Origin of the sequence: Falsochrobactrum tianjinense (assembly GCF_019100495.1) — a bacterium.
Lineage (GTDB): Bacteria > Pseudomonadota > Alphaproteobacteria > Rhizobiales > Rhizobiaceae > Brucella > Brucella tianjinense.
This window is the reverse complement of record NZ_JAHRVA010000004.1, coordinates 57,409-285,918: the sequence shown is the minus strand read 5'-3', so window position 1 is coordinate 285,918 and position 228,510 is coordinate 57,409. Positions and strand designations below refer to the sequence as shown.

The window sequence follows — 228,510 nt, the reverse complement described above, 5'->3', positions numbered from 1 at the left end:
GCCTTTACGAGCAACTCGACCTGCTAGCCGATCCTGATGAACCACGCGATCTTTACGGTATGCTTTTGCGCTGCGAAAAGAAGCTTGCGGCTGAAAAAACCAAGCCTGCGGCCTGATGTGGAACTCTAGCCCTGTCATAGTTAAGCTGTGACAGGTGCTCTAAAGCGGACGGCGGGAATGGCGGGGGCCAGCAACCTGTCCTGACTGCGTGGCTATCGCCATTTCGAAACTGTCGGCAATACGGCGTGCCCGGTCGATGAAAATGATTGCAGCTTCCGAGGGAAACAATTCGCGCGCAGTCTGCTCAAACAATTCCAGCCAGCGATCAAAATGTTCATTTTTCAGCCCAAGCGCCAGATGCGGTGGCAATGGTCGCCCATCATAACCGCCTGTTCTGAGAATGACCGATGACCAGAACTCACTGATACGGGCAATGTGATGGTCCCAATCGCGAACGGCTTCCGCAAAAATGGGGCCTATCAGGACATCTTCCCGCGCTTTTCCATAAAAAGTGTTAACCAGTTTGTCGATGGACGCCCTGTCGATGGACGGATGGGGTTGATTGATAAGGACAGTCATATTTCCCGCCAGATTTGCTTCGGGCTGATAGAATAGCTCATGCGCTCGATATAGTGCGCAGATCCCTCGCAATCCAGTGAAGCTTTGCCGCATGGGAAGGGATTTCAGCAACAATGATGAGAACGAGCTTTTCTTAAATTGCTTGCTTTTTACAGGTTTTCACGTTTGATGTTTTTGTGAATGCCTGTGTGAATATTTGAGGGACAAATATATGGCAAGCGAACTCAATAAATACCAGCCTTATGCAATCGGTCTTCTACGTATCGTGACAGGATTATTATATTTTGAACACGGCACGCAAAAGGCATTCAATTTCCCAATACCGGGTCCAGAAACTCTGTCCGGCCTGGCAATGGCTTCGGCCGCTCTTGAGGTTGTGGGTGGAATACTTATAATTCTGGGGCTACTCACTCGTCCTGTGGCCATCGTTCTCGCTGGCCATATGGCGTTTGCTTATTTCCTCGCCCATTTTCCCCAGAGCTTCTATCCTGTGGCAAACGGTGGCGATGCAGCGATACTGTTCTGCTTCGTGTTCCTCACATTGGCGGCTACGGGTGCTGGCGCGTTCTCGATCGATAACCGCTCGCGTTAAAGTCATCGATGCTCGCTACAATTATGCGGCGAGCGTTCGTTTTTCCTTAGGCAAAGCGGTGTCGGCTGCCGAAGTCAATTGGCTTCGGGGTAGGTGCGTTTGTTATCGCCTGGCCGGTTGCCTTTTGTCTGTCGCTTATCGTTGGGCGTATCGGCTTCAAGGTGGCCCAATAGATTACGGCCTAGAGCAGGTTTCGTTCTTCTATCGTCCCTGTAAAACCTTGACGATATTGGGCGTTACCTGCCCCCTTGATGCGGCGTTTATATCGGAATGCGTTAACTTGCCGGATGCAATCCCGCGTGTCAGCCTCGAACAATAAATGCGCGGCGCAGCTGACACCGATGTATTTGCAACCTTTGCTATCCCTTGCCGAGTCTTCAATGGTTTGTTTCGTATTCGTTGAGTGCAGGTTTTAATGAAATCGCTTCGAACGGCGGGGCTGCCCTTTAACGCCTGCTGGCCTGTTGCATATGTCGAAGCGCTGACGCCACATCCGGATAACAATAAAACCGTTGCAATAATCGAGACTACATTCTTATGCATAATGTCCTCCCTAAATTGAGAAGACTGAAGCACTCTTTTGAATTGGTCAAATAAAACGCGGACGATTATTGTGAGCCATGGCAAAACCATGTGGAGAAACGGCCGCACCAAAGACACAAGAAAGCAAGGCTTTGCGAACTGAATCGATTTTTTTAAAAAATGGTAGCGGAGGAGGGATTCGAACCCCCGACACAAGGATTATGATTCCTCTGCTCTAACCTACTGAGCTACTCCGCCACATCCCGTTGCAAATATACGTGTCTGTCATGCCGTCTCCAGCATATTCACGATATCGTTCCTGCAAGGAATGGCGGCGGTATATGTGGGGAATGAAACCCTGTCAAGCATTCTTCGCACAGGTTTCGTCTTGTTTTCCGTCATTTGCATCGATAAGGAACTTACGGAAAGCAAAGGCTTAGTTTCATGGCACCTCGTATTGCGGTTTTGGGTTGTGGCTATTGGGGCGGCAACCATATTCGTACCCTGAAGAGCCTCGGTGCCCTTCAGGCTGTTTCTGACGCCATACCGGAGAATGCACAGCGATTCGCTGTTGAATTCGGCGTTCCCAATATTCCGGTCGAGAAACTCTTCACGCATCCGGATATAGATGGCGTCGTTCTGGCATTGCCAGCGCAGTTTCATGCACGCTATGCAACCGAAGCTGTCAGGAACGGCAAGGATGTGCTCGTCGAAAAGCCCATCGCGCTCGAAGTGGCCGAAGCCGAAGCCGAAGTGAAGGCAGCGCTGGATAATAAGCGCGTTTTCATGGTCGGGCATATTCTCCGCTTCCACCCCGCTTTTGAAAAACTGCTCGACATGGTCAAAAGCGGCGAGCTTGGCGATATCCGCTATGTGCATTCGCATCGGGTGGGGCTTGGCAAGTTTCATACGGAAAACGATGCCTTGTGGGATCTGGCGCCGCATGACCTTTCGATGATTCTGGCAATTGCGGGTGAAGAACCATCAATTGTGCGCGGCGAAGGCACCGCCATTCTCGATCATTTGAGCGATTTCGCGCATTTGCATATGGAATTTCCCAACGGTATTCGCGGGCATCTTTTCGCTTCCCGGCTCAATGCTTATCGCGAGCGCCGCCTGAGCGTCGTTGGCAGCAAGGGGATGGCGGTTTTCGATGATGGCGAGCCATGGGATCGCAAACTTGCGCTTTATCGGCACGAAGTCTGGCGCGAAGACGACCACTGGGCTTTCAAATCGGTGGACCCGGACTATATCCGTGTCGAGGAAGGCATGCCTCTAACACGCGAATTGCAGCATTTCCTGCATTGCATCGAAACGCGAGAAACACCGCGCACCGATGGCAGGGAAGCGATTAGCGTGTTGCGCATCCTGACCGAAGGTACTGTGCGACATTCAAAATAATCTGCCTGCCGGGTTTTTTGTCAAGTGGTGTTACAAATCTCGCAAAACTTTGAACGCCCCGGCCATGGCAGGGCGGAGCGGAAGCGAATACATAAGTATCCAAGGATTCGCACGCGATTTCGTGCCGACCAGTTTTATCGGAGCCCACATGCAGTTCATTGATCTTGGAGCGCAGCGCGCGCGTATCGAAGACCGTCTCAATGCCGCCATTTCCAAGGTTGTTGCGGGAGGCCGTTATATCCTAGGCCCTGAAGTGACCGAGTTCGAAAAAAAGCTCGGTGAATATCTGGGCGTCGAGCATGTCATCGCCTGCGCCAACGGCACCGACGCCTTGCAGATGCCGCTCATGGCACGCGGTATCGGCCCTGGGCACGCGGTTTTCTGTCCATCGTTTACCTTCGCCGCCACGGCGGAGGTGGTCGCCCTTGTAGGTGCGGAGCCGGTCTTTATCGACGTCGATCCCGACAGCTACAATCTGAATGTCGATCAGCTTGAAGAAGCCATCGCCGCTATTCGCAAGGAAGGCCGTCTTGAGCCCAAGGCGATCATCCCGGTCGACCTGTTCGGCCTGGCCGCCGATTATAACCGTATTATGGCCATTGCCGAGCGCGAGGGGCTGTTCATCATCGAAGATGCGGCGCAATCTATTGGTGGCAAGCGCGATAATGTGATGTGCGGCGCATTCGGGCATGTCGGCGCGACGAGCTTCTACCCGGCCAAGCCTCTCGGTTGCTATGGCGATGGCGGTGCGATGTTTACCAACGATGCGGAATTGGCGGAAACGCTGCGTTCGGTGCTGTTCCACGGCAAGGGTGAGACGCAGTATGACAATGTGCGCATCGGCATCAATTCACGTCTCGATACGATTCAAGCCGCTGTCCTGCTTGAAAAACTTGCAATCCTTGAAGATGAAATGGAAGCGCGTGATCGTATCGCCAGGCGTTATAACGAAAGTCTCAAGGATGTCGTGAAGGTGCCTGCGCTGCCTGCCGGCAACCGCTCGGCCTGGGCGCAGTATTCCATCGAAAGCGAGCGCCGCGACGAGTTGAAGACGAAGCTTCAGGCCGAGGGCATTCCGTCGGTTATCTATTATGTGAAACCGCTGCATTTGCAGACGGCTTACAAGCATTATCCGATTGCGCCGGGTGGCCTCCCGGTTTCGGAAAGCCTGCCTTCGCGCATTCTCAGCCTGCCGATGCATCCCTATCTTACAGAAGAAGATCAGGATCGCATCATTGGCGCGATCCGTAGTTTCCATGGACAGAAGGGCTGATCTGAAAAAGCACAAGAAAACCCGGCGAAAGCCGGGTTTATTTTGTTCGCTTCGTGATAAGCGAGGCGACGAAACGGGCAATTGCCGGGCCCGCCAGAAGCACGATGAAAAAGCGGCTTGTTTGCAGGGCGATGATAAAGGGCAGATCCACATTGCTCGATGCGGCGATAATGGCCACTGTGTCGGCTCCGCCGGGACTGGTCGCCAGATAGGCGGTCAGCGGATCAAGGCCGAGCAGGCGGCCCAAAAACATGCCGAACAGCCCGCATACGGCAATCAGCAAAAGTGTGGATGCCAGGACCGCGGGAAACGCCCGGGCTGTATGGGCAAGGATTGGGCGCGAGAAACCCAGCCCGATGCGCCAGCCAATCATTATATAGCTTGCTGCAAGCAGCCACGGGGGCAGGTCGATAACCATGAGGCCCATGTCCTGTAATAATGCACCAAGCGCAAGCGGTATCAGCATGGCGCCCGTCGGGATGCGCGATAATTCGCCTAGAAAGGCACCGCATACGATCAGAGCGAGAGTAGGGGCAAATGTCGGCCAATGGACAGGAGGAAACCAATCCACGGCTACAGGAGAGACGGTTTCGACATCGGTGGTGAACATGACCATCAGAGACGCTGCGGTTACAACCAGAACGACCCGCAAATATTGCATGAAGGCAACCAGACGCGCATCGGCTCCAAAAGATTCGGCCAGTAATGTTATAGCGGTTGCGGCACCCGGCGAGATGCCCCAGACAGCGGTGGTTCCGGACAAAATCTGAAAACGTGCCAGAAGATAGCCGATTGACGTACTGGCGAGAAGCGTAAAGCCGGTAGACAGCAAAATGATCGTTAAGTGCTGGCCCATGCTGCTGAAAAACTCAGCGGTCATGGCGCGGGCGATCAGCAGGCCGATAATCGCTTGCGCAAACAGCGTCAGGTTGCGATGGACATGGATTGTGCTGTTGCGTGCAGCCATCAGGATCGCGCCCAGCATCGCCCCCAGCAACAGGGCCGCAGGCAGCCTCACCGTTTCCCCAGTAGCGATCAGAAATGCGGAGACCATCAGTAGCAAGCCCCATTGGGCCGGCTTTGGTAACTTATCAAAAGTGAATTTGCCGAAGACCGATTTTGGCCCGGTGGGTGCGCGTTTCTGCATTGCCCGTTTCCCTACTACCCCGATGGAGACAAAGGCAAACCAAGAATCGATGAAAAGGCGATGAGTGTATCTGTCCGCATGAAGCACGCAGGCACCGCCCGCAAGACGAGCGACGCCTGAAGCCGGCTAGAGCAGTTCCGGTTTTGATAAAATCATCGAAACCGTATCTTCAGCTTTTATTTTATTGCATTATCCGGACGCAAAACCGCTGCGCACTTTTTCTGGAAATGCTTTAATCAACCAATCATGGCGCGGCGCTGGTTTGCGGGACGTTCAGCGACCTCGCGAACCTTTGCGCCATCGCGCCCTTCCAGTGCTTCGGCTTTTGCAAGCTCAGCTTCGGCATGGGTCAGTTCGGCTTCGGCCGCTTCCTTCTGGGAAATCAGATCACGAATCGATTCGAAAAGGTTGTCGCGCCGCTGGTGCGCCGCCTTGGCGAAGGTCGGATAGGCGAAATGATTGATATCGGTGATACCCGCCTTCTTTTCTTCCGATATGATCTGGGCGTCAAGATCACCTGCCATGCGCTCGAACTCGCCGATCATCAGATCGAGTTGGCCTAGCTGACGGCGCTTTTCCTTCACCTGGAACAGTTTTAGCCTGACTAGGCTTTCACGTGGCTTCATACGCAATACTCCTTGAACACCAACCAGCTTCCATGTGGGGCGTTCCCCCCGATTTTATTAACAGGCAAATCGCAGCCCGTTTGCCTGCAATATGCCGCTAACAACCCCTGCATTGCCTCGCTTTTCAAGCGGTGGGCGCTGCCGCCAGGCATCAGAACTGGCTCAATAAGCGAAACAAAAAGTTAAGGTTTCGCCCTTTTAGTAACCATTCCTTTACCGGCAACGTTAATCATACGGGTCAGGAATTAAGGCTCGGTAAACTCTCTGTGGTTTTTGGGCAACAGGTGAAAGCTGGAGTCGTATGAATCACTTAGAGAAGAATCTTAAAGTGGTTATGTAGAGTCGGGTAACCAAGAATATTGTTATGATTCAGGTCGGTATTAGTTTTTTCTAAAGAGATTAGAATTGTACTTGCCAACAGGAATCATATTTTGTTAACCATTTGCAGGCACCTTCATGCTAAGGCAACGACAGTTCCGTGCTGCTATGAGGGATATCTGGCCAGCGGCGGAAAGGGGATAAGATATGCGCGTCCTTTTAATTGAAGACGACAGTGCTATCGCACAGAGCATCGAGTTGATGCTCAAGTCCGAGAGCTTCAATGTGTACACGACCGATCTGGGTGAAGAGGGTATCGATCTCGGCAAGCTGTATGATTACGACATCATCCTGCTGGATCTGAACTTGCCCGATATGTCTGGTTATGAAGTTCTGCGCACCTTGCGCCTGTCGAAGGTCAAGACGCCGATCCTCATCCTCTCCGGCATGGCTGGCATCGAGGACAAGGTTCGTGGTCTTGGTTTCGGTGCGGATGACTACATGACCAAGCCGTTCCACAAGGATGAACTGATTGCTCGTATCCACGCAATCGTTCGTCGTTCCAAGGGACATGCCCAGTCGGTTATTACGACCGGCGACCTGGTGGTCAATCTCGACGCCAAAACGGTTGAGGTCGGTGGCCAGCGCGTGCATCTGACGGGCAAGGAATATCAGATGCTCGAACTGCTCAGTCTGCGCAAGGGTACGACGCTCACCAAGGAAATGTTCCTCAACCATCTTTATGGCGGTATGGACGAGCCTGAGTTGAAAATCATCGACGTGTTCATCTGCAAGCTGCGCAAGAAGCTTGATGCTGCTTCCGGCAGCCAGAGCTTCATCGAAACCGTCTGGGGCCGCGGCTATGTGCTGCGCGAGCCCGATGGCAGCGAATTACGTGAAAGCGCATAAGCACACAGCCTGCGTGAGCCTACCTGAATACAAAAGCTCCGCCGCAGCGGAGCTTTTGCTTTTGAAGGGAAGGAGAAAGCGGCTTATTGTGCTGCGAAAACGATATCTTCCGCCGTGGCGTGAATGGAGATCGTCATGCCTGCATCTTCAGCGAGCAGCAGCGTGTAATATGGCTGCACGGAATGCGCATCGATCGGTTCTTCCGGTGTTGCGCCCGAATGAAGCTCAAGGAACTTTGGCGGCACGCGCAACATGCGGCCCTTCGCGGTGATGGTGAAGCGCGGTTCGCTGTCGCCATTCTGTATGCGGACAGCCAGTGAGCCGCCACGTGGAATGGCGGCATTACCTATCAGAATAAGGTTGAGCAACAGCTTCACCTTGTTCTTGGGCAGCAGAACGCGCGGTCCATCCCAAGACAGTTCGGCTTTTTCATTCTTGAAATATTCGTTGGCGACGTGCTGCGCGTCGCCGGTATCGATCTGCACGCCTGCCGAGCCGGCGGCGCCAAAAGCGATGCGGGCGAATTGAAGCCGGGCAGAAGCATTGCGGGCACTTGACTTGATAAGCGCCATTGCATCTTCGTCGGCGCCGCCTTCTTCGAGCAGTTCCAGGCCATTATTGATCGCGCCCACCGGCGAGATGATGTCATGACAAATCCTGCTGCACAGAAGCGCACCGAGGTCGAGCGCGGAAAGGGTGACGGGCAATTGCATGGCGGTTCTCCGGAGCGCTAACGATTTAAATTTGCTGCATAATTTATCTTTTACCGATTCTGGTCCAGAAAATTACGCAGCAGACGGGCGAATCGCCCAAAATATCGATAATCTGGATACACGCCAGATTCGCTTGTCGCAACAAAGCTGTTTTCTCTGCCTTTCTATAGCCAATTTCAAAACTTAAACATTTAGACAATAAATTCGCGTTTAATATATTCGCGATTCGTTAAAGGCGTCACAAGAAACGCAGTCGGCTTTTTAAACAGGGTGTCAGACAGAGAAGCTGGTAGGCAAAAGGAATTCTATAAATGGCCATACCATCCCTGTCGCAAGTCAGCTTCCGCAATGCGGCGCCTTTCATAGCGCTTTTTGCGGTTTTTCTGATCTGCATCATCGCAGCGCCGCAGCATGCACGGGCGCAAAGCAACACATATACAGCCGAGGAAATCGTCGAATCAGGACATCGGTTCTTCGGGTCCACTTCGGGCGGCATTGCGAGTGCCGTTGAAAAGGCATTTCAAAGTTTCGGTCTGCCTAACGGCTATGTCCTGGGCGAAGAAGGGTCCGGCGCCTTCATTGGTGGCCTCACCTATGGAGAGGGTACTCTTTATACGAAGAATGCCGGTGATCATAAGACCTTCTGGCAGGGCCCCTCATTGGGCTGGGATTTCGGTGGGCAAGGTTCACGCGTGATGATGCTGGTCTATAATCTCGATGACATCCAGAATCTTTACGGTCGCTATGCGGGCGTTTCCGGTTCAGCCTATGTCATCGCGGGCGTGGGCTTCAACGTGCTCAAGCGGCAGAATATCGTGCTCGTACCCATTCGCACCGGCGTCGGCGCGAGACTGGGCGTGAATATCGGCTATCTGAAGCTTTCCGCTGCCCCGACCTGGAACCCGTTCTGACCGGAGTGTGGCGTAGTGTTGTTAGCGCTGGAAAGCGCGACGCTGCTGTTCTATGAATAATAGCCAGCCATTGTCATTGGCTGGTCCTTTTTCTTTTTGTGACAAAACCGTGATCCAGTTCGCGCTTATTTTCATACTTGGCGTTCTCGTGGCGGTTTTCGTCGTGATCCTGCTTGGCCCTTCGGTCTGGAGGCGCGCTGTCTTTCTGGCACGGCGGCAGATTCATGCTGAACTTCCGGTAAGCCTTGCCGAAATCCAGGCGGATCGCGACGGCTTGCGCGCCGAACATGCCGTAGCGGTGAGCAGAGCCGAGCAGACTTTGAAAGAGGAGCGGGAGAAAACTGCCGAACAGCAGGCCAGATTGGGAAGACAATATGACGAACTTAAGCGTATTCTGTTGCTCGAAGGCGAAGTCACGCAGCTTGCGCAGGAAGTGGCCGAGCGACGGAAAACTGCCGAGGCTGTTTTGATCGAACGTGATACCGCAGTCGAGAAGGCCGAAATCGTAGAAGCCGAAGTGGAACGGCTTCAAAATCATCTTTCCGCATTGCAAGGACTGAGCGATACGCTGCGCATCGAAATCAGCGCCAAAGAGGCCGAATATGGCCGCCTGGCCAACGAGCTTAGTGAAATGCGGCGTGATCGCAAGAATGCGTCTGTCCACTATAATGAGGTTTCGACACAATTGACCGCGACTCAGACTGAACTCAAGAGCGAGAAGCGCCGCAACAGTGAATTGCAGCAGAAGCTGGACAGGCTGATGGCAGAACTGTCGGACGCGCAAGAAAAGCTCGAACACCATATGCGTAACGGCGCGGATTTTACCGCTGCATCGTTAGCCCCGGAAGAGCTTTCAAGTCAGAATGCTGTCCTTCGCGAAGAAATGGCCAGTCTCGCGGCCCGAATCGTTGCTGCGACTGCTGAAAAGGAAGGGGCCGATTCGCCCATCCATGGTTTCGTCAAGGCCGAAGCTCCGGCAAAGAAGGGACGGGGCAAGATGGTGGAGCCAAAAAGCCTTGCCAGCCGGATTCGCGACCTTCAATAGCGACACCTATTCGTTTTCAAGAACGTCTGACCAGTCATCGTGGCGCTTGAACTGCGCCTGCATGAATGTGCAGCGGGGGATGATTTTCCAGCCCGACTTGCGGGCATCCTTGATTGCATTGGCTGCCAGAGCCTGCGCGATTCCCTTGCCGCGCATCGAATCGGGAACGAAGGTGTGATTAATGGAAATTAGCGCTGATTCTAGCCGGGTATAGGTCATTTCGGCCTCATCCTCGCCCAACGTCACGGTATAGCGTCCGCCTTCGGAATTATCCTGCTTCTCGATATGAATTGGACCAGTCATATGGATGCTCCTTTATTGCGCTTTGGATCCTCCTCATATAGGCCGCGTGCGGCAAACAAAAACCCCGGCCGCTTGAAAGCGGCCGGGGTTATTTTTGCGTTTCTGCCGCCTCCAATGGAGGGGACAGAGGTTTAATGCCTATACTGCTGGATTCTAGTGGTCCGTAAACCGGCGAGACCATGCTCATCGATCGAGGATTGCCAGCCAAGGAATTCCTCCACCGTCAATGTATAACGCTGGCATGCCTCCTCAAGGCTTAGAAGTCCGCCCCGCACTGCGGCGACGACTTCTGCCTTGCGGCGAATGACCCAGCGCCTTGTATTGGCGGGGGGGAGGTCCGCGATGGTCAGCGGGCTGCCATCAGGACCAATAACATATTTTATACGCGGTCTTGCCAGATCGGTCATTGTACTCTCTACACAACACTCAAGGACCTAATCGAGACTGAGACTACCGCTACAGCTTTAAGAATTACCTAAACACGCAGTAACTCTCTGGTAACACTTGGAAAAAAATTGACTGACTGAGCCAAAAAACCACTTTAAAGCCGGGTTTCATGATAAATATCCTGAATATCTCACGGGGAATTGTGGTCGGATTGCCGTAAAACAGAGGTTGTTTCGCTGCGACATCTTGGCAAGCGGCCATTGTATAATCTATATAAGCGTCAAATCTGAACTCTGAAAGGCCGGGCCTTTAACCCGGAACTGGATTCAAACATGAGCTTGAACAGCCTCGATCTGCCGGGCAGGCCAGAAGACACGCGCATTGTTGTCGCCATGTCGGGCGGTGTCGATTCCTCCGTTGTGGCAGGGATTCTCAAACGTGAAGGTTATGACGTCATCGGCGTCACCTTGCAGCTTTACGATCATGGCGCTGCCGTCCATCGTGCCGGTTCGTGCTGCGCTGGGCAGGATATAGAAGATGCCCGCCGCGTTTCGGAAAGCCTTGGTATTCCTCATTATGTGCTGGATTACGAAGCCCGCTTCCGCGAGGCGGTCATTAATCCGTTCGCAAATTCCTATGTCAGCGGTGAGACGCCGATACCCTGCGTTTCCTGCAATCAGACCGTTAAATTCGCCGATCTGTTGCAGACGGCGCGGGAATTGGGCGCCGATGCGTTGGCGACGGGTCATTATATAAGAAGTCATGTCAATGGCGCGCATCGCGCTATGTTCCGCCCCGTCGATACAGACCGGGATCAGAGCTATTTTCTTTTCGCCACCACGCAGGAGCAGATCGATTATCTGCGTTTCCCGCTCGGCCATCTACCAAAGGCGCAGGTGCGCGAGATCGCCGAAGAGTTGGGATTGACGGTTGCCAAGAAGCAGGACAGCCAGGATATCTGCTTTGTGCCACAGGGCAAATATTCCGACATCATTTCCAAGTTGAAGCCGGAAGCTGCCACGCCGGGCGATATCGTGCATATCGATGGGCGCATTCTGGGCCGCCATGATGGTATCGTGCATTATACGGTTGGTCAGCGCCGCGGTATCGGGGTTGCAACCGGAGATCCGCTTTACGTCGTGCATCTTGACGCCGCCAATAGGCGCGTGATCGTAGGTCCGCGCGAGGCGCTCGAAACGCATAAGGTGTTTCTGCGCGATGTAAACTGGCTTGGCGATAGTGCGCTCAATGCCTTGCCGGAAGGCGGGGTCGAAGTTTTCGCCAAGGTACGCTCGACGCGTCCGCCGCGCCCGGCGATTCTCCACCATACGGACGGGACGAGCTGGGTCGAACTGATCGATGGCGAAAGCGGAATTGCGCCGGGACAGGCTTGCGTTCTCTATTCGGATGACAGCAATACCGCACGTGTTTTTGGTGGCGGCTTTATCAGTCGTTCCGAGCGTGAACCACAGGCGGAAGATATGCTGCGACGTCTGGTTGGCAATCTGGCAAGGGTGCCGGCTGCCTGAATAATTCGCCTCAACCAAACCTGCTAAAACGGCTTAGTGCTATACCGGAAGCGGTCGCCACATTCAGGCTGTCGAAGTCTTTCGACATGGGTATGCGCGCCGTTGCTAGCCGTTCAAGCAGGTGAGGAGGCAGTCCTTCGCCTTCGGTACCCAGCAGCAATGCCTGCCTCGGATGATCTGGTGCTTGAAAGATGTTTGTCAGCGATGAGGGACTTAAAGCGAGCACGTTGAAACTTGCCGCTTGCAGCAGATCGACAATGGTTTCGATGGATGCGCCGCGATAATAAGGCACTTTCAATGTTGCTCCCACCGAAACGCGGATGGCTTTTCGGTAGAGAGGGTCGCAGCAGGTTTCATCCATCAGAATACAATCCGCCTCGAACGCTGCTGCATTGCGGAAGATCGAACCGGCATTGTCATGATTGGATATGCCGCACAGCGCTACGACCAGTGCCTCTTGCGGCAAGCGCGCGATCACTTCCTCAAGGCCAGTCTGAGGCTTGCGCCGCCCGACCGCCAGAATACCGCGATGAACATGGAATCCGGCAACTTCATCCATGATGGACTGGGAGGCTGAATAGACCGGCAACCCTTCGGGACTATGGATGAGTTGTTCTTGCAGACCGTTGAGGCGATTGTTCAGAACCAGTACCGATTCGGCCTCGAAACGTGCAGATGAGGAAAAAAGCACATTCAGGACGACCTTGCCTTCGGCGATAAAACGCTGCTGGCGGCCAACCAGATCTTTTTCGCGAATATTCTTGTAAGGTGAAAGACGCGGATCATTAGGATCGGTGATCTCGACGGCCCAGCCGTGCGATCCAGATTGTATTTCCTTCATCGCACGACTGAAGCCTCATCGATGTGCGTTATCTGCTTGCCACGGCGGCTATTTCATGCCGACGTGGAACCATATAGAGACTCGAAAGCGTCGACAACATCAGCTCGATATGCGGCGATGAAACCATATAATAAATCGTCTGGGCATCGCGCCGCGTCGATACGAGATCAAGCGCCCGTAGCTTGGCCAGATGCTGGGACAGGGCGGATTGGCTTAGATCGATAGCTTTCGCCAAAGCCCCTACTGACATTTCATTGTGAAGCAATTTGCACAATATAAGCAATCTTTTATTATTAGCTAAAGCAGAGAGAAAATCGGCTGCTTCATCTACATTTTCAATCAAATCATAAAAAGTATTTTCTTTGGTCATTTGCGGTCATACCCCCGTAAGACTGCATTGTTAAAGATTGCCTCCCGTCGAGCAGAAGGCGTGATAAAGTTAATGCTATATTGAGAAGTTGAAAAGGTGCTGCTTATATTCGTAGAGAAAAAAGCCTACCAATTTGTCTCAAAAATAAGGGCTTTTTGTTTCAGGGGCTGTACGGCAACATGGTTAACAAAGTTTTGACGGCGCTCTCGCTCGAATCACAGCCGGACGGGAAGTTCGATCTGATAATCTGATCGCCACTCGCCAAATCAAAACCATCGGGGTCGATTCCGATCAGTTTCCAGGAGTTTGCGGTCTTCTCCGAGCGCGCTGCGTGCAATGCGAGTGCCTCTGCATGAGTCTCATTGAGTTCGTCCAGATGTTCCTGTTCGGAAATGGCAATGTCCTCGGCGGCTTTCGGGTCGCTCAGAAGGTCGCCGGGGGTCAGATTGAAGGCTTTTCCAAAGCCGCCATTGAGGCTGGCCGACTCAACCACAAGCCGGAAGAAGACAAAATCACCCAGATTGGCGTAAAGCGCGCCCTTCGGATTATGATTGAGATAGCGGCGGCTGATGCGCAGCTGATCGGGCGACGAGCGCTCAATCTTTTCCGCCATGCAATGAACGGTGACGCGCGCATGGGCGAGAGGGTCGCCCTTGCCTGCGTGGCCAAGAAGAATGGAGCAGGCCGGGTGGGCGAGCAAGGCTGGCGTATGGGCTGCAAGTCCCGATACGAGGATAATCGGCGTTCCATCAATATCGGTTGCAACGCCTACGCGACTTGCGAGCGGACGGCCAGTGGCCGCGTCCAGAACCGCAATTGCACCGTAGCGCACGGTGCGCAGCAGTGTTCTGGCTAATCGTATGGCTTCGATTGTGGTCGGTCGGATCGGGTTGACGAATTCATTCATGGGGAAAGCTCAAAAATTGACTTATAATGTCAAGTTAAATAGCTCATATCCGCGTGATTGTATAGCTGCGGCTATTTTCAGACGATACTAAAATGAGGAAAGTGCGCAATAACAGTTTTTTGCCAGCACGTTCCGATTAAAGGCCATACTCCTTTGGGATGTGGCGAATTTTGCTCCTGAATGTGCTGAAAAGCGCTCGTGGTGATCAATGCCATGTCGTACTTCTCTTTTGAACAGGAGCAAATTCCGGCTTGCGCCACGCCCGAAAACCAACTGTTCGCACGCCTAGTGCGTCCCGCCGGAAGATATCGGCCGGAGAAATATTATAAAACTGTATCATTTAGCGCAATTTTCCAAAAGGTGCTGATAATAAGGAATTAAAATCTAATAATTGGTAATGAAATCGGTTGAAAATATGATATTTTTCTAAAGATTGCGCTTGCAAAGTGGCAAGTCACGCGTTTCCATAGGATCAGGCTGCGGGCAATGGGGTGTGCGCGGCATGATTATCCGTGGAGGCGGAGAACAATGAAATTCTATCAGAAACTCTTTGCAGCGACCGCGCTGGTGGCTTTGATGAGCGGTGCTGCTTCGGCGAAGACCTTTGTGTATTGCTCGCCAGCATCGCCTGAAGGCTTCGATCCGGCAGCTTACACCGGTGGCGATACGTTCGATGCATCAGCGCATCCAGTCTACAACCGTCTTGCGGAATTTGAAAACGGAACGACGAAGGTCGTGCCCGGACTCGCAGAAAGCTGGGATGTTACCGACGACGGTCTGGAATATACCTTCCATCTGCGCAAGGGCGTCAAGTTCCACTCGAACGACTATTTCACGCCGACCCGCGATTTCAATGCCGACGACGTGATCTTCTCCTTTGATCGCATGCGTAACAAGGACAATCCTTGGCACGAATATACTGCCGGTATTACCTACGAATATTTCGACAGCATGGAAATGGGCGCGCTGATCAAGGAAATCGTCAAGGTTGACGATTACACGGTCAAGTTCGTGCTGAACCGCCCTGAAGCGCCTTTCCTTGCCAATATCTCGATGCCTTTCGCTTCGATCATTTCAAAGGAATATACCGACAAGCTGGCCGCCGATGGTAAGAAGAACGACCTCAACCAGGTTCCAGTCGGCACCGGCCCGTTTCAGTTCGTCGCTTATCAGAAGGACGCCGTCGTCCGCTTCAAGGCCAACGAAAACTATTGGGGTGGCAAGCCGAAGATTGATGATCTGGTCTTCGCGATCACGACCGACCCTGCTGTTCGCGCGCAGAAGCTCAAGGCTGGCGAATGTCATCTGATGTCCTATCCCGCTCCGGCAGACATCAAGGGTCTTCAGGCCGATTCCAACCTCAAGGTTGACGAACAGGCTGGCCTCAACGTGGCTTACTTCGCGTACAACACGCTGAAGGCACCTTATGACAAACCGGAAGTCCGCAAGGCACTGAACCAGGCCATCAACAAGCAGGCCATCATTGATGCCGTGTTCCAGGGCCAGGGCCAGGTCGCCAAGAACCCGATCCCGCCGACGATGTGGGGCTATAACGACGCGGTCAAGGATGACAAGTACGATCCGGAAGCTGCCAAGAAGGCTCTCGAAGCCGCTGGCGTCAAGGATCTGAAGATGAAGTTGTGGGCAATGCCTGTCAGCCGCCCTTACATGCCGAACGCACGCCGTACTGCTGAACTCATGCAGTCCGATCTGGCGAAGGTTGGCGTAAGCGCTGAAATCGTCTCGATGGAATGGGGTGAATACCTCAAGAAGTCGTCCGACAAGGACCGCGACGGTGCCGTCATCCTCGGCTGGACCGGCGACAACGGTGATCCGGACAACTTCCTGGGTACGCTTCTCGGCTGTGCCGGTGTTGGTTCGAACAACCGTGCCCAGTGGTGCTACCAGCCGTTCGAAGAACTGATCCAGAAGGCAAAGGTCTCGACCAGCCAGGAAGAACGTACGAAGCTTTACGAAGAAGCGCAGGTAATCTTCAAGGAGCAGGCACCTTGGAACACGCTCGCTCACTCGACGGTTTTCGTGCCGATGTCCGTTAAGGTTACGGGCTTCAAGCAGAGCCCGCTTGGCGACTATCGCTTCGAAGACGTCGATATTGCTGAGTAAATTCTGACAACACGAGTGTGGTGGATTTGAGGTTCCTATTATTTGCGGGTATGTACGTTCAGGGCCTCAAATCTATAACCACACTCGATTCAATTGGTTGCTGATTTGGTTTCACCAAACCGGCGACCGGGTGTAGGGCAGGTTCCCTGCACCCGGTCGGAGTTTTTGTATGTTCCGTTTCATATTGAACAAATTCGCCTATCTGGTTCCAACCTTCATAGGCATCACGATCGTGGCCTTCGCCTTCGTCCGGGTGCTTCCCGGCGACCCTGTACTGCTGATGGCAGGTGAACGCGGTGTCAGCCCGGAGCGCCATGCGCAATTGATGGCGCAGTTGGGATTTGACCGTCCGATATGGCAACAATATCTCGACTATGTCTGGAACCTGCTACACGGTGATTTCGGTCAATCGCTCGTAACCAAAAAACCCGTTCTCGTAGAATTCTTCGCGCTGTTTCCGGCGACTGTAGAGCTGTCAGTTTGCGCCATTCTTCTGGCGATAATCATTGGCATCCCTGCGGGCGTCTTTGCGGCAGTCAAGCGCGGGTCGTGGTTCGATCAGGGCCTGATGGGCATTTCCCTTGTCGGTTATTCGATGCCGATTTTCTGGTGGGCGCTGCTGTTGATCATTTTCTTTTCCGGCGTTCTGCAACTTACGCCGGTTTCAGGACGCATCTCGCTACTTTATTATTTCCCACCTGTAACCGGTTTCATGCTGATCGACAGCCTGCTGTCGGACCAGAAGGGCGCTTTCCTGTCTGCGGTTTCTCACCTTATCTTGCCGACTATCGTGCTTGCGACCATTCCGCTCGCGGTTATTGCCCGCCAGACGCGTTCGGCGATGCTGGAAGTTCTGGGCGAAGATTATGTAAGAACAGCGCGCGCCAAGGGTTTGCCGACCCGCCGTGTCGTCGGGTTGCATGCGCTGCGCAATGCGATGATCCCCGTTATCACCACGATTGGCTTGCAAGTCGGCGTGTTGATGGCAGGTGCAATTTTGACGGAAACGATTTTCTCATGGCCTGGAATTGGAAAATGGATGCTCGATTCCATTTCACGCCGTGACTATCCAGTCGTTCAAAGCGGACTGCTAATAATCGCATTCATCATCATGTTGGTGAATCTGGTTGTCGATCTGCTTTATGGCCTCATCAATCCGCGTATCCGGCATAAGTGAGGGTATCATGACACACTCAGTAATTCAGCCGGAAGTCGCAAACGACATCGGAAAACTTCATGCCTTAAAAGATTTCTGGTTCTATTTCAGCGTCAATCGCGGTGCTGTTATCGGGCTCGTTGTCTTTGTAGCTCTTGTCGTTGTTGCAATTCTGGCTTCTGTTATCGCCCCGCATAGCCCGACGGAACAGTTCCGCGAGTTCATGCTTGTTCCGCCTTTCTGGGAAGAGGGCGGATCAACCCGTTTCCTTCTTGGAACGGACGCTGTCGGTCGCGATATTCTTTCCCGTCTGATCTTCGGCGCCCAATATTCATTGCTGGTTGGCTTTGTCATCGTCATCATTTCGATGTGCCTTGGCATCACGATCGGCCTTGTATCAGGCTATTTTGGGGGCGGGGTGGACACGGTTTTCATGCGTATCATGGATGTGATCCTGGCGTTTCCTTCGCTGCTGCTGGCACTGGTTCTCGTGGCCATTTTGGGACCGGGATTAATCAACGCCGTGATCGCAATCACACTCGTGCTTTTGCCACACTTTTCACGCCTCACGCGCGCGGCGGTGATGTCGGAAAAGGAGCGCGAATATGTGACGGCGGCCAAGCTTGCAGGTGCAAGCAAGCTGCGCCTGATGTTCAAGACCATTCTACCAAATTGTCTTGCTCCACTGGTGGTTCAGGCAACGATGTCATTCTCCAACGCAATTCTGGATGTGGCGGCATTAGGCTTCTTGGGCATGGGGGCACAGCCACCGACACCGGAATGGGGCACGATGCTTGCCGAAGCACGCGAATTCATCATGCGCGCATGGTGGGTTGTCACTTTTCCGGGCCTTGCGATCCTGGTCACTGTTCTTGCCATCAATCTGGTTGGCGACGGCCTGCGCGATGCGCTTGACCCGAAGCTCAAAAGGAGCTGATCCATGGCATTACTTGAAATCAGAAATCTCACGGTTTCATTCGACACGTCGATGGGTCCCTTTAAGGCTGTCGATGGTATCGACATCACCGTCGACAAGGGTGAAGTTCTGGCCATCGTGGGCGAGTCCGGTTCGGGCAAATCCGTGGGCATGCTCGCCGTCATGGGACTTCTGCCCAAGACGGCTACGGTGACGGCCGATCTCATGAGATTTAACGGCCAGGATCTGCTGACGATGCCGGAAAAGGATCGCCGCAGAATTATCGGGCGCGATATTTCGATGATCTTTCAAGAGCCGGTTGCCAGCCTCAATCCGTGCTTTACGGTTGGCTATCAGCTTGAAGAAGTCCTCAAGCGGCATATGGGACTGCATGGTTCCGCGAGCCGCGCGCGTGCGATCGAGTTGCTGGAACTTGTCGGTATTCGTGATGCGGCGGAGCGCCTGAAAAGCTTCCCGCATCAGATGTCGGGCGGGCAGTGCCAGCGCGTGATGATAGCCATTGCCATCGCTTGCAATCCGAAGCTGTTGATTGCCGACGAGCCGACCACTGCGCTCGATGTTACGATCCAGAAGCAAATTCTGGATCTGCTGATGCAGCTGCAGGTGGAACATGGCATGGGCCTTATCATGATTACTCATGATATGGGTGTGGTTGCAGAAACGGCGGATCGCGTGATCGTGCAGTATAAGGGGCACAAGATGGAAGATGCCGACGTGTTGTCGCTGTTTTCCGCTCCTAAGCATCCTTACACGCGCGCGCTGCTTTCAGCCTTGCCGGAAAATGCGATCGGCGATCGCTTGCCGACAGTATCCGATTTTGTTCTCGAAAATAACGATGCGGGAGAAGCGCGATGAGCGAGATCGTTCTCGAAGCGCGCAATATCAAGCGCGATTATCATGTGGGCGGCGGCCTGTTCGGCAAGGCGAAAGTGGTGCATGCTGTCAAAGGCGTGAGCTTCAAGGTCGAGAAGGGCAAGACGCTCGCCATTGTCGGCGAATCGGGTTGCGGCAAATCCACGCTTGCTCGTATTCTCACCATGATCGATCCGCAGACCGATGGTGAATTGCTGATTGGCGGCAAGGATGTGAATATTGCTCGCGATGGTCTGACAGCCGAAATGCGCCAGAAGGTGCAGATCGTTTTCCAGAATCCATATGGTTCGCTCAACCCGCGCCAAAAGATCGGCGACGTGCTGGCCGAGCCATTACTGCTCAATACCAAAATGTCGGCTCAAGAGCGGCGCGAAAAAGCGTTGCAGATGCTTTTGAAGGTTGGTCTGGGGCGCGAGCATTTCAACCGCTATCCGCATATGTTTTCGGGCGGTCAGCGCCAGCGCATCGCAATTGCCCGGGCGCTGATGCTCAATCCGAAGCTTCTGATTCTCGATGAGCCGGTCTCGGCGCTCGATCTTTCCGTGCAGGCGCAGGTGCTAAACATTCTCTCCGATCTACAGGAAGAGTTCGGGCTTACCTATGTCTTCATCAGCCATGATCTTTCGGTGGTGCGCTATATCGCCGACGATGTGATGGTGATGTATTTCGGCGAGGTGGTTGAATATGGCTCGCGTGACGAGGTGTTCAACAATCCGCAGCACGATTATACGAAGAAGCTTTTTGCAGCCACGCCGCGCGCGGATGTGGACGCTATTCGCGCCCGTGTCGAAGCACGTGCCGCTGCTCGAGAGGCCGCGCTGGCCTGAATAGTGGAATATGACAAGGAAAACGCCGCCGTCCTTTACTGCGGCGTTTTTGGTTTATTGATCTGCACGCCTTTGATGCCAGGCGAGGGCACGCACTATATCGTCGGCGGCGATCTTGCCGATGATCGCGCCATTCTCGACAATGCCGACGTCGCCGCTGCTGTCGGCGACAGCGCTCATGATCTCCTGAATCAGGGTTTCGCGCCGTGCCGTGGCAGCAAAGGGTCTTGGTTGGGCAGTGCGGTCGAATGGCGTCATGATGTCGCCTGCACGAAGTACGCCGAGCGGGTTCATATGCGCAACGAAATTGGCGACATATTCATTGGCAGGCTGGAGCAGAATTTCCTGTGGTGTACCGCATTGCACGATATGCCCGCCTTCAAGAATGGCGATGCGATTGCCGATTTTCATGGCCTCATCAAGGTCGTGGCTTACAAAGACGATTGTCTTTTTAAGCCGGGATTGGAGCGCGAGAAGCTCATCCTGCAAGCGTGTGCGAATTAGCGGATCGAGTGCCGAAAAAGGCTCGTCCATCAGGAGGATGGGTGCGCCGGTGGCGAAAGCGCGGGCAAGGCCGACGCGCTGTTGCATGCCGCCGGAAAGCTCGTTCACTTTATGCTGCGCCCAGTCCTGAAGCCCGACCAACTCAAGCTGCTGACGTGCGTACGAAAGGCGCTCTTCCTTGCCCATGCCGGAGATTTCCAGCCCGAAGGCGACATTTTCCTCAACCGTGCGCCATGGCAGCAGGCTGAATTGCTGGAACACCATGGAGACAAGTTCGGTGCGCAGATAACGCATCGTTTTGCGATTGGCATTGCCCACATCGATAGCGTGTTCGCCATCGCGAACGAGGACGCGACCGCGCGAAATCGGATTGAGCCGGTTGATCGCACGCAGGAGCGTGGATTTACCGGAGCCGGACAGGCCCATCAGAACGAGGATTTCGCCTTCTTCTATATTGAGCGTGCAATTGTGCACGCCCAGCACGAGGCCGGTTTCGGTCTGGATTTGCGGACGCGATGCACCGCGATCAGCAAGTTGCAGCGCCTCATCGGTTTTATCGCCGAAAATGATGCTGACGTTTTCAAGAGCGATAATGGTCATCGTCGCTTTCCTGTTTTTTGCGCATAATCTTGCTCGAAAAGTTATGAAACTTTGCGGGACATGCTCTATTTCTGGCGCCCGGCGCGGAAGATGCGGTCGAGAATAATGGCGACCACGACGATAACGAGCCCGGCCTCGAAACCGAGTGCGGTATTGACGGAGTTAAGTGCACGGACCACCGGCACGCCAAGTCCGTCAGCACCAACCAGGGCAGCGATGACCACCATGGACAGCGATAGCATGATCGTCTGGGTAAGACCCGCCAGTATCTGCGGCATGGCATAGGGCAGTTCGATCTTCCACAAGAGCTGCGAGCGTGAAGCGCCGAAGGCTTCGCCGGCTTCTATGAGCGAAGAGGGCGTCGAGGAAATGCCAAGATGAGTGAGGCGCACAGGCGCGGGCAGCACGAAAACCGCTGTAGCCAGCAAGCCTGGCACCATGCCTATGCCGAAAAAGACGATGGCGGGGATCAGATAGACGAAGGTTGGCAGCGTCTGCATCAAATCGAGGACGGGACGCAATGCTGCGTAGAGCGTGGGGCGGTGGGCGGCTGCGATGCCCACCGGCACGCCGATAGCCATGCATAGAAAGCAGGCCGAGAGCACGAGGGTCAGCGTTTCCAGCGTACGGTCCCAATAGCCCTGATTAAGAATGAAAAGAAAACCGAGGATCGTTAGTATCACCACCGATATACGGCGTTGGACCAGCCATGCGATGGTGGCAAAGATCGCGATCAGTAGTAGAGGATGCGGCAATTCAAGAACAAAAAGCAGGCCATCAATCATGCTTTGCATGATGGCGGCAAGCGTGTCAAAAAATCCGCCCATATTGTCGGTCAGCCAGTCGACCACCGCTTTGGCGGTCGACCCGACTGGAATTTTATAATCCGTCAGCCAGTTCAACGATCAGGTCTCCTGCTGCGTTTTATGGAAAGTATAATGGATAGAATAAACAGGTTGCAGCGTACGCCCGATTGGGCGCACGCGCTTGAGCCGCCTCTATATTAAAGGCCGAGTTCCGACTTGACGGCCGAAAGACCCTCCTTGCCGTCAAATGTGGTCACGCCAGCGAGCCATTGATCAAGAACGGCGGGATTTGCCTTGAGCCAGGCGTTGGCAGCCTTTGCCGGCTCCTCGCCATCATCGAGAATCTTGCCCATGATCTCGTTTTCCATCTCAAGCTGGAATTCGAGATTGCTGAGAAACTTGCCGACATTGGGGCATTCCTGCGTATAGCCCGCGCGGACATTGGTCTCGACGGTCGCACCGCCCAGATTGGGGCCGAAAAAATCGTCGCCGCCGGTGAGGTAAGCGATTTCGAACCGCTTGTTCATGGGATGAGGCTCCCATGCGAGAAAAACGATCGGCTGTTTGCTTTTGACGCTTTTTCCAACCTGCGCGAGCATGCCCTGTTCGGATGATTCCGCAAGTTCAAAGGATTTGAGACCGAAAGCGTCTTTACTGATCATATCGAGGATCTGGCGATTGCCGTCATTGCCCGGTTCGATACCGTAGATCTTGCCGCCAAGCTGGTCCTTGAAATTGACGATGTCCTTGAAGTCTTTCAGACCTTCGTCATAGGTGTATCTGGGAACAGCAAGCGTATATTTCGCGCCTGTAAGGTTGGTGCGCAACGTTTCCACGGTCTTGTCATCGAGGTATGGTTGCAGATCGGCAGTCATGGAAGGGTTCCAGTAGCCGAGAAAAACGTCGATATCTTTTTTGCTAAGCGACGCATAAGTCACCGGAACGGAAAGAACCTTGATATCGGTCTTGTAGCCAAGACTCTTGAGAACTTCGGTCGCGACCGCTGTGGTGGAGGTAATGTCGGTCCAGCCTACATCGGAAAAACGAACGGTGGAGCAGCTTTCAGGCTCGGCTGCGACGCCGCTGGCCGGGATGGCGAAAATTGCTGTCGTGACGGCAAGTGCGCTCAAGGCGCGCTTGAGCGGGTGCGTTGATGCAGACTTCATTGTTCTCTCCATTTGCCGGGCCGCTTTAACGGATTTAATTGTTGTTCCGGTTCCGGCTTTTAGCAAATACCAAAGATTTTGCCGATCAAGTACCTGAGCGGCGAAAACATTCCCGTTTGCGACTTTTGAATGAGATTCACTCATTTTATGTATCGTCGGTAACGGGATTGTATCGATAAGAGTTGCAAGCCGAAGCGGCGCGAAGTCGGGCCATGTTACGGATAGGCGGTTCTGTTTCAACCCTTGGAGACAAAAACATCTGATAAATTCGCGCGTTTATGCGTTCGCGGTTGTCGAAAACTCCGCCGCACTCTATGTGATTGGTATGAATTTGCCGGTCGGGACCGACAACAGGAAGGATATATGACCGTGTGGAATGCAGTGCTGGGCGTTTTATCCTTCCTTGGACGTTTAATCGTTGCTCTGGCTCGCCTGATCACCGTACCGCTTGGCGCTTTGTGGCGGCTTTATCTCCAGCTTGGAAACTTGTGGAAAGTCGCAATCGCGGTCGCAGTTTTGGGCTTTGGCGGGCTTTACGGCTATTTCATCTGGCAGACACAGGTCTGGAGCAATTTCAACCCGGATTACCCCGCCAAATACAGCTATGAAACGGCAACGACGCCGGGTGAGGCGGTGCAGACAATGCCCGCGCCGCTGACTTCCGTGCCGGAACCTGCGGCGCCTGACGTTGATGAGACGGGCGGCGCGAACGGCAGCGAGGCTTCCCAAACGCAGGCGGAAACGCAGCCCTTGCAGGCGGCACAGGTGCCGGCGGTTGCGCGCAAATGTTCGCCATCATCCATTGCCGATGTTGCGGCTGACCTGACCGATTTCAACGTTAACCAGAATGCATGGATTTCTTCCATGCTGCTCTACAAGCTGGGCTTCTTCGGCCTTGATTGGGATCGCACGCCGTTTCTCGATAACAAGGCATCGTTCCAGCGCGGCATTCACGCCGCAGTACGGCGTACGGCCATCGAATTGGTGGACAATCTGGGCCGTTTGCGCGGCACGTCGCAGATTGATGGGGATCTGCAAAAGGCGCGCGGCAATCTGCAATTTGCGGAAGATGCCTGGTATTTTGGCCTTAGCCCTTTTGGCCCGAAAACGCCATCGCCCAGCTATTATCGCTCCGCGATCAAAGATTTGCGGGCGTTCAATATGCGGCTGGAAAATTGTCAGGCGACATTTGACGCGCGCGCCGACAATCTGATCCAGTTTGTGGACCGTATCGCGAGCGATCTCGGATCGACATCGGCGATCCTCAAGGACCGCGCGGAGAATTATCATGCGGGCTGGTTCGACACGCGTGCGGATGACCGTTTCTGGTTCTCCTATGGCCAGCTTTATGCCTATTACGGGCTACTGCGCGCGGCCCATTCGGATTTTCGAGGTGTACTAGCGGAAAAACACCTTGATGGCGTCTGGGACGAAATGGAAAAGCAATTGCGCTCGGCCCTCGACATGCAGCCTCTCATCGTGTCCAACGGTAATCCCGATGCGTGGCTGACGCCATCGCATCTGACGACAATGGGATTCTATATTTTGCGGGTCCGGTCCAATCTGGTTGATGTCAAACAGGTTCTGGAGCGCTGAACGGCAATGGAACTGCCGGCAGCTTTGCGTCAGGGTGTGGATGCAGTGCTTGAGGGTGTGGCATTGGCCGACCTCAAACGAGCCTCGGAGATTCTGTCGCGGCGCTATCGCGCGGAAACGCGCGACGGCCGACTGCATATTTCGGACGATCTCGCCGCCAAAGCCTATCTGGCGGCACGTTTGCCTGCAACCTATGCAGCCGCCCGCGCAAGCCTCGAAAGCATAGCCGAAATCTGCCCGGACTTTTCGCCGCGGACCATGCTTGATGTCGGATCGGGGCCCGGAACGGCCCTTTGGGCGGCCAGAGAGTGCTGGCCCGATCTTGCATTGGCAACTTTGTTCGAGGCCAGTCCTGCTATTCGGGAAGTCGGAAGCAAGCTTGCGCAAAATATCGACCTTGCGGCGGAATGGCGTTCGGGCGATGTGGTCAGGGAGAAACTCGATTTTCCGCAAGCCGATCTTGTGACCATCGCCTATGTTCTGGATGAGCTTGCGCCTGCCGATCGCCACGCGCTTATTGAACGTCTCTGGACTTCGGCGCGTAATATGCTGGTAATCGTGGAGCCAGGCACACCAGCAGGCTGGCAGCGCATTTTGGCGGCGCGAGACCTGCTTCTTGCAAAGGGCGCACATATCGTGGCCCCCTGTACGCATCAGCTTGATTGTCCTCTTGCAGCACCGGACTGGTGTCATTTTTCGCGCCGCGTCGCCCGGTCACGCATTCATCGGCTGACAAAGGAAGCGGAAGTGCCATGGGAAGACGAAAAATTTATCTATCTTGCAGTCTCGCGCGATAGGCCGGTCGATGTCAGGGCGCGGGTGATCGCACCGCTGCGGATGGGGGGTGGCAAGGTTTCCGTTAAATTCTGCAACGATGACGGCACGGCGCAGGAACGCCTTGTAACCAGGCGCGACGGCGATTTGTTCCGATGGACGCGCCGCGCCGATTGGGGCGATGCGCTGTTATGAAGCCTGCAAGACCGGGCTGCTGCTGGCCGGGCGCTTGAGAAGAAACACCAGAGACGCCACCGCGATGCACAAAGCACCTGCCATGATGAGCGCGGGTGTGTAGCTGTTATAATCAGTGCGGACATAGCCAGCGAAAGCTGCGGCAGCCGCTGCGCCGACCTGATGGCCGGTGAACACCCAGCCAAAGACGATACCGGCTTTTTCGGGTCCGAACCGTTCGGCGGCGATTTTCACGGTGGGGGGTACGGTCGCCACCCAGTCAAGGCCATAGAAAACGGCAAAGAGTGCAAGCTCATAGACCGAAAAATCGGTGAATGTCAGATAGATCAGCGAAAGGCCGCGCAGGGCATAGAACCAGAACAGCAGCCAGCGATTGTCGAAACGGTCGGTGAGCCAGCCGGAGCCGATCGTGCCGATCAGGTCGAAGGCTCCGATGACGGCCAGAATGCCCGCAGCACCGACAGGTACGATTCCGAAATCGCCGCATAGCGCGATCCAGTGAGTCTGAATGAGGCCATTGGTGGAAAAGCCGCAGACGAAGAAGGTTATGAACAGGACCCAGAAAGTCTTTGTTGATGAGGCTTCGCGCAATGTGACGAGAGGCGAGGCCAGCATGGGCAGGAAGTTTTTGCGCGGTTGCGGCGCGGGCAGGGGCGCAGTGCGTCCGAAAGGCTTGAGGCCAATATCGGCGGGATTGTCGCGCAGCAGAGCGAGAACGAGCAGCAGCGCGGCCAGCAGAAACACCACAACGATGGCTAGTGCCGGACGCCAGCCGATGTTCTGGCTCACACCGGCCAGAATGGGCATGAAGATGAGCTGGCCTGTCGCGTTGCTGGCCGTCATCAGGCCGACGACCAGTCCGCGTCGCTTTTCAAACCAGCGCGCGGCGACCGTTGCACCAAGAACGAGAGCCGTCATGCCGGTGCCAAGGCCGATAACGATGCCCCAAAGCGCAACCATATGCCATTGCTGCGTCATGAACATGGAGCCGATTAGTCCCGATGAAATCATGAACAGAGCCGCCATTACGACACGGCGCATTCCGAACTGGTTCATGAATGCCGCAGCAAATGGTCCCATCAGCCCGAAAAGCACCAGACGCAAGGCCATGGCGAAGGAAATATCGGCATTGGTCCAGCCGAACTCGCTCTGGAGCGGATCAATCAATATGCCTGCCGATCCCATTGCCGCCGCAGTCGCCAGCATGGTGAGAAAGGTTACGGCAGCAACGATCCAGCCATAATGGATATTCCTTTGCGCAAGAAAGGTGGCAAGGCGGGCAGAAATCATCTTGGAGCTTTCGGTTGGGCTGTTCCCCATTTCCGGTCTCACCGGAACTGCTCTAATATCAGCTCCCCATGAGAAGGCGCAACCACTACGGATCGGTCCCTTTGCGCAATTTCAGGATAACGGCTTTATGCCGCATGAGGCCTTTCCCGTTGGGAAAGGTTATTTTCTATACGGCGAGATGAGAGGTTTCCTTGACCTCCTCCATGACGGCATAGGTATGGGATTCGCGCACCCCCGGCAGGGACAGCAGGGCTTCCGAGAGGAAGCGCCGATAATGATCCATATCGGATACGCGTGCCTTTATCAGATAATCGAAGCCGCCTGCCACCATGTGGCATTCGAGAATGTCGGGATTGCTGCGCGTGAAGGACGAGAAAATCTCAAAGACGTCCGGCGTGGTGCGGTCGAGCTTGATCTCGATGAAAACCAGCATGGAGCGGTCCAGCATCTTTGGGCAGAGCCGCGCCGAATAGCCAATAATATACCCCTCACGGGTCAAGCGCTTGACGCGCTCGGCGGTGGCGGTCTGCGAAAGATTGATACGGTCGGCAAGTTCGGTATTCGTCAAGCGCCCATTATCCTGAAGCGCATGCAGAATACTTCTGTCCACCGCATCGAGTTGTTTCATCGGTCATTCCCCATGAGCCACCTGAGGGATGGCCTTTTTTGTGTCCAAACGATTTGCGGGGGAAATGAATCCGAATTTACTCTTTGACGCAAGCTAAAATAATGGCCATGCGCTCACGCAGACAGGTTGTCCCTGAAAAGAGCATTTGTACACTTAAAGGTTGTATAGATTTACAATCTATGATAGCGTCAATTTCATTACTTAAAGTAATATCATACGTAGCAATTTATCCTGCCAGGCCTTCGGGCTTTTATCGGATGAAGGAACCCGCATCTTCATCTGTATTGTCCTCATTAAGGGCGAGAGGAAATCCGGGCTATTCACAGAGCCCGGATTTTCTTTGGCCGGATGGCAAATTGATACCTAGATTACCGGGTGTGCCTTGCGCACCGTGCCGCATTTAATTTTCCGGTTGCAAGCGGCTCGCGGGAAGGCTAACAGTAGACCCATGAACATTTCGCGCATTGTCATCAATGGCTGGTGGTGGGCTCGCTAGAAGCGGCCACGCAGGCGTTTGCGCATATGCGTTAGAGAAACAGGCCGCCGGGATTATCCGGGCGGCCTTTTTATTTGGCTGTTTGAATAGACCGGCGGTCAGGGGTGAACCGGGTTTCGGAAATGCTCGAAAACGAAAAAGGTTTGGGATTAGCCGATCATGAATGCGAAGATTGCTGATAACGAGATATTCACGCACGAGACAGCAGGCGGCATTGTCGTCGAACGCGTGCGCCATCTTACTGCCTATAAGGGAGCCATTGAGAGCTATATCGATGTGCTGAACGAACGGCGGGGCGCGGTCTTTTCTTCCAATTATGAATATCCCGGTCGTTATACGCGATGGGATACGGCAATTGTCGATCCTCCAGTAGCCATCACCTCGCGCGCACGTTCCATGCGTATCGAGGCGTTGAATGCGCGCGGCGTCATCCTGCTCCGCCCCATTCTCGATATGATCAGGATGCTTTCCGAAGTGACGGTCGACAAGGCGGATGAGAATTGCATCGAACTCACAATTGCTGAGCCGAGCGGTGTTTTCACGGAAGAAGAACGCTCGCGCATTCCATCCGTTTTCACGGTGTTGCGGGCGATTGTTGGTCTGTTCTTCTCTGAGGAAGATCCCAATCTCGGTCTTTACGGCGCGTTCGGCTATGATCTGGCCTTCCAGTTCGACCCTATCAAATACAAGCTCAAGCGACCAGACGATCAACGTGATCTGGTACTGTTCATCCCTGACGAAATCTTTGTCGCCGACCACTATGCCGCTCGCGCATGGGTGGACCGTTACGAGTTTTCCTGCGGGGGTTCCTCAACCCACGATCTGGCCCGCGCTACGCCCGGACAGGCTTTCAAGCCATCCGAACGTGATCTGCCGCGCGGCGATCACAAGCCGGGCGAATATGCGAAACTGGTCGAGCGCGCAAAGGAAAGTTTCAAGCGCGGCGATCTGTTTGAAGTGGTGCCGGGCCAGACATTTTATGAACGTTGCCACACTGCGCCATCGGAGATTTTCCGCCGCCTGAAGACTATCAACCCGTCGCCCTATTCCTTTTTCATCAATCTGGGTGAAAATGAATATCTGGTCGGCGCTTCGCCGGAAATGTTTGTGCGCGTCAATGGTCGCCGCATCGAAACCTGCCCGATCTCGGGTACGATCAAACGCGGTGAGGATGCGATTTCAGATTCCGAGCAGATTTTGAAACTGCTCAATTCCAAGAAGGACGAATCCGAACTGACCATGTGTTCGGATGTTGATCGCAACGACAAGAGCCGGGTATGCGAACCGGGGTCGGTGCGGGTCATCGGTCGCCGCCAGATCGAGATGTATTCGCGCCTTATCCATACGGTGGATCATATTGAAGGCCGCCTGCGCGATGGCATGGACGCTTTCGACGGGTTTCTTAGCCATGCCTGGGCCGTCACCGTGACGGGAGCGCCGAAATTGTGGGCCATGCGCTTCCTTGAGGAAAACGAGCGCAGCCCGCGCGCATGGTATGGCGGTGCGATTGGCATGATGCATTTCAATGGCGACATGAATACCGGCCTTACCTTGCGTACCATTCGTATCAAGGAAGGCGTTGCGGAGATACGCGCTGGTGCAACCTTGCTGTTTGATTCCAATCCCGAAGAGGAAGAGGCAGAAACCGAGTTGAAAGCCTCGGCTATGATTGCCGCCGTGCGTGAAGCGCAGAAGAGCGGCCATGTGGTCGAAGAGTTCACGGCTGCAAAGGTCGGCGAAGGAATATCGATCCTGCTCGTGGATCACGAGGATTCCTTTGTGCATACGCTCGCCAATTATTTCCGCCAGACAGGGGCCACGGTTGCGACCGTGCGCACACCGGTAGCGGAGGAGGTTTTTGATCGAATCAAACCTGATCTGGTTGTTCTGTCGCCGGGGCCGGGTATGCCGCAGGATTTCGACTGCAAGGCGACAATCGAGAAAGCGCGAAAGAGAAGCCTGCCGATCTTTGGCGTCTGCCTTGGCCTTCAGGCCCTTGCGGAAGCCTATGGCGGCACGTTGCGGCAGCTACGCATTCCCATGCATGGCAAACCTTCGCGCATCCGGGTTTCCAGGCCGGAGCGTATCTTTGCGGGACTGCCGCAGGAAGTGACGGTCGGGCGCTATCATTCGATTTTTGCCGACCCGGAACGCCTGCCGGACGATTTCCTCGTGACCGCGGAGACCGAGGACGGCGTGATCATGGCATTCGAGCATAAGCACGAGCCGGTTGCGGCTGTGCAGTTTCATCCCGAATCCATCATGACGTTAGGACACAATGCCGGTATGCGCATAATTGAAAACGTGGTGACGCATCTCGCGGCAAAAACAAAGGCACGTCGCAGCAATTATTAAGCCCGTCCCGTAAGATGGGTCATGGATGGCCGCGGCATTCGCTGCGGCCATTTTGCTTTTTCTGCTGATTGAAAGTTGCAGATTTCTAACCTGCTCCAGAGAACCATTTGCAACTGTAATGCATTGCATTCTCAAGAGAAAATTAATTATGTGATGGAGTGAATCAGGGGTTAGAACGACCGGGAATTTACGCTATAGAATATCTGTCGCCGCAGGCTGAACGAGCAGGCGACCGGAATTGAACCTGGCGGCGCACCTCGTTTTTTCTGTTTCGATTTGCGGCTGATGTCGCGTCAAAGCTTCTAGATTTACGGTATCGAAGGTTCGTCATGGACGCGAATGTAAAGGTTCGGCGGCTCGCCGCTTGGTCAATTCCCGTTGCTATCGGCGTCATGGGCCTGAAATATCTGGCCTTTGCCCTGACCGGGTCGGTTGCGCTCTATTCGGATGCGCTCGAATCGATCGTCAATGTGATCGCGGCCGTTGGGGCATGGTGGGCAATTCGGGTCAGCTATCTGCCCGCCGATGACAATCATCCGTTCGGGCACCACAAGGCCGAATATATTTCGGCGGTGGTGGAAGGCGTGCTGATTACGGTCGCCGCGCTTCTTATCGCCCGTGAGGCCTGGTTTGCCTTGCAGACGCCGCGCATCCTCAATGAACCGTGGCTTGGCCTTGGGATCAATCTGATTGCGAGCGTCATCAACTGTTTCTGGGCGATGCTTCTCATTCGGGTGGGCCGGCGTTTTCGCTCGCCCGCGCTGGAGGCGGACGGCAAACACATCATGACTGATGTGTTCACGTCTTTTGGCGTGCTGGTGGGGCTGGTCGGCGCGGTGGTGACCGGCTGGGCGATACTGGATCCGCTGCTGGCCATTCTTGTGGCGATCAATATTCTCTGGCAGGGCTGGCATGTCATTAATTCATCCGTGCAGGGATTGATGGATATTGGCGTAGAGCCTGCCGAGGAAATGCGGATTCGCGACGTGATATCGGCCAATGCAGGCGGTGCCATTGAAGTGCACGATCTTAAAACCCGTATTGCCGGTCGCGTGACCTTTATCGAGTTTCATCTGGTCGTTGCGGCGGATATGAGCGTGGGTGACGCCCATGTGATCTGCGACCGTATCGAGGACGCATTGAAAGCGGAATTCGACAGTGTCCGGGTAGTTATCCATGTCGAGCCGGAAGATGAGGCGAAATTGCCGCCGGGAACCAGTGCTGTGCCTTTTGCCTAGATTACGGTCTTGCGCAGTGTGAAGGCGGGGTGTAAAAGCTTGGGCATGACGATAAAAGACGCAACATTTATGGGATATTCCGCAGCGGCCGCTGGCGCGCGCGTGAATGTTTGCGTTCTAAACTCGCTTCTTACCCTCGGCCTTAGCGGCGATCGCCGGGCTCGTTGAAAGGAGCGTCCGGCGGTCGACACCGGTCCCGCTGACGCCAGCTCCTTTCCGTAATATCCGATCTATATTCAATGTGAGATATCCGTGTTCGGGCAGAAGACAGCTGCCGGATGAACCGGGAGGAATGAGAAGTCCGATGAATCAGAATATTACCGCCGTCAAATCTGCCGCCAAACACAAGGGAATGCCCGATGCGGCGACAAAATATACGCCTTTTCAGGTTCCGCAGCTCAATGATCGCACCTGGCCCTCGAAGCGCATAGAGAAAGCGCCGATCTGGTGTTCGGTCGATTTGCGTGATGGCAATCAGGCCCTTATCGATCCGATGGGACATGACCGCAAGGAGCGCATGTTCCGTTTGCTGGTCGATATGGGCTTTCCGGAAATCGAAATCGGCTTTCCCTCTGCATCGCAGACTGATTTCGATTTCTGCCGCTGGGCTATCGAGCAGGGCGATGTACCTGATGAGGTGGATCTTCAGGTGCTGGTGCAGTGCCGCCCGGAACTGATTACACGCACTTTTGAGGCTCTGGAAGGCGCGAGGACGCCGATCATTCACTTTTACAATTCCACCAGCGAGTTGCAGCGCCGCGTGGTTTTCGCCAAGGACGTCAAGGGCATCAAGCAGATCGCAACCGATGCCGCGAAGATGATCACCGATATGGCCGCGAAGGCTGGCGGCGGCTATCGCTTCCAATATTCGCCCGAAAGCTTTACCGGCACGGAACTGGAAGTAGCGCTGGAAATCTGCAATGCCGTGACCGAAATTATCCAGCCGACGGCTGAGAACAAGCTCATCGTCAATCTGCCGTCCACGGTGGAGATGAACACGGCAAATGTCTATGCCGACCAGATCGAATGGATGTGCCGCAATCTCGACAATCGCGAAAACCTGATCATCTCGCTGCATCCGCATAATGACCGTGGCACGGGCATTGCCGCGACTGAACTGGCCCTCATGGCCGGGGCGGATCGTGTCGAAGGCACCCTGTTCGGCAATGGCGAGCGCACCGGCAATGTCGATGTGGTGACGCTGGCGCTCAATATGTATACGCAGGGCATCGATCCGGAGCTTGATTGCACCGACATCAACCGGATGAAAGAGGTTTATGAATATTCCAACCAGTTGAAGATCGCGGAACGCCATCCCTATGTAGGTGAACTGGTCTATACGGCTTTCTCCGGCTCGCATCAGGATGCGATCAACAAGGGCATGAAAGTGCGCAAGTCTGCGAATTCTCCGGTGTGGGAAGTGCCCTATCTGCCCATCGATCCGCAGGATGTCGGGCGCTCCTATGAGGCGATCATCCGCATCAATTCGCAGTCAGGAAAGGGCGGTATCGCCTATATCCTGCAAGCGGATTATGGGATCAACCTGCCGCGCAACCTGCAAGTCGAGTTCCGCGAGATCATCCAGCAGATCACGGATGATGAAGGCAAGGAACTGCCATCGAAGCGCATTCATGAGGAGTTCCAGAAACTCTATGTCGTGCAGCCGGATGCCCGCATCAAATTCGTGGATCATCACACCTATCCTGATCCCGAACAGAAGGGCCGCCGCATCCTGACGGCTGAAATCATCGATAATGGCGTGACGAAGAATATCGAAGGGCGGGGAACCGGTCCCATTGATGGTTTTGTCGATGCGCTCTCCAAACATCTTGGCGTCAAGATGACAGTTGTCGATTATTCCGAGCATTCCTTGCAGCAAGGCTCTGATGCCTCGGCTATTTCCTATGTCGAAATGGCACATCCGGACGGCAAATTGTTCGGCGTTGGCATCAATGACAATATTGTTAGTGCCTCGCTGGAAGCAGTGGTATCCGCTGCAAATCGGGTGATCGGCAAGTAGGGGCACTTTGTCCCTGCGATTGAAGGCGGCGCATTGCGCCGTCTTTTTTATAGAGGTTGATGGCAAGTTACGTTAACTTGAAAGGATAATGTTAGAGCGGCTCCTGTTTTAAAGGAACCCTCGGAACTGCGTTTCAAGTCTTTGTTTGTCGCGTTATCCCACGCAAAACCGTTCTACACTTTTGCTGGAAATGCTCTAGCGTGAGGCTCGATTATGAGTGAGTTGAGTGACAAGCCCGGCGCACTGCCGCGCAAGCTGGCCGATGCAGTCCGCACGGCTAAAATCGCAGCCGCAGATCGCGGCGATGTCGTCATCGACATGAAGGACGCCGACCGTGCGCGGCTGGAATTGCTGGCGCAGGAATTGAGACCCGTCTTCGATGATGTGCCGCTTGATGATCCGCAATGGGACTTCGCCCTTTCATCCGGCTTGCAGCCGCGCTTGTGGCTTGATGCGACCGCACATGTGATGATGGCTCGCGACCGGCGGACTTACCGCTTTGTGCGAGACACACGGCTTGGGCGGGTCATCGTTGCCGAAAGCACCGAGATTGGCAAAATCGCCGAAACCGTCACGCTCTATATCGCCGACCGTCTGGTGGAGCGCGCGCGGCTGATGGAAGAAGATATTGTTTCGTTTCGCAGGGAAGCGGGTGAAACTGCTGCGCCAGCGGAAGAAACGCAGCCAAATGCAAGCCAAGAGATCAGCGAAGCCGGGCAGCGCGGCAGAGCTTCCGCTTTTAGATGGTTTCTATTGGGCGCTCTGGCAGCCTGTATCGTATTGTTTGCGCTCTTTCATGAACGGCTTGAAGGGATTTTGTTTCAATAAAGCTGCTGTTCCGAAAGTTTTAGAATGCGCTCGCTGGCATCTTCAATACCATGCTGTTCCCATTGGCATGACCAGCCGCCTTCCGGTCGGCGGTCGATGTTGAAGATGTTATAACGTGCTGGAGGCTTGTGGCCGCCGTAATTCTGGCTGGCTGAAGGGACGCAGATAACGGGAATTTTTCCGGTCGGGCCATCGATATCATAGCGCGTTGCAAGATGCGAATGACCATGAAGAATCAGTTCGGCGCCATGATTGCGGATGATTTTCTGGAAGCGGCGGATGCCATAAAGCCGCTTGTGCGTGGGAGTTGCGCCATGAACTGGAGGATGATGAATCAGAACGACGCGGAAAAGCCCGCGTGAACCGGCATCGTCAAGCATGGCTGTAAGCCGTTTTGCCTGCGATGAGCGGAAATCTCCGCTGGCCATAAAGGGAGCGGTTGCGCGTGCCGAAGAAACGCCGATTATCGCGACCGGTTCACGCGCACGCAGATAGGGGAATTCGAGGCGCCTGCCCTTATTGTTAACGCCATCGCTTCGCATCCATGGCTCCCACTTGCGGCAAGCCTTGTCGAGCGCACCGGGAACATAGGCATCGTGATTGCCAGGAACGATGGAGACATGATCAGGGGCACCCAGGTCCCTGAGCCAGTCACAAGCAATATCGATTTCCAGATTGAGCGCCAGATTGACCAGATCGCCGGTGACTGCGATGTGGTCGGGTTTGTGAGCCAGCATATCGGCGATGAGGCTGTCGAGTACCGTGCCGTGCATAGCCCCCTTACGGTTACGCAGCCAGTTGATATAGCCGGTGATGCGCTTCGATGCCAATTCGCGATAGCGAATGCGCGGCAAAGGCGACAGATGAATGTCGGAAATATGGGCGAGGCGGAACATAAAGCGGGTTTACTGTAGATTTCATCGAACGCAAATGGTGAAAGACGAATTTTCTTGATGAACTGTGTTGCGGCTTTGTTTCATATGGAATGAATTGGAGAGCCGGTATGCGTATTCGACATTTTTTATTTCATACATTTTTTCTACTGCGCCGCCCGATGACGCTGGGGGTGCGGGCGATTGTTTATGATGGGACGAAGAACGCGGTGTTCCTGGTGCGCCATACCTATGCGCCGGGCTGGCAGTTGCCAGGCGGCGGGGTTGAGCGGGGAGAAACGTTCGGACAGGCGCTGGAGAAGGAATTGCGCGAGGAGGGTAATATCGTGCTGACAGCGCCTCCGCAGCTCTTTGCGTTATACAAGAATGCCCATGCTTCGCCACGCGATCATGTGGCGCTCTATGTCTGCCGCTCATTCGAGCAGGCAGGACCCAAGCTGCGTGACAGGGAGATTGCTGAATCGGGCTTTTTCTCGCTCGATAAATTGCCCGAAAGCACGACCCCATCGACCAAGCGGCGCTTGCAGGAAGCGCTGCATGGTCTGGAGCCGCTGCCTTTATGGTAATTCCGGTTCAGCTTCTGTCGAAGCGACTTCTGTCGTGGGGCGCGGTGAAATCGACTTTCGGGCCAAGAGGCACTACACCTGTCGGGTTGATCGTCTTATGGCTGCGGTAATAGTGTCCCTTGATATGCTCAAGGTTCACCGTCGCCGCGATGCCAGATACCTGATAAAGTTCGCGCATATAGTTTGAAAGATTAGGGTAGTCGGCAATACGACGCAGATTGCATTTGAAGTGACCGACATAGACCGGATCGAAACGCACAAGCGTGGTGAACAGACGCCAATCCGCTTCTGTCAATGCCGAACCGGCAAGATAGCGCTGTGCGGAAAGTTTTTCCTCAAGCGTGTTGAGCGCATCGAATAATTGGCCGAACGCTTCCTCATAGGCGTCCTGCGTGGTCGCGAAGCCTGCGCGGTAAACACCATTATTGATATTGGGATAGACGAATTCGTTGAGTGCGTCGATCTCGTTGCGGAGCGGCTCGGGATAGAAATTGAGCGATGCATCGCCAAATTCGTTGAAGGCAGAATTCAGCATACGAATAATTTCGGACGATTCGTTGGAAACGATGGTCTCGCGCTGTTTGTCCCAAAGAACCGGCACCGTCACACGGCCCGAATATTGCGGGTCGGCGCGGGTATAGATTTCGTAAAGGCGCTTTGAGCCGAAAAGCGCATCTCCGGTGCTGCCGGTCGAGCCATAAAAGGTCCAGCCTTCCTCCGCCATCAGATAATCCACCACCGATACCGAGATGACATCTTCGAGCTTTTTCAGCGCGCGAAAGATGAGTGTCCGGTGTGCCCACGGACAGGCGAGGGAAACATAAAGATGATAGCGCCCCGGCTCAGCCTTAAAACCGCTCTCACCGGATGGCCCGGCGCTGCCATCGGCGGTTATCCAGTTTCTGAATTGCGATTTTGAGCGCTCGAAACGGCCCTGCGTACTTTTGGTATCGTACCACACGTCATGCCATCTGCCATCGACCAGAAGTCCCATGTGATTTCTCCTTTTAATAAGAGAATAGGATGAAAACCGTTTATTTACAGCCTCTCCAGTCATGAACAGTGCGTCAAAGTATCAAAAGGAGAAGTTGCCTCAACCATTTTGAAAGAAATTGTTTTACCTTTGACCAATTTGGTGGTAGGCAACACCCAGTTTGCAGTCTGACGCATTTGCGACTGCACAGGAGGACGATGTGACAGGAATGCTTTTCATCCGACGATGAATTTTCAACTGCGGCCCGCGCAGAAAGCATTTCCTTGGCCTTTTGGCCGTCGACACCTCCTATTATGATTAAAGCCATGCAGCAGCTTGAACTGACCTATGCGCAGGAAGACACCGCGCACGACATCGAAATCGAAGCCATCAATGCTGAAGCATTTGGTCCGGGACGCTTCACCCGCGCGGCGCATTTCATCCGCGAAGGCGGACCGCATGATCGTGCGTTGTCCTTTGTTGCGCTGATGGGCGGTATCGTTATCGGATCGCTGCGCCTGACGCCGATCGTCATCGGCAAAACACCGGCCCTTCTGCTTGGCCCACTAGCCGTGCGCCCTGACTGGAAGAATCGCGGTATTGGTCGGACATTGATGCGAATGTCGCTGGAAGCGGCAAAGGAAGCAGGTCACAAGCTTATCGTGCTGGTAGGAGACGAGCCTTATTACGCTCCCTTCGGTTTCCATATGGTCAAGCCGGGCTCCATGACAATGCCAGCGCCGGTCGATCCGCATCGGCTGCTCGCCTGCGAACTGGCTGATGATGCCTTGCAGGGGGTTTCAGGCCCAGTACGTCATGCCAATCGAGGGTAAGGGCAATATACAGGCGATTATCGCCCTTCACGGTACCACATGCCGCCGAAAATGAAGAGCAGGGTCGCCAGCGCGAGCAGGCCGGAAAATAACGGCAGGCGGTTGACGCTTTTTAATTGCGCGTCCGGTGTTTCGCGCAGGCCGATCCAGTCATTGCCGCTTGCCGCGCGATTTGCGCTGATTGTGGTAATGGCTGGTATGCGTACAGGACTGTCGGCGCTCGCACGCACACGGTAGATGGAACCGCCGGTCTCATTGGCCAGCGGCTCAAGGCGATGCGTGGTTGAGATGCTATCGATAAATTCCGGCGCATTGACAGGACCCATGTGAGCAAGCGCTTCAAAGTCGCCATTCTTGATGCGGAAGATGCCGATTTCGTCCGTTTCAAGCGTACCGTCAAACAGTCCGGGTTTGCTTTGGGCCAGATCGATCTGTAATTCCTTGCCCGATGGCGTGGTGACGGAGGCCGAGCCGGGATTGCTGCCCATGGTTTGGCGATGAATGGTCAGGGTGCGGCCATTGCTGCTTGCGGTCAGTGCTTCTTCTTCCAGTTCTGGCTCCTGCATCAGCCAATGCGCGATACGGCGATAAAGTGCGGCATAAGGACCTCCGCCCTCAAAGCCGCGCGCCCATAGCCAGCCCTGATCGGACAGGAACATGCCAACGCGCCCTTTACCCACGCGGTCGAGAACCAGAAGCGGCTTGCCATCCGCGCCGCTCATGACGGTTTCGCCTTCCGGCGGTCCGATATCGATGGTGCGGAACCAGCGACTCCAATGGGGCGGCTCTTGCGTGCTGCCATCAAGACCGCGTGTGACGGGGTGGCGCTTGCCCAGATCGGTAAGGCGCGGATAGAAGGCTTTTTCCGTCACCGTACCCGTGGGCATGGCCGGCAGGGCGCTGAAGAGCGGCGTGCGTGCAATCGACATTTCACCGGCATATTCGGGACCGGCGGCGATCAGCAGAGCGCCGCCATTCTCCACATATTGCGCGATATAGTCGTAATAAAGGAGCGGCAGCACATCGCGGTGTTGATAACGATCGAGGATGATGAGGTCGAACTCATCGACCTTATCAACGAAAAGTTCGCGTGTTGGAAAGGCGATGAGGGACAACTCGTTGATCGGCGTGCCGTCCTGCTTTTCAGGCGGGCGCAGAATGGTGAAGTGGACGAGATCGACTGCTGCATCGGATTTCAGCAGATTGCGCCATGTGCGTTCGCCATTATGCGGCTCTCCTGAAACAAGAAGAACACGCAGATTTTCGCGGATGCCATCGACGGTGGCGACAGCTCGATTATTGGTGTCTGTGACTTCGCCGGGAAGGGTGGGTGTTGAAATTTCGATGATGTTGACGCCCGCGCGTGGCAGTTTGATGGCGATGGGCGTTACCTGCCCGACCTGCGCCTCTTCCTGCGCAGCCGTTTCGCCATTAATGCGGATTTCGACTGGCGCGGGGCTGCCGAGGTTTTTTCCTTCATCAATGACGGTGAAGGACATTTGCAGCGGCTTGCCGCTGATGCCATAGCGCGGGGCTTTGTTGAATTGGATGCGGCGGTCGAATTCGTCTGGTTTTCCTGTCACCAGCGCATGCAGAGGTGCATCGAAGCCGAGGGCATTTTTGCTTGCAGGAATATCATGCACCTGCCCGTCGGTAATCATGATCGCACCCGCCACACGCGAGGGCGGTACGTCGAGAAGGGCACGCGCCAGCGGGCCGAACAGCCGCGTCGCATAGCCATCCTCGTTTTCACCGGGCTGTCCTGATTCCACGATGCGCGTCTCGAATTGAGGCATGGTTGCAAGTTTGTCCTGCACAGCTTTGAGTGCCGCATCCGTATCGGCGCGGCGATTGCCCAGTTGCTGGCTCTGGCTGCGATCAACCACGAGCGCAACGACGCTTTTGAGAGGCTCGCGTTCTTCATTGATGATGACGGGATTGAGCAGGGCCAGCGCGAGGGCTGCGGCGCCAAGAAGGCGCATGATTCCGCCACGCATTTGCAGCGCAATGCTTGCCACTACCAGAATGGCGAGTGGTGCAAGAATGACGATCAGCCACGACAGGGAAAGGAACGGGTCGAATTCGATATTCATGTTCGGCCCTCTAATTTCCTAACCGCTCAAGCAGGGCGGGAACATGGACCTGATCGGATTTGTAATTGCCGGTGAGCATATACATGACGATATTGACGCCGCCGCGAATGGCATAGATGCGCTGCATCGGATCATTCGGCACAGTGGGATACAGCGGATTTCCCTGTTCATCGACGGCCCATGCGCCTGCCAGATCGTTGGCGGTAATCATAATTGGGGATACGCCGTCGCCGGTGCGTACCGGCCTGTTTTGCGATGCATCATCGGGCGCGGTCGCTTCGACCCAAAGCGGACTTCCTTCATAACGCCCCGGAAAATCGGGCATGATGAAAAAGGATTTGGTGAGAACATGATCGTTCGGCACCGGCTCCAGCGGCGGCACATTCATGTTATCGAGTATGGCGCGCAGGCGCTGGTTGGTGGGCGATGCGGATGCGGCGAGGCTTGCACCGGCCTGCAACTGGTCGCGCGTGTCGAACAGGACCGTGCCGCCTTGCTGCATATAGGCATCGACCCGTGCTGTTGCCTGAGGGCTTGGCATGGGTGCATCGGGGTCTATGGGCCAATAAATGAGCGGATAGAAGGCAAGTTCGTCCTTGGCCGGATCGACGCCAATCGGATCGCCCGGCTCAAGCGCTGTTTTATCCATCAACGCAAAGCTCAAGCCACGCAGCCCCGCCTTGCTGATATTGTCGGTCTCGGCATTGCCGGTGATGATATAGGCCAGATGTGTCTGCGAGACGGAATTGATGATCGCCTCATCGCCCGGCTTGCTATCGTCATGGATGGGTTGTTGCTGGGCATAGGCATGATCGAGCGTGGTGGGCAGCATATTGATTGCGGTCGTTGCCGCGATCAATATGGCAAGTCCTGCAAGTTTCGAGTGGGGCTTCATGCGGCGGCGGAAGGCGCCGCGCAGCCATAGCATGAACAATGTATCGAGTGCGAGAAGCATGGCGGCGGCGGCAAAGAAGGGACCGCGCAGGGAGATCGACTGATCGGCATTATAGGAGGCCGGGGTTACGCCCACCGAAAGGGCGGGCTGGCTGATCGGCTGGAGCTTGCTATCTTCGCTGTCAAAAATATTGAGCGCTTTCAAGCCATCTTCATTGCCGTAGAAGCCGGGCGGGGTGTTGATGCCAACCACAGGCTGCTTGTCTTTTTGCACGACCAGGGGTTTTGCTTCCGATGAGGGTGGCGTCAGTTCGCCGGAGGCAGAAAGAAGCTGGAAAGGCGGAAGCGAAACGACATCGCGATTGTCCTGCGCGCCGGTGCGCTGCGACAGCGATACGATACGGCGCAGCATTTCCACAAAAGAACCGGAAATGGGGAGGCTCGACCAGCTTGCATCGGGCGAAATGTGGAACAGGACAACATTGCCCCGTCCGCGACGCTCGCCTGTCACAAGCGGGGTTCCATCCTGAAGTGTGGCATAGGTCTTTTCATTCAGATCATAGGAGGGTTCGGCCAGGACCTGCCGCGTGACCGTCACGTCGTCGGGTACGGCCAGACCTGCAAAGGGGCCGTTTTCCGAAAAGGAGCGTAGTTGCTGCGGCTCGGACCAGGATAAGGTACCACCAAGCGCTCTTTCACCCTTGCGCAAGCGGACCGGCAAAAGCGGGTCGCTTTCATTGGCACCGGCAAGTCGGGGGCCAGCAAATCGCACCAGAGTGCCGCCATCCTCAACCCAGCGCGAAAGCTGCTCCACGACCGGTTGCGGCATTGTGCCGATATCGGCCATGATGAGGATCGACGGTTTGGCGTCCAGCAATTCCGGTACGGTCTGCATCAGATCAGCGGAACGCGGCTCGATCAGATTGGCATAGGGCGAAAGCGCGCGCGAAATATAATGCAGCGCCGAGAGCAGAGGTTGGGCTAGATCGCCGTCACCGCTGGCAAGAAGCCCGATGGTGCGGCGTTCGGACCCAGCATCGATGAGGCGTGTAGCTGCCGCCTGCTTGATGCCATCAATGCGGATCAGGCGAAAGTCGTTGCGCAACTCGACAGGCAGGTTGAAGCGGGCCGTGCCCTGGGTGTCCTCCAGCGCAAAGGAAAGCGGCGCTTCGGCGATGCGGCGGCCCTTGTCGTCATAGGCGGAAGCGGTAAGCGTGCGCGACGCCGTCATGCCTTCAGGGCGCATGGCCAAGACTTCGAGATTGTCGGCTTTGTTATTAATGCTGGTCAGGGCGAAAACACGGTCAAGATCGGCCTCATACCAGAGTACGGAAGCCAGATGCCCGCCTCTGTCGAGTTCAGCAAAACTCTTTGCATCTTCGGGTTGAGCCAATCCATCGCTCATGAAAGCGAGACGGATTTTTGCGCCTTGCGGCAGGCTCGATACAAGGCGTTCCATCGCGGATTTGCGGTCCACAGGAATCGGACGCGGCTGCAAGGCTTGCAGGCGTTCGGCTGCGCCCTTGCCATCATAGGGGCCGATTTCAGCGTTGGCCGGTTCGGCGGTTCCCAGAATATAGACCTGGGTAGCGGTGTTTTCGGCTTCGGCCACAAGATCTTCTGCTGCCTGCACGCGTTGCGCCCAGCCTTCGGCCGAAGCCCAGCCATTGTCCATGACGATGGCCAGCGGTTCATTACCTGAAAGCATGGCAGGACGGGGGTTCCAGACTGGCGAGGCGAGGGCCAGAATGACGAGGGCGGCGATGAGAAGACGCAGCAGCGTCATCCACCACGGGCTTTTGGACGGCACTTCCTCGCGCTTGAAAAGCTGTGCCAGAATTTTGAGCGGCGGGAAGATTTCTTCTTGCGGGCGCGGTGGCGTCATGCGCAACAGAAACCAGATCACCGGCAAAGCGAGAAGACCCGCAAGCAGCAGAGGCGATCCGAAGGCGAGCGGCAGAAAGTTCATGGTCGCGCACCCCTCTGCATGGATGCTTCCACCGAGGCGCTCAGAGCATCATGGAGCCGCGACAAAACTTCTGTCGTGGGCTTGTCGGTTCTGTGCACGCAATGGTTCCAGCCAAGACGCTTGCAGAAATCCGCCAATGTTTCGCGCCGGGCAAGATAAAGACGGCGGTAATCTTCCGCATAGGTTTCGGCGCGGCCTGTAATCAGTGTTGCACCGGTTTCAGGATCGCGAAATTCCGTGCGGCCCGAATAGGGAAAGGTTTCTTCGGCAGGATCAGCCACTTCCACCAGATGCACTCGCGCCCCGCGCCGCGCCAGACTGTCGAGAAGCGTCATCAGTTCATCGAAAGGATGCAGGAAGTCGGAAATCAGGACCACTTCGGAAAAACGCCGAATCTGGTCGATGTCGGGCAGGGGGCGATCCGGCGTTTCATGCATTAATGCGCCTGCCAGCCGTTCCGCGCCATTGCGTGCAGAAAAGGGCTGTAAAAGCGCTGGAAACGCGATGCGCTCGCCCGAGCGCGATAGAAGTTCGGCCAGCGCCAGCATCAATACCAGCGCGCGAGCTTCTTTTGAAACAGGGGCAAGCTGCGAACGATAGAGCATCGAAGGGGAGAAATCGCTCCATAGCCAGACCGTATGCGCCGACTCCCATTCGCGATCGCGCACGTAAGTATGGTCATCACGCGCGGAACGCCGCCAGTCGATGCGGGAAAGTGATTCGCCCTGCACATAGGGGCGGAATTGCCAGAAGTTTTCTCCGGGGCCACGCTTGCGGCGACCATGCCAGCCGTTCATCACGGTGTTGACGACGCGCTGCGCTTCAACCAGCAGATCGGGGATGCTCGATGCCCGCGCGCGGGCGCGGGCCAGCGTATCCCTGCGATCTGAAGCTGAAACTTCGGCGCCGATCGTCATCACACGACAGCCTTCACCAGATTGGCGATCACATCGCGCACATGCATTCCGTCGGCACGCGCCGCGAAGTTGAGTGCCATGCGATGCTGCAAGACAGGCTCTGCCAGTGCTTTCACGTCATCGACGGAAGGGGCAAACCGGCCTTCATAAAGCGCACGGGCACGGGCGCAAAGCATCAGTGCCTGAGAGGCGCGGGGACCCGGACCCCATGCGATATGCTTCTTCGCATGTTCGTTGTCGGCGTCGGGTCGTGCAGAGCGCACGAGGTTGAGGATTGCTTCGACGACGCTTTCGGAAACCGGCATGCGGCGCACCAGTGCCTGCATCTGCCTGAGCCGTTCGGCGTCGAGTATTTCATAGGGCTTTGCTTCGGAAACGCCGGTCGTTTCAAGCAATATGCGACGTTCGGCTTCAAAGTCCGGGTAAAGAATATCGATCTGCATCAGAAAGCGGTCGAGCTGGGCTTCCGGCAGGGGATAGGTGCCTTCCTGTTCCAGCGGATTTTGGGTGGCGAGCACATGGAAGGGACTGGGCAGGTCGTAACGCTGGCCTGCCACCGTCACATGATATTCCTGCATGGCTTGCAACAGGGCGGACTGGGTGCGGGGCGAGGCGCGGTTGATTTCATCGGCCATCAGAAGCTGGGCGAAGATCGGTCCCTTGAGGTAGCGGAAGGAACGGCGTCCATCGGCATCCTGTTCCATCACTTCCGAGCCGATAATGTCGGAGGGCATCAGGTCTGGAGTGAACTGGATGCGCTGGCCGGAAAGGCCGAGCACGGTGCCGAGCGTTTCTACCAGCTTGGTTTTGGCAAGGCCGGGAACGCCGACCAGAAGCGCATGGCCTCCGGCCAGAATGGCGACGAGGGTGCGTTCGATCACGCTTTCCTGACCGAAGATGACAGTGTCGACGCTCTCCTTGATACGTGCAATATCAGCGAGCGCCCGTTCGGCTTCCGCGATGATCTGATCGGCATTGGCGGTTTCGGACGGGACGATAACGCTCATGGGAACCTCGCAATAATATCCGCACCTGCATGTTGCAGGGTAAATCGCTATATAATGCTGACAAGCGGTGAAACGGTGACTATTTCATGGCTTGAGACATTTTAAACGCATTCTGGCAGGAATAACCGAGTCGGATGATAAAAAGCACCCCTCAAGGCGAGCAAACGCCGCAAAGTTCAACAGGAACCATCGAAGGCGCTGGCGGATTGGAAGCGCTTATTGCGCGCGCGCATGCGGATGCGCATAACGGGCCTGCCGAAAAGGAGCGTCGCATTCCGCCGGTGGAGCGCTGGAACCCCGAATTCTGCGGCGATCTGGATATGGAAATCCGCGCCGATGGAACATGGTTCTATATGGGAACGCCCATCGGACGCCAGCAGCTTGTGCGGCTGTTCTCCACCGTCCTGCGCAAGGATGAGGACGGTAGAACCTATCTGGTAACGCCAGTAGAAAAAATCGGCATCCGGGTCGAGGACGCCCATTTCATTGCCGTGGAAATGCAGGTTTCCGGTGAGGGTGAGGATCAGGCTCTGACCTTCCGCACCAATGTCGGTGATGTGGTTGAGGCTGGGGCAGAGCATGGGCTGCGCTTTGTGATTGAACAGCAAAGTGGCGGCCTGAAGCCGTATATACTGGTGCGCGGGCGGCTGGAGGCGCTTTTGGCGCGCTCTGTGATGTATGAGCTGGTAGCGCTTGGCGAAGAGATCGAAGTCGATGGCGCTATCATGTTCGCAGTGCGTTCAGGCGGCGTGGTGTTTCCCATCATGCCCGCCGAGGAACTGGAGGACGCTCTTCGATGACGGTTCGCACTTCGGATCTGTTTCCGGTCTTTTCAGCGGATGATTTTGCCGAGCGCGTGCGCAGCTGGCAGCCCGACGACCACGAGGTGACCGGTGATCATGCGTTGAATCCGGATTTTACACAGGCCATGGTGACTGCGAAAATGCGCGACGCTGCTGTTCTCGTGCCTGTGGTGGATCGCGGCGCGGAGGCGACGCTGCTATTGACCCAGCGCACTGATACACTGCGCAAGCATTCCGGCCAGATTGCATTTCCGGGCGGGGCCATCGATGCCGAGGATGGAACTGCCGAACATGCGGCCTTGCGCGAGGCAAATGAGGAAATCGGCCTGCTGGCTGAGCGGGCCAAGATTGTGGGTAATCTGCCGCGTTATCTGACCGGCAGCGGGTTTTCCATTACGCCCGTTCTGGCAGTGGTCAATACGCCATTCGATGTGCATCCCAATCCTGATGAGGTGGCGGATATATTTGAGGTGCCGCTGTCATTCCTCATGAATCCCGTGAACCACCGGCGCGAAAGCAGAGTATTGAACGGCAAGGAGCGCTTTTATTACGCCATGCCATATCATGAGCGATTCATCTGGGGTATCACCGCCGGAATTATTCGCGGACTTTATGAAAGGCTCTATCGTTGAGCGAAACAGTGAATATTACTGGCAAGGCCGAATGGTTCAAGTCTTGGCGGCTGCAAGCGCTTTTCGAAGCACTCAACCGCGATGGTGGCGAAGTGCGAGTAGTGGGCGGCGCGGTCCGCAATACATTGCTGGGTACGAAGGTCAGCGATGTTGATCTGGCGACCACACATCTGCCGCAAGATACAGTCCGGCTTGCGCGGGAGGCAGGTTTCAAGCCGGTGCCGACGGGCATCGAACATGGCACTGTGACCGTTGTCGTGCAGGGGCAGCCCTTTGAGGTGACGACTCTGCGCAAGGACATTGAGACGGACGGACGCCATGCCAAGGTGGCCTTCGATACGGACTGGAAAAGCGATGCCGAACGGCGGGATTTTACGATCAACGCGCTCTACGCCAAGGCCGATGGAACGATTGTCGACTATGTCGGCGGGCTCGGTGATATAGAGACATGCACGCTGCGTTTCATCGGTGATGCGGAAGCGCGTATCCGCGAAGATTATCTGCGTATTCTGCGCTTTTTCCGGTTCTTCGCCTGGTACGGCTCGGGACGCCCCGAAACGGACGGATTGCGCGCCAGCGCGCGGCTCAAGGACGGCTTGCAGCAGCTTTCGGCAGAGCGGGTCTGGGCGGAAATCAAGAAGCTTCTTTGCGCGCCCGATCCTTCACGCGCGCTTTTGTGGATGCGGCAGGCGGGCGTGCTTACCCTTGTTCTGCCTGAAAGCGAGAAATGGGGTATTGACGCTATCCATGGTCTGGTGCGAGCGGAAGGCGATCTTGGCTGGCAGGTTGATCCCATCTTGCGGCTTGAAGGCATTGTTCCTCCCGATGCGGAGCGCATGGGCGAATTGGGCAAGCGGCTTAAAATGTCGAATGCCGAAAGGGCGCGGCTGGAGGCTTGGGCGCGCGCTGATGCGGTGAAACCGGAATTTTCGGAACAGGCGCTGAAAGCGCTTCTCTATCGCGGAAGCAAGCAGGCCGTGCTGGACCGTATCCGGCTGGCCTATGCCGCGGCGCGCAATGATGCGGTAGCGAGCGATGAGGCGATGATCCGGGCTGGTGGTTATGCGCGCTTGCTTGAAGTCGCGCAGACTCATGAAACACCGGTTTTTCCTGTTACGGGCGGTGATCTTCTGCGGCTGGGCGTCGAGAAAGGCCCGGCTCTTGGCAAAATGCTGAGAGACCTTGAAACCATCTGGATTGACTCAGGTTTTAATCTTGACCGGACCGCACTTCTGGACAAACTTGATCGCGACAAAATGAACGAGTGATGCCGTGATTTAGCACTTTTATGGCGTAGGATGCATTTTTCGCGTCAGTTTTGAAAGAGCAACGAATGTCCAGTTCCGATACATCGAAACAGCAAGAAACCGCTTCTGACCCCAAGCAGAATTTTGGCACCGAGGGTATCACGCCAATGGAACGGCCGGGCGCCGTAACCCGGTTTTTCATGGGCATCGTCGCTTGGGCGGAACGGCTCAATCTCAAATATGCAAAGCTTGGAAATCCTCCGGTTTATGACAATGCCCTCTTTCTATGGGCGTCGGATATCGAAAAGGAATTTCCCGCCATTCGCGCCGAACTGGAAAAGGTTCTGCTGCGTCAGAGCGAGTTGCCGTCCTTTCAGGATATTTCGACAGATGTGAAGACGATTTCGACCGACAGTCACTGGAAGACGTTCTTTCTGCTAGGCTTTGGCGTCAAGTCGGAACAGAATATCCGAGCTTGCCCCAATACGTGGCGCGCCGTGCAGAAAATTCCTGGCCTGACCACAGCCATGTTCTCGATTTTCGAGCCGGGCAAGCATCTGCCGCCGCATCGCGGACCATATAACGGCGTTCTGCGCCTGCACATGGGCATGATCGTGCCGGAACCTGCCGACAAGCTCGCTATTCGCGTCGACAACCAGATCTGCCATTGGCAGGAAGGCAAAGTGCTGATTTTCGACGACGCTTACGAGCATGAGGCGTGGAACCACACTGACAAGACGCGCGTCGTTCTGTTTGTCGATTTCGTCAAGCCGCTGAAGTTTCCTGCACGGCTCGTCAACTGGTGCCTGATGAATCTTGCGATTTTCACGCCCTTCATCAAGGAAGGGCTAGATAATCATAACGAGTGGGAAAAGAAATTCTATGCGGAGGCTGAAAGGCTTCGCAATCAGCCCAAAAATTAAGCGGAGGCGTTCCACACTTTTGCTGGAAATGCTTTATTTCACGGCCATTTCACGACAGGCGGCATGGAAGACAGGATGGAATTGACATTGCCGCCTGTCTTCAGGCCGAAAATCGTGCCGCGATCATAGAGCAGATTGAATTCGACATAGCGGCCGCGACGCACGAGCTGTTCTTCGCGATCTTCAGGCGTCCAGCCCTTGTTGAAATTCTGGCGCACCAGATGCGGATAAACCACCGAAAAACCACGGCCAACATCGCGGGTAAAGGCGAAGTCGGTATCCCAGCCGCCTTGTTCGCCGGAGGAATGCAGCCAGTCGTAGAAAATGCCGCCAGTGCCGCGCAGTTCATTGCGATGGGGCAGGAAGAAATATTCGTCGCACCAGTCTTTCAGCCGCTGATAATCGACAATGTCCTTGTGCCTCTCGCATATGAAGCGAAATGCTTTGTGAAAGGTCAATGTATCCGGGTCTTCTTGTGTGCGGCGGCTGTCGAGAACGGGGGTGAGGTCTGCGCCGCCGCCGAACCATTGGCGGGTGGTCACGACCATGCGGGTGTTCATGTGCACGGCGGGAACATTGGGATTTTGCGGATGGGCGATCAGCGAAATGCCGCTGGCCCAATAGCGTGGGTCTTCTTCCGCACCGGGGATCTGCTTGCGGAAGTCGGGCGAAAACTCACCATGAACGGTGGAAACATGGACGCCGACCTTTTCAAAAACGCGGCCATGCATGATGGACATGACGCCACCGCCGCCATTGCCATCGTCCTTTTGCCAGGGCGTGCGAACGAAGCGTCCGGGCTCCTGATCGGAAAGTTGGCCCTGCAACTCGTCTTCAAGCTGTTCAAAACTCGTGCAGATCCGGTCGCGCAGTTCCTCGAACCAATCGCGGGCGGCCTGTTTTTTTTCTTCGATATCTTGCGGGATGATTGCGGGAATTTCGTCGCGTTGCATTGTTGGTTTCCTCTCGCGCAATTTATCGGGGAACCGGAAAAGTTCCAGACATTCAAGCTTATACGCCTTTCATTTAGCAAAATCCTGTAGTTTGGCATAGCGCGAAGGATATTATGCAGTCATGGCTAGATTTATCTCCCCAGAAAAGACTCGTCTTTCATGGGCCGCTTCCCTATCTTAACGTGCAAGAGATCGGGAATATCGGCTTTATCTCTTTGTCACGTTCATGTCGTAACCAGCGAAATCGGTTCTCATTTTTGAGCGACATGCTTTCGGGAGGCAATCGCATGACTGTAGTACCGCCCCGCCCACCGCTTGAAGGGTTGCGAAAACAGCTTGAGAAAAGCCGCACACAAAAAAGCCGGATGCCGCGAGATGGTTTTATCCGTGAGACATTCACCTTGCCGCGTCAGGCGGCACGCGAGAAGGCGCGCGAATGGTTCGAGGCCTTTCCCAAGGCTGCCTACTGGACGGAAATTGAAAGCTGGTGCGAACGGCCCGACGATGTGATCGAATTTACGATTCGGCGGCTGCCGACTTCTGACTGACTTGCCGTTTCGATTCATGTAACGTGCTTAACGCATTGAAACTCGATTCAGATTAGCAGCCGCAAGAGCATCGGGGTCCAATTGCTCTGGAGAGAATGGCTTTTGCGAGTCGTTATTACATTACACCATTCCTGCGATATGTGAGGCTTCGTTGGCGCAGAGCCTCACCGGCGGTCATGGCCACCGACACGGCAAGATTAAGGGAGCGCGCGCCCGGCACCATTGGTATCAGTAATCGTGCGTCGGCAATATCCTGCACCGTATCCGGAACGCCTGCCGATTCGCGGCCGAACAAAAGAATGTCATTTTCCTGGAATTGATAATCGGTATAGGGAATTGCCGCTTTGGTCGAGAGCAGGACCAGACGACGGCTGGTATTTTTGCGCCACTCATCGAAATGCTGCCAGTCGGCATGGCGCGTCAGGGCGGCCTGTTCGAGATAATCCATGCCCGCGCGCTTGAGCGAACGATCAGATACGTCGAATCCAGCGGGTTCTATGATATCCACCGCAAAGCCGAGACAGGCGGCCAAGCGTAAAATGGTTCCCGTATTGCCGGGAATATCAGGCTGATAGAGAGCGATACGCAGTTCCATATGGGGCGGGTAACGCAGAAATGGCATTGCCGCAAGTGTTCGGCAGAACAAAATATTCTCTTTTTGTTCTGATTTCGCCTTGGCAATTTTTACGAGGACACATAAAAAGAGCACTATGTTCAAATGGTTTGAGAAACGACTCGCAGCCTATCCCGAAGAGCCCCCGCGTGAGCCGCCACGCGGGCTGCTGGCATTTTGTCTTTATTATACCAGGGGCGCATGGCCGTGGATTCTTGGCATGGCAGCTTTCACGACGCTGATTGCTATTATCGAGGTGTCGCTGTTCGCCTTTCTGGGTAATATCGTGGACTGGCTCTCGCATCAGTCGCGCGAGACGTTCCTGACCAATGAGGGATGGCGGCTGTCCTTGATCGCCGGAGTGGTGCTGGTCGTTTTGCCGGGCGTAGTGCTGATTCATTCGCTGTTCATCCACCAGACATTGCTCGGCAATTACCCGATGCGGGTGCGATGGTTGATGCACCGCTATCTCATTCGCCAGTCCATGGCGTTCTTTCAGGATGAATTTGCGGGGCGCATTTCCACCAAGTTGATGCAGACGGCGCTTGCCGTGCGCGAGACGGTGATGAAGCTGCTCGACGTGCTCAATTACGTTTTCGTCTATTTTGCTGGAACCCTTTTCATCGCAGCATCCGCCAATGTCGTTCTGATGATCCCTTTTGCCGTCTGGCTGGGCGTTTATATCGTGCTGCTGCGTTTCTTCATTCCACGCCTGCGGGCGATTTCAGAAGAGCAGGCCGATGCGCGCTCATCTATGACCGGGCGTATCGTCGACAGCTATACCAATATCGCCACCGTCAAGCTGTTCTCGCATTCGAGCCGTGAGGAATCCTATGTCCGCGAAAGCCTTGATGGTTTTCTGGATACTGTGCATCGCCAGATGCGCCTGATTACGATGTTCCATTTCACGCTCTACCTATCGAACTGTATTCTGCTATTCGCAGTCGGTGCTATCGGGATCGGCCTGTGGATGGAGGAGGCGGTGTCCGTGGGTGCCGTGGCAGTCGGTATTGGTCTGGTGTTGCGCCTTAACGGCATGTCGCAATGGATCATGTGGGAAATGTCAGCCCTGTTCGAGAATATCGGGACAGTCGAAGACGGGATCACTACGATTGCGCGGGCGCATGAGGTGGTGGATGTGCCGGATGCTCCTGCGCTGAAAGTCGATAAGGGCGAACTCGTCTTCGACAGGATCGGCTTTCATTACGGCAAGGGCAAGGGCGTCATCGAAGGATTGTCGCTTAATATTCCGGCAGGGCAGAAAGTCGGGCTTGTTGGGCGTTCCGGTGCCGGTAAATCGACGCTGGTCAATCTGTTGCTGCGTTTTTATGATCTCGAAAGCGGTCGCATTTTGATTGACGGCCAGGATATTTCCAAAGTCACGCAGGATTCGCTGCGCGCCAATATCGGAATGGTTACGCAGGACACATCGCTTCTGCACCGTTCAGTGCGCGAGAACATCATGTATGGCCGCCCCGATGCCAGTGATGAGATGGTTGTGCGCGCCATCCGGTTGGCGCAGGCGGATCAGTTCATTCCATTGCTGAGCGATCCCAAAGAGCGTCGTGGACTTGATGCGCATGTCGGCGAACGCGGCGTAAAACTGTCAGGCGGGCAGCGCCAGCGCATCGCCATTGCGCGCGTGATGCTGAAAGACGCGCCAATCCTCATTCTGGACGAGGCGACCTCGGCGCTCGATTCGGAAGTGGAGGCGGCTATTCAGGACAGCCTCAACACATTGATGGAAGGCAAGACCGTGATTGCCATCGCGCACCGGCTTTCCACCATTGCGGCGCTTGACCGACTGGTGGTCATGGACGAAGGGCGTATCGTCGAAGACGGCACACATGAGGAACTTGTGGCGCTTGGCGGCATTTATGCCAGATTATGGGCAAGGCAATCGGGTGGGTTCCTTGGTTTCGATGATCCAGCGGATGCGGAACTGGTTAATTAAGGAAAACGCAATTGATGAAAACGGTCTATAGCCTGTTCGAGCGTTGGGTTGATCCCTTTCGCGAGCCGGATCGGTTAAGGCCGCCATCGACGACCCCCGCTTTTATCTGGCATTATGCGCGGCAGGCCAAAGGACCGCTGGCGCTCTCGCTGGTGGTCGGCGGATTGTTGCCGCTAGTGGAAGCGGGATTGTTTTATTTCACCGGCAGGCTGGTCGATATTCTCGATCAGGCCGGGCGCGACGGTGCGGAACGAAGCTGGACGGCGCTGTTGCAGGCGGCGGGGCCGGAACTGCTTTTTATGGGGCTGACGGTTCTGGTGATTCGGCTCGCAGTGACGGCGATGAGCACGATGCTGGACGGCCAGACTCTTTCGCCGGGATTTTACAATATGATTCGGTGGCAGGCGAATTCCTATGTATTGCGCCAGTCCTACGCTTTCTTCCAGAATGATTTCGCCGGGCGTATCGCGACCAAGGTCTGGCAGGCGGGGCAGGCAGCCGGTGATCTGATCGAAAGCCTCATTCAGGTCGTCTGGTTCATGGCGATCTATAGCATAACCACGCTGTTTCTGGTCGGAAGGCTGGACTGGCGGCTGGCGGCGGCCGTTATTCTCTGGATCGCGGCATTTGGCTTCATTGCCCGGCGCTATCTGCCGCGTATCCGAAAATATGCAGAAGCATCCGCCGAAGCGGGTTCAATGATCAACGGGCGGATCGTCGACAGCTATTCCAATATTCAGACGATCAAGCTTAATACAGCTGACGATGACGAACATTATCTGCGCGACGGCTTTGAGCGATATCTCGGGGCCATTCTGCCTTTCATGCGTTCGCTCACGGGCGTTCGTATTTCACTGACGGCGCTTTCGGGGTTGATGATCGTGACGGTTGCAGCCATCGCCATCGATCTGTGGACGCGCGATGCGATTACCGTGGGGCAGGTGTCGTTCACGCTTGGCCTTGTTTTGCGGCTCAACATGCTGCTGGGGCGGATGATGATGCAGCTCAACGGCATGCTGCGCCAACTCGGTCTTATCGAAAATTCGATGAAACTGGTTTCTGCTCCGCTGGGTCTGGAAGACAGGAGCGGTGCGAAACCCTTGCAGATCACGCAGGCACGTATAGACGTGCACGATGTCACCTTCCATTACGGCAAGGGGGCGGGGGTTCTGGACAATATCAATCTTACAGTTGCAGGTGGTGAGCGTGTGGGGCTGGTCGGTCATTCGGGGGCCGGTAAATCTACCCTGGTCAATCTGATTCTGCGGCTTTACGACGTGGAAAAGGGCGCGATTCTCATTGATGGGCAAGATGTGCGGAATGTGACGCAGGCCTCCTTGCGCCGAGCATTTGCTGTCGTCAGCCAGGAAACCGCCCTGCTGCATCGCTCGCTGCGCGATAACATCATGCTAGCGCGCGACGATGCGACGGAAGCTGAACTTCTCCAGGCCACCCGCCAAGCGGAAGCGGAGGGGTTCATTGCCGTTCTGGAAGACTATCAGGGACGCAAATCCTTCGATGCCTTTGTTGGCGAAAGAGGCGTCAAGCTTTCAGGCGGGCAGCGTCAGCGCATCGCCATTGCGCGCGCGATTCTCAAGGATGCGCCAGTTCTCATTCTCGATGAGGCAACCTCTGCACTCGATTCAGAGGTAGAGGCATCCATACAAGATAATCTCAAGCAATTGATGGAAGGCAAGACGGTAATCGCCATCGCGCATCGCCTATCGACCATTGCAGCGCTTGATCGTCTCATCGTGATGGACAAGAGCCGGATCGTCGAAGAAGGCACGCACGAGGAGCTGATCGCGCGCGGCGGCATTTATGCAGGGCTTTGGGCGCGCCAGTCGGGCGGCTTCCTGGGCCAGCAAACTGCGTCCTGACGGCATTTGCCACTTACCGGCTGATTGCAGCATAGATAAGCGTGGGGTGAAATATATCTGTAAAACAGCCTGCGACATGGTGCCGTCCCAAGGGATTGGCGTCTGGACAAGACTTTTCTTCCCGCCTAAACCGATAGGCGAGATGGAGGGAATTTCGTTCTGTGAGCACTTGCAGGACTATTTTTGCATAGCTGCAAAAGAGGACGAGGGGAGAATTTAATTGAACATGCAGGTTGAAAAGGAATTGGCACGTGAGCGCACACGACACGGCTGAGCCGACACGGCGTGATTTTCTGTATATTGCGACGGGAATGGCGGGTGTCGTCGGAGTAGGCGGGCTGGCATGGCCGTTTATCGACCAGATGCGTCCCGACGCTTCGACGCTTGCCGCAGCATCCATTGAAGTTGACGTTTCTTCTCTTACGGAAGGTGCATCGCTGACGGTTAAATGGCGAGGCAAGCCGGTCTTTATCCGTAACCGAACCGCCAAGGAAGTCGAAGACGCCCAGAGCACGGCGCTCGCCGACCTCAAGGATCCGATCGCGCGTAACGCCAATCTTCCGTCAGATGCCCAAGCGACCGATCTGGCTCGCTCGGCGGGCGAGGGCAAGGAAAACTGGCTCGTCATGATCGGCGTATGCACCCACCTGGGTTGTGTGCCGCTGGGTGAAGCCGGCTCGTTCGGCGGCTGGTTCTGCCCGTGCCATGGTTCAACCTACGACACATCCGGGCGTATCCGCAGCGGACCCGCGCCGGAAAACATGCATATTCCGCAATTCGCATTCGCTTCCGATACGGTCATCAGGATCGGCTAAGACAGATCTTGGGGAGAGAAAACATGAGTGGTGGACACTCCACATATACGCCCACGACCGGCATCGAAAAATGGGTCGACGAGCGGCTGCCTTTGCCGCGCCTTGTCTATGATTCTTTTGTCGCTTATCCGACGCCGCGTAATCTGAACTACATGTACACCTTCGGTGGCATTCTTTCGTTCATGCTGATCGCGCAGCTGCTCACCGGCATTGTGCTGGCGATGCATTATGCGGCGGATACGGCCATTGCGTTCAATTCCGTCGAAAAGATCATGCGCGACGTCAATTCCGGCTGGCTCCTGCGTTATATGCACGCCAACGGTGCGTCGTTCTTCTTCATCGCCGTCTATCTGCATATTGCACGCGGTCTTTATTACGGCTCCTACAAGGCGCCGCGCGAGCTTTTGTGGATTCTGGGCGTCGTGATCTTCTTCCTCATGATGGCGACCGCTTTCATGGGTTATGTGCTCCCATGGGGCCAGATGTCGTTCTGGGGCGCTACGGTCATCACCGGCTTCTTTACGGCGTTTCCGGTCATAGGCGAGCCGATCCAGCAGCTTCTGCTTGGTGGTTTCGCTGTCGATAATCCGACGCTAAACCGCTTCTTTTCGCTGCATTATCTGCTGCCATTCATGATTGTAGGCGTTGTTATCCTGCATGTGTGGGCGTTGCATGTAACCGGCCAGACAAACCCGACCGGGATTGAAGTCAAGTCGAAGACCGACACGGTCGCGTTCACGCCCTATGCGACCATCAAGGACGCTTTCGGCGCGTTGATCTTCTTCCTCGTCTTTGCGTATTTCGTTTTCTATATGCCGAACTTCCTCGGTCACCCGGACAACTATATCCCGGCCGATTCGCTCAAGACGCCATCCCACATCGTTCCGGAATGGTACTTCCTGCCATTCTACGCGATGCTGCGTGCCATCACCTTCAATATTGGTCCGATCGATTCGAAGCTCGGCGGCGTTCTAGCCATGTTCGGCTCGATCGCTATCCTCTTCGTGGTGCCATGGCTGGATACATCGAAGGTGCGTTCGGCGGTCTATCGTCCGTGGTTCAAGCTGTTCTTCTGGCTTTTCGTGATCAATGCCATCTTCCTTGGTTGGCTGGGATCGCGCCCGGCGGAAGGCCTCTATGTCGCTCTCGCGCAGGTGGGTACGCTTTATTACTTCGCTTTCTTCCTCATCATCATGCCGGTTCTCGGCCTGATCGAGACGCCAAAGCGTCTGCCGAACTCGATAACCGAGGCGGTGCTGGAAAAGAACGGAGGCAAGTCCGCGATTGCTCCAGTGGAAATCAACGGCTGAGCCAGCGAGAGATGAAGGACAGAAAAATGAAAAAGTTCCTCAAAAATTTCGCTGCCCTGGGTACTGCCCCACTGGTTGCGATGGGTGTTGCCATGGGCGGTGCCTTCGCTCAGGGAGGCGGCGAAGCCGCAGAACCTGAACATTACCCCATCCACCATCCGAAGCAGGAAAGCTGGAGCTTCTCAGGGCCGTTCGGAACCTATGACAAGGCGCAGCTCCAGCGTGGTCTGAAGGTCTACAAGGAAGTGTGCTCGGCTTGCCATTCGATGGATCTGGTCGCATTTCGCAACTTGGAAGATCTCGGATACACTCCGGAGGAGGTCAAGGCTTTCGCGGCGGAATATGAGGTTGAAGACGGCCCGAATGCCGATGGTGAAATGTTCACCCGCAAGGCATTGCCTACGGATTATTTCCCGTCGCCGTTTCCAAATGCAAGTGCCGCAGCCGCTGCCAATAATGGCGCTGCTCCGCCAGACTTTTCGCTGATCGCCAAGGCGCGCGGAGTCGAACGTGGCTTTCCGACCTTCGTCTTTGATATATTCACGCAATATGCCGAAGCCGGGCCGGATTATATTCACGCATTGCTGACCGGCTATGATGAGCAGCCGCCAGCAGGTGTCGAGGTTCCAGAAGGAACCTATTACAATCCGTATTTTATCGCGGGCAAGTCGCTTGCCATGGCCAAGCCGTTAAGCGACGATCAGGTCACTTACGACGATGGCGCGCCGCAGACGGTGGATCAATATGCGCGCGACGTTTCGGCGTTTCTGATGTGGGCCGCCGAGCCGCATATGGAGCAGCGCAAGAAGACCGGCTTCCGTGTCATCGTCTTCCTGATTCTGTTTGCCGGCCTCGTCTATATCGCCAAGCGTCAGATATGGTCGACCGTCAAGCATTAAGCGATAAACCTCAAACTGAATGAAAGGGCGCCTCTGTGGCGCCCTTTTTGCTGCCTGAGACGGAAGTCAATAAAAGGCGCAGAAAGGCTTGGCGCGGCGGTCATATCATGATTGAAGAGAGTTCAGGAAACATGGGCTGGTCGAGTTTATACTGTAACAGTTTGCTTGACCCAGCCTCTCTGAAAGGACTGAATATGGAATCCGGACTCAAAGCCACTTTGAAGGATGCGGTCAGAACGATCCCGGATTATCCCAAGCCTGGTGTACAGTTTCGCGATGTGACGACTCTGATGGGCGATGCGCAGGCTTTCCGCCGTGCGGTGGATGAGCTCGTCTATCCTTATGCGGGAAATAAAATCGACAAGGTTGCCGGAATTGAAGCACGCGGGTTCATTCTTGGCGGAGCGATCGCGCATCAACTCTCATCGGGCTTTGTGCCGATCCGCAAGAAGGGCAAACTGCCGCGCGATACAGTGCGTATTGCCTATAGTCTCGAATATGGAATTGATGAAATGGAGATGCATCGCGACGCCATCGAGCATGGCGAGCGCATTATTCTCGTAGACGATCTGATCGCGACTGGTGGCACGGCGGAAGCCGCTGCGAAACTTCTTCTTCAGATGGGCGCAGAGATTGTTGCGGCTTGCTTCATCATCGATCTTCCCGATCTTGGTGGACGCAAGAAGCTTGAAGCGCTTGGCGTTCCTGTACGCACCCTTGTCGAATTTGAGGGTGACTGATACAAAATAAGTTCGGATTTCCAGCTTGTTTCGATGTGGTCATTTAGCAGACAGTGGTAGCTTCACCATCGCGGTATTATCGAACGAAAGAACCCGGTCGCCATTTTGATTACAGGCGCTGCTTGGCATGTTCAGCATGGACCAGCCGGGGCGCGATGTGAGCGCGCGTATAGAATGCACGGTCCGCTTATAGGTGATGGTATCACCCGCATAGACAGGTTTCGACCATTTCAGGTTTTCGAAGCCGGGTGAGGGGCCGAAAGATGGTGGGGTTTCGCCGCGCTTGATTGCCGCTTTGGTCGTCTCGACAATGGACGCGACATTGAGCTTCATGAAAATGGCGATCGTGTGCCAGCCAGATGCACACAAGCCGCCCAGGACACTGATCTTGGCGGCTTCCGCATCCAGATGAAAAGGCTGGGGATCAAATTTTGATGCAAACTGGATAATTTCTTCCGCAGTGAAGGTGTAGCTGCCGATGATGATTTCTTCACCAAGGTGATCTTCGATGAAGCTCATGCAGAATCCCCTTCATCTTGCGGATTGCGTAGTGCGAACATCGCTTTGTGCTGCAATACGCAAACCACCTCACCATGCTGATTGACGATCTCGTTATGGATCGTCAGCAATCCGATATGAGGCCGTGATTTTGAAATGCGCCGGTCGATGATGGTTGAAACACCGCTGAGCGTGTCGCCAGCCAGAACCGGGCGCTTCCAGCGGTTGAACTCAATGCCAGGACTGCCTTGCGATGTGGAGTCCTTGAGATAGGCGTCCCACATCATCCGCATGAATAGCGAAAGCGTATGCCAGCCGGATGCGGCTAGTCCGCCGAGCGGGCTTGCCTTGCCGGCTTCTTCATCGAGATGAAAGGGTTGCGGATCGAATTCGAGTGCAAATGCAACGATCTCTTCCTTGCTGACCGTGCGCGGACCGGAGACCAGCTTCAGCCCTGGCACCATATCTTCATAAGCATATTTGGGTCCAGATGTGCTCAATGCAATCTCCTCCCTAAATGGAAAAGGCCGCCGACTTTACGGCGGCCTGATAGTATCAGGTATTGAAGCGGAACAGCATCACATCGCCGTCATGGACGGTATATTCCTTGCCTTCGTCCCGCGCCTTGCCTGCCTCTTTTGCTCCGGCTTCGCCGTTATATTTAACGTAGTCCTCAAAGGCGATGGTCTGGGCGCGAATGAAGCCGCGCTCGAAATCGGTATGAATGACGCCTGCCGCAGCCGGTGCCTTGGTGCCGCGCCTGATGGTCCATGCGCGTGTTTCCTTGGGACCTGCGGTGAAATAGGTGATAAGGTCGAGAAGCGTGTAGCCCGCACGAATGAGGCGGTCGAGGCCCGGTTCTTCAAGGCCCATGCTGTCGAGATACTCGTAGGCTTCCTCATCCGGTAATTGCGCGACCTCGGCTTCGATAGCAGCGGAGATGATGACCGCCTGCGCACCTTGCTCCTCGGCCATTTTGGCAACTGCAGCGCTATATTCGTTACCTGTTGCGGCATCGCTTTCGGCGACATTGCAGACATAAAGCACCGGCTTTGAGGTGAGCAGGTTCAAGCTTTTGAGGATCAGCAGGTCTTCCGGCGAAATATCCGCCAGCATCAAGCGTACGGGCTGGCCGTTCTGGAGCAGATCCAGCGCCTTTTCCATGATTGGCAGGATGGTGAGCGCTTCCTTGTCCTTGCCGGTCGCGCGTTTGCGGATTTGGACGATGCGGCGCTCGATGCTCTCAAGATCGGAAAGCATAAGTTCGGTTTCGACCGTCTGTGCGTCCGATACGGGATCGATACGGCCTTCCACATGAGTGATGTCGTCGTCCTCGAAGCAGCGTAGCACATGAACGATGGCGTCGACTTCGCGGATATTGGCGAGGAACTGGTTGCCGAGGCCTTCACCCTTGGACGCGCCGCGCACGAGGCCTGCAATGTCCACGAAGTTGATGCGGGTCGGGATGATCTCCTTTGAGCCCGCAATGCGCGCGATGTCGGTCTGGCGCGGGTCTGGAACCGCCACTTCGCCGGTATTCGGTTCGATGGTGCAGAACGGATAATTCGCAGCCTGCGCAGCCGCGGTTCTGGTCAGTGCGTTGAAGAGCGTGGACTTGCCAACATTGGGCAGGCCAACGATGCCGCATTTGAAACCCATGATCTTACCTGTCTCGATAGAATGTGATTACCGCCGCTATGCGACATAGGATGGTGGAGCGTCAAGAGGCGGGACCGGGTTTGGAGGTCCTAGTCCTTTTTACCGAGCAGCTTTTTGAGCATTTCGGCCATCGGGCCGCTTTGTGAAATATTGGCGGGCTTTTGGTTTTGTCGCGCTTGCCGTATATGGCTCTGGGCTTTGGGCGGGGCTTTTTCCGCTGCGTCGGGCCGGGCCTTGAAGCCGCTTGGGCGCTGGCTGCCATCGCCCATGGCGAGTGCTACGCGGTTCATGAAAGTGTTGTCTTCGCTTCTGGCAAGCAGATCGATATTGTCTGCGACGGCTTCGCAAAGCTTGTCGAGCCATTCACTGTCAGCCTTGGCGAAGTCACCCAGAACGTGATTATGCACGAGTTCTTTTGCGCCGGGATGGCCGATGCCAAGACGCATGCGGCGATAGTTCTGCCCGCAATGTGCGTCGATGGATTTTATGCCGTTGTGGCCGTTGGCGCTGCCGCCCGTCTTGATACGCAGTTTTCCGGGGGGTAGATCCAGCTCGTCATAGATGACGACCAGATCAGCGGGCGCGAGCTTGTAAAAGCGCATGGCCTCGCCAACCGACTGGCCCGAAAGATTCATGAATGTCTGCGGCTTGATGAGAAGCACCTTCTCGCCGTCGATGATACCGTCGGCAATCTCGGCCTGAAACTTTTTCTGCCAATTGGAAAAGCGATGGCGGCGGAATATTTCATCCGCCGCCATGAAACCGATATTGTGCCGGTTATGCGCATATTTGGGGCCCGGATTGCCAAGTCCTGCGATGAGCAGCATGGTTGCAAGCCCCCTCTATGGGGAAAGCGATTATTCGCCTTCCTTGGTTGCTTCTTCTTCGGCACCTTCAGCATTTTCGTCCGACTTCAGGCCGGCCGGAGCAGCAATGGTGGCGATGGTGAAGTCACGGTCCTGAATGACAGGAGATGCGTCTTTCGGCAGCTTGATGGCCGAAAAGTGAACCGTATCGCCGATTTCAAGGCCGGTGAGGTCGACTTCGAGAGCGTCCGGAATAGCATTGGCTGCAACGATCAGTTCGACTTCGTGGCGAACGACATTGAGAACGCCGCCGCGCTTGATGCCGGGGGCAGCTTCTTCGTTCTTGAAGTGAACCGGAACATTGACGGTAACAACCGACTTCGCGGAAACGCGAAGGAAGTCGACATGCAGCGGGAAGTCGCGGACCGGATCGAGCTGGTAGTCCTTCGGAAGGACCTGAATCTTCTTGCCGTCTACTTCGATTGTGGCAATCGTGGTCTTGAAGCCACCACCATAGATCTTGTAGTAAATTTCCTTGTAGGGAACGGCGATTGCGAGGGGCTCCTGCTTGTCACCATAGATGACTGCCGGAATCTGGCCGTTGCGGCGAAGCTCGCGGGAGGACCCCTTACCAACCCGACTGCGCAAATCGGCCTTGAGCACGAAATTATCGCTCATGGCATTTCCTTTCATATACTGACTGGAGTGTCGTTCAAAAAATAAACGACATGAAACGGCCCGTAGCGCCTTTACATCGGATAAGGCCGGACAACTTCATTCCGCGCTGCCTCCAAGGGTGTCTACGCGGATGGCGGTGCTATAGAGCAAACGCGTTTCTGGCGCAAGTTTTTTGGATATGGCAAGTTTTGGATGTGAATGCGACTTCTGTGGGCTTTTCTCTTAACGGGTGGTATCTGCGGCACCAAAGGTGATAGGGAATGCCCGATCGAACCTGGTCGTCAGGTTCCAACATTTTCCATCTATTCATAGAAGGGGGCGAGATGCAGGTCGGTATCGACATGGGTTCTGTCGCTGGGAGTGGCACTGCGTCGACAGGTGCGCTTGGTGGTGGCAAGCAGGCCATGCTTGATCTTGAAGAGCTTCTCGCAACGCGCCTTCTCGTGCAGGGCAACTCGGGGTCGGGCAAGTCGCATCTCCTGCGCCGTCTTCTGGAACAAAGCGCGCAATGGGTGCAACAATGCGTTATCGATCCCGAAGGGGATTTCGTTACGCTTGCCGATGTCCATGGGCATGTCGTCGTCGATGCCGCGCGCACGGAGGTGGAATTGACCCGCATTGCCAGCCGTATCAGGCAGCATCGAGTTTCGGCTGTGCTGGATATGGAGGGTCTTGACGTCGAGCAGCAGATGCGCGCGGCAGCAGCGTTTCTTGGCGGCCTTTTCGATGCCGAACGCGATTATTGGTATCCAATGCTTGTGGTAGTGGATGAAGCACAGCTCTTTGCACCCGCAGCCGCTGGCGAAGTGTCTGATGAAGCGCGCAAGCTCTCGCTCGGCGCGATGACAAATCTCATGTGCCGGGGACGCAAACGCGGCCTGGCCGGCGTGATCGCCACACAGCGCCTTGCCAAGCTTGCCAAGAATGTAGCGGCCGAAGCTTCCAATTTTCTGATGGGGCGCACTTTTCTCGATATCGACATGGCGCGTGCCGCCGACCTTCTGGGCATGGAGCGACGGCAGGCCGAAATGTTCCGGGATTTGCAGCGCGGTCATTTTGTGGCGCTGGGACCGGCCTTGTCCCGCCGTCCGCTGCCTATCAAAATCGGCACGGTGGAAACTTCCGCCCGCTCGTCATCGCCCAAGCTGATGCCACTTCCCGACGCTCCGGAAGATGCGCACGATCTGATCTTCACGCCGCCCCCTGAAGAAATCCGCATGCCTGTTCGCCGTGCTCCTGCGCCACCGCCGCCGCCATCAACGGCAGAGATTCTGGCACAGGTGGCGAAGCCGAAGCCAGAAGCGGAGCCTATGACGGAACCGCTGTTTCCCGGTATTGTGGAGGCAGAACGCGAAGAACTGCTTGAGAAAGTCATGCGCGAGATCGTGGATGATCCAGAGGCGTCGTTCCGCTCGGTCGCCGTGCTCTATCAGGATTTTTTGGTGCGCTGCCGCATTCATCGCGTTCCGGGAGAGCCCTTGGCGTTGCCTGCCTTCCGGCGCAGACTGGCGGTGGCGCAGGCCAGCATTGAAGGTGATGCAGCCTCAGGCGAGACATGGCAGAAGGCGCTCGCACTCTCTGAAAGCCTCACCGATGATGTACAGGGCGTGTTCCTGATCGTCGCGCAGGCAGCGGTGACTAGAGCGCCATGCCCTTCGGATGCGGCGCTGGCGCGAGCCTATGGTACGCATTCATTCAGTCGAGCGCGGCGTCTTCTGACCTATTTCGAAGAGCGCGGGCTTCTAGTACTACGCAATGATTTCAAGGGAATGCGCGTCGTCAACTTCCCCGATCTTCAATGCGAAACCGCGCCCGGCGATCCGGCTGCGCCCGATGAACAGGCCGAAGACAGGGCGGCTGCGGAATAACTGTGAAACCTGTCACAAGACTGTAATGACGATCAGCGAGAGCTTGATCAGGATGTACAGGAACATATTCGTGACAGCACAATCGGCACAGCCGGACTTCAAGGAACTATTTTCCACCTTCGGCAAGATCGGGCTTTTGTCCTTCGGCGGACCAGCGGCGCAGATCGCCATGCTGCAACGCGTCGTGGTGGATGAAAAGAAATGGATGGATCAGGAGCGGCTGTTGCATGCGTTGAATTTCTGCATGCTTCTGCCAGGGCCTGAAGCCATGCAGCTTGCAACCTATTGCGGCTGGACCATGCGAGGCTGGCGTGGCGGTTTGCTGGCCGGGCTGCTTTTCGTCCTGCCGGGTGCTGCGGTCATGCTGTTTTTGTCGGCGCTCTATATTGCGTTTGGCCATGTCGATATTGTCGCGGGGCTTTTGTTTGGACTGAAAGCCGCCGTGCTTGCCATTGTGTTCGACGCTCTCTACCGCATGGGAAAACGCACTCTGGCGTCGCGTTTTTCCTATGCGCTTGCAATCGCTGCATTCGTTGCCATCGCCTTTCTCCATTTGCCATTCCCGCTCGTCGTGCTGCTTGCAGCCTTTGCGGGTGGGGCGCAGCGGTTCATTCTGCGGGGCGCAATTGGGACGATGTCTGCCGCGGCTTCGCCAAGTGCCCTGCGCGAATTTGTGCAACAGACGCTTATCTGGGGCGGGCTATGGTTCGTTCCGCTCGCAATGCTCTATCTTATCTTTGGCGGCGAACATGTCTTCGCGGCGGAAGCGGCGTTCTTTTCCAAGCTTGCGGCTGTCACTTTTGGTGGAGCCTATGCCGCGTTGTCCTATACGGCGCAACAGGCAGTGGAGCATTTCGGCTGGATGCAGCCGGGCGAAATGCTGACCGGACTGGGCCTTGCCGAGACGACGCCCGGCCCCTTGATCCTCGTTTTGGTCTTCGTCGGCTTTGTGGGGGCGGCGAACCTATCAGGCTTGCCCCCGCTTACGGGGGGCCTCACAGGCGGATTGATCGCGCTGTGGTTCACTTTCATTCCATGTTTTTTATGGATTTTCGCAGGCGCGCCCTTTGTCGAAAGGTTGCGGCAAGTGCGCTGGCTTTCAGCCATGCTGGGCGGAATAACGGCTGCGGTCGTGGGCGTGATCGCCAATCTCGCATTGTGGTTTTCGCTGCACGTACTCTTTGCGGAAGTATCGCAAAAGGCATTCGGAGCGCTTACGCTGCCCGTGCCTGTCTGGCACACAATGGATAATGCTGCTGTGCTGATTGCGGCTGCGGCGGCTTTGTTGCTTGTGGTTCTGCGGGTAAACATGCCGCTTGTGCTTTTTCTTGCGGCATGTCTGGGGATCGTTATCCGGCTCACCGGTTTCTAGAGCGTGTTTAGTCGAACAGGCTCGAAACCGATTCTTCCGCTGCCGTACGGGCGATAGCCTCGCCGATCAGGTCAGAAATGGAAAGTACGCGGATATTTGGCGCATCGTTGATGGCGGTGGTGGGCTGGATGGAATCGGTGATGACCAACTCCTTAAGTCTGGAGGACGCGATGCGGGCCACTGCGCCGCCCGATAATACGCCATGCGTGATATAGGCGGTGACGCTCTTGGCGCCCTTGGTCAGAAGCGCTTCGGCTGCATTACAAAGCGTACCGCCCGAATCGACGATATCGTCGAACAAAAGGCAATCTTTGCCAGTCACGTCGCCGATGACATTCATGACTTCCGATTCGCCGGGACGTTCACGGCGCTTGTCAACAATCGCGAGTTGAGCGTCGATGCGTTTTGCCAGCGAGCGCGCGCGCACCACGCCGCCGACATCCGGCGAAACAACCATGCAGTTGCCGCTGGCATAATTTGCTTTCACGTCACGGGCGATGACCGGCACCGAGTAGAGATTGTCGGTTGGAATATCAAAAAAACCCTGGATCTGTCCGGCATGAAGATCGAGGGTCAGAACGCGGTTGGCACCGGCTTCGGTAATCAGATTGGCGACGAGCTTTGCCGAAATTGGCGTGCGCGGGCCGGGTTTTCGATCTTGTCGCGCATAACCGAAATAGGGAAGAACGGCGGTAATACGGCGGGCGGAGGAGCGGCGGAAAGCGTCGATCATGATGAGCAGTTCCATCAGATGATCGTTGGCCGGGTAGGAGGTCGATTGCAGAACGAATACGTCTTCGCCGCGCACGTTTTCCTGAATCTCTACAAAGACTTCCTGATCGGCGAAACGACGAACAGTGGCCTTGCCAAGCGGGATGTTGAGATACTGAGCAACGGATTCGGCAAGAACCCGGTTGGAGTTGCCTGCGAAAAGTTTCATTCTTTTGCCTCTGAAGCCGGAGCAGTTTCGTTCTGTCGCAAAGGTCCGTGAACGGACATGGTCTGTTGTCTGCGCATGAGCCATCTCAAATCCGGCTCAGCAAATTCATTCTTGAAAGCCCAGAAAGCAGCAGCCTTAAATGGCGCAACCCGCAAGGCATTCCCGAATGTGGGGCCTATTGCAAAGAGTCACAGCCATTGCAAGGGCTGAGGGGATATAATTGCAGTAAAAAGACAATCCGAAACGCTTTCTTACAGGGGCGGGTATAGGATTGCGTAAAAGATTCAGCCTTTTGTCGCGTGAAGTTGCCACTATGCGCGATTTGCCGCAAGCCAGCTTGCATATTCTTGAATGGTGCGATCAGCGATGGCCTGCATGGCGGATGCGGGGACGATGCTCCACGAATCTGCGGCAGCTCCCGGAACTTTTTCCTGCCCCTGTATGCGATGAAGTCGATTGCCGGATGCGTCCAGAACATCCCAGACATAAAGAACCGTCGTCTGGTTATCCTCCGAAAGAACGGAGAAATATCCCTTCATGACATAGGCGGCATCAGTGTCTGCATTGCCCGCCAGATCGATACCCTTGGCCCGCGCATCGTCATTGATCCGATGGGTGAGGGGCGTCACTACATTGAGCGGTGCACCGATGATCGGGGCAATGTAAAGCTTGCCCGGTTTTAGCGTTGCGGTGCGCTGCGGCTGCGGTGCCGGACTGGTTGCAGCCGGGGCTGCTTGAGCAGAGGCGGCGGGTGCCGCCGGCATTTCCTGCTGGCCGGGCTGCTGGTTTGCGCCCTGTATATCCAATGCGGATTCGGTACTGTTGCAGGCGGCAAGCAGTATGGCAAGCAACAGCATTGCGGGAAGATATGCCTTGTTCATGTTCGGCTTCATGCTCCTAAGAGCGCAGACCACTCATGCGCTATAAGCAATTTATCGCCGATCACGCGTCATTTGACAATCTTATCAGGCAAGGGGCATATCAAGAGAGTGGCGTGACAAATGCTCCGCTGCCCCGTTTGTCGTCAGATATGTCTGGCCGAGTGTCATAGCGGTTCCGGTGTCGGAATCCATAATAATCATATGAGCGAAGAGTGTCATATCCGGCTGGATGTTTTCCGGGTTGCCGGAATAGAACATTTGCGGGTCCATCCAAGAGGGTGTGAAACGCGCACCTACCGAATAACCGCAGGCGTTCAGCCGATGGCGAGTCAGGCCATGCGCTTCCATCGTGTGTGCGTGCGCGTCGAAAACATCCCCAAAGGTAGATGCTGGCGTCATCGCCGCTTCAACCGCTTCGATTGCTTCGCGGGCGGCGTCATATAGTTTCTGATGGTGTTGTGTTGGCTCGCCGATAATGACGGTCCGCATCATGGGCGCATGGTAGTGGCGGAATACACCAGACCATTCAAGGGTCAATTGATCGTTGGCCGCAAGTTGGCGGCGGCCCGCCTTGTAACGGCACAGAAGGGCGTCTGCGCCCGAGCCGATAATATACTCATTGGCTGGATAGTCGCCGTCGCCCGCGAAGTTGGCGCTCATCATGGCTGCCAGAATATCCGCTTCGCTCGCGCCTGCCTTGATAAGCTTCAGCGCCGCATCCAGCGCTTCATCGCTGAGTTCCGCTGCACGTTTCGCATAAGCGATCTCAGCGGGGCTTTTGAGCAGCCGCAGCCGATCCACCATGCCGGATGCATCGTAGAGCTTGGCGAAACTCTGTAATTGCTCGTCCAGCTTGCGCGCATCGGCGCCGGTCAGGCCATGAGTCTGGTATTCGATGCCGATGCGCGTGCCGAGCAGGTCCAGATCGGTCAGGATATTGCGCAGATCAGCAGCGGGATTGGAATTGTCGCGGTCGATCCAGACAACTATGTTTTCGATGTTGGATGTGTGGCGCGCCTGTCTCAAATCCGCAGAGCGTGTCATGAGCACCATCGAGCCATCGGCCTTGACCACTAGGCATTGAAAGAAGCAGAAACCAAAGGTATCGTAGCCGGTTAGCCAATACATGCTTTCCTGCGCGAACAGCAGGAGGGCATCCAGCTTTTCTTCCTCCATCTTCAAGATCAGACGGTCGCGTCGTGCGGCGAATTCTTCCGGCTCGAAGTGAAGGGCCATAGTGTTCTCCTCAATCTTCTATAATGGCTATAGCGGCGATCTGACGTCCGTAATCAGCTTCCTTGCGATGCGTCGTGCGCCGATAGGAATAGAACTGATTTTCATCGGCATATGTGCACTGGCGCAAGGCGTGGGCACGTATATTCGCTTTTGCCAGGCGGTCGGTAATGAAACGCCATAGGTCGAAAAACTTGTGATCTTTCTTATTCGATACCATGAAATAGCTCGCATAAGCGGGTTCTTTCGCGATGAATTGCGCATAAAATTCAGGGCCGACCTCGTAATTTTGGGGGCCAATCGCTGGGCCGAGAACCGCGACAATATTCTCGCGCTTAGCGCCAAGGCCGATCATGGAGTCGATGGTGTTTTCCAGTACGCCATCGAAAGCGCCGCGCCAGCCAGCATGAGCTGAGCCGATGACACCAGCATTATGATCTGCGAAGAGCACGGGGCCGCAATCAGCCGAAAGCGCGCCAAGTGCGATGCCGGGAATGTTCGTGACCATCGCATCGGCCTTTGGGCGAGGAGAGCCAAAAGGTTCGGTCACATGCAGAACATCGGTGGAGTGAACCTGATGCACCGTCATGAGGCGGTCTGCTGAAACACCAAGGGTTTCGGCTACGCGACGGCGGTTCTCTGCCACCAGTTCGGGTGTGTCGTTCGAGCCGCTGCCCACATTCAAACCGGCATAAATACCGCTCGATACGCCGCCCTTGCGCGTGAAAAAGCCGTGCGCGATACGGCAGCCATTCTGTCCGGCAGGGCCTTCCAGCAAAGCTGAGCGGAGCGGTTGCGGCTTGTCGGTCATCGGCTTTCTCTTTTCAAACGGCGGGATGGTGGGGGAGGCGGCGTGGCTTGTCAATTGCAGCTTTTTGCCAGTTCACGCTAAATTGTCAGAGCTCAAACGGGAACAGTCGCGTGGCCGGATCGGCAATGGCGAGGGTTTTGAACAGATTTCCCATCTGGTCGGACGCGGCCAGACGTTCGACATCTTCACGAATTTTTTCCTGAAAAGCCGCGTCGCGGCCCGCGCCCAGACGACCGGCGCGGTCGATCAGGCCCATGGCGAGTAGAAATTCGCCCTGCGTCATGGTTCCCGTCTTGCAACCGCAATTGCGCGCTGTTTTTTCCAGCATGTCGAAATCGACATGACTGGTGAGGTCGGCTTCGCCCGGATGGGCAAAAACATCGTCATAGGCGTGCTTCAACATGGCCTGCAACGTGTCGCCAAACCCCGATTGCAGGTGGCCGTAATCGATGGTGAGGGCCGCACCGCGCGTTCTCGCGATGTGCCGCGCGATTTCCTGCATCAAAGCCGTGCGGGCGGGGGCGGCTTCGAAGACAGCGCCGTCCGGGACCCGCTCGTGATCTTGTGGCAAAAGCGCGGGATCGAGACCGGTTACGCCACTTGCAAACTGCAGTTCTTCCTGTTCGTCGAGCGCAATCATACGTTCTACGAAACGCTCATCCACCTTGATGAACTGCCGGGTCGGAATCGCATCGAAAAGCTCATTGGAGACGAGAATCAGCGGACCGTCAGGAATATCGGCAAAGCACTCGAACCACTGGATGAGGTTTTTGAACGGTGCGAGCTTCTCTTTCTGTATGGCGGTCAGACGCGGACTGGTTTCCACCATTGCAACGGTTGCGCAGGCGGCCAGTTGCGGCGCGAGCTTCGTGATCGTGCGCAGCATATCGCTCATCAGCGTTCCGCGACCGGGGCCGATTTCACAAAGGACAGTTTTTTCGGGGCGTCCCAGCATATCCCAAATGCCGATGCACCAGATGGCGATCAGTTCACCGAACATCTGGCTGACATCGGGAGCCGTGATGAAATCCCCGCCGCGCCCGAACGGCTCGCGCGTCATGTAATAGCCTGTTTCACGGTCGCCAAGGCAGGCAGCCATATAGTCAGCGACGCTAATCGGCCCGTTGGTTGCGATCAATCGCTTCAAACGCTTTTTCAGCGGGGTTTCAGGCATCGCGCGCCGCCCGGTTGGCGCGCCATATAACCCAGAAGCCAAACAGCACCATTGGCAGCGAAAGCACCATACCCATGGTGAGCCAACCGCCGAAAAGATAGCCCAGTTGCGCATCAGGCTCGCGGAAGAATTCGACCGCTATGCGGCTCAATCCGTAACCGGCAACAAATGCGCCGGCAACAAAGCCGGGCTTTTTCAGTTTGCGTCCGACCCAGATGAGTGCAAACAGAACAAAGAATAGCAGCAAGCCTTCGAGCAGGGCTTCGTAGATCTGGCTCGGGTGGCGCGGCAGCGGACCACCATTGGGAAAGTAAACTGCCCAAGGCACATCGCTGACGCGACCCCAGAGTTCCTGATTGATGAAGTTGGCGACACGCACGAGACCGAGACCGACGGGTACACCTGCGGCGACCGTGTCAAACATGCTCCAGACACCGATGTTGCGTGAGCGCGCGAAAAGAAACATGGCAAGTGTCGTGCCGAGAATGCCGCCATGGAACGACATGCCGCCATCCCATACCGCGGGTATAGCCAGAGGATTGGCAAGATAATAGGTGAAATTGTAAAACAGGACGTAGCCGATGCGCCCACCCAGAACGACACCGAGTGCCGCCCAGATGACAAAATCATCAAGCGCTTCGGGTACCATCGGAGCCTGATTGTTGGCCCAGAGGCGATGGTTGCGCAGCAGCTTCTTGCCATACCACCAGGCAAAAAGGATGCCGACAACATAACCAAGCCCATACCAATGCACGGCCAGAGGGCCGATGGAGAAAATTACTGGGTCTATATCTGGAAATGCAATGCCCGAAACCGGCGTCGGCGTTTCTATCATGCAATCACTCCATTTATTCACGAACCATGCTTGGCGAAGCCGGACCGGTCAACCGGGTCTGCGGCTCGTCGGTTAATCACGATTGCATAGCTGTGCTTGCATCGGAACCGGGACAGCCCTATTTCCAAAACAGGTTTTTAACAAGGAAGAATGCCATGACCAGCGGATCGAACCGGGTTCTCGATGAATTCGCCAAGCTTGTGACGGATGCAGCAGGCGCTGCACAGGGTGTGCGGCGTGAAGTGGAAACGGCCTTACGCTCGCAGGGCGAGCGCGTTCTCAATACGCTTGACGTGGTGCAGCGCGAAGAGTTTGACGCTGTGCGCGAAATGGCGATCAAGGCGCGCACCGAAAACAGTACCCTGCTTGCCAAAATCGAAGCTCTGGAAGCGCGTCTTGCCAAATTCGAAGCTGATTCGAGTGGCAAAACGGTGAAAAACCCATCTTCGGGTACAAAATCCAAAGATAATTCGTAATTTTTTATTAACAGGCTGCAAGTGGCAAAAACCCTTGTCTTAGAGTCGGTTAAGGCAAGGGTTCCTGCTCGCCCCCGTCATATTTCCACATCCTTTAATGCCTCTTTTCATAAAAGGGGCTGGTGTTCAGATTCAGCATCAATAGACTGAAAACACTACATGATTCGTAACAGGGTCATGTGGGCGGCGGCGGGGGGCTGTTTGCAGGTTTCGTGTCTTTCAGGCTGCTTTCCAGTATCAGTTGCGTATGTGCGTGTGCCATTGAGGCGCTTGCATGCCATAGGGCGTGCCAGTCCCTCGACCGATCAATTCGTGCCTGTTTAACCGCGCCTGCGTCGTGCGGTGGCGGCGGGTACGGGCGTAGGGGAAACCACACGCCGGAATTTGGAAGCGTCTCTACGAGGGACTTCCCAGAACAGGAAACGGACATGAGCCTTCTTGAGCTTGAATTTGCCCGTGAAGCGCATCCGGTGGATGTGATCGAGCATGTCGCGAATTCAAACGACTGGACGTTCGAGCGGACTGGCGATGATGAAATCGCAATATCGGTGGCAGGCAACTGGACTGACTATCATATCTCGTTCTCCTGGATGGAGGATTTCGAGGCTTTGCATCTGGCTTGCGCCTTTGACATCAAGGTTGCGGAACCGCGCGTCAATGAAGTGATGCGGCTGCTTTCGCTGATCAATGAGAAACTGCTTATGGGGCATTTCGATCTGTGGCAGCAGGAAGGTGCGATCATGTATCGCCAGTCGCTTCTGCTGGCGGGCGGAGCGGAGCCGACCAGTCGGCAGGTTGAGGTCTTGCTATCAGCAGCGCTGGAAGCGTGCGAGAATTATTTTCAGGCTTTCCAGTTTGTCGTCTGGTCGGGTGTCACGGCCCAGAAATCTCTCGAAAGCGTAGTTTTCGAGACGGTTGGTCACGCCTGACTATAGGCGTGACAAGACTGTTGGGAGTGACACAGCCTGACCGCAGGGAGTAACAGGGATGAGTGGAACGGAAACGATTGGCTGGGCGGATTTCGAGAAAGTCGATATTCGTGCGGGAACCGTTGTCGAGGCTGAACCATTTCCGCAAGCGCGCAAGCCTGCCTATAAGTTGAAAATTGATTTCGGCGACGAGATCGGCATGAAAAAGTCATCGGCGCAGATCACCAAGCATTATGCGCCGGAAGAGCTGATCGGCAAGCAGGTGCTTGCCGTCGTCAATTTTCCTCCACGCCAGATTGGGCCTTTCATGTCGGAAGTCCTGACTCTCGGCTTGCCGGATGAGGAGGGCGAAGTGGTGCTTGCTGCCATTGACAAGGAAGTGCCGAACGGCGGAAAACTGTTCTAATTCCGTATCTGTGATTTGCGTCGCCTGCGGACTTTATGCAATTTGACGCTGGCCAAATGATGCAGGGATGGAATGCATAATGCAGGCATCAATTATCGTCGCAATTGGCGGTGGCTTGGGAAGCGTATTGCGTTTCTGGATAGCCATCTGGCTGGGCCCACTTAGTCGCGGAATGCCGTGGAGCACCATCTTCGTTAACGTGACCGGTTCTTTTGCAATCGCATTGTTCGGCACGCTAACCCTTGCTTCGAGCCGCTTTTCGATACCCGAAATATGGCGGTTGGCATTTATGGTCGGCATTTGCGGTGGCTTCACCACTTTTTCCTCATTCAGTCTGCAAACTTTTGAACTATTGCGCCTGGGCTTTCCGGGCCGCGCCCTGTTCAATATCAGCCTATCCGTATTTGCCTGCATTGCGGCAACGGCATTGGGCTATATCGCAGCACAATATATCAATCGCCCCTGAACGGCATTGCTTATGCGGGAATGCGAACGATCGCGCGCAAGCCACCTGCTGGCGCGTCTTCAAGCTCAATATCGCCACCATGGCTGCGGGCAATATCGCGAGCAATGGCCAGACCCAGGCCGCCAGTGCCGCCTGTACCCTGCGTGCGTGCTTCATCAAGGCGTACAAAAGGCTTGAAAACGTCCTCGCGTCTGTCGGGTGGAATACCGGGACCGTCATCGTCGATGACTATTTTCAGCCAGCCATCATTGTGACTGACCGAAAGCTCAACATTTTGCGCATGGCTAAAGGCGTTCGATACGAGATTGCTGACAAGGCGCGAAAAGGCATTGGGGCGGACATGGACTTCGCTATCGCCTTCAATCGAATATTTGAAACCTCGTTCGCGCAGCCGGGCCTCGTTTTCCAGCTTTTCGCAAAGCAGGGCGATGTTGAGGCTTGCGGCTTCTTCCGATCCTTCCCCGCGCGCGAAGGCCAGATAGCCTTCCAGCATGGTCTGCATATCGGCAACATCCTGATTGAGCGGCTCAATATCGATTGAATGACCCGCAAGGGCAAGTTGCAGCTTGAAGCGGGTCAGAATGGTACGCAGATCATGGCTCACGCCGGAAAGCATGGCAGTGCGTTGTTCGATCTGGCGCTCGATACGCGTGCGCATCTGGATGAAAGCAATGCCCGCGCGCCGCACTTCTTCGGCTCCATGGGGCCGAAAACCTTCCGGCATGGGGCGCCCTTTACCGAAACTTTCGGCTGCTTCCGCAAGCTGCTGGATCGGTTTGATCTGATTGCGCAGGAAGGCGATGGCGATAATAAGCAAGACGAGGGCCGTGCCGATCATCCATGTGAGAAAGATGCCGGTATTGGAGGCGTAGGCCTGACTGCGGCGCGCAAAAACGCGGAGCACCTTGTCTTCCAGCTTGATACGGATTTCGATCAGATCGGAATCACCTACTGTATCGACCCAGAAAGGTCGGCTGATCTGGCGGGTGATTTCTTCGCTCAGGAAATAATCGAGAATGGCAAAAAAAGGTTTCGGGCCGGGCGGCGGCAATGGGTCGGGCGGCAGGATCGAGATATTGAGGGCCATACGCTGTTGGGAAATGCGAATGAGATTGTCGTAGCCCGGTTCCTGCGGATAGGTTTCGAGAATATCGATAATGGCGGAAATATCGCGCACGACCGCCGTCGAAAGCCGCTCCGTCACCATCTGCCAGTGCCGCTCCATGAAGACATAGGCGATCACCGATTGCAGCAGTACCATTGGAGCGATGATAATTATAAGCGAACGCGCATAGAGACCTTTGGGCATCCGGCGCGCAAGCCAGCGCGTGAGTTGTCTCCAGAGCGATCTCATCGTCTCAGAATACTCCCAACGGCTGTGCTGGCCAGGAGAGGTTTGCCATGGGCTTCTATTCGATACTCAGCTTGTAGCCAATTCCGCGCACGGTTTGCAGCCAGACCGGGTTGGCCGGGTCTTGCTCGATCTTGCGGCGCAGGCGGTTGATCTGCACATCAATGGTCCGTTCGCCGACATCGCCATCCTGCCCAGTCAATTCATGACGGGGGATAGTTTCGCCTGCGCGCTCGGCAAATATCGCCATGATATCCTGTTCGCGGTCGGTCAGCTTGATCGTCTCCATGCCTTTCTTCAACTCACGGCGAGGAATGAAGAATGTGTAAGGGCCGAAGACAATCTGCTCGATCTTTGGTTGCGCAGGTGTCGCGCCGCGACGCAGAATGTTGTTAATGCGCAGAATCAGCTCGCGCGGATCGAAAGGTTTTGGCAGATAATCGTCCGCACCCGCAGCCAGACCGTCAATGCGGCTGTCGGTTTCCGACAGGGCAGTGAGCATCAGGATTGGCACGTTCTTCTGCTCGCGCAGCGAACGGGTGAGAGAAACGCCGGTTTCACCGGGCATCATGACGTCGAGAACCAGCAGATCGAAATCGATGCCTTCGAGCTTGCGGCGCGCTTCAGCAGCGCTACCCGCTACCGTGATGCGAAAACCGCTGCCGGTCAGATATTGCGAAAGAAGGCTGCGGATTCGTGTGTCGTCATCGACGACAAGCAGATGCGGTGCATCGTCCGAAAGATTATTTTCTTCTACAGCCATGGCGTCGCTTGATCCCATCTCTGTTCCAGTTGCTGCGCAATCGATACTGCGTCGAACCATTACCTTATCTATTGAGACGCGGCGCGTCTATTCTCTGTTGCCTGCTCTGTCCCGTCGTTCTTTATGTCTTTCAACTGCGTTTCGGGCTTTTGCACGGCATTTTCCGTTGCGGCGAAATCGTCAATCTGCCGCCGCCTTTCGGGGTTGACCATATTATAAAGGAAGCGTTCAATGATTTCCCGATCTTTTGCATCCGATCCTTCCAATGCGCGCGCGATGCGGCGCGACTGCGGCAGGGCAAGTGCAAGGGTAAGCTGGCGACCGCTTTTGGTTGGATAAAGCTTGCGGTGACGGCGGTCGTGCAATCCGGTAGCCTGCACAACATGGCCTGTGTCAATCAGTTGCTTGAGAACTCGCGAGAGGCTTTGCTTGGTGATGCGCAACAGTTCCAGAAGTTCCGCGACCGTCATACCTGGCTTGCGGTTGATGAAATAAAGTACCCGGTGATGGGCGCGGCCAAAACCAATCTTTTCGAGGATGAGATCCGGATCTGCGGTGAAATCGCGATAAGAAAAAAACAGCAACTCAATGACGTTGAGGTCGGCCGCCTCCAGTGACGTCAAGGGATTGCTTATATAATTCATGTCGTTCGTCGAGTTCACATCGAAGCTCCATCCTGTTGCGATAAATATGTCAGCATTATTGACATAACTCAATCACCAAGATAATTTTTGGAAAGTACAGAGTGCTTTTTTAGAACAAAAATTATGCTGCTATGGGTGAGAGGAGAAATAATTGCGCTATCGGCCATGATACGCCATCCAATAAGGGGGACGACGCATTATGGCGAGTGTTATTTTCCGTTTATGGCGGAAATATTCTTGCTTTGCATGTACTCCACGCTTGAGACTTGTGCCGGGGACGGGCGCTGACCTCGGTGTATTTGTTCTAAAAAGCTGAAATCGGCGAGAATATCTGTCTGACCGGCGTTTAAATTTCAATTGCACCGGGCAGAAAGATGAAGAACACTCATATGAGTAAACGGCTTGAGAACAAAGCCGCAGGGATTATTTTTGAGGAAGACTAAAATGGCTGAGATTCCATTTGATCAACGGGACGGATTTATCTGGCAGGATGGGGAGTTCATTGCCTGGAAAGACGCGAAAGTTCATGTGCTGACCCATGGCCTGCACTATGCGAGTGCCGTATTCGAGGGAGAGCGGGCCTATGGCGGGGAGATATTCAAGCTCACCGAACATACCGAGCGCCTGCATGAATCCGCGCATATTCTGGGTTTCGAGATTCCATATAGCGTCGATGAGATCAACGAGGCTTGCCGGGGATTGCTCAAGAAGCAGGGCTTTGAGGATGCTTATGTCCGCCCGATTGCCTGGCGCGGCTCGGATTCGCTGGGTGTATCGGCACAAAACAACCGTATCCACCTCGCAATCGCGATCTGGCAGTGGCCGAGCTATTTCTCGCCGGAAGAGAAAATGAAGGGTATCCGGCTGGATATTGCCGAATATCGCCGCCCGGACCCGCGCACCGCGCCGTCGCGCTCCAAGGCTGCGGGTCTTTATATGATCTGTACAATTTCCAAGCATGCGGCGGAAGCCAAGGGCTATGCCGATGCGCTGATGCTCGACTGGCGCGGGCAGGTAGCGGAGGCGACTGGCGCGAATGTATTTTTCGTCAAGGACGGCGCGCTTCATACGCCGATCCCTGATTGCTTCCTGGACGGTATTACGCGGCGGACTATTATCGATCTTGCAAAGCGCCGCGGTCTGGAAGTCATCGAACGCGTCATCATGCCGGAAGAAATGGCGGATTTCACTGAATGCTTCCTTTGTGGAACCGCAGCCGAAGTGACCCCGGTTTCCGTGGTCGGGCCTTATCATTTTCAGCCTGGCGAAATTACAAATATTCTAATGAACGACTACACTGCCGAAGTTCAACCCAAGCGAATAGCGGCAGAATAATAGCTTTTAAACAGAAAAGAGCGGCTTTTGAGCCGCTTTTTGACTGATTTTCTGCTTATTGTTTGACATTGGCCAGTTTCAGTTCAAGGTTTTTCATGTCGGATTCGCGTTATTCCGGCTTTTAACTCGAATTGGGGTGACGATCATGGAATCTCTATTGCCTATCATTCTCCAGCTTGTTGCAGGTGTAGTCGGCGGTAATGTCGCCGGCGCTGCCAAGAATATCAACCTCGGAACCACGGGCAACACGGTTGCCGGCGGCATCGGCGGCGTCATTCTTGGCCAGCTTCTCCCATTGCTGTCCAACGGTGGACTGGACTCCGTGCTTAACGGCGTGGTCGGTCAATTGGCTGGTGGCGGCGTGGGCGGTCTTGTTCTGACGGCGATTGTCGGACTGATCAAGAATTCAATGGCAAACAAGGCTTGAATATAAGCCGATAACGCGGTTGTGGGGACGACAACCGACGACAGACTCTCGAGAGAGGGGATACGGGTGGCCTTGTGCCACCCGTTTATCTGATGAAGCAAGCCTTTTGTGCTGGCGCAGCGTATTATGTGAGACCTATAAAGCTTGCACTGGACTCAACTTGCCGCGCAGCTTGGCAAACATGCAGACTGAATGGAGTATTTCTATGGGACAATTGCAGGCCATTATCGTTCCGGTTACGCCATTTCAGCAGAATTGCACGGTTCTTTTCGATAGCGAGACGAAAAAGGGTGTCGTTGTTGATCCGGGTGGCGACCTTGCACGGATCAAGGAAGCAATCGCATCACAGAATATCGAGGTTGAAGCGATTTGGCTTACGCATGGCCATATAGATCACGCCGCTGGCGCGATGGATATGAAGGAGGAGTTCGGCGTCGATATTGTCGGCCCCCACAGGGACGACAAGTTTCTGCTCGATAATCTGGCGACGACCGGCCTCAAATACGGTCTGACCGAAGGTGTGCGCAATGTCGTGCCTGACTGCTGGCTGGAAGAAGGCGACACAGTCTCCTTCTCTGGTCATGATTTCGATGTTTTCCATTGTCCTGGCCATGCGCCGGGCCATGTCGTTTTCTTCAATCCTGAAGCACACTTTGCGATTGTCGGCGATGTGCTGTTCAATGGATCGATCGGCCGCACCGATCTGCCGGGCGGCGACCATGCGGCGCTTATCCGTTCGATCAAGGAGAAGTTGCTTCCACTGGGCGATGATATCGGATTTATCTGTGGTCACGGTCCGGGAGGCCGCTTCGGAGAGGAAAGGCGCACCAATCCTTTTCTTACGAAAACAGATCATGCCTGACGGCAGTATGTAAAAAGCCGCCCTTGGGGCGGCTTTCTCATTCGATCAATTGGCTGAGCAGAAATGGTCCTGCCCGTCATAGCCTCGATAGGTTCCGGTGTTCGGGTTGAACGATCGATAGCGATCAGAGCAATAATCATACCAACTGCGGCTCCACGGTTCGTAGTCGCTCCGATATTGGATGCTTTGCGCAGGCGGTGCCGGGTAGTAGACCGGAGGCGGCGGTGGTGCATAGACCGGGGCTGGCTGGACATAGACCGGCTGCGGCTGGCTTAAAGCGCTGCCGATCAGCGCGCCTGCTGCAAGCCCGATCACGCCAGCGGCGACGGCGTCGCCATTCCTATGGTGGCGATGATAGGAACGATCCCAACCGCCTCGATTCCAGCCATGTCGGCCCCAGGAATCGGCGGAAGCCGCTGCCAGCGGGGCAGAAACCGCAGCCACAGAGGCAACTGCCAGGATAGTCATTTTTACAAATTTGTTCATTGTTTGCTCCTTCAGAAGCATAAATACCGATGCCGATACGAAAAATGGTCAGACGTTTCGTATCGAGTATGAACAGGAAGTTAATCTCTTCGACATGAATGAAGGCTGAACGATGGTGGGGCTCAGAAAAACGAGCGTCCCCGAGGTAAAATAAAAGCAGTCTACGTAATATTTCGCGTGCTCTTGCCGTCTCGTACACCATGGACTTTTATGATGGCGGATGATTTTGCGGGGTCGAGGCAATAAAAAACCCCGGCGCTGGCCGGGGTGGATAATCTGTTCTATAAACGATTATTCAGTAATGGCGATGTTTACAGCTTTCGGGCCCTTACCGCGACGGTCCGGTTCCGTCTCGTAAGAAACTTTCTGATTGTCAGCAAGCCCTGCCAGACCCGAAGCCTGCACAGCAGAGATATGTACGAAGATATCTGCGCCGCCATCATCGGGCTTGATAAAACCGAAGCCTTTTTCGGAGTTGAAGAATTTGACCTGACCGGTCTGTGCCATGGGATCCGTTCCTTTTCCTTGGCGCCACTGCCTTTTCTAAAAACAGTGGAATTGTATCTTCCACCGAGCGCACCACACACCCGGCAGAGGGTCATGCAGGCAGTTCTCGACATTGGAAAGGAACCGATCATTGCCAGAGATTACTCTAACCCGGAACTTCTAGCGGTTCCGGCGCGCCGTTCTTCCAGTCTTCCATTTGTTCGCAACATGCCCGGACAGCGGAAGACTGATCTATGATGCGAAGTTTGGCAAGCAAATTCTTTGTGTCACAGATAATTGGTCGTCTTTGAACCGGCATTGAGACAAATCTTTACAAAAATTCCAGAATATCGCTTTATCAATTCCAAAATAGAACGGTTTAGCCGCACTATATCTGCCGGTACGATGGTATAGCATAGCGGGTTGCTTATTTATTGCGCAGAACTATGCATGCGCCGCCCGCTGCCCGCAGTCTATCGCAGATAGTGTTGGCTTCCTTGCGGCTATCTGCGCCGATCCGAACCGCGTAAACGCCGCGCCGCGCCATCGGTGTGCGAACCCGACTAATGACGGGATTATGGCCCGCCAATACGGACGAAAACCGCTTGCGAAGCCGATTCCACTGATTGACGGCTATGTTGCGGCGAAAATTACCCGCGACCTGAATTCCCCACGGTTTTGGCTTGATGCGCGCCATGGGGATTGTGGCTGTGCGAATGATAGGCAGGCGCTGGCAGGCTTCGGAAAATGCCAGTTTGGGGTCGAGCGGACTGTTGGCGATTTCGGCGCCGGATGCAAAATTATCCGCAGATACGCCGGTGAGATCGAGGACATAATCCTCCGTTTCGAGCGGAAGAAAACCACCCGATTGTATCCAACGAGAAACGCGCCCCGATCCTGCATTATAGGCGGCAGCTGCAAGTCCCCAGTTCCCAAAATCGCGCTTCAGATCACTCAGGAAACTGGCCGATGCCGGAATTGCCTGTTCGACATCGAAAGGATCCGACAGGCCGCGCTCCCTGGCGGTATAGGGCATGAACTGTGCTATACCCTGCGCACCAACCGGACTGATGGCGCGATGGTCAAAACGGCTTTCTTTCCAGATCAGACGGGCGAAGAAGTCTCTGGGAATGCCGTGGGTGTCAGCGCTCGTTTCAATCAATTGGCAGATGCGGCTAATTTTCGGCCCAGCCCTTTTATCGGGCATTGGTGGTCCGAAAATGAAAGAAACGGAATTGCCGCTGCTGGCATAGGCGGGGCCAATATGTTCTGGCCAGAAGAGCAGGTGCATGATAGCCAATACTGCTATTATTCTGTTAAATCGCTGCATATTGCCTGTTCCCATTATCTGCTCCGTCGGGAGGCAGAGTAAAGCATGTGCGGTGCTTGTCGATATGGCGATCTGGATGTGAATGTTTGAAACTTGCTGACCCGGTCTTGTTCTTATCGGCTACTGTTCCATCTTAGCTTGCGGATCAAAAAATGGAGAGAGCGATGCTATTGCAGAAGATCAGCCGTTTGGGGGTGCTCGCAGGTGCGGTGTTTCTTGCAGGCTGCGTAGCCGAAGGCGGTCCGGATTATCGGCCACCTATGCGGCCAGGCCCGTCGCAGCCGCAGATGTGCCCGATGATCTATGCGCCGGTTTGTGGGGAGCGGCGGGGAGAACGCAAGACATTGTCCAGTAGTTGCGTGGCGCGGGCCGAAGGCTATCGTGTCGTTTCCAATGGCCGGTGCACCTCATCAAGACCAGGAGGTGGATGGGGCGGCGAGGGAACACGGCCCACACGCCCGCCACAGCAATCCCATCGACCAGGGAGACCGGGCGGTTCGTCCGGAGCGTGCACGCGTGAATATCGCCCTGTGTGCGCCCAGCGTGGCGGGGACCGGCAGACGTTCTCCAATTCCTGCACTGCTGAAAAAGCAGGCTATCGCATTATCAGAAGTGGCCAGTGCCGCTGAGGAAAGCCGATATGCCGGGCGGCGGACTGCCGCCCTTTATTGTTCTCTGAAACACCATATGGCTTTGATCTATATCACAGCGTCTTTATCTGGCAGGAAAAGCCATTCAAACCCTGCGAAGCTGATCGGGAAGGGGATAATAGGGAGGGGTATACTCGTCGGCCAGAGAGCCGGATCGGTATAAGCGCCATTAACAAATAGGATCACTTCTACACCATCAGTTCCCAAACGTAAAAGGGCCATGTATCTTTCATAAGAACTATCTGCTATGCAGGTGCTGCTTGTTTTCCAGCATGGTGCAATTTTAAATTTATTCTCCGCATAGGAGCCGTAAAAGCTAATAATTCCAAATGGACCTATTAATGCTTTGGCTCCTGTTGTAGTAGACGATTCCAAGTAAAATGAATCTATTTCATTTTCATCATATTTTTGTGGCTCAATTTTAAATAAAACTTCAGTTTCAAAGTAGTCATATGTGGATCCTTTGCGCGCAGTAATTACGGTTGGTTCACCTCTTTGTATCTCAGTAGTTGCATTTCGTGGGTACTGTTTAGATGAATTTTGGATGTAAACATAATATTCTTTTTGCTCATGTGAAGGCTGTTTTTCTTCATTATTAGTAAAGAATTTTAGCGTCTGCAATCCGTTGTTTTGTGAACTGGAAATATACTTATCTGGCAAGAGATCAGGATTAACGCAGATAACGCCATAATTGCCGTACTGATCATAGACGCCCACTGATAATGGTATTTTTATATAACCAAATTTAAAGCTTGTCCCAAATGCGCACAATAAAGACAGAAGCAGTGTTCCTTGCGCATTATGTACTGTTGTCTTTCTCTCCGGTGCGCCATCTATTTTCATGGCGTATTCATTACATTCTCCACGAACTAATGGTGTCCCGTTGGGGAGTTTGACATTATTTTCATCATATAGATTATTTGGCCATAAATAACCAGAAAATGTATAGAACCCATTATTAATTAGTCCAAATGAATATTCTTTTTGATACACACTATCATCTATCACGAACCCTCTGTAGATATGGTTGTTATTGTCAGCATATTTTCTATCATCTAACGTTACGCTATATGCATATTCCCGCCACAGATTGTTGTCGGACGGACGGCCCATTTGTAGTCCGTCGTCAGTATCGCCTCCATGAAATTTCTGAATTCCGCTCCATTGAAAATCGCTCGACTGAAATATTATTTCTGAAATGCTTCTAATTTCAACGCTGGAATGAAACTTGCCATCAGAGGTGGATTCTACTCTTCTAACTAAAAATCCATTTTTGTCTCTAATTTCAACGCAAAACCCGATGGTAGCCAAAGAATTTCTTTGCTCTGTTTGTATATAAAAGTGTAAGTAGGCACAACTCTCGAAAATATAATCATCACGAATGTTAATTTCTTTAACAGGATTGCTTGTACTTTGTATTGGGTTTAAAAATGCATTTTGTTCACCAGAATAGCTCCACCCAACTGAAATGCCTGTTCCTAATGATAAGCCATCATCGTAATTTACAGGCTCGGAAAGCCTTCTAATATCTGAAGGAGATGGGCAATACTGGTCTGGAACGGGATTGCCGTTACTATCGATCAACTTTATTTTCGCTATAAGGAGAACCTGATGTCGGTCATTTCCGTAAATAAGGTCTGATCGCTCGGCTCTGGACAGGTTCCATAGCTTCAGCTCTATATTCCCGACATCGTGCCACCCCGCATCAGTGCCGTATATATTTGAAGACGGATCCAACTGGTTTGACTGCATTGCTTGTCCTAAAATTTATTATTCTGCTGGACCCAAGCGTACGCCAAGAGAAGGTCATGATCGCCTCGTAATCGATACAGGGTGCCTTACGGCCTGATGGATGGAAGTTGTTCATGAGGTATAGATGTTCTGCGCTGCCGAACAAACTGCGAGGAATAGCTTTATTCAGCGCCCCGGTTTTCCGGTCTTGCCTGGGCGACGCTTTTTGCGCGCTGTTTCTGCCGGGTCTTCATAGGAACCGATGCCTGTACGCTCGCGGCGAATGGCAGGCTCGTGATCGCCAGCGGGTACTTCCGTCCGTTTCACTGTCATTTCGTCAAGCGTATTCTTGCGGAACAGCGGCTTTGCCATATCCGTACCCGGCCCCATATTGTCGAGTGATGGCTTTTGGAACAGAGATTTACCGCCTGGTTTTCCTGAAGCTTTGCCCTTGCCGCGGCCCGAGCCGGAGATCGCTACTTCCATCTCGCGGGCGAGCGGATCGTCGGCAATGGCGAGTTCGGTTTCGCGCAGGCGCTTGATTTCGTCGCGCAGGCGTGCTGCCTTCTCAAAGTCGAGATCGGCGGCAGCATCGCGCATCTGTTTTTCTAGATGCTCCAGATGCGAGGCGAGATTGTTGCCCATCATCGCACCTTCTTCGGCAAAACCGGAAATGTCGGCGCGGACGTGGTCTTGTTCGTAGACCGAGTTCAGAATATCCGAGATATTCTTCTTCACGGAAGCGGGCGTGATACCGTGTTCTGTATTGTAGGCTTCCTGCTTTTCGCGGCGGCGGCTGGTTTCATCCATTGCGCGCTGCATCGAACCGGTAATCCTGTCGGCATAAAGGATAACCTTGCCATCGACATTACGCGCAGCACGGCCAATCGTCTGGACGAGAGAAGTTTCTGAACGCAGAAAGCCTTCCTTGTCGGCGTCGAGAATAGCGACAAAGCCACATTCGGGAATATCGAGTCCCTCGCGCAGCAGATTGATGCCCACCAGCACGTCAAATGCGCCAAGCCGCAGGTCACGGATGATCTCGATGCGTTCCAGCGTGTCGATGTCCGAGTGCATATAGCGCACCCGCACACCCTGTTCGTGCAGATATTCGGTCAGGTCTTCGGCCATGCGCTTGGTCAGCACGGTGCAGAGCGTGCGATAGCCTTTTTTCGCCGTCTCGCGGATTTCGCCCAGCACGTCGTCTACCTGATTCTTGGCGGGGCGTATTTCGACCGGCGGATCGATCAGGCCGGTGGGGCGGATGACCTGTTCGGCGAAGACGCCGCCGGTCTCTTCCATCTCCCATTTGCCCGGCGTCGCGGAAACGGCGATGGTTTGCGGACGCATGGCGTCCCATTCCTCAAAACGCAGCGGCCTGTTGTCCATGCAGGAGGGCAGACGGAAGCCATATTCGGCCAGCGTCGCCTTGCGGCGGAAGTCGCCCCGATACATGCCGCCGATCTGCGGAACCGTAACATGGCTTTCGTCGAGGAAAACCAGCGCATTATCCGGAATATACTCAAACAATGTCGGCGGCGGCTCACCCGGCTGCCGTCCGGTGAGGTAGCGTGAGTAATTTTCAATGCCGTTGCAGACGCCGGTTGCTTCGAGCATTTCGAGATCGAAATTGGTGCGCTGCTCAAGGCGTTGGGCCTCAAGCAGGCGCCCGGCACGGGTGAGTTCTGCAAGACGGTGCTGCAACTCTTCCTGTATCGATTTGATCGCCTGATTGAGCGTCGGGCGTGGCGTCACATAGTGCGAGTTTGCGTAGATCTTGACCGATTGCAGATCGCCGGTCTTCTGACCGGTGAGAGGGTCGAATTCGGTGATGGTTTCGATCTCGTCGCCAAACAGCGAAATGCGCCAGGCCCTGTCTTCGAGGTGGGCCGGGAAAATCTCGATGGTGTCGCCGCGCACCCGGAACGAGCCGCGCACGAAATTTATGTCCTGCCGCTTATATTGCTGCGCCACGAGATCAGCGAGAAGCTGGCGCTGGTCGAGCCGGTCGCCGATCTTCATTTCAAAGGTCATGGCGGTATAGGTTTCGACCGAGCCAATACCATAGATACAGGACACGGAAGCGACGATGATCACATCATCGCGTTCGAGCAGCGCACGCGTTGCAGAGTGCCGCATACGGTCGATCTGTTCGTTTACCGTCGATTCCTTTTCGATATAGGTGTCCGAGCGCGGCACATAGGCTTCCGGCTGGTAATAATCGTAGTAGGAAACGAAATACTCGACGGCGTTGTTGGGGAAGAAGCTCTTGAACTCGCCATAAAGCTGCGCGGCCAGCGTCTTGTTGGGCGCGAGAATAAGGGCGGGGCGTTGTGTGTGCTGAATGACCTTCGCCATGGTGAAGGTCTTGCCGGAGCCGGTGACGCCCAGCAACACCTGCGTGCGCTCACTGTCATCCAGGCCTGCGATCAGATCGCGGATTGCTGTCGGCTGATCACCTGCTGGCTCGAAGTCCGATTCTATCTGGATCGGAATGCCGCCTTCAGATTTTTCCGGACGGGCAGGGCGGTGCGGGGTCCAGAGCTGACCATTCTTGAACAGCGGATTACCCGATTCGATCAGGTCGGAAAGCGCTTTCACCGTTGCCGTCGCGCCCGATGGATCGAGCGTTGCCGCATCTTCAAGGCTTATATCCAGGCCAGCCACGGGGTTGAGGCCGGCAGCAGCGCGCTCCTTGGCTGACGCTGCGCCACCAATCGACGTGCCACGTGCGCTGCGTGATGCTTCCTTGCTGCGCTCGGGTATTTTCTTGGGGGGCTTTGTCTTTTCCTTTGGCTTGTCGGCCTGCTTCCCGATCTGTTCGGCCCAATCGGCGATGGAGCCGGAAAGCGGCGCGCCGGAAAACTCAGACTGGGATGCTTCACCGAAGCCGCCAGTATGATCGCGCGAATCCTGAGGATATTTGTCTTTTGAGGAAGCCATGGCCTCAATATGGAATTTCATAACACAAATGAAAAGACCGCATGGATGAAAACTGTCGCATCTCGCTGGAAATATACGAAAGCCTGCCTCATAATCGGTTGCGATTCTTCAAGATACTTACAGGATAAATTCATGAGCGAAGAAGCGAGGCCCAAAGGCATGCTGACCCTGCGGGTTCCGGCCATGCCGAAGGACGCCAATGCCGCATTCGATATTTTTGGCGGCTGGGTGATGGCGCAGATGGACTCTGCTTGTGGCATTCGCGCCGCCGAGCGTGCCAAAGGGCGTGTGGTGACGGCCGCAGTGCGGGAAATGTCTTTCGCAAAGCCGGTCAAGATCGGTGACACGCTCTGCGTCTATACCGAGGTCGTGCGCGTGGGGCGTACATCGATTACTCTGAAGGTCGAGGCTTGGGCGCAGCGCTATCTGACCCAGCAGATGGATCTCGTCACCCACGGCGAATTCGTGATGGTGGCGCTGGACGAAAACGGCAAGCCCACGCCACTGCCCGCCGAATAGCTACTATCGGTCTATTTACAGGTGCGATAACCGTTGCGCCGTGGCATCAAGTCGAAATGGAAATGATCGGCATGTTCGCGGTTATAACCGGGGCCCAGTACGGTGGTGAAATAATCGCAGGCATCCGACCGCACGCTGTTAAGCAGACCTTTCTCGCGAAAAGCGAAAAAGCCCGGCTTGCGCACTGAAATATTTTTGCCGTTATTGAGGGTGATTTTTGTTACGTCGATGGCGTTGCCGCGTGAGTGTTCGGACATTTTGGCACCACGACGATGGTTCATCGTGCGGCAGGAATAGCCGCCTGCATTATAGATCGTATTGACGCCGGAAAGATAACGCAGGCGGGCCGAGGGTTGCAGGTCACCTTTGATCCAGCGCGCGAAGGCTTCCGTCACCTGACAATTGAGTGTTGCCGCCGGTTTGAAGGCGATTGAGCCGCTGGCAAAGGCGCTTACCTCAATCGGGTTGTCGATATGGCAGCTATTGCTGCGATAGATGGAGGGCTTTTCGGTAAAGACTACTCCAAGCCGCTTCAGGCGGGTCCGGCAGGCGGCATCCGCATTGGACATGGTATAGACATTTTCGGCAGCCGAAACAGGATTCTGGATCGGTGAGGTAAAGCCGTAATCGCTGGAATATTCGGGCTGATCCTGGACCGGGCTGATGGCGTGGCTTTCTTCCTCTTCAGCCAGGCCGATAATGCGGTCTTCCTGCGGAGCAGCGGTCGCAACCGGCGCACCGGGAGCAATAATATCGTCCACATTGCCAATCTCCGCCTGAGGTCGCGGCGGGCGCTCGCCTGAACATCCCGATGCCACTGCGAGCAGTATCAGGGAGGCAGGCAATGAAGGATGGCGAAAGCGGTTGGACAACGCAACACTCATGTCCATGCCTTTCCTGTGCTCAAATCTGAGCGGGAATCTATCGGTTCCTCGTAATATTAGAAGAGAAGCGTAAACGAAGAGTCAGTGCGGCCATTAAGCTGTGTGGCGCAAAAGCGGCGATATATCCAATGTCCCTATTCGGCAGGTTCCGTTGCAGGGATTGATATGGGTTTGCGGTTCCAGAACATGGGAACCAGTTCCACCGCAAGCATGGCGGCAAAGAGCAGGCCGCAGCCGATAAAGCCGACGAAAGTGAGCCGGTCACCAAGGAACAGCGCGCCAAAAAAAGCCGCAAACAGGGCTTCTGAAGACAGAAAAATCGCAGCTTGCGCGGAAGTGGTATAGCGCTGCCCGATGGCTTGCAAGGTGAAGGCAAGGCCGGATGAAAATACGCCTGTGAACAGGAGCTCTTTCCAGGTGAGGGCAATGGCGCTCCAGTTGAAGTCTTCAATTACCCCGGCGATTGCAAAGCCGGCAATTGCGGCAGTTGCGAACTGGACGCAGCTTAGCATGATGGGGCGACCAGTGCGACCAGCCCGGCTTATGAGAATGACCTGCATGGCCCAGAATAACGCGCCGCTGATGATCAGCCAGTCGCCTTGTTTCAAGGCGTTGAGTTCGCCGCCCGAAAGAAGGAAAATACCTGCAAGGCAAGCCGCAGCGGCGGGCCAGACGACCGGATGCGGCCAAGTACGGAAGATCAGCACGCCAAGCACGGGGACCATCACGACGTAAAGGCCGGTCAGGAATCCTGCATTGGTGACGGAGGTCGTGATAAGCCCGATCTGTTGCAGGGCGAGGCCGATAAACAGCACCGCGCCGACCAGCATGAAGAAGAAATAGTTGGAAGGCTGCAATTTTTGCGCAGCACGCTTCCCCTCGGAGATGGCGAGCGGCAATATGGACAGAGATGCGATTGCTGAACGTATGGCAATGAACAGAAACGGACCGATGCTGGCCATGGCAGTGGATTGCGCCACAAACCCCATACCCCAAATGACGCCCGCCAGAAGAAGCAGTAAATTGGCCTGTACGCGCGTCATCGTCGCCTCTCGGAATGAATAAAGCCCGGCAAGCTGATTTCGCTTCGCGGAGCCATCCGAGCTATAGGCAATATAGCAGGAGGGAAGCAAGGGGACCTTCCACGATGCGACACTGATGCCGGCATGGCCATTTGGAGTCCAATTGACAGATTGCGATTTTCTTCGTGAAATAATCAGCGGAAATGCTATAGTCAAAGCGATAGCAATTTGAACGGTTCCGAAATACGTGTTTCGGTGACCGTTTTCTTTTTGTGTACCGGGGGTGTTTCCACCTTCCGGCGGGTTGTTTTGTGCCAAATTGAAGGCATGAGATAAGGTGGGCAATCAAACTGCCGCTGCGTCTGATCCTGAGGGAAGCGCGGCGGGCGACGGAAAGGACTGTATCGGGTATGGAAAAATTCCCTATGACCCCTCGCGGTTTCGAAAACCTCAAGGAAGAACTTCGCTGGCGCCAACAAAACGAACGGCCGCGGATCATTGAGGCTATCGCCGAAGCACGCGCGCATGGTGATCTCTCAGAGAACGCCGAGTATCACGCCGCGAAGGAAGCTCAGAGCCTGAACGAAGGCCGTATCAATGAGCTGGAAGATCTGGTCGCACGCGCCGAAGTGATTGATGTAACCAAGCTCTCCGGCGACAAGATCAAGTTTGGCGCTACCGTCACCATGATTGACGAAGACACCGAGGAAGAGAAAATCTACCAGATCGTGGGTGATCAGGAAGCCGATGTGAAGGAAGGCCGTATCTCGATTTCTTCGCCCATCGCGCGCGCACTGATCGGCAAGGGCGAAGGCGACACCATTGAGGTCAACGCTCCCGGCGGTTCACGCTCCTATGAAATTCTCGCGCTCAAATTCGTCTGAGACAGCCAGTGCAGGTTCCAGTTGAGGACGTCGAGGTCATCGCGCCTAATCTCAAGCGCCGCCTTTCCGGCGTGACCTCGACCATCGTGCAACTCATTCCTTTGCAGCGCGCGAAGGGATTGGGCATTGCAACCATGGGGCCGGGACTGCCCGACAGCCTGCCGCATCTTGGATGGGGCGCGGTTTTCTCTTTCTGGGCGGAACCGGTCAAACGCCGGTTTCGCATCTGGCATGCGCGGCGCAATATCGAGATGCTGGCGGGTATTTTCATGCGCGACGTGCTGTGCATGAAGTTACGGCTGGTTTTTACCTCCGCAGCCCAGCGTCATCACAAGCCCTTCACCAAATGGCTCATCCGCCGCATGAATGCAGTGATCGCGACAAGCGAACGCTCGGGCCGTTTTCTTAGAGTGCCGCATCAGGTTATCATGCATGGCGTGGACCTCGAGCGTTTCCATCCGCCGATGGGCGAAGAGGACAGTTTTACTGCTTCGGGCTTACCGGGGAAATATGCGATAGGCTGTTTTGGCCGTGTGCGACATTCCAAGGGAACCGATCTTTTCGTTGACGCGATGGTTGCGCTTCTGCCGCAATATCCCGAATGGACGGCTATCATTACTGGGCGCACGACCGCCGAGCATCAGCTATTTGAGGACCGCTTGAAAGCGCGCATTGCCGCCGCTGGCTTGCAGGATCGCATTCTTATTCTGGGTGAGGTGCCGGATGTGCGCGTCTGGTATCGCCGCTTGACGCTCTATGTCGCGCCGTCGCGCAATGAGGGGTTTGGCCTCACGCCGCTTGAAGCCATGGCCTCGCAGACGGCTGTGGTTGCAAGCGATGCGGGTGCTTATGCAGAAATGATTGTCGAAGGCACCGGCAGTTTTGTTCCAGCCGGTGATGGCGATGCGCTTCGCGATGCGATTGCGCCGTACCTCGCCAACCCCGCGATGGCCATGCATGATGGGAAAAATGCGCTGGCCCATGTGCGCGTAGCCTTCCCGCTCGAGCGGGAAGCTGATGCCATCAGCCAAGTCTATGAGCGGGTCTTCGCGGGATCACATAATTAGAGAATCATCAATGGCTCGTCCTTGACCGGACGGATGGTCAGTGCGGTGCGTACCGAATCCACATTGGGGGTAGCGGTCAATTCCTCAATCACGAATGTCTGGAACGAGTTGAGATCGCGTGCGACGCAATGGAGCAGGAAATCGGATTCGCCCGATACCATCCATGCGCGGCGAACCAGCGGCCATTGCTTGGTCTTTTCGGCGAAAGCCTTCAGATCTGCATCGGCCTGTCGATGCAGCCCAACCGAGCAGAAGGCCACCAGATCTTGCCCCAGAGCATTGCCGTTCAATATTGCGCGATAGCCGCGAATGATGCCGCTCTCTTCGAGCTTGCGCACACGCCGCAGGCAAGGCGGAGCCGAAATGCCAACCCGTTCAGCGAGTTCGACATTGGTGATACGCCCGTTATTCTGGAGCTCCCGGAGGATTTTCCAATCGATTTCATCCAGATCAGCCTTGATCGGCATGCAAAACTCCGCGCGCAAGGAAATTTCATTTCAGGGTAATTATAAAACATTCGGCGCCACAATAGCGCAATCTAACCTTGCTCATAACAAAAGATACAGCCGGATGTAAACCGTTCATGGTCCAGTCAACGCACCCAGAAAGTGCGTGTGAACAGAATAAATACAGTTACCAGCTCAAGACGGCCTGCCAGCATCAGGAATGACAGTACCCACAAGGCGGAATCGCCGATGGTCGAATAATTACCGACAGGGCCTATCGTGTCGCCAAGTCCCGGCCCAATGTTGGATAGCGCCGTCAATGCACCTGTGAAAGCTGAAACGAAATCGAGGCCCAGTGAGGCCAGCAGAACGGTGCCGATTATGAGCGAGGCGATGTAAAGGAACAGGTAGAGCAAAACGTTCTGGGCGATTTCGCCGGAAACTTCCGAAGAGCCGTAGCGGATTTTAATCACGGCATGGGGCATGATGAGACGCACCAGATTGGCCCGTGTCAGGCTCCACAGGATGATGAGGCGGTTCATCTTGATGCCGCCGGAGGTCGAACCGGCACAGCCGCCAAGGAAGGAGGCCAGAAAGAAAATGCCGATGGCTGGCGGACCCCAGAGGGAATAGTCCTCGGTCGCATAGCCTGTGGTGGTAATAACCGAGACGAAGTGAAAGGAGGCGGAAACGAGCGCGTCGCCGAAAGGAATATGCGATCCGGTCCGCAGCACGATCGCGAGAAGAAAGCTGAAGCCGATGACCAGCGTGAGAAAAAGCTTCATCTGCGGATCACTCAGCAGTTCGAGCCTGCGCGGCATGAACGCCTTGATATAAAGTACGAAAGGCAGTGCCGACAGCGCCATGAATATGGTCGCGACCACCAAGAGCAGTTGATTGTCTTCGTAAAAGCCCAGTGAGCTGTCATGGGTCGAAAAGCCCGCAGTCGCAATCGTGGTGAAGCTATGATTGACTGCGTCGAAAATGCTCATGCCCACGGCGAAATAGGCGACGATGCAGGCCGCCGTCAGGCTCAGATAGGCGCTGACGATGCCCAGTGCGATCTGGTTCATGCGCGGCAGGATTTTTTCCGATTTGTCGGAGTTTTCCATGTGAAAAAGCGCAAGCCCTCCGGCGCGCAGTGATGGCAGCATGAGCAGTGCCAGGCCGATGAAGCCGATGCCGCCGATCCAGCATAGCAAGGAGCGCCACAGCAATATTCCGCGCTGCATGTCGTCGAGGTTGAAAAGGGCCGTTGCGCCGGTAGACGTCACACCGGACATGGCCTCGAAAAAGGCGGTGGCATAGCTGATGGGCAGATGTGAAAAATAAAGCGGTATCGAGCCGAGGAAACTCGCGGTCAGCCAGAGACAGGCGGTCAACAGAAAACCCAGACGCGGGGTGAAACGAGCCGTACGGTTTTGTGTTGCCAGGAATATCAGCATGGAGAGCGCGCCGGTCGCCGCAGCCGAACGCACGAAGATCAGCCAGTCATCGCTGCCATCGCGTAAGTCGATGGCGGCAGGCAACAGCATGGCGACAGCCATGAAAAGGCCGAAACGCGCGCAGATATTGGCAACAGTCTGGTAAATGGCGATCGGCTCCGGCGGGTGGCGAGGCTTGTTTACGTTCTGCTTGTTTAATGCGGGATCGGCTCATCTGCAATGTGGCTGTGTTCCCTCATCGTGATTGATGGCGACAAGCTGTGGCTAAAGCACAGCAAATGCCTGTCAAACCTTGCAAAGAATCTGTGGCGGACCTACCTTGGCCACAATATCCGGGCATTGGCGAAAGTGGAGCGCGCGCAGGCGATTCTGATGAGCTGGCAGTCCGTGACCTTCTATTCTACGATCGGAGAAGCATCCCATGTCACAACGCCATGCGCCCGTTATAGTCATCGGCTCTGGACCGGCGGGCTATACGGCGGCGATCTATGCCGCGCGCGCTATGCTCAAGCCAATCGTCATTGCCGGATTGCAGCAGGGTGGTCAATTGATGATCACGACTGACGTGGAAAACTATCCGGGCTATGCCGAAGCGGTGCAGGGGCCGTGGATGATGGATCAGATGGCCAAGCAGGCCGAAAATGTCGGCGCGGAGATCGTGCATGACATCATCACCGAAGTCGAAACTACACAGCGCCCATTCCGCCTTAAGGGCGATTCCGGTACGGTCTATACCTGTGACGCTTTGATCATTGCGACTGGCGCGCAGGCTAAATGGCTGGGCCTCGAAAGCGAGCAGGCATTCATGGGCGGCGGCGTTTCCGCCTGTGCGACCTGTGATGGTTTTTTCTATCGCGGTAAGGACGTGGTGGTGGTCGGAGGCGGCAATACGGCGGTTGAAGAAGCGCTCTATCTGTCGCATATAGCCAAAAGCGTGACCGTTGTGCACCGCCGCGATGGTTTTCGCGCGGAAAAAATCCTGCAAGACCGGCTGCTTTCTCGTGAAAATGTGAAGATCGTCTGGAATAGCGTCATTGATGAGATTCTGGGTACGGAAGCTCGGCCCCCGATGGGGGCGACGGTAAGTGGCGTCCGCCTGAAAGATATCGTAACCGGCGAGACGCACGAACTGGATACGCATGGGGTGTTCATCGCTATCGGTCATGCCCCGGCGGTCGCGCTGTTCGAAGGCAAACTCAAGCAAAAGCCGAACGGCTATTTGTGGACGGCACCCGATTCAACCGCCACAGATGTACCGGGAATTTTTGCCGCCGGAGATGTTACGGACGATATTTACCGGCAGGCTGTCACGGCTGCCGGTATGGGTTGCATGGCCGCTCTCGAAGCCGAGCGCTGGCTGGCGGCACAGGAACCGCTGCATGAAGCTGCGGAGTGATGAGGGGAGAAAAACGTGGCCGCACCGCTGGACTGGGACAAACTGCGCATATTCCATGCGGCGGCTGAGGCCGGGTCGTTCACTCATGCCGCGCAGACATTGCGTTTGTCGCAATCGGCCATTTCGCGCCAGGTCAGCGCGCTCGAACAGGATGTCGGCGTTCCCCTGTTCCATCGCCATGCGCGCGGACTTATCCTGACCGAGCAGGGAGAGATACTTTATCGCACGGCGCATGATGTGCTGATGAAGCTTGAGAATGTTCGCTCCAAACTGTCGGAAAGCCGCGAAAAGCCTTCGGGACGTCTGCGCGTGACGACGACTGTCGGGCTTGGTTCCGGCTGGCTGGTCGAGCGTATTCAGGAATTTGTCGACCTGTATCAGGACGTGCAACTACAGCTCATTCTCGACAATGAGGAGCTCGACCTCACCATGCGGCACGCGGATTGCGCGATTCGCCTGCGCCAGCCGCAACAGCCCGATCTTATCCAGCGGCGTCTTTTCACCGTGCATATGCACGTCTATGCCTCTGCCGGATATGTCTCCAAATATGGCAAGCTCAATTCTATCGATGAGATCGACCAGCACCGCATCGTAACTTTTGGCGAGCCTGCGCCGAGCTATTTAACCGGGCTGAATTGGCTGGAGATTGCTGGGCGCTCTGATGCAAGCACACGCATTCCCGTGCTTCAGGTCAATAATCTTCTTTCTATCCGCCGGGCTGTGCAGCGCGGTGTCGGTATTGCCGTCTTGCCCGACTATATGGCGGACAAGGAGGCCGGATTGGTGAAGCTTCTGCCTGAGCTTGAAGAAATACCGTCCTTCGATACGTTCTTCTGTTATCCTGAAGCGTTGAAGAACTCCGCAAAGCTACATGCCTTCCGTGACTTCCTGTTCTCGAAGGCGCGCAACTGGACATTCTGATCCAGCGCGTCTTTTCCCGACGGCTTATCTTTTTCAACGATTCACGAAGTGATTCGCAGGTTGATTATTTGCCGGCTTCTTAATTGCGAAGGTCGAAATGTTGTTGTCTATGACGGGTGATAGTTGCCATCTTTCGATAAGGTATTGATTTTAAATAATATTATGCACGAAATAAGCCATGCGTAAAATGCATGGCTGCATTGCGCTAAATTCGTATTGCCAAAACAGTATGCAAGGAGCATATAAGGATCATCTCAGCGCTGCGTTTCCTCCTCCCATTTGCGCAGGCTGAGTGTTCCCCTCTGGAGGTTTGCCTCAAAGGCACCTTCAAAACTCAAAGCCAGACATTTGTCTGGCTTTTTTTTTGGCTTCGCCACCACCAATTCTGCAAGCCGGGCAAAGAAAAGGGGCCTTGCGGCCCCTTGGAAGTTTTCGTTTCGACGATTGAAATCAGCGCAGGCTGGCGCAGAAGCGTTGGATGCGGGTGCAGGCTTCTTCCAGCAGGGCTTCCGAGGTCGCATAGGAAATGCGGAAGTTTGGGCCAAGGCCGAAAGCCGAGCCATGGACCACGGCGACGCCTTCTGCTTCCAGAAGTGCCGTGACGAAATCTTCGTCAGTCTCGATGACCTTGCCGTCCTCGGTCTTCTTGCCGATCAATCCTGCGCAGGACGGATAGACATAGAAAGCGCCTTCCGGCGTCGGGCAATTGATGCCGGTTGCCTGATTGAGCATGGACACCACCAGATCGCGGCGAGCCTGGAATATCTTCTTGTTGGTAGAAATGAATTCCTGTGGGCCGTTTAGCGCTTCGACCGCTGCCCATTGTGCGATCGAACATGCGCCGGAGGTCTGCTGACCCTGAACCATGTCCATCGCCTTGATGAGCTGGAGCGGACCCGCGGCATAACCGATACGCCAGCCGGTCATGGCATAGGCCTTCGACACGCCATTCATGGTGAGCGTGCGCTCATAAAGCGATGGCTCGATCTGAGCGGGCGTGGTGAAGACGAACTCGCCATAGACCAGATGCTCATACATATCGTCGGTGAGAATCCAGACATGCGGATGGCGGACGAGAACGTCAGTGAGCGCCTTGAGTTCGGCTTCCGTATAAGCGGCGCCGGTCGGGTTCGACGGCGAGTTGAAGATGAGCCACTTGGTCTTCGGTGTGATTGCCTTTTCAAGATCGGCTGCGGTGAGCTTGAAATTATCTTCCAGCCTGGTGTTAACGAAAACCGGTGTTCCGCCGTTGATGGCGACCATTTCGGGATAGCTGACCCAGTAAGGAGCCGGAACGATAACCTCATCACCAGGGTTCAGAGTGGCCATGAAAGCGTTGAACAGGATCTGCTTGCCGCCTGTGCCGACAATGACCTGTTCCGGCTTATAGTCGAGGCCGTTTTCACGTTTGAATTTGGCGACGATGGCCTGACGCAGTTCGGGAATACCGGCCACAGGCGTATACTTTGTCTCACCGCGATTGATTGCGTCGATGGCGGCTTGCTTGATATTATCCGGCGTATCGAAATCGGGTTCGCCTGCTCCCAGGCCAATCACGTCCTTGCCCTTGGCTTTCAGTTCGCGCGCTTTCTGGCTGACGGCGATGGTCGCAGAGGGCTTCACACGTGAAAGGGCGTCGGCGAGAAATGCCATGATCGTTCTCCATGAATGGCAGGATCAGATAACCGGCACCGGGCATGGTCCGGTCTTGCGCCATTCCTATGTCTCATTGGCGCACAAATCGCAACAAAAGCTTTATCGTTTCGCAATTAATTCGCCTTTCTCGCGCTACTGCGTGGCTAGAACGGTCGAATTCATCAATCTGGCGACACTGTCGTTTCAATGAAACGGATTGGACAAGCCGCAATCGGGAAGACATGTTATAGCAGCACAGGAGAAGCAGATGCTGACACTCTATTCACAGCCCGATTCAGGAAACTGTTACAAGCCGCGGCTTTTACTGGCCAAACTGGGCAAGCCCTTTCGTCATGTGGTGATTTCCGCGCTGGACGGTTCCACGCGCAAGTTGGAATATCTGGCCAAAAATCCCAATGGCAAGGTACCGCTGCTGGAGTTGGAGGATGGGCGGTTTATTGCCGAATCAAACGCGATCCTTCTCCATCTTGCCGAGAATACGCGTTATTTGCCCAAGGATGCTTATGAACGCGCGCTGGCTTATCAATGGCTGTTCTTCGAGCAATATAGCCATGAGCCCTATATTGCGGTTCGCCGTGCCTTGATGTTCTATCCCGAACGCGCGCGGGAGGCGACGCCTGAACGTTTGGCCGCGACACTTGCGGGTGGCGAAAAGGCTCTGGGCGTAATGGAAACGCAGCTGCAAAAGGCGCCATTTCTGGCCGGACAGGGGTTGAGCGTGGCGGATATTGCGCTTTATGCCTATTCGCATGACGCTCATCGCTCCGGCTTCGATATGAAACGCTATCCGGCAGTGGAGGGGTGGCTTGGTCGCGTGGCGGCAGATGAGGGGCATGTGCCACTCGAATGGCTGCCTGCCTGATATGAAAAAGGCGGGGTGTTTGCCCCGCCTTTTCAATTCTACCCGTTATGCGCCGATTAGGCTGCAACGAGGTTGTCGGCAGACGAACGGCCCGAACGGCGATCCTGTACGATTTCGTACGAAACCTTCTGGCCTTCATCAAGCGTGGCAAGACCAGCGCGCTGAACGGCGGAGATGTGGACGAAAACGTCCGCGCCGCCCTGATCCGGCTGAATGAAGCCGAAGCCCTTGGTCGTGTTGAACCACTTTACTGTTCCCGTAGCCATGGGAAATTCCTTTGTAACGTTAGTAGTCGTGTAGTCCGCATGGTTCGCATACGTCCCTGTGAATCGAATTTATGGACAGGAGATCGTCAGGAAGCACGGACTGGCCGTACGGGTCGCAAAGTCACTTGACCGAAAAATCGATGGCGCCACTATATGTGACAAATTTGACCAATACAAGACAGCGCGATTTGCATTGTTCATTCATTTCGTTGCCGCATTTTTCGTGAGACAGTACTACGGAAACCGCTCCCCATGGAGCTTTTTCGCATGCCGGTACAGCGAGGTCGGACCATGAATGAAAGAAAGACCGCCAAAGCAGGGAAAAGCGACTCGCATCAATCCGACCATTCGCGTGCCGATGGCAGCGATCTTTTCTCGCAAGCCGGTATGATGGTGGGGGCGTTCTGGGCATCGCCTGTACGCAATGCGATTATCGCAATCGGCACTGGTATATTCGTGCTGATCGTTTTGATTGCAATTGGCCAAATTGCGGTCAATCGCTGGAATGTGCCTTTTTATGATGCGTTATCGCGGCGCGATCTGAACGAATTTTTTCACCAGCTTCTGGTGTTCTTCGCGATAGCGGGCACGGTCCTTATCCTCAATGTCTCGCAAACATGGCTGAACCTGATGCTCAAGCTCAAGCTGAGAGAGGGGCTTGCACGGGATCTGGTGGGGCAATGGCTGCAACCGGGACGGGCTTTCCGTCTCGCCAAGGCGGGAGAGATCGGCGTCAACCCCGATCAGCGCTTGCATGAAGACGCGCGCCATCTTGCCGAAATGACCTGTGATCTTGGCATCAACCTGCTGCAATCGACCGTTATTCTCGTCAGCTTCGTGGGTGTGTTGTGGTCGCTTTCAAGCGGCTTTGTCTTTCATATGCAGGGTTACAGTTTCTCGATCCCCGGCTATATGGTCTGGGCGGCTGTTATTTATGCGGGTTCGGCTTCGCTGCTCACCTGGGTCGTGGGGCGCAGCCTCGTCAATTACAATGCCAATCGCTACGCGCGCGAAGCGGATTTCCGCTTTTCGCTGATGCGGGTGAACGAACATATCGATGCGGTCACACTAGCGCGCGGCGAAGCTGACGAGCAACGCCGGATCAACCGCGATATCGATGCGGTACTGGCCGCAATCAAGCGCATCGTCACGGCAACGACCAGCTTGACATGGGTAACGGCAGGCTATGGCTGGATCACTATCATTGCGCCGATTCTGGTGGCCGCCCCGGTCTATTTTGCTGGCAACCTTACATTTGGCGGACTGATGATGGCCGTGGGAGCTTTCACGCAAGTCCATAATTCCTTGCGCTGGTTCGTCAATAATTTTGGCGCGATCGCTGACTGGCGCGCTACTTTGTTGCGCGTGGCAAGCTTTCGGCATGCAATTTTGCGCATGGACGAAATCGGCCATCTCGATCGCCAGATTGCAATGGATATCAATGGTGACGAACGTCTGACTATTGATAGCCTGTCGATTGCAGCGCCCGACGGCTGTCTCAATCTGGTGGAAAAAACCGCTGCTATTGAACCCGGCGAATATGTGCTGGTGACAGGCGCGACGGAAGGGGAACGCAGTCTGTTTTTTCGAGCGCTCGGCGGCCTGTGGCCGTGGGGCAGCGGCCGGATCGGCATGCCTGCGGGCGATCAGGTGATTTTTATTCCACGCGCGCCCTATATCCCACCCGGCGATCTGCATGAGGTTGTGGTCTACCCGCTCGATCGCAAGGGTTTCTCGCACAATCAGGTGGCTGAGGTGCTGAAGCTTGCGGGGCTGGAGCGACTCGTACCGCAAATTGACGACATCCTGCGCTGGGACCGGGCGCTGGTCGAGGATGAACAGCAATGTCTCGCTCTTGCCCGGCTTGTGCTGCAAAATCCACGCTGGATCGTTATTGATGGAGTGCTGGATGGCATGGATGAAGAAGCGAGGCAGCGCGCCTATGCCATTCTGACGGGTCATTTGAAGGATGCGGCCGTCATTCACATCGGCAAGACCCTTGGTCACGATGGTTTACTGAAACGGCAATTGCATCTGGAAATGGATCGGGATGCCGATCCGCTTCATGTGCCGCATCATAAAAGGCAAACGGAAATGGCCGGAGGTTTTCACCCCCGGCCATGATGCGTGTTCCGGAAAAAATTATGTCCGGAAATAGTCTTGCAAAGGGCGCACTTCCAGGGAACCGGCCTTGAGGGCTGCAATAGCTTCGGCGGCGGAGTCCGCACCGGCCATGGTCGTGTAGTAAGGCAGCTTCTGCATCAGTGTTGCGCGGCGGATCGACTTGGAGTCGGAAACCGCGCTTGCGCTATCCGTGGTGTTGAAGACCAGATGGATCTGGCGATTGCGGATCGCGTCTTCCACATGGGGGCGACCTTCGATCACCTTGTTGACCTTGGTGGCTTCGACGCCATTGGCTGCGAGGAACTGCTGCGTACCGCCTGTCGCCATGACCTTGAAGCCGATATCCACCAGTTTGCGCACTGGACCGAGCACACGCTCCTTGTCCTCGTCGCGTACCGAAACGAAGACCGTGCCTTCGCGCGGCAGTTCGACGCCGGCGCCAAGCTGCGCCTTGGCGAATGCCAGCGCGTAGTCGTAGTCCAGTCCCATGACCTCGCCGGTCGAGCGCATTTCCGGGCCGAGCAGCGTGTCTACGCCGAGGAAGCGGGCGAATGGGAAGACCGCTTCCTTGACGGCGATGTGCGGACGTGCGGGCGGCTGCGGCTTGCCGCCATAGGCGTTGAGCGCTGTATCCAGACTTTCACCCGCCATGACGCGGGCTGCAATCTTTGCGATGGGCGTGCCGATGGTCTTTGCGACAAATGGAACCGTACGTGATGCACGCGGATTGACCTCAAGGATGAAAATCTCTTCGCCCTTGATTGCAAACTGCACATTCATCAATCCGCCGACATTCAGCGCTTTTGCGAGTGCAGCCGACTGGCGTTCCAGTTCGGTAATGATCTGCGGCGAGAGCGTATGAACCGGCAGGGAACAGGCCGAATCACCGGAGTGAATGCCAGCTTCCTCGATATGCTCCATGATGCCGGCGACGAAGCTGTCCTTGCCATCACAAAGGCAATCCACGTCCACCTCGATGGCTTCGGTGAGATAGGTGTCGAACAGAAGCGGATTCTTGCCCAGCAGCGTATTGATCTGGCCCGTCTTGTCGTTGGGATATTTGGCCTTGATGTCTTCCGGCACCAGCTCCGGCACGGTATCGAGCAGATAGGATTGCAACCCGCGCTCGTCATGAATGATCTGCATGGCGCGGCCGCCCAGCACATAGGACGGGCGCACGACCAACGGGAAGCCGAGGTCGGCTGCGACCAGACGCGCCTGTTCGACCGAATAGGCGATGCCATTTTTCGGCTGGTTGAGATCGAGCTTGATGAGCAATTTCTGGAAACGGTCGCGATCTTCGGCGAGATCGATTGCGTCAGGCGAGGTTCCGAGGATCGAAATACCAGCCTTTTCCAGCGCGTCTGCGAGCTTGAGCGGCGTCTGGCCGCCAAACTGCACAATGACGCCGTGCAATGTGCCTTTCTGCTGCTCGACACGCAGAATTTCTAATACGTCTTCCGCCGTCAGCGGTTCGAAATAGAGGCGGTCGGAGGTGTCGTAGTCGGTCGAAACTGTTTCTGGATTGCAGTTGATCATGATGGCTTCATAATCAGCATCGCCAAGCGCAAAGGCCGCGTGGCAGCAGCAATAGTCGAACTCGATGCCCTGGCCGATACGGTTCGGACCGCCGCCAAGGATGACAACCTTCTTGCGATCCGACACCTGAGCTTCGGAGCGCGGCTGGCCGGCGAAGGGCGTTTCATAGGTCGAGTACATGTAGGCGGTCGGCGAGGCGAACTCGGCGGCGCAGGTATCAATGCGCTTATAGACCGGATGTACGGTAAGTTCAGCGCGCAGTCTGGCAACGTCTTCGGCGTCCTTGCCGGTGAGGCTTGCAAGGCGGGCATCGGAAAAGCCCATGGCTTTCAGCATGCGCAGATTTTCCGCATCCTGCGGCAGACCGTGCTCGCGAATGCGCGCTTCCGTCAGAACGATATCCTCGATCTGCTCCAGGAACCACGGATCTATCTTCGATGCGTCATGCACCTGTTCGGTGGTCAGGCCAAGGCGCATGGCCTGCGCCACCATGCGCAGGCGATCCGGCGTCGGCGTTCCGATGGCAGCACGGATGGCATTCTTTTCGTCGCCTTCCTCGATATTGGGAATGATAATTTCATCAAGGCCGGTCAGGCCGGTTTCAAGGCCGCGCAGAGCTTTCTGCAACGATTCCTGGAAGGTGCGGCCAATGGCCATTACTTCACCGACCGATTTCATGGCGGTCGTCAGAATTGGTGAGGAGCCGGGGAATTTTTCAAAGGCGAAGCGCGGGATCTTGGTGACGACATAATCGATTGATGGTTCGAACGAGGCAGGCGTCGCGCCGCCGGTAATGTCGTTGTCGAGCTCATCCAGCGTGTAACCGACAGCCAGCTTGGCTGCGACCTTGGCGATCGGGAAGCCGGTCGCCTTTGATGCAAGCGCGGAGGAGCGCGATACGCGTGGGTTCATTTCAATGACGATCATGCGGCCATTGGCCGGGTTGATCGCGAACTGCACGTTCGAACCGCCGGTCTCGACACCGATCTCGCGCAGCACCGCAAGCGATGCGTTACGCATGATCTGGTATTCCTTGTCGGTCAGCGTCAGCGCTGGCGCAACGGTGATGCTATCGCCAGTGTGAACGCCCATCGGATCAAGGTTCTCGATGGAGCAGATGATAATGCAGTTATCCGCGTGATCGCGGACGACTTCCATTTCATATTCCTTCCAGCCCAGAACCGATTCTTCGATCAGCACTTCGGTGGTCGGTGAGGCATCAAGGCCGCGCTCGATGATCTCGAAGAATTCCTGACGGTTATAGGCAATGCCGCCGCCGGTGCCGCCCAGCGTGAATGAGGGACGGATGATGGCGGGAAGACCGACGACATCCATCGCCTGCGCGGCCTTGCCGAGCGCATGGCTCATATAGCGCTGCTTGCGTTCGACTTCGCCCAGCTGCCATTCGGTTTCGAGCTTGTCGAGCGCCTTGTCCAGATCGTCACCGGCATATTGCGCCTTGATTTCCGCGCGCCTGGCTTCGTGGCGCTTGCGGTCTTCTTCCTTGATTTCGGTCGCATTGGCGAGCATGGATGTCGGGGTGTCGAGGCCGATCTTCTGCATGGCCTCGCGGAAGAGCGCGCGGTCTTCGGCCTTGTCGATGGCTTCGGCATTGGCACCGATCATTTCGACATTATAGCGCTCAAGCACCCCCATGCGGCGCAGGGACAGTGCAGTATTGAGCGCGGTCTGGCCGCCCATGGTCGGCAGGAGCGCATCGGGGCGTTCCTTGGCGATGATCTTGGCAACGACTTCCGGGGTGATTGGCTCGATATAGGTCGCGTCCGCCAAATCGGGATCGGTCATGATCGTGGCAGGATTGGAGTTGACGAGGATGATGCGGTAGCCTTCCTCTTTCAACGCCTTGCATGCCTGCGTGCCTGAATAGTCGAATTCGCAAGCCTGGCCGATGATAATAGGCCCCGCGCCGATAATCAGGATCGATTTGATATCTGTACGTTTCGGCATGGGCGCGTCCTGTTCTCTCTATTTTCACATGGCTTCGTCCCAAAACCGGATTCCGATTCTGGGGTATATGCTGTTTAGCCTGCCCAAAAAGCCCGCACGGTTTTCCGGCGGGTTGGCAGTATATGAATTCTGTGGGCTAAGCGGGCCTTATAGGCAATGATAACGCAAAGCGGAACCCCACAAATGCCCTTATTTCAAAGAAATTAGGAGCATTCACGAAAATATCACCCCTGAGCGATTTTCCCAGACATATGTTGCGCACTCGTTTTCGTTTGTGATCCAGAGTACCATTTACTTTTTATGTTGCCGTGCCAACTCTTTATGCGACAATCGGCAGCATGAATTGGGCGCCATTCCTTCGGATGGCATGGTGAAGGGAGAGGCGCGATGCGCTGGCAAGGCCGTAGACAAAGCGACAATGTGGAAGACCTGCGCGGACAGCAGGGCGGGGGTATTGGCCGTGGCGGCGGAATGGGAGGGCCGGGCTTCCGGATTGTGCGGGGCGGCGGCATTTCCGGCATACTCATTCTTGTAGTGATGTTCTTTGTATTGAGAGCCGTAGGCATCGATCCATTGCCGATTCTGTTCGGTGACGGCAGTGTCGGCTCTGGCGTCCAGACGCAGCAGGGTGGTGGCCGTACGGCGACCGAAGGCGGCACGGTTTCCAATGACGAGACGACGCAATTCGCCCGGACCGTGCTGGCGGAAACCGAGGATGTGTGGAGCGGCATTTTCCAGTCGCGCGGGCAGACCTATACGGTGCCGACCATGGTTCTCTTTTCCGGTTCAGTGCGTTCTGCCTGCGGCCTCGCTTCGGCGGCGTCGGGGCCGTTCTACTGCCCCGGCGACCGCAAGCTCTATATCGACCTGACATTCTTCAACGAGCTTGCCAATCGTTTCGACGCCTCGGGTGATTTCGCGCAGGCCTATGTGCTGGCGCATGAAGTCGGCCACCACGTCCAGAACCTTCTTGGTATCCTGCCAAAATTCAATGAGATGCGTCAGTCAATGAGCGAGACGCAGGCAAACCAGATGTCCGTGCGGGTCGAGCTTCAGGCCGACTGCTTTGCAGGTGTCTGGGGTTACTACACCGAGCAGAAGGGTATTCTCGAAAGCGGTGACCTAGAGGAAGCGCTGAATGCGGCGCACCAGATCGGCGATGATACACTGCAACGCCGCAGTCAGGGTTATGTCGTGCCGGATAGTTTCAACCACGGCACCTCCGCTCAGCGTGCCAAGTGGTTCCAGCGCGGTTTCGAGAGCGGCAAACTGGATGCATGCGATACGTTCAGCGGCGATGTTTAAACAAAAAGCCGGGGCGAATGCTCCGGCTTTTTTTGTTAACAGTGGGTTAACGAAAGATTTTCAGTATTTGATTCAGGCAGCTTCTTCACGTTCAGGAAGCGGGGCTTTGCCTTTCTTCTCACGGATCAGGTTGATGAAGCGGCGGAAGAGATAATGCGAATCCTGCGGTCCGGGCGATGCTTCCGGGTGGTGCTGTACGGAGAAGATCGGCTTTCCGACGACGCTCAGACCGCAATTGGTACCGTCGAAAAGCGAGACGTGGGTTTCTTCCACATGTTCGGGCAGGCTGTCGGAATCAACCGCAAAGCCGTGATTCATCGAGACGATTTCGACCTTGCCGGTCGTGTAGTCCTTAACGGGATGGTTTGCACCATGATGGCCCTGATGCATTTTCTCGGTCTTTGCGCCAAGCGCGAGCGCCAATATTTGATGGCCGAGGCAAATGCCAAAAATCGGCAGGCCAGTATCAATAAGTTTCTGGATTTCAGGAACTGCATATTCTCCGGTCGCCGCCGGATCGCCGGGACCGTTTGAAAGGAAGACGCCGTCGGGATTATAGGCCAGAATGTCTTCCGCCGTGGCGGTTGCGGGTAGTACCGTGACTTTCGCGCCCAGACCTGTGAGCAGGCGCAGGATATTACGCTTTACGCCGAAATCGAGCGCTACGATATTATATTCCGGTGCGGTTTGCTCGCCATGACCATTATCGATGGTCCAAGGGGTTTCCTTCCAGACGAGGCTTTGGCCGACGGTGACTTCCTTTGCAAGATCGACCTTTTCAAGTCCACTCCAGTTTGCGGCGCGAGCTTTCAGCCCCTTGATGTCGAAATTGCCATCCGGGTCATGGGCGATAATAGCATTTTGCGCGCCACGCTCGCGAATAAGTGCTGTGAGGGCGCGGGTGTCGATTCCGGCAAGCGCAACGACTCCGCGGCTTTTCAGCCAATTATCGAGATTCTGGGTGGAACGAAAATTGGATGGCGAGGTAATGTCAGCCTTGAAAATCGCGCCCACCGGGCCGTAGCGGTTGGCGGGAGTCAGGTCTTCGATATCCTCGGCATTGGTTCCGACATTGCCGATATGGGGGAAGGTGAAGGTGACGATCTGGCTGGCATAAGACGGATCGGTCAGGATTTCCTGATAGCCGGTGAGGGCGGTATTGAAGACCACTTCAGCTTCGATCGCGCCCGCCGCTCCGAGGCCCATGCCTTCGATCACGGTTCCATCAGCGAGGACAAGAACGCCAGTTCGCTTTGCAACCGTCCAGGGTGCGGTCTTGGATGGGACTTCGGTCATGGCGTGCACTCCTGCTTGGTTTCGCGCTTGCCTTCAGGCGCGCATTCTAAGATGTTCCAGTCACGCGGCACGCATCCGATTTCAATTGCCTGTAAAGGGCACCTTGAAAAGAGGGAGCTTTTAGAGCCATATACGCGCCAAAAAGCAGCGGGGTTAAACTTTCCCGCCGCGAGCGCGTGCCGATGTCCTGCTAAGCCTCAAGCAATAGAGAAACTTGGTGGCCAGGTCAATCGCCAGAGAGCATGGTTTTAGAAAATAATGGCACTAAACATTGTGCATTTGTTTTGCGAATGGTGTCGACAATTGCTTTATGGGCCAGCTTGCGCATAGAAGATATCGATAACGAGACCGTCATGTATCCGTCCGAATGCACCAAGACGCTATAACACTCTCAGGAGAGACCTATGCTTCGCCAGGAGATTTCTCAGGCACTCACTATCGCATTGAAGGCGCAGGAGAAGCGCCGCGTGTCGACGCTCCGCCTTATTATGGCTGCCGTCAAGGACCGCGATATCGCCAATCGCACGGCGGGTAAGGACCCGGTGGAAGACGAAGAACTGTTGGGCATCCTAGGTAAAATGGTCAAGCAGCGTGAGGAATCTGCGCGCATTTACGAGGAAGGCAATCGCCTCGAACTCGCTGAAGCCGAGCGCGAAGAAATTGTGATTATCAATGATTTCCTGCCCGCGCAAATGAGCGAAGGCGAGATCAAGACGGCTTGCGAAGCGGTGATTGCGGAAATCGGCGCGCAGGGTCTACGCGATATGGGAAAATGCATGGCGGCTCTCAAGGAGCGCTATGCGGGCCAGATGGATTTCAGCAAAGCGAGTGCGCTGATCAAGACGCTTCTGCAATAGGATATTCCAGTAATTCCGGCAAAAGCGTGAGACGCTTTGCCGGAATCGCTTAGCTCTGCTTTGCGGCCTTGAGGCGGGTTTCGCCGAGCAATCCCTGTTCTTCGAGAACCGGATAGGCCATTGAGGCCAGTAGTGAATTGATCTGCTTGAGATCGCGGATCGTATCGAGATGAATGGCGCTTGTTTCAATGCTGCGTGTCGTTCCTTCGCGCAGGCGCGAGAAATGGCGCAGGCTGGTCTGTTTTTCAAGCTCGCGCAGGCGGTCTTTTTCTTGCACCAGTTGGCGCGCGGTGCGCCCGTCGCGCGAGACCACGACATTGAAAGCCATATGCGCATTGGCAAGCACCATTGCGTGAAAATGGCTCAGTTCTTCCCAGCCGTCGTCGGTGAATTCAAGCTGATGGTCCATCTTCTTTTGCACATGCACGAGCATGTTGCGCACGATGATGTCGCCGACCTGTTCGAGCTTGATGCAGGCGCCCATCAACTCCTGCATGCGCAGGGATTCGAAATCATTGAGTTCATGGGTCGCCAGTCTGGAGAGATAGAGTTTGATGGCGGCATGTTTATTGTCTACCCGGTCGTCGAGCGCAGCAAGCTCATCGATGTGCTGCTGATCGGGCTTTTCGTAAAGCTCGATAATGCGCCGCAGCATGACGTCGATGGTATCGCAAACGCCGATTACTTCGCGCGTCGCATTGGCAAGGGCTTGTGAGGGCCGGTCGAGAACCCCGGTATCGAGCGCACTGTATTCTTCTAGATCAATGGGCTGGGCGGGCGCATTCTTGTTTGCATTGAGATGGACGAGGGCTTCGGTCGTGCGTAAAACAAGCCGCGACAGCGGAATGCCCGCAATCATGACGATGGCATTAAACAGAATATGGGCATTGACCACCTGCGTCACTGGATCGCTGCCCAGGAAAGCAACTGGCGGATGGAAAGTTTCCAGTAGAATCAGGATGATGAGTGAGCCAACACCGCGCATCAGCAGATTGCCAAGCGGAACCACACGGGTTTCCGGTGGCGCGTTGCGTGTCAGGATGGGGGCGATGATGGACGAACCGAGATTGACGCCCAGCACCATCACCACGGCAAGTTCAGGCTGGATCAATCCGCGCGAAGCGAAAGTCGTGAGCAGAATGACCGCGGCAATACTCGAATGAAACAGCCATGTCATCAGTGCCGCAAGAAGATAGGCGGTGACTGGATCGCCGGAAAGATAATCCACGATGACAGGGAGAAGCGCGCTCTGGCGCAGCGGTTCGGTCGCTTGTCCCGTCATTTCCAGCGAGAGGATGAGCAGGCCGACACCAATCAGAACGCGCCCGATCTGTCGCCAGTCGCGCCGTTCGGTGGTCATGAAAATAGTCGTTCCCGCGACAAGGCAGATCGGCACCAGCAGGGTTAGATCGTAGCTGAGGATTTTGACGACAAGGGCGGAACCGAGTTCGCCGCCGCGAACGGCCATCAGGCCCACAACGCCGCTGACGAAGCCCGACCCGACAAATGAGCCGACAAGAAGCGTGACCGCGGTTGAACTTTGCAGGGCGATTGCAAGAAACAGACCGAAGGCAATTGCCAGTAGCGGGTTTTGCATCTGGTTGCGCAAGCGTCTGCGCAAGCGATCGCCATAGGCGCGCTCCACGCCGGTGCGCACCATACGGGTAGCCCACAACAGGAGGGCGACAGCGCCGGCCAGATGCAGAAGGACCAGAGAACCGTTCACGAAAAATCCTTTCTGACTGGAGGGAGCAGAACTTGCTCTGGTAAGTCTACGCTATAAAAGAGAAAAATACGTTCCGTCTGATCAGATCGCGCAAGAAATATGGACTTGAAGTATCTGTAGATCAAGCGTTGCAGCGTCATTGTGACAATTACATGACAGTTTTATGATAGCCCTGCCGAGGCTCATGACCATGTGATTAGCGGGGACGCGGCTTATGCGCGATGGACTGTATGCTCCATCATGCCTATATTCTGGTGCAGCTATATAATCTGGATTGGCGACCGTGATGCGGCGGGGCAAGTGCTGGCCCTCTGCCGAGCAGTTACCATGCCTGCCTGACCTGAAAGTGACAATCACAATGCGTTTCCCGCCCTCTTTTCTCGATGAGCTCAGAGACCGCGTTCCCATCTCGACGCTGGTCGGGACGCGCGTTACGTTCGATCGCAAAAAGAGTAATCCCCAAAAGGGTGATTTCTGGGCTTGCTGCCCGTTTCATGGCGAGAAAACGCCGAGCTTTCACTGTGAGGATCGCAAGGGACGCTACCATTGTTTCGGTTGCGGCGTGACCGGCGACCATTTCAAGTTCCTGACCGATCTGGAAGGGCTGAGTTTTCCGGAAGCGGTCCAGCGCGTTGCCGATATGGCAGGCGTACCGATGCCCGCGCGCGATCCGGAAATGGAAAAGCGAGAGGCGCAGCGTGCGACGCTCTACGATGCGATGGAGCTGGCCGCGCAGTTCTTTGAAAGCCAGTTGCAGAGTGCGGCGGGCGCAAAGGCGCGCGCCTATTTGCGCGATCGCGGGCTTTCGAGCGCCACGCAGCAGAGTTTCCGCATCGGCTATGCGCCGGAATCACGCAATGCGCTCAAGGAGTTTCTGGCGGGCAAAGGTATTTCCCGCGAGCAGATTGAAGCTTGTGGTCTTGTGGTTCACGGTGAAGGCATTGCAGTTTCCTATGATCGCTTCCGCGACCGCATCATGTTTCCGATCGAGGATTTGCGCGGGCGAATTATCGCCTTTGGCGGGCGCGCGCTTTCTGCCGACGCACCGGCAAAATATCTTAATTCTCCCGAAACCGAACTCTTTCACAAGGGGCGGGTGCTTTATAATGCCCTGCGCGCGCGCAAAGCCTGCCAGCCGCAGGGCGGCGAGGCGGCAAAGCCCATCGTCGCGGTCGAAGGCTATATGGATGTGATCGCGCTGGCACAGGCGGGTATCAATCAGGCGGTTGCCCCGCTCGGTACGGCCTTGACGGAAGAGCAGCTTGAGCTTTTGTGGCGCATCAGTCCCGAGCCGATTCTGTGCTTCGATGGCGACGGCGCAGGTCTTCGCGCGGCATATCGTGCCGCCGATCTGGCTTTGCCTACCTTGCAGCCGGGGAAATCCTTGCGTTTCGCACTGCTGCCGGAAGGCCAGGATCCTGACGATCTGGTGCGGGCGGAAGGCTCTTCGGCGTTTCATTCCGTATTACAGGACGCCAGAGCGCTGGTGGACATGATCTGGAATCGTGAAACGACGGCGGGTGTGTTCGACACGCCAGAACGGCGTGCGGAATTGGAAGCGCGGCTGCGCGAGATTACCAGCCGCATTGCGCATGAGGATATTCGTCGCCACTATGGCCAGGAAATGCGTGATCGCGCGCAGGTATTTTTCGGGCAAAGAAGGCAGAATGCCCAGCATGGCGGCACATTCAATCGCGGTCAGGACAAGGGGCGCGGCCAAGACAGAGGGCGCGGGCAGGGCGGCAGAGGCGCAGGCTTTGCCGCAGGCGGGCGGCTTGCATATTCGGATAGCCTCGTCCGCTCGACCCTTGTGAAGGGGCGAAAGACCGGAGCAGGCGCTCACGCGCCTTTGCGTGAGACAGTTATCATTCTCATCCTCATCAATCACCCACGGCTGATTGATGAGGATTTCGAAACGCTGGCAAGCCTCGATCTTGGGCATGATGCGTTGAAATCCCTGCATGTCTCCCTGCTCGACATTCTTGCTTCGAATCATGTCGAAGATGGGGTCGCCATGCGCCGGGCCCTGGCCGATATGGGGCATGGCGAGTCGATTGAAGCGCTGGAACAATCGGTCAAGGGGGCGCGCTTATGGCCAGCTACCTCGCGGGCTGCGGAAGACGATGCCCGTGAGGCACTGCGTCAGGCGCTTCACTTGCATCAGCGTACGCGCGCACTACATAAGGAATTGCGCGCGGTAGAAGCGGCATTTGAAACGGATGAGACAGGCGAGCTTTTCGGGAGGCTTATAGATATTCGCAACCAGCTCATGAAGGCCGAAGCAACCGAGGCGCTTATTGAAGGTTTTGGCCTGTCATCCGGTCGGCCGCCGGGTGGTTTTTGATTCGAATTACCGAATCACTGAAATGGTGCAAGTACCGAAGAGCGCCGGAAATGCGGACCGGAAATGCGGGATTGAGGCCGTTTAATGATTGCGAGACCGCCCTCTAGCGGCTTGCGACAATAAATGATTCGCTTTTTAAGGCCGAATCAGGTGAGTCGCTCTTGATGTGTGGCATAAATGACGGAATCACGACAGTTCGAGCAAGGATTACAGAACTGATATCGATAGATGTTCCCGAAGTGGACTCCTGATCCGTTCTTCTGGCCAACGCGTGTGAATTCCGGGTCTACCCACAGAAACTGGAGACGATGAAGTCCGCTGATGACGGTAGAGTTAATTCGGCATTAACGGGAACTGGCTACTACCGTAATAGGTCTGGAAATCGTTTGCGATTTTCTGAAAGAACGGCGCGGAAGTCTCAAAATACCGGAGCAGTGCGAAGCGTCCAGGGAGACGCATGGCGCTCCGGAAGAATTAACCGGCGGATTGCAATCTCGCAAAACCGCGTGACCACTCTATATATATCTTAGACGCGACCGGTGTCGCCTGGAGACGAGCAATATGGCAACGAAGGTTAAGGAAAACGAAGAAGTCGAAGTCGAGCGCGAAGGTGCCACCGACGGACCACTTCTCGACCTTTCTGACGATGCTGTCAAGAAGATGATCAAACTTGCGAAGAAGCGCGGCTACGTCACCATGGACGAGCTGAATGCCGTGCTGCCTTCCGAGGAAGTGACATCCGAGCAGATCGAAGACACGATGTCCATGCTATCCGATATGGGTATTAACGTCGTTGAAGACGACGAGCAGGACAACGATCGCGACGACAACGAGGAAGAAAGCGAAGAAGGCGGTGAACTGGTCGAAGCAACGGGCACTGCCGTTGCGGCCACGACCACCAAGAAAGAGCCGACCGACCGCACGGACGATCCGGTACGCATGTATCTGCGCGAAATGGGGACAGTTGAGCTCCTGTCGCGCGAAGGCGAAATCGCTATTGCCAAGCGCATCGAGGCTGGCCGCGAAACGATGATTGCCGGGTTGTGCGAAAGCCCGCTGACCTTTCAGGCCATCATCATCTGGCGCGACCAGTTGAACGAAGCCAATATTCTTCTGCGCGAGATCATCGATCTTGAAACCACTTATGCCGGTCCCGAGGCCAAGCAGGCCCCTGCCATCGAGCGGGTGGAAGAAGAAAAGCCGCGTGATGACAAATCTGCGCGCCGTTCGCGCGATGATGACGACATCACTAATGTCGGCGGCGACGCAGCTGCGGAAGAAGAGGACGACGACGAGGACGAAGCCAACCTGTCGCTGGCGGCCATGGAAGCCGAACTGCGTCCGCAGGTCATGGAGACGCTCGACCTGATTGCCGATACCTATCGCAAGCTGCGCAAGCTTCAGGACCAGCAGGTGGAAAGCCGTCTTGCTGCCACGGGCGAACTTTCGTCCAGCCAGGAGCGCCGCTACAAGGAACTCAAGGACCAGCTTATCAAGGCTGTTAAGTCGCTGTCGCTGAACCAGAATCGTATCGAGCAACTGGTCGAACAGCTTTACGACATCAACAAGCGCCTCGTGCAGAACGAAGGCAGGCTGTTGCGGCTTGCCGAATCCTTTGGCGTTCGCCGCGAGGAGTTTCTCAGGGAATATCAGGGCCATGAACTCGACCCCAACTGGGTTGACCGTATTGCGACCTTGACTACCCGCGGCTGGAAGGAATTCGCATCCAGAGAAGAAAATGCGATTGCGCGTCTGCGCAGCGAGATTCAGAATCTGGCGACCGAAACCGCGATTTCGATCGGCGAATTCCGCCGCATCGTCAATCAGGTGCAAAAAGGTGAGCGCGAAGCCAGCATTGCCAAGAAAGAAATGGTGGAGGCTAACCTGCGTCTCGTCATTTCCATCGCCAAGAAGTACACCAACCGCGGACTTCAGTTCCTTGATCTTATTCAGGAAGGCAATATCGGCCTGATGAAAGCGGTCGATAAGTTTGAGTATCGCCGGGGTTACAAGTTCTCGACCTATGCGACGTGGTGGATCAGGCAAGCGATCACCCGTTCGATTGCCGATCAGGCGCGCACCATTCGTATTCCGGTGCATATGATCGAAACGATCAACAAGATCGTTCGCACATCGCGCCAGATGCTGCATGAGATCGGGCGGGAGCCGACACCGGAAGAACTGGCGGAAAAGCTTGCCATGCCGCTCGAAAAAGTGCGCAAGGTTCTGAAAATCGCCAAGGAGCCGATCTCGCTCGAAACGCCAGTCGGCGACGAGGAAGATTCACATCTGGGCGATTTCATCGAAGATAAGAACGCGCTTCTGCCGATCGATGCGGCCATTCAGGCCAACCTACGCGATACCACGACCCGCGTTCTGGCATCGCTGACGCCGCGTGAGGAGCGTGTCCTGCGCATGCGCTTTGGTATCGGCATGAACACCGACCACACGCTGGAAGAAGTCGGTCAGCAGTTCTCGGTGACGCGCGAACGTATCCGTCAGATTGAGGCGAAGGCGCTGCGCAAGCTCAAGCATCCGAGCCGTTCGCGCAAGCTGCGTTCGTTCCTCGACAGTTAAAAGCATTCGTTCGAAGCTGTTTTCGGTTTCGGACGATATGCATGAAGGGAAGAGAGGGAGCGACATGTCCTTTTTGAAGCGACTTTTCGGTGGCGGGTCTGCTACCGAGACAGAAACAACCGCAGAACCGAAGGAAGCGGGACGTCTCGAGCACAAGGATTTCCTGATTATCGCGACGCCTTATAGCGAAGGCGGTCAATATCAGGTTTGCGGTGTGATCTCCAAGACGGTCGATGGTGAACTGAAAGAGCATCGCTTCGTGCGGGCAGATCGTTGCCCAGGTATCGAAGACGCAGCCAGCATTACCCTTAACAAGGGGCGGCAGATTATTGACGAGCGGGGCGAGCACATTTTCGGCTGATCGTCTCGGCATGGAAAGAGGCCGCGCATTCGATGAGGATGCGCGGCGTTTTTTTGACCCATGGCAGCGCTGGTTACGGCGCTATATAGGCACTATGAACAAAGAACCCTTTTGGCGGACCAAATCTCTCGAACAGCTTACCCGTGGCGAATGGGAAAGTCTGTGCGACGGCTGCGGCCAATGTTGCCTGCATAAATTGCAGGATGACGACACCAATGAGATTTACTGGACGAGCGTGGCCTGCACATTGCTTGATCCGCAAAGCTGTCAATGCAGCGACTATCCCAATCGCCGCAAGTCAGTACCCGATTGCGTTTTCCTAACCCCGGAGATCGTTTATGAGGTCCCCTGGCTGCCAGCGACCTGCGCTTATCGTCTCGTGGCTGAAGGCTCAGACCTTTACTGGTGGCATCCGCTTGTATCCGGCTCTTCCGATACCGTTCATCAGGCTGGCGTGTCCGTTCGCGGCAAGGTGGCGGCCTTTGATCATGAGCTGGAGAACGACAGCGATTATCTCGATTACATGATTGGCTCGGAAGTCTTTCAGCGGTAAGACGATACTGAACGCCATATGAATGGCAGCTTCGCCCTGTGTTCATCTGTGATGGGTTAGCTATTGGATGTCTCGGGCGAAAATCGCCTGATCCCAGATCGAAAGGGTTCCAAGATGTCCGTAATTTCGTTCAAGTCATTTGCCGTAACAGCCGCCCTGGGTTTTGCCGCCGTTTTTAGCGCTGGTGCCGCCCCGGCCAATGCCGCATCGCCGATGGCAGTCCCTGCGATTGCCTCCGCGTCCCATTCGCTGGCGACAAATGTCGATTATCGCGGTCGCCGTCACCAAGCCCGTCCAAAGCATCGCCGCTCGGCATGTTCGGTACAGAGCGCGAGGAGCAAGGCAAGTCGCATGGGTATCCGTAATGCGCGCGTTATCCATCGCAGCAAATCGGTTCAGGTTCGTGGCTTTCGTCATGGGCGACAGACAAGCGTGACTTTTTCTGATCGTCGCGGCTGTCCGATCATCCGCTAGATTTCAATATAAGCCAAAGAAAAGCCCCGGTCCGCGTAATGCGGCCGGGGCTTTAATTTATGCCGGGTCAATGGAACACTGTTTGGTGTTCCATATTATTACTGATTGATCTCAAACGTAATATTGACAGAAACATTATAAGTATTTTCGCCGGCCGCGAGGGGAACGGAATCCTCGGGCGCTGCTGCGGCCATCGTCTTGAACTGCCGGGCAATGGGCACAGGCATGGCCGAACGGCTTTGCTCATTGATTTCGATAACACGGCCAAGCCCGACACCCGCCGCATCGGCAAGGGTTTTCGCCTTGGCGATGGCATCGGCGACGGCGCGTTTGCGGGCTTCGTTGATGGTCGCTGCCGGATTGTCATTGACGAAGGTGAGATCTCCGCCCTGGTTGACGCCAAGCGTTACGGATTCGTCCAGAATAGTGCCAAGCTTTGTAAGATCGCGCACACGCACGACGAGGCTGTTGGAAACCGTATAGCTGGTGATTCTGGGTTCTTTCAGGTCGTTCTTGTCGTCGGGGTAGATATAGCGCGGTTGAATATTGATGCCGCCGGTCTGGAGATCGCGATCTTCTATTCCGCCACTTTTCATGGCGTCGAGAACCTTGGACATTGCTTCATTATTGGCTGACATGGCTTCGCGCGCGGTTTTTGCTTCGCGCAGTACGGTCAGATTGAGAATGGCCATGTCTGGCGAAGCATTCATCTTGCCTTCGCCAGTCACTGCAATACGTGCAGATTGCTTCATCGTCTGATTCTCCTGTGCCGCAGCAGGCAAGGCGAACGCGGCTGCGATCATGAGCGCTGAAAGCGACGGGGCCATAAGCCTTATAGCGCGGTTGTTCATGAAATCTCCTGTTATGAATGTTGATAAGCTTGTGTGAGCAAATCCGTTGAAGATCAATTTCTATATGACATCAATGCCTTATATTCTCTTGGATTCAGATGGACAGCCTATCTGACCGGACGAAGGCCGAATATGCAATCAAGCATTTCAGGATCGGACTTGGTCTGTATTTGTCCAAGCATGCATGGCAATCGAATATGTGCGCATTAGGGCAACTTGTGTAATTGACGGCTTGTATCCTGTCTTTCTTTAGGGTAGGGCAGGGATGCGTGGGGCCTGTAGCTCAATTGGTTAGAGCCGGCGGCTCATAACCGCTTGGTTGGGGGTTCGAGTCCCTCCGGGCCCACCATTTTTCTACATTCAGCAAGCTTCTTGCAGTCCGATTTTTGATCGAGACCCGTTTTGCCGGTAAAAGCAATTCCATCATTCATAGCCTGTTTTCGGCCTGAAAATCAGCCTGGAACTGATTTCTTTTTATACATTCATATGGCCTTTGAACGGAAAGGTTACAAAGTTTTAATGTGCTTTTAGGGGTTCATTAAGCAAATCATAACGAATTGAAACAATTTTTTATGGCGCGTGAACAAACAAAAGGAGATTTCAAGCAATGAGGAAGAAGGCAACCACCGTTGCGCTGGCACTTGCAGGGTTGGTGGCGAGTCCTCTCGCGGTTTCGGCTAAAACAAGTTACATTGGTGAATTCAGGGACTGGGGCGTTTATCAAAACACGCAACTGTCTGGGAATAAATGCTATGCTTTGACCGTGCCGTCGAGTTTCCATCCCGCAGGAGTCCGGCATGGCGATAATTTCGTTATTATTTCCAAGTCGGGCGGACACTATAGCCCCCAATTGGTCATGGGATATCAGCTGAAGTCTAATAGCCCCGTCACGGTGCTTATCGATGGGGCGAAATTTCCCTTTTTTAGCGAGGGCAATCGGGCCTGGGCGCAAAATGAAGGCGATGAAGCGCAGATACTCAAGGCGATGCGTTCGGGGCGCACGCTCAAGGTTCAGGCTACTTCCGCACGCGGAACGAATACGCGCTATACATTCTCGCTCATGGGGCTGACGGCATCGCTTCGGCGTGCCGATCGCTGCTGAATAAATAGGCAGAATATATCGAAACCCCGCCAGAAGGCGGGGCTTTGATAGAAATGGTTCATATTATGTGGGTTCCGAAATCCGTGCAAAGGCTCATGGCAGCCATTGCTGGCGATTGTACCACTCGTCCACGTCGGAACGGACGTGATCTTTCTCAATGCCATAGCGCTCCTGAATCTTTCCTTCGAGCTGCTCGCGGCGTCCGTTGATCTGGTCGAGGTCGTCGTCTGTGAGTTTACCCCACTGCTCCTTCACCTTGCCCCTGATTTGTTTCCAATTGCCTTCTACGCTGTTCCAATCCATTGGTCTTCCTCCGTTCTGGTGGTTGTGACGGATTAACGCGCAGAAGCTGGAATTGTTCAGATTTTTATTGTCTGGCCTTTCTGGGGAGCCTATCTTTGCCCGCCGTATCCACGGCGCTTCCATTCATTCAAAAGCATGATATCGGGCGGACCACCACCAGCTTCGTACCATGAATCCACAGCCCAGAGTTCCGCGCCATTTTCCTCTATGACGGCAGTCCAATGCGGATAGCGTCCGTCAATGAAGCTGCCGCGCGCGGCTTTGCGCGCGGGCGAATGATATTTGAGCCAATGCCGGGATTGCAAATAGCGAAGAAAACTATCCGTATTGGTGGATTCATCGATGCAGTCCATCTGCCCTTTGATACGGCTTTTGCCGAATTGCATGCGAGGCTTGTCACGTATGCCAATAGCTGCAGTGCCACGCTGCTCGAAAATAGCGATAGCAGCGCGCAGCGCCTTACGTTCCGATGCGGCTGACCAGGAACCCTTTGCTAGAAGGTTGCGAATACGGCGCTCGTCCTGTTTCGTGAGCGTGACGCTGGTTCGGTAATAGCAGTCGTAACCGTGGCAAACGCGGAAAACAGCAGCATCCGCCGGTGACGTCGTTACGAACCCGGTAAGTGCGGTAATGGCCACGATGAGAATCCACATACACTTCGCCTTGCCCAGGTTGGATATATTATGACAAGCTGTCATAGCCGATGATGCCGCCTTCATTTTCCAGATCAGCGATACGCTTTGTTTCGGAGTGGTGCTCGATCGCTTCGCTATCTATGCCAGACAATTGCGCGAGCCTGTCGCGCGAGAACTGAACCAAAGCCCGTGCTGCACGGCATTGCGGTCCTATTATCATGATCTCCTCCTCTAGCTAGGCGAATATAACGCATGTTGCTGGTCAGATCAGGAGCTTCCGAAATGGCCACGCGACATTTCGCGAGCGTGCCTAGGGCTTTATGCCGGAGGCACACCGTCAGGACTGAGGCCTGACGGTTGCGCATATGTGTACAAGACACTTTATAATGAACAAAATATTGCCATTGTTTCTCTTGTTTGCGATCAAATCGCTCCTTACATAACTTTCTGCACCGCAGGATGAGCATTATTGGCTTCACTTATTGAGCCAATGTTTTCGCCTGCCTTTATAAAGCACAATAATCAGATGGTTGGTGATGACCACGTATCGCTATTTCCTTTGGCCCGCGTTTTTTACGATCCTTGGACTCATCTGCGCCCTCTGGCTTGGATATTCGACGACCGGCACAGTGGGAGGCATGATCTCCATTTTCATCATATGTGCTGTATTAAGTGTCTTGGAAATTTCCCTTTCGTTCGATAATGCCATCGTCAATGCGCGTATTCTGCGTGATATGACACCGCAATGGCAGCATCGTTTTTTGACTTGGGGTATCGTCATTGCCGTTTTCGGCATGCGTATCATATTCCCGCTGGCCATCGTGGCCGTGGCCATGTGGACCGACCCCTTATCGGCGTTGAAACTGGCAATTTGGCAACCGGATGAATACGCCCGGGTGATTGCTGAAGCCCATACCGGCATTGCTGCCTTTGGCGGTACATTCCTTCTTATGGTGGGCATGAAATACTTCTTTGATGTCGAAAAAGATGTGCACTGGATTCGGGTTCTGGAAAGCCGCATGTCGAAATTCGCCTCCGTGCAGGGCGTCGAAGTCGGGGTGGCGATTGCACTGATCCTGTTCTTTTCCTACCAGCTTGAAGCTGGAGACTCGCATACTTTCCTCGTGGCGGCGCTGTTCGGTCTTCTCACCTTCCTCGCAGTTGAAGGCCTGGGTGAGGTGCTTGATGCTTCACAGGAACAGATCGATATGGTCCATCGCGGCGGACTGGGTGCTTTCATTTATCTCGAAGTGCTCGACGCAAGCTTTTCGTTCGATGGCGTCATCGGCGCGTTTGCGCTGACGACCAATCTTTTCGTAATCGCCATCGGTCTTGGTATCGGCGCTTTCTATGTGCGTTCGCTAACCATCATGCTGGTGGAACGCAAGACGCTCGGCCAATATCGTTATCTTGAACATGGTGCGTTCTATGCGATCCTCGTGCTTGCCGTCATCATGTATGTACAGACACTTGTTCATATTCCAGAAGTCATCACCGGTCTTATCGGCGCTGTGCTGATCGGTCTCTCGCTGCTATCTTCGATGCGCTATAACCGGCTCAACCCGCGGTGGCAGAAAGAGGCTGACGAAGCGGCCTTGCACTGACGCTATAAAGCTTAGATCCGGCAAAGGGGCGGTTTTAAGCCGCCCTTTTTGCTGTTTCTTGACCAAATCGAAAGAGTTCGTGTGCATTATTGCCCGCTCGCAACGCGCCGCAAACCTCCGGGACGGCAGAACGCGGCTTTTATGGAGAGGGAATGCCATGATGGTTACACGCTTGAGCAAGACTGCCTTTGTTGCAGCGATGGCTTTTTTCGCGACACTGGTTTCATTTGGTAATATCACGGATTACGGCAGTAATTTCGCATTTGTGCAGCATGTATTGCTGATGGATACTATCTTCCCGGATGCGACGATCAAATATCGCGCCATCGAAAGCAACTTCCTGCACAATGCAGCCTATATTTTCATTATCGCATTGGAAACACTGACGGCTATTCTTTGCTGGATTGGTGCTGTTGTCATGTTGCGCCAGACCGGGGGCAATGCAGCGGGCTTCAATCGCGCCAAGAAATGGGCGATTGTCGGCCTGTCTCTGGGCTTTCTCGTCTGGCAGGTCGGTTTCATATCGATCGGCGGCGAATGGTTCGGCATGTGGATGTCATCGACGTGGAATGGTATCGAATCCGCTTTCCGCTTCTTCATTACGATCATCGCTGTGCTGATCTATGTCGCCCTGCCGGATGGCGAACTCGAACGCTGATTACGAAAGATAGGAAGCTGAGGCAGGTTCGTCGATGATTTCGACGCCAGCCTGTTTCAGCTTTCTGAGCATGGCAGACATGGAACCGCCGAGATCTATGGCATGGCAGGCATCGAGGCGCACCCGTGCCTGAAAACCTTGCGCAATGGCGTCCAGAGCCGAATAGGCGACACAGAAATCCATTGCAAGGCCGACCAGCGTCAGTGACCCGATATTGCGCTCGCGCAGATAGCCAGCAAGGCCGGTCGGCGTCTGGTGGTCATTTTCAAAAAACGCCGAATAGCTATCCACACCGACGCGAAAACCCTTGCGGATGACAAGCTGTGCGCGGGTCCATTGCAGGTCGGGATGAAAATCTGCGCCATTTGTTCCTTGTATGCAATGATCCGGCCATAAGGTTTGCGGCCCGTAGGTCATCTCGACGGTATCGAAAGGGTTTTTGCCCGGATGGCTCGATGCGAAGCTCGAATGACCGGCAGGATGCCAGTCCTGCGTCAGAATGACATGCTCGCTCTCATCGATCAGCCGGTTGACGGCTGGCAGAATTTCATCGCCGCCTTCGACGGCGAGTGCGCCGCCGGGGCAGAAATCATTCTGAATATCGACGGCGATAAGGGCATGCCCGATCATGAAGCGCTCCATTTCACTCAACATGGACAGTGGTGCGCCATCTGGGTTGGGACGTCAAGCGGTCAGGCGTCTATCTCGACGCGACCGCGCGGGCGGCTGCAACAGGCCAGAATGTAGCCATCGGCGATTTCATCATCGCGAATGCCGCCATTATGGTTCATTTCGGTCTCGCCCCCGATGCATTTGACCTTGCAGGTGCCGCAAATGCCGAATTCGCAGGCGCTGGGAATTTTCAGGCCGCCATTGCGGGCCGCAAGCAGGATAGTGTCGTTTTCCGTACATTCGACTTCAATGCCAGATTGGCTGAAAATGACGGTTGCTGAGGCAATGGCAGGCGCGGTTGGCGCAGTATGCGCTCCCGGAATAACGGTAAGTTCGGCGGGCAAGGGAAGCGCGGAAATTTCGCTCGCGGGCTGGAAGCTCTCCTGATGATAATTGGCCATGTCGAAGCCGGATTGCTCCAGCAGCCCACGTACGCCGTTCATGAACGGTTCAGGTCCGCAGCAAAAAACCTTGCGGTGCATGAAATCTGGGGCAAGCAGTTCCAGCCTTGCGCGATCGATACGGCCATGAAGACCTGGCCAGACATGGCGAGCAGAGGATTGCTCGACGATGAAGGCAAGGCGCATGGCTTCCATGCGGCCTGACAATAGTTCCAGTTCCTTTCGAAAAATAATGTCATCGGGCGTGCGCGCGCAATTGATGAAAGCTACATCGGTTTCCGGTGCGCAGTCGAACAGCCAGCGAGTCATGGAGACCATCGGCGTAATGCCGGAACCCGCCGAGATGAAGAGGTATTTTTCGCCTGGATGATCGGTGAGCGAGAAATCGCCATTTGGCCCATAGGCTTTGATCGTCATGGGCGGGCGCAGATTGTCGAGCATCCAGCGGGTGCCGATACTGTCTTTTTGCGCCTTGACCGTGACCGAGACGTGATAAGGCCGGGAAGGGGTGGAAGACAGCGTATAGGTGCGCAGGACCGGTCCAAGCCCATCGGCGCGTTCGATTGGCAGTTCGAGAGTGACAAACTGGCCGGGCGCGTAGCGGAACCAGTTATCGTCGGTCGCCCTGAAGGAGAAGGTCATCACGTCCGGCGCTTCCTCGATGGCCGAGATGCATTGGAGCATCTGCAACCGGTCGTTCCACGGCAGCATCTCATCCAGATATTTCAGAGGCTGCATCGCCTTCTCGCTTCTTGCAAAATTACTATCTTCAGGGGCGTAATTGACTTGCGCCCCTTGTTTTCTTACGCCATGGCCTGACGCGGCCCGGTTCAGGCTGCCTGACTGAGCTTTCCGGCTTCTCCACGCAGGCGCGGGGTGATGGTGCTGGCATACCAATCCAGGAATTGCATCACGCCGCCTTCATGCTCCACCGAATAGGGGCCGGGCTGATAGGCTGGCGAATGGATGCCGATGGAATTTTCCTCCACGATCTGGCGGTCCTGAGCATTGGTCTGTATCCAGACATGGGCCAGTTCTTCCAGATCGTAGTCAACACCTTCCACAGCATCCTTGTTGACAAGCCATTTGGTCGTGACTTGCGTTTCGCCGGGGCCAATGGGCAGCACACGGAAAGAAATGGCGTGGTCGGCCATCAGGTGGTTCCATGTCGATGGATAATTGAAAAGAAGCATGGCACCGATATTGGTGCCGCCTGCCACCTGCTGGCCCAGAGGCTTCTGGACGGCGGGCTTGCCCGACATCGTGTAGCTGACCGCCCCGCGCAACAGCGGAATGCGGGCAATGCGATAACGGCCGTCTTCGGAAATATTGAACCGGGCAGGCAAGCCTGCGGCCTCGCAATTTTTCCACAGTTCGTTGATTTCCGGGTCGTCCATCATGCCCTGCACGCCGGTAGCGGTGGGCGCTTCGGGATAGGTGCGGCAGAGTTCGGGATGATTGGCCGCGCAGTGATAGCATTCGCGGTTGTTCTCCCAGACAAGTTTCCAGTTGCCCTTTTCGACGATGGTGCTCTCAAATGCCACCTTGGCGTCGCGAATATTATGCGGGGCGAGATAAGGTTCGATCATTGTGCGGAAAGCCGCGAAATCCGGTGCTTCTTCGGCGAGGCATATATAGATGTAACCGGCGATGCTTTCGCAATGAAGCTGTTTCAAGCCATATTCAGCGGGTTTGAAATCCGGCCCTACCTGACGCGCAAAGAGCAGGCGGCCATCGAGTTCATAGGTCCATTGGTGATAGGGACAGACGAGCTTTGCCGCTGTGCCTTTTTCGGCCGCGCAGATACGCGAGCCCCGGTGACGGCAGGAATTGTGGAAGGCGCGGATGCCGCCCTGCGCATCACGCACGATAACCACCGGATAGGCGCCGATCTGGACGGTCATGTAAGAGCCGGTTTTCGGCAATTCGCAGTCATGGCCCATAAACAGCCAGTCGCGATAAAATATGTTCTCCAGATCCAGCTTGTAATAATCCGGATCAGTATAAAACTTCTGTTCCAGGCTGAAATTGGGGTCGCGCCCGGTCAAATGTCCCAGCATTTCATTGCGAATGTTCATAGTCACGAACCCTTTGTGTCGTCAGGATAGCGCCGTTTGCTGTTCTCCCAGCGACCAGAGCTTGATCCGGTATTCACTCAATCTTCCGAAAGGACCTTTTGTTCCATTTTCCCAACAGCTTGACCGGCTGGTTTTCGAATGGAACGCTTTCGTTGTCATGATTCAATCACCGAAATGTTCTAAACGCGCATTGGGATGCGACATGGTTTTCGCGTAAAGACGACACGCCAAAATGACGCGACCGGCCAAGCAGTGAGGCTTTGCAAATGTGTGAGACAATATTTTGCGGGATTGCCAAGGTGCCAGAAAGGCAGCTACCACACAGCGAGAGATAAACTGTGCCATGTCATGGGAGGCCCGACGGTCATGAAACGCTCCGAAATCAACGAAATCATCCGCGAAAGTGACGCGTTCATCCGCTCATTCGGCTATATTATGCCTCCATTCGCTTACTGGTCGCCCGAAGAACTCAAACAGCGCACTTCAAGCGATGCCATTTCCATTCGCGATGCGCGCCTTGGCTGGGACATTACGGATTACGGTCAGGGCAGATTTGCTGATCTGGGCCTGTTTCTTTTCACCGTGCGTAATGGCAATGCGGCGGACCTCAAGCGCGGCACCGGTATGCTCTATGCCGAAAAGATCATGATTTCGCGCGAGAAGCAGCTTTCGCCTATGCATCGCCATGTGGTCAAGGCGGAAGACATCATCAATCGCGGCGGCGGCACTCTGGTGCTCGAACTGTTCAATTCGCTGCCTGACGGCAGTGTTGACGAGGAAAGCGATGTAAGCGTGGCAAGCGACGGGCGGCTGGTGACGCAGAAAGCCGGAGCGCATCTTAAATTGCAGCCCGGCGAAAGTGTCACTCTTCTGCCCGGTAACTGGCATGCATTCTGGGGTGAGGGCGGCGACGTATTGATCGGGGAGGTATCGACGGTCAACGACGATCTCACCGACAATATTTTTCGCGAACCTATCGGACGTTTTTCCGATATTGAAGAGAACGAGCAGCCATTGCATCTGCTCGTCTCCGATTACGATAAGTGGCTGTAAAACAGATCGAGGACTGTGCATATGAAGCTGGCGATGATCGGAACGGGCTATGTTGGTCTGGTTTCAGGCGTGTGTTTTGCCGAATTTGGCTTTCACGTCACTTGTGTCGACAAGAATCCATCGATCATCGAGCGGTTGCGGGCGGGCCAGGTGACGATTTTCGAGCCGGGGCTGGACGAGGTGATGGCCCGCAATATCCGTGACGGGCGCCTGACATTCAGTACGGAACTGGCCGCAAGCGTGGCTGATGCGGATGTGATCCTCATTGCCGTGGGAACGCCATCGCGGCGCGGCGATGGCGAGGCGGATCTGCAATATATCGAGGCTGCCGCCGATGAAATAGCTGCGGCGATGAAGCCGGGCGCAGTGGTCGTCATCAAGTCGACCGTTGTTGTCGGTACCAATGCGCGTATTCGGGATCGTATCGCCGCGGCGCGTCCGGGCGTAGGATTCTCCATGGTTTCCAATCCCGAATTCCTGCGCGAAGGCTCGGCCATCGAAGATTTCATGCGGCCCGACCGCGTGGTGGTCGGTGTCGAAGATGAGCGCGGCAAGACCGCCATGCAGCGGCTCTATCGTCCGCTTTATCTGCGCGAGACGCCGATGGTGATCACGTCGCTCGAAAATGCCGAAATCATCAAATATGCGGCCAATGCGTTCCTAGCCATGAAGGTGACTTTCATTAATCAGGTGGCCGATCTTTGCGAAAAGACTGGCGGCAATGTGCAGGAAGTCGCGCGCGCCATAGGTATGGATAATCGTATCGGCCCCAAATTCCTTCATGCCGGCCCCGGTTTCGGCGGCTCGTGTTTCCCAAAGGACACGCGCGCTTTCGCAGCGACCGGCAAGCATTACGATGCCCGCCAGTCGCTGATCGAAGAGGTGATCTCGGTCAATGAAGCGCGCAAGCAGTCGATGGCGGAGCGCATCGTTGCCGCTGCACGGGAAAATGATGCGAACAGCGTCGCGGTGCTTGGAGTCGCGTTCAAACCCAATACGGACGATATTCGTGAATCGCCATCGCTCGACATCATTGCGGCAATCCAGAAAGCCGGGATTTCCGTGCGCGCACATGATCCGGAGGCAATGGAGGGGGCAAAAGCCCTTCTGCCCGGTGTGATCTGGTGCAATTCAGCCTATGAAGCGGCAACAGGCGCAGGGGTCGTGGCGCTTCTGACCGAATGGAACGCTTATCGCGCGCTTAATCTCAAGCGGATCGCAGAAGCCATGGATGGCAATGTGCTGATTGACCTGCGCAATGTTTACAAGCCCGAAGATGTTGCCGGTACTGGCCTCGATTATCGTTCGGTGGGGCGCTCTTTCAGTCTCTGACTGGGAAGATAATTACTTCTCCGCTGCCTGTCGCTTCTTTTCATTGGCGATCAGCCACAGGTTGCGGATATAAACAAACAGGCCCAGACCCTGTCCGGCAATAAAAACCGGGTCTTTGCGCTGTATTGCATAAAGTAGCAGCAGGAAACCGCCGCCAATCGAGAAAAACCAGAAGGCGACCGGCATGACGCTGCGCCTGGCTTTTTCTGAAGCCAGCCATTGCACGACGAAGCGCATGGTGAAACAGCCCTGGGCAATGAAACCCAGTACAATCCAGCCATCCCATTGTGCGACGAAGACTTCATGCAGCCATTGCGACAGGCTGGCGAACATATCAGCCATGAGTGATCTCCGTCACTTGCGGCACAACCTTGCGGCGTTTTCGCAGCCACCATACGCCATAAAGATCAAGAATGCCGCGCAGGCCGCGGTCGAGAATACCGTAGTTGGATTTGCCGTGCCGGCGCTCGCGATCAACGACATCGACATGCACGACATCATAGCCTTCGCGGATGACCAATGAGGGCAGATAGCGATGCCAGCCATCGAAGAAGGGCAATTGCCGAAACAGATCGGTGCGTACAGCCTTCAGTCCACAGCCGGAATCACGCGTTTTGTCCTTGAGGATAGCGCCGCGCAGATTATTGGCAAAGCGTGATGAAAGTTGCTTCAATTTGGTGTCAGTGCGCTTGAGGCGCTGCCCGGCAGCAATGCCGTAATCGGGGCCTGCTTCGCTAAGCGCATCGGCCAGCACAGGCAAATAGGCGGGGTTGTTCTGGCCGTCGCCGTCCATTGTAACCACAATCTGGCCGCGCGCGGCGAAAACGCCCGAACGCACAGCCGCACTTTGCCCCGACGAGCGATCATGGCGAATGTGGCGAAGCGGTTTTCCCATCTGAATGCGGTTGGCCAGAACATCCCCGGTTGAATCGGTCGAGCCATCGTCTACGACGATGACTTCATATGCGCGGCCCTCCATGGCGTCATCGACTTCATCCAGGAGAAAAGCGAGATTGTCGGCTTCATTGCGGCAGGGGATGACCACAGAAATCGTTGGTGTTTCCAAGCGGAGCTTCCTTCATTCCTTGCGCTTTTGCCGTCACATTGGGACAATCAGGTTTATGTATGGCGGCCCCGTACTGCGCAAGGCGGGGTCCATAGCATTTATTGCAGAGCAAAGCCAAGGTCGCTCAAGAAATCGTGAGCATACTGGCGAGCTTTAACTGCTGCTTTTAACTGGAGATGACGACAGACGGAAGCACCTCATCGAGCCAATCCAGAAAATTCTGCGTCACTTCATCCCTGTTTAACTCATTGAGGCCCTCGTGGCGTGTTGCTGCATATACAGTGCAATGCAAATTATCGAAACCCATGCCTCGTATTCTGTCAGCCAGTTTGCGGATTGCTGCGGCCTTATCGGTGGCGGGATCGTCTGCGCCACCCACGAGATTGAAGGGCAGCTTTTTGCGGATGCCGGCGAAGCCGGAGTTGGTTGCGCCATTCTTCATCATGTGAAAAATGTCGATCCAAAGTGCCACGCTGGCATCGAAGCCGCATAATGGGTCGGCAATATAGGCGTCGACTTCTGTGGCATCGTGCGAGAGCCAGTCAAAGGATGTGCGGCTGTTTGCGATTGCATCGCCCCATGCCCGAAAAGTAAGTCGAGGCAAGATTGAACTGGGCACATCAGACCCCTTGAGCATCCGCTCGGCATAAAGGAGTGCGAGAGCCAGCCTGTTTTGCATGGGATCGCCGAAATTGGCATTCCAGATGGCGGCGGCATTGATCGTTTCGGAATGAGCCAGTGCATAATTGATGGCAATCAACCCGCCCATGGAATGGCCGAATATGATTACGGGTAAACTGGGATGGGTTTCATGGATATGCCGGTTGAGGGCCAGAACATCGCTAATCACCAATTTATAGCCATCGCGCGGTGCGAACATTCCCTTGGGCGCGTGCGCGCCGATATTGACGCCATGGCCGCGGTGATCCTGTGCATAGACATGATAACCGGCGCGGTTTAACGCCAGCGCAAAGCGGGCATAGCGGGCGGAATGCTCGGCGAGCCCATGGCAGATATGTATGACTGCCTTTTGCGTGACGGCCAGCGACTGCCGGAAAGGCAGACGCGTTGCATCCGGGAGAGGCAGTTGGCAGATAGTTTCAAAGGACATTCGGGCATCAGAGTTTATGCCAGTCAAATAGTCAAACCCTGGTTTAAAACGGCGATTTGGAAGGCAATCGAAGATTGAGTGAGCTAATTTTAGGCAATTGCAAATTTCGAGCAAATATTTCTTGAAAAGTACGAAATCCTGCGCAACTCTGCATATGTCAGGGGGATATGAATGGGGTTTTGAAAGGCATAACGACGGCGACTTCACGTTTCATGCCACAACTTGCAGGCCATCTGATGAAAGAGAGGACACTTTCGCGGATGGTGGCCAGAGGGGAAACCGGGTGACGGAAATATCCGCGCCCGGTTTCATAAATTTTGCAGAACATTTCATGCTTGAATATGCCTTGCAGGCAGTTTGTCGATTCATACGATGGCTGTTTGCTTCCGCGCAGCAATTGCCCTAAATACGCAGCAGCAATTTCCCTGCGGTTCGGCTCTTTGGCCGCTCGCGCTATTTAACTTGTGGAGACGACGCGCTTTATGGCACGCCAATTCATCTATCATATGTCCGGGCTTAATAAAGCCTATGGCGCTAAGAAGGTTATCGAAAACCTTCATCTTTCGTTTTATCCGGATGCGAAGATCGGTATTCTTGGTCCAAACGGTGCCGGTAAATCGACAATTCTCAAAATCATGGCCGGTCTCGATAAAGAATATACCGGTGAGGCATGGCTCGCTGACGGTGCGACTTGCGGCTATCTTGCTCAGGAACCGCACCTGGACCCTGAAAAGACCGTGCTCGGGAATGTGATGGAAGGTGTAGCCGCGAAAACGGCTATTCTCGACCGTTATAACGAGTTGATGATGAACTATTCTGATGAAACCGCAGATGAAGGTGCGGCGCTTCAGGATGTCATCGACAGCCAGAACCTCTGGGATCTGGACAGCCAGGTCGAAATGGCGATGGAGGCACTGCGCTGCCCGCCAGCAGATGCTGACGTAACCACGCTTTCGGGCGGTGAGCGTCGCCGCGTAGCGCTGTGCAAGTTGCTGCTGTCGAAACCAGACCTTCTCCTGCTCGATGAACCGACGAACCATCTTGACGCTGAAACCACTGCATGGCTGGAAAAGCATCTGCGTGAATATCAGGGCGCTGTCCTGCTCATCACGCATGATCGTTACTTCCTCGACAATGTAACGGGCTGGATTCTCGAACTCGATCGTGGCCGTGGTATTCCTTACGAAGGGAACTACTCGGCCTATCTCGCTGCCAAGTCCAAGCGTATGATTCAGGAAGGCCGTGAAGAAGATTCCCGCCAGAAGGCACTTGAGCGCGAACGTGAGTGGATTTCGGCGAGCCCCAAAGCCCGTCAATCCAAGTCGAAGGCGCGTATCAAGGCTTATGACCAACTGGTTGAAGCTGCCAACAATCAACGTCCAGGCGACGCCCAGATTCTGATTCCGGCTGGTGAACGTCTTGGCCAGGTGGTCATTGAAGCCGAAGGTCTGACCAAATCCTTTGGCGACCGTATGCTGATCGAAAACCTGACTTTCAAGCTGCCTCCAGGTGGTATCGTTGGTGTTATCGGCCCGAACGGCGCGGGCAAGTCGACGCTGTTCAAGATGATTACCGGTCAGGAAAAGCCGGATTCCGGTTCCATCCGTATCGGTGATACGGTGCATCTTGGTTATGTCGATCAGAGCCGCGATCATCTCGACCCGGACAAGAATGTCTGGGAAGAAATTTCCGGTGGCAACGACATTATCAAGCTTGGCAAGTTCGAGATGAATTCACGCGCTTATTGCGGTGCGTTCAACTTCAAGGGCGGCGACCAACAAGCCAAGGTCGGCAATCTGTCCGGCGGCCAGCGCAATCGCGTGCATCTTGCCAAGATGTTGCAGGCAGGCGGCAACGTCCTGCTCCTCGACGAGCCGACCAACGATCTTGATACGGAAACGTTGGCAGCGCTCGAAGATGCGCTTGAAAAATATGCTGGCTGCGCTGTTATCATCTCCCATGATCGTATGTTCCTTGATCGTCTGGCGACGCATATTCTTGCCTTCGAAGGCGATAGCCATGTCGAGTGGTTCGAAGGAAATTTCGAGGATTACGAGGCGGATAAAATCCGCCGTCTCGGACCCGATAGCGTCAACCCGAAGCGGGTCACTTACAAGCCGCTGACGCGGTAGCGAAAAACAAGGCCGGTGTGAAAACGCCGGCCTTTTTATTTGATGGATGGAAACGAGATGAAAGACTGGTCCGCAAAACAATATCTGAAGTTTGAGGACGAACGTAGCCGCCCCGCAGCCGATCTTGTTACGCAGATACGGTTGAATGAACCACGCAAGGTCGTAGACATTGGCTGTGGCCCCGGAAATTCTACCGAGTTATTGCTTGAGCGCTGGCCTCATGCACGAGTTTCGGGTTTCGACGCATCGCCCGATATGATCGAACAGGCGAAGCAGCGCCTGCCGCAAGTGGATCTTTCAATCCGCGATCTAACCAACTATGAGCCGGATGCGGAGACGGACGTGCTGTTTTCAAACGCCGTGTTCCAATGGCTTCCAGATCATCTGGCTCAAATGCAACGTCTTTTGCGTGCATTAAAGCCGGATGGGATTCTGGCTGTGCAAATGCCTGACAATATGAACGAGCCGACACATCGCGCAATGCGGAGCGTGGCCCAAAGTGCGTCTTTCGTCGATAAGATCGGGGCTGTTGGCAGGAAGCCTTTGCCTCCCGTCTCGACCTATTACGAGGCGCTTGCCAGCCTGGCCTCGCATGTCGACATCTGGCACACGATTTACAATCACCCACTCGGCAGCGTGAAAGCTATCATTGAATGGGTCAAGGGGACTGGCTTGCGCCCATTTCTCGATCTGCTCTGTGAGAAAGAGCAGGCGGAATATCTTTTCGCTTATGAAAAGCTTTTGATAAAGAGCTATCCAGAAATGAGCGATGGGCGCGTCCTTTTGCGTTTTCCAAGAATTTTCATTGTTGCGCGCAAGTAGCATTATATAGACGCCTTCGGGCGACTCACATTTCCCTGGCTTCCTCGTCATCAGCGGTGACGAGACGCGTGGCGCGCCATTCGGTCAGCTTGGAATTGATGGCGTCCATCACGAAAAAGCGTGCCGAATCCTTGTCATATCCCTCGTCACGCAAGGCGTCGTAATCCGTGTGAACGTGGCGGACATAAGCTACCGTTGCCAGCCAGACCGCCACGGACGGCGGCAGCGCTTTCATGTGCGGCGCGAGAGCCGCAGCCCGGATCGGTTCGGAATCCGAATAGGGAACCGCAGGAAGCAGAAGCGTGAGGGATTTAGCGACCGCTTTCTGGCGCACAGTACCTGCACCCATGGCTGTACTACCTTTCCACTGTTTACTATCGAATCTCTGGCTTATCGTGCCATGAAAACTGCTTGCGCAAGAGGTGTAATTCATATAAACATATCTTTATATCTTTTAAGAGTATGGAGATTGCTGAATTGCGCTTGCAGCTTGATCGGATGGTGGATGTATTGAAGGCGGTGGCCGAACCGAGCCGCCTGCGTATTCTCGTGCTTCTGTCCCGCGGCGATCTTACCGTGTCGGACTTGACGACGATTCTCGGCCAGTCACAGCCGCGCGTTTCGCGGCATCTCAAGCTATTGGGCGAAGCCGATCTGATCGACCGTTATCAGGAAGGGGCCTGGGCATTTTTCCGGCTTTCGGACAATGCGCTTAGCGGGGAAGTGGCGCGCGGCCTGCTTGCACGTCTCAATGTAAAGGATCCGCTGGTCGAGCGCGATATGGAGCGGCTTTCGCAGGTCAAATCCAGCCGCCAGGAGAAGGCTGCGGCTTATTTCAGTGCCAATGCCGGAAGTTGGGACGAAATACGAAAGCTGCATGTCTCGGAAAATGCCGTGGAAGCGGCGCTCAGGAGAATCGTCGGCGAGCGGCCGTTTCAGGCCATGCTGGACGTTGGAACGGGAACCGGCAGGCTGCTGGAGCTGTTTTCGCCGCTTTATGTGCGCGGCCTGGGGATCGACATCAATCGCGACATGCTGGCCGTGGCGCGCGCCAATCTCGATCTCGCTTCGGTCGGCAATGCGCAGGTCCGGCAGGGTGACGTCTATGCGCTGCCGGTGGAGCGCGAGAATTTCGATCTGGTGACTATTCATCAGGTTCTGCATTTCCTTGACGATCCGCAAGCGGCGATCCGCGAGGCTGCCCGTGCCTTGCGGCCCGACGGGCGCTTGCTGATCGTTGATTTTGCCCCGCACAGGCTCGAATTCCTGCGTGAGGAACACGCGCATCTACGGCTGGGGTTCAGCGACGAACAAATGCTGGGATGGATGAAGGATGCGGGTCTGAAACCCGAAAAGACGACCGAATTGGGCCCGAAGGCGGCAAATGGTGATGAGGGGCTGACGGTCAAGCTTTGGTTGGCGCGTGACCCGCGTTTGCTGATTGCCGATCCAGTGACCCGCAATGAAAGCATGACGGAGACAGTTTGATGGGTTTTTATGGTCTTTCCCGCCGACCAGATGTCGGCCAGACCACCCGGGTATCGTTCGAATTCTTCCCGCCCAAAACGGAAGAAATGGAACAGCGCCTGTGGGAGACGGTTACGCGGCTTGCGCCGCTGAAGCCGGAATTCGTCTCCGTGACTTATGGGGCGGGTGGTTCCACGCGTGAGCGTACCATGAGAACGGTGGCGCGTATCCTCAAGGAAACGGACATCAAGCCAGCGGCGCATCTGACTTGCGTGGATGCCACGCGCGAGGAAGTTGACCATGTTGCGCAGGAATTCGCGGTGCTTGGCGTCAATCGCTTTGTGGCGTTGCGTGGCGACCCGGCCAATGGAATTGGCACGAAATATGTGCCAACGCCGGGTGGCTATCAGAACGGGGCCGAGTTGGTCAGTGGTTTGCGCAAGCTTTCCGATTTTGATGTTTCGGTGTCCGCCTATCCGGAAAAGCACCCTGAAAGCCCGGATTTCGCGACCGACATCGATATGCTGAAGCGCAAGGTGGATAATGGCGCAACGCGGGCCATTACACAGTTTTTCTTCGAGAATGACCTTTATGAACGCTATGTCGAGCGTGTTCGCCGCGCGGGCATTTATATTCCTATCGTGCCGGGTGTTTTGCCGGTGCATAATTTCAAGCAGGTCAGCAATTTCTGCGCCCGTTCGGCGACGCATATTCCGGCGTGGCTGGCCGAACGTTTCGACGGGCTGGACAATGACGCACAGACGCATCAGCTTGTTGCTGCCGCTATTGCTGCGGAACAGGTCATGGACCTGATTGAGCGCGGCGTGCAGGATTTCCATTTCTACACCATGAATCGCGCCGATTTGCCCTTTGCCATCTGCCATATGCTTGGCATCCGGCCTAAGGCCGAAGCTGCCGTAGAGGCTGCCTGAAATGATAAAAGCCCGGTCCAATGAACCGGGCTTTCATTTTCTGCAATTTGCTTCGGCTTGCCTGCTCGTCCTCAAAACCAAGGCTGCCGCAAAAGTTCAGGTCGCTCCCTTTAAGGGATGATGCCTGCTATCAACGCTGCAACAAATGCAAATGCCACACAGATCATGAGGACATTCAAAGATCGCGTCAGTCCCATTGGTCTGTCTCCTTTTATGCATCCGACCAGAGCCAGATGCGCGTTGGTAGAGAAGCAGAATCTAAGCATAAATTGACATAAACAAAAGAAGATTTCGTATTGTAATAACGGGTGATAGTAGAAAGAACCTTTCATTTACCAGTTAAGTTATTGAAATATATATTGATTAAATCCTGTTCACATTTCATGAAAAAGTCATGAATTTGCCGGTTTTGAGTAAGGCTCTTGCGACGGATTACCCGTTTGCGCAGCGATTTTGACATTGAGTGAGGCTATCCAGTTAACCTACCAAAGCGAGAAAAGCGGATAGGGTGAGCACGGAAATTACCGTGGAATAGAGGATCACATTGGAGGTGACGGTCGCCTCGCGGCGATAATGTTCAGCCAGCATGAAGGGCCCGGTCCCAGCCGGAAGGGCCGCGAGCAATGTGGCGCTTTCCGCCAGAAGCGGCGGCAGGCGGAAGACATGGACCGCCAGCAGCCATGTCGCGAGCGGATGTACGATCAGCTTGACGAAGACGAGGAAGCTGATGGCATTTACGCTGTCGCGTTCCAGATTGCGGGGCAAGGCCAGAAACAGGCCTAGCGTCACCAAGGCACAGGGAGACGCGGCGCTGCCAAGCATTTTCAGGAAGGTTTCGGCGGGACCGGGGATGGTCCAGCCGGAAAAGGAGAAAGCCGCGCCGAGCGCTGGCGCTGCCAGCAGCGGATTGCGGATCAGCGAGCGAACGACTTTCCAGATAAGGCGCAGAGGCTTCTTTTCGGTCTGTAAGCCGATTTCGATCAGAATGATGGCGGCGGCAAAAGTTATGCAAACCGTGATGATGATGGAAATCGTCGTCGCAGGAAGAACAGCAGGGCCAAAGGCAACCAGCGAGAGCGGGATTCCCATGTAACCGGTATTGGAGTAGGCCGCGTTCAGACCGTCCAGCGCATTGTCCGCCAGCGGTAGCCTGCCGCGCAGGCGGACGAGAAAGGGCAGAGCGAAAGCTATGGCGCTGCTCAGCAGATAGGCACCGATAAAGCCCGGTTGCCAGAGTTCGCTGCCCTGGGTGTTGGCCATGATGTCGAAAAGCAGGGCAGGGAGTGCGAGATAGACCACGAACCGATTGAGTTCCGTGATGGCGTGTTCGCCCAGTACTTTCAGCTTGAATGCGCCCCAGCCCGAAAAAATAAGCGCGAATACCGGCAGGACGACAATGAGTGTGGAAAGCATGGCAAATCAATGGCTGGTAATGAAAGCGAAAAGGCGCAGAGGCGCTCCGTACAGCCCCATCATGTCTAGAAATCTATTGCCCATTCCGAATCGGAAATGAAGCAAAACATGGCGCCTGCACTCAAGACTTAACGGGCTTTGTTGCTTTCCAGCCACTTTTTCCATGTTTTCGTGCCGCCGGCAAAGACATTGATATCCGCATCGCCCTTGATGCCGGGAATGCTGCCGGTGCCGGTATATTGCCAGAACGTCCATGGATGCGGCCCGTATTTTTCATCCGGATGACCTGCCGTCGAGCGCAGCCAGAACGGGTAGTTCGCAAACTGGCGCAAATTGTTGTCGTCGAAGAAATCGACGGTCGTATAGATAATTGGCCGCTTGCCGTAATGTTTTTCTATCGCTTGCAGGAAGATACGCATTTCCTTGCGAACGATGGCGGCATCGGGCCTTAATTTGCATGTGGGCGAATGAGCGTTCCATTCCATATCGAGGACGGGCGGCAAGGCGCCGGGATCGCGAGGTACGTTGCGGATATACCAGCGCGCCTGCTCGATAGCCGGGCGGCAGAAATAGTAGAAATGATAGGCGCTACGCGGGATGCCCGCCTGTTTCGCGCCATTCCAGTGTTCTGTGAAGCGTTCGTCGAAGCGGTCGCCGCCTTCGGTTGCCTTGATGAAGACAAAGGAAATACCGCTGGCGCGTACTGCGCGCCAATCCACATCGGTCTGGTATTTGGAAACGTCCGTGCCATGGACCGGGTAATGCCAAGGCGTTCTGCCGGTCCATTCATGCGGCTTACGATCGTCAAAGCGCGGGGCCTTGACGGGGCCGGAGGGCGGCGCGATGCGCTGCACTGCACTATGGGACTTTTTCACATCGGAAAAGTCGTAATCTACTGTCGTGCAGGCGGACAGAAGAAAAACGCCAAGGGCAAGAAGGCTGCGGTTGGCCAGAGATTTCATGAAATGGTTCCGGTATCGCGAATCAATCCCTACAACGGTTACGCGATCCGCGACGGCGCGTCATTAGTTGCGATAAAGAAATAGGGATTGCGAATGCTTATTCACCAGCGCGAATGACTGCGATCCAGACAAAGCCGCGATGGAGAATCTGCTGGTTTGCGCTCGCTCCCTGTTCGGCAGCGAGGTCTTTACAGACGGTAAAGAGTTCCTCGTGCGGCGTTACGTGATACCAGCGCAGCCATGTGAACAGGGCTTTCCTGAACCAGCCGGGAAGGCGGGCCTGATCGCCGAAATCAACGATGTGAAGCTCGCCGCCCGGCGCAAGGTGACGGATGCTCTCACGAATGACCGATTGCCATTGCGGGATCATCGATACGGCATAGGAAATGAAAATACGGTCGAAGCCGGATTTCTGGAAAAGCTGGTGAGGGTCGAATTGTGCGGCGTCGGCGCGTTCCAGCCAAGTGCGGTTTTCTATGCCTGCGCGTTGCGCAGCCCGCTGGGCGGTATCGAGCATTTCAGCGGAGATGTCGATGCCGAAAAGATTGGCGTGAGGGTAAAGTCTGGCCGTTTTGACGAGATTGCGCCCTGTGCCGCAGCCGATCTCCAATATGCTGCCGTCTTGCGGCGCGACGAGACCCGCAATCATGGTGTCGCGGCCCAGAAGGTAATATTTGCGCGTGGCGTCGTAGAAATGGCGCTGATGGCGATAGACGCGGTCCATCAGGCTTGCATGGTCAACGCCTTGACCGCTCCACGGTCGGTGCTGCATTTTATGCGTCCTTTAAGACATAAAGGTGAAATCCGCCATAAATGGACGAGCGGTCGCGCTCATGCAGGATGCGCGATTCCTCTTCCTGATAATCCCAACGATCAAGAATGGCTGTTACGACACGACCGGGAAGCAGGCTTGGCTCGGCAGCGGTGCGGAATATGACGCGTGCGCCGGGGGCGGCGGTACGGGTTATCTCACTCCAGAGCATGTTGAGCTGTGGGTCGTTCATCCAGTCCTGCGCATCGAGCAGGATATAGCGATCCACGGAGGCAGCGGGCTTTTCAGCAAGGAAATCGGTGTAATTTGCGTTTTGCACGGTCATACGGTCGGCCCGCGCGCGCACCGTTTCAAAGTTTGAACGGGAAAGATAGGGCGGCAATGGGCCAGTTTCCTCATTGCCGCTATAGCTGCGCCCGAATGCCTGCCAAGCGAAATAGTTTTCGGTCAAGGGAAAGGCGCAGGCAAGCTTTTCAAGGCGGGCACGCAGGACAACGGCCATGTCGCCATTTCCCGCCGTTGCTAATGCGTCATATTGCTGTGGCGGGATGCCCAGACCGAACAGTGAGGATTTACGCGCTGTTGCCCAGCGCACCATGCGCTTTTCAAACAGGGGCGCGAGAGCGGTATCGAAAAAATTGCGCTGTTCTTCCATCGTGCGCGCTTTGAGAATATCGCGCGGGTCTATGCCGTAAAGGCGTGCCACGCGATGACCCATGCCAATGAAAACACCCAGCAGACCGTGCCGGTAGAGAGCACGGGAGAAAATCGAAATGCGCTGACGGCCATTCCATTTGCGCTTTTCCCAATAGGCACGGCTTTCGACATCGAGATGAGGGCTGATGAAGCGTTTATATGCTGCGAGATTGGCAGCATCGTCCGCCTTGCCGTAAAAGCGGTAAAAGGCGTTATAATCGGGTAGGTGCTTGAGAGCCGCCAGTTTCAGGCGGTTGAAGGCGACATGGGCCCGATTGAGATCGACGGCCTCGACGCGGGCGGGATTGGCCGTCAGATAAGACAGCGCATTGCAGCCGCCAGAGGCTATGGTCACGATACGGTGGCCGGGGCCTATGGCGAGGGCCGACATATCGACTTCTGGATCTTCCCATATCTGCGGATAGACGAGCCCCTTGAAAAGCCAGGCAAACAATCGTTCGGAAAAGCCTTTGCGCGTAAGCGCGTGGTTTTGTGTCACCGCACGCTGGAGGATCGTACCGTCTGCATTCCGGTTTGCCATCAAACTTCCCTTTGAGACGAATCTCAACTTCGATCAGGGGAGTTAAACATGGTCGAGTGACAGATACGTGACGAGGAATGCAGGCATGATACCTGACTACAGCTTTGTAATTATGGCGGTTTATTACCGTTGGTAAGACTAATTGAGAGAACCTTTCCCCAAGCCAGCCGTTTTCCTATGCGATGTTGACACGAAGGCAATGGATTCCCTCGTAAAACGGACTAGCCGGACACATGGGAAACTGGAAAAGATGTTCAGATCGACACGCGCAATATTAGGTTTCATGGAAGGAGAGCCATTATGAAGAAGTTTCTGATTGCATCGATAGCCGCTGCGTCTTTTCTTGGGTTGGCAGCCTGCAATGACAATTCAAACGAGAACGCCACACCCCCGGCGTCGCCCGCACCGGAAACGCCTGCTGCGCCTTCAAACAATGATACGATGCCGCCAGCAACTACGAACCCAGCGCCATCGACACCTGATACCGGAACGCCGCCTGCAAACTGATAGCGGCGTCCGGATGCCGGTGATTGGCTCAGGGATTGGCAACTAGAATAATGGCGGTCCGGTTTTTCCGGGCCGCTATTTGCCCCGAAAGGAGGCGAGTACATGAATAATCCGGCAGCAATCGGGGAGAAAGACGCAGCGAAAACATTTTCCGTGTTCAAACGCAGGCTTTCTTCGGTTATGGCTTTCATCATGAGCCGCCATTTTCTGTTTCTGATTTCCGCATTCGTTCTCATTGCACTTGCCGCTTGCAGCAAGGGTGAGGAAGAGCAGGCTGCCGTTCCCTCCGGACAGGAAGAGGAGCAGGTGTCGGAACAACTTGGTGCCGACAAAGCAGCCGGGCCTGATCTGATGCAGGCACTGCGGGAAAATTCCGGTGTGATGACTTCGGAAGAAAAGGCTGCCGCCGTGGACCGCGCGCGCAACAACGCTCAGGATGCGGCCAGAGCAGTGGGGCAGAACGCTCAACAGATTGAGGTTGCGGGAGATGCCGCCGCCACTGCCGCCCAGCGTTCGCTGGAAGCACGTCAAACGCCCTGATCCCAAACGCAACTTAAATTATTGTTGTATTGCAGCCAGTTCGGAATTCTATAAAAACGACTCATGTCGATTTGGGTCCGCATTGGTGAGTTCGTTACATCCGTAACGCTGAACGCTATTTCAAGCGTGATCGAAGCCGTGCAGACGGTTTTCGAGGGCGATGCTGACACCCGCAGGCGGGTTGCGTTTTCCATCGCGATGATTGCGCTATCGGCCAAAATGGCCAAGGCGGACGGTGTGGTCACGCAGGATGAAATCCGCGCTTTTCAGAATATTTTCTCGGTGCCGCAGGAAGAGCGCGCACATGTGGCGCGGCTTTACGATCTGGCCAGGCAGGATGTCGCCGGGTTTGAAAGCTATGCGCGCCAACTCGCGAGACTGTGCAGTGAGGGGCAATCCAATTGCCACTTGCTGGAGGATATTCTCGACGGGCTTTTCCATATCGCGACCGCTGACGGTTACGTGCACGACAAGGAAATGGCCTTTTTGTCGAGGGTTGCCGAAATTTTCGGCTTTGACGAGGCAGAGTTTGAGCGCATAGCCTTGCGCTATGTCGAAGGCGGCGAGGGGGATCCCTATGCCATTCTGGGGCTGGTCCGGGGCGTAACCTTCGAGGAAGCGCGCAAGCGGTATCGTGCGCTGGTGAAGGAACATCATCCCGACCGGCTTATCGCGGAAGGCTTACCGCTGGAGTTCATCACCATTGCCAATGCCCGCCTTGCGGCTATAAATGCGGCGTGGGCAAGCGTCGAAAAACAGTTGGAGGCGGCATGAGCGGTGCGGCGAGCGCAGACGAGAACCTGTTTGCGGAACTGGCGTTGACAGCGCCGGATTATCCCGGCGCTACTCTCGATCCATCGCCGAATTTCGGGCCGCGACGCGATGGAAAGACTCCGGCCTTTCTTATTTTGCATTATACAGGCCTGCCCACTGCCGAAGAAGCTCTGGAGATTCTCAAATCACCCGAACGAGAGGTTTCCGCCCACTATCTTGTCCATGAGGATGGGGAAGTGGTGCAGATGGTGTCGGAAAAGGCGAGGGCCTGGCACGCGGGCAAAAGCTTCTGGAAAGGCGAAATTGATCTCAACTCGGCATCGATCGGCATTGAGATCGTCAATCCGGGCGAGCTGGAAAACTATCCCCCCTTCAAGGAACCTCAGATCGAGGCCGTTATTTGTCTTTGCCGCAGTATTTGCGAGCGTTACGAAATTCGTTCCGAGAATGTGCTGGCGCATTCCGATATTGCGCCTGTGCGCAAAAACGATCCGGGGCATAATTTCCCATGGAAACGCCTGCATGATGCAGGTATCGGCCACTTTATCGAGCCGACGCCAATCCGCGGCGGACGCTTTCTGGCGCGCGGCGAACAAGGCCAGCCGGTGGAGGCGCTACAGTCCATGCTCGCGCTTTATGGCTATGAAATCCAGATCAATGGCCTGTTTGACGAGCAGACGGAAATCGTCATAAAGGCGTTCCAGCGTCATTTTCGGCCACAAAATGTGGACGGTGTTGCTGATGTTTCGACCATAGATACACTCTACAGGCTACTTTTTTCCCTTCAAAATGTTACCGCATAAAAAGAGCACGCTAGATTTGTGCATCGACTGCCTACAGTTCATATTACTGTAACAATTTCATCAAATTAGCGATATTACACCTTTAGGTGGTATTCGTCTGGCAGGCCAGGTGCCAGGCGTCGGACTGGCAAGCTTTGTTACAACCCGAAAGACTAATTTACTTCCCTAACCAATCTTCGGCTGCATTTGCCCACCAAATGATCGTCATTCCCGCCGAATACGGGGCAGAGAATGGCTCGTCCAGCGGGATCATCAATCAGAGTGCATCCGCCCGTTAACTGTGGAAACAGTTTTCGGGAAAAATGCGCCACAACCAGAAGTTTGAGGCGTGTGATGTGAGGAAATCAGATCGCACGGCGCTCTAGGAAGACATCGTTGCCCCCAAGACCGGCGATGTCCAGTAAACGGTTCAAGACGGTAGGTTATGAAAGTTAAATTTGTTGTTGTATGCGCCCTCATTGGCGCGATGAGTTCGTTCGGTCTAAGTTCTGCATTGAGTGCTCCAGTGAACGAGCCGACCAATCTGAGCGAGCTTCTCAAGGCGCGGGCCCAAAAGAAAGCCACTGAGGAAAAACAGGGCGCCAAAACAGCTTCGGTCATCTCCAAGCCTGCCGCTCCGGCGGGCAAGGGTTCCAAGCAGGGTTCCGCTGCCAAAGGAAAGAAGCCCTTTTCCAAGATCATCAATCATTTTGCCAGTTCTTATGGCGTCCCCTCCGCGCTTGCTCATGCCGTTGTGCGCCATGAAAGCAATTATCGACCGAATGTGCGCGGCAAGGCCGGTGAGATCGGCCTGATGCAGATCAAGCTTTCGACCGCCCGCGGCCTTGGATATTCGGGTTCGGCCAAGGGTCTTTATGAGCCTTCGACCAATATCCAGTACGGCATGAAATATCTCGCTATGGCGCAGAAGCTTGGCGGCGGCACCACTTGCGGCACGATCCTCAAATATAATGCTGGTCACGGCGCAAAGCGCATGAACCCGACTTCCGCGAAATATTGCAACTCGGTCAAAACCTATATGCGTTCTTTCTAAAGTATATATTTACGTCGGCGGCGGCGTAGTGTTTATGCCGTTCGATGTGAACGAAAAGCCGGTAGCGGTTTTGCTACCGGCTTTTCTGTTGCGCATAATCTTTTTTGTGAATGCTGGTTCCCACTTTTGCCGATCATGCTATATACGCGCGGTCAGTCGGTCGGGTAGCCGCGCTTGTCATATGCCGAAAGGCGGCAGGTGAGGAAAGTCCGGGCTCCACGGAAATACGGTGCCGGGTAATGCCCGGCGGGGGCGACCCCAGGGATAGTGCCACAGAAAGCAGACCGCCCCGTCTTCCGTTTCGTTGCCAAAGCGCGATCCCCGTAAGCGGATCACGCTTTGGCAACGGCAGGGATGACGGGGTAAGGGTGAAAGGGTGGGGTAAGAGCCCACCGCGCCGGTGGCAACACAGGCGGCACGGTAAACCCCACCGGGAGCAAGACCGAATAGGGACGGCGCGCCGACTCGCAGGAGCCGGCAATCGATTTCCGGATCAGCCGTCCGGGTGGGTTGCAAGAGGCGGGTGGCGACATCCGTCCCAGATGAATGGCTACCACGCCGGGCCAAAGCCCGGCCATACAGAACCCGGCTTACAGACCGGCTGACAATCTAAATTCCTAAATGGGCGCCCCACTGAAGAAGTCATAAATCAGCTTCATATTGAGTATGACAATAATAGCGGCTGTGATCGCGGCAAGCAGTGTCATCCAGCGCGGGGCTACCAGCGCGCCCATTTTCTTTTTTTCCGCAGTGAACATTACCAGGGGGATGACGGCGAAGGGCAGTTGCAGGCTCAACACCACCTGCGACAGGATCAGTAGCTCTGTGGTCCCTTTCGAACCATAAAGAAGGGTGACGATGGCCGCCGGGATTATAGCGACAAAACGGGTGATGGCGCGGCGCAGCCATGGTTTGAGGTGGATATCGATAAAGCCCTCCATGACTATCTGCCCCGCCATGGTTGCCGTGATAGTGGAATTGAGGCCGCAGCAAAGTAGCGCGATGGCAAAGAGACTTGGGGCCATTGCGGAACCCAGCAGCGGGCTGAGCAGGGCATGGGCTTTGTCGAGATCTTCGACGCCCGTATGTCCGGTGGCGTTGAAGCTTGCGCCGGCGAGGATCAGGATGGAGGCGTTGACGAGAAGGGCAAAGGTCAGCGCGATGGTTGAATCAAGCGTTGCAAAGTGGATCGCTTCCCGTTTTTCGGCAACGGTGTTGCCGTAATCGCGGGTCTGTATCACACCTGAATGTAGATAGAGATTATGTGGCATTACGGTTGCACCGATAATGCCGAGCGCTATGTAAAGCATGTCCGGGTTGCGGGCGATTTCGGCGGTGGGGGCGAAACCACGAATTACCGCATCCCAATGGGGTTGTGCCATCAATATCTGGATCAGGAAACATAACGCGATAACGCCAAGCAGGGTGATGATGAGCGACTCGACGCGGCGGAATCCTTTGTTTTGCAAATAGAGAACCAGAAGAACGTCAACCGCGGTTATGATGACGCCGATTTCAAGCGGGATACCGAACAGAAGATTAAGGCCAATGGCCGTACCGATCACTTCGGCTAGATCGGTGGCGCAAATAGCCAGTTCCGCCAGAAGCCAGAGGGGCCAGGCAAGAAAGCGCGGATAGGCATCGCGGCAGGCCTGTGCCAGATCGCGGTCGGTTGCGACAGCCAGACGTGCACAGAGCGCTTGCAACAGCACGGCCATTAGATTTGAAATCAGCACGACCGAAAGTAATGTATAGCCAAAACGCGAGCCGCCGGCCAGAGAGGTTGCCCAGTTGCCGGGGTCCATATAGCCCACAGCAACAAGATAGCCGGGGCCGAAAAAAGCCATTGCGCGGCGGAGTTTCGAGCCGGAGCGGTGGACCGCTATAGAACGGTAGACATCCGACATCGATGCTTCACCGCGGTTTCGGCGCCAACCCTCAAATGTGTAGGCTTTATCGGCCAAAGGCATATTTTCATGCGGAGACATGTGCTGAAAAGACCTTATTAAATGCATTTGCAAACTATTTGCATTAGAGTAGGCAGGCGGGAATTCATCCGTCAATGCAACAAATAGGTGGGGGCCTTCATAAATATGTGACAGGGCTTCCCCCAAGACGGGAAATTCCTATTCCATGCCCTGTGCATGCCGCAAGAGTGATAGCGTTGAAAATTCATGGACAGCACAGGGTTTGAAGGCGTGCAGCAAGAAAGAATAACGGTTCATTAAGCTTAATATCCGATAACGGTTTGAACGAATCCGCCATGACGACAACTGGCAGGAAACCGCAGAAAAAATCAGGATAGCGGGATTTGAACCCGGGAAAGGATCGGAATGATGGCTAGCCTCGGCGGAGACCGTTCTCAAGCCGGAGATGTCCAGCTTCGTCACGTTCCGGTGCTTATTTCCGAGGTAATTGATGCGCTGAAACCTGAGTCCGGTAAAGTGATTGTCGACGGTACATTCGGTGCCGGCGGTTATACACGGCACGTTCTTGAAGCGGGTGCGAATGTTATCGCCATTGATCGCGACCCCTCTGCCATCGCGGCCGGGCGGACAATGGAAAATCTTTTTGAGGGTAGGCTGCATCTGGTGGAAAGCCGGTTTTCGGCACTGGATAGAGCCGTTGCGCAGGTGCAGGGAGAAGGTGCCCAGGTGGATGGCGTCGTGCTCGATATCGGCGTGTCGTCGATGCAGATCGATGAGGCTGAGCGCGGTTTTTCCTTTCAGAAGGATGGGCCGCTCGATATGCGCATGTCCGGCAGCGGGCCAAGTGCCGCCGATGTTGTCAACGGGCTGAAGACGGGCGACCTGGCGCGTATTTTCAATTTTCTGGGCGAGGAGCGCCATGCGGGCCGCATTGCGCGCATGATTGACAAGCGCCGCGTGGCACAGCCCTTTACTCGTACGCTTGATCTTGCCAATGCGATTGAAACGCTGGTCGGGCGCAATCCGAAGGATCGCATCCATCCGGCGACGCGTGTTTTTCAGGCGCTGCGCGTTTATGTGAATGATGAGTTGGGCGAACTGGCGCGGGCGTTGCTTGCTGCTGAGCGTGTTCTTAAACCGGGCGGACGTCTGGTAGTGGTGACGTTCCATTCGCTCGAAGATCGTATGGTGAAGCGGTTTTTCGCCGACCGTGCGGGCGGAAGTGCCGGCTCGCGGCATCTGCCAGAAATGCATGTGCGCCATCCCAGCTTTATCCCTGCCGTCAAGGGGGCTATTGGTCCGTCTATGGAAGAAGAAGAGCGCAACCCGCGCGCCAGATCCGCGAAACTGCGTGCAGGTCTGAGGACCGAAAATCCGCCTCTTGAAGATGATCTTTTGCTTTTCGGGCTGCCGAAGCTGCCCGACACGCATGAACTGGCCCGGAGTTGAACGAGTGCTGCGTACTTTCGAACTCATCATGATAGCGGCGATGCTGGTGGCGGCGACGATCACCTATACGATCAAGTATGATGCAGAACGGCAGATCGCCGTCATAGCCAAGATGAAACGCCAGATCGGTTCCGAAAGGGATACGATCACGCTGTTGCGCGCGGACTGGGCATTGATGACGCAGCCGGGACGCTTGCAGAGTCTGGTCGGTGTCTATTCGCAGGAATTGAACCTTGAGCCTATTGAAGCCGAACAGCTTGCGAAAGGCGTCGAAGATATTCCGGAGCGTGAACCGGACGACATTGAGAAACTTATCTCCGGCAGCGATGAACTGGTGGCAAGCGGGGTTCTGGAGCCGGACGCAGTCACTACCGGCAGCATCAGGAAGAATGGGGCGAGGTAGTGATCATGCGGCTGAAGCTCGGATTACCCCGAAAGAAAAAACAGGATTTGAATGATGGCATCGAGCCGGCCGACAGTGGAAAGTTGGCCGGCAAAATGGCTTTCGTGGGTTCGCGCAAAAAGCATGGCAACCGTGCGCGCAACCGCCTCTGGATGGCCATTGCGTGTTTCGTCGGTATTTACGGCGTGATCGGCGGCAAGCTGATCTATTTTGGCGTGATCGGCGGCGAGGAAGAGGATTCCAGCGGCCCCGCCGTGCATCAGCTCGCCTCGCGCCCGGATATTCTCGACCGTAACGGCGAGATTCTCGCAACGGATATCAAGACGGCCTCGCTCTTTGCCGAGCCGCGCAAGATCGTCGATCCGGACGAAACCATCGAGCTGCTTTCGACCGTCATTCCCGATCTCGACTGGGAGACAACCTATCGTCGCCTCAAGAGCGGTGCGGGCTTCGTCTGGGTCAAGCGCGGCCTGACGCCGAAGCAGCAGAGCCAGATCATGGCGCTTGGCGTGCCGGGCACTGGTTTCCGCACGGAAAAGCGCCGCTTCTATCCGGGTGGACCAACGGCCTCCCACATTCTGGGCCTCGTTAATATCGACAATCAGGGTATTGCTGGAATGGAGAAATATGTCGATTCGCAAGGCTTGAGCGATCTGCGCTCGGTCGGTCTTGCAACCGGTCAGTCGCTCGAACCGGTCAAGCTTTCAATCGATATTCGCGTGCAGCATATCGTGCGTGACGTGCTGGTGAAAGCGATCGAACGCTATCGTGCGATTGCGGCTGGCGCCGTAGTTCTGAATGTCAAAACGGGTGAAGTTCTCGCCATGGCTTCAGTGCCGGATTTCGATCCGAACAATCCGGTGCATGCGCTGGACAAGGATCGGCTCAACCGCATGTCGGCAGGCACCTACGAGATGGGTTCGACGATCAAGAGTTTCACGACCGCGATGGCACTCGATTCTGGCAAGTTCAATTTGCAATCCACGCTCGATGCCTCCCGCCCGCTGGTGATTGGCCGCCAGGTCATTCGGGATTTCCACGGCAAGGGCCGTGTGCTGACCTTGCCGGAGGTTTTCATCTATTCCTCCAATATTGGTTCGGGTCGCGAGGCGGATGCAGTAGGTATCGAGGGCCATCGCGCCTTCCTCAAGAAGATGGGTCTGCTCGACCGCATGCAGACGGAACTGCCGGAAGTGGCGCGGCCTGTCGAGCCGCGCGTGTGGAAGAAGGTTCATTCGATGACCATTTCGTTCGGTCACGGTATGATGACCACGCCGCTCCAGACGGCTGTCGGCGCAGCAGCGCTGGTGAATGGCGGCAAATTGATACAGCCGACTTTCCTTACGCGTAGCCAGGCGGAGGCCAGTGAAGTGGCGAAGCAGGTACTGACGCCGCAGGTTTCCGCAGACATGCGTTATCTTTATCGCCTGAACGGAAAAACCGGCTCGGGTCGCCGCGCACAGGTCGATGGCTACCGTGTCGGCGGCAAGACGGGTACGGCTGAAAAGGTCGTCAATGGCCGCTATTCCAGTGATGTGCGCTTCAACGCCTTCCTTGCCGCCTTCCCGATGGACGACCCTGCCTACGTGGTTCTGACGATTATTGACGAGCCAAAACCTGAGGAAGGAAAGTTTAGCGCCACTGCCGGCCTCAATGCTGCCCCGATGGTTTCGGAAATCATACGCCGTTCCGCTTCTTTCCTCGGGGTCAGACCTGATTTTGAAGAGGAAGCGATGCCAGCAATGGTGTCTTCGATTAATTAGGAATGATTCGTGCCATGCCACCTGCCCGGTGGTAATCACGCAACTGAACCTGGATCTGGTATGACGATGAAGCTCAAGGAAATCGCTCTTTTCAAAGAACTGACCTCCGGCGCTGCCGGTGAAGTGGAAATTACGGGTATCACGTCCGATTCCCGTAATGTCGAATGCGGTTTTCTTTTTGCAGCGCTTAAAGGCGTCAAGGCGGATGGAGCGGCATTCGCAGCCGATGCTGTCAAACGTGGCGCTGTCGCGATAATTGCTGGCAAGGATACGCCTATCAATAATACGGGTGTACCTGTACTGCATGTGGACGATCCACGGCATGCGCTGGCGGTTGCCTCCGCACAATTTTACGGCAAGCAACCGGAGGTCATGGTGGCGGTCACAGGCACCAGCGGCAAGACGTCTGTGGCCTCATTCACACGGCAGATTTGGGCCGATGCCGGGTTTCCTGCAGCTAATATCGGGACCACCGGTGTCTTTTCGCCGACGCGAAGCGACTATAATTCACTCACCACGCCCGATCCGGTCGAATTACACCGCGTTCTGGCCGAGCTTGCCGATGAGGGCGTTACCCATGCGGCGATGGAAGCTTCTTCGCACGGCCTCGATCAGCGCCGCCTTGATGGCGTGAAGCTCGCTGCCGGGGCTTTCACCAATCTTGGCCGCGATCATATGGATTATCATGCGACCATAGAGGAATATCTGGGTGCCAAGATGCGCCTGTTCGACACGCTGCTACCGAAGGGCGCGCCGGTTATTATCTTCTCGGACGATCATTATTCGCCGCAGGCTGTCGAGGCGGCTACCGCTGCGGGGTGCAATGTGAAAACAGTTGGGCGCAAGGGCGATTTTATTGCGCTTAAACGCGTAGAGCACGAGCGTTTTCGACAGCATGTCGAAGTGCGGATAAATGACGAGATTTTTGAAATCGAACTGCCACTGGCGGGTGATTTTCAGGTTGCCAATGCGCTGGTTGCCGCAGGGCTTGCCATGGTGACGGGGGTTCCTGCTGCTGCTGCCATGCGCGCGCTCGAACGCCTTAAGGGCGCGCCGGGGCGTCTCGATCTGGTTGGAGCGACCGAAGAGGGTGCACCGGTCTATGTCGATTATGCCCACAAGCCGGAAGCGTTGGAAAATGTCCTGACCTCCGTGCGTCCGTTCACGACAGGCCGTGTCATCGTGGTCTTCGGCTGCGGCGGCGACCGCGACAAGGGCAAACGGCCGATCATGGGCGAGATTGCCTCCCGTTTGGCCGATGTGACCATCGTCACCGATGATAATCCGCGTTCGGAAACGCCTGCGCAGATTCGTTCGGAAATCATGGCCGCCGCACCCCGCGCGATGGAAATCGGTGATCGCCGCGAAGCGATTGTTACCGCCGTGGCAATGATGATGCCTGGCGATACACTGGTTGTTGCGGGTAAGGGGCATGAGGAAGGCCAGACAGTGGGCGACATAACGCTGCCTTTCTCCGACCATACGGAGATTGCGGCAGCTCTTGCCGCGCGTCTTGGGGAGCATAAGGAATGAGCGACTGGCTCTGGACATCCGCCGATATGGTCGAGGCCATGGAAGGCCGCCCTTTCGGGACGCTTCCGGCTGGCATTACCGGCATTTCCATCGACAGCCGCACGCTGAAGGAAGGCGAAGCTTTTTTTGCGATCAAGGGCGATCAGTTCGACGGACACGATTTCGCAACCGCTGCAATGGCGGCAGGTGCGGGAATGCTGGTGGTCAATGAATCGCGGCTTCCCGCCTTCGGCAATCTCAAAGTGCCGATGATTGTGGTCGAGGATGTGCTCGAAGCGCTGGTCAGGCTTGGCATTGCCTCGCGGGCACGCTCAAAAGCACAGATCATTGCGGTGACTGGTTCCGTCGGCAAGACGACGACCAAGGAAGCCTTGCGTCATGTCCTGTCCGATTCAGGCAAGGTTCACGCTTCGGCTGCATCTTTCAATAATCATTGGGGCGTGCCGCTGACGCTCGCTCGTATGCCTGCGGATACCGATTACGGCATCTTTGAAATAGGTATGAACCATCATGGCGAGATCCGTCCGCTGGTGAAGATGGTGCGGCCGCATATCGCGCTGATTACGCTGGTCGCTCCTGCCCATCTTGGACATTTTGCCAATCTGGAAGAGATAGCAACGGCAAAAGCCGAGATTTTCGAAGGAGTAGTTCCTGGCGGCTATGTTCTTCTCAATCGTGACGACAAGCGTTTCAGGCAGCTCGAAGAATTAGCGCAGAAGGCCGGTATTGAGCACATTACGCCTTTCGGCGCGAATGCGCGATCAGACTATCGCCTGCGTGAAGTAAAACTGCTTCCGAACTGCTCGTGCATGACAGTCAGGATTGGCGGCGAGGAGGCGGTGGTCAAGGTCGGGATGCCGGGACGTCATGTCGTGCAGAATATGCTTGCCGTTCTGGGTGCCGCGCATCTGGCCGGCGCGGATATGGCCAAGGTTGCGATAGCGATGGCGGCGCTGGTTGCGGAAGGCGGACGTGGCGCGCGGCATGTACTTGAGCATCCTGATGGGGGGTCGTTCACGCTGATCGATGAAAGCTATAATGCTAATCCAACTTCGGTGCGGGCGTCGCTGTCGTTGTTGCAGGCGACGCCGCCGGAAGGGCCGCGCGGACGCCGCATCGCGGTTCTGGGAGATATGCTCGAACTCGGACGTCAGTCCGGTAAGCTTCATGCCGATCTTGCCCGCCCTATTGTCGATGCGCAGGTGAACGCACTTTATATCGGCGGACGTGAAATGTCGGTGCTTAAAAACGCATTGCCAGTTGAAATTCATGTCGAGTACAGGCAGAGCACCGATGAATTGCTGCCGCTGGTGGTGAAAGCGATCCACCCCGGCGATGTCATTATGGTGAAGTCATCCAAAGGGGTCGGCTTCTCCAGGATCGTCAAGGCGCTGACGAGACGTTTTCCGTCAGTGACGCCCGCCGAATAGGCAGTTTTTGAGGGATATTTTTCCGTATGTTGATGCTTCTTACAGTTTTTGCCGAGCATGTGACGCCGTTCAACGTGTTCCGCTATATCACGTTCCGCACTGGCGGAGCGATGATTACCTCGGCCCTCATCGTTTTTCTGTTCGGTCCGGCAATTATTAATTCGTTACGCGCGCGGCAGGGCAAGGGACAGCCGATCCGCGCCGACGGCCCGCAGACCCATTTCAAGAAGGCCGGAACACCCACTATGGGCGGACTGATGATTATGACAGGCATTCTTGCCTCATGCTTGCTGTGGGCCAATCTCTCCAGCATCTATGTCTGGGTGGTTCTCATCGTCACGGTCGGCTTTGGAGCCATCGGTTTTTATGACGATTATCTCAAGGTCACGAAGCAATCCGACAAGGGATTTTCAGGCAAGATACGTCTGGCCATCGAGTTCCTGATAGCTGCGATCGCCGCTTTCATCATCATGCGCGCGGGGCAGGAGCCTTTCTCCTCGTCGCTGACGTTCCCCTTCGTCAAGCAGTTCGTCCTCAATCTTGGCTGGTTCTTCATCCCCTTTGCCGCTTTCGTGATGGTCGGCGCGGGCAATGCGGTGAACCTTACCGACGGCCTCGACGGCCTTGCTATCGTGCCGGTGATGGTTGCGGCTGCGTCCTTTGGCTTTATCGCCTATCTTTCGGGCAATGCGATCTTCGCAGATTATCTGCAAATCCATTTCGTGCCGGGCACCGGCGAACTGGCGGTGGTGCTGGGTGCGGTCATCGGGGCAGGGCTTGGTTTTCTGTGGTTTAATGCGCCGCCCGCTGCAATCTTCATGGGTGATACGGGTTCTCTGGCCCTGGGGGGGATGCTCGGCACCGTTGCGGTCGCTACCAAGCACGAAATCGTTCTGGCCATCATCGGCGGCCTGTTCGTGGTCGAAGCTCTTTCCGTCATAATTCAGGTGGGTTCGTTCAAGCTGACCGGCAAGCGCGTCTTCCTGATGGCGCCGATCCATCACCATTTTGAAAAGAAAGGCTGGACGGAAAGTCAGGTCGTGATCCGGTTCTGGATCGTCGCGATCATCCTCGCCATGATCGGTCTTTCCACCTTGAAGCTCAGGTAACAGGCAAGAGAATGATCCCGATCACCGCCCTCAAAGACCAGACAGTCGCCCTCTTCGGATTGGGCGGGTCGGGTATTGCAACCGCCAAAGCCATTGTGGCGGGCGGGGCGAAGATTGTTGCGTGGGATGATAATCCCGACAGTGTTGCCCGCGCGCAAGGCGCAGGCATTGCGACCGGCGATCTGAGGCAGGCCGATTGGTCGCAGTTCGCCGCCTTCGTGCTTTCGCCGGGCGTACCGCTTACGCATCCCAAGCCGCATTGGAGCGTTGAAATGGCGCATGCGGCAGGCGTGGAAATCATTGGCGATGTGGAACTGTTTGTGCGGGAGCGCAACCATATCGCGCCTGACTGCCCGTTTATCGCCATCACCGGAACCAATGGCAAATCGACCACCACCGCGCTGATTGCCCATATCATCAAGGCATCAGGCCGTGACATGCAGCTTGGCGGCAATATCGGCACGGCGATCCTGACGCTGGAGCCGCCAGCGCAGGGCCGTTTTTATGTGGTCGAATGCTCGTCCTACCAGATCGACCTTGCTCCTTCGCTGAATCCTACTGCCGGTATCCTGCTGAACCTGACGCCGGATCACCTCGATCGCCATGGCGCAATGGAGAATTATGCCGCGATCAAAGCGCGGCTGGTTGAGGCAAGCGGTATGGCCATTATCGGCGTGGATGACACTTATTGCACTGACATTGCCGAACGTCTTGGCCGCAAGGGCGTGAAGGTTACGCGTATCTCCAAAGACAGCCGCCTCGAAAACGGTTATTTTGCCGATGGTCCGATGCTGTTTGTGGCAAAGGGCGGCGAGGCGGAACAATTGGCATCGCTGGAAGGTATCGGTTCTCTACGCGGCGCGCACAACATGCAGAATGCGCTCGCCGCCATCGCGGCCTGTCTTTCGGTCGGGCTCTCAATCGAAGAAATTCGTACCGGCCTAAGCAGTTTTCCTGGTCTTGCCCATCGCATGGAGCAGGTGGGAAATCGTGGCAAAGTATTGTTCGTCAATGATTCCAAGGCGACCAATGCCGAGGCGACAGCCCCGGCGCTAGCGTCATTTCCGCAGAATATCTACTGGATCGCCGGAGGCGTTCCGAAGGCCGGAGGTATTGCATCGCTCACGGACTTCTTTCCGCGCATCGCGAAAGCCTATCTGATCGGCGAAGCTGCGGCACAATTTGCGGCAACGCTCGGCGATGCTGTGCCGTTCGAGATTTCCGACACGCTTGGCGTGGCCGTCGAACATGCGGCGCGCGATGCAGGCAACGATGCCGCGTCAGAGCCTGTGGTGCTGCTTTCGCCAGCCTGCGCAAGCTTTGATCAGTTTCCGAATTTTGAGAAACGCGGGGATACTTTCCGAAGTGCCGTTCTCGCGCTTCCGGGCACCAATCCGATGAGAGGAGAAAGCTGATGGTAAGTCGCGTTGATCGCGGTCCTGTCGCCAATTGGTGGTGGACAATCGACCGTTACTTTCTTGCCGCATGTCTGGGCCTGATGGGGCTTGGTGTGCTCTTGTCTTTTGCCGCCAGTCCTGCTGTGGCAGAGCGCATCGGACTTGATAGTTTTCATTTTGTCGAGCGTCAGGTCATTTTCATGGTGCCTGCCGTGGCGGTGATGATTGGCGTCTCGTTCTTTTCTCCGCGCCAGATCAGGCGATTTGCGCTGGCTTTGCTGGGGTGCGCATTGGTCCTTATGGTTCTGGCGCTGTTTTTCGGTATCGAGGTTAAAGGTGCGCGGCGCTGGGTCAATCTGGTCGGTATTTCTATCCAGCCATCGGAATTCATGAAGCCCGCTTTCGTGGTCATTTGCGCATGGCTGTTTTCCGAGCGCGAGCGCGGCGGCGAAATGCCGGGTAATCTTCTCGCAATGATGCTTTTCGGCCTTGTGGCTGTGCTTCTCGTTCTCCAGCCCGATCTCGGTCAGACCATTCTGACAGCGGGCACATGGGGCGCGATGTTCTTTCTGGCTGGGCTACCAATGCTCTGGATCATCATGCTGGGCGGTCTTGCCATAGTCGGTGGTTTTAGCGCCTATATGGTGTTCCCGCATGTGGAAGGCCGTATCAACCGCTTTCTCACCGGTGAGGGCGATACGTTCCAGGTCGATGTGGGGCGTGAGGCGATCCTCCGCGGAGGCTGGTTCGGGCAGGGGCCGGGAGAAGGTACGGTCAAGCGGATCATCCCCGATAGCCACACAGATTTCATCTTTTCGGTCGCAGCCGAAGAATACGGCATTGTGCTTTGCATCATCATCATGCTGCTCTTTGCCTTTATCGTGGTGCGTGGCCTTTCCATTGCGATGCGCGAGCGTGATGCGTTCACGCGCCTTGCGATGTCCGGTATTGTTATCCTGTTTGGGTTCCAGTCGATCATCAATATGGCGGTGAACCTCCATCTGATGCCTGCAAAGGGCATGACGCTACCGTTCATTTCCTATGGCGGCTCGTCGCTGATCGCAATCGCAATCACCATGGGTATTCTTTTGGCGCTCACGCGCCGCCGACCGGAAGCCCGAATGACGCATACGGTGGGAATGGGCGAGCGCTTGCCGGTGTTGTGAGGGGCCGCTCTGAGAGGGAATGATGAGCAAAGGTGTAATCGTATTGGCTGCCGGAGGCACGGGCGGTCATCTTTTTCCGGCGGAAGCGCTGGCTCATGAATTACGGGCGCGCGGCTGGGACGTGCATCTGGCGACGGATGCGCGGGCACAACGCTTTGCGGGTGCCTTTGCGGAAGACCATGTGCATGTCATCCGATCGGCGACGATTGCAGGCCGTAACCCGATCGCTCTGCTCAGGACCTTCTGGTCGCTGTGGCAGGGCAATCTCGATTCGCGCAAATTGTTCCGGCGTCTGAAACCCAAGCTTGTTGCAGGCTTTGGTGGGTATCCAACCCTGCCGCCGCTTTATGCAGCAAGCAATATGGGTATCCCGACGCTGGTGCATGAACAGAACGCCGTCATGGGGCGTGCCAATAAGGGGCTTGCCGGACGCGTGAAAGCGATTGCAGGCGGCTTTTTGCCCGAAACAGGCGGAACTTATGCCGCAAAGACCATTACGACCGGTAATCCGGTGCGTCCGCCGGTTCTGGCCGCGGCCGCGACGCCTTACCGCTCGGCAAAAGCGGATGAGCGCTTTCGCCTGCTGGTGTTCGGCGGCAGTCAGGGCGCGCAGTTCTTTTCCGCCGCCATTCCAGCGGCTGTGGCGCTTTTGCCGGAGAAGGATCGTGCGCGGCTTCTGGTCACCCAGCAGGCGCGCAAGGAGGATGAAGCCTCGGTTCGCGACGCTTACAAGAAGCTGGATGTTCCCGCAGATGTTGCTCCGTTCTTCAACGACATGCCGGCGCGCATGGCGGATGCTCATTTCGTGATTTCACGTTCGGGTGCTTCAACGGTTTCAGAAATCGCCGCCATTGGCCGCCCGGCGATGCTGGTGCCGTTTCCGCATGCGCTCGATCATGACCAGGCCGCCAATGCGGCGGCACTTGCAGCTGCGGGCGGCTGTGATGTGGTGCGCCAGTCGGAACTTGCGCCCGAGCGACTTGCCGAAATACTACAATCGGCGATGAATGAGCCTGAAAGGCTTGCCCAACAGGCAAAAGCTGCGCAAAGCGTGGGCAAGCCGGATGCCGCGCAGTTGCTTGCCGACCTGGCAGAGGCTATTGCAGCAGGAAAATCGGTCCAGGAATTGAAAGAAGGAAATCGGCCATGAAAATGCCGCTGAATATCGGGCTTGTCCATTTTATCGGGATCGGCGGCATCGGCATGAGCGGCATTGCCGAGGTGCTGCACAATCTTGGCTACAAGGTTCAGGGTTCCGATCAGTCGGACAGCGCCAATGTGCAACGCCTGCGCGAGAAGGGCATTGAGGTCTTTGTCGGCCACAAGGCCGAGAATCTCGGCGACGCCGAGGTGGTTGTCGTTTCGACGGCGATCAAGAAGAGCAATCCTGAAATGGCTGCTGCGCGCGAAAAGCTTTTGCCTATCGTGCGCCGCGCCGAAATGCTGGCCGAACTCATGCGCTTCCGGCATGCGGTCGCCATTGGCGGCACGCATGGAAAGACCACCACCACCTCCATGGTGGCGGCGTTGCTTGATGCCGGGCATCTCGATCCGACCGTAATCAATGGCGGTATCATCAACGCTTATGGCACCAATGCCCGCATGGGCGACGGCGACTGGATGGTGGTGGAAGCCGACGAAAGCGACGGCACCTTTCTGAAGCTGCCGGCGGATATTGCGGTCATCACCAATATCGATCCGGAGCATCTCGACCATTACGGCAGCTTCGACAATGTGCGCGCTGCATTTCGCCAGTTCGTTGAAAACGTGCCGTTCTACGGTTTCGGCGTGATGTGTCTCGATCATCCGGAAGTGCAGGCGCTGGTTAGCCGCATTGAGGACCGCCGCATCATCACCTACGGGCAGAACCCACAGGCAGACGTGCGCTTCCTCAATCACCGTATGGACGGCGCAACGAGCCTGTTTGACGTACTGATCCGCTCCCGCAAGGGCGATACGACCGAGATCAAGGATCTACGCCTGCCGATGCCTGGGCTGCACAATGTATCCAACGCGACAGCCGCCATCACGGTCGCGCATGAACTCGGTATCTCCGCTGATGACATTCGGCGCGGCCTTGGCGCATTCGGCGGCGTGAAGCGCCGCTTCACCCATACGGGTTCGTGGAACGGCGTCGAGATATTCGATGATTATGGCCACCATCCGGTGGAAATCCGGGCCGTGCTGAAGGCGGCGCGAGAAGCCGCGAAGGGCCGCGTCATCGGCATCGTGCAGCCGCATCGCTATACGCGCCTCCACAGCCTGTTTGATGAGTTTTCTGCCTGTTTCAACGATGCCGACACCGTGATTGTTACGCCGGTCTACACGGCTGGCGAAGAGCCGATCGATGGCGTCAATTCGGAAGCGCTCGTATCGCGCATCAAAACCGCGGGCCACCGCGATGCCCGTTACGCGAGCGGACCGGAAACACTGGCACCGCTTGTTGCTTCCATTGCCGGGCCGGGCGATTTCGTTGTCTGCCTTGGGGCGGGCAACATCACGCAATGGGCCTATACGCTTCCGAAAGAACTGGCTGAACAGGGAAGCAAATGATGGAAAGCGGCGAGACGCTCCTGAAGAAGCTCGATGGCAAGCTGTCTGGTCTGCGCGGCAGACTGACGCCGGATGCGGGCATGGACAAGATCACATGGTTTCGTACTGGCGGGCCGGCGCAGGTTCTCTTCCAGCCAGCCGACGAGGAAGATCTGTCGAAATTCCTTGAAACCTTGCCGGAAGAGATACCCGTTATGGTTGTAGGTATCGGCTCCAACCTTCTGGTGCGCGACGGTGGTATTCCGGGCTTCGTGGTACGGCTTTCTGCGAAGGGATTTGGTGAGGTCGAGCAGGTTTCTGACACGCGGTTGCGTGCAGGAACGGCGGTGCCGGACAAGCGTGTGGCAGCGGCGGCGCTCGATGTGGGCCTTGCGGGTTTTCATTTCTATCACGGTATTCCGGGCGGCATTGGAGGCGCATTGCGCATGAATGCGGGCGCAAATGGCGTGGAAACACGCGAACGGGTGGTCGAAGTGCGTGCGCTCGATCGCAAGGGCAGGCTTCATGTGCTCTCCAATGCGGATATGGGGTATGCCTATCGCCATTCCTCTGCTTCGCCCGCCCTGATTTTTACCTCTGTTTTGTTCGAGGGTGTTCCGGGTGAGCGGGAAGAAATCCAGAAAGCTATGGACGAGGTGCAGAATCACCGCGAGACGGTGCAACCAGTGCGAGAGAAAACGGGCGGTTCGACCTTTAAGAACCCTGAAGGCTCTTCGTCCTGGAAGGAAATCGATAAGGCAGGCTGCCGGGGCTTAAGCGTGGGGGGCGCGCAGATGTCGGAACTGCATTGCAATTTCATGATCAATACCGGCACGGCCACTGGCCATGATCTGGAAACATTGGGCGAAACAGTTCGCGCCAAAGTTTATGAGAATTCTGGTGTTCGCCTTCATTGGGAGATCAAACGACTCGGATTGTTCCGGGAAGGTGAGCACGTCGAAGAATTCTTAGGAAAAGTATAATTTTAAAACGTCGAGGCTTCTTCCTGAAATTCCGGGCTTTTTCAGGCTTTGGGAGGGGCGCGTGCTGGCTCCCTCTTTTGATAGGGTCTTGCCACGGAATCAATCCTCTGATTCTTTATGGTTAACCGTACAGTGATTTGATTCGGCAGGATTTTCCTGCTGTGGGCGTCTGCGGCTTCCACCGCCGGGCTGTCCCGACTCTGTTTTTGATGCAAGCGCAGGGGATGCGCAGAGGGGATGACTGACATGGCTGGAAAGCATGTTGCCGTTTTGATGGGAGGATTCTCTGCGGAGCGCCCTGTCAGTCTCTCGTCCGGTAACGCCTGTGCGGAGACTCTCGAAGATCTTGGCTATCGCATCACGCGCATCGATGTGAACCGCGATGTGGCAAGCGTGCTGGCGGAGCTGAAGCCGGACGTGGCTTTCAATGCGTTGCATGGGCCGTTCGGTGAGGATGGGGCCATCCAGGGCGTTCTCGAATATCTCCAGATTCCCTACACCCATTCGGGTGTGCTGGCTTCAGCACTGGCCATGGACAAGGATCGCGCCAAGAAGGTCGCCGCTGCGGCTGGCGTGATTGTCGCGCCGTCGCGGATCATGAACCGCTTTGATGTCGGTTCCGAACATCCGATGGAGCCGCCCTATGTGGTCAAGCCGGTGCGTGAGGGGTCCAGTTTCGGCGTGGTGATCGTCAAGGAAGATCAGTCGCATCCGCCGCAGGTGATTGGCTCCGCCGACTGGAAATATGGCGATGAGGTCATGGTCGAGCGCTATGTTGCCGGTCGCGAACTGACCTGTGCGGTGATGGATGGGCGCGCGATGGACGTCTGCGAGATCATCCCGGTGGGGCATCAGTTCTACGATTATGATTCAAAATATGTGGCTGGAGCATCAAGACACGAGTGTCCGGCGAAAATTTCACCAAATATTTACCAAAAAATACAAACAATGGCCCTTACGGCGCATCGGGCAATCGGGTGTCGGGGCGTCAGTCGGTCGGACTTTCGTTTCGATGACCGTTTTTCCGAAGAAGGCGAAGTCATCTGGCTCGAAGTCAATACGCAGCCGGGAATGACCCCTACATCGCTCGTGCCTGATATCGCCAAGGCGGCAGGTATCTCTTTTGGTGAATTGTTGAGTTGGATGGTGGAGGACGCGTCTTGTTTGCGTTGAACGGCAGAACAGATGGATACAAGCGTGCGGACGCGATGCGAGATGCATCAGGCGCAGCCCTTGTTCTGCCGCGCTATCTGCGCAAGCCGTTCCGTTTTGCTGCCCGCCTGTTTCAGGGCAATGTCAATATTCCGCGTTATGCAGGCACCCTCGGCATGCTGGGCTTTCTTGGTGTGACCGGCATCTATGGCATGATCCTCGGCGGCCATTCGCAGGAAATGCTCAAGGCGACTGCTTCGACGCTGGGTTTTGCCATTGAAAACGTCAAGGTCGTCGGTAATCACGAAACGTCCGATATCGATATTCTGGGACAACTCGATCTGGATGGTGAAACGTCGCTGGTTGGTTTGAGTGCGGAAGCAGCGCGCCAGTCTATCGCCAAGCTGCCATGGGTGGAAAGCGCGGAAGTGCGCAAGATCTATCCGGGTACGGTTCTGGTGGTGCTTAATGAGCGCAAGGCATTTGCCGTCTGGCAGAATGACAAGGAACTGTCGCTGATCGACGCGGCTGGCGATACAATTGCGCCGTTCCGGCCCGGCCGTTACAATTCGCTGCCGCTGGTGGTGGGCGAGGGTGCCGAAAAGCGCGTCAAGGGTTTCGTCGATAAAGTCGCTGCCTATCCGGTGCTTGCCGAAAAAGTGCGCGCTTATATCCGCGTTTCGGACCGCCGTTGGGACGTTCTGCTGGAAAACGGCGTGCGCATCATGCTGCCGGAGAACGACCCGATGAAGGCGCTGGCCGAAGTCGAGCGTCTCGACAAGGAAAAACATCTCCTGTCACGCGATATCGCCTCAGTCGATCTGCGTCTTGAAGATCGGGTGACGGTCCAGTTGACGGCAAGCGGGATGGAGCAGCGCAAGAAGTTTCTGGCCGAGCGTAAAAAAACATTATCCCGCATGGGGAAGCGCGTATGAGTATTTTAGGCGGCAAGGGATCATCACAGGGCGGAGCTTCCGGGCGCAAGGTGCGCCTGCTGACGGTTCTGGATGTCGGCTCAAGCAAGGTTTCCTGCGTGATTGCGCGACTGCGCCCGCATGAAGGCGGGGTGCTGCTGCCGGGGCGCACGCATCGCATGGAAGTGCTTGGCATCGGGCATCAGCGCTCGCGTGGCGTCAAATCCGGCGTCATCATCGATCTCGATGCCGCCGAACAGTCGATTCGTCTGGCAGTCGATGCCGCAGAGCGCATGGCGGGTCTCACCGTTGACAGCCTGATCGTCAATATTTCGGCAGGACGTCTCAAGAGCGAGACTTTCACTGCGAGCGTCAATCTTGGCGGTCACGAAGTTGAGCAGGCGGATATTCGCCGCGTATTGTCCGCAGGTGCCAAGCAGGCGCTGGCGGCGGAGCGCCATCTCGTTCACTCCCTGCCGGTTGGTTATACGCTGGACGGCGAGCGTGGCATTCGCGATCCGCTTGGCATGCTGGGCGACAGTCTTGGCGTCGATATGCATGTGTTGACGGCCGATAGCGCTCCGTTGCGCAACCTGGAGCTTTGCATCAATCGCTGCCATCTTTCGGTAGAAGCAATCGTCGCAACCCCCTATGCGAGCGGCCTTGCGGCACTTGTGGGGGATGAAGCGGAAATGGGTGCAGCCTGCATCGACATGGGCGGTGGCACCACGACGATTTCTGTTTTCTCGGAAGGCAAGTTCATTCATGCCGATGCAGTGGCCATCGGCGGCAACCACGTTACGATGGATGTGGCGCGCGGTTTCTCCACTCGAATGGAAGATGCCGAGCGCCTGAAGGTCATGTACGGCTCTGCGCTGCCAAGTGCTGCCGATGACCGCGATCTCATCAGCGTTCCGCCAATCGGCGATGACGAGCGCGATGTACCCAATCAATATCCGCGTTCGGTACTGACGCGGATCATCCGCGCAAGAGTGGAAGAGACGCTGGAGCTGGTTCGCGACAGGCTGAACCAGTCGGGTCTCGGACACATTGTCGGCAAGCGCGTCGTGCTGACAGGCGGTGCAAGCCAGCTTCCGGGAATGCCGGAAGCGGGCCGGCGAATTCTTGCAAGAAATGTACGCATCGGGCGTCCGCTGGGCATAGCGGGACTGCCCGACGCGGCCAAGGGGGCAGCTTTTTCTGCGACTGTTGGACTACTGATCTACCCGCAGGTGGCCGGGATAGAAGAGCGGTCCGTCAGAGCAGCTTCCTCCGGTCTTCTGACCGGGACGGGAGGGCGTATCCAGCGTGTCAGCCAATGGCTGAGAGAGAGTTTTTGAGTACACACTGTAACCCGATTGCGTGATTTGGGGCGTAAACATCAGGGTATAACCAATCAGCACCGCGGCGGCGAAGCGGTGGAGAGGCTTAAGAGGAACGAGAACCATGACCATTAATCTGCAAAAGCCGGATATCACCGAGCTGAAGCCCCGCATCACCGTTTTCGGTGTCGGCGGCGGCGGCGGCAATGCGGTCAACAATATGATCAATGCCGGTTTGCGCGGCGTGGATTTTGTTGTCGCGAATACCGACGCCCAGGCTTTGACCATGTCGAAGTCCGAACGCATCATCCAGCTTGGCGCCGCGGTCACGGAAGGGCTTGGCGCGGGTTCACAGCCTGAAGTCGGCCGGGCGGCAGCGGAAGAGTGCATCGATGAAATCGTCGATCACCTCACCAATACGCATATGTGCTTCGTAACCGCAGGTATGGGCGGCGGTACGGGGACGGGTGCTGCTCCGGTCGTGGCGCGTGCTGCGCGCGAACGCGGCATTCTCACCGTCGGTGTTGTTACCAAGCCTTTCCATTTTGAAGGCGTGCGCCGTATGAAGACGGCGGATCTGGGCATCGAGGAATTGCAGAAGAACGTCGATACGCTGATTGTCATTCCCAATCAGAATCTCTTCCGCATCGCCAACGACAAGACAACCTTTGCGGATGCTTTCGCAATGGCCGATCAGGTACTCTATTCGGGCGTTGCCTGCATTACCGACCTGATGGTCAAGGAAGGTCTCATCAATCTCGATTTCGCCGACGTCCGCTCGGTGATGCGCGAAATGGGCAAGGCCATGATGGGCACGGGCGAAGCTTCGGGCGAAGGCCGCGCAATGGCTGCGGCAGAAGCGGCTATCGCCAATCCGCTGCTCGACGAAACGTCGATGCGTGGTGCAAGGGGCCTTCTGATCTCCATCACTGGCGGTCGCGACATGACCCTCTTTGAAGTCGATGAAGCTGCAACCCGCATCCGTGAAGAAGTCGATCCGGAAGCCAACATCATTCTCGGTGCGACCTTCGATGAAGGTCTGGAAGGCGTCATTCGCGTATCCGTTGTTGCGACCGGCATCGACAAACAGATTGGAGATGCGGCGCCTGCGCCGCTGGAATTTCGCCAGCCAGTAAAGCCCGCAGCCCAGACCAAGCCGATGGCTCCGCATGGCGCATTGCGTCCTCCGGTCGCCGAACAGCCGCGTCAGGCCGCTCCGGCTGCTCAGACCCAGTCCGTCGAAGCTGAAACTGCTGCTCCTGCACCAGCCGCATCGGTTGAACCGGATTTCCGCCCGCAGAGCCGCATTTTCCAGGCGCCAGCCGCTGAAAGTTTCGAGCGCGCTCCTGCTACCCGTCCGGTCATGCAGCAGCCGCAGGCTGTTCATAATCAGGCGACCGCTCATGCAACACAGCAGCAGCCTTACCAGCAGCCGCAGCAAATGCATGCGGAACCTGCACCGCAGCCGCGTCCTGCCCCGCGCATGCCTGCCGTTTCGGATTTTCCGCCGGTAGCGCAGGCCGAGATCAATGCGCGCCGTGCCGCCCCGCAGCAGCAGCCCGTGCATGAAGAACGCGGCCCGATGAGCCTTCTGCGTCGTCTGACCAACGGTCTGTCGCGCCGCGAAGAAGAGCAGCCTGCCGCACGCCTTGAGCCTGCGCAGCATCGCGAGCCATCACTGCGTCCGGCAGAGCAGCGCCGTCCGTCGCAGGACAGCTCGATCTATGCACCGCGCCGAGGCCAGCTTGATGATCAGGGCCGTCCGCAGCCGCGAGCAGCTTCCGAAGAAGATCAGCTCGAAATCCCGGCTTTCCTGCGCCGCCAGTCGAACTGAGTATTCTTAAAGGTTACAATCGAGATGCCGTGGGTTTGCGCCCACGGCATTTTTCATTGGGATTTCATATTATCCTGCCGCAAAACCGTTTCACACTTTTGCTGGGAATGCTCTATTCTCGCCATATCTATCCTGTTATGAAGCGACAGCTGCCGCAATCATGAAGGATGAACGTTTTGAGCGCTTATCAAAAAACAATCGGTCGCGCCGTTACGCTGGAAGGTTTCGGCGTTCATGGTGGGGCAGCGGCGTCCGTGACCTTTATTCCGGCGCAAGCCGATAGCGGCATCATATTTCGGCGTTCGGATATCAAACAGGGTTCTCGCGACATCCGGGCTCATGTTTCGCAGGTCGGCGCGACTGATCTCTGCACGGCGCTGGGGCCTGAGGACGCCAGAATTAACACGGTCGAACATCTTATGGCGGCGATAGCAGCTCTTGGTATCGGCAATCTGCTGGTGGAGGTGGATGGTCCTGAAATTCCAATCCTCGATGGCGCTTCGGCCCGTTTCATCGTGGCGCTTGACGAGGCCGGTATCGTTACACAACCGGCCAAACGCCGCTTTATTCGCATACTCAAGGCTGTGCGCGCGGAGGTAGGCAGTTCATGGGCCGAGTTTCAGCCTTATGCAGGTACACGGTATGAGGTGGGGATCGATTTCGAATGCCCGTTGATCGGGCAGCAGAAATTTACAGGCGATATGAGCGAGACTGTATTCCGCAAGGAGATTTCGACCGCGCGCACTTTCGGTTTCATGAGGGATGTCGAGCGTCTTTGGGCGGCGGGATTAGCGCTTGGCTCGTCCCTAGAGAATTCCCTGGTGATCGGAGACGATAACTCGGTAATCAACCCGGGTGGGTTACGTTTCAAGGACGAATTCGTCCGCCACAAGACGCTGGATGCAGTGGGCGATCTAGCACTTGCGGGCATGCCGTTCATCGGCTGCTTCCGCTCGTGCCGCGGCGGTCACAGGCTCAATTCGGAAGCGGTCAAGGCGCTGTTGTCGGATGAGGCGAATTTCGAGATCATCGAGGCGGCCAATGAAAATTCGCATGTTGGAACGGGCGTGGTTCCACAGGCGCGGTAAAACTTGATGGTTGCGTTTGTCCATGGCCTTAATTGAGCCGCGTTCGCTGGTTCTGCTCGAGCCTGAGTCGGTGCAGATTAATTTGCAACCATAATGTTTCAGACCGGATTATTCATGCCATATGCGGATCAAATTCCGATGATTGATCAGCTAGACGATTGCCGATTTCGATCGCATGTGGTTTATGGACGGCCAAAACAGCCTCGGCTATGTTTACCTGTGCGCTGATGTTGATGTATTGAAAAATATGGAAGAGCAGTGAAAGCAGGGCTTCACTCTGCTCCAGACAGAAAAGATGCTGCCAGATGGCCGGAGACCGCATGACGAGTTCTAAATTCCCGGTGAAAACGAAAACCGCGCTGCTGACCGGCGCTCTTGCCGTTTTTATTCCGCTTGCCGGATGCGCCAGCAAGAATGACGATATCGATCTGACCAAATATGTCGAGACGATCGATCCCGCTGATCAGCTTTACAATGAAGGACTCGCCAATCTCGATGCGGGTCGTCTGGGCGAAGCCGCCAAGAAATTCGAGGCGATCGACCGTCAGCATCCTTATACCGAATGGGCGCGCAAGGCGCTTGTGATGGCTGCCTTCACCAATTACCGCCAGGGTAATTATGAAGAGGCCATCAATATGGCCAAGCGTTACAATACGCTTTATCCGACCTCGCCCGAATCGGCCTATGCCTATTACATCATCGGCCTCAGCTATTTCCGCCAGATTCCGGACGTGACACGCGATCAGGCCGCAAGCCGCCGCGCGATTGCCGCGATGCAGGAAGTGGTCGATCGTTTTCCGGATTCCGAATATACGGACGATGCGAAAACCAAGATCCGCTTTGCCCGCGACCAACTGGCCGGCAAGGAAATGCAAATCGGTCGCTATTATCTGGAGCGCAAGGAGTATCTTGCCGCGATCAAGCGCTTCCGCGGCGTTGTTGAAGAATATTCCAATACCCGCCAGGTGGAAGAAGCACTGGCCCGTCTGGTCGAAGCCTACTATGCGCTTGGCTTGACATCGGAAGCCCAGATGGCCGCCTCGGTCCTCGGCAAGAATTTTCCGGGTAGCCGCTGGTACAAGGATTCCTACAAGCTTCTTCAGAGTGGGGGACTTGAACCGCGCGATAACGGAAACTCGTGGCTGGCCAAGGCTTCGTCGCTTATCACGGGCGGCGACTCGTAAGCCGGTATTCCTATGCTGTCGCACCTGTCGATCCGCGATATTGTTCTGATTGAAAGGCTCGACATCGAGTTCAAGACCGGCTTGTCCGTGCTCACCGGCGAGACCGGGGCGGGCAAGTCGATCCTTCTCGATTCGCTGTCGCTGGCGCTGGGCGCGCGCGGCGATGCGTCGCTTGTGCGTCATGGGGCCGATCAGGGACAGGTGACGGCGGTGTTCGATGTGCCGGGCAGTCATCCGGCCCGGCTTTTCCTGCGCGATAACGGTTTTGATGATGATGGCGATGTAATCCTGCGCCGCCTTCAGATGGGCGACGGGCGCACGCGCGTTTTCATCAACGATCAGGCGGCAAGCGTCGCGCTTTTGCGTGACCTGGGGCGACGGCTGGTGGAAATTCATGGCCAGCATGATGATCGCGCCCTTATCGACACGGATCTCCATCGTACGCTACTGGACGCTTTCGGCGGGCTCGACGGTGAAGCAACATTGGTGCGCGAGTGCCACAAGGCATGGCGCGATGCGGAAAGTACGCTGGCGCGGCATCGTGCAAAAGTCGAGGCGGCGGAGCGTGAAGGCGACTATCTGCGGTCTTCGGTTGAAGAACTCACCAAGCTCGATCCGCAACCGGGCGAGGAAGAAGACCTCGCCGAGCGTCGTGCTACCATGATGAAATCGGAAAAGATCGCCGGTGATGTGAACGAGGCCGGTGAACTTTTGTCGGGTCAGGGGTCGCCCGTGCCGTCGCTGGCAAGTCTCGTGCGGCGGCTGGAGCGCAAGGCGGGTGAGGCTCCGCATCTGCTGGAGCCGGTCATCAAGGCGATAGACGAAGCGCTGAACAGTCTTGCCGTCGCGCAGGACGGCATTGACCACGCCATGCGTGAAATCGATTTCGATCCGCGCGTACTGGAGCAGGTGGAAGAGCGCCTGTTCGCTCTGCGCGCCGCCGCCCGCAAATATTCGGTCGCGGTGGAGGGATTGGCGACGTTACGCGACAAGATGGATGCGGATCTGGCCGACCTCGATGCCGGGGCGGAACGATTGATACAGCTCGAAGCGCAGGCCACGGAGACCCGCGCTGCCTATGACGAGGCGGCGAAACGCCTTTCGGCACAGCGCAAGGACACGGCGGAACATCTGAAGGCGGCTGTCATGGCCGAACTTCCCGCCCTGAAGCTGGAACGCGCAGAATTCATCGTCGAAATGACGACGGACCCGGAAGCCCGTGCGGCTGAAGGCATCGACACGGTGGAATATTGGGTACGCACCAATCCGGGCACGCGCGCCGGGCCGATGATGAAGGTCGCTTCGGGCGGCGAGCTTTCCCGTTTCCTTCTGGCGCTGAAAGTGGCGCTTGCCGACCGTGGCTCCGCGCCGACACTGGTATTCGATGAAATCGATACGGGTGTGGGCGGCGCGGTGGCGGATGCCATCGGGCAGCGGCTGGCGCGGCTCTCTGCGCGTGTGCAGGTGCTCTCCGTCACCCATGCGCCGCAAGTGGCGGCGCGGGCATCGACACATTTCCTGATTGCCAAATCGGCCACTGATGAAGATCGTATGGCGACATCCATCCGCTCCATCGGGGTCGACGAGAGGCAGGAAGAGATCGCCCGGATGCTGGCGGGCGCCAGCATCACCGATGAGGCGCGCGCGGCGGCGGAACGCCTTCTGGCTGAAAATAGCGCTCTGGTTTCCTGACAGCACGGTGGCAGCACAAACCCATGTTGGTATTGCCCGGCCTCTGTAGGCGTGGCGGCAATTCTTAGGTATGTTGGGCGAAACTGAATCAACAGGTTTTGCCCAACATATGTCCGATACCCCCGTCGAAAAACTCACCGAACTTGAAGCCGCAACCGAACTGGAGCGGCTGGCGCACGCGCTCGCTCATCATGATGAGCTTTATCATGCGAAGGACAGGCCCGAGATTTCCGACGCGGATTACGATGCGCTGAAGCGGCGTAATGAAGCCATCGAAGCGCGCTTTCCGGCATTGATGCGCGAGGACAGCCCGTCGCGGCGCGTCGGCGCGGCGCCACTGCTGGATACATTCGCCCCAGTCGTTCATGCGCGGCCCATGCTGTCGCTCGGCAATGCCTTTTCGGATGAGGACGTGCGCGACTTCGTGGGCAGCGTCTACCGGTTTCTGGGCAAGTTGCCGGATAATTCCATCGCCTTCACAGCTGAGCCGAAGATCGACGGGCTTTCCATGTCGATCCGCTATGAAAACGGGATATTGGTGAATGGCGCGACGCGTGGCGACGGCACGACGGGCGAAAACGTCACCGCCAATATCCGCACCATTGCCGAAATTCCGAATCGGCTTCCGGCGGGCGCACCATCGGTCGTGGAAGTACGCGGGGAGGTCTATATGGCCAAGAGCGACTTTCTTGCACTCAACGCGCAGATGGAGGCGGAAGGCAAGCAGACCTATGTGAACCCGCGCAACACGGCTGCAGGATCGCTACGCCAGCTCGACGCCAGGGTGACGGCGAGCCGCAAATTGCGTTTCTTCGCCTATGCATGGGGCGAGATGTCGGACATGCCTGCCGATACGCAGCTCGGCATGGTCGAGGCGTTCGGCGAATGGGGGTTCCCGGTCAATCCGCTGATGAAGCGCCTCGACACCGTGGAAGCGCTTGTGGGCCATTATCGCGCGATCGGTCTTGAGCGCGCCAAGCTCGATTACGACATCGACGGCGTGGTCTATAAGGTAGACCGGCTGGATTTGCAGACACGGCTTGGCTTTCGCTCACGCAGCCCACGCTGGGCCATTGCGCATAAATTCCCTGCGGAACAGGCGACAACCATCTTGCGCGGCATCGACATTCAGGTTGGCCGCACGGGCGCGCTGACGCCGGTGGCGCGTCTGGAGCCGATCACAGTTGGCGGTGTGGTGGTGACCAATGCCACACTGCACAATGAGGATTACATCAAGGGCATCGGCCTCAAGGGTGAACGCATCCGCGAGGAAGAGCATGATATTCGTATCGGCGATACGGTGATCGTGCAGCGCGCAGGTGACGTGATCCCGCAGATTGTAGATGTGGTGCTGGAAAAGCGCCCGGCTGATGCCGTGCCTTTCAATTTCCCGCATGAATGCCCGGTCTGTGGCAGCCATGCGGTGCGCGAGGAAGGCGAGGCCGTCTATCGCTGCACCGGGGGGCTGACCTGTGCCGCACAAGCGGTGGAGCGTATCCGCCATTTCGTCTCGCGCAACGCCTTTGATATCGAAGGTCTGGGCGAAAAGCAGGTCGAGTTTTTCTTCCATGCGGAAGATCCGTCGCTTGCCATCCGCTCGCCCGCCGACATCTTCACGCTGAAGAAGCGGCAGGAGGGTTCGCTTAAAAAGCTGGAGAATATCGAGGGTTTCGGTGCTGTCTCGGTCAAGAAGCTCTATGAGGCCATCGATGCACGGCGCGACATCGCCCTGAGCCGCTTTCTGTTCGGGTTGGGCATCCGTCATGTGGGTGAGGTGAATGCCAAGCGTTTTGCACGCGCCTATCTTTCCTATGCGGCTTTCGAAAAGGCCGCCCTTGAGGCCGTACCACCGAAAGAAGGCGACCGTTCCGACAAGGGCAATGAAGCCTGGCAGGACCTGATCGCCGTCGAAGGCATCGGCTCTATCGTGGCCGAAGCGGTTGTCGATTTTTATGGCGAGCCGCACAATCGCGAGGTGCTGGCAGCGTTGCTGGCCGAGGTGACGCCGCAGAACGAGGCAGCGCGTGCCTCCACCGGCTCGCCGGTGGAGGGTAAGACGGTGGTGTTCACCGGCAGTCTGGAACGCATGTCACGCGATGAAGCCAAGGCGATGGCCGAGCGCTATGGCGCGAAGACGGCTGGTTCTGTTTCCAAGAAAACCGATCTGGTGGTGGCCGGGCCGGGCGCGGGTTCCAAGCTTGCCAAGGCGACGGAATTGGGCATCGAGGTTATCGACGAAGATGCATGGTTCACGCTGGTCGGGGAGGAATGATGGCGCAGTTCAACGGTTTCGGCGAAAAGGCCATTCCCTTCCTTAAAGCGCTGGATTTTCATCAGAACCGGGAATGGTTTCTGGAAAACAAGGACTTGTTCGAGCAGCACCTGAAAGAGCCGCTCGGCGATCTTGTGGAAAATCTGACGAGGCGTTTTGAAAAAGCGGGGCTGCCGTTCAAGGGCGATCGGGTGAAATCGCAGTTCCGTATCAAGCGGGACACGCGCTTTTCCAAGGATAAGGCACCGTATAACCGTCATCTGTCCGCACTGCTTTCGCAATCTGGCACCAAATGGGACGAGAGCGGCTGCTTCTATGTTTGCATCGGTTTGCCGGGCGTGCGCGATTGTTACGCCTGTGTGGCCTGGTGGGGGCCGCGAAAAGAACTCCTTCTGGCAATGCGCAAGGCCATTGCCGAAAACCCGGAGGCGTTTCGGGCGATGGTTGCGAAACTTGAAAAAAATGGTCTGAAACTCAGTGATTATGATCGGCTGAAGCGAACGCCGCGCGGTTTTGAGGCCGTGACCGAGCCCGATCTTCTGGATGCGATTCGCAATCGGCACTTTGCAGTCCGGATCGAAATCGAGCCTGAAAGCATAACCCGTCCCGATCTGGCTGACCGGCTTGTCGATTTTACCGAGCACGCGCGTCCATTACTGGATTGGGTAACGAAAATCGAAAAGACCGTGCCGCAACAATCATGATTATTCATGAATGCATCAGTTGATTGCATAGGTGGTGCATAAATGCTTCTGCGCGCAAGTAAAAATTTGGCGAATGTCAGCTGATCGTCTCTATTTGTATGATTTTTTTAGAAAACATATTCCAACCGGCATCAGAATTTCCTAATCACTTTCCGTTCGGAGGAGTGAATATCCGTGGATCAGAGTTTCCGGCCTGTTCGGGCCTCGGCACGTGCCGACATTATCGATGGTGTTCGGCGCGGACTTCCGCTTGTCGTCGCCGGTGCGCCTTTCGGGTTGCTTTTCGGTGCGCTTGCTATCGATAACGGTCTGTCGCTCGGCGAGGCGGTGTTGATGAGCACCATGGTCTATGCCGGGGCGAGCCAGATGGTGGGGCTGGATCTTTTCGGCCAGAACATTGCGCCCTGGATGATCGTCATGTCGATCTTCGCGGTCAATTTTCGACATGTGCTCTATTCGGCAACGGTTGGCCGGCGCATCAGGCATTTCAAGCTGTGGCAGAAGGCGATCGCATTCTTCGTTCTGGTGGATATCCAGTATGCGGAGGTTGAACAGCGCGCCGAGGCGGGCAGGCCGATCACCTTCATCTGGTATATGGCCATCGGTCTCACATTCTACCTGACCTGGATTCTGGAAGCGCTTATCGGCGGCCTGTTCGGCAATCTGATCACCAATCCCTATGCGCTTGGTATCGATTTTCTGTTGCCGATTTATTTTCTGGGAATGGTGATGAGCTTTCGCCATCGCCAGAACTGGCTTCCTGTGGTGATCGTCAGCGCCATTTCGGCGGTCGCAGCGTATAAGTTCGTCGGCTCGCCGTGGCATGTGACGCTGGGTGCGCTTGGCGGCATCGTGCTGGCGGCGATCATCGCCAAGCCGCAGGAAGGGAAGGCATAAATGTCCACGACGCTTTGGATCATCCTGGCCGGCGCGCTCTTCACTTATCTCACCCGCATCGGGGGACATCTGGTGCTGTCACGCTTCAGCCGCGTGCATTATCGCGTCGAGGCCGCGCTGAATGCGGTGCCAGCAGCCGTATTGACGGCCATCGTGGCCGCGCCTGCATCCGACCATGGCTGGCGGGAAATTCTGGTGCTGGTGATTTGCATCGTGCTGTCGCTACGCCTCAGCATGATGACGATGTTTTTTGCGGGCGTAGCGCTGTTGATCGCGCTACGCCATTTTACGACCTGAATCAAAGGGGTGCGGTTGCTGCCTCAAGCCACTTTTGTTCAGCGTCTTTCAGGTGGCCGGACAGCTTCCTGCGCACACATGCGTGGTAGTTGTCCAGCCAGTCGATTTCTTCCTGCGTCAGAAGCGATTTGTCGATCAGGCGACGGTCGATAGGACAAAACGTCAGCGTTTCGAATCCCATCATCGGAATGTCACCGCCTTCCGGCACTTCCGGTTCGGTGACGATGATGAGGTTTTCGATGCGGATGCCGAAAGAACCCGGCTTGTAGTAGCCCGGCTCGTTGGAAAGGATCATGCCGGGCAGAAGTTCCTGCACGCCTCTGCGTGACAGGTTCTGCGGACCTTCATGCACGGAAAGGTAGGAGCCTACGCCGTGGCCTGTGCCGTGTGCATAATCGAAGCCCTGTTTCCAGAGTGCGATGCGCGCGAGCACATCGATATCCTGTCCGCGCGTACCTTTTGGAAAGCGGGCAGTGCTGATCGCGATCATGCCCTTGAGCACGAGCGTGAAGGAGCGGATTGTCTCCGGTGCAATATGCCCCACGGGAATCGTGCGGGTAATATCTGTGGTGCCGTCGCGATATTGTGCGCCTGAATCGATCAGAAAGAGTTCGCCATCCGCAAGCGTGCGGTTGGTGGCGGTGTTGGCGCGGTAATGGATGATCGCGCCATTCGGCCCGGCCCCGGAAATCGTGTCGAAGGAAATATCCTCCAGCGGCATCTGGAAATCGCGGCCCGCTTTGTCACGCGATTCTTCAAGCTGTTGCGCAGCTTTGATTTCATCGACAGTGCCGGGCTTCTGCGCGTCAATCCAGGACAGGAAATTGACCATCGCAACGCCGTCGCGCTCATGGGCGGCGCGGGAGCCGTCGAGTTCGGCCTTGTTCTTGATTGCGCGGGGAAGACGGGCTGGGTCTTTGCCCTCAACCAGGCGGCCACCGGCATCTTCGACTATGAGGCGCAGCTTCTCGGCGGCGAGGGCCGGATCGAGCAGGATGGTTTCACCGGCTGCAGCGCGCTCCTTGAGATGGTTTTCAAGACTTGAAGGCTGCGATAGGCTGGCCAGTTGCGTGAGATAGGCGCGAGGCTCGATGGCAAGCTTGCGCTCATCAATGAAAAGCTCCGGCTCGCCCTTGGCCGCAATAATGGCAAAGCTCAGGGGCAAAGGCGTGTTGGAGACATCCTTGCCGCGAATATTGAAAATCCATGCTACCGAAGAAGGATCGGTCAGAACGGTCGTATCAGCACCTGTAGCCGCGATAGCTTTGCGCATTTCCTCGATCTTGTCTTCGGCCTCCTGCCCGGAGAAGCGGGCTGGCTGGATGGTGACGGGAGCCAGAGGTGCTTCGGGCTGATCATCCCAGATCATATCCACCAGATTTTGAGCAACGGGGACGAGTTTACCGCCCTGCTTTTCCAGCGCATCGCGCAAGGCGCGCGCTTCGGTGATTGTATGCAGCCATGGATCGAAGCCGATGGTCAGGCCGCGGCCATGTTCTTCAAGCCAGCTTGCGGGCGGATTGCTGATAAGGCTTTCATAGGAAAAGATGGCTGGATCGGTCTGGTTGCGGACCTGTAATTCATAGCGGCCGTCGACGAAAATATAAGCGCGATCGCGGAGGATCAGGGCCGCGCCTGCTGAGCCGGTAAAGCCGGTGAGCCAGCCAAGGCGCTGGGCACGGGGCGGCACGTATTCGCCCTGATGCTCATCTGCGCGAGGAACGAGAAAGCCATCGAGGCCTTGTTCGGTCAATTTCTCGCGGAGTTTCGCCACGCGCGGAGCGCCATTGGCAGGGTCGGTGGTTACGTCAAATGTTTGAAAAGCCATGAATGGAACTCGCGCAAAACTGGTGTCGACATTATTTCAGGTGAATTGTCACCCATCCTTCGCGGTGAAGCGTCTTTTGATGGATGAGTCCCTGAGCCTGATAGGCAGCGAGCACCGCATCGTGCTGGCTGTCAAGTATGCCTGAAAGGACAATCGAGCCATTCGAAGCCAGATGAGAGGCCAGCGAGGGAGCGAGTTCCACCAGCGGATTGGCGAGAATATTGGCGACGATCAGATCGAAGGGTGTGTAAGAGCGGAAGATCGGATGGTCGAAGCCTTCCGCCGTGGCTGTGATCACATGCTCGCCGACATGGTTTTTGACCGTATTTTCGGCGGCGACCGTAACGGCTATTGGATCTATATCGGTGGCAAGCACGGGGATTGGCGCGAGCTTGGCGATGGCAATTGCCAGTACGGCGCTGCCGGTGCCAAGGTCGAGCGCATTGGTCGGATGCTCGCTATTGACGATTTCCTCGATCATTTCGAGACAGCCCGCCGTGGTGCCGTGATGGCCGGTTCCGAAAGCTAGTCCAGCATCGATCTCAATGGGAATTTCGTCGGGCTCAATCTTATCGCGATCGTGCGAACCATGCACGAAGAAATGACCAGCTCGCACGGGCTTCAAGCCTTCGAGCGAATGCGTGACCCAATCGATATCCGGCAGTTCCTCGCTCTCGAATTTGCCCGTACCGACCAACGCATCAATACGACCAGCAAGTTCTGCGACGCCATCCTCGACATAGACGGAAACCTCGAAAATCTGCCGGCCTTCATCAATCTCGGTTATCGCGATAGGAAAGCCGTCTTCCTCGAATTCACGTTCGAGAATGTCATAAATTCGTTTGGCTTCCGTCGTGTCCGTCGAAAAGAATAGTCGTGATTGGGCCATGGGATAAAAAGCTCTCAAATAGATACGGAAGCTTTGCTTACCCGTTTGTGCGGCCTTTTGCCAGATTCTTCAGTTTTTCCAGAGCGGTATCGGGGTTCTCCTGATAGGCGATAGTACCGCGAAAATGCCCGCCCTGATCGAGAAGAAAAACCGAGGCCGTATGGTCAACCGTATAGTCGCCGCCTTCGAGTGGAACCTTCTTGGCATAGACATGGTAGGACTTGACGACATCGGCGACATTCTGTGGCGTTCCGGTGACGCCGATGATGCGATCTGAAACATTGCTGACATAGGTTTTCATGATTTCCTGCGTGTCGCGTTCGGGATCGACTGAAATGAAATAAGCCTTGATATTGCCAGCCTCGGGGCCAAGCTGCTTCAGCCAGCCGTCAAGCTCATAAAGCGTGGTGGGACACACATCCGGGCAATGGGTAAAGCCGAAGAAAATGGCAGCAGGCGTGGCGCGCAGTTCTTCTTCGGTGAAGGGCTGACCGTCCATCGCAATCAGGTTAAACGATCCGCCGAAAGGCTCTCTTGCAGCTTCGCGGTCGCGGATGAGATTGAAGCCCGCAGCGCCGACGATCACGACGATGAAGGCAACGATGAAGATGGGCAGGAACTTTTTCATGTCCAGTCAACCTTGAGTTTTGCACCGCATATTATTGCATAAGCGAATGCGAATCTGAATTACATCGATCTGCGGCCAGAAAGCACATATATGCAAGCGCATAGCTACCGTAGTCCAGATTCGAACGATAAGAGCAGTTTAGCATAATACAAAATTTTCAGAAAGTTTTGAAATGACGCAGGGCGACGATCTTCGTTTCCAGAACAGCGAGCCGCGCATTCACTCCACGGCACAGCTTAAATCGGTCAAGCTGGGACGCTATGCCGATATTGGCGAACGGGTGATCCTGCGCGAGGTGACGGTTGGCGACTTCACCTATTTCGAGCGCCACGGCGAAGGGATTTATGCCGAGATCGGCAAGTTCTGCTCCATTGCCGCCAATGTCCGCATCAATGCGCTGGAACATCCGATGGAGCGGCTGACCACACATAAGGTCAGTTATCGCCCGAACGAATATTTCCGCTATCTGGGTGTGGACGACGATTTTCGCGCAAGACGGCAGGCCCGGCGCGTCGTCATCGGCAATGATGTGTGGGTCGGCCATGGAGTGGTGATTACGCCCGGCGTGACCATCGGCCATGGAGCGGTGATCGGCGCCAATGCGGTCGTGACGAAGGATGTCGCGCCTTATCGTATCGTGGGCGGGGTGCCAGCGCGCGGTATCCGCAAACGGTTTGATGAAGCGGTTATCGAAAGGCTGTTGCAGCTATGCTGGTGGGACTGGCCGGTAGAAAAGCTTTACGAAGCCGTTCCCGATATCCAGAGCCTTGAGATTGAAGCATTTCTCGAAAAATGGGGCGACTGAGCCTGTTCGACTTGCAAAGCTGCAATTGCTCCCCCAATTTCGGGCATGATGTTTTCTGCGTTGGAGATAGCTGATGCCTGTACTGAAATTTGCTGCCGGACTGCTGGTTGCTCCGATGATCGTGCTTGGCGCGGCGGCTGCGTCCGCTGAAGAAGTCGGCAAGGTCGGCGTGGACTGGCTTGGTAATGACATTGTCATCGATGCGGTGTCGGACCCCAAGGTGCAGGGCGTCACATGCCATCTTGCGTCGTTCTCGCGCGGGATTATCGACCGGTTGCAGAAAGGCAAGTGGTTCGAGGATCCTTCGAATGCCTCCATTTCCTGTGAGCAGACGGGGCCGATCACCATTGGCGATATCGATCTGCGTAAAGGCGGAGAGAGAGTTTTCTCGGAGCGCACCAGTCTGATCTGGAAGAAGCTTGTCATCACCCGCATTTACGACAAGCCGAATAATACGCTGCTTTATCTCGCCCATGCGGCGCAGGTGCAGGACGGTTCGGCCAAAACCTCGCTTTCGACCGTGCCGCTCTACAAGGGCGATGTGATGTGGGAGAAGGGGAAGCCGGAATAAACCGGCTTACCCATTTGTTTTAACCGCTGAGGACCGAGACTTTATGCAGGCTGAACGAAGCTATCGAGGACGCGCTTCTGTCCGGCCTTGTCAAAGTCGATGGTGAGCTTGTTGCCATCAACCAGCGAAACGGTGCCATTGCCGAACTTCATGTGAAAGACGCGGTCGCCGGCAGCAAAGGCGGAAGGCTTGTCGGCAACGGATTTGGCGATCAGCTCGCCGTCAATGGTGCGGCCTTTGACCGATCCGCGCCCGGCACCGAACCCGGAATCGGTTTCGCCATAGCCGATACGCTCTACGCGCGCGCCCGAACGGGAGCCCCAGTTGTTACGGGTTGCCTCGGAGCGGTTTTGCTGCGCACGCTGCCAGCCCGGCGTCGAATAGGAATTCTGAAACGGATCTGCCTTGTCGAAGCGGGATTGGCCATAGCCACCGCCGTAACCGCCATAATTGCCTTCCATTTCGGCCACTTCCACATGCGCTTCGGGAAGTTCTTCCAGAAAACGCGAAGGGATGGTCGATTGCCACATGCCATGGATGCGGCGGTTGGAAACAAACCAGATATGCAGGTTCTTTTTGGCGCGTGTGAGGCCGACATAGGCAAGGCGTCGCTCTTCTTCCAGTCCTGACCGCCCGCCTTCATCCAGTGCGCGCTGGTGCGGAAAAAGACCTTCTTCCCAGCCCGGCAGGAAGACGGTTTCGAATTCGAGCCCCTTGGCGGAGTGGAGCGTCATGATATTGACAGCATCCATATCCTCGTTCTTCTCGGCATCCATGACCAGCGCGACGTGTTCGAGGAAACCGCGCAGGCTTTCATATTCCTCCATGGAACGAATGAGTTCCTTGAGGTTTTCAAGCCGTCCGGGGGCCTCAGCCGATTTATCGTTCTGCCACATGGCCGTATAGCCGGATTCGTCGAGAATCATTTCGGCCAGTTCCGTATGCGGCGTGGTGTCGATCAGCGACTGCCAGCGGTGGAAATTTTCCACGACTTCGCGCAGCGCCGAGCGGGGCTTCGGCTTCAGTTCTTCCGTGCCGATCAGGTCGGATGCTGCCGCAAACATCGAAATATCGCGGGCGCGTGCATAGTCATGGATCTGGCGGATCGCGGCTTCGCCAAGGCCGCGCTTCGGTGTGTTGATGATGCGCTCCAGCGCCAGATCATCGGCCGGTTGGGCGACAACGCGCAAATACGCCATCGCATCGCGGATTTCGAGGCGCTCATAAAAGCGCGGGCCGCCGATCACGCGATAATTGAGACCCAGCGTGACGAAACGGTCTTCAAATTCGCGCATCTGAAACGAAGCGCGTACGAGGATCGCCATGTTATTGAGCAGATGCCCCTGGCGTTGTGACTGTTCGATGGCTTCGCCGACAGCGCGCGCTTCTTCTTCTGAATCCCATGCCGCATGAACCTGCACGCGTGGATCGTCGGGATTGGGCGCTTCCGTGAAAAGCGTTTTGCCGAGGCGCCCTTCATTATGTGCAATCAGATGAGCGGCAGCGCCCAGAATATGGGCGGTCGAACGATAGTTGCGTTCAAGCTTGATGACGACCGCGCCCGGAAAATCCTTCTCGAAACGCAGGATGTTATCGACTTCCGCACCGCGCCAGCCATAGATCGACTGGTCGTCATCGCCAACACAACACAAGTTCACTTGTGTTGTGTTGTTGTTTTCGCTCATGCCAAGTCCGCTCCGCTCAGCAGCTCCGCGAGGGCTTGGCATCGGTTCGGGCGCCCTGGCGGGCTGTATAGGCGCATTTCCGCCTTGTGTCGCAGGAGCTGTGGTTCGCGCTTGCGGTCTTTGGGCCAGCAGACGCAGCCACATATATTGCGCGGTGTTGGTGTCCTGGTATTCGTCCACCAGAATATAACGGAATCGGGCGTGATATTCGCGCAAGATGTCCGGGTGGCTGCGCAGAATACGGATCGGATGCAGCAGCAGATCGCCGAAGTCACAGGCGTTCAACGTGCGCAGGCGCTCCTGATAGGCCTGATAAAGTTCACGTCCCCGGCCATTGCCGAACGAGCGCGCATCGCCCTCCGGAATATCGGATGGGCCGAAGCCCTTGTTCTTCCAGCCGTCGATCATATTGGCAAAGGTGCGGGCGGGCCAGCGCTTGTCATCCAGACCTTCCGCCTGAATGAGCTGCTTGATGAGGCGGATCACATCGTCGGTGTCGAGGATGGTGAAATCGGAAGTGAGGTTCACCAGTTCCGCATGACGGCGCAGCAGCTTGACGCCGATGGAGTGGAACGTGCCGAGCCACGGCATGCCTTCCACCGCGCCGCCGACCAGATGGCCGATGCGCTCCTTCATCTCGCGCGCGGCCTTGTTGGTGAAGGTCACGGCGAGAATCTGGCTTGGATAGGCAAGGCCGGTCGTCAGAATATGCGCGATGCGGGTGGTCAGCACCCGTGTCTTGCCGGTGCCTGCGCCCGCGAGAACAAGGACCGGACCTTCGGTGGTGAGAACCGCCTGCTTCTGCTCCGGGTTCAGCCCTTTGAGATAGTCGGGGTCGCCTCGCTGCTGGTTGCGCGCAGCCATGGCGCGCGCGGCAATACCCCCGGTCGCCGACGCGCGGTCAGCCGGGGCCTTATCGCCGAAGAACGGCATATCGTCGGGAAAATGGGACATTTGTATCGAATGTAGTGATTCGCCGGGGAAAGACCAGCGAAAGCGTTAAATTACTCAAGCTGGGTGACACGCCGGTCGGTAAAATTCAGCCGGTGGGCGGCCAGCGCCTCGACCAGGCCGCGCAGATTCGGCTCGCGGTTCAGAAGATCGTCGAGTTCGGTCATCTGGTTCATGGCGATCAACCGCAGAACATCGTCGCGGATCGTACCATCCGCCCGGCGCGGGAGATGCGCTACCGGCTGGATGAGCTCCACCTTCTGGCCTTTCAGGCGTGCGCGCAGGCTTTTTTCATCGGCGTTGAGCGTTTCCACGAAAGCATAGATACCCACGCCCTTTGCGGGCAGGGAATAGAGCATCAGGGCCACATCCTTCACGCGCGGATCGGATTTGAGGGCTGCGAGAATTGCAGGGCCTTCATTATCCATACGGTCGCCGGTGCCTTCGCCGTCGGACCAGTTGAAGATGCCGCGTGTGACGAAGTTATACACCTTCTTGCCAGTGGCAAGCCAGATGCGGGAAGGCAGCGAACGACGCGCCAGAATGCGCTTTTCGGTCGGCGTCATCAGATGGTTGGCGAAGGCGCGCTTCTGCTTGATGAGATGCCGGAAATCCTCGTAGGCCATCAGGCGGTAGAAAGCGCCGCGACGGCGATGGGCGCTTGCCAGCTGGAAATCGATAACAGCGGCTTCGCCTTCCGGCGTCATCAGCCAGTTCTGCGGTTTGGCGAGGTCGTTGTGCGTGACTCCGAGGCGGCGCATGTCGCGCAGGATACGGTGCGCCGTGCGATACCATTTCGGATCGGCGGGGCGGGCCAGATGAAGCGGCGTGCCTTCCGTCCACGAGCGGTAAAGTCCGTCGCGGTCGGTTGCTATCAGCTGCGGAACGCCTTCGATGCCGCGAACGAGCTTGAGGCCGCGGATTTCACGCCGCGCGAGAACCCAGGCCAGAGGCCTGGACCACCATGGTGCGGCGCTGACCACACGGCGGATAATGCGCGTGTCGGGAGCGCCTGCGAAATAGCCCGCACGCGTTTCGGAAAACACGTCGCGCTTGAACACGGCGGTTTCCACAAAATCCGGTATTTTTTCGCCCGTCAGGGGCGTATCCATATTGGGAGTCTGAACCATAAGGCTCCACTAGCCGCTTGTGTTCCATCAATCAAGTTTGATGGCGTCCATCCTTTATTGCAATCGCGTGAAGGACGGCGCACAAGAAGTGTAAATGCGTTTTTTCGGGGAGAACCGGGCGTGGCACAAAGTGATGATATCAAGCAGATCATTCGGCAGGAGCAGGCGCTGATTTTCCCGTCTTTCGATGAGAACGAGGCGTTTGCGCTGGGGCAACTTATTCGTGATGCCGCCTTGAAAGAAAAGCTCGTTATTGCGGTCGATATTTCGCTTTGGGACCGGCGGCTATTTTACACCTCCACGGCTGGCGCTACCGCTGATAATCAGGAATGGCTGCGCCGCAAGTTCAATGTCGTGCGCCGGTTTCACGCTTCCAGCTACCGGCTTGTTCTGGAACAGGATCGCGATGACCGCATGTTCGCACCGCACAAGGCGCTCGATGTCGCCGATTATGCGCTTGCCGGCGGGGGCTTTCCTATCCGCGTATCCGGTGCCGGTGTGATCGGTGCGGCTATCGTTTCAGGATTGCCGCAGCGCGAGGACCATAATCTGGTGGTGCGGGCGGTAGCCGAGCATTTGCGACAGGATGCGGCGGCACTGGCTCTGGCGAAAGCCTGACTGGAGCAGCGACCGGAAAGCAGAATTTGCGATTCAAATCAGCCCCTTGAGCCATATTTATCAGAATGTGATTCAGGATGGCCGTGATTCCGTACGGTAAAGTGGTGTTTTGCCTTGTTGTCGCCGAACCGATGCCTTTATGTTGCGGTGCTACAAACAGCGTGATTCAGCGCCCGTTTCGTGGGATGTAAATTTACTTTTGACCGGAGCTCTTCCTTGGGCCGCATATTCGTCATTGTCGGCGGACTGCTCGTGCTGCTTTTGACAGCAGCGCTCGTAGTGCCACCTTTCGTCGATTGGAGCGGCTATCGAGCCGAATTCGAGCGTGAGGCGGGCCATATTCTGGGCCGTCCCGTTCAGGTGACGGGCGATGTCAGCGTGCGCCTGCTGCCCTTTCCGTCGCTAGCTTTCTCCGATGTGCGGGTGGGCGCGGATGCAGAACATCCGGTGATGAGCGTTGATACGTTTTCCATGGATGCGGAACTGATGCCGTTTTTGCGCGGGCAATTGCTCATTTACGATATGCGTATGGAGCGTCCGCGCGTCAATATTTCGCTTGATAAGGACGGCAGGGTCGACTGGGCCTTCCGTCCGTCGACGCCAATTGATCCCGCCCAGATCAAGGTGGAACGCCTTTCGATCGATAATGGCACGGTGACGCTTCGCGATGAAGCAAGCGGACGCATTCATACCGCTTCGGCACTCAATGCGGTTCTTTCCGCAAGCAGGCTGTCAGGCCCGTGGAAGGCCAAGGGAACGGTGAATGTCTCCGGGCGCGGGCTGGCACTCGATTTAAGCAGTGGTGAAGCCAAGCCGGATGGCTCGTTACGTCTTCGGTTGCGCATTTCACCCGATGCGATTCCCGCTGCCTTCGAGACCGATGGCGACGTAAAGCTGGAAGATGGACGTCTGCATTATGCGGGCGATTTTTCGCTTCGCTCGGCGGATACGCTCAATGACAAAAGCCAGGAAGCTGCAGCCGAAAAGCCCTTTTTCAGTGATGTGCGCGTGGCCGGGAAATTCAACGCCGACAAGGATCACTTTGAAGCAAGCGAGTTCCGTATGGAACAGGGGCCGGCGGATAATCCCTACGTGGTGAACGGCAAGGCGTTGATAGACTATGGCGATACGCCACGTTTTGAGATCAGCGCGGATGGGCAGCAGATTTTCTGGGGGCCGGTCGAGAGCCCGAAAGACCAGCAGACAGTTGCGCCGATGCCACTCGGCGATCGTTTTGCGCTGGTGCACAGCATGCTCGAACAATTGCCGATACCGGCTATTCCCGGTAGAGTGAACTTGCGTCTGCCCGCGGTGATTGCCGGGGGTACCACGATCCGCGAGGTCACGGTTCGCGCTGAGCCGGATGGAAATGGCTGGAATATCCGTCAATTTGCTGCCGATCTGCCGGGGCGCACGAAAGTAGAAGCCAAGGGCAGGCTGTCGGTGGGCCGCGATTTCGGCTTCGCTGGTGAGATGCTGGTCGCCTCGCGCCAGCCTTCGGGGCTTGCCTCTTGGCTCAATGAGACGGTTGATGAATCGATCCGCAAGCTCGATAGCGCCGGTTTTTCGGGCAAGGTTGATCTGCGCAAGGGCATGCAGCGGATTGATAATCTGGAAATCGGGCTTGGTACAACTTCACTCAAGGGAAGCTTTCTCCGGGAAGTTGCTGGCGCAGCGGAGCCCGTGATCACGCTTGACCTCAATAGCGGTGCGGTGAACAGTGATGCGCTGAAGGCATTTACCGGCTTTTTCATGCGCGGTCAGGGCGTGTCCTTGCTGGAAGGGCAGGCGCTCGGCATCGCTTTCAAAGGGGGGCCGGTGCAATATGAGGATATGGAAGCGCAGAATGTGGATCTGGCTGTCCGTGTGAGTAACGGCCGTTTCGATTTTGACCGTCTGATGATCAGCGATGTCGCAGGCGCGACGTTGACGGCGACGGGCGCTTATGAACCATTTGCCGCAGCCCCTTCCGGCACTCTCGATGCGACGGTACTTTCCGGCGATCTCGCGCATTTCATAACTCTGATGGCACATCGCCACCCACAGGTTCCGTTCTTTCGCACGCTTTCGGCGCGAGCAGACAACTATCCGGGCCTGTTCGAAGACAGTCAAATCAATATCATCGCCAATGCCGTTGCTGCGCCCAAAGCTGGGGCCGATAATGGCGTGGTGGATAGCGTTAACGGCAATAAAAGCCCACGTCGTAACGGTTCGGCAAAGTCTGCGGCCAATGGCGGCGAGTTTTCATTCAGTATATCGGGCCACACCGGTGGCATGAAGCTCGACCTGTCGGGAACCTCAAGCGGCGGCAGCACTGAAAACGACCCGATGCAGATGCAGCTCAATGGCACCGCGACATCGGATAATGGCGAAACAGTGTTGGCTTTGCTTGGCCTGCCAGCTTTGCCGCTCGGTCTTGCCGGCGAATTGACGGCCGATCTGACCATGCAGGGCGCGCCGAGCGCGGGCATGCGCACGCAGCTTACACTTACGGCGCCTGACGGCACGGCTGTTGCTGATGGCATTCTGTCGTTGGTCGGGGGTGATGTGGCTGCCAGCGGCAAGGCGCAGCTGAAAGCCGCCGATTTACAGCCTTTCATTGCCACGGTCGGTTATGTCTTGCCCGGCTTCGGTGAAGGGCTGTCGGCCGAACTTTCGAGTGACTTCCAGTTCGCCAAGGGTTTTCTCCGCTTTCCGAATTTTTCCGGCAAGCTTGGCGGCGAGAGTGTCACGGCCCGTATTGAAGCCAATTTTACCGATAGCGGCCTGCCGCAGTTGAAAGGTGAGGCGAAGCTTGAAACACTCGACATGGACAGTCTTGTTGCGATCATGCTGGGGCAGGATGCCCTTGCGCCTGTAAAGAGCAACGCGCGGTCGATCTGGCCGGGGGGCACATTTGCCGTGCGACCGTCATTGCCGCTGCTCATCGACATGAAGCTTAATGTGGCGCAGGCGCATATGGACGAGTTTGGAACGATTTCCGACTTTTCCACCCGACTCCAGAAAGGCATGGACAGCCTGAGCCTGAGCGAATTGACGGGCAATTGGGCCGGAGGCTATCTGGTAGGTAGTGTTTCTCTACGCAATAATGAGAAGGTGGCCTTGCTGACTTCGGATATGAAATGGAGCGGTGCGGATCTGGCGAATGTTTACCGGCTGCCTGATGGTACCAGCCCCTTTGCAGGAACGATCAAGGCGGCGCTGACGCTCAATGGCAGCGGCGGAAGCCTTGCTGATCTGGTTTCCTCTCTTACCGGTTCGGGCAGCATCGATGTGGAAAACTTTGTCGTCAACGGGTTTGACGGGACGGCCTATCCGGCCATGATCACGGCTGCTGACGCATTGGGTGACCGGCTTGATGGAGCCGCTGCGCCGGATGCCAGGCAATTTGCTGCCATTGCCAGCAAAGCGACGGGTCAGGGACGTTTCAACGGAGGAAATATCCGGTTTGATTTTACTATGGCTGGTGGCGTCGCCCGGATGGCTCCCTTCGAACTCAATGGCGCCAGCGTTTCGCTTGCGGGCGATATGCAGCTTGATCTTGCCAAGATGGGCTTGAGCGGCGGCGGCATTTTTTCTTTCAGGGAAAGTGCGGAGTCCGGTAATGCCCCCTATCTGCGTTATTCGATAGCTGGCACTTATGAGCAGCCGCAAATCGAGTTCGATCATCAGCCGTTGGTGCAATACTTGACGCAGCGCGCGCTGGAGCGCGAGCAGGAGCGAGTCGAAGCCATGCAGGCAAGTATCATGGAAAAGCAGAATTTGCGGCGCCAACTCGATCTGTTTTTGGCTGATGCCGCCGAACGGGAGCGCTCGTTGCAGCAAGAAGAGGCGCGCCGTCGGGCTGAAGCGCACGCGCAGGCCGCGCGAAAAGCACAGGAAGAAGAGGAGCGGCGCGCCCTGGAATTGCAACAATCCACCGCACCGCAAGAGCAACCGCTGCTCGGACAAGAGGGGCAATCCCTGACTGATTTTTTGAAAAGCCTTGATCAGCCGCTGGAGCCTTTGCCTGATTTACAGTAGCCGTGAAGGCGAAATCAATCCTCATCCGGGAGTTTCGATTTCAGCCATTCGAGCACCTGCAGACGCAGGGCGGAGGAAAGATTTATCGCCCGATCACGCTGCCCGTCGACTTCCGCCACAAGGGCTGAAACAGATAATTCTCGATCGCGGGCAATCTCTTCGATAATTTCATAAAAGGGGTCTTCAAGCGTGTAGCTTGTGGCGTGGCCGTGAATGCTTACAGAACGCTTGCGCAAGCGAGCAGCAGCGCTCACTTGCCTTCATCCGGTTTATCGTCGGGGTCCAGCCGGTTGGATGTAAGAAACTGCTCAGTTTTGCGCATTTCTTTGCAGGCAAACTCTTTTTCGGCTTTGGTTCTGCCGAACAGGACGCGGTTTTGCTCGGCCTGCTGTTCCTTGGAAGCGCGGGCCTTTTTCTTCTTGAATTGCTGCAGATTGACGATTTCACTCATGAATGCCTGCCGCTACTTCAAAGGCGTAAATCCTGCTTTGCTTTGCGAAAATTGCGTTATTTTTTGCGAAATGCATCCAGCGAAACAACATCGGCGGAAGATTTTGGCGTCTTTTCCTGCTCGCCCGTCGTTTCCTTGGCCTTTTTGGCCGCATTTTCCTTTTCGGCAGCGGTCTTGCGTGGCCGGGATTTCGATTTCTGCGGCTTTTCGGGTGTTTCCTCGGATGGAATAAGCTCGATCGAGGAGACTTCGTCGCCCTCGTCATTGTCACTGGTCGGTTGGATGACGGACACGTCGAATTCCAGTTCGAAATTCACCGATGGGTCATAGAAGCCGCGAATGGCCGAAAAGGGAACGGTGAGTTTTTCAGGGATATCTCCAAAAGACAGACCGACTTCAAAAAGCTGATCCGTAACCAGCATGTCCCAGAATTGATGCTGCAACACTACTGTCATCTGCTCAGGGTATTTCTCCTTGAGGCGCGATGAAATCCGTACACCAGGCGCTCCCGTCAGGAACGTGATGAAGAAATGATGGTTTCCCGGCAAGCCGGTCGTCGCCACTTCCGCAAGTACCTTGCGAATGACGCCGCGCAGGGCTTCCTGAGCTAAAATATCGTAACGGATAAGATCCTGTACCATGGTTTGCTTATCCCACGGATTCGTAGGTTGATGTCAAGTTGGTTCTGACAGGAAGCAACAATTATGTCATGAAAATATTGCCAATGTTGGCTGTTACAGAGAGCTGGGGCGACATTTTCCAAAAGCCATCAGAAAAGTCCGCACGCCATTGATCGAACTTTTTTCGATGATAGCGTCGTCGATGCCCTGTCCTGTCAGCAGATGGTGATGAATATCGGCATTGATAAGCGCCAGATAATGACGGGCTGCAAGATCGGGGTCGTCGATATTCAATTTGCCGGCAAGGGCGAGGCGCGACAGATGCGCTGCAATAGCAGGCATTGCCTGAGCCGGACCCTTGTTGCGGCAGATATTGGCGTTCAATGGCAGCGCCTCATGGGCCGATTGCATGAGTTTGCGAAGAAAGGTGCTCGATGAATCAAAAACGCAATGACGATTCATTTTTATCGCAAAGTCGATGAGGTCTGCTTCGAGGTTTTCGCCCGACTGAGGGAAAGTTGCGAGTACTTCAAACAGGCTCGCTGTCATCCTGTCCAGCGCATCATCAACAACAGCCGCCAGAAGAATTTCCTTGTCGCGGTAGTGATTGTAAATTGTTTGCCGCGAGACGCTGGCCTCGCTTGCAATAAGGTCAATACTTGCTCCCTGAAAACCATCACGATAAAAAATACGGGCTGCAGCGCAAAGGATGAAGTCGCGCTTCGTGCACTGTCCCGGTCGTGCCGGGGCGGCTTTTGCGCCCTTGGCGGGAGTGATATTCGTGCCGGGCAGGGCGGCTATATCGATCATGTCAGTAGGTTTCATAAATACAGCATACGATGGCTTGACGATTTGGACAACAGTGTCTAATTTGACAAATGTGTCAAATCAGCTTTGACATTCTGTCCATAATGAGATCCTGCTTCAGGTTTTTGAATTGCGACCAACGGGTGAGTATTGCCCATCGATTTGAAATCAGGCAGCGATAACATGAGGATAGTAAGTCTCATTGCAGTATAGGCTCTTCGGCTTTTCCATCCTCCCAAGTGATGCCGGGACCCAGATTGTAACGAGCGACTCACGAAACATTGATGAAAGCGCTCCCCTATGGCTCCCGGTCTTGTGCGCAATGCAGCTATTCTTGGACTTTTGTCCGCTATTGGCCCTTTCGCCATCGACATGTATTTGCCGGCGTTGCCGACGATCGCGCTAGATTTGCGCGCAGAAACCAGCGCGGTTCAGATGAGCTTGCTGGTTTTCTTCCTTGCGCTGGCGATTGCGCAGCTTTTCTGCGGCCCACTCTCCGATATGGTTGGGCGCAAGCTCCCACTTTATGGTGGCTTAGGTCTTTTTGCTATTGGCAGCGTCGGTTCCGCCCTTGCAACGGATATAGATATATTGGTGCTGTTTCGGTTGCTGCAAGGTGTGGGAGCTGCGGCGGGAGCGGTCATTCCGCGTGCTATCGTGCGCGATCTACACCGGGGAGTGGATGCGGCGCGGTTGATGTCGCTGCTGATGCTCGTCTTCTCGATTTCGCCAATTCTTGCGCCATTGACGGGATCGGTGCTAATCGGTTTTGTCGGCTGGCGCGGCGTCTTCTGGGCAATTCTGGTCGCAGCACTGGTTGGCCTTGTTCTGGTCGCTACGTCGCTCAAGGAAACGCGTGGTGCCGAAGCCCGGCTCGAAAGCAGTATCAGCAGTGCGCTGCGCGGTTACGGTCGTCTGCTGAAAGATCGTTATTTCATCGGTCTTATCTGCATTGGCGGGTTTGGCGTGGCGTCATTCTTCGTCTATCTGGCGAACTCATCCTTCGTGTTGATTAACCATTACGGCCTGACGCCGGAGCAGTACGCGCTGGCGTTCTCGGCTAATGCGGTGTCGTTCTTCGGTGCGTCGCAGCTGAATGGATGGCTCGGTGCGCGCTTCGGATTGAAGCGGGTGGTTCGCGTGGCGGTGTCAGGCTTTGCGGCAACGATGCTGGCTATGTTTACAGCCGTACTCATGGGGCACCAGTCATTGTGGCTAATCGCGGGGTTTCTGTTTGTAGGCTATGGTTTTCTCGGCCTTGTGATACCGACGACGGCAGTGTTGGCCCTTGAGGAATATGGTGAAATCGCCGGTACGGCTTCGGCGCTTCTGGGAACGTTGCATTTTGTGATCGGGGGTGTTGCGATCGGCATTACTGGGGCGTTTTTCGACGGCTCGGCCCTGCCGATGATCGGAGGAATCGCAACCTGTGCGTTGATGGCTTTCGTGCTCACGCTGATCGTTTTTTCAAGCGGAGAAGAGCGAGGTATCGAAGAAACAGCAACCGTATGAAGTGAGGGAATGGAAAAGTGGAGGCTTCTGTTGCCAGGTGCCTCCGAACCCCGCCTTAAGGTGCTAACCCTAAGGACTTAGAGCGGGTTTCCCGCACCGCCATTAGGCAGCGAGAGCGTAACCCTGAGCTTTGTTGTCATTTGCAACTACTCAATTGACCCGATAACGGTGGTATCATGCCGAGCAAAAGATCGATCTTTACACCCTTGTCGATCCTGTTTCGCCCCCGCCGCAGCACAACCCACTTTTACAAGTGACTTGTGTTGTGGTGGAGGCGCCGGGTACCGCCCCCGGGTCCAATGGGTTTATTACATCGTCCATTTATCGCCATATCTGGCTTGCGCCAGCACTGCTTATATAGGCGTGCCTTGCCGCGAATGGAAGAGGGTGGATATATTTTAACAGCCCATAAGGAGAGAGGGACGATCGCCTTGTGCGTTCATTTTTCATTGACAGCCCGTGCAGGGTGGTCAATCCTCACCACATTATCAAAACAGGCTGGCAGTGATTGAAAATCGCGCGGCTGTGGCGAAGGCTGAAACGGGGCAGATCCCCCAATCGAAGGAGAGTGGATATATGAGTGAATACCTCGCGGATGTCCGTCGTTACGATGCTGGCGCTGATGAAGCTGTCGTCGAAAAGATTGTCAAGCATCTCGGCATTGCGTTGCGCAATCGCGACTCCTCGCTCGTTTCGGCATCCGACCCGGAAGAATTGAAGCGTGTTCGCACGAACTGGGTGGCCAAGAAGCTCGGCATTGCCGACGAAGCCAAGGGTGATGAAGTGGTCGCGCATGTGGCGGAAGTCATGAAGGGCGACCGCAACAAGCATCGCGTCACCTTCTATTATCTGGTTGCGAAGCAACTCGGCAAACTCGGCGATCTCTGATCGCAAGCCATAAGTTGGCTGTTGAATTCGGAACCCCGGCGCATCGTGCCGGGGTTTTTCCTATATTGTGGATGAAACGAATCGATACTGGGAAAATTATGCGCAGCTATCTCGATCTTCTCCAGCATGTGCTCGATAATGGCGCCGACCGCAGCGACCGGACCGGAACCGGCACGCGTTCGGTATTCGGCTATCAGATGCGTTTCGATCTTGCGGAAGGCTTCCCAGCCCTGACCACCAAGAAACTGCATCTGCGCTCGATCATCCACGAATTGCTGTGGTTCCTGAAAGGCGATACCAATATCGGCTATCTCAAGGAGAACGGCATTTCGATCTGGGATGAATGGGCCGATGAAAATGGCGATCTCGGCCCGGTCTACGGCTATCAGTGGCGCTCATGGCCAGCGCCGAACGGACGCCATATCGACCAGATTGCTTCACTTTTGAATATGTTGCGCGAAAACCCTAATTCGCGACGTCTGATCGTTTCAGCATGGAACCCGGCTTTGGTCGATGAGATGGCGCTGCCGCCATGCCATTGCCTGTTTCAGTTCTATGTGTCTGAAGACAGGTTATCCTGCCAGCTTTATCAGCGATCAGCCGATATTTTTCTCGGTGTGCCATTCAATATCGCCTCCTATGCGCTGCTGACGATGATGATTGCGCAAGTGGCAGGTTTGAAGCCGGGCGACTTTGTTCATACGTTTGGTGACGCGCATATTTATTCCAATCATTTCGAGCAGGCGCGGCTGCAACTGACCCGCACGCCGAAAAAACTGCCCGTAATGCGCATCAATCCGGATGTGAAAGACCTCTTTGCCTTCCGCTTTGAGGATTTTCAGCTTGAAGGCTATGAGGCCGATCCGACAATCAAGGCCCCCATCGCGGTATGATCTCATGACTTCTGATAAGCCGACCATATCCATCATCGTGGCTGCTTCCGAAAATAACGTTATCGGGCGTGACAATGATATGCCGTGGCGTCTGTCCACCGATCTGAAACGGTTCAAGGCGCTCACGCTTGGCAAGCCGGTGATCATGGGGCGCAGGACGTGGGAATCCATCGGCCGGCCCTTGCCGGGGCGCCCCAATATCGTGGTGACGCGAGATGCAGCTTTTGTGGCAAACGGCGCAGGGGTTGCGCGATCTCTTGAAGATGCGGTCGATCTTGGAAGCAGGCTCGCGCAAGAAGCGAGCACCGATGAAATCTTCATTATTGGCGGCGGCAAGATCTATGCGCAGGCGCTGCCTCTGGCGGACCGGGTGCATCTCACGCGCGTTCTGGCGCATATTGAGGGGGACACGTATTTCCCGCAAATCGATTCGGTGCAATGGCGGATTGTGTCGAGCGAAGACGTGCCAAGCGGTGAAAAGGATAGCCACTCAACGCGCTATATTCTGTATGAACGACAAGCCGGGTAAATTATTACGCATGAAATTCGCCGTCTTGCGTTGAAAGCGACCCTCGCGATGCCTATAAAACGGAAACATTAATTGATGATGGGAGGTGGCCCTTGCTTTCCGTCTCCCGGACGAGAGGTGAGGATGCCCTGGAGTAATCAGAATGGCGGCGGCGGCCCGTGGGGCGGCGGCGGCGACAACAATAATAATGGCGGCCCTTGGGGGCAGGGACCGAAGGGGCCTCGTGGCGGTGGGCAGAACACCCCACCTGACCTTGAGGATATTCTTCGCAAAGGCCAGGATCGTCTGAAGCGGGTTTTCCCCGGCGGCGGTGGCGGAAAGGGCGGCAGTAATAAGCCGGTCTATTTCCTGATCGGCGCTGCTGTGCTGGGTCTGTGGCTTTTCCAGTCCATATATACCGTGCAGCCCGACGAACTGGCAGTCGAGCTGCGTTTCGGCAAACCCAAGGAGGAGGTCTCGGAGCCGGGACTACACTTCCATTGGTGGCCAATCGAAACCTATGAAAAGGCGCAGATCGTCGAAAAGCAGACCAATATCGGTGGGCAGGGTTCGCGTACTGACACGCAGGGTCTTATGCTCACTGGCGATCAGAACATCGTCAATGTTCAGTTCTCGGTGCTTTATCGTGTTTCGGACCCGCGAGCATATCTGTTCAATGTCGATAATCCCGACGCCATGGTGCAGCAGGTTTCAGAAAGCGCGATCCGTGAAATCGTCGGCCGCAGGCCAGCGCAGGATGTGTTCCGCGATAATCGTGCAGCGATTGCTGCAAGCGTGAAGGACATCGTTCAGGCAACCCTCGACACTTACGGTGCTGGTATCCAGGTCAATGCCGTTTCCATCGAAGATGCTGCACCGCCGCGCGAAGTGGCGGACGCGTTTGACGAAGTGCAGCGTGCCGAACAGGACGAAGACCGCTTCGTAGAAGAAGCCAACCAGTATTCCAATCAGCGGCTCGGTCAGGCACGCGGTGAGGCGGCCCAGCTTCGTGAAGAGGCTGCGGCATACAAGAATCGTGTCGTACAGGAAGCTGAAGGTGAAGCGCAGCGTTTCGATTCGGTTCGCGGCGAATATCAAAAGGCGCCGGAAGTTACCCGTAATCGTCTCTTCCTGGAGACCATGGAAGAGGTACTCAAAAGTACCAAGAAGGTTATCGTGGAACCCGGAAAGGATATTGTGCCTTATTTGCCTCTCAATGAACTCATGCGCCAGCAACCGCCGCGTACGGGTACGAATACAGGTACGGGCGCGACGACAACGACGACAACTGGCGGAGGTAATCAATAATGGCCCAGAACAGGCTTCCGATCATTGGCGGTATCGTCGCCCTCGTCATCCTTCTGGTTTACTCTTCGATTTTCGTTGTTAACGAACGCCAGCAGGCCATCGTGATGCGCTTTGGTCAGATCGTGGATGTAGAAACTGAGCCAGGCATTTATTTCAAACTGCCTTTCGGTTTTCTTGATGCCGACACGGTGCAGATGGTCGATGATCGCCTGCGGCGTTTCGATCTCGATGATATTCGCGTGCAGGTTTCGGGCGGTAAATTCTACGATGTGGATGCATTTCTTGTCTATCGCATCACCGATGCGCGCAAGTTCCGCCGTACGGTTTCCGGTAGCACGCTTCTGGCCGAACAGCGCCTGCGCACACGCCTTGATGCCTCGCTGCGTAGCGTCTACGGTCAGCGTGGCTTTGAAGCCGCTCTTTCCGAAGAGCGCGGCGACATGATGCGTGAAGTGGCCAACCAGCTTCGTCCGGATGCGACGTCGCTTGGCCTGACCATCGCTGATGTCCGCATTCGCCGTACGGATTTGACAGCGGAAGTTTCGCAGCAGACTTACGACCGCATGAAGGCGGAACGTCTGGCGGAAGCAGAGCGTCTGCGCGCGCGTGGTCGTGAAGCAGCACAGCGTATTCGCGCGGTTGCCGATCGCCAGGTTGTCGAAACGCTTGCCGAAGCGCGCAGGGAATCAGAAATCCTTCGCGGTGAAGGTGAAGCCCAGCGCAGTGAAATCTTCGCGCAGTCTGCCTCGAAAGATCCAGGCTTCTTTGCCTTTTATCGTTCGATGGCGGCTTATCGTGAGGCGCTGGAAACGCCCGACACGACGCTGGTTCTTTCGCCTGATTCGGAGTTCTTCAAGTTCTTCCGCGATGCGGGGGGCAGGCTTGCGACGCCTTCCCAGTAAAGGAGATTATCGCGCATGAGCGATTTTCTGGCCGCCGTAGGACTTCTCTTCGTCTTTGAAGGGCTTCTCTACGGCGGCTTTCCTCTTTTTGCCAAGAAGCTTGCGCGCGATGCAAGCGAGGCACCCGAAAATATACTGCGGATCGTAGGGCTTGCAGCGCTCGCAATTGGGGTGGGCCTTGTCTGGCTTGTCAGGGGATAAGAGCGGATTTCCGTTATATTTTCGCCTGTAGCCTATGCGGAGCCGCAAACAGGCCGTATTTTGCAGCAATCCAGTGTTCTGGCTTTTAAAGCACTTTCGGTAAAAGTGCGAAGCGGTTTCGGCGATTTGGTCACAACCGGAGCCACTCCAGAGCAGGTAGACAGAACGGAGCAGAGCTTCATGGCAATTGCACCCAAGGCGAGATTTGCTCGCACCCTATTGGCAACCGTGGCTTTGGGAGCGGCAAGCATTGGCGGCGCGGTTTCGATAGGCGCGCCTTCTGCCATGGCGCAAACGGCCTTGCAGGGACCGAAAGGGCCTGCCTCCGTAGCCGATCTTGCGGAGGGATTGCTCGATTCGGTGGTTAATATTTCCACTTCGCAAACCGTTAACGAAGATGAGAGCGATGATGGTGCGGTACAGATTCCGCAAGTGCCGGAAGGCTCGCCCTTTCAGGAATTCTTCAACGACTTTTATAACGACAAGGACGGCGGCCAGGGTGGTGAATCGCGGAAAGTGCAGTCTCTTGGTTCCGGGTTTGTAATCGACGCCGAAAAAGGCTTTCTCGTTACCAATAATCACGTCATTGCGGATGCTGACGAGATAGAAGTCAACTTCGTTGATGGTTCCAAGTTAAAAGCGGAACTGGTCGGCAAGGATATCAAGACCGATCTTGCCGTGCTGAAGGTCGATCCCAGCAGGCACAAGCTTAAGGCTGTGCAGTTCGGCAATTCCGAGAAGGCGCGCATCGGTGACTGGGTGTTGGCCATCGGCAATCCGTTCGGCCTCGGCGGTACGGTGACAGCGGGCATTATTTCGGCGCGCAAGCGCGACATTCAATCCGGCCCCTATGACGATTTCATCCAGACGGATGCCGCAATCAACCGCGGCAATTCTGGCGGTCCGCTATTCGATATGGATGGCAAGGTGATTGGGATTAACACAGCGATCTATTCGCCGTCGGGAGGGTCGATCGGCATCGGCTTTGCCATTCCCGCCGAAATGGCGGTCGGCGTGATCGACCAGCTCAAGGAGTTCGGTGAAGTGCGCCGGGGCTGGCTTGGCGTGCGCATCCAGCCGGTTACGGAGGATATTGCGCAAAGTCTTGGTCTGAAAGAGGCTAAAGGCGCATTGATTTCCGGGCTGATCCAAAATTCAGGGATAGAGAACAAGGCAATTGAAGCTGGTGATGTCGTGATCCGTTATGACGGCAAGCCGGTCGAGCGTGCCCGCGATCTGCCGCGCCTTGTGGCGGAAAGCGCTGTCGGCGACGAAGTGGAAATTGTCATCATTCGAAAGGGCAAGGAAAAGACCGTAAAGGTCAAGCTCGGCCGTCTCGTAGAAGATGACAAGAGCGGCGAGCAAGCTACAGAGAATCATGTACCTGCACCCGGTACGCCAGAGGGTGAGGAAGGGCAGGAAGTACCCGACACACCCGGAAAAGAGCAGCCGGATCAGGCCGGCACTACTGTGCTCGGCATGCGCCTGGCCACAATTGATGATGATGTTCGCGGTGAGTTCGGCATTGCCGAAGATGTTGAGGGGGTAGCGGTGCTTTATGTTTCGCCCAGTTCGGCAGCAGGCGAAAAGCGGATCGAAATCGGCGATGTAATCGTCGACATCGATCAGGTCATGGTCAAGACGCCGGACGATGTGAATAAGCGTATCGATGCGTTGCGCCGCGAAGGGCGCAAGAATGCGCTTCTGATGCTGGCTTCACGCTCCGGCGAGTTGCGCTTCGTGACTATCCGGATCGATTAAGGTTTTTCTCATCAAAAAACCAAAGGCGTTGCAAAGTATTGCAACGCTTTTTTTGTTTGTGTTCTGAATAGCTTGCAATGTTCTTCTATGAATGTGATTCAGTCTCTCGCAGGTTTGGAGATCCGATAAACAACGTGGCGTTTGAGGTGCGGTGTCGCGTCTGGCACACGCGGATGATCGAAGTCCCTGGCTTCATTGCGCACCATGCCGATGCGCTGCATGACAGACGTTGAGCGGTCGTTGTTAAAGACCGCGAAGGACACGACTTCTGGAAGATCCAGCGTTTCGAAGGCATAGGCAAGAAGCGCTCTGCCTGCTTCCGTCACATAGCCGTTGCCCCAATATGGACGGGTAAGACGCCAGCCTATTTCGACAGTGCCGGTTGGAAAATGGGGCTCAAGATCGGTACGAGCAAGACCGGCAAAGCCAATGCATTGTTCGTTTTGCTTTTCTTCGAGTGCGTAAAAGCCAAGACCGGTTTCGGCGATCATTGTCTGTAGGCGTTCGAATAGAGCATCCGACTCCGCACGGTTGCGACGGAACGGAAAAAAATGCATCACTTCATCATCGGAATTGATCACATGAAGCAGTTCCCGGTCACGATCTTCCCAGTTGCGGATAATAAGGCGGGGCGTTTCCAGAATAATCATTCGACAAAATCCGACTTGCGATAGCCCTGAATATAAAGAAGGGCGGTCAGATCGCCATGGTCGATACGCACTTTGGCCTGAGCGGCTACAGCGGGTTTGGCATGTAGCGCCACGCCGGTTCCGGCGAGCTGGATCATGCCAAGATCATTGGCCCCATCGCCAACGGCGATTGCATCCTGTGTCGTCAGCCCGAGACGTTCGGCTATTTCAATCAGTTTTTCAACCTTTGCTTCGCGCCCGAGAATCGGTTCGGCAACCTGACCTGTCAAATAGGTTCCATCATCGAGAAGGTCGTTGGCGCGGTCTTCATTGAAGCCGATCATGTTTGCGATGCGTTGCGTGAAGGAGGTGAAGCCACCGGAAACAAGCGCTGTATAAGCGCCATATTTGCGCATAGTGCGGACGAGTTCCGGTCCGCCTGGCATCAGGGAAATCCGGGTCGAAATAACCTTGTCGATCACCGAAAGCGGCAAGCCCTTCAACAAAGCCACCCGTTCGCGCAAGGCGGGCTCGAAAGCGATCTCGCCATTCATGGCGCGTGCTGTAATCTCCGAGACCAGTTCGCGCAGCCCGGCTTCCTCGGCCAGTTCATCGATGCATTCCTGCTGGATCATGGTGGAATCCATGTCAGCGATCAGAATCTTCTTGCGCCGGTTGTCCTGCTCCTGCACCACGATATCGACTGGCGCGCTATCAAGAGCGGCACGCAATGCACTCTCTGCTTCTTGCGCAAGGATGGACGAAGGGAGTGGTATATCGCATGCGATACCATCGGCCAGCCAATAAAGTCCGGTTGCATTCACTGCTGCCGAGGCTTTAATCCCAAGTGACGGAACCAGCGCGGCCTTGGCTGGATTGGCGATCAATGTGGCAATCAGGGGAACAGATCGGGACATGAGGAGCATTTCCTGCAATGAGTGATTATGCGGTGAAGAGTGCAATCCTGATAGCTGGCCCAACGGCCAGCGGCAAGTCGGCTCTTGCTGTTCATATGGCACAGGAGACCGGCGGCTTCATCGTGAACAGTGATTCCATGCAAGTCTATGATGTGCTCAATCTCCTGACGGCACGGCCGTCGGTGGACGATCTGCGTGAGGCAGAGCATTATCTCTATGGTCATGTGCCGCCTTCGATCTCCTATTCCACCGGAAAGTGGTTTGCCGATGTGGAAGCACTGGTGTCTCGTCCCGATCTTGAAGGCCGAGTGCCGATCTTTGTCGGCGGAACCGGGCTTTATTTCCGTGCGCTTCTGGGTGGCCTGTCGCAGATGCCGGAAGTGCCTGCCAATCTGCGTCAGTACTGGCGGCAGCGGATGGAGAGGGAGGGTGCCGAAACGCTTCATGCTGCATTGCAACGGCGCGATCCGGTAATTGCGGCAACGCTGCGCCCCACCGACAGCCAGCGCATCGTGCGTGCTCTTGAAGTTTTCGAGGCGACGGGGAAATCCCTGCTCGACTGGCAACAGGAGAAGGGCAGGGCGTTGGTCGATGACCAGACGGCGCGCAAAATTGTGCTTCTGCCGGATCGCGGCTGGCTTGGACAGCGTATCGCCCAGCGGTTCAATCTCATGTGGGACCGCGGTGCGATTGACGAGGTTCGTGCCTTGCTGGCGCTCAATCTTGATCCGGCGCTGCCTGCCATGAAGGCAATCGGCGTGCGTGAGATTTCGGCTTTTCTGGACGGAGCCATGTCGCGTGAAGAAGCAATCGAGCGTTCCATCATTGCAACGCGCCAATATGCCAAACGCCAGTCAACATGGTTTCGCAACCAGCTCGATGAGAGCTGGAAAATACTTTCTTCCGGTGAGGACGCGCTGTCTGGGCAATAAAGTTGTCGCAGAAGGCTTGTCTGTAAAAGAAAATATCGCGATGGGCGCAATTATGCGTTGACGATATGATCTGGGGTGATTAGTCTTCCGCCTATGAACAAAACAGCTCTTATTCTTGTGGTACGAATGCGCATGGGCAGGATGGTGTAACCATCCGGCGAAAGCTCCCATGCGCGAAAGACAGGCTCCCTCGGGGGCCTTTTTTGTTATCAGAACGCCAACGACATTGAATATGTAAAGCAGACGGGAAGTGACGACGATGACGGCAGCAAAAGGCGAGGCGGCGATAATGTCCGCGGGGCAACGCGAAATGACTGGCGCGGAAATGGTGGTCCAGGCCATGATCGATCATGGCGTGGAACATATATTCGGTTATCCGGGCGGAGCCGTGCTGCCGATCTATGACGAGCTTTTCCAGCAGGACAAGGTTCAGCATATTCTGGTTCGTCATGAACAGGGCGCGGGACATGCAGCGGAGGGTTATGCACGTTCGACCGGTAAGGTCGGGGTCATGCTGGTCACATCCGGTCCCGGCGCCACCAATGCAGTGACGCCCTTGCAGGATGCATTGATGGATTCCATCCCGCTGGTTTGCATTTCCGGTCAGGTTCCGACGACGCTGATCGGCTCGGACGGTTTTCAGGAGGCAGATACGGTTGGGATCACGCGCCCCTGCACCAAGCATAACTGGCTGGTTCGCAGCATCGACGATCTGTCCCGTATCCTGCATGAGGCCTTCCATATCGCCTCAACGGGTCGTCCGGGACCGGTTCTGGTCGATATCCCCAAGGATATCCAGTTTGCCAGTGGCATTTACACGCCGCCACAGACCGCGCCGCGGACCAGCTATCGTCCGACACTGGAAGGGGATAAAAATGCGATTTCTCAAGCGCTCGAATTGCTGCTGACGGCGAGGAAGCCTGTCATCTATTCAGGCGGCGGCGTTATCAACTCCGGCCCTGCGGCAACGAAACTGCTGCGCGAACTGGTTGAAATCAGCAATTTCCCGATCACTTCGACACTGATGGGACTGGGCGCCTATCCGGCATCGGGCAAGAACTGGCTCGGTATGCTGGGCATGCACGGCACTTACGAAGCCAATATGACCATGCATGATTGTGATGTCATGCTGTGCATCGGCGCACGTTTCGATGACCGCATTACGGGTCGTCTCAATGCGTTTTCGCCGCATTCGCGCAAAATCCATATCGATATCGATCCTTCATCGATCAACAAGAATGTTCGTGTGGACGTTCCGATCGTCGGCGATGTTGCCCATGTGCTGGAAGATATTGTTCGCCAGTTTCGCGCAGCCGAAAAGAAGCCGGAAAAAAAGGCGATTGCCGCATGGTGGGAGCAGATCGATCGCTGGCGCTCGCGCAATTCTCTCGCCTATGCGCCAAACAAGGACGTCATCATGCCGCAATATGCTTTGCAGCGGCTCAATGAACTGACCAAGGGCCACGATACCTATATCACAACCGAAGTCGGACAGCATCAGATGTGGGCAGCGCAGTTCCTGGATTTCGAGGCGCCGAACCGCTGGATGACGTCGGGCGGTCTGGGCACAATGGGCTATGGCCTGCCGGCGGCGCTCGGCGTGCAGATTGCACATCCCGATGCGCTGGTCATCGATGTTGCGGGCGATGCCTCGATCCAGATGTGTATTCAGGAAATGTCGGCGGCTATCCAGTATAATGCGCCGATCAAGATTTTCATCCTTAACAATCAGTATATGGGCATGGTTCGGCAGTGGCAGCAATTGCTGCATGGCAATCGCCTGTCGCATTCCTATACCGAAGCCATGCCGGATTTCGTCAAGCTGGCGGAAGCCTACGGCGCGCATGGTATTCGTTGCGACAAGCCCGCCCGGCTCGACGACGCCATCATGGAAATGATCGAGGTGAAAAAGCCGGTGATCTTCGATTGCCGTGTCGCCAATCTCGCCAATTGCTTCCCGATGATCCCGTCCGGCAAGGCGCATAATGAAATGTTGCTGCCCGACGAGGCGACAGATGAAGCGGTCGCCAATGCAATCGACGCCAAGGGCCGCGCGCTCGTCTGATCCGGAGAAAAGAAAATGAACGCACAAAATCTAGCATCCGGTTCGGCATATTTTATCGCAGCCGATACACAAACGCCGGAAACGCATACGCTTTCCGTTCTCGTAGACAATGAGCCGGGTGTTCTTGCCCGCGTCATCGGGCTGTTTTCAGGCCGTGGTTACAATATTGAAAGCCTGACGGTTTCTGAAACCGAGCATGAACAGCACCTTTCGCGCATCACAATTGTAACGCGCGGGACGCCCAACGTCCTCGACCAGATACGTCACCAGCTTGAGCGTATCGTGCCGGTGCACCGCGTGGTTGATATGACCCATCGCGCTATCGAGCTGGGTCACGAGCGCCCGATTGAACGCGAACTCGCCTTGATCAAGGTCGCGGGCAAGGGCGAGGCGCGCGCGGAAACCTTGCGGCTGGCCGACGCCTTCAACGCCAAGATCGTGGATGCAACAACCGAGCATTTCATTATCGAATTTACTGGCAAGACGACCAAGATTGACCAGTTCATCACCTTGATGAAGCCGCTCGGCCTGGTTGAGGTCTGCCGTACCGGTGTGGCTGCGATGAACCGCGGTCCTCAGGGCCTGTAATCTGTTTCGGACCGGCTCAACTTGTCGTTGGTCGGTCCCTCACCCCTTTTGGTTTTGCTGTGCTATGCCGCTTGATATATTTGTGGCGTTGATCGTCTTTGCGTTTGTATCGTCGATCACGCCAGGCCCAAACAATCTGATGCTGCTTGCTTCTGGTGTGAATTTTGGCTTCTGGCGCACCATTCCGCATATGCTTGGTATTGGAATCGGATTCTTTTCGCTTTTACTTGGCGTGGGGCTTGGGCTGGGCGCGCTACTCGAAACTTTGCCGATGCTTTATGTTTTGCTGAAATTCGCGGGTGGCACCTATATGCTTTACCTTGCATGGAAGATCGCAACATCGCGCTTGATCGGCGAAAGCAAGGGCGGTAAAACTCGCCCTATGAAGTTCACCGAAGCAGCAGCCTTTCAATGGGTAAATCCCAAGGCATGGGTGATGGCTGTCACTGGTGTCGCGACCTACGCGAGCCAGGAAAATTACACTGGGTCCGTTTTGCTTGTGAGCGTAATCTACTCGATCGTCAATTTGCCAAGCGTGTCGAGCTGGGCGGGGTTCGGCACTTTGCTGCGAAATTGGTTGTCGGATTCGGTGCGGCTCAAATGGTTCAATATTGTAATGGCGCTGCTTCTGGTCGTGAGCCTATGGCCAATGCTGACATAACGAAAGAAGCGGCTCCATCTGAAGCCGCTTCTCATGGTTTCGAGACTATTTAAGCAGGGCGTAGCCAAAAGTGTGGCACTCACCCACACCACATTGCACCCCAACAGAGACAAAATTAACGACACCTATGGCTATGACGTAAAGACTGAGGATGGTCGCGAGCACGCGTAACAGTGGAAGACGCGAGATGGGTTTTTCGCACCATTGGACCTGGTTACCCCACACAATCAGCTGAATTGCGAAGGCGGTCAGAAGTGCTACGGCGATCAGTACTGACCATACCGGCATATGCATGCCGAACACGGCGCTGCCGATATATTCATGTCCCGGTCGAGGGTAGATATCGAGCAAGGTCTGACGGACCGAGACGATAAGCAGGAAAAGCGAAAAAACCATGCTCAATCCCGTGTTGCGATAAGAAAAACCATGACGGAATTGTAAAATGATACCGAAGCAGACCCCAAACATTGCGACGCGCTGGAGAAGGCATAGCGGGCAGGGTATTTCGCCCCAAGCGTACTGGAGTGTCATAGCGGTCGTGAGAATACCAGCGATGACAGTCATCATTCCTAGAAGGTAGATATCAAGGAGAATGGCAGACAAGGATTGTTCTGCTGCATCATGCCGGGTGGAGGCGGTCATATGAGGTCTCCATGTACTATTTCCGGGTTGAACATGAATGCGATGGTCGAGTGCCTTTGTTGAGGCGGGTTGATCACCTGGGTCTGAATCCATGGCATGCGGTAGCCATATTCAGGACTGTGGATTTCCCACAAAAACTGTTTAACTGCCAATGCCAGACAAATGACGATCAGCACAAGCGCAATGGATTTTCGCCCGAACCAACCGAGGAGCAATGCAAGCCCCAACGTTGCGAAAATGACAAGCATCATGGAAACGCTCCTTTTTAGAATTATACAATCTAAAAACATTTGAATAATAGTTAAATTCCCATCGAAATTATTGTTGATTATATTATATATTTCAGATGTGCAGGCTAGTTTATTATATTATTTTAAGAGTAATTATTAAATATACTTGTTTGGCATAAGCGCTGGCGAGGCACATTTTGGTGCTGGTTTGTTCTCCTATGCCCTTGCTCTTGTGCGGCGAATCCTGTCTGAACAGGGCATGCAGTTTTCACCGGAGCAGGAACAGGCTTTAAAAGCCGTCGGAAAATGGCTGAAGGAAGGGCGCTCCCCGATCTTCAGGTTGTTTGGCTATGCAGGAACGGGGAAGACGACGCTAGCGCGCTATTTCGCCGAACATGTCGATGGCGATGTGCAGTTTGCAGCCTTTACAGGCAAGGCGGCGCAAGTTTTGCGCTCAAAAGGCGCAAATAATGCCCGCACCTTGCATTCGTTGATCTATCGCCCGCGCGGCGAGGAAGCGATTGAGGACGAAACTACCGGCAAGACCTCTATTGCGCCGACATTTTCGCTCAACCGCCAAAGCCCTGTCGCCAAGGCTGCACTGATCGTCGTTGATGAGTGTTCCATGGTTGACGAGCAACTGGGCCGCGATCTGATGACATTTGGCACGCCTATTCTGGTGCTGGGCGATCCGGGACAGTTGCCGCCGATTTCCGGCGGCGGGTTCTTTACCGAGCATGAGCCTGATTTTCTGCTGACTGAAATCCACCGGCAGGCGCGCGACAATCCAATCATCCGCATGGCGCTGGATGTGCGCGAGGGGCGCGAGCTTGGCTATGGTGATGAGGGCCGGGCCAAGGTTATTTCGCGCCATGAGGTGACGCAGGAACTGGTTCTGGCGGCGGATCAGGTGCTGGTTGGCACCAACCGGACGCGCAAGCGCTATAATCAGCGCCTGCGCGAGCTCAAAGGTTTTACCGCTGATTATCCGCAAGCGGGCGACAAGCTTGTCTGCCTGCGTAACGACCCGGCCAAAGGGTTGCTCAACGGTTCGCTCTGGAAAGTAATGACGTCATCGAAGGAAACGGTGAAGCCCGGTATCAATCTTCTGGTCTCGCCCGAAGACGAAGATCGTGGCGTCGCCAAAATCAAGCTGCTCAAGGCGCAGTTTGAAAACCCCGATGCCGAAATTCCATGGCAAACCAAGAAGCGTTTCGACGATTTCGATTATGGGTATGCCTTGACCGTGCATAAGGCCCAGGGCTCGCAGTGGGACAATGTGGTTCTGTTCGATGAAAGCTATGCCTTTCGCGATACGCGTGAGCGTTGGCTTTACACAGCCATTACCCGTGCCGCCGAACACTTGACGATCGTGAGATAATCACCCCCGGTCGGGCGTTGCATCGAGCCAGACCCATGCCCTTTCTTCTTCACTGACTTCGAATGTGCGCATTTCAATCGAGAGAAACGGCTGCATGAGGGTGACGCTCATCTGAATCCAGAAAGGCCCGCCGACAATTGCATAACGGCGTAGATGCTTGAGCGATTTTGTGCGCATGGCCAGCATATTATCGGAAAAAGCAGCACTCCAGTCCATGCCCTCATAGCCGGTCAAGCGGATCAGCAGGTCGATCTGCTCGTGGTCGTCATAGGCGGCATCGAGCAGGCCATAAAGATTCTCCAAAGATGCATCATCAAGACGCCCTTCGATTGCAAAAGCAAATACATCATCCCGGTTGGTAGGAATGCGGCGGATGACAGGAACGTTCTCATTTCGCATAGAGACCTCCAGTTTCTGAACGCCTTGTCTGGCTTGGTAAAACGTCTGGGGCGGTGCAAAAGTTGCGAAAAGTCTGGATAAATTTGCAGCTATGACAGCTTCTGGGGATTGAGTCTCCGGTGTGACCGGAAAACACTCACATTTTTTTTCGGCGGGCGATATAAAGCCTGGAGCGGTTTCTGTTTAAACGGAATCATAGACCCGCTCTATCGACTTGTTTTTACGCATTGTCCCGCGCAAAACCGCTACGCACTTTTGCTGGAAATGCTCTAGGCTGATTTTGGGGAGCGAAGCTTCATGCCTGCAAAACTGTCCGTCAATCTGAACGCCATCGCTATGTTGCGCAATCGGCGGGATCTTCCTTGGCCAAGCGTCACCGGATTAGGACGAGCCGCGCTTATAGCAGGTGCGTCTGGCTTGACGGTGCATCCGCGCCCCGATCAGCGACATATCCGTTTTTCGGATCTTGGCGATATTCGCGCATTGATCGATGACGAATATCCGCAAGCCGAATTTAACATTGAGGGTTTCCCGACTGAAGCTTTTCTCGATCTTGTCGAAAAGCACCAGCCCGAACAGGTGACGCTGGTTCCCGACGACCCACTTCAGGCGACATCCGATCATGGCTGGGATTTCGAAAGCAAAGCCGATTTTCTGGCGCCTGTTGTCCAGCGTCTGAAATCACGCGGCATGCGTGTTTCGCTGTTTGCCGATCCCGACCCTCTTGGCTACGACAAGGCGAAGGCTATCGGTGCTGACCGGATCGAGCTTTATACCGGACCTTATGGGGCGACCTATGACGATCCGGTTGCGGCAGCGCGGGAAATAAACCGTCTTGGCAAGGCGGCAGATGCCGCGCTGGCGCTCGGCCTTGAGGTCAATGCGGGACACGACTTGACGGTGGAGAACCTGCCTGCGCTGGTCGGGCGCGTGACGGAGTTGAGCGAAGTTTCCATCGGTCACGGCCTGGCGGCGGATGCGCTAATGTATGGCATGCCCGTTACGGTGAGCCGTTTTATCGCTGCTTTGGCTGGCGCAAGCGGGTAAATATTTTCAAGGCGTGATGCGTAAGTATCTTAGCGCCTTGGTATAAGGCAATGCACGCAGCGCATGACTGGCGGTCGAGCTTTGCGAAATCTGCATTTGTACGAGGAAATAGCAAGGTATAGACCGCCCGCCACAACTGTTTCGTGTATGTGAGCTTGGAATTCATAATCAGGAAAGCAGGGATGTTTTCCGAAGGATCTGTCATAAGGCTGTATTTCGAGCCGTTGATGGATCGTTTGGCCTTTTTTCTCCGATTTTTCATATAAATAATTACGGCCTTGCGAGGTATCTGCAAATGAGCAGCGAGCAAACAGGTAAGGGTGCACCGGCTTCCGGCGATGCGCAAACGAGCGCACAAAATATGCAGCCATTGGGGGCTGCTTCCGAAAATGGCTCTGTTGCTGACGAGAACGATCATCAGAGCGAAAGCATGAAAATGCTAGTGCTCGGTGCGCTTGGCGTTGTCTATGGCGATATTGGTACAAGCCCGATTTACGCTTTTCGCGAAGCCCTGCACGCTGCTACGTCTGATGGGGTTCTCGTCCGAAGCGATATTCTGGGCGTTGTTTCGCTCATCTTCTGGGCGCTTTTGCTGGTTGTTACGATCAAATATGTGCTGTTCGTGCTGCGCGCTGACAATAATGGCGAAGGCGGCATCCTGTCTTTAATGGCTTTGGTGCAGGCTGCCCTGAAAAGGCGACCTGACGTCATTTTAGGAGTGGGGATTTGCGGTGCAGCACTATTCTTTGGCGATGCCGTTATCACGCCCGCCATTTCCGTGCTGTCAGCGGTGGAAGGGTTGCATATCGTTGCGCCACAAATGACGCCCTTTGTCGTTCCCATCACGGTCATCATTCTGGTCATGCTGTTTTCCATCCAGAAATACGGAACGGGAAAGGTGGCAATCGTTTTTGGGCCGGTCATGGCGCTGTGGTTTTTGGCATTAGGTGCGTTGGGCCTTTGGCATATTTTCGATGACCCGACAGTGCTTGCCGCGCTCAATCCCTTTTATGCGGTGCGCTTCCTGACGATCAGTCCTGGCATTGCTTTCATCACGGTTGGCGCGGTTTTTCTTGCCATGACGGGTGCCGAAGCGCTTTATGCCGATCTTGGCCATTTCGGGCGCAAGCCGATCGTGCGCGCCTGGCTTTGGATCGTGTTTCCTTGCCTTGTGCTGAATTATTTCGGGCAAGCAGCCTTTGTTCTGTCACATGGCGAGGCGGCGGCTCTGCCGTTTTTCCAGATGATGCCGGATTTTGCTTTATGGCCTATGGTGCTGCTTGCAACGGCTGCGACGGTGATCGCCAGCCAGGCGGTGATCAGCGGAGCGTTTTCGGTGGCGCGACAGGCTGTGCAAATGAATATTCTGCCGCGGCTGGAAATTATGCATACATCCGAAAAGCTTCACGGGCAGATTTATATTCCGCGCGTTAATATGCTTTTAGGGCTGACAGTCATCATCCTCGTTCTGGGATTTGAAAAGTCTAGCAATCTGGCAGCCGCTTACGGCATTGCGGTGACTGGCAATATGCTTGTTACAACGATTTTGCTCTATATCGTTATGACCCGCATATGGAACTGGAGCACGGTACACGCCTTGCCGCTGATTACCGTTTTTTTGATTATCGATGTACTTTTCTTCAGCGCCAATATCATCAAGGTGCATGATGGAGGTTGGGCGTCGATAGGCTTTGCCGCAATTCTGGTCATCATCATGTGGACATGGGTCCGCGGCACGAGGCACCTGTTCCGCAAAACCCGGAAAGCAGAAGTGCCGCTCGATCTGATCGTCGAGCAGATGCACAAGCGGCCTCCGACCATCGTGCCGGGAACGGCTGTGTTCCTGACGGGTGACTCCAAGAGTGCACCGACCGCGCTGATGCACAGTCTCAAACATTACAAGGTGTTGCATGAAAACAATGTAATTCTGACGGTTGTGACCGCGTCGAAGCCATGGGTTTTCAGTGCGGACCGTGCGCGTGTTTCGCAATATAATGAACGTTTCATGCAGGTGACGCTGACTTTTGGCTATATGCAACAGCCGAATATCCCGCGCGCGCTTGGACTGTGCCGCAAGCTCGGCTGGAAGTTCGATATTATGACAACGTCGTTTTTCCTGTCACGTCGCTCGCTCAAAGCATCGACCCATTCGGGCATGCCAATCTGGCAGGACAAGCTGTTTATCCTGCTTGCACGAACCGCATCGGATGCGACGGAATATTTCCAGATACCCACGGGACGGGTGGTTGAAATTGGTACGCAGGTCAATATCTGATCCGTTCATTGAGCGGCCTGTGGTCTCAAGAGAGCACCTTCTGAGAAACTGATTCCAGAAGGTGCTCTTTCCTTTTGATTTATATCGCTTTTGGCACCGGTTCTTCCGTCACCGATTTTGAGTGATGGGTTTTCCAATTAGCCGAAAAATCCTGCTTGACGGATAGTGTATGTGCAATTATTAAATAGAACCGTACCGTACGGTACAAACAAGGAGGCAATCCGTGACTGATACAAGCGAGGAAATTCTGGCTCAGAAGCAGCCGTCTTTTTCGCCGCGTCAGAACGATGTTCTGGAGCAGGCGCTGCGCCTTCTTGTCGAGGGCGGAGACCGTGCCTTGACAACGGCCGGCATTGCCCGCGCTGCCAATTGCTCCAAGGAAAGCCTTTATAAATGGTTCGGTGATCGTGATGGCCTGCTGACGGCGATGGTGCGCTGGCAGGCATCGAAGGTGCGGGTCGTTCCGGTCGCGCGTGAAAAGCTCGATGCGGAATCGTTGTTTTCCAGTCTTGAGCATTTTGCGCGCGATTGGCTGTTGGTACTTTCAGGCCCGACGTCGATCGCGCTCAACCGTCTGGCCGTCAGTCATGCGGCGTCGGGAAAATCAGCCTTGGGGGGAATCGTCCTCGCCAACGGGCCGGTGGCCATGGCCGACCGACTGAAGCCGATCCTGCAAATGGGGCTGGATGCGAAGCTCTTGGCTTTTGACGATATTGACGAAGCATTCCGCGCGTTTTTCGGGCTTGTGGTCCGGGATATGCAGATCCGGTTGCTGCTTGGCGACCGGCTGGAACTGACTGATGCGGTGGTTATCCGGGACGCCCGGCGCGCCACCAAGCAGTTTTTCGCTCTTTACGGGGCATAATCATCGGCAGACGCAAGGAAGCCGCAGACAATCTGAATGAAGGGAATAGAAAATGCGCGTTTATTATGATCGCGATGCGGATGTAAATCTCATCAAAGCAAAGAATGTCGTCATTGTCGGTTACGGTAGCCAGGGCCGTGCTCATGCGCTGAACCTCAAAGACTCCGGCGCAGCCAATGTGCGCGTTGCTCTTCGTGAAGGGTCCGCCACCAAAGCCAAGGCCGAAGCTGATGGCTTTGAAGTTCTGAATGTTGCTGATGCCGCCAAATGGGCCGATCTCATGATGATGGCGACGCCGGATGAGCTTCAGGCAGATATTTACAAGGACCATATCCACGACAATCTGCGCGACGGCGCTGCAATCGCTTTCGCGCACGGCCTCAATGTGCATTTCGGCCTCATCGAGCCGAAGAAGACTGTCGATGTCGTCATGATCGCGCCGAAGGGTCCGGGTCATACGGTGCGCGGCGAGTATCAGAAGGGCGGCGGCGTTCCCTGCCTTATCGCCATTCATCAGGATGCTTCGGGCAATGCGCATGATCTGGCTCTATCCTATGCTTCGGGCGTTGGTGGCGGCCGTTCGGGCGTTATCGAAACCACGTTCAAGGAAGAGTGCGAAACTGATCTGTTTGGCGAGCAAGCTGTTCTGTGTGGCGGTCTGGTCGAACTGATCCGCGCGGGCTTCGAAACGCTGGTCGAGGCTGGCTACGCGCCGGAAATGGCTTATTTCGAGTGCCTGCACGAAGTGAAGCTGATCGTGGACTTGATCTATGAAGGCGGCATCGCCAACATGAACTACTCGATCTCGAACACGGCGGAATGGGGCGAATATGCCACCGGCCCGCGCATCATCACTGCCGAAACCAAGGCTGAGATGAAGCGCGTTCTGAAAGATATCCAGACCGGCAAGTTCACCTCCGAGTGGATGCAGGAATGGCATTCGGGTGCAGCCCGCTTCAAGGGCATTCGCCGTATGAACGACAGCCACCAGATTGAGGAAGTCGGTGAGAAGCTGCGCGCCATGATGCCATGGATTTCCAAGAACAAGCTGGTCGACAAGGCCCGCAACTAGAACCTTCGAATTCTTTTTCGAGGTATGCTTTTAGGGGGCGTTTCTGCGCCCCCTAAATTGTTGAGAAGAACGGGCCCTAGAACAATTCCGAATAGCTTAATTCCATACAAGCATCGGAAGAGGTGTTCTCGCGGGGTGGAAATTGCGCTATCGCTTCATTTTACGTCGTAAAATTTGAGGAGACTTCCCGTGCTGGACTGGGAAAGTGTATTTGCAACGCGCTCGAAACGCATGCGCGCTTCGGAAATTCGTGAGCTTCTGAAGCTGCTTGAACGCCCGGATATTATTTCATTTGCTGGCGGCATTCCCGATCCGGCGCTTTTCCCGCACGATGAATTCCAGAGTGCCTATAAGGACATTCTCACCGGTCCTGAAGCCAATGCAGCTCTGCAGTACTCCGTCTCGGAAGGTTACAAGCCGCTGCGTAGCTGGCTGGTGGGCGAGCTTGCCAAGCTCGGCATTTCCTGCACCGAAGATAATGTTTTCATCACTTCCGGCTCGCAACAGGCGCTAGACTATCTGGGCAAATTGTTCCTCTCGCCCAACGACACGGCGCTGGTGACGGCGCCGACCTATCTTGGCGCATTGCAGGCGTTCAATGCCTATGAGCCGACCTATGATATTCTGACGCTCAATGGCAACCGCACGCCGGAATCTTATAGCCAAGTTGCGGAAAAGGCCGGCGGCGAAGTCAAGTTTGCCTATCTTTCGGCAGACTTCAGTAATCCGACCGGCGAGACCGTGGACCTTGCCGGACGCGAAAAGATGCTGGCAGATGCAGAGGAACTCGATATTCCGATCATCGAAGACGCGGCCTATCAATATTTGCGATATGATGGCGCGGCCATTCCTCCCATTTTAGCCCTCGATATTGCGCGCCATGGTGGCGATATAGAGAAGGTGCGGACCATTTATTGCGGCTCGTTTTCCAAGACGCTCGCACCTGGATTGCGCGTGGGTTATGTCGTAGCTTCGCAAAATGTCATTCGCAAGCTGGTGCTCATCAAGCAGGCATCCGATCTGCATTCACCCACGATCAACCAGCTCGCCATTCAGCGCGTGGCCACCGGTGGTTTCGACGCGCAGCTTGCCAAACTGCACCGCGTTTACAAGCATCGCCGCGACAGGATGCTGGAAGCGCTGGCTGAATATATGCCCGAAGGCACGGATTGGACGAAGCCTGAAGGCGGCATGTTCATCTGGGTGACATTGCCGGAAGGCATGGATGGCGCGGCTTTGCTGGCCGCCTCGATTGAGAGCGAAAAAGTGGCTTTCGTGCCGGGCAAGGCATTCTTTGCCGATGGCACGGGTGCCAATACGCTGCGTCTGAGCTATTCATGTGCCAATGACGAAATGATCGATGAGGGCATCAAGCGGCTTGGGCGCCTGATCCGCACACATGCGAAATTGGCTGCTGCCTGATATAAAAAGCCGGGGTCTCCCCGGCTTTTTACTGGAATGGTGAATTGCAACCTGTGCGCGGTCCCGCCAAAGGCTGATAGGTGTCGTCCGATGTGCGATAACTGCGATACTGGTTCGAGCACCATCGAATATGATTGCTGCTCGGTCCCCGCGTCGTGACGGGCGGACGCGTCGAGGGGCGGATTTGCAGAGGGGCGCCATTTTTGTATCTGAGTACGCCTTCGCCGGAAATATAGTTTCCGCTATCGTCGCAGCCTACCGAACCATAGCATTTGCTGGAGCCGGATTTGGGGCCGGTGGAACCGATGTCGCCATTGGGAATGGCCGGTTTGCTGGGCTGCAATGAAGGTAGATAAGGCGTTTTTCGCAATTCGACCGCTGCTGCGGTGCCGGCCAGACCGGTTAAGAGCAGGCATGAACTCAGTGCTACACGCAATATGTTGCCCGGCATTTCAACTATGCTCCTGATTGCTTCTTTTTATATAGGTATTCTCTGGCGGGAAATCAGCATGGGGGAGCCCGCATGACTGTGTATTGTCGAAAAGAAGTTCTTGCCAATCATGCGGTGAACCGCAAGATTGCGAGGGAATGTTTACAATAGCTACATTTAATGTCGAAAATCTGATGCGCCGGTTTGACTTTTCCGGCTTTCGCAATGAATTGCATCAGGATCGCACGCTCAAACTGTTTGAAATCGGCGATGAAACGCAATATCGCCTGCTGGAGCAGGCGCGCGCCATCGCCCATGCGGACGATACGCGCCAGATGACCGCACTGGCTATTGCGGAAAGCCGCGCTGATATTCTTTGTTTGCAGGAAGTTGATAATCTCGCGGCGCTGAATGCTTTTGAATATGGCTATCTTTTCAAGATGATCGGCCATGGCTATCGCAATAAATATCTTGTCGACGGCAATGATAGCCGGGGCATCGATGTGGCAGTGATGGTGCGCGACACGACGCGCGACGGCCAGCCGATCGAAGTGCTGGAGGTGACGAGCCACGCTCATCTGACCTATAGCGATCTCGACCTCTATGAGCCGGTGCTGGCCGAGCTTGGGCTGGAGCCGCATGACCGCATTTTCAAGCGAGATTGTCTGGAGCTGGATCTGCGCGTTGCGGGCAAGCGCCTATCGCTCTTTGTGGTCCATCTGAAATCGATGACCGGCGCGCGTAACGGTTTTGACGGGCGAACCTCATCATTGCCGGTTCGACAAGCGGAAACCCGTGCAATTCGGCGCATTATCGAAGACAGGTTCGGGGCAGGGCGTACCGCCGGAAAACGCTGGCTTATCTGTGGAGATTTCAACGATTATCGAGAGCGGCTCGTTATCGATGGCGATGAGTGGAACGGCTACACGTTCACGCCTGTCACCGAAGAAACAAGTGCGCTCGACACCTTGCTTGCGGACGGTTTCGCCGTCAACCTCGTGGACCGCCGCCCGGTTATGGATCGCTGGACGCTTTATCACACGCGCGGGCCGCAGGAGCGGCATCTTTGCCAGCTCGACTATGTTCTGGCATCGCCTTCTTTTGCGGACAGGAATGAAAAAGCCATTCCGCAGATTATTCGCCGTGGTCAGCCATGGCGCACTATTTTTCCTCCCGGACAGGAGGTGGACCGCTATCCGCGCACTGGCTGGGATCGGCCAAAGGCCAGCGATCATTGCCCGGTGGCGGTGACGTTGAATATTGTGTGAGAACAGTTTTCTGACGATTCTCCAAGGGAAGCGACCAATGCGGCATGTGAAAGAAAACACTGTTTACGTGGTCGACCGCGTGGATGTCAGGGTTCGGCCCGGCGCTCTGGCCTATGCCCACAACAACAGAAAGGATATCGCGCAGAACTGGGACAGGGAATGCACCGCCAATCCGACGCTGTTCGATGGCGAAATATATCTGGCGCCCGAGGCTGAGCTTGAAGGAGGCGTGTTTCGTGCGGGGTTCCAGCGCACCAGCTTTGCTACCTTGATGTATTGGCGGCGTGACCCGGTGCAGGAAAGACCATGGCATATATTTGGCGCGGGTGTCATCGTTTCGGCGGAAGGGCATCTGATTGCCGCGCGTATGGCCGATCATAATGCAGTGGGGGGCCGCGTTTATTTTCCTGCCGGTTCCATCGATGATAACGATATTTTGGGCGATCGTGCCGATTACGAGGTCAATATGCGCCGTGAAGTGCGTGAAGAAACGGGGCTGGATCTTGGCGAGGCGCAGGCGGAAAGCTGCACCAATCTGGTGACAGCCAATCGCAGCATCGCGCTTTTTCGGCGGTATCGTTTCGATCTATCGACTGTGGAATTACTCAAGCGCATCCGGGCATATCTTTCATCGCAGGTACAGCCTGAGCTTGCTGACATCATTCCTTTTACCCAAGCTCGCGATCTGGGAGAAGCGGCTCCTTCCTATGTCCGCGCTTTTGCCGAATGGCATTTTTCATAATCGCTCCGACAAACTGCACTGACAGATGACAGCGCGACGAAATTGACTATGCTCATCATCGAACAGGCACGCGGAGACAATCGATATTCAGGGAGAACTGGAATATGAGCGAAGCTGGTGTATCCGGCCGATTTTATGAGATTTTCGACGTTTTTGCCGATAACCCTCTGGCTGGAAATCCACTGGCTGTCGTTCATGACAGTGAGGGGCTGACGGATACGCGTATGCAAGCCATCGCGCGCGAGTTCAATCTATCCGAAACGGTTTTCATTTTTCCACCGTCCAATCCCATGCACGAGGCCATGGTCCGCATTTTTACGCCCGACTATGAACTGCCATTTGCCGGTCATCCGACGGTCGGCGCTGCCGTTTCTCTGGCCCGCCAGCGCAAGACAGGCGACGAGGCGGATCGGCTGGTGACGCTGGAGGAAAAAGTCGGCATCGTGCGGTGCGGCGTCATTCTGGGCAATAACAGCAGCGCTTTTGCGGAATTCGACCTGCCGCGATTGCCGGAAAAGCTGGATATCAAGGTTGAAAAGGAAGAGGCCGCAGCCGCAATCGGGCTAGGGACACATGAGATCGGCTTCGAGAACCATGTGCCGACAGTGTGGAGCGCGGGGACGCCCTATCTGCTGGTGCCGGTGCATAATCTGATCGCTGCGGCCAAGGTTTCTATCGACCCGGTCTATGTGAGCGAAAGCCTGCCCAATGTTAGCGAGCGACCGTTGCCGATATACGTCTATTGCCGGGAAACGATCCTGTTCGACAGTAATTATCATGCGCGCATGTTCGTAACAGGTGCGAATGTCTATGAAGACCCGGCGACGGGCTCGGCTGCTGCTGCTTTTGCCGGTGTCATCCAGCAAAATGACAAGCCGATGGACGGCAGTTCGCAATGGTGGATCGAACAGGGCATGGAGATGGGGCGTCCGTCGCGAATCCGCCTCGAACTTGATGTATTCAGGCAGGTGCTTTCGGGTGCACGCATAGGCGGGACGGCAGTAAAGATCGCAGAGGGCCGTCTGTTTGTCTGAAGATAATCAGGCTGTTGTTGAACGAGGACGCAGTAATGATAATCAAGGAAATGTCGGAATACGATGTCCGCGATATGATCCAGAATACGCAGGTGGGGCGGTTGGCATATATTTACGAAGGCCGCCCCTATGTAGTGCCATTAAGCTTTCGTTTCAGCGGCGGCTCGCTTTATTCGTTTACGACCGAGGGGCAGAAGACAGATGGTATGCGTGAGAATGATGCGGTTTGCATTCTGTTTGACGATATCATCTCGCCTACGCAATGGCGAAGCGTCGTCGTTAATGGCCAGTATCGTGAAATCGTTCGTGAAGAAGAGCAGAACGCCATCGTCAATCTGATGGAGAGTGATCCAATATGGTGGGAGCCAGCCTACACGAAGACCATCACCAGCGGTGGCGAGCAGCGTAAACTGGCCCCTGTCTTCTTCCGTGTCGATATTGAAAGCACCACGGGTCACGAAACAGGCTGATATGGCTTATCTATTTGTCCTTACACATTTCCAGATGCCAAACCGTTTTATATTTTCGCTGGAAATGCTCTACCGGACGACAAGTACCGGAACGGAGCTGCGCGTCACGACCTCATAGGTCTGACTGCCCAGCAACATGCCTTTCAGCCCACGTCGGCCATGGGAGGCCATAACGATCAGGTCGCTGTGCAATTCCTTTGCCTTTTCGATAATGGCGGCGGCGGGATGGGGAGCAATGACGTGTTGTGTGTCGATTTCGATGGCCGCGTGGCTTGCGAGTGCGCGTGAACGTGCAAGAGCGTTATCCGCATACTCCTTCCATTCCTGCTCGAAACGCTCGATGAAAGACGGGCTATCGGTCCAGCCGCCGGGAAGGCCGGAAACGGAATAAGGAGTAGTTACCGTCATTACAGTCGCCTTGCTACTCATGGCTTTGGCCATATCAAAACCATGTACAAGGCCGCGTTCCGCGAATTCTGAACCATCGGTGGTGAGAAGAATATTCTTATACATGGTATCCTCACTTTAATTTTGCCCCCTTAAAGTATGAGGCAGGACAGCTACTTCAAATCCATCTGGACGATAGAGCATGTCGCTGGAAAACGGGAGCCGCTTTCTTTGATTTATGGAGCAGGATTGGAAATTCATGCCACTTGATTGCGATATGTTTCATGCAAGCTGGATTGCGACGGTTCTTAATCTCGATTGGCCGTCAAAATTATCTTCAGGCATTGAAGATGATGAGGAGCGGGTGAAGCGCCAGAAGCAGGAACTGATGCGATTGTTCGATGAAGCTTCGGAACATGGTATCAATGCGGTCATTTTTCAGGTTTCCCCCGCAGCCGATGCTTTCTACAAATCGGATTATTTGCCGTGGTCGTCCTATTTGACGGGAAGGCTTGGCAAGTATCCGGGCTTCGATCCGCTGCAGTTTGCAATTACCGAGGCACGCAAGCGGGACATTGAATTGCATGCCTGGCTTAATCCCTATCGCGTTTCGATGGACGATAAGCCAGTCACGGCCAAAGCGTTGAAAAACTCTTCTTCTGATTCCCCACTAAGCATTTTCAAGACAAGGCCCGAGTGGATCGGCGTGTCCGCCGGCCGTTATGTGCTTGATCCGGGAATTCCGGCTGTGCGGGAATGGGTGACGAATATTACCGCTGAGGTCGTGCGAAAATACGATATCGACGGCATTCAGTTCGATGATTATTTTTATTACGAGACGTCCGGGTCGCCGCTTGAAGACGATACGACCTTCGCCCGCTTCGGAACCAGCTTCACTAGTAAATATGACTGGCGGCGCTACAATACCTATACGCTGGTGCAGGAAATTTCGCAGAAAATCCGCTCGATCAAGCCGAATGTGCGGTTCGGTATCAGTCCTGGCGGTGTATGGCGTAACGGGACGGACGATCCGCTCGGCTCGCCGACACAGGCGGGAAAGACCAATTATGACGGGGATTTCGCAGACACCCGCCGCTGGGTCAAGGACGGTCTGATCGATTATATCGCGCCGCAGGTCTATTGGTCGTTTGGTCGCAAGCAAGTGCCTTACGGCCCCATCGTTCGATGGTGGGCGGACACGGTTCGCGGCACGAAGACCGATCTTTATATCGGTATGGCGCTTTATCGTGCCGGAACCAAAAGCAGGGCAGAGCCAGATTGGCAAGCGGGCGGTGGCGTCGACGAGATCAGGCGGCAACTTGAGTTCAATGCCTCTGTGCCTGAGGTGAAGGGCAGTATTTTGTTTCGCCAGGGGTTCCTTTCGGACCCAGGATTAAAAAAGGTTTCGCAATATCTTAAAAGAAGCTGGGGCAAGTGCATCCCGCCACAATAGGCCCTGTGACGCAAGGCAACATGCTTTCTTATAAATGTTTCATGAACCCGGCCGTGACGGTTGCGAATCCCTCGGCGGCTTGCTATCGCTCGCTGAGGAAATGGTTCCACATGCAAGTGGATGAAAAGGGAACACGGTGAGGTCTTTCAAGACCGATACCGCGACTGCCCCCGCAACTGTGACCGGAGAGTCAACCTCCAGCGATCGCAAAACGATCGAAGCCACTGAAAGCACCAATGCTGACGGGAAGGCGGAGGACTGATTAAGACCCGGAAGTCAGGAGACCTGCCGTATCCTGTCACCTATGCCTGACACGGGGTGTGTTCAGGCGCGGCCGTCCGTAGCGGTGACATTGACAAATGTTGCCGCCGGACAAGGAAGGGCTTGCGCCCATTTCCTGATCCTGCGGTGAAGCAATATATGCGCGCAGGAGAGGAATAAATGCAAAGTTTCAAATTATCCGTTTTGGCGGCTTCGACAGTTCTGGCGGCGATTCCGTTTGGGAGCATGGCGCAGAGCCTGGCGGGCGAACAGGATGGCGTTGTTCTGGACACGATTGTCGTGACGCCGCTTCGCCGCGCGACTTCATTGCAGCGTTCTACATCGTCGGTGACGGTGATCGACCATGCGGAAATCGAGCGCTCCGCTGCCCCGGACCTGCAATCGCTGCTGCAACATTATAGCGGCATCAGCATCACGGCGAATGGCGGTCAGGGCTCGTCTTCCAATCTTTATATGCGCGGAATGTCGTCGAAGCAGACGGTGGTCCTGATTAATGGCGTGCGCACGGCCTCGGCAACCTCCGGCGCAACCGCGCTTTCCGGTATTCCCATGAGTGCTATCGACCGTATTGAAATTGCCAAGGGCGTGCATTCGTCGCAATATGGCGCTGACGCGATGGGCGGGGTCATCAATATCATCACCAAACAGGGTGGCGCCTGCGGCGATCGCCCGTGGTGTGGGAGCGTGACAACAGGCGTCACCCACCCGTGGGGCGGTTATACTTCCGGTTCCATACAGGGAAGCAGCGATGCCGGGGTTGATTATGCCTTTGGCGCAGCTGTAACGGGCACACAGGGTTATAATTTTACGATGCCGGACAAATCCGGCCACGATCCCGACCGCGACGGCTTCCTGCAAGGCTCATTCAACTTCGCGTTGGGCAAGGATTTCGAATGGGGTCGGATTTATGCTGATGGACTTCTAAGCCGTGGGCATAACCAATATGATGGTTTTTCGACCAATGAAGGCTATAGCACGAATTTTACCGGCAAGATCGGCACGCGCGTCGATCATACGGCGGATTGGTCCTCTACCATCGAATTGAGCAGCGGTATTGACAGCAGTCGTGACTATCAGAAAGGCAAATCCGGCTCCGACCGTTTTGAAACCAAGCGCTTTGGCGTTTTCGCGTCCACGCAAAAACAATTCGATACCGGCAAGCTATCACATATTCTGACCGGTGGGATGGAAGCCTATCGTGAAAAGGTGAATTCGACCGTCATTTATGACGAGACGAAGCGCGATCTGGCCGCTATGTTCGGGCAGTATTCGCTGGAATATGAGGCGCTGCGCTTTGATGGCGGGGTCCGCTACGATTATAATGAGCAATTCGGCGATGTCGTGACCTATAACCTCGGCGCGAGCTATGAAATCCTGCCGGATCTGGTGCTGCGGTCTTCTTTCGGTACGGGTTTCCGCGCGCCTACGTTCAACGAGCTTTATTATCCCGGCTTTGCCAATCCTGATCTGCAGCCGGAAAAGTCGCGTTCCTATGAAGTGGGGATCAACTGGCAGGCCAGTGCCGACACGAGCCTTGATGTGGCTTTTTATCAGACATGGTTGCGCGATGCGATCGCGAATGCCACGGGTGCAGACGGCCTCATGCGGCCATATAATATAGCGCACGCCCAAGTGAGAGGACTTGAAGCGACGCTTTCCCATCGTTTCAGTGAGCGGTGGGGCGCAAAAGGTTCCATCGATCTCAAGCGCCCGATAGATGAAGATACGGACAATGATCTTCCTTATCGCGAACGATTCAAGGCGAGCGCGGAAGTCAATTTCTCTCCGATCGACAAGCTCGACCTGACCGCAAGGGTGCTTTACGGCGGCTCGCGCTATACCAATGCGGCTAATTCGATCAAGCTTGAAAGCTATGTGACCGCCGATGTCATTGCGCTGTACAAGATCGACCAGCAGTCGCAGTTGAAGTTCTCGGTAGAGAATATTTTCGACAAGGAATACGAGACGACGTTGGGCTATATCGCGCCGGGGCGCAGCTTCAATATCGGGCTGACACGTAATTTCTGATTTGTATAGGCCACAGGAATGAAGAAACGGTCGGCAAAATGGAAAGTCAGGCTCGCCCTTGCAGCGGGCCTGATGCTGCATGGGCTACCGGCCGTTTACGCACAGGAGGCTCCCAAACGGGTCGTTTCGATCAATGTCTGTACCGATCAACTTGCGATCCTGCTCGCGCAAGATGGACAATTGCGTTCCGTATCGCGTCTGTCGCGCGATCCGCTTGTGTCGGTCCTGGCTGACAGGGCGGCGCTCTTGCCGTTCAATCATGCGCAGGCGGAAGAGGTTTTTCTGATGAAACCCGATCTGGTGTTTGCAGGGACATTCTCCTCACGCGCTACGGTCGGGCTTTTGCGCAAACTGGGTCTGCGTGTCGAGGAATTCGCGCCAGCGCGCACTTTCGAGGATATTTATGCACATATGGAACGAATGGGCGCGCTGCTGGGGCGAGAAGCGGAAGCTCGTGCGCAGATAACTTCGATGAAAGCAGCCCTTGCGGCAATAAAGAGGCCCGTCCATCGGCGCACCGTCGCTCTTTATTATGCCAACAGCTATACGGCAGGGCGTGGAACCCTGATCGATGAAGCGGTGCGGCTTGCCGGGCTTGATAATCTTGCGGACCGGGCCGGCATTCGCGGCTCGGCGATGCTGCCGCTGGAAATGCTGGTAATGGGAAAGCCCAACATGATCGTGCGCAGTTCGCGCGGACAGGCACCATCGCTGGCTTTCGAGAATTTCGAGCATCCGGCATTGCGGGCTCTTATACAAAAGGGGAAAGCTGTGGCGCTGAACGATAATCTTACGGTTTGCGGCGGCCCTTTCAGCGTTGAGGCTGTGGCCCAGCTTGCGGAGGCTGCGCGTGACTGAAACCGCCCGGTTCTATGCGTTGCTATCCGGACTCGTGCTGTTGGTGACCGCGCTTTTTGCATTATCGCTTTTGGTAGGCCCGGCTTCCATCACACCCACCCAAAGCATCAAGGCGCTGTTTACCGGACAGGGGGACGTGCTGGTTCTGGTGATGCGGGAAATCCGCTTGCCGCGTGCGCTGCTGGCGCTGATGATTGGCGCTTCGCTTGGGCTGTCGGGGGCAGCGCTGCAAGGCTATCTGCGCAATCCGCTGGCGGAGCCGGGCCTGCTCGGCGTCAGCGCGTCGGCTTCCTTCGGAGCGGTGATCGCCATCTATTCAGGGCTGTCGGTGCTGTTTCCTCTCGCCTTGCCATTGCTGGCTCTCATAGGCGCTTTGATATCGGTCTTCCTGGTCAAAATGCTGGCCGGGCAACATGCCGGTACATTGGCGGTTATTCTGGCGGGTGTCGCAGTTACCAGTCTTGCGGGAGCGATGACCGCGCTGGCGCTCAATCTTTCGCCCAACCCTTTTGCCGCCATGGAAATCGTATTCTGGATGCTCGGCTCGCTCGCCGACCGCTCGATGACCCATGTTATGCTGGCCGCGCCTTTTATCGTGGTTGGCTGGATAATGCTTTTCTCGCTTGGACGCTCGCTTGACAGTCTGACATTGGGTGCAGATGCCGCAGCGAGCATGGGCGTCAATCTTTCGCGCGTGCAGATGCTGGCAATTGTGGGCACGGCGGCATGTGTGGGTGCATCGACGGCGGTGGCAGGCGCTATCGGTTTCGTAGGGCTTGTCGTGCCGCATCTGTTGCGCCCGCTTGTCGGCGCGCGTCCCTCCCGGCTGCTTCTCGCCAGTGCACTTGGTGGGGCCACACTTTTGCTTGCGGCGGATGTTTCGGTGCGGGTTCTCATGCCGGGACGTGAATTGAAACTCGGCGTTCTGACAGCCATTGTCGGCGCTCCGTTCTTTCTGTGGCTCGTTTTTAAATTTCGCAGGCGGCTTGTATGAGTGTGCTTTCCGTAAATGGGCTCAATGTATCGCTGGGCCGGAAGCTGGTCCTGTCCGGTATTCGCTTTGAAGCGAGGCCAGGCGATTTTATCGGGCTGATCGGCCCTAACGGGGCCGGAAAGACCACCTTGCTGCGGGCTCTTCTCGGCCGTATCCAGGCCGAGGGTGAGTTCTCTCTCAATGGGCATGATCTGCATCGCATAAGCAGCAGCGACAGGGCGCGGGCTATTGCCTATCTGCCGCAGGAGCGCGATGTCGCCTGGCCGGTCTCCGTGAGGACACTGGTTTCTTTCGGACGTTCCGCTCTCAAGCCGGTCTTTGCCGGGGAGGATCCGGCAGATGCGGCATTGGTCGAGGCGGCCATGGAACGTATGGATATTGGCGGCTTTCGCGACCGTCCGGTCAATGAATTGTCGGGTGGCGAGAAAGCGCGGGTTCTGATTGCCCGCGTGCTGGCGCAGGATACGCCGGTCATTCTTGCCGACGAGCCGATTGCCGGGCTTGATCCGGCGCATCAATTGGCCCTCATGGATAGTTTCGCCCGACTAGCGAAAGAAGGGCGAACGGTCATTGCATCCCTGCATGAGCTTGGTCTCGCGGCACAATATTGCACACGGCTGATCGTTCTCGATCAGGGCAGGATAGTGGCCGACGGCGTGCCGGAAAGCGTGCTGACTTCCGAACTGCTGGAAAAGGTCTATGATATTCATGCCCATCTTATGAATATCGATGGCGAATTTATCGTGCACCCGAAGGCGCGCATCAGCAAATAGTTGAAGAGCAGTTTATCTGTCACGGTCTTTCCGCCCGGAGAGGCCGCTTTGGCTATTTCCGCGAAACCACAGCCAATTCCGGGCTATGCTTATATGATTGACAGAAGTGAGCATAAATGGAATTATAATTCTATGAAAATTTTCTAATGATTGTTTCGTTCTATTGAAGAGGATGACCAGGTTCAATTGCCGGGCCAAGCGACGGGAGGTCGCACCGGACAGGATCTGGCCATTGATGGGGGCACATCAATGAAACCGGCGGGGAGTGCCGGGCAGGGAGGAATGCATGAAACTTCTATTGAAATCGGCTATTGCCGGAGTTGCCCTGATGGTCGCACCATTTGCGACACATGCGGCGGATATCAATATTATTGTCGTCAGCCATGGTCAGGCGTCGGACCCGTTCTGGTCTGTGGTGAAGAACGGTGTGGCGGAGGCTGCGAAGGATACGGGTGTGCAGGTCGATTATCGCGCTCCTGAAACCTTCGACATGGTGCAGATGGCGCAGTTGATCGATGCGGCAATCAATCAGAGTCCGCAGGGCCTCGTTGTCTCCATCCCAGATGCCGATGCGCTGGGGCCGTCTATCGAACGGGCTGTCGCGGCTGGTATCCCGGTCATTTCGATGAACTCCGGTTCAGATGCATCCAAAAAACTCGGTGCCCTGCTGCATGTGGGTCAGGACGAGTTCGATGCGGGTAAGATAGCTGGGGAAGCGCTAAAGAAAGCGGGTGGCAAGAAGGGTATCTGCGTCAATCATGAGGTAGGGAACGTGTCCCTCGATCAGCGTTGCGCAGGCTTCAAGGAAGGGTTTGGCGATGTCAGCGTTCTGCCGACATCTACCGATCCGGCTGAAAACGAATCCAAAGTTCGCGCGGCGCTCGCTTCTGATGAGACAATCGATACGCTTCTAGCGCTCAACGCTACACTTGCAGGTGAGCCGGTGGTGAAAGCGGCTGCGGAAAGCGGCCGTGAAGGCATTCACGTTGCCACTTTCGACATGTCTGCCGGTTTCCTCGAGGCGGTGGAAAAGGGGCAGGCGGATTTCGCAATTGATCAACAGCAGTTTTTGCAAGGCTATTTGCCGGTGGCCTTTCTTGCGCTCAATGCAAAATATGGCCTGATGCCGGGTGGAAACGTGCCTTCGGGTCCGAATCTGATCACCAAGGACAAAGCAAAACAGGTGGTCGAGCTGGCTGCGAAGGGTATTCGCTAAACTCGATTTCAAATCTTTGGAATACAGTCCCGCCCATATGAATGGGCGGGCAGGGCAGCAATTTCCGTGCAGCACTGTGGGAGCACGGCAGAATCAAGTGCTGCATCCGTTTGAGGAGGATAAAATGAGCGAGCCGGTTTTTCCGCGTCCATCTGCCCCGGCATCTGCCAGTGAATCGCCTCGAAAAGCGGATCAGCAAGGGGCAGGTCTGCGGGATGAACGGCTCAGAAGCGCAAATCTTTTGCAACGCCTGTTGAGTCGTCCGGAACTGGGTGCAGTGTCGGGCCTTGTTCTCATAACGATTTTCTTCATTTCGACGGCTAATCCGGCCATGTTTACAGCGGCAGGCATCATGAATTTCATGGCGCCGGCGGCGCAGCTCGGCATTCTGGCGGTCGCCGCAGCCATGCTTATGATTGGCGGCGAATTCGATCTGTCCATCGGCTCAATGGTGGCGTTTTCCGGACTTATCTTTGCCGCTGCGCTTGTCGTCTGGCAGGTGCCTCTGGCTGTCGCCATCATTCTCACACTGGTTTTTGCCGCTCTCGTTGGCGCGGTCAATGCGCAGATCGTGTTGAGAACTGGACTGCCGTCCTTTATTGTCACTTTGGCCTTTCTGTTTATTTTGCGGGGCCTGTCTCTGGTGGGGCTGAAATGGGCGACAGGTGGCGCCACACAATTGCGCGGCGTCAAGGAAGCGGTCAGCGGAAGTTACCTTGCAGGGCTGTTTTCCGGCGATGCCTTTCAGAACCTCTTCGGCTGGCTGGCTGAAAAAGACCTGATTGGCAAATTTCCGAGTGGCCTGCCGACCGTAACGGGCGTTCCGGTCGAGGTTTTATGGTTCATCGCCATCGCGCTTTTTGCGACCTTCGTTTTGATGCGCACGCGTTTTGGCAACTGGATTTTTGCTTCCGGCGGCGATGCTCTGGCGGCAAGAAACTCCGGCGTTCCAGTGCGCCGGGTTAAGACGATTCTGTTCATGTGTACCGCGATGGCAGCTGCCCTCGTGGCGATTCTTACCGTACTGGATGCCGGTTCCACCGATGCGAGGCGAGGCTTTCAGAAAGAATTCGAGGCGATTATTGCCGCTGTCATTGGCGGCTGCTTGCTGACTGGCGGCTATGGTTCCGCCATCGGCGCGTTCATTGGCTCGATCATTTTTGGCATGGTGTTGATCGGGCTGACCTATACCCAGATCGATCAGGACTGGTATCTCGTTTTCCTCGGTGGAATGCTGCTGATCGCGGTTCTTTTCAATAATTTTATTCGCAGGCGCGCCACTGGCGAGCGGTGACAGGGAAGGATTGCCATGAGGACACCGATCATCGAAGTTCGTGATCTCGTCAAGCATTTTGGGCCAGTGATCGCGCTTAATGGCGTGTCTCTGACGGTCGAGGCTGGGCAGGTGCATTGCCTGTTGGGCGATAATGGGGCAGGAAAATCGACACTCATCAAGACCCTTTCGGGCGTGCACAAACCGACCAGCGGCGCATTTTTTGTTGAAGGCAAACCGGTTGCCTTCAACAGCCCGCGCGATGCGCTGGATCATGGCATTGCCACGGTCTATCAGGACCTAGCGATGATCCCGCTTATGTCGGTCATGCGCAATTTCTTCCTTGGGCGCGAACCAACAAAGGGCATTGGGCCATTGCGCTGGTTCGATGCACAATTTGCCGAAGATGTGACGCGCGAGGAAATGAAAAGGATCGGAATTGACGTGCGTGATCCGCAACAGGCCGTAGGGACGCTTTCAGGCGGGGAGAGGCAATGCGTGGCCATCGCGCGCGCGGTCTATTTCGGGGCCAAAGTGCTCATTCTCGATGAGCCGACATCCGCGCTCGGTGTGCGTCAGACCGCTATGGTACTCAAATATATCAATCTTGTGCGTGAGCGAGGTCTGGGTGTGATTTTCATCACCCATAATGTCCGTCACGCTCATGCGGTGGGTGACAAGTTTACCGTACTTAACCGGGGTGTGACGCTCGGAACGCGTATGAAGGATGATGTCGATATAGACGAATTGCAGAGCCTGATGGCAGGAGGGCAGGAGCTTGCCGATCTGACTTCGGAACTGGGCGGGCGCGTTTGACTGTATTTCAAGGCTTGGTTGAAAGTGAGCCTGCGTAACTGACAAAGAAAATGACCCCGGAGTATTCCGGGGTCATTATTGAAATCAGATTATTTTTGCATTTTGTGGTGATGGTTTTCCATCTTGCCCTTGCCGTGGCGGTCGTGTGCACCTTTGTGATGGAACTTGCCGCCAGCCCGCATTTCGCGCCGATCAAGCTTGCCATCCTCATTGCGATCAAGAGCGGCGAATTCCTTCTGGCGCTGCTTTTCAATCTCTTCCAGCGTTACCTTGCCGTCGCCATTGATATCGAGACGACGTTCCATCCGGTCGGCTGCGCGGCTGACAATGCGCTTGAGCGCCAATGCCTCGATTTCTTCGCGAGAGAGCGAACCGTCGCCATCGGTGTCGGCTGCCTTGATCTGTTCCATACGGGAGAATTTCTCAAGGTCGACGGGGCCGCGTTTGCCTTTTACACCGTCTGCCTGTGTAATGGATGCTTTTGTTGTAGAAGTTTCAGCGGTTTCCCCATTTTTCTCCTGAGCAAAAGCGGAAGTGGAAAGAAGAGCAGAAGCGATTGCAACAATATAAAATGTTTTCGATTGCATGATTATTGATCTCCATTACTCTATACAGGATTACCGTCAAATGACGTGAAGGTAACTTCAGCCATTTTAGGTGAACCTGATATGAACGGGCCGATTAATTATTCGTAATGTTAAAGTTGGCCCGTTTGGACTCGATCGGCGCTGCGTGCCAGTTGCCGCTCGCGCAATATGGAAAATAGCCCCGCGCCGACCACGACGATGGCGCCAAGAATGATGTTCCATGTAAGCCGTTCCTGAAAAATCAACATCGCGATGAAAGCGCCGATGACGAGTTGTAGATAGCTCAAGGGCTGCACTTCGCCTGCTTCGAGAATGTCGTAGGCCTGAATGAGGCAGTAATGGCTTGCTATGCCGCAGGCGCAAAGCGCGGCCATCCAGAACCAGTCGGCCGAGGCGATGGGAACCATATAGAAAATGCCAACGATGGTCAGCACTATGGCCCCGCCAATTCCGGTATAAAAGAAACTTGTCATCGCCGTATCGGATTTGCTGACAGCGCGGGTTGCAATGGCATAGACGGCAAACATAATTGTCGCGCTGAGCGGGAAAAGCAGGTTCAAGTCAAACTGGACTTCGACTGGATTGATAATCAGAAGCACGCCGAGCAGGCCGACAAATATCGCCGTCCATCGCCGCCAGCCGACTTTTTCACCGAGAAACGGCACGGAAAGCATGGTTATCAGCAGTGGACCGACCTGAAAAATCGATTGCGCCATTGCCAGGCCAACCCGGGTGAGACCGAAAATGAAAATCACAATTTCAGCCGCCAGAACGATGCCGCGAAAAATCTGCAAGAACGGGCGTTTTGTTGAAGCGGCTTTGGCAATTCCGCCCGAACGCATGGCGAGCAGAATTACGAAGGCCGCGAAAGCCCAATATCGTACCATTGTGATGAACACTGGCGAATAATGGGTGCCGAGATATTTCGATACGCCATCTTGGGCGGCGAAGATTGTAACTGCAAGAAGAGCGAATGTGTAACCACGGCTTTTGGACATCATTAAGCACTCATAGTCCTACCGCAGTGGTTACGCTATATCGATTTTAGATAGGAGCCTTATTAACTGCTAAATCCTTATGATTGCTTACATGCCTGACGCATGGCCTTGGTCAGTTTTTCTTGTGTGCCAGACGTTCCAAGCAAGGCAGTCACGTCAAGCGACCTTGTGGATGCCTGTCTCGATCCATCATATTGTGGGGTAGAGGATTTTTATGGCAAAGAACTGTTTGGTTGGAATCAATACGAAGTCATGGCCGAGCATCTTGGCCAAGCTGTCAGGCCGCTTCATTCTCTTGATTTTGCCGTGCCAGAAGGTGCCGCCGCGCCGCGCATCATCGAGACGGCCTTGCGGAAATCAGCGGAAATTTTTTAATTAAAAGGAGAAAGTGGTGGGTGATGTAGGGATCGAACCTACGACCCGCTGATTAAGAGTCAGCTGCTCTACCAACTGAGCTAATCACCCACTCACTTGACCAAGGCAGCGGCCCCGGTGAAGTGAGCGGTTCTATACCGGCCTCTTTCCGGCCTGTCCAGCCTGCAACCGCAAAAAATACAAAAAAAGTGCATAAGCCTTTATATCAGCCGTGAAATGCGCTCGCAGGCAATGCGATAGGGCGTTGTATCTGTTCTTTTCATGCAGATCATTCGGAGAACAATGGCATTTTGATTCTTTAATGAAGTATTTTTTGCACGACCGCATTGTAAGTCGTGGACTCAGCTTCCATATTCTCAAAGGCCGGTTTTAACGTGTATCAGATGATGCAATAGGGGAATCAGCGGCTTTTCTTTGATCGGAATCATCAGCGCCGCAAATGTCGCAGCCCTGTCATCAATTATTGATGCTTGTCTGGGATGCTTGAGCATATAAAAGACTTGATCGGCAATTATGTTAATCGCCAATCATGAACATGTTGTAAGCGCTTGTAGAACGCATACAGACGGGGGGCATGCACCGGATTGTCCTCGTTTCCGAAAATCTGAAGTGGGCTAAGGTGACAAGGCGACTTCGTAATCCGGGTTGCGGCATTTTGAGGACGGAATGGAAAGCATAATCAGCGATCTCGGACAGTTCATTTCCGATCATCGGGCATGGGCGGGGCCCATCGTAGGCGTGATAGCCTTTGGCGAATCTCTCGCTATCATTGGAATGTTCATTCCCGCAACTCCCATCATGATTGCCATTGGCGGCCTGGTCGGTGCAGGTATCGTCGAACCTATTCCGGTCATTATAGGTGCGATTATCGGTGCCGTGATCGGGGATATTATTTCCTATTTCATCGGCTGGTGGCTGGGCCGCAACATCATCCACAAATGGCCACTCAATAAGCACCGAAGCGGTGTGGCGCGTGCTCGCCTGCTGTTTCGTCGGTACGGTTTCATGGCTGTGTTTCTCGGGCGATTTTTCGGGCCCGTGCGATGTACGGTGCCAATGGTGGCCGGCATGATGTCGATGGACCAGACGCGGTTCCAGACGGCCAATGTGCTGTCCGCCGTTGTCTGGGCACCGGTCATGTTCCTGCCGGGCTGGCTTGCCGGGCGCGGCGCTGGCGTTTTTGCCAGAATGGATGGCGACCATATGTTCTGGTTTGCCATCGGCATCACTATCGCGACTATCATTATCACAGTCATTGGGATGCGGTTCTTCAAGGCGCGACCCCGTCGCGAGCGTAAGCGGCGCATTCACATTTCTCCGGCTGAATAGCATATGTTCTTGCGCGGGAGCGGCGTGTCTGCAAATAATAAAGAAGAACCAAGTGTTTCATCGAAGCTCGGCACCCGATGCAGGTTAAAGGCTTCCTGCGTGCCATTTTAGAAGGTTGATCGCGCTTTATGCCCGACGACAGTTCTGACGATTCATCTTCGCGAAGTCCCACTCCCTCTCCGGGAGCCTTGGGCCTGATTGATCTTACGTGCTTTTCCGCCGAGCGCCGTTTCTTTTGGCCGGACCGTATCGATTCGGCCCGGAACGAAGCCGTTTGCGGCGGATTTGCCATTTTTATTTTTTCTCACCTATAGGAGCCGACATATCATGGATTGGTCCATGGACTGGATTGCCGACCCCAATGCCTGGATAGGACTGGTGACATTGGTGGTGCTTGAGATCGTTCTCGGCATCGACAATCTTGTCTTCATTGCGATTCTGGCCGATAAACTTCCTCCGCATGAGCGCAATCGTGCACGCATAGTCGGTTTGTCGCTGGCGCTCCTGATGCGTCTTGTGCTGCTTGCTTCGATCTCCTGGATTGTGACCCTGCGCGAGCCGCTGGTGACAATATTGGAGCTTTCCTTCTCTGGACGCGACATCATCATGTTGATCGGCGGTCTCTTTCTGCTCGCCAAGGGCACGATGGAGCTGCATGAGCGCCTCGAAGGAGAGAATGGCCCGAAAAGCTCCCGTGTTGTGCATGCCGTCTTCTGGCAGGTCATTGTGCAGATTGTGGTTCTCGACGCGGTCTTCTCGCTCGATAGCGTGATTACCGCCGTGGGCATGGTTCAGCATCTTCCGGTCATGATGATCGCCGTCATTATCGCGATCGCCGTGATGATGCTTGCTTCAAGGCCACTGATGGATTTCGTGAACAAACATCCAACAGTGGTGATTCTCTGCCTCGGCTTCCTGATGATGATCGGTTTCAGCCTGATCGTGGAGGGTTTCGGGTTCCATATTCCAAAGGGTTATCTCTATGCCGCGATCGGCTTCTCGGTACTTATCGAGGCTGCCAATCAGGTGGGACGACGCAATCGCGAAAAACTGGTCACGACGAATGATCTGCGTGAACGCACAGCAGGCGCGGTTCTGCGCCTGCTGGGCGGCAGCCGCGATGAGAAACCGCTTTCGGATACGGTCGATGTAATTGCCCAGCAGACGGCGGCGAATGACGTCTTTTTGCCGGAAGAAAAGGAGATGATCCGTGGCGTCCTGGATCTGGCGGAGCGTCCCGTACGCTCGATCATGTCGCCACGCAATGAAATCGAGTGGCTGGATCTTGATGAGGACGAAAGCGAAATTCATCAGGCAATCCGGGAACTGACACATTCACGCGTTGTCGTGGCGCGACGTCAGGTGGACGAGTTTACCGGCATTGCGCATGTCAAGGATCTGTTACTCTATATGAGCGACAAGAAGCTGATCGACTGGGACGGCGTGGTCAAGCAGCCGCTGGTCGTGCATGAAAACGCCAATGTGCTGCGGGTCATGGAGCAACTGCGCGTATCGCCGGTACAACTGGCTGTGGTCGTGGACGAACATGGTTCGTTTGAGGGCATCGTGACACCTACAGACGTTCTCGAAGCCATCGCTGGTGAGTTCCCCGATGAGGATGAAGAGGCTGCGGTAGCCGAATCTGACGGTCAGGGTGGCTATCTTGTTGATGGCTTTGCCGATATTCGCCGCCTGAGCGGGCTTTTACGTCGTGATCTGGTGGATGACGGCGACCGCTACACCACGCTTGCCGGTTACGTGCTCTGGCATCTGGGCCATTTGCCGCTTGGCGGTGAAAGCTTCGTTGCGGACGGCTTTGAATTCAAGATCGAAGCCATGAATGGCCGCCATATTGAGAAGGTCCGCATTACGCCTGTATCCGATTACGAGGTGTAGGCGATATGGTTTTGCGAGCATCTACCCGGTGCTCGCAAAATATTTCACCCTGCAATCTTCGATAAACTATGTCGGATATTGACTTTGGAGCAGAAGCCTTCAAAATTAACCTGTCGTTCACTATTGCGGCAAAACGCGATAATGGAATGGCGGTGCGAACAGGAGGCGGTGCATGCATAGTTTGCGTTTCTTTGCTCAAAGCATGAAAAAGGCCGTGCTATCAGCTACAGCTTGGCTTGAGAAGCCCTGGACGGGGATGAAACTCAATGCTGAGGAAATCGCAGAGCGGCGCCGCAACAGGCTGGAGCGAGGTGAGCATAACTTTCTCTGGTGCTGGCAGCACCGCGGTTTCTGGTAGAACTGGAGCGCCGCGCCTTTCCTGAAATATCGAATTATCAATCCTGATCCGGAAGCTAGGAGTGAAAGCTTCCGGCGTCCGTTTCCTGATTCACGCTTCCCCCAAAGAGCTTTTTCCTGTTTGCGTTAGTGGCTCCCGACTGAGGGACGATGTAAAGATGCTACCTTCGGGCCAGTGAGTAAAGCCACTCGCGACATTGATATGACCGGCGTGACCGATATCTACAAAACCGGATCCCCATATATGCGCAAGCGCTTGCGCCTTGGCAAAGCTCATATATTCATCGTCGCGGCTTGCCACCACGATAGAGGGAAAGCCCAGTTCTAGACGCGACAGCGGCGCGAAGCTTATGAAGCGCTCATCTCTGCGAGCCATCGTTTCGGCATCCGCCGGGGCTACCAGCAGCGCGCCTGCGACATGGGCCGCAGCAGGGCGGCTGGCCAGATGCGAAACGAGAGCGCAGCCAAGACTATGGGCGACCAGAACTGCACCGGGGCTTTCGGCGAGTTTTGCTTCCAGCGCATGCATCCAGTTGGACAATACCGGATAGTGCCAGTCGTCCTGTTCGACAAGAATCGCTGATGGGTCGTCGTGCAGCCATTGACGCTGCCAGTGGCCTGCTTCCGACCCCTTGTAACCGGGGATAATCAATGTTGCAGGCATTCGTTAGTTCCTCTTGGAATAAGCCTTGGGAGGTATATTCCAAGATAATGGTTCAAGTGCACGTTATAAGAAAAATAAATTCAAATA

217 protein-coding genes, 3 tRNA genes, 2 other RNA genes, 1 pseudogene and 1 riboswitch (1 of these 224 only partly in view) are annotated in these 228,510 nt (G+C 55.5%); of the genes and pseudogenes, 132 read left to right on the top strand and 91 right to left on the bottom strand.

The genetic code is table 11. From position 1 onward, the window contains the following. A protein-coding gene (locus KUG47_RS11300; protein ID WP_217678063.1) for an ornithine cyclodeaminase crosses the window boundary here: on the top strand, positions 1-116 show its end. The gene continues 961 nt to the left of window position 1, outside the view; only the last 116 of its 1,077 coding nucleotides appear in the window; its start codon lies off the left edge, out of view; its stop codon occupies positions 114-116. Positions 117-159: 43 nt separating this feature from the next. Here KUG47_RS11300 and KUG47_RS11295 read toward each other — a convergent pair whose 3' ends face one another. Beyond that, positions 160-579: a group III truncated hemoglobin gene (locus KUG47_RS11295; RefSeq protein ID WP_217678062.1), complete on the bottom strand. Its 420-nt coding sequence runs from the start codon at positions 577-579 to the stop codon at positions 160-162. A 211-nt stretch (positions 580-790) separates the two neighbouring features. On the opposite strand from KUG47_RS11295, the gene KUG47_RS11290 reads away from it, so the two are divergent. Beyond that, positions 791-1,171: a DoxX family protein gene (locus tag KUG47_RS11290; protein WP_217678061.1), complete on the top strand. Its 381-nt coding sequence runs from the start codon at positions 791-793 to the stop codon at positions 1,169-1,171. A gap of 703 nt (positions 1,172-1,874) precedes the next feature. Here KUG47_RS11290 and KUG47_RS11285 read toward each other — a convergent pair. Beyond that, positions 1,875-1,951: transfer RNA gene (locus KUG47_RS11285), tRNA-Met, on the bottom strand. 186 nt (positions 1,952-2,137) lie between these two features. Here KUG47_RS11285 and KUG47_RS11280 point away from each other — a divergent pair. Both KUG47_RS11280 and KUG47_RS11275 read left to right on the top strand, forming a co-directional pair. Beyond that, positions 2,138-3,094 (top strand): Gfo/Idh/MocA family protein, encoded by a 957-nt coding sequence (locus KUG47_RS11280; RefSeq protein ID WP_217678060.1) that lies wholly within the window; start codon positions 2,138-2,140, stop codon positions 3,092-3,094. Between the two features lie 148 nt (positions 3,095-3,242). Next, positions 3,243-4,367: a DegT/DnrJ/EryC1/StrS family aminotransferase gene (locus KUG47_RS11275; RefSeq protein WP_217678059.1), complete on the top strand. Its 1,125-nt coding sequence runs from the start codon at positions 3,243-3,245 to the stop codon at positions 4,365-4,367. A 37-nt stretch (positions 4,368-4,404) separates the two neighbouring features. On the opposite strand, the gene KUG47_RS11270 is transcribed toward KUG47_RS11275, so the two are convergent. Together KUG47_RS11270 and KUG47_RS11265 are read right to left on the bottom strand one after the other, a co-directional pair. Then, positions 4,405-5,514 carry an AbrB family transcriptional regulator gene (locus KUG47_RS11270; RefSeq protein ID WP_217678058.1) on the bottom strand — a complete coding sequence of 370 codons (1,110 nt, stop codon included), beginning with the start codon at positions 5,512-5,514 and terminating at the stop codon, positions 4,405-4,407. A gap of 236 nt (positions 5,515-5,750) precedes the next feature. Next, positions 5,751-6,140, bottom strand: a complete 390-nt coding sequence (locus KUG47_RS11265; protein ID WP_217678057.1) for a flagellar export protein FliJ — start codon at positions 6,138-6,140, stop codon at positions 5,751-5,753. A gap of 525 nt (positions 6,141-6,665) precedes the next feature. Between KUG47_RS11265 and ctrA the strand changes: the two genes are divergently transcribed. Continuing rightward, positions 6,666-7,367 (top strand): response regulator transcription factor CtrA, encoded by a 702-nt coding sequence (gene ctrA, locus KUG47_RS11260; RefSeq protein WP_217678056.1) that lies wholly within the window; start codon positions 6,666-6,668, stop codon positions 7,365-7,367. Positions 7,368-7,450: 83 nt separating this feature from the next. On the opposite strand, the gene chpT is transcribed toward ctrA, so the two are convergent. After that, entirely contained in the window at positions 7,451-8,080 is a 630-nt protein-coding gene (gene chpT / locus KUG47_RS11255; protein ID WP_217678055.1) for a histidine phosphotransferase ChpT, read from the bottom strand. Between the two features lie 311 nt (positions 8,081-8,391). Between chpT and KUG47_RS11250 the strand changes: the two genes are divergently transcribed. Both KUG47_RS11250 and KUG47_RS11245 read left to right on the top strand, forming a co-directional pair. Beyond that, entirely contained in the window at positions 8,392-8,991 is a 600-nt protein-coding gene (locus KUG47_RS11250; protein WP_217678054.1) for a DUF1134 domain-containing protein, read from the top strand. A gap of 133 nt (positions 8,992-9,124) precedes the next feature. Beyond that, on the top strand, positions 9,125-10,036 hold the full coding sequence (locus tag KUG47_RS11245; protein ID WP_340162804.1) for a coiled-coil domain-containing protein: 912 nt from the start codon (positions 9,125-9,127) through the stop codon (positions 10,034-10,036). 6 nt (positions 10,037-10,042) lie between these two features. Here KUG47_RS11245 and KUG47_RS11240 read toward each other — a convergent pair whose 3' ends face one another. Beyond that, positions 10,043-10,339, bottom strand: coding sequence for a GNAT family N-acetyltransferase (locus KUG47_RS11240; protein WP_217678052.1), 297 nt, complete (start codon positions 10,337-10,339; stop codon positions 10,043-10,045). Positions 10,340-10,470: 131 nt separating this feature from the next. Continuing rightward, complete coding sequence (sciP, locus tag KUG47_RS11235) at positions 10,471-10,746, bottom strand: CtrA inhibitor SciP (protein ID WP_109707414.1); 276 nt, start codon at positions 10,744-10,746, stop codon at positions 10,471-10,473. A 312-nt stretch (positions 10,747-11,058) separates the two neighbouring features. Between sciP and mnmA the strand changes: the two genes are divergently transcribed. Then, complete coding sequence (mnmA, locus tag KUG47_RS11230; protein WP_217678051.1) at positions 11,059-12,255, top strand: tRNA 2-thiouridine(34) synthase MnmA; 1,197 nt, start codon at positions 11,059-11,061, stop codon at positions 12,253-12,255. A 10-nt stretch (positions 12,256-12,265) separates the two neighbouring features. On the opposite strand, the gene KUG47_RS11225 is transcribed toward mnmA, so the two are convergent. From KUG47_RS11225 to KUG47_RS11215, 3 genes are all read right to left on the bottom strand, one after another. Then, positions 12,266-13,096, bottom strand: a complete 831-nt coding sequence (locus KUG47_RS11225; protein ID WP_217678050.1) for a TrmH family RNA methyltransferase — start codon at positions 13,094-13,096, stop codon at positions 12,266-12,268. A gap of 28 nt (positions 13,097-13,124) precedes the next feature. Beyond that, positions 13,125-13,466 (bottom strand): ArsR/SmtB family transcription factor, encoded by a 342-nt coding sequence (locus KUG47_RS11220; protein ID WP_217678049.1) that lies wholly within the window; start codon positions 13,464-13,466, stop codon positions 13,125-13,127. Between the two features lie 160 nt (positions 13,467-13,626). After that, positions 13,627-14,373, bottom strand: a complete 747-nt coding sequence (locus tag KUG47_RS11215) for a HugZ family pyridoxamine 5'-phosphate oxidase (RefSeq protein WP_217678048.1) — start codon at positions 14,371-14,373, stop codon at positions 13,627-13,629. A gap of 528 nt (positions 14,374-14,901) precedes the next feature. Here KUG47_RS11215 and KUG47_RS11210 point away from each other — a divergent pair. The 5 genes from KUG47_RS11210 (at position 14,902) to KUG47_RS11190 (ending at position 20,290) form a co-directional block, all read left to right on the top strand. Continuing rightward, positions 14,902-16,497 (top strand): ABC transporter substrate-binding protein, encoded by a 1,596-nt coding sequence (locus KUG47_RS11210; RefSeq protein WP_217678047.1) that lies wholly within the window; start codon positions 14,902-14,904, stop codon positions 16,495-16,497. Between the two features lie 169 nt (positions 16,498-16,666). Continuing rightward, on the top strand, positions 16,667-17,674 hold the full coding sequence (locus KUG47_RS11205) for an ABC transporter permease subunit (RefSeq protein WP_217678046.1): 1,008 nt from the start codon (positions 16,667-16,669) through the stop codon (positions 17,672-17,674). 7 nt (positions 17,675-17,681) lie between these two features. Further along, a complete protein-coding gene (locus KUG47_RS11200) occupies positions 17,682-18,590 on the top strand; it encodes an ABC transporter permease subunit (protein WP_217678045.1) in 909 nt (302 codons plus the stop codon). Positions 18,591-18,593: 3 nt separating this feature from the next. Further along, complete coding sequence (locus KUG47_RS11195) at positions 18,594-19,445, top strand: ABC transporter ATP-binding protein (RefSeq protein WP_217678044.1); 852 nt, start codon at positions 18,594-18,596, stop codon at positions 19,443-19,445. After that, the gene (locus KUG47_RS11190; protein WP_217678043.1) at positions 19,442-20,290 is read left to right on the top strand and encodes a dipeptide ABC transporter ATP-binding protein; all 849 of its coding nucleotides are present in this window, start codon (positions 19,442-19,444) and stop codon (positions 20,288-20,290) included. The genes KUG47_RS11195 and KUG47_RS11190 overlap by 4 nt, the downstream gene beginning before the upstream one ends. Before the next feature lie 54 nt (positions 20,291-20,344). Here the strand turns inward: KUG47_RS11190 and choV are convergent, their stop codons facing one another. The 3 genes from choV to KUG47_RS11175 form a co-directional block, all read right to left on the bottom strand. Further along, a complete protein-coding gene (gene choV, locus KUG47_RS11185; RefSeq protein ID WP_217678042.1) occupies positions 20,345-21,394 on the bottom strand; it encodes a choline ABC transporter ATP-binding protein in 1,050 nt (349 codons plus the stop codon). A 65-nt stretch (positions 21,395-21,459) separates the two neighbouring features. Further along, positions 21,460-22,296: a choline ABC transporter permease subunit gene (choW, locus tag KUG47_RS11180; RefSeq protein ID WP_217678041.1), complete on the bottom strand. Its 837-nt coding sequence runs from the start codon at positions 22,294-22,296 to the stop codon at positions 21,460-21,462. Positions 22,297-22,397: 101 nt separating this feature from the next. After that, positions 22,398-23,366: a choline ABC transporter substrate-binding protein gene (locus KUG47_RS11175; protein ID WP_254799509.1), complete on the bottom strand. Its 969-nt coding sequence runs from the start codon at positions 23,364-23,366 to the stop codon at positions 22,398-22,400. 363 nt (positions 23,367-23,729) lie between these two features. Between KUG47_RS11175 and KUG47_RS11170 the strand changes: the two genes are divergently transcribed. Together KUG47_RS11170 and KUG47_RS11165 are read left to right on the top strand one after the other, a co-directional pair. Beyond that, a complete protein-coding gene (locus tag KUG47_RS11170; protein WP_217678039.1) occupies positions 23,730-24,962 on the top strand; it encodes a DUF2333 family protein in 1,233 nt (410 codons plus the stop codon). Between the two features lie 6 nt (positions 24,963-24,968). Continuing rightward, positions 24,969-25,931 carry a small ribosomal subunit Rsm22 family protein gene (locus KUG47_RS11165; protein WP_217678038.1) on the top strand — a complete coding sequence of 321 codons (963 nt, stop codon included), beginning with the start codon at positions 24,969-24,971 and terminating at the stop codon, positions 25,929-25,931. On the opposite strand, the gene KUG47_RS11160 is transcribed toward KUG47_RS11165, so the two are convergent. Together KUG47_RS11160 and KUG47_RS11155 are read right to left on the bottom strand one after the other, a co-directional pair. After that, a complete protein-coding gene (locus KUG47_RS11160) occupies positions 25,926-27,221 on the bottom strand; it encodes an MFS transporter (RefSeq protein WP_217678180.1) in 1,296 nt (431 codons plus the stop codon). The genes KUG47_RS11165 and KUG47_RS11160 overlap by 6 nt on opposite strands. Before the next feature lie 166 nt (positions 27,222-27,387). Next, positions 27,388-27,849 carry an Lrp/AsnC ligand binding domain-containing protein gene (locus tag KUG47_RS11155; protein ID WP_217678037.1) on the bottom strand — a complete coding sequence of 154 codons (462 nt, stop codon included), beginning with the start codon at positions 27,847-27,849 and terminating at the stop codon, positions 27,388-27,390. Positions 27,850-28,504: 655 nt separating this feature from the next. Here KUG47_RS11155 and KUG47_RS11150 point away from each other — a divergent pair. From KUG47_RS11150 to KUG47_RS11135, 4 genes are all read left to right on the top strand, one after another. Continuing rightward, the gene (locus tag KUG47_RS11150; RefSeq protein WP_217678036.1) at positions 28,505-30,700 is read left to right on the top strand and encodes an anthranilate synthase component I; all 2,196 of its coding nucleotides are present in this window, start codon (positions 28,505-28,507) and stop codon (positions 30,698-30,700) included. Positions 30,701-31,029: 329 nt separating this feature from the next. Continuing rightward, entirely contained in the window at positions 31,030-31,938 is a 909-nt protein-coding gene (locus KUG47_RS11145; RefSeq protein ID WP_217678035.1) for a cation diffusion facilitator family transporter, read from the top strand. 304 nt (positions 31,939-32,242) lie between these two features. Beyond that, a complete protein-coding gene (gene leuA / locus KUG47_RS11140) occupies positions 32,243-33,958 on the top strand; it encodes a 2-isopropylmalate synthase (protein ID WP_217678034.1) in 1,716 nt (571 codons plus the stop codon). 213 nt (positions 33,959-34,171) lie between these two features. Further along, positions 34,172-34,786 carry a hypothetical protein gene (locus tag KUG47_RS11135; protein WP_217678033.1) on the top strand — a complete coding sequence of 205 codons (615 nt, stop codon included), beginning with the start codon at positions 34,172-34,174 and terminating at the stop codon, positions 34,784-34,786. Here the strand turns inward: KUG47_RS11135 and KUG47_RS11130 are convergent. Continuing rightward, positions 34,780-35,682, bottom strand: a complete 903-nt coding sequence (locus KUG47_RS11130; protein WP_217678032.1) for a metallophosphoesterase family protein — start codon at positions 35,680-35,682, stop codon at positions 34,780-34,782. The two genes, KUG47_RS11135 and KUG47_RS11130, sit on opposite strands and share 7 nt — an antisense overlap. 107 nt (positions 35,683-35,789) lie before the next feature. Between KUG47_RS11130 and KUG47_RS11125 the strand changes: the two genes are divergently transcribed. Beyond that, complete coding sequence (locus KUG47_RS11125; protein WP_217678031.1) at positions 35,790-36,245, top strand: NUDIX domain-containing protein; 456 nt, start codon at positions 35,790-35,792, stop codon at positions 36,243-36,245. 7 nt (positions 36,246-36,252) lie between these two features. Here the strand turns inward: KUG47_RS11125 and KUG47_RS11120 are convergent, their stop codons facing one another. Beyond that, a complete protein-coding gene (locus KUG47_RS11120; RefSeq protein WP_217678030.1) occupies positions 36,253-37,239 on the bottom strand; it encodes a glutathione S-transferase family protein in 987 nt (328 codons plus the stop codon). 305 nt (positions 37,240-37,544) lie between these two features. Here KUG47_RS11120 and KUG47_RS11115 point away from each other — a divergent pair, with 305 nt between their 5' ends. Next, positions 37,545-38,051: a GNAT family N-acetyltransferase gene (locus tag KUG47_RS11115; RefSeq protein WP_217678029.1), complete on the top strand. Its 507-nt coding sequence runs from the start codon at positions 37,545-37,547 to the stop codon at positions 38,049-38,051. A gap of 17 nt (positions 38,052-38,068) precedes the next feature. Here the strand turns inward: KUG47_RS11115 and KUG47_RS11110 are convergent, their stop codons facing one another. From KUG47_RS11110 to KUG47_RS11095, 4 genes are read right to left on the bottom strand one after another with little or no spacing between them, the layout of a single operon-like run. Continuing rightward, complete coding sequence (locus tag KUG47_RS11110; protein WP_217678028.1) at positions 38,069-40,144, bottom strand: hypothetical protein; 2,076 nt, start codon at positions 40,142-40,144, stop codon at positions 38,069-38,071. A 10-nt stretch (positions 40,145-40,154) separates the two neighbouring features. Continuing rightward, on the bottom strand, positions 40,155-43,007 hold the full coding sequence (locus tag KUG47_RS11105) for a DUF4159 domain-containing protein (RefSeq protein WP_217678027.1): 2,853 nt from the start codon (positions 43,005-43,007) through the stop codon (positions 40,155-40,157). Next, positions 43,004-43,924 (bottom strand): DUF58 domain-containing protein, encoded by a 921-nt coding sequence (locus KUG47_RS11100; protein ID WP_217678026.1) that lies wholly within the window; start codon positions 43,922-43,924, stop codon positions 43,004-43,006. Before KUG47_RS11100 ends, KUG47_RS11105 begins: the two co-directional genes overlap by 4 nt. After that, a complete protein-coding gene (locus tag KUG47_RS11095; protein WP_217678025.1) occupies positions 43,924-44,931 on the bottom strand; it encodes an AAA family ATPase in 1,008 nt (335 codons plus the stop codon). Before KUG47_RS11095 ends, KUG47_RS11100 begins: the two co-directional genes overlap by 1 nt. 134 nt (positions 44,932-45,065) lie before the next feature. Here KUG47_RS11095 and KUG47_RS11090 point away from each other — a divergent pair, with 134 nt between their 5' ends. The 4 genes from KUG47_RS11090 (at position 45,066) to olsC (ending at position 48,536) form a co-directional block, all read left to right on the top strand. Then, positions 45,066-45,731, top strand: coding sequence for a DUF1285 domain-containing protein (locus KUG47_RS11090; RefSeq protein WP_217678024.1), 666 nt, complete (start codon positions 45,066-45,068; stop codon positions 45,729-45,731). Beyond that, a complete protein-coding gene (locus KUG47_RS11085) occupies positions 45,728-46,366 on the top strand; it encodes a CoA pyrophosphatase (RefSeq protein ID WP_217678023.1) in 639 nt (212 codons plus the stop codon). The genes KUG47_RS11090 and KUG47_RS11085 overlap by 4 nt, the downstream gene beginning before the upstream one ends. After that, entirely contained in the window at positions 46,363-47,634 is a 1,272-nt protein-coding gene (locus KUG47_RS11080; protein ID WP_217678022.1) for a CCA tRNA nucleotidyltransferase, read from the top strand. Before KUG47_RS11085 ends, KUG47_RS11080 begins: the two co-directional genes overlap by 4 nt. 65 nt (positions 47,635-47,699) lie before the next feature. Continuing rightward, a complete protein-coding gene (gene olsC, locus KUG47_RS11075; RefSeq protein WP_217678021.1) occupies positions 47,700-48,536 on the top strand; it encodes an ornithine lipid ester-linked acyl 2-hydroxylase OlsC in 837 nt (278 codons plus the stop codon). 38 nt (positions 48,537-48,574) lie between these two features. Here olsC and hemF read toward each other — a convergent pair whose 3' ends face one another. Beyond that, positions 48,575-49,489 (bottom strand): oxygen-dependent coproporphyrinogen oxidase, encoded by a 915-nt coding sequence (gene hemF / locus KUG47_RS11070; RefSeq protein WP_217678020.1) that lies wholly within the window; start codon positions 49,487-49,489, stop codon positions 48,575-48,577. A gap of 287 nt (positions 49,490-49,776) precedes the next feature. Between hemF and KUG47_RS11065 the strand changes: the two genes are divergently transcribed. Continuing rightward, the gene (locus KUG47_RS11065; protein WP_217678019.1) at positions 49,777-50,037 is read left to right on the top strand and encodes a hypothetical protein; all 261 of its coding nucleotides are present in this window, start codon (positions 49,777-49,779) and stop codon (positions 50,035-50,037) included. Between the two features lie 115 nt (positions 50,038-50,152). Here KUG47_RS11065 and KUG47_RS11060 read toward each other — a convergent pair whose 3' ends face one another. Then, positions 50,153-50,632: a tRNA (cytidine(34)-2'-O)-methyltransferase gene (locus tag KUG47_RS11060; RefSeq protein WP_217678179.1), complete on the bottom strand. Its 480-nt coding sequence runs from the start codon at positions 50,630-50,632 to the stop codon at positions 50,153-50,155. 115 nt (positions 50,633-50,747) lie between these two features. Here KUG47_RS11060 and KUG47_RS11055 point away from each other — a divergent pair, with 115 nt between their 5' ends. The 6 genes from KUG47_RS11055 to KUG47_RS11030 all read left to right on the top strand — a co-directional run bounded on the left by KUG47_RS11055 (position 50,748) and on the right by KUG47_RS11030 (position 58,248). Then, a complete protein-coding gene (locus KUG47_RS11055; protein ID WP_217678018.1) occupies positions 50,748-52,604 on the top strand; it encodes an ABC transporter ATP-binding protein in 1,857 nt (618 codons plus the stop codon). 14 nt (positions 52,605-52,618) lie between these two features. Next, positions 52,619-54,484: an ABC transporter ATP-binding protein gene (locus KUG47_RS11050; protein WP_217678017.1), complete on the top strand. Its 1,866-nt coding sequence runs from the start codon at positions 52,619-52,621 to the stop codon at positions 54,482-54,484. Positions 54,485-54,735: 251 nt separating this feature from the next. Then, positions 54,736-55,299, top strand: a complete 564-nt coding sequence (gene petA, locus KUG47_RS11045) for a ubiquinol-cytochrome c reductase iron-sulfur subunit (protein WP_217678016.1) — start codon at positions 54,736-54,738, stop codon at positions 55,297-55,299. A gap of 23 nt (positions 55,300-55,322) precedes the next feature. Further along, a complete protein-coding gene (locus tag KUG47_RS11040) occupies positions 55,323-56,609 on the top strand; it encodes a cytochrome b (protein ID WP_217678015.1) in 1,287 nt (428 codons plus the stop codon). A gap of 26 nt (positions 56,610-56,635) precedes the next feature. Next, positions 56,636-57,508, top strand: coding sequence for a cytochrome c1 (locus KUG47_RS11035; protein ID WP_217678014.1), 873 nt, complete (start codon positions 56,636-56,638; stop codon positions 57,506-57,508). Positions 57,509-57,702: 194 nt separating this feature from the next. Further along, a complete protein-coding gene (locus KUG47_RS11030) occupies positions 57,703-58,248 on the top strand; it encodes an adenine phosphoribosyltransferase (protein WP_217678013.1) in 546 nt (181 codons plus the stop codon). Between the two features lie 39 nt (positions 58,249-58,287). Here KUG47_RS11030 and KUG47_RS11025 read toward each other — a convergent pair whose 3' ends face one another. The 5 genes from KUG47_RS11025 to KUG47_RS11005 all read right to left on the bottom strand — a co-directional run bounded on the left by KUG47_RS11025 (position 58,288) and on the right by KUG47_RS11005 (position 61,889). Continuing rightward, positions 58,288-58,767 (bottom strand): MaoC family dehydratase, encoded by a 480-nt coding sequence (locus tag KUG47_RS11025; RefSeq protein ID WP_217678012.1) that lies wholly within the window; start codon positions 58,765-58,767, stop codon positions 58,288-58,290. Beyond that, positions 58,764-59,210 carry a MaoC family dehydratase gene (locus KUG47_RS11020; protein ID WP_422718084.1) on the bottom strand — a complete coding sequence of 149 codons (447 nt, stop codon included), beginning with the start codon at positions 59,208-59,210 and terminating at the stop codon, positions 58,764-58,766. The genes KUG47_RS11025 and KUG47_RS11020 overlap by 4 nt, the downstream gene beginning before the upstream one ends. Positions 59,211-59,301: 91 nt before the next feature. Next, entirely contained in the window at positions 59,302-60,405 is a 1,104-nt protein-coding gene (ychF, locus tag KUG47_RS11015; RefSeq protein ID WP_217678010.1) for a redox-regulated ATPase YchF, read from the bottom strand. Between the two features lie 89 nt (positions 60,406-60,494). Then, positions 60,495-61,232: an aminoacyl-tRNA hydrolase gene (gene pth, locus KUG47_RS11010; RefSeq protein ID WP_217678008.1), complete on the bottom strand. Its 738-nt coding sequence runs from the start codon at positions 61,230-61,232 to the stop codon at positions 60,495-60,497. 30 nt (positions 61,233-61,262) lie between these two features. Then, on the bottom strand, positions 61,263-61,889 hold the full coding sequence (locus KUG47_RS11005; protein ID WP_217678007.1) for a 50S ribosomal protein L25/general stress protein Ctc: 627 nt from the start codon (positions 61,887-61,889) through the stop codon (positions 61,263-61,265). A 323-nt stretch (positions 61,890-62,212) separates the two neighbouring features. On the opposite strand from KUG47_RS11005, the gene KUG47_RS11000 reads away from it, so the two are divergent. Both KUG47_RS11000 and chrA read left to right on the top strand, forming a co-directional pair. After that, positions 62,213-63,757 carry a helicase HerA domain-containing protein gene (locus KUG47_RS11000; RefSeq protein ID WP_217678178.1) on the top strand — a complete coding sequence of 515 codons (1,545 nt, stop codon included), beginning with the start codon at positions 62,213-62,215 and terminating at the stop codon, positions 63,755-63,757. A 52-nt stretch (positions 63,758-63,809) separates the two neighbouring features. Further along, positions 63,810-65,129 carry a chromate efflux transporter gene (gene chrA / locus KUG47_RS10995; protein ID WP_217678006.1) on the top strand — a complete coding sequence of 440 codons (1,320 nt, stop codon included), beginning with the start codon at positions 63,810-63,812 and terminating at the stop codon, positions 65,127-65,129. 7 nt (positions 65,130-65,136) lie between these two features. On the opposite strand, the gene KUG47_RS10990 is transcribed toward chrA, so the two are convergent. From KUG47_RS10990 to lgt, 6 genes are all read right to left on the bottom strand, one after another. Continuing rightward, on the bottom strand, positions 65,137-66,069 hold the full coding sequence (locus KUG47_RS10990; RefSeq protein ID WP_217678005.1) for a ribose-phosphate pyrophosphokinase: 933 nt from the start codon (positions 66,067-66,069) through the stop codon (positions 65,137-65,139). Between the two features lie 311 nt (positions 66,070-66,380). Beyond that, positions 66,381-66,962: a hypothetical protein gene (locus KUG47_RS10985; RefSeq protein ID WP_217678004.1), complete on the bottom strand. Its 582-nt coding sequence runs from the start codon at positions 66,960-66,962 to the stop codon at positions 66,381-66,383. Positions 66,963-67,034: 72 nt separating this feature from the next. Then, complete coding sequence (locus KUG47_RS10980) at positions 67,035-68,186, bottom strand: M24 family metallopeptidase (RefSeq protein WP_217678003.1); 1,152 nt, start codon at positions 68,184-68,186, stop codon at positions 67,035-67,037. A gap of 10 nt (positions 68,187-68,196) precedes the next feature. Beyond that, positions 68,197-68,994, bottom strand: a complete 798-nt coding sequence (gene pgeF / locus KUG47_RS10975; RefSeq protein WP_217678002.1) for a peptidoglycan editing factor PgeF — start codon at positions 68,992-68,994, stop codon at positions 68,197-68,199. Positions 68,995-69,079: 85 nt separating this feature from the next. Further along, positions 69,080-70,168: a class I SAM-dependent methyltransferase gene (locus KUG47_RS10970; protein ID WP_217678001.1), complete on the bottom strand. Its 1,089-nt coding sequence runs from the start codon at positions 70,166-70,168 to the stop codon at positions 69,080-69,082. Further along, a complete protein-coding gene (gene lgt, locus KUG47_RS10965; RefSeq protein ID WP_217678000.1) occupies positions 70,161-71,003 on the bottom strand; it encodes a prolipoprotein diacylglyceryl transferase in 843 nt (280 codons plus the stop codon). The genes KUG47_RS10970 and lgt overlap by 8 nt, the downstream gene beginning before the upstream one ends. A gap of 155 nt (positions 71,004-71,158) precedes the next feature. Between lgt and KUG47_RS10960 the strand changes: the two genes are divergently transcribed. The 4 genes from KUG47_RS10960 (at position 71,159) to crcB (ending at position 73,280) form a co-directional block, all read left to right on the top strand. Beyond that, positions 71,159-71,479 carry an accessory factor UbiK family protein gene (locus tag KUG47_RS10960; protein WP_217677999.1) on the top strand — a complete coding sequence of 107 codons (321 nt, stop codon included), beginning with the start codon at positions 71,159-71,161 and terminating at the stop codon, positions 71,477-71,479. Between the two features lie 428 nt (positions 71,480-71,907). Beyond that, the gene (locus KUG47_RS10955) at positions 71,908-72,408 is read left to right on the top strand and encodes a type III secretion system chaperone family protein (protein ID WP_217677998.1); all 501 of its coding nucleotides are present in this window, start codon (positions 71,908-71,910) and stop codon (positions 72,406-72,408) included. A 58-nt stretch (positions 72,409-72,466) separates the two neighbouring features. After that, positions 72,467-72,814: a tRNA-binding protein gene (locus KUG47_RS10950; RefSeq protein ID WP_217677997.1), complete on the top strand. Its 348-nt coding sequence runs from the start codon at positions 72,467-72,469 to the stop codon at positions 72,812-72,814. 79 nt (positions 72,815-72,893) lie between these two features. Beyond that, on the top strand, positions 72,894-73,280 hold the full coding sequence (gene crcB / locus KUG47_RS10945) for a fluoride efflux transporter CrcB (RefSeq protein WP_217677996.1): 387 nt from the start codon (positions 72,894-72,896) through the stop codon (positions 73,278-73,280). A 10-nt stretch (positions 73,281-73,290) separates the two neighbouring features. Here the strand turns inward: crcB and KUG47_RS10940 are convergent, their stop codons facing one another. Genes KUG47_RS10940 through KUG47_RS10930 form a run of 3 tightly spaced genes read right to left on the bottom strand, consistent with a single transcriptional unit; the run spans position 73,291 to position 76,056 of the window. After that, positions 73,291-74,634, bottom strand: coding sequence for an ATP-binding protein (locus KUG47_RS10940; protein ID WP_217677995.1), 1,344 nt, complete (start codon positions 74,632-74,634; stop codon positions 73,291-73,293). 55 nt (positions 74,635-74,689) lie between these two features. After that, entirely contained in the window at positions 74,690-75,412 is a 723-nt protein-coding gene (locus KUG47_RS10935; RefSeq protein ID WP_217677994.1) for a response regulator, read from the bottom strand. A 50-nt stretch (positions 75,413-75,462) separates the two neighbouring features. Next, the gene (locus KUG47_RS10930; RefSeq protein ID WP_340162800.1) at positions 75,463-76,056 is read right to left on the bottom strand and encodes a MarR family winged helix-turn-helix transcriptional regulator; all 594 of its coding nucleotides are present in this window, start codon (positions 76,054-76,056) and stop codon (positions 75,463-75,465) included. Between the two features lie 426 nt (positions 76,057-76,482). Here KUG47_RS10930 and KUG47_RS10925 point away from each other — a divergent pair, with 426 nt between their 5' ends. From KUG47_RS10925 to KUG47_RS10915, 3 genes are all read left to right on the top strand, one after another. Then, complete coding sequence (locus tag KUG47_RS10925; RefSeq protein ID WP_217677993.1) at positions 76,483-77,373, top strand: branched-chain amino acid aminotransferase; 891 nt, start codon at positions 76,483-76,485, stop codon at positions 77,371-77,373. 145 nt (positions 77,374-77,518) lie between these two features. Further along, positions 77,519-77,800, top strand: coding sequence for a hypothetical protein (locus KUG47_RS10920; protein ID WP_217677992.1), 282 nt, complete (start codon positions 77,519-77,521; stop codon positions 77,798-77,800). Between the two features lie 205 nt (positions 77,801-78,005). Beyond that, the gene (locus KUG47_RS10915; RefSeq protein ID WP_217677991.1) at positions 78,006-78,662 is read left to right on the top strand and encodes an MBL fold metallo-hydrolase; all 657 of its coding nucleotides are present in this window, start codon (positions 78,006-78,008) and stop codon (positions 78,660-78,662) included. Positions 78,663-78,707: 45 nt separating this feature from the next. On the opposite strand, the gene KUG47_RS10910 is transcribed toward KUG47_RS10915, so the two are convergent. The 3 genes from KUG47_RS10910 to KUG47_RS10900 form a co-directional block, all read right to left on the bottom strand. Continuing rightward, a complete protein-coding gene (locus KUG47_RS10910; RefSeq protein WP_217677990.1) occupies positions 78,708-79,148 on the bottom strand; it encodes a BA14K family protein in 441 nt (146 codons plus the stop codon). A gap of 291 nt (positions 79,149-79,439) precedes the next feature. Further along, on the bottom strand, positions 79,440-79,655 hold the full coding sequence (locus KUG47_RS10905; RefSeq protein ID WP_217677989.1) for a cold-shock protein: 216 nt from the start codon (positions 79,653-79,655) through the stop codon (positions 79,440-79,442). 406 nt (positions 79,656-80,061) lie between these two features. Continuing rightward, complete coding sequence (locus KUG47_RS10900) at positions 80,062-80,841, bottom strand: transglycosylase SLT domain-containing protein (RefSeq protein WP_422718081.1); 780 nt, start codon at positions 80,839-80,841, stop codon at positions 80,062-80,064. Between the two features lie 287 nt (positions 80,842-81,128). Here KUG47_RS10900 and KUG47_RS10895 point away from each other — a divergent pair, with 287 nt between their 5' ends. Further along, positions 81,129-81,593: a Kazal-type serine protease inhibitor domain-containing protein gene (locus KUG47_RS10895; protein WP_217677988.1), complete on the top strand. Its 465-nt coding sequence runs from the start codon at positions 81,129-81,131 to the stop codon at positions 81,591-81,593. A 69-nt stretch (positions 81,594-81,662) separates the two neighbouring features. Here KUG47_RS10895 and KUG47_RS10890 read toward each other — a convergent pair whose 3' ends face one another. Both KUG47_RS10890 and uvrB read right to left on the bottom strand, forming a co-directional pair. Further along, positions 81,663-83,366: a hypothetical protein gene (locus tag KUG47_RS10890; protein ID WP_217677987.1), complete on the bottom strand. Its 1,704-nt coding sequence runs from the start codon at positions 83,364-83,366 to the stop codon at positions 81,663-81,665. Positions 83,367-83,531: 165 nt separating this feature from the next. Beyond that, a complete protein-coding gene (uvrB, locus tag KUG47_RS10885) occupies positions 83,532-86,288 on the bottom strand; it encodes an excinuclease ABC subunit UvrB (RefSeq protein WP_217677986.1) in 2,757 nt (918 codons plus the stop codon). Between the two features lie 132 nt (positions 86,289-86,420). Here uvrB and KUG47_RS10880 point away from each other — a divergent pair, with 132 nt between their 5' ends. Then, a complete protein-coding gene (locus KUG47_RS10880) occupies positions 86,421-86,807 on the top strand; it encodes an acyl-CoA thioesterase (protein WP_217677985.1) in 387 nt (128 codons plus the stop codon). 11 nt (positions 86,808-86,818) lie between these two features. On the opposite strand, the gene KUG47_RS10875 is transcribed toward KUG47_RS10880, so the two are convergent. Together KUG47_RS10875 and KUG47_RS10870 are read right to left on the bottom strand one after the other, a co-directional pair. Further along, on the bottom strand, positions 86,819-87,691 hold the full coding sequence (locus KUG47_RS10875) for an extensin-like domain-containing protein (RefSeq protein ID WP_422718080.1): 873 nt from the start codon (positions 87,689-87,691) through the stop codon (positions 86,819-86,821). A 134-nt stretch (positions 87,692-87,825) separates the two neighbouring features. Continuing rightward, complete coding sequence (locus KUG47_RS10870; RefSeq protein WP_217677983.1) at positions 87,826-88,734, bottom strand: DMT family transporter; 909 nt, start codon at positions 88,732-88,734, stop codon at positions 87,826-87,828. Positions 88,735-89,123: 389 nt separating this feature from the next. Here KUG47_RS10870 and greA point away from each other — a divergent pair, with 389 nt between their 5' ends. Together greA and KUG47_RS10860 are read left to right on the top strand one after the other, a co-directional pair. Further along, positions 89,124-89,597: a transcription elongation factor GreA gene (greA, locus tag KUG47_RS10865; protein ID WP_217677982.1), complete on the top strand. Its 474-nt coding sequence runs from the start codon at positions 89,124-89,126 to the stop codon at positions 89,595-89,597. Positions 89,598-89,605: 8 nt separating this feature from the next. Further along, on the top strand, positions 89,606-90,664 hold the full coding sequence (locus KUG47_RS10860; RefSeq protein WP_217677981.1) for a glycosyltransferase family 4 protein: 1,059 nt from the start codon (positions 89,606-89,608) through the stop codon (positions 90,662-90,664). Here the strand turns inward: KUG47_RS10860 and KUG47_RS10855 are convergent. Both KUG47_RS10855 and KUG47_RS10850 read right to left on the bottom strand, forming a co-directional pair. Then, positions 90,661-91,131 carry an Lrp/AsnC family transcriptional regulator gene (locus tag KUG47_RS10855; protein WP_217677980.1) on the bottom strand — a complete coding sequence of 157 codons (471 nt, stop codon included), beginning with the start codon at positions 91,129-91,131 and terminating at the stop codon, positions 90,661-90,663. The genes KUG47_RS10860 and KUG47_RS10855 overlap by 4 nt on opposite strands. A 125-nt stretch (positions 91,132-91,256) precedes the next feature. Next, positions 91,257-92,657 carry a TrkH family potassium uptake protein gene (locus tag KUG47_RS10850; protein ID WP_217677979.1) on the bottom strand — a complete coding sequence of 467 codons (1,401 nt, stop codon included), beginning with the start codon at positions 92,655-92,657 and terminating at the stop codon, positions 91,257-91,259. 319 nt (positions 92,658-92,976) lie between these two features. On the opposite strand from KUG47_RS10850, the gene trxB reads away from it, so the two are divergent. Beyond that, on the top strand, positions 92,977-93,951 hold the full coding sequence (gene trxB / locus KUG47_RS10845; protein ID WP_217677978.1) for a thioredoxin-disulfide reductase: 975 nt from the start codon (positions 92,977-92,979) through the stop codon (positions 93,949-93,951). 15 nt (positions 93,952-93,966) lie between these two features. Next, positions 93,967-94,872: a LysR family transcriptional regulator gene (locus tag KUG47_RS10840; protein WP_217677977.1), complete on the top strand. Its 906-nt coding sequence runs from the start codon at positions 93,967-93,969 to the stop codon at positions 94,870-94,872. 249 nt (positions 94,873-95,121) lie between these two features. Here KUG47_RS10840 and KUG47_RS10835 read toward each other — a convergent pair. Further along, a pseudogene (locus KUG47_RS10835) lies at positions 95,122-95,317 on the bottom strand (hypothetical protein). 5 nt (positions 95,318-95,322) lie between these two features. Further along, positions 95,323-96,525, bottom strand: a complete 1,203-nt coding sequence (locus KUG47_RS10830) for a pyridoxal phosphate-dependent aminotransferase (protein ID WP_217677976.1) — start codon at positions 96,523-96,525, stop codon at positions 95,323-95,325. On the opposite strand from KUG47_RS10830, the gene KUG47_RS10825 reads away from it, so the two are divergent. Together KUG47_RS10825 and KUG47_RS10820 are read left to right on the top strand one after the other, a co-directional pair. Further along, positions 96,524-96,718: a hypothetical protein gene (locus KUG47_RS10825; protein WP_217678186.1), complete on the top strand. Its 195-nt coding sequence runs from the start codon at positions 96,524-96,526 to the stop codon at positions 96,716-96,718. The genes KUG47_RS10830 and KUG47_RS10825 overlap by 2 nt on opposite strands. Positions 96,719-96,775: 57 nt before the next feature. Further along, the gene (locus KUG47_RS10820) at positions 96,776-97,390 is read left to right on the top strand and encodes a glutathione S-transferase family protein (protein WP_217677975.1); all 615 of its coding nucleotides are present in this window, start codon (positions 96,776-96,778) and stop codon (positions 97,388-97,390) included. A 56-nt stretch (positions 97,391-97,446) separates the two neighbouring features. Here the strand turns inward: KUG47_RS10820 and KUG47_RS10815 are convergent, their stop codons facing one another. Then, positions 97,447-97,656, bottom strand: a complete 210-nt coding sequence (locus tag KUG47_RS10815; RefSeq protein WP_109707345.1) for a cold-shock protein — start codon at positions 97,654-97,656, stop codon at positions 97,447-97,449. 252 nt (positions 97,657-97,908) lie between these two features. Between KUG47_RS10815 and KUG47_RS10810 the strand changes: the two genes are divergently transcribed. Continuing rightward, a complete protein-coding gene (locus KUG47_RS10810; RefSeq protein WP_217677974.1) occupies positions 97,909-99,780 on the top strand; it encodes an ABC transporter ATP-binding protein/permease in 1,872 nt (623 codons plus the stop codon). A gap of 18 nt (positions 99,781-99,798) precedes the next feature. Here the strand turns inward: KUG47_RS10810 and carB are convergent, their stop codons facing one another. Further along, the gene (gene carB / locus KUG47_RS10805; protein WP_217677973.1) at positions 99,799-103,287 is read right to left on the bottom strand and encodes a carbamoyl-phosphate synthase large subunit; all 3,489 of its coding nucleotides are present in this window, start codon (positions 103,285-103,287) and stop codon (positions 99,799-99,801) included. Positions 103,288-103,674: 387 nt separating this feature from the next. On the opposite strand from carB, the gene ypfJ reads away from it, so the two are divergent. Then, positions 103,675-104,592: a KPN_02809 family neutral zinc metallopeptidase gene (gene ypfJ / locus KUG47_RS10800; protein ID WP_217677972.1), complete on the top strand. Its 918-nt coding sequence runs from the start codon at positions 103,675-103,677 to the stop codon at positions 104,590-104,592. A gap of 72 nt (positions 104,593-104,664) precedes the next feature. On the opposite strand, the gene carA is transcribed toward ypfJ, so the two are convergent. Then, positions 104,665-105,888: a glutamine-hydrolyzing carbamoyl-phosphate synthase small subunit gene (carA, locus tag KUG47_RS10795; RefSeq protein ID WP_217677971.1), complete on the bottom strand. Its 1,224-nt coding sequence runs from the start codon at positions 105,886-105,888 to the stop codon at positions 104,665-104,667. A 404-nt stretch (positions 105,889-106,292) separates the two neighbouring features. Between carA and KUG47_RS10790 the strand changes: the two genes are divergently transcribed. Further along, entirely contained in the window at positions 106,293-106,745 is a 453-nt protein-coding gene (locus KUG47_RS10790) for a GatB/YqeY domain-containing protein (protein ID WP_217677970.1), read from the top strand. Positions 106,746-106,794: 49 nt separating this feature from the next. On the opposite strand, the gene KUG47_RS10785 is transcribed toward KUG47_RS10790, so the two are convergent. Continuing rightward, on the bottom strand, positions 106,795-108,471 hold the full coding sequence (locus tag KUG47_RS10785) for a Na/Pi cotransporter family protein (protein WP_217677969.1): 1,677 nt from the start codon (positions 108,469-108,471) through the stop codon (positions 106,795-106,797). 358 nt (positions 108,472-108,829) lie between these two features. Here KUG47_RS10785 and dnaG point away from each other — a divergent pair, with 358 nt between their 5' ends. The 5 genes from dnaG (at position 108,830) to KUG47_RS10760 (ending at position 114,780) form a co-directional block, all read left to right on the top strand. Continuing rightward, a complete protein-coding gene (gene dnaG / locus KUG47_RS10780) occupies positions 108,830-110,815 on the top strand; it encodes a DNA primase (protein WP_217678176.1) in 1,986 nt (661 codons plus the stop codon). A 561-nt stretch (positions 110,816-111,376) separates the two neighbouring features. Further along, on the top strand, positions 111,377-113,392 hold the full coding sequence (gene rpoD, locus KUG47_RS10775) for an RNA polymerase sigma factor RpoD (protein WP_217677968.1): 2,016 nt from the start codon (positions 111,377-111,379) through the stop codon (positions 113,390-113,392). 64 nt (positions 113,393-113,456) lie between these two features. Continuing rightward, entirely contained in the window at positions 113,457-113,753 is a 297-nt protein-coding gene (locus tag KUG47_RS10770; protein WP_217677967.1) for an HlyU family transcriptional regulator, read from the top strand. Positions 113,754-113,847: 94 nt separating this feature from the next. Continuing rightward, positions 113,848-114,306, top strand: a complete 459-nt coding sequence (locus tag KUG47_RS10765; RefSeq protein WP_217677966.1) for a YcgN family cysteine cluster protein — start codon at positions 113,848-113,850, stop codon at positions 114,304-114,306. Between the two features lie 114 nt (positions 114,307-114,420). Next, complete coding sequence (locus tag KUG47_RS10760) at positions 114,421-114,780, top strand: antifreeze protein (RefSeq protein ID WP_217677965.1); 360 nt, start codon at positions 114,421-114,423, stop codon at positions 114,778-114,780. Between the two features lie 98 nt (positions 114,781-114,878). Here KUG47_RS10760 and KUG47_RS10755 read toward each other — a convergent pair whose 3' ends face one another. After that, positions 114,879-115,631, bottom strand: coding sequence for an SIMPL domain-containing protein (locus KUG47_RS10755; protein ID WP_217677964.1), 753 nt, complete (start codon positions 115,629-115,631; stop codon positions 114,879-114,881). Positions 115,632-115,903: 272 nt separating this feature from the next. On the opposite strand from KUG47_RS10755, the gene KUG47_RS10750 reads away from it, so the two are divergent. Both KUG47_RS10750 and KUG47_RS10745 read left to right on the top strand, forming a co-directional pair. After that, positions 115,904-115,980 (top strand) — tRNA-Ile (locus KUG47_RS10750). Between the two features lie 258 nt (positions 115,981-116,238). After that, positions 116,239-116,733 (top strand): invasion associated locus B family protein, encoded by a 495-nt coding sequence (locus KUG47_RS10745; RefSeq protein ID WP_217677963.1) that lies wholly within the window; start codon positions 116,239-116,241, stop codon positions 116,731-116,733. A gap of 93 nt (positions 116,734-116,826) precedes the next feature. On the opposite strand, the gene KUG47_RS10740 is transcribed toward KUG47_RS10745, so the two are convergent. The 3 genes from KUG47_RS10740 to KUG47_RS10730 all read right to left on the bottom strand — a co-directional run bounded on the left by KUG47_RS10740 (position 116,827) and on the right by KUG47_RS10730 (position 117,891). Beyond that, the gene (locus KUG47_RS10740) at positions 116,827-117,036 is read right to left on the bottom strand and encodes a CsbD family protein (RefSeq protein ID WP_217677962.1); all 210 of its coding nucleotides are present in this window, start codon (positions 117,034-117,036) and stop codon (positions 116,827-116,829) included. 89 nt (positions 117,037-117,125) lie between these two features. Continuing rightward, positions 117,126-117,689 (bottom strand): hypothetical protein, encoded by a 564-nt coding sequence (locus KUG47_RS10735; RefSeq protein WP_217677961.1) that lies wholly within the window; start codon positions 117,687-117,689, stop codon positions 117,126-117,128. A 28-nt stretch (positions 117,690-117,717) separates the two neighbouring features. Continuing rightward, on the bottom strand, positions 117,718-117,891 hold the full coding sequence (locus tag KUG47_RS10730; protein ID WP_217677960.1) for a hypothetical protein: 174 nt from the start codon (positions 117,889-117,891) through the stop codon (positions 117,718-117,720). A 316-nt stretch (positions 117,892-118,207) separates the two neighbouring features. Here KUG47_RS10730 and KUG47_RS10725 point away from each other — a divergent pair, with 316 nt between their 5' ends. Continuing rightward, a complete protein-coding gene (locus KUG47_RS10725) occupies positions 118,208-119,275 on the top strand; it encodes a DUF475 domain-containing protein (protein ID WP_217677959.1) in 1,068 nt (355 codons plus the stop codon). Between the two features lie 157 nt (positions 119,276-119,432). After that, a complete protein-coding gene (locus tag KUG47_RS10720) occupies positions 119,433-119,933 on the top strand; it encodes a DUF2165 family protein (RefSeq protein ID WP_217677958.1) in 501 nt (166 codons plus the stop codon). On the opposite strand, the gene pncA is transcribed toward KUG47_RS10720, so the two are convergent. The 3 genes from pncA to KUG47_RS10705 form a co-directional block, all read right to left on the bottom strand. Continuing rightward, entirely contained in the window at positions 119,934-120,563 is a 630-nt protein-coding gene (pncA, locus tag KUG47_RS10715; RefSeq protein ID WP_217677957.1) for a bifunctional nicotinamidase/pyrazinamidase, read from the bottom strand. 62 nt (positions 120,564-120,625) lie between these two features. After that, on the bottom strand, positions 120,626-121,744 hold the full coding sequence (locus KUG47_RS10710; protein ID WP_217677956.1) for an FAD-binding oxidoreductase: 1,119 nt from the start codon (positions 121,742-121,744) through the stop codon (positions 120,626-120,628). Between the two features lie 92 nt (positions 121,745-121,836). Continuing rightward, positions 121,837-123,084 (bottom strand): aromatic ring-hydroxylating oxygenase subunit alpha, encoded by a 1,248-nt coding sequence (locus KUG47_RS10705; protein ID WP_217677955.1) that lies wholly within the window; start codon positions 123,082-123,084, stop codon positions 121,837-121,839. A 366-nt stretch (positions 123,085-123,450) separates the two neighbouring features. Between KUG47_RS10705 and KUG47_RS10700 the strand changes: the two genes are divergently transcribed. Then, positions 123,451-124,137, top strand: a complete 687-nt coding sequence (locus KUG47_RS10700; RefSeq protein WP_217677954.1) for a D-lyxose/D-mannose family sugar isomerase — start codon at positions 123,451-123,453, stop codon at positions 124,135-124,137. A 21-nt stretch (positions 124,138-124,158) separates the two neighbouring features. Next, positions 124,159-125,469, top strand: coding sequence for a UDP-glucose dehydrogenase family protein (locus KUG47_RS10695; RefSeq protein WP_217677953.1), 1,311 nt, complete (start codon positions 124,159-124,161; stop codon positions 125,467-125,469). Positions 125,470-125,481: 12 nt separating this feature from the next. Here the strand turns inward: KUG47_RS10695 and KUG47_RS10690 are convergent, their stop codons facing one another. The 3 genes from KUG47_RS10690 to KUG47_RS10680 form a co-directional block, all read right to left on the bottom strand. Beyond that, entirely contained in the window at positions 125,482-125,811 is a 330-nt protein-coding gene (locus KUG47_RS10690; RefSeq protein ID WP_217677952.1) for a lipid-A-disaccharide synthase N-terminal domain-containing protein, read from the bottom strand. Further along, the gene (locus KUG47_RS10685) at positions 125,804-126,535 is read right to left on the bottom strand and encodes a glycosyltransferase family 2 protein (protein WP_217677951.1); all 732 of its coding nucleotides are present in this window, start codon (positions 126,533-126,535) and stop codon (positions 125,804-125,806) included. The genes KUG47_RS10690 and KUG47_RS10685 overlap by 8 nt, the downstream gene beginning before the upstream one ends. Positions 126,536-126,701: 166 nt before the next feature. Continuing rightward, a complete protein-coding gene (locus KUG47_RS10680; protein ID WP_217677950.1) occupies positions 126,702-127,646 on the bottom strand; it encodes an alpha/beta fold hydrolase in 945 nt (314 codons plus the stop codon). Positions 127,647-128,128: 482 nt separating this feature from the next. Here KUG47_RS10680 and ettA point away from each other — a divergent pair, with 482 nt between their 5' ends. Both ettA and tam read left to right on the top strand, forming a co-directional pair. Continuing rightward, positions 128,129-129,778 (top strand): energy-dependent translational throttle protein EttA, encoded by a 1,650-nt coding sequence (gene ettA, locus KUG47_RS10675; protein ID WP_217677949.1) that lies wholly within the window; start codon positions 128,129-128,131, stop codon positions 129,776-129,778. 57 nt (positions 129,779-129,835) lie between these two features. Further along, positions 129,836-130,600 (top strand): trans-aconitate 2-methyltransferase, encoded by a 765-nt coding sequence (gene tam, locus KUG47_RS10670; protein ID WP_217677948.1) that lies wholly within the window; start codon positions 129,836-129,838, stop codon positions 130,598-130,600. Between the two features lie 25 nt (positions 130,601-130,625). On the opposite strand, the gene KUG47_RS10665 is transcribed toward tam, so the two are convergent. Next, on the bottom strand, positions 130,626-130,949 hold the full coding sequence (locus KUG47_RS10665; RefSeq protein WP_217677947.1) for a DUF2293 domain-containing protein: 324 nt from the start codon (positions 130,947-130,949) through the stop codon (positions 130,626-130,628). Between the two features lie 119 nt (positions 130,950-131,068). Here KUG47_RS10665 and KUG47_RS10660 point away from each other — a divergent pair, with 119 nt between their 5' ends. Together KUG47_RS10660 and metF are read left to right on the top strand one after the other, a co-directional pair. Next, complete coding sequence (locus tag KUG47_RS10660; RefSeq protein ID WP_217678175.1) at positions 131,069-132,088, top strand: ArsR/SmtB family transcription factor; 1,020 nt, start codon at positions 131,069-131,071, stop codon at positions 132,086-132,088. After that, a complete protein-coding gene (metF, locus tag KUG47_RS10655; RefSeq protein WP_217677946.1) occupies positions 132,088-132,999 on the top strand; it encodes a methylenetetrahydrofolate reductase [NAD(P)H] in 912 nt (303 codons plus the stop codon). Before KUG47_RS10660 ends, metF begins: the two co-directional genes overlap by 1 nt. Positions 133,000-133,476: 477 nt before the next feature. Here the strand turns inward: metF and KUG47_RS10650 are convergent, their stop codons facing one another. The 5 genes from KUG47_RS10650 to KUG47_RS10630 form a co-directional block, all read right to left on the bottom strand. Beyond that, positions 133,477-134,412, bottom strand: coding sequence for an AEC family transporter (locus KUG47_RS10650; RefSeq protein ID WP_217677945.1), 936 nt, complete (start codon positions 134,410-134,412; stop codon positions 133,477-133,479). Between the two features lie 128 nt (positions 134,413-134,540). After that, a complete protein-coding gene (locus KUG47_RS10645) occupies positions 134,541-135,374 on the bottom strand; it encodes a glycoside hydrolase family 25 protein (protein ID WP_217677944.1) in 834 nt (277 codons plus the stop codon). Positions 135,375-135,471: 97 nt separating this feature from the next. Next, positions 135,472-136,146, bottom strand: a complete 675-nt coding sequence (locus KUG47_RS10640; RefSeq protein ID WP_217677943.1) for a class I SAM-dependent methyltransferase — start codon at positions 136,144-136,146, stop codon at positions 135,472-135,474. A 1-nt stretch (position 136,147) separates the two neighbouring features. Continuing rightward, complete coding sequence (locus KUG47_RS10635; RefSeq protein ID WP_217677942.1) at positions 136,148-137,383, bottom strand: BtaA family protein; 1,236 nt, start codon at positions 137,381-137,383, stop codon at positions 136,148-136,150. Between the two features lie 281 nt (positions 137,384-137,664). Continuing rightward, positions 137,665-137,994: a hypothetical protein gene (locus tag KUG47_RS10630; RefSeq protein ID WP_217677941.1), complete on the bottom strand. Its 330-nt coding sequence runs from the start codon at positions 137,992-137,994 to the stop codon at positions 137,665-137,667. Here KUG47_RS10630 and KUG47_RS10625 point away from each other — a divergent pair. The 5 genes from KUG47_RS10625 (at position 137,993) to rnpB (ending at position 141,649) form a co-directional block, all read left to right on the top strand. Next, positions 137,993-138,430 carry a hypothetical protein gene (locus tag KUG47_RS10625; RefSeq protein WP_217677940.1) on the top strand — a complete coding sequence of 146 codons (438 nt, stop codon included), beginning with the start codon at positions 137,993-137,995 and terminating at the stop codon, positions 138,428-138,430. The two genes, KUG47_RS10630 and KUG47_RS10625, sit on opposite strands and share 2 nt — an antisense overlap. Before the next feature lie 63 nt (positions 138,431-138,493). Further along, positions 138,494-139,204 (top strand): J domain-containing protein, encoded by a 711-nt coding sequence (locus tag KUG47_RS10620; RefSeq protein ID WP_217677939.1) that lies wholly within the window; start codon positions 138,494-138,496, stop codon positions 139,202-139,204. Next, positions 139,201-140,007 carry an N-acetylmuramoyl-L-alanine amidase gene (locus KUG47_RS10615; RefSeq protein WP_217677938.1) on the top strand — a complete coding sequence of 269 codons (807 nt, stop codon included), beginning with the start codon at positions 139,201-139,203 and terminating at the stop codon, positions 140,005-140,007. The genes KUG47_RS10620 and KUG47_RS10615 overlap by 4 nt, the downstream gene beginning before the upstream one ends. Positions 140,008-140,431: 424 nt before the next feature. Next, the gene (locus tag KUG47_RS10610; RefSeq protein ID WP_217677937.1) at positions 140,432-141,040 is read left to right on the top strand and encodes a lytic transglycosylase domain-containing protein; all 609 of its coding nucleotides are present in this window, start codon (positions 140,432-140,434) and stop codon (positions 141,038-141,040) included. Positions 141,041-141,192: 152 nt separating this feature from the next. Further along, positions 141,193-141,649: RNase P RNA component class A (rnpB, locus tag KUG47_RS10605), an RNA gene on the top strand. A gap of 8 nt (positions 141,650-141,657) precedes the next feature. Here rnpB and KUG47_RS10600 read toward each other — a convergent pair. After that, positions 141,658-143,028 (bottom strand): Nramp family divalent metal transporter, encoded by a 1,371-nt coding sequence (locus KUG47_RS10600; protein WP_217677936.1) that lies wholly within the window; start codon positions 143,026-143,028, stop codon positions 141,658-141,660. A 345-nt stretch (positions 143,029-143,373) separates the two neighbouring features. Here KUG47_RS10600 and rsmH point away from each other — a divergent pair, with 345 nt between their 5' ends. From rsmH to lpxC, 16 genes are all read left to right on the top strand, one after another. Further along, positions 143,374-144,417: a 16S rRNA (cytosine(1402)-N(4))-methyltransferase RsmH gene (gene rsmH / locus KUG47_RS10595; protein WP_217677935.1), complete on the top strand. Its 1,044-nt coding sequence runs from the start codon at positions 143,374-143,376 to the stop codon at positions 144,415-144,417. Between the two features lie 4 nt (positions 144,418-144,421). Further along, positions 144,422-144,820, top strand: coding sequence for a cell division protein FtsL (ftsL, locus tag KUG47_RS10590; RefSeq protein ID WP_217677934.1), 399 nt, complete (start codon positions 144,422-144,424; stop codon positions 144,818-144,820). 5 nt (positions 144,821-144,825) lie between these two features. Then, entirely contained in the window at positions 144,826-146,583 is a 1,758-nt protein-coding gene (locus KUG47_RS10585; RefSeq protein ID WP_217677933.1) for a peptidoglycan D,D-transpeptidase FtsI family protein, read from the top strand. A gap of 60 nt (positions 146,584-146,643) precedes the next feature. Beyond that, entirely contained in the window at positions 146,644-148,116 is a 1,473-nt protein-coding gene (locus tag KUG47_RS10580; RefSeq protein ID WP_217677932.1) for a UDP-N-acetylmuramoyl-L-alanyl-D-glutamate--2,6-diaminopimelate ligase, read from the top strand. Continuing rightward, a complete protein-coding gene (locus tag KUG47_RS10575) occupies positions 148,113-149,546 on the top strand; it encodes a UDP-N-acetylmuramoylalanyl-D-glutamyl-2,6-diaminopimelate--D-alanyl-D-alanine ligase (protein ID WP_217677931.1) in 1,434 nt (477 codons plus the stop codon). Before KUG47_RS10580 ends, KUG47_RS10575 begins: the two co-directional genes overlap by 4 nt. Positions 149,547-149,572: 26 nt before the next feature. Continuing rightward, on the top strand, positions 149,573-150,655 hold the full coding sequence (gene mraY / locus KUG47_RS10570) for a phospho-N-acetylmuramoyl-pentapeptide-transferase (RefSeq protein WP_217677930.1): 1,083 nt from the start codon (positions 149,573-149,575) through the stop codon (positions 150,653-150,655). A gap of 11 nt (positions 150,656-150,666) precedes the next feature. Further along, the gene (gene murD, locus KUG47_RS10565) at positions 150,667-152,070 is read left to right on the top strand and encodes a UDP-N-acetylmuramoyl-L-alanine--D-glutamate ligase (protein ID WP_217677929.1); all 1,404 of its coding nucleotides are present in this window, start codon (positions 150,667-150,669) and stop codon (positions 152,068-152,070) included. Next, positions 152,070-153,218, top strand: coding sequence for a putative lipid II flippase FtsW (gene ftsW / locus KUG47_RS10560; protein ID WP_217677928.1), 1,149 nt, complete (start codon positions 152,070-152,072; stop codon positions 153,216-153,218). Before murD ends, ftsW begins: the two co-directional genes overlap by 1 nt. Positions 153,219-153,240: 22 nt before the next feature. Further along, positions 153,241-154,368 carry an undecaprenyldiphospho-muramoylpentapeptide beta-N-acetylglucosaminyltransferase gene (gene murG / locus KUG47_RS10555; protein WP_217678174.1) on the top strand — a complete coding sequence of 376 codons (1,128 nt, stop codon included), beginning with the start codon at positions 153,241-153,243 and terminating at the stop codon, positions 154,366-154,368. Next, positions 154,365-155,771, top strand: a complete 1,407-nt coding sequence (murC, locus tag KUG47_RS10550) for a UDP-N-acetylmuramate--L-alanine ligase (RefSeq protein WP_217677927.1) — start codon at positions 154,365-154,367, stop codon at positions 155,769-155,771. The genes murG and murC overlap by 4 nt, the downstream gene beginning before the upstream one ends. Continuing rightward, positions 155,768-156,733 carry a UDP-N-acetylmuramate dehydrogenase gene (murB, locus tag KUG47_RS10545; RefSeq protein WP_217677926.1) on the top strand — a complete coding sequence of 322 codons (966 nt, stop codon included), beginning with the start codon at positions 155,768-155,770 and terminating at the stop codon, positions 156,731-156,733. The genes murC and murB overlap by 4 nt, the downstream gene beginning before the upstream one ends. Positions 156,734-156,979: 246 nt before the next feature. Continuing rightward, positions 156,980-157,906, top strand: coding sequence for a D-alanine--D-alanine ligase (locus tag KUG47_RS10540; protein WP_217677925.1), 927 nt, complete (start codon positions 156,980-156,982; stop codon positions 157,904-157,906). After that, positions 157,894-158,820: a cell division protein FtsQ/DivIB gene (locus KUG47_RS10535; RefSeq protein WP_217677924.1), complete on the top strand. Its 927-nt coding sequence runs from the start codon at positions 157,894-157,896 to the stop codon at positions 158,818-158,820. The genes KUG47_RS10540 and KUG47_RS10535 overlap by 13 nt, the downstream gene beginning before the upstream one ends. Then, the gene (gene ftsA, locus KUG47_RS10530; protein ID WP_217677923.1) at positions 158,817-160,139 is read left to right on the top strand and encodes a cell division protein FtsA; all 1,323 of its coding nucleotides are present in this window, start codon (positions 158,817-158,819) and stop codon (positions 160,137-160,139) included. Before KUG47_RS10535 ends, ftsA begins: the two co-directional genes overlap by 4 nt. Positions 160,140-160,245: 106 nt before the next feature. After that, entirely contained in the window at positions 160,246-161,955 is a 1,710-nt protein-coding gene (gene ftsZ / locus KUG47_RS10525; protein WP_217677922.1) for a cell division protein FtsZ, read from the top strand. A 176-nt stretch (positions 161,956-162,131) separates the two neighbouring features. Further along, positions 162,132-163,043: a UDP-3-O-acyl-N-acetylglucosamine deacetylase gene (gene lpxC / locus KUG47_RS10520; RefSeq protein WP_217677921.1), complete on the top strand. Its 912-nt coding sequence runs from the start codon at positions 162,132-162,134 to the stop codon at positions 163,041-163,043. 112 nt (positions 163,044-163,155) lie between these two features. On the opposite strand, the gene KUG47_RS16760 is transcribed toward lpxC, so the two are convergent. Continuing rightward, positions 163,156-163,365, bottom strand: coding sequence for a hypothetical protein (locus KUG47_RS16760; RefSeq protein ID WP_254799504.1), 210 nt, complete (start codon positions 163,363-163,365; stop codon positions 163,156-163,158). Here KUG47_RS16760 and KUG47_RS10510 point away from each other — a divergent pair. The 6 genes from KUG47_RS10510 to KUG47_RS10485 all read left to right on the top strand — a co-directional run bounded on the left by KUG47_RS10510 (position 163,364) and on the right by KUG47_RS10485 (position 170,089). Then, entirely contained in the window at positions 163,364-164,227 is an 864-nt protein-coding gene (locus KUG47_RS10510) for an outer membrane protein assembly factor BamD (protein ID WP_217677920.1), read from the top strand. The two genes, KUG47_RS16760 and KUG47_RS10510, sit on opposite strands and share 2 nt — an antisense overlap. A gap of 12 nt (positions 164,228-164,239) precedes the next feature. After that, positions 164,240-165,919: a DNA repair protein RecN gene (recN, locus tag KUG47_RS10505; protein WP_217677919.1), complete on the top strand. Its 1,680-nt coding sequence runs from the start codon at positions 164,240-164,242 to the stop codon at positions 165,917-165,919. Between the two features lie 109 nt (positions 165,920-166,028). After that, positions 166,029-168,191 (top strand): NAD-dependent DNA ligase LigA, encoded by a 2,163-nt coding sequence (gene ligA / locus KUG47_RS10500; RefSeq protein ID WP_217677918.1) that lies wholly within the window; start codon positions 166,029-166,031, stop codon positions 168,189-168,191. Beyond that, positions 168,191-168,895, top strand: coding sequence for a DUF2461 domain-containing protein (locus tag KUG47_RS10495; protein WP_217677917.1), 705 nt, complete (start codon positions 168,191-168,193; stop codon positions 168,893-168,895). Before ligA ends, KUG47_RS10495 begins: the two co-directional genes overlap by 1 nt. A 174-nt stretch (positions 168,896-169,069) precedes the next feature. After that, positions 169,070-169,792, top strand: coding sequence for an AzlC family ABC transporter permease (locus tag KUG47_RS10490; protein WP_185918980.1), 723 nt, complete (start codon positions 169,070-169,072; stop codon positions 169,790-169,792). Continuing rightward, entirely contained in the window at positions 169,793-170,089 is a 297-nt protein-coding gene (locus tag KUG47_RS10485) for an AzlD family protein (protein ID WP_185918979.1), read from the top strand. A 1-nt stretch (position 170,090) separates the two neighbouring features. Here KUG47_RS10485 and KUG47_RS10480 read toward each other — a convergent pair whose 3' ends face one another. From KUG47_RS10480 to KUG47_RS10470, 3 genes are read right to left on the bottom strand one after another with little or no spacing between them, the layout of a single operon-like run. Further along, a complete protein-coding gene (locus tag KUG47_RS10480; protein ID WP_217677916.1) occupies positions 170,091-171,917 on the bottom strand; it encodes an aminopeptidase P family protein in 1,827 nt (608 codons plus the stop codon). A gap of 31 nt (positions 171,918-171,948) precedes the next feature. Beyond that, positions 171,949-172,806, bottom strand: a complete 858-nt coding sequence (locus KUG47_RS10475) for a 50S ribosomal protein L11 methyltransferase (protein WP_217677915.1) — start codon at positions 172,804-172,806, stop codon at positions 171,949-171,951. 37 nt (positions 172,807-172,843) lie between these two features. After that, positions 172,844-173,434, bottom strand: coding sequence for an SCO family protein (locus KUG47_RS10470; protein ID WP_217677914.1), 591 nt, complete (start codon positions 173,432-173,434; stop codon positions 172,844-172,846). Between the two features lie 172 nt (positions 173,435-173,606). On the opposite strand from KUG47_RS10470, the gene KUG47_RS10465 reads away from it, so the two are divergent. Together KUG47_RS10465 and KUG47_RS10460 are read left to right on the top strand one after the other, a co-directional pair. Next, positions 173,607-174,239, top strand: coding sequence for a DapH/DapD/GlmU-related protein (locus KUG47_RS10465; protein WP_217677913.1), 633 nt, complete (start codon positions 173,607-173,609; stop codon positions 174,237-174,239). A gap of 73 nt (positions 174,240-174,312) precedes the next feature. Then, positions 174,313-174,810 (top strand): CreA family protein, encoded by a 498-nt coding sequence (locus KUG47_RS10460; RefSeq protein ID WP_185918975.1) that lies wholly within the window; start codon positions 174,313-174,315, stop codon positions 174,808-174,810. Positions 174,811-174,851: 41 nt separating this feature from the next. Here KUG47_RS10460 and KUG47_RS10455 read toward each other — a convergent pair whose 3' ends face one another. Then, on the bottom strand, positions 174,852-177,449 hold the full coding sequence (locus KUG47_RS10455; protein ID WP_217677912.1) for an ATP-dependent helicase: 2,598 nt from the start codon (positions 177,447-177,449) through the stop codon (positions 174,852-174,854). A gap of 50 nt (positions 177,450-177,499) precedes the next feature. Continuing rightward, entirely contained in the window at positions 177,500-178,576 is a 1,077-nt protein-coding gene (locus KUG47_RS10450; RefSeq protein WP_185918973.1) for a serine/threonine protein kinase, read from the bottom strand. Positions 178,577-178,696: 120 nt separating this feature from the next. Here KUG47_RS10450 and KUG47_RS10445 point away from each other — a divergent pair, with 120 nt between their 5' ends. Then, positions 178,697-179,194, top strand: coding sequence for a heme-degrading domain-containing protein (locus KUG47_RS10445; RefSeq protein ID WP_217677911.1), 498 nt, complete (start codon positions 178,697-178,699; stop codon positions 179,192-179,194). A 216-nt stretch (positions 179,195-179,410) separates the two neighbouring features. Further along, positions 179,411-183,217, top strand: a complete 3,807-nt coding sequence (locus tag KUG47_RS10440; RefSeq protein ID WP_217677910.1) for an AsmA family protein — start codon at positions 179,411-179,413, stop codon at positions 183,215-183,217. Positions 183,218-183,231: 14 nt separating this feature from the next. Here KUG47_RS10440 and KUG47_RS10435 read toward each other — a convergent pair whose 3' ends face one another. The 4 genes from KUG47_RS10435 to KUG47_RS10420 form a co-directional block, all read right to left on the bottom strand. Beyond that, positions 183,232-183,471 (bottom strand): ribbon-helix-helix domain-containing protein, encoded by a 240-nt coding sequence (locus KUG47_RS10435; RefSeq protein WP_217677909.1) that lies wholly within the window; start codon positions 183,469-183,471, stop codon positions 183,232-183,234. Next, on the bottom strand, positions 183,468-183,668 hold the full coding sequence (locus KUG47_RS10430; protein ID WP_217677908.1) for a DUF4169 family protein: 201 nt from the start codon (positions 183,666-183,668) through the stop codon (positions 183,468-183,470). Before KUG47_RS10430 ends, KUG47_RS10435 begins: the two co-directional genes overlap by 4 nt. A gap of 56 nt (positions 183,669-183,724) precedes the next feature. Next, a complete protein-coding gene (locus KUG47_RS10425) occupies positions 183,725-184,309 on the bottom strand; it encodes an SspB family protein (RefSeq protein WP_217677907.1) in 585 nt (194 codons plus the stop codon). A gap of 93 nt (positions 184,310-184,402) precedes the next feature. Next, positions 184,403-185,113 (bottom strand): TetR/AcrR family transcriptional regulator, encoded by a 711-nt coding sequence (locus KUG47_RS10420; RefSeq protein ID WP_217677906.1) that lies wholly within the window; start codon positions 185,111-185,113, stop codon positions 184,403-184,405. A gap of 282 nt (positions 185,114-185,395) precedes the next feature. On the opposite strand from KUG47_RS10420, the gene KUG47_RS10415 reads away from it, so the two are divergent. Beyond that, complete coding sequence (locus tag KUG47_RS10415) at positions 185,396-186,607, top strand: multidrug effflux MFS transporter (RefSeq protein WP_217677905.1); 1,212 nt, start codon at positions 185,396-185,398, stop codon at positions 186,605-186,607. 16 nt (positions 186,608-186,623) lie between these two features. Here KUG47_RS10415 and ssrA read toward each other — a convergent pair. Then, positions 186,624-186,994: a transfer-messenger RNA gene (gene ssrA, locus KUG47_RS10410) on the bottom strand. A gap of 189 nt (positions 186,995-187,183) precedes the next feature. Between ssrA and KUG47_RS10405 the strand changes: the two genes are divergently transcribed. The 7 genes from KUG47_RS10405 to KUG47_RS10375 all read left to right on the top strand — a co-directional run bounded on the left by KUG47_RS10405 (position 187,184) and on the right by KUG47_RS10375 (position 193,068). Continuing rightward, positions 187,184-187,495 carry a DUF2853 family protein gene (locus tag KUG47_RS10405; RefSeq protein ID WP_217677904.1) on the top strand — a complete coding sequence of 104 codons (312 nt, stop codon included), beginning with the start codon at positions 187,184-187,186 and terminating at the stop codon, positions 187,493-187,495. A 98-nt stretch (positions 187,496-187,593) separates the two neighbouring features. After that, entirely contained in the window at positions 187,594-188,388 is a 795-nt protein-coding gene (locus tag KUG47_RS10400; protein WP_217677903.1) for a thymidylate synthase, read from the top strand. A 4-nt stretch (positions 188,389-188,392) separates the two neighbouring features. Next, entirely contained in the window at positions 188,393-188,917 is a 525-nt protein-coding gene (locus tag KUG47_RS10395) for a dihydrofolate reductase (RefSeq protein WP_217677902.1), read from the top strand. A 123-nt stretch (positions 188,918-189,040) separates the two neighbouring features. Then, complete coding sequence (gene hflK / locus KUG47_RS10390) at positions 189,041-190,204, top strand: FtsH protease activity modulator HflK (RefSeq protein WP_217677901.1); 1,164 nt, start codon at positions 189,041-189,043, stop codon at positions 190,202-190,204. After that, entirely contained in the window at positions 190,204-191,106 is a 903-nt protein-coding gene (gene hflC, locus KUG47_RS10385; RefSeq protein WP_217677900.1) for a protease modulator HflC, read from the top strand. Before hflK ends, hflC begins: the two co-directional genes overlap by 1 nt. 15 nt (positions 191,107-191,121) lie before the next feature. Next, positions 191,122-191,307 carry a DUF2065 domain-containing protein gene (locus tag KUG47_RS10380; protein WP_217677899.1) on the top strand — a complete coding sequence of 62 codons (186 nt, stop codon included), beginning with the start codon at positions 191,122-191,124 and terminating at the stop codon, positions 191,305-191,307. Between the two features lie 180 nt (positions 191,308-191,487). Beyond that, positions 191,488-193,068, top strand: coding sequence for a Do family serine endopeptidase (locus tag KUG47_RS10375; RefSeq protein WP_217677898.1), 1,581 nt, complete (start codon positions 191,488-191,490; stop codon positions 193,066-193,068). Positions 193,069-193,166: 98 nt separating this feature from the next. Here KUG47_RS10375 and KUG47_RS10370 read toward each other — a convergent pair whose 3' ends face one another. Both KUG47_RS10370 and serB read right to left on the bottom strand, forming a co-directional pair. Then, on the bottom strand, positions 193,167-193,718 hold the full coding sequence (locus tag KUG47_RS10370) for a GNAT family N-acetyltransferase (protein WP_217677897.1): 552 nt from the start codon (positions 193,716-193,718) through the stop codon (positions 193,167-193,169). Then, positions 193,715-194,614 carry a phosphoserine phosphatase SerB gene (gene serB / locus KUG47_RS10365; protein ID WP_217677896.1) on the bottom strand — a complete coding sequence of 300 codons (900 nt, stop codon included), beginning with the start codon at positions 194,612-194,614 and terminating at the stop codon, positions 193,715-193,717. Before serB ends, KUG47_RS10370 begins: the two co-directional genes overlap by 4 nt. A gap of 17 nt (positions 194,615-194,631) precedes the next feature. Here serB and miaA point away from each other — a divergent pair, with 17 nt between their 5' ends. The 4 genes from miaA to KUG47_RS10345 all read left to right on the top strand — a co-directional run bounded on the left by miaA (position 194,632) and on the right by KUG47_RS10345 (position 198,860). Continuing rightward, positions 194,632-195,546: a tRNA (adenosine(37)-N6)-dimethylallyltransferase MiaA gene (gene miaA / locus KUG47_RS10360; RefSeq protein ID WP_217677895.1), complete on the top strand. Its 915-nt coding sequence runs from the start codon at positions 194,632-194,634 to the stop codon at positions 195,544-195,546. A 259-nt stretch (positions 195,547-195,805) separates the two neighbouring features. Then, positions 195,806-197,611, top strand: a complete 1,806-nt coding sequence (locus tag KUG47_RS10355) for an acetolactate synthase 3 large subunit (RefSeq protein ID WP_217677894.1) — start codon at positions 195,806-195,808, stop codon at positions 197,609-197,611. Positions 197,612-197,626: 15 nt separating this feature from the next. After that, the gene (ilvN, locus tag KUG47_RS10350) at positions 197,627-198,199 is read left to right on the top strand and encodes an acetolactate synthase small subunit (RefSeq protein ID WP_217677893.1); all 573 of its coding nucleotides are present in this window, start codon (positions 197,627-197,629) and stop codon (positions 198,197-198,199) included. A gap of 64 nt (positions 198,200-198,263) precedes the next feature. Beyond that, positions 198,264-198,860, top strand: a complete 597-nt coding sequence (locus tag KUG47_RS10345; protein WP_217677892.1) for a LysE family translocator — start codon at positions 198,264-198,266, stop codon at positions 198,858-198,860. Between the two features lie 45 nt (positions 198,861-198,905). Here the strand turns inward: KUG47_RS10345 and KUG47_RS10340 are convergent, their stop codons facing one another. Together KUG47_RS10340 and KUG47_RS10335 are read right to left on the bottom strand one after the other, a co-directional pair. Further along, positions 198,906-199,502, bottom strand: a complete 597-nt coding sequence (locus KUG47_RS10340; RefSeq protein ID WP_254799502.1) for a disulfide bond formation protein B — start codon at positions 199,500-199,502, stop codon at positions 198,906-198,908. Continuing rightward, entirely contained in the window at positions 199,499-199,753 is a 255-nt protein-coding gene (locus KUG47_RS10335; RefSeq protein ID WP_217678185.1) for a hypothetical protein, read from the bottom strand. Before KUG47_RS10335 ends, KUG47_RS10340 begins: the two co-directional genes overlap by 4 nt. 238 nt (positions 199,754-199,991) lie before the next feature. Between KUG47_RS10335 and KUG47_RS10330 the strand changes: the two genes are divergently transcribed. Next, complete coding sequence (locus KUG47_RS10330) at positions 199,992-201,113, top strand: ATP-dependent DNA helicase (RefSeq protein WP_217677891.1); 1,122 nt, start codon at positions 199,992-199,994, stop codon at positions 201,111-201,113. Here KUG47_RS10330 and KUG47_RS10325 read toward each other — a convergent pair whose 3' ends face one another. Further along, positions 201,114-201,512, bottom strand: coding sequence for a SpoIIAA family protein (locus tag KUG47_RS10325; protein WP_217677890.1), 399 nt, complete (start codon positions 201,510-201,512; stop codon positions 201,114-201,116). It abuts the gene before it with no gap. Positions 201,513-201,809: 297 nt separating this feature from the next. Between KUG47_RS10325 and KUG47_RS10320 the strand changes: the two genes are divergently transcribed. The 5 genes from KUG47_RS10320 to KUG47_RS10300 all read left to right on the top strand — a co-directional run bounded on the left by KUG47_RS10320 (position 201,810) and on the right by KUG47_RS10300 (position 208,193). Beyond that, a complete protein-coding gene (locus KUG47_RS10320; protein WP_217677889.1) occupies positions 201,810-202,559 on the top strand; it encodes a pyridoxine 5'-phosphate synthase in 750 nt (249 codons plus the stop codon). Positions 202,560-202,920: 361 nt separating this feature from the next. Continuing rightward, positions 202,921-204,834 (top strand): potassium transporter Kup, encoded by a 1,914-nt coding sequence (locus KUG47_RS10315; protein WP_217678172.1) that lies wholly within the window; start codon positions 202,921-202,923, stop codon positions 204,832-204,834. Positions 204,835-205,057: 223 nt separating this feature from the next. After that, the gene (locus KUG47_RS10310; protein WP_217677888.1) at positions 205,058-205,699 is read left to right on the top strand and encodes a TetR/AcrR family transcriptional regulator; all 642 of its coding nucleotides are present in this window, start codon (positions 205,058-205,060) and stop codon (positions 205,697-205,699) included. A 52-nt stretch (positions 205,700-205,751) separates the two neighbouring features. Then, positions 205,752-206,771 (top strand): ketol-acid reductoisomerase, encoded by a 1,020-nt coding sequence (gene ilvC / locus KUG47_RS10305; protein WP_217677887.1) that lies wholly within the window; start codon positions 205,752-205,754, stop codon positions 206,769-206,771. A gap of 189 nt (positions 206,772-206,960) precedes the next feature. Beyond that, positions 206,961-208,193, top strand: coding sequence for an aminotransferase-like domain-containing protein (locus KUG47_RS10300; protein WP_217677886.1), 1,233 nt, complete (start codon positions 206,961-206,963; stop codon positions 208,191-208,193). A gap of 28 nt (positions 208,194-208,221) precedes the next feature. Here the strand turns inward: KUG47_RS10300 and KUG47_RS10295 are convergent, their stop codons facing one another. Then, on the bottom strand, positions 208,222-208,644 hold the full coding sequence (locus tag KUG47_RS10295) for a BA14K family protein (protein WP_217677885.1): 423 nt from the start codon (positions 208,642-208,644) through the stop codon (positions 208,222-208,224). Positions 208,645-208,781: 137 nt separating this feature from the next. Between KUG47_RS10295 and KUG47_RS10290 the strand changes: the two genes are divergently transcribed. From KUG47_RS10290 to KUG47_RS10275, 4 genes are all read left to right on the top strand, one after another. Further along, positions 208,782-209,891: an endonuclease/exonuclease/phosphatase family protein gene (locus KUG47_RS10290; protein WP_217677884.1), complete on the top strand. Its 1,110-nt coding sequence runs from the start codon at positions 208,782-208,784 to the stop codon at positions 209,889-209,891. 37 nt (positions 209,892-209,928) lie between these two features. Continuing rightward, positions 209,929-210,633: an NUDIX hydrolase gene (locus KUG47_RS10285; RefSeq protein ID WP_217677883.1), complete on the top strand. Its 705-nt coding sequence runs from the start codon at positions 209,929-209,931 to the stop codon at positions 210,631-210,633. A 104-nt stretch (positions 210,634-210,737) separates the two neighbouring features. After that, positions 210,738-211,667, top strand: a complete 930-nt coding sequence (locus KUG47_RS10280; protein WP_217677882.1) for a PhzF family phenazine biosynthesis protein — start codon at positions 210,738-210,740, stop codon at positions 211,665-211,667. A 35-nt stretch (positions 211,668-211,702) separates the two neighbouring features. Then, entirely contained in the window at positions 211,703-212,137 is a 435-nt protein-coding gene (locus KUG47_RS10275; protein ID WP_217677881.1) for a pyridoxamine 5'-phosphate oxidase family protein, read from the top strand. Between the two features lie 69 nt (positions 212,138-212,206). Here KUG47_RS10275 and KUG47_RS10270 read toward each other — a convergent pair whose 3' ends face one another. Further along, positions 212,207-212,650 (bottom strand): universal stress protein, encoded by a 444-nt coding sequence (locus KUG47_RS10270; protein ID WP_217677880.1) that lies wholly within the window; start codon positions 212,648-212,650, stop codon positions 212,207-212,209. Between the two features lie 133 nt (positions 212,651-212,783). Between KUG47_RS10270 and KUG47_RS10265 the strand changes: the two genes are divergently transcribed. The 8 genes from KUG47_RS10265 to KUG47_RS10230 all read left to right on the top strand — a co-directional run bounded on the left by KUG47_RS10265 (position 212,784) and on the right by KUG47_RS10230 (position 222,217). Continuing rightward, positions 212,784-213,977, top strand: coding sequence for a glycoside hydrolase family 10-like protein (locus tag KUG47_RS10265; protein ID WP_217677879.1), 1,194 nt, complete (start codon positions 212,784-212,786; stop codon positions 213,975-213,977). 84 nt (positions 213,978-214,061) lie between these two features. Next, positions 214,062-214,284: riboswitch (cobalamin riboswitch) on the top strand. Between the two features lie 134 nt (positions 214,285-214,418). Further along, complete coding sequence (locus KUG47_RS10260) at positions 214,419-216,287, top strand: TonB-dependent receptor domain-containing protein (protein ID WP_217677878.1); 1,869 nt, start codon at positions 214,419-214,421, stop codon at positions 216,285-216,287. A gap of 18 nt (positions 216,288-216,305) precedes the next feature. After that, a complete protein-coding gene (locus KUG47_RS10255; protein WP_217677877.1) occupies positions 216,306-217,145 on the top strand; it encodes an ABC transporter substrate-binding protein in 840 nt (279 codons plus the stop codon). Further along, entirely contained in the window at positions 217,138-218,139 is a 1,002-nt protein-coding gene (locus KUG47_RS10250; RefSeq protein WP_217677876.1) for a FecCD family ABC transporter permease, read from the top strand. The genes KUG47_RS10255 and KUG47_RS10250 overlap by 8 nt, the downstream gene beginning before the upstream one ends. Then, positions 218,136-218,912, top strand: a complete 777-nt coding sequence (locus tag KUG47_RS10245; protein WP_217677875.1) for an ABC transporter ATP-binding protein — start codon at positions 218,136-218,138, stop codon at positions 218,910-218,912. The genes KUG47_RS10250 and KUG47_RS10245 overlap by 4 nt, the downstream gene beginning before the upstream one ends. 286 nt (positions 218,913-219,198) lie before the next feature. Next, entirely contained in the window at positions 219,199-220,128 is a 930-nt protein-coding gene (locus KUG47_RS10240) for a sugar ABC transporter substrate-binding protein (RefSeq protein WP_217677874.1), read from the top strand. A 124-nt stretch (positions 220,129-220,252) separates the two neighbouring features. Continuing rightward, entirely contained in the window at positions 220,253-221,422 is a 1,170-nt protein-coding gene (locus tag KUG47_RS10235) for an ABC transporter permease (RefSeq protein ID WP_254799498.1), read from the top strand. A gap of 15 nt (positions 221,423-221,437) precedes the next feature. Further along, positions 221,438-222,217, top strand: a complete 780-nt coding sequence (locus tag KUG47_RS10230; RefSeq protein WP_217677873.1) for an ATP-binding cassette domain-containing protein — start codon at positions 221,438-221,440, stop codon at positions 222,215-222,217. Between the two features lie 89 nt (positions 222,218-222,306). On the opposite strand, the gene KUG47_RS10225 is transcribed toward KUG47_RS10230, so the two are convergent. Both KUG47_RS10225 and KUG47_RS10220 read right to left on the bottom strand, forming a co-directional pair. After that, positions 222,307-222,804: an EF-hand domain-containing protein gene (locus tag KUG47_RS10225; protein WP_217677872.1), complete on the bottom strand. Its 498-nt coding sequence runs from the start codon at positions 222,802-222,804 to the stop codon at positions 222,307-222,309. A 110-nt stretch (positions 222,805-222,914) separates the two neighbouring features. Further along, positions 222,915-223,805, bottom strand: a complete 891-nt coding sequence (locus tag KUG47_RS10220; RefSeq protein WP_217677871.1) for a DMT family transporter — start codon at positions 223,803-223,805, stop codon at positions 222,915-222,917. Between the two features lie 99 nt (positions 223,806-223,904). On the opposite strand from KUG47_RS10220, the gene KUG47_RS10215 reads away from it, so the two are divergent. Next, the gene (locus KUG47_RS10215; RefSeq protein ID WP_217677870.1) at positions 223,905-224,177 is read left to right on the top strand and encodes a hypothetical protein; all 273 of its coding nucleotides are present in this window, start codon (positions 223,905-223,907) and stop codon (positions 224,175-224,177) included. Positions 224,178-224,191: 14 nt separating this feature from the next. Here KUG47_RS10215 and KUG47_RS10210 read toward each other — a convergent pair. Continuing rightward, a tRNA-Lys gene (locus tag KUG47_RS10210) sits at positions 224,192-224,267 on the bottom strand. Positions 224,268-224,843: 576 nt separating this feature from the next. Here KUG47_RS10210 and KUG47_RS10205 point away from each other — a divergent pair. The 3 genes from KUG47_RS10205 to KUG47_RS10195 all read left to right on the top strand — a co-directional run bounded on the left by KUG47_RS10205 (position 224,844) and on the right by KUG47_RS10195 (position 227,760). Continuing rightward, complete coding sequence (locus KUG47_RS10205; RefSeq protein WP_217677869.1) at positions 224,844-225,506, top strand: DedA family protein; 663 nt, start codon at positions 224,844-224,846, stop codon at positions 225,504-225,506. Positions 225,507-225,833: 327 nt separating this feature from the next. Further along, a complete protein-coding gene (locus tag KUG47_RS10200; RefSeq protein WP_217677868.1) occupies positions 225,834-227,402 on the top strand; it encodes a TerC family protein in 1,569 nt (522 codons plus the stop codon). Positions 227,403-227,574: 172 nt separating this feature from the next. Next, positions 227,575-227,760 (top strand): hypothetical protein, encoded by a 186-nt coding sequence (locus KUG47_RS10195; protein WP_217677867.1) that lies wholly within the window; start codon positions 227,575-227,577, stop codon positions 227,758-227,760. Positions 227,761-227,850: 90 nt separating this feature from the next. Here the strand turns inward: KUG47_RS10195 and KUG47_RS10190 are convergent, their stop codons facing one another. Beyond that, positions 227,851-228,423: an alpha/beta hydrolase gene (locus KUG47_RS10190; protein WP_217677866.1), complete on the bottom strand. Its 573-nt coding sequence runs from the start codon at positions 228,421-228,423 to the stop codon at positions 227,851-227,853. Positions 228,424-228,510: the final 87 nt, after the last annotated feature.

Bases quoted from the DNA above. Each gene is read 5' to 3' on its own strand.
- KUG47_RS10285 (WP_217677883.1), top strand. From the start codon at position 209,929: ATGCGGCATGTGAAAGAAAACACTGTTTACGTGGTCGACCGCGTGGAT.
- KUG47_RS11290 (WP_217678061.1), top strand. From the start codon at position 791: ATGGCAAGCGAACTCAATAAATACCAGCCTTATGCAATCGGTCTTCTA.
- mraY (WP_217677930.1), top strand. From the start codon at position 149,573: ATGTTGATGCTTCTTACAGTTTTTGCCGAGCATGTGACGCCGTTCAAC.
- carB (WP_217677973.1), bottom strand. From the start codon at position 103,287: ATGCCGAAACGTACAGATATCAAATCGATCCTGATTATCGGCGCGGGG.
- ftsW (WP_217677928.1), top strand. From the start codon at position 152,070: ATGGTAAGTCGCGTTGATCGCGGTCCTGTCGCCAATTGGTGGTGGACA.
- mnmA (WP_217678051.1), top strand. From the start codon at position 11,059: ATGAGCTTGAACAGCCTCGATCTGCCGGGCAGGCCAGAAGACACGCGC.
- KUG47_RS10470 (WP_217677914.1), bottom strand. From the start codon at position 173,434: ATGAAAAAGTTCCTGCCCATCTTCATCGTTGCCTTCATCGTCGTGATC.
- KUG47_RS10895 (WP_217677988.1), top strand. From the start codon at position 81,129: ATGCTATTGCAGAAGATCAGCCGTTTGGGGGTGCTCGCAGGTGCGGTG.
- KUG47_RS11005 (WP_217678007.1), bottom strand. From the start codon at position 61,889: ATGAGCGATAATTTCGTGCTCAAGGCCGATTTGCGCAGTCGGGTTGGT.
- KUG47_RS10330 (WP_217677891.1), top strand. From the start codon at position 199,992: ATGCAGTTTTCACCGGAGCAGGAACAGGCTTTAAAAGCCGTCGGAAAA.
- KUG47_RS10855 (WP_217677980.1), bottom strand. From the start codon at position 91,131: ATGCCGATCAAGGCTGATCTGGATGAAATCGATTGGAAAATCCTCCGG.
- KUG47_RS10635 (WP_217677942.1), bottom strand. From the start codon at position 137,383: ATGGCAAACCGGAATGCAGACGGTACGATCCTCCAGCGTGCGGTGACA.
- KUG47_RS10735 (WP_217677961.1), bottom strand. From the start codon at position 117,689: ATGTGGATTCTCATCGTGGCCATTACCGCACTTACCGGGTTCGTAACG.
- miaA (WP_217677895.1), top strand. From the start codon at position 194,632: ATGAGTGATTATGCGGTGAAGAGTGCAATCCTGATAGCTGGCCCAACG.
- KUG47_RS11160 (WP_217678180.1), bottom strand. From the start codon at position 27,221: ATGATTTCTGCCCGCCTTGCCACCTTTCTTGCGCAAAGGAATATCCAT.
- KUG47_RS10680 (WP_217677950.1), bottom strand. From the start codon at position 127,646: ATGTCCTTTGAAACTATCTGCCAACTGCCTCTCCCGGATGCAACGCGT.
- KUG47_RS11115 (WP_217678029.1), top strand. From the start codon at position 37,545: ATGCAGCAGCTTGAACTGACCTATGCGCAGGAAGACACCGCGCACGAC.
- KUG47_RS10615 (WP_217677938.1), top strand. From the start codon at position 139,201: ATGAGCGGTGCGGCGAGCGCAGACGAGAACCTGTTTGCGGAACTGGCG.
- choV (WP_217678042.1), bottom strand. From the start codon at position 21,394: ATGACCATTATCGCTCTTGAAAACGTCAGCATCATTTTCGGCGATAAA.
- KUG47_RS10875 (WP_422718080.1), bottom strand. From the start codon at position 87,691: ATGAGTGTTGCGTTGTCCAACCGCTTTCGCCATCCTTCATTGCCTGCC.
- KUG47_RS10430 (WP_217677908.1), bottom strand. From the start codon at position 183,668: ATGAGTGAAATCGTCAATCTGCAGCAATTCAAGAAGAAAAAGGCCCGC.
- KUG47_RS11000 (WP_217678178.1), top strand. From the start codon at position 62,213: ATGCAGGTCGGTATCGACATGGGTTCTGTCGCTGGGAGTGGCACTGCG.
- ychF (WP_217678010.1), bottom strand. From the start codon at position 60,405: ATGGGTTTCAAATGCGGCATCGTTGGCCTGCCCAATGTTGGCAAGTCC.
- murD (WP_217677929.1), top strand. From the start codon at position 150,667: ATGATCCCGATCACCGCCCTCAAAGACCAGACAGTCGCCCTCTTCGGA.
- KUG47_RS11120 (WP_217678030.1), bottom strand. From the start codon at position 37,239: ATGGGACTTCTGGTCGATGGCAGATGGCATGACGTGTGGTACGATACC.
- KUG47_RS10870 (WP_217677983.1), bottom strand. From the start codon at position 88,734: ATGACGCGCGTACAGGCCAATTTACTGCTTCTTCTGGCGGGCGTCATT.
- trxB (WP_217677978.1), top strand. From the start codon at position 92,977: ATGTCACAACGCCATGCGCCCGTTATAGTCATCGGCTCTGGACCGGCG.
- KUG47_RS10820 (WP_217677975.1), top strand. From the start codon at position 96,776: ATGCTGACACTCTATTCACAGCCCGATTCAGGAAACTGTTACAAGCCG.
- KUG47_RS10900 (WP_422718081.1), bottom strand. From the start codon at position 80,841: ATGCCCGATAAAAGGGCTGGGCCGAAAATTAGCCGCATCTGCCAATTG.
- KUG47_RS10495 (WP_217677917.1), top strand. From the start codon at position 168,191: ATGGCGCAGTTCAACGGTTTCGGCGAAAAGGCCATTCCCTTCCTTAAA.
- KUG47_RS11025 (WP_217678012.1), bottom strand. From the start codon at position 58,767: ATGAGCTTCATCGAAGATCACCTTGGTGAAGAAATCATCATCGGCAGC.
- hflK (WP_217677901.1), top strand. From the start codon at position 189,041: ATGCCCTGGAGTAATCAGAATGGCGGCGGCGGCCCGTGGGGCGGCGGC.
- KUG47_RS11265 (WP_217678057.1), bottom strand. From the start codon at position 6,140: ATGAAGCCACGTGAAAGCCTAGTCAGGCTAAAACTGTTCCAGGTGAAG.
- KUG47_RS10950 (WP_217677997.1), top strand. From the start codon at position 72,467: ATGAGTGGAACGGAAACGATTGGCTGGGCGGATTTCGAGAAAGTCGAT.
- KUG47_RS10295 (WP_217677885.1), bottom strand. From the start codon at position 208,644: ATGCCGGGCAACATATTGCGTGTAGCACTGAGTTCATGCCTGCTCTTA.
- KUG47_RS11055 (WP_217678018.1), top strand. From the start codon at position 50,748: ATGTTCAAATGGTTTGAGAAACGACTCGCAGCCTATCCCGAAGAGCCC.
- murG (WP_217678174.1), top strand. From the start codon at position 153,241: ATGAGCAAAGGTGTAATCGTATTGGCTGCCGGAGGCACGGGCGGTCAT.
- KUG47_RS10320 (WP_217677889.1), top strand. From the start codon at position 201,810: ATGCCTGCAAAACTGTCCGTCAATCTGAACGCCATCGCTATGTTGCGC.
- KUG47_RS10340 (WP_254799502.1), bottom strand. From the start codon at position 199,502: ATGACCGCCTCCACCCGGCATGATGCAGCAGAACAATCCTTGTCTGCC.
- KUG47_RS10200 (WP_217677868.1), top strand. From the start codon at position 225,834: ATGGATTGGTCCATGGACTGGATTGCCGACCCCAATGCCTGGATAGGA.
- murC (WP_217677927.1), top strand. From the start codon at position 154,365: ATGAAAATGCCGCTGAATATCGGGCTTGTCCATTTTATCGGGATCGGC.
- KUG47_RS10925 (WP_217677993.1), top strand. From the start codon at position 76,483: ATGGCTGAGATTCCATTTGATCAACGGGACGGATTTATCTGGCAGGAT.
- tam (WP_217677948.1), top strand. From the start codon at position 129,836: ATGAAAGACTGGTCCGCAAAACAATATCTGAAGTTTGAGGACGAACGT.
- KUG47_RS10935 (WP_217677994.1), bottom strand. From the start codon at position 75,412: ATGGGATCAAGCGACGCCATGGCTGTAGAAGAAAATAATCTTTCGGAC.
- ftsZ (WP_217677922.1), top strand. From the start codon at position 160,246: ATGACCATTAATCTGCAAAAGCCGGATATCACCGAGCTGAAGCCCCGC.
- metF (WP_217677946.1), top strand. From the start codon at position 132,088: ATGGGTTTTTATGGTCTTTCCCGCCGACCAGATGTCGGCCAGACCACC.
- KUG47_RS10220 (WP_217677871.1), bottom strand. From the start codon at position 223,805: ATGATGTCCAAAAGCCGTGGTTACACATTCGCTCTTCTTGCAGTTACA.
- KUG47_RS10275 (WP_217677881.1), top strand. From the start codon at position 211,703: ATGATAATCAAGGAAATGTCGGAATACGATGTCCGCGATATGATCCAG.
- lgt (WP_217678000.1), bottom strand. From the start codon at position 71,003: ATGATAGAAACGCCGACGCCGGTTTCGGGCATTGCATTTCCAGATATA.
- KUG47_RS10760 (WP_217677965.1), top strand. From the start codon at position 114,421: ATGTCCGTAATTTCGTTCAAGTCATTTGCCGTAACAGCCGCCCTGGGT.
- KUG47_RS11035 (WP_217678014.1), top strand. From the start codon at position 56,636: ATGAAAAAGTTCCTCAAAAATTTCGCTGCCCTGGGTACTGCCCCACTG.
- KUG47_RS11030 (WP_217678013.1), top strand. From the start codon at position 57,703: ATGGAATCCGGACTCAAAGCCACTTTGAAGGATGCGGTCAGAACGATC.
- KUG47_RS10830 (WP_217677976.1), bottom strand. From the start codon at position 96,525: ATGGCATTTCTCGCCGACGCCCTTTCACGTGTGAAGCCCTCTGCGACC.
- KUG47_RS11060 (WP_217678179.1), bottom strand. From the start codon at position 50,632: ATGGAACTGCGTATCGCTCTCTATCAGCCTGATATTCCCGGCAATACG.
- KUG47_RS10335 (WP_217678185.1), bottom strand. From the start codon at position 199,753: ATGATGCTTGTCATTTTCGCAACGTTGGGGCTTGCATTGCTCCTCGGT.
- KUG47_RS11040 (WP_217678015.1), top strand. From the start codon at position 55,323: ATGAGTGGTGGACACTCCACATATACGCCCACGACCGGCATCGAAAAA.
- KUG47_RS10240 (WP_217677874.1), top strand. From the start codon at position 219,199: ATGAAACTTCTATTGAAATCGGCTATTGCCGGAGTTGCCCTGATGGTC.
- KUG47_RS10620 (WP_217677939.1), top strand. From the start codon at position 138,494: ATGTCGATTTGGGTCCGCATTGGTGAGTTCGTTACATCCGTAACGCTG.
- KUG47_RS10910 (WP_217677990.1), bottom strand. From the start codon at position 79,148: ATGAACAAATTTGTAAAAATGACTATCCTGGCAGTTGCCTCTGTGGCT.
- pgeF (WP_217678002.1), bottom strand. From the start codon at position 68,994: ATGACCGACAAGCCGCAACCGCTCCGCTCAGCTTTGCTGGAAGGCCCT.
- hflC (WP_217677900.1), top strand. From the start codon at position 190,204: ATGGCCCAGAACAGGCTTCCGATCATTGGCGGTATCGTCGCCCTCGTC.
- KUG47_RS10230 (WP_217677873.1), top strand. From the start codon at position 221,438: ATGAGGACACCGATCATCGAAGTTCGTGATCTCGTCAAGCATTTTGGG.
- KUG47_RS10880 (WP_217677985.1), top strand. From the start codon at position 86,421: ATGAGCGAAGAAGCGAGGCCCAAAGGCATGCTGACCCTGCGGGTTCCG.
- KUG47_RS10270 (WP_217677880.1), bottom strand. From the start codon at position 212,650: ATGTATAAGAATATTCTTCTCACCACCGATGGTTCAGAATTCGCGGAA.
- KUG47_RS10625 (WP_217677940.1), top strand. From the start codon at position 137,993: ATGAATAATCCGGCAGCAATCGGGGAGAAAGACGCAGCGAAAACATTT.
- sciP (WP_109707414.1), bottom strand. From the start codon at position 10,746: ATGACCGATCTGGCAAGACCGCGTATAAAATATGTTATTGGTCCTGAT.
- KUG47_RS10415 (WP_217677905.1), top strand. From the start codon at position 185,396: ATGGCTCCCGGTCTTGTGCGCAATGCAGCTATTCTTGGACTTTTGTCC.
- KUG47_RS10690 (WP_217677952.1), bottom strand. From the start codon at position 125,811: ATGGCTGATATGTTCGCCAGCCTGTCGCAATGGCTGCATGAAGTCTTC.
- carA (WP_217677971.1), bottom strand. From the start codon at position 105,888: ATGACCGAAGTCCCATCCAAGACCGCACCCTGGACGGTTGCAAAGCGA.
- KUG47_RS10355 (WP_217677894.1), top strand. From the start codon at position 195,806: ATGACGGCAGCAAAAGGCGAGGCGGCGATAATGTCCGCGGGGCAACGC.
- serB (WP_217677896.1), bottom strand. From the start codon at position 194,614: ATGTCCCGATCTGTTCCCCTGATTGCCACATTGATCGCCAATCCAGCC.
- greA (WP_217677982.1), top strand. From the start codon at position 89,124: ATGGAAAAATTCCCTATGACCCCTCGCGGTTTCGAAAACCTCAAGGAA.
- recN (WP_217677919.1), top strand. From the start codon at position 164,240: ATGCTGTCGCACCTGTCGATCCGCGATATTGTTCTGATTGAAAGGCTC.
- KUG47_RS10245 (WP_217677875.1), top strand. From the start codon at position 218,136: ATGAGTGTGCTTTCCGTAAATGGGCTCAATGTATCGCTGGGCCGGAAG.
- KUG47_RS11275 (WP_217678059.1), top strand. From the start codon at position 3,243: ATGCAGTTCATTGATCTTGGAGCGCAGCGCGCGCGTATCGAAGACCGT.
- hemF (WP_217678020.1), bottom strand. From the start codon at position 49,489: ATGCAACGCGACGAAATTCCCGCAATCATCCCGCAAGATATCGAAGAA.
- KUG47_RS10610 (WP_217677937.1), top strand. From the start codon at position 140,432: ATGAAAGTTAAATTTGTTGTTGTATGCGCCCTCATTGGCGCGATGAGT.
- KUG47_RS10990 (WP_217678005.1), bottom strand. From the start codon at position 66,069: ATGAAACTTTTCGCAGGCAACTCCAACCGGGTTCTTGCCGAATCCGTT.
- chpT (WP_217678055.1), bottom strand. From the start codon at position 8,080: ATGCAATTGCCCGTCACCCTTTCCGCGCTCGACCTCGGTGCGCTTCTG.
- KUG47_RS10400 (WP_217677903.1), top strand. From the start codon at position 187,594: ATGCGCAGCTATCTCGATCTTCTCCAGCATGTGCTCGATAATGGCGCC.
- KUG47_RS10790 (WP_217677970.1), top strand. From the start codon at position 106,293: ATGCTTCGCCAGGAGATTTCTCAGGCACTCACTATCGCATTGAAGGCG.
- KUG47_RS11170 (WP_217678039.1), top strand. From the start codon at position 23,730: ATGACCGTGTGGAATGCAGTGCTGGGCGTTTTATCCTTCCTTGGACGT.
- KUG47_RS10260 (WP_217677878.1), top strand. From the start codon at position 214,419: ATGCAAAGTTTCAAATTATCCGTTTTGGCGGCTTCGACAGTTCTGGCG.
- uvrB (WP_217677986.1), bottom strand. From the start codon at position 86,288: ATGGCTTCCTCAAAAGACAAATATCCTCAGGATTCGCGCGATCATACT.
- KUG47_RS10970 (WP_217678001.1), bottom strand. From the start codon at position 70,168: ATGCCTGAAACCCCGCTGAAAAAGCGTTTGAAGCGATTGATCGCAACC.
- KUG47_RS11065 (WP_217678019.1), top strand. From the start codon at position 49,777: ATGACTGTAGTACCGCCCCGCCCACCGCTTGAAGGGTTGCGAAAACAG.
- KUG47_RS10940 (WP_217677995.1), bottom strand. From the start codon at position 74,634: ATGAGATCGCTCTGGAGACAACTCACGCGCTGGCTTGCGCGCCGGATG.
- KUG47_RS10380 (WP_217677899.1), top strand. From the start codon at position 191,122: ATGAGCGATTTTCTGGCCGCCGTAGGACTTCTCTTCGTCTTTGAAGGG.
- KUG47_RS11165 (WP_217678038.1), top strand. From the start codon at position 24,969: ATGGAACTGCCGGCAGCTTTGCGTCAGGGTGTGGATGCAGTGCTTGAG.
- KUG47_RS10510 (WP_217677920.1), top strand. From the start codon at position 163,364: ATGACGAGTTCTAAATTCCCGGTGAAAACGAAAACCGCGCTGCTGACC.
- KUG47_RS10695 (WP_217677953.1), top strand. From the start codon at position 124,159: ATGAAGCTGGCGATGATCGGAACGGGCTATGTTGGTCTGGTTTCAGGC.
- KUG47_RS11295 (WP_217678062.1), bottom strand. From the start codon at position 579: ATGACTGTCCTTATCAATCAACCCCATCCGTCCATCGACAGGGCGTCC.
- KUG47_RS10265 (WP_217677879.1), top strand. From the start codon at position 212,784: ATGCCACTTGATTGCGATATGTTTCATGCAAGCTGGATTGCGACGGTT.
- KUG47_RS10465 (WP_217677913.1), top strand. From the start codon at position 173,607: ATGACGCAGGGCGACGATCTTCGTTTCCAGAACAGCGAGCCGCGCATT.
- KUG47_RS11145 (WP_217678035.1), top strand. From the start codon at position 31,030: ATGGACGCGAATGTAAAGGTTCGGCGGCTCGCCGCTTGGTCAATTCCC.
- KUG47_RS11020 (WP_422718084.1), bottom strand. From the start codon at position 59,210: ATGGTGCCAGGGCTGAAGCTGGTCTCCGGTCCGCGCACGGTCAGCAAG.
- KUG47_RS10960 (WP_217677999.1), top strand. From the start codon at position 71,159: ATGACCAGCGGATCGAACCGGGTTCTCGATGAATTCGCCAAGCTTGTG.
- chrA (WP_217678006.1), top strand. From the start codon at position 63,810: ATGTACAGGAACATATTCGTGACAGCACAATCGGCACAGCCGGACTTC.
- KUG47_RS10425 (WP_217677907.1), bottom strand. From the start codon at position 184,309: ATGGTACAGGATCTTATCCGTTACGATATTTTAGCTCAGGAAGCCCTG.
- KUG47_RS10665 (WP_217677947.1), bottom strand. From the start codon at position 130,949: ATGGGTGCAGGTACTGTGCGCCAGAAAGCGGTCGCTAAATCCCTCACG.
- KUG47_RS10810 (WP_217677974.1), top strand. From the start codon at position 97,909: ATGGAGCTTTTTCGCATGCCGGTACAGCGAGGTCGGACCATGAATGAA.
- KUG47_RS10730 (WP_217677960.1), bottom strand. From the start codon at position 117,891: ATGATAATAGGACCGCAATGCCGTGCAGCACGGGCTTTGGTTCAGTTC.
- KUG47_RS11130 (WP_217678032.1), bottom strand. From the start codon at position 35,682: ATGTTCCGCCTCGCCCATATTTCCGACATTCATCTGTCGCCTTTGCCG.
- KUG47_RS10205 (WP_217677869.1), top strand. From the start codon at position 224,844: ATGGAAAGCATAATCAGCGATCTCGGACAGTTCATTTCCGATCATCGG.
- KUG47_RS10850 (WP_217677979.1), bottom strand. From the start codon at position 92,657: ATGGCTGTCGCCATGCTGTTGCCTGCCGCCATCGACTTACGCGATGGC.
- KUG47_RS11215 (WP_217678048.1), bottom strand. From the start codon at position 14,373: ATGAATGAATTCGTCAACCCGATCCGACCGACCACAATCGAAGCCATA.
- KUG47_RS10215 (WP_217677870.1), top strand. From the start codon at position 223,905: ATGGCCTTGGTCAGTTTTTCTTGTGTGCCAGACGTTCCAAGCAAGGCA.
- KUG47_RS10225 (WP_217677872.1), bottom strand. From the start codon at position 222,804: ATGCAATCGAAAACATTTTATATTGTTGCAATCGCTTCTGCTCTTCTT.
- KUG47_RS10720 (WP_217677958.1), top strand. From the start codon at position 119,433: ATGATGGTTACACGCTTGAGCAAGACTGCCTTTGTTGCAGCGATGGCT.
- ypfJ (WP_217677972.1), top strand. From the start codon at position 103,675: ATGCGCTGGCAAGGCCGTAGACAAAGCGACAATGTGGAAGACCTGCGC.
- KUG47_RS10345 (WP_217677892.1), top strand. From the start codon at position 198,264: ATGCCGCTTGATATATTTGTGGCGTTGATCGTCTTTGCGTTTGTATCG.
- KUG47_RS10405 (WP_217677904.1), top strand. From the start codon at position 187,184: ATGAGTGAATACCTCGCGGATGTCCGTCGTTACGATGCTGGCGCTGAT.
- KUG47_RS10825 (WP_217678186.1), top strand. From the start codon at position 96,524: ATGATCGTTCTCCATGAATGGCAGGATCAGATAACCGGCACCGGGCAT.
- ctrA (WP_217678056.1), top strand. From the start codon at position 6,666: ATGCGCGTCCTTTTAATTGAAGACGACAGTGCTATCGCACAGAGCATC.
- rpoD (WP_217677968.1), top strand. From the start codon at position 111,377: ATGGCAACGAAGGTTAAGGAAAACGAAGAAGTCGAAGTCGAGCGCGAA.
- KUG47_RS10395 (WP_217677902.1), top strand. From the start codon at position 188,393: ATGACTTCTGATAAGCCGACCATATCCATCATCGTGGCTGCTTCCGAA.
- pth (WP_217678008.1), bottom strand. From the start codon at position 61,232: ATGCTGCTCATCGCAGGACTTGGCAATCCGGGCCCCAAATATGCGCAT.
- KUG47_RS11270 (WP_217678058.1), bottom strand. From the start codon at position 5,514: ATGCAGAAACGCGCACCCACCGGGCCAAAATCGGTCTTCGGCAAATTC.
- KUG47_RS11050 (WP_217678017.1), top strand. From the start codon at position 52,619: ATGAAAACGGTCTATAGCCTGTTCGAGCGTTGGGTTGATCCCTTTCGC.
- KUG47_RS10485 (WP_185918979.1), top strand. From the start codon at position 169,793: ATGTCCACGACGCTTTGGATCATCCTGGCCGGCGCGCTCTTCACTTAT.
- ettA (WP_217677949.1), top strand. From the start codon at position 128,129: ATGGCACGCCAATTCATCTATCATATGTCCGGGCTTAATAAAGCCTAT.
- KUG47_RS10455 (WP_217677912.1), bottom strand. From the start codon at position 177,449: ATGTCCCATTTTCCCGACGATATGCCGTTCTTCGGCGATAAGGCCCCG.
- KUG47_RS11085 (WP_217678023.1), top strand. From the start codon at position 45,728: ATGACGGTTCGCACTTCGGATCTGTTTCCGGTCTTTTCAGCGGATGAT.
- KUG47_RS10475 (WP_217677915.1), bottom strand. From the start codon at position 172,806: ATGGCCCAATCACGACTATTCTTTTCGACGGACACGACGGAAGCCAAA.
- KUG47_RS10890 (WP_217677987.1), bottom strand. From the start codon at position 83,366: ATGCAGTCAAACCAGTTGGATCCGTCTTCAAATATATACGGCACTGAT.
- KUG47_RS11090 (WP_217678024.1), top strand. From the start codon at position 45,066: ATGATAAAAAGCACCCCTCAAGGCGAGCAAACGCCGCAAAGTTCAACA.
- KUG47_RS11200 (WP_217678045.1), top strand. From the start codon at position 17,682: ATGACACACTCAGTAATTCAGCCGGAAGTCGCAAACGACATCGGAAAA.
- ilvC (WP_217677887.1), top strand. From the start codon at position 205,752: ATGCGCGTTTATTATGATCGCGATGCGGATGTAAATCTCATCAAAGCA.
- KUG47_RS11125 (WP_217678031.1), top strand. From the start codon at position 35,790: ATGCGTATTCGACATTTTTTATTTCATACATTTTTTCTACTGCGCCGC.
- KUG47_RS11095 (WP_217678025.1), bottom strand. From the start codon at position 44,931: ATGAGCGTTATCGTCCCGTCCGAAACCGCCAATGCCGATCAGATCATC.
- KUG47_RS10920 (WP_217677992.1), top strand. From the start codon at position 77,519: ATGGAATCTCTATTGCCTATCATTCTCCAGCTTGTTGCAGGTGTAGTC.
- rsmH (WP_217677935.1), top strand. From the start codon at position 143,374: ATGATGGCTAGCCTCGGCGGAGACCGTTCTCAAGCCGGAGATGTCCAG.
- KUG47_RS10460 (WP_185918975.1), top strand. From the start codon at position 174,313: ATGCCTGTACTGAAATTTGCTGCCGGACTGCTGGTTGCTCCGATGATC.
- KUG47_RS10755 (WP_217677964.1), bottom strand. From the start codon at position 115,631: ATGAACAACCGCGCTATAAGGCTTATGGCCCCGTCGCTTTCAGCGCTC.
- KUG47_RS10700 (WP_217677954.1), top strand. From the start codon at position 123,451: ATGAAACGCTCCGAAATCAACGAAATCATCCGCGAAAGTGACGCGTTC.
- KUG47_RS11155 (WP_217678037.1), bottom strand. From the start codon at position 27,849: ATGAAACAACTCGATGCGGTGGACAGAAGTATTCTGCATGCGCTTCAG.
- ligA (WP_217677918.1), top strand. From the start codon at position 166,029: ATGTCCGATACCCCCGTCGAAAAACTCACCGAACTTGAAGCCGCAACC.
- KUG47_RS10540 (WP_217677925.1), top strand. From the start codon at position 156,980: ATGGCTGGAAAGCATGTTGCCGTTTTGATGGGAGGATTCTCTGCGGAG.
- KUG47_RS11210 (WP_217678047.1), top strand. From the start codon at position 14,902: ATGAAATTCTATCAGAAACTCTTTGCAGCGACCGCGCTGGTGGCTTTG.
- KUG47_RS10770 (WP_217677967.1), top strand. From the start codon at position 113,457: ATGTCCTTTTTGAAGCGACTTTTCGGTGGCGGGTCTGCTACCGAGACA.
- KUG47_RS10420 (WP_217677906.1), bottom strand. From the start codon at position 185,113: ATGAAACCTACTGACATGATCGATATAGCCGCCCTGCCCGGCACGAAT.
- KUG47_RS10190 (WP_217677866.1), bottom strand. From the start codon at position 228,423: ATGCCTGCAACATTGATTATCCCCGGTTACAAGGGGTCGGAAGCAGGC.
- KUG47_RS10630 (WP_217677941.1), bottom strand. From the start codon at position 137,994: ATGTACTCGCCTCCTTTCGGGGCAAATAGCGGCCCGGAAAAACCGGAC.
- KUG47_RS10740 (WP_217677962.1), bottom strand. From the start codon at position 117,036: ATGGATTGGAACAGCGTAGAAGGCAATTGGAAACAAATCAGGGGCAAG.
- KUG47_RS10290 (WP_217677884.1), top strand. From the start codon at position 208,782: ATGTTTACAATAGCTACATTTAATGTCGAAAATCTGATGCGCCGGTTT.
- KUG47_RS10325 (WP_217677890.1), bottom strand. From the start codon at position 201,512: ATGCGAAATGAGAACGTTCCTGTCATCCGCCGCATTCCTACCAACCGG.
- KUG47_RS11150 (WP_217678036.1), top strand. From the start codon at position 28,505: ATGAATGCGAAGATTGCTGATAACGAGATATTCACGCACGAGACAGCA.
- KUG47_RS10765 (WP_217677966.1), top strand. From the start codon at position 113,848: ATGAACAAAGAACCCTTTTGGCGGACCAAATCTCTCGAACAGCTTACC.
- KUG47_RS10980 (WP_217678003.1), bottom strand. From the start codon at position 68,186: ATGGCCCTTCACTTCGAGCCGGAAGAATTCGCCGCACGACGCGACCGT.
- KUG47_RS11190 (WP_217678043.1), top strand. From the start codon at position 19,442: ATGAGCGAGATCGTTCTCGAAGCGCGCAATATCAAGCGCGATTATCAT.
- KUG47_RS10705 (WP_217677955.1), bottom strand. From the start codon at position 123,084: ATGAACATTCGCAATGAAATGCTGGGACATTTGACCGGGCGCGACCCC.
- KUG47_RS10195 (WP_217677867.1), top strand. From the start codon at position 227,575: ATGCATAGTTTGCGTTTCTTTGCTCAAAGCATGAAAAAGGCCGTGCTA.
- pncA (WP_217677957.1), bottom strand. From the start codon at position 120,563: ATGATCGGGCATGCCCTTATCGCCGTCGATATTCAGAATGATTTCTGC.
- KUG47_RS10600 (WP_217677936.1), bottom strand. From the start codon at position 143,028: ATGTCTCCGCATGAAAATATGCCTTTGGCCGATAAAGCCTACACATTT.
- KUG47_RS10370 (WP_217677897.1), bottom strand. From the start codon at position 193,718: ATGATTATTCTGGAAACGCCCCGCCTTATTATCCGCAACTGGGAAGAT.
- ftsA (WP_217677923.1), top strand. From the start codon at position 158,817: ATGAGTATTTTAGGCGGCAAGGGATCATCACAGGGCGGAGCTTCCGGG.
- KUG47_RS11220 (WP_217678049.1), bottom strand. From the start codon at position 13,466: ATGACCAAAGAAAATACTTTTTATGATTTGATTGAAAATGTAGATGAA.
- KUG47_RS10480 (WP_217677916.1), bottom strand. From the start codon at position 171,917: ATGGCTTTTCAAACATTTGACGTAACCACCGACCCTGCCAATGGCGCT.
- KUG47_RS10235 (WP_254799498.1), top strand. From the start codon at position 220,253: ATGAGCGAGCCGGTTTTTCCGCGTCCATCTGCCCCGGCATCTGCCAGT.
- KUG47_RS10815 (WP_109707345.1), bottom strand. From the start codon at position 97,656: ATGGCTACGGGAACAGTAAAGTGGTTCAACACGACCAAGGGCTTCGGC.
- KUG47_RS10450 (WP_185918973.1), bottom strand. From the start codon at position 178,576: ATGGTTCAGACTCCCAATATGGATACGCCCCTGACGGGCGAAAAAATA.
- KUG47_RS10745 (WP_217677963.1), top strand. From the start codon at position 116,239: ATGAGGAAGAAGGCAACCACCGTTGCGCTGGCACTTGCAGGGTTGGTG.
- olsC (WP_217678021.1), top strand. From the start codon at position 47,700: ATGTCCAGTTCCGATACATCGAAACAGCAAGAAACCGCTTCTGACCCC.
- KUG47_RS10255 (WP_217677877.1), top strand. From the start codon at position 216,306: ATGAAGAAACGGTCGGCAAAATGGAAAGTCAGGCTCGCCCTTGCAGCG.
- KUG47_RS11100 (WP_217678026.1), bottom strand. From the start codon at position 43,924: ATGACGATCGGCGCCGAAGTTTCAGCTTCAGATCGCAGGGATACGCTG.
- KUG47_RS10915 (WP_217677991.1), top strand. From the start codon at position 78,006: ATGGGACAATTGCAGGCCATTATCGTTCCGGTTACGCCATTTCAGCAG.
- KUG47_RS11110 (WP_217678028.1), bottom strand. From the start codon at position 40,144: ATGAATATCGAATTCGACCCGTTCCTTTCCCTGTCGTGGCTGATCGTC.
- KUG47_RS11205 (WP_217678046.1), top strand. From the start codon at position 16,667: ATGTTCCGTTTCATATTGAACAAATTCGCCTATCTGGTTCCAACCTTC.
- KUG47_RS11175 (WP_254799509.1), bottom strand. From the start codon at position 23,366: ATGAAGTCTGCATCAACGCACCCGCTCAAGCGCGCCTTGAGCGCACTT.
- KUG47_RS10710 (WP_217677956.1), bottom strand. From the start codon at position 121,744: ATGCAGCCTCTGAAATATCTGGATGAGATGCTGCCGTGGAACGACCGG.
- KUG47_RS11250 (WP_217678054.1), top strand. From the start codon at position 8,392: ATGGCCATACCATCCCTGTCGCAAGTCAGCTTCCGCAATGCGGCGCCT.
- leuA (WP_217678034.1), top strand. From the start codon at position 32,243: ATGAATCAGAATATTACCGCCGTCAAATCTGCCGCCAAACACAAGGGA.
- KUG47_RS11195 (WP_217678044.1), top strand. From the start codon at position 18,594: ATGGCATTACTTGAAATCAGAAATCTCACGGTTTCATTCGACACGTCG.
- KUG47_RS10985 (WP_217678004.1), bottom strand. From the start codon at position 66,962: ATGAAGCCGAACATGAACAAGGCATATCTTCCCGCAATGCTGTTGCTT.
- KUG47_RS11135 (WP_217678033.1), top strand. From the start codon at position 34,172: ATGAGTGAGTTGAGTGACAAGCCCGGCGCACTGCCGCGCAAGCTGGCC.
- murB (WP_217677926.1), top strand. From the start codon at position 155,768: ATGATGGAAAGCGGCGAGACGCTCCTGAAGAAGCTCGATGGCAAGCTG.
- KUG47_RS10640 (WP_217677943.1), bottom strand. From the start codon at position 136,146: ATGCAGCACCGACCGTGGAGCGGTCAAGGCGTTGACCATGCAAGCCTG.
- KUG47_RS11240 (WP_217678052.1), bottom strand. From the start codon at position 10,339: ATGACTGGTCCAATTCATATCGAGAAGCAGGATAATTCCGAAGGCGGA.
- KUG47_RS11105 (WP_217678027.1), bottom strand. From the start codon at position 43,007: ATGAACTTTCTGCCGCTCGCCTTCGGATCGCCTCTGCTGCTTGCGGGT.
- KUG47_RS10315 (WP_217678172.1), top strand. From the start codon at position 202,921: ATGCAGCCATTGGGGGCTGCTTCCGAAAATGGCTCTGTTGCTGACGAG.
- KUG47_RS10280 (WP_217677882.1), top strand. From the start codon at position 210,738: ATGAGCGAAGCTGGTGTATCCGGCCGATTTTATGAGATTTTCGACGTT.
- crcB (WP_217677996.1), top strand. From the start codon at position 72,894: ATGCAGGCATCAATTATCGTCGCAATTGGCGGTGGCTTGGGAAGCGTA.
- KUG47_RS11225 (WP_217678050.1), bottom strand. From the start codon at position 13,096: ATGAAGGAAATACAATCTGGATCGCACGGCTGGGCCGTCGAGATCACC.
- KUG47_RS16760 (WP_254799504.1), bottom strand. From the start codon at position 163,365: ATGCGGTCTCCGGCCATCTGGCAGCATCTTTTCTGTCTGGAGCAGAGT.
- KUG47_RS11280 (WP_217678060.1), top strand. From the start codon at position 2,138: ATGGCACCTCGTATTGCGGTTTTGGGTTGTGGCTATTGGGGCGGCAAC.
- KUG47_RS10905 (WP_217677989.1), bottom strand. From the start codon at position 79,655: ATGGCACAGACCGGTCAGGTCAAATTCTTCAACTCCGAAAAAGGCTTC.
- KUG47_RS10725 (WP_217677959.1), top strand. From the start codon at position 118,208: ATGACCACGTATCGCTATTTCCTTTGGCCCGCGTTTTTTACGATCCTT.
- dnaG (WP_217678176.1), top strand. From the start codon at position 108,830: ATGCGTTTCCCGCCCTCTTTTCTCGATGAGCTCAGAGACCGCGTTCCC.
- KUG47_RS10575 (WP_217677931.1), top strand. From the start codon at position 148,113: ATGAGCGACTGGCTCTGGACATCCGCCGATATGGTCGAGGCCATGGAA.
- ilvN (WP_217677893.1), top strand. From the start codon at position 197,627: ATGAACGCACAAAATCTAGCATCCGGTTCGGCATATTTTATCGCAGCC.
- KUG47_RS10375 (WP_217677898.1), top strand. From the start codon at position 191,488: ATGGCAATTGCACCCAAGGCGAGATTTGCTCGCACCCTATTGGCAACC.
- KUG47_RS10580 (WP_217677932.1), top strand. From the start codon at position 146,644: ATGACGATGAAGCTCAAGGAAATCGCTCTTTTCAAAGAACTGACCTCC.
- KUG47_RS10645 (WP_217677944.1), bottom strand. From the start codon at position 135,374: ATGAAATCTCTGGCCAACCGCAGCCTTCTTGCCCTTGGCGTTTTTCTT.
- KUG47_RS10650 (WP_217677945.1), bottom strand. From the start codon at position 134,412: ATGCTTTCCACACTCATTGTCGTCCTGCCGGTATTCGCGCTTATTTTT.
- KUG47_RS10585 (WP_217677933.1), top strand. From the start codon at position 144,826: ATGCGGCTGAAGCTCGGATTACCCCGAAAGAAAAAACAGGATTTGAAT.
- KUG47_RS10955 (WP_217677998.1), top strand. From the start codon at position 71,908: ATGAGCCTTCTTGAGCTTGAATTTGCCCGTGAAGCGCATCCGGTGGAT.